Origin of the sequence: Salinibacillus xinjiangensis, from assembly GCF_009649735.1 — a bacterium.
GTDB lineage: Bacteria > Bacillota > Bacilli > Bacillales > Alkalibacillaceae > Salinibacillus > Salinibacillus xinjiangensis.
Window position 1 is genome coordinate 113,971 of the sequence record NZ_WJNH01000007.1, and the last position, 172,331, is coordinate 286,301.

The 172,331-nt window shown below is 38.8% G+C and carries 193 protein-coding genes, 1 tRNA gene, 2 pseudogenes, 2 riboswitches and 1 other annotated feature (1 of these 199 running past the window's edge); of the genes and pseudogenes, 110 read left to right on the top strand and 86 right to left on the bottom strand.

Annotated features, from left to right (window positions below; genetic code table 11):
* The 6 genes from GH754_RS11840 to GH754_RS11865 all read left to right on the top strand — a co-directional run.
* Positions 1-230: the end of an N-acetylmuramoyl-L-alanine amidase gene (locus GH754_RS11840; protein ID WP_153728909.1), read on the top strand. 580 nt of this gene lie to the left of the window's left edge; the window shows 230 of its 810 coding nt (coding positions 581-810); its start codon lies off the left edge, out of view; the stop codon is at positions 228-230.
* 142 nt (positions 231-372) lie between these two features.
* Positions 373-741, top strand: coding sequence for a hypothetical protein (locus tag GH754_RS11845; protein ID WP_153728910.1), 369 nt, complete (start codon positions 373-375; stop codon positions 739-741).
* A 124-nt stretch (positions 742-865) separates the two neighbouring features.
* On the top strand, positions 866-1,477 hold the full coding sequence (locus GH754_RS11850) for a hypothetical protein (protein WP_153728911.1): 612 nt from the start codon (positions 866-868) through the stop codon (positions 1,475-1,477).
* Positions 1,477-1,971, top strand: coding sequence for a hypothetical protein (locus GH754_RS11855; RefSeq protein WP_153728912.1), 495 nt, complete (start codon positions 1,477-1,479; stop codon positions 1,969-1,971). The genes GH754_RS11850 and GH754_RS11855 overlap by 1 nt, the downstream gene beginning before the upstream one ends.
* Positions 1,961-2,281, top strand: a complete 321-nt coding sequence (locus GH754_RS11860; RefSeq protein ID WP_153728913.1) for a hypothetical protein — start codon at positions 1,961-1,963, stop codon at positions 2,279-2,281. The genes GH754_RS11855 and GH754_RS11860 overlap by 11 nt, the downstream gene beginning before the upstream one ends.
* Entirely contained in the window at positions 2,274-2,675 is a 402-nt protein-coding gene (locus tag GH754_RS11865) for a hypothetical protein (protein ID WP_153728914.1), read from the top strand. The genes GH754_RS11860 and GH754_RS11865 overlap by 8 nt, the downstream gene beginning before the upstream one ends.
* A 60-nt stretch (positions 2,676-2,735) precedes the next feature.
* Here the strand turns inward: GH754_RS11865 and GH754_RS11870 are convergent, their stop codons facing one another.
* The 6 genes from GH754_RS11870 to GH754_RS20110 form a co-directional block, all read right to left on the bottom strand.
* Positions 2,736-2,879: a hypothetical protein gene (locus GH754_RS11870; RefSeq protein ID WP_153728915.1), complete on the bottom strand. Its 144-nt coding sequence runs from the start codon at positions 2,877-2,879 to the stop codon at positions 2,736-2,738.
* 22 nt (positions 2,880-2,901) lie between these two features.
* Positions 2,902-5,109 carry a type IV secretory system conjugative DNA transfer family protein gene (locus GH754_RS11875; RefSeq protein WP_153728916.1) on the bottom strand — a complete coding sequence of 736 codons (2,208 nt, stop codon included), beginning with the start codon at positions 5,107-5,109 and terminating at the stop codon, positions 2,902-2,904.
* A complete protein-coding gene (locus tag GH754_RS19815; RefSeq protein WP_267206661.1) occupies positions 5,110-5,244 on the bottom strand; it encodes a hypothetical protein in 135 nt (44 codons plus the stop codon).
* Complete coding sequence (locus GH754_RS11880) at positions 5,241-5,675, bottom strand: hypothetical protein (protein ID WP_153728917.1); 435 nt, start codon at positions 5,673-5,675, stop codon at positions 5,241-5,243. Before GH754_RS11880 ends, GH754_RS19815 begins: the two co-directional genes overlap by 4 nt.
* A 107-nt stretch (positions 5,676-5,782) precedes the next feature.
* Positions 5,783-5,959, bottom strand: coding sequence for a hypothetical protein (locus tag GH754_RS11885; RefSeq protein ID WP_153728918.1), 177 nt, complete (start codon positions 5,957-5,959; stop codon positions 5,783-5,785).
* Between the two features lie 98 nt (positions 5,960-6,057).
* Positions 6,058-6,243 carry a helix-turn-helix transcriptional regulator gene (locus GH754_RS20110; RefSeq protein WP_153728919.1) on the bottom strand — a complete coding sequence of 62 codons (186 nt, stop codon included), beginning with the start codon at positions 6,241-6,243 and terminating at the stop codon, positions 6,058-6,060.
* A 223-nt stretch (positions 6,244-6,466) separates the two neighbouring features.
* Between GH754_RS20110 and GH754_RS19450 the strand changes: the two genes are divergently transcribed.
* Positions 6,467-6,817, top strand: coding sequence for a competence protein ComK (locus GH754_RS19450; RefSeq protein WP_323742007.1), 351 nt, complete (start codon positions 6,467-6,469; stop codon positions 6,815-6,817).
* Positions 6,818-6,903: 86 nt separating this feature from the next.
* Here the strand turns inward: GH754_RS19450 and GH754_RS11900 are convergent, their stop codons facing one another.
* Positions 6,904-7,281, bottom strand: a complete 378-nt coding sequence (locus GH754_RS11900; RefSeq protein ID WP_323741992.1) for a hypothetical protein — start codon at positions 7,279-7,281, stop codon at positions 6,904-6,906.
* 242 nt (positions 7,282-7,523) lie between these two features.
* Here GH754_RS11900 and GH754_RS11905 point away from each other — a divergent pair, with 242 nt between their 5' ends.
* On the top strand, positions 7,524-8,249 hold the full coding sequence (locus GH754_RS11905; protein ID WP_153728922.1) for a TVP38/TMEM64 family protein: 726 nt from the start codon (positions 7,524-7,526) through the stop codon (positions 8,247-8,249).
* A 21-nt stretch (positions 8,250-8,270) separates the two neighbouring features.
* On the opposite strand, the gene GH754_RS11910 is transcribed toward GH754_RS11905, so the two are convergent.
* Positions 8,271-9,443, bottom strand: coding sequence for an MFS transporter (locus tag GH754_RS11910; protein WP_153728923.1), 1,173 nt, complete (start codon positions 9,441-9,443; stop codon positions 8,271-8,273).
* Positions 9,444-9,519: 76 nt separating this feature from the next.
* Between GH754_RS11910 and addB the strand changes: the two genes are divergently transcribed.
* Both addB and addA read left to right on the top strand, forming a co-directional pair.
* The gene (addB, locus tag GH754_RS11915) at positions 9,520-13,017 is read left to right on the top strand and encodes a helicase-exonuclease AddAB subunit AddB (RefSeq protein ID WP_323741993.1); all 3,498 of its coding nucleotides are present in this window, start codon (positions 9,520-9,522) and stop codon (positions 13,015-13,017) included.
* On the top strand, positions 13,014-16,751 hold the full coding sequence (addA, locus tag GH754_RS11920) for a helicase-exonuclease AddAB subunit AddA (RefSeq protein WP_153728924.1): 3,738 nt from the start codon (positions 13,014-13,016) through the stop codon (positions 16,749-16,751). Before addB ends, addA begins: the two co-directional genes overlap by 4 nt.
* A gap of 291 nt (positions 16,752-17,042) precedes the next feature.
* On the opposite strand, the gene GH754_RS11925 is transcribed toward addA, so the two are convergent.
* The 6 genes from GH754_RS11925 to GH754_RS11950 form a co-directional block, all read right to left on the bottom strand.
* Entirely contained in the window at positions 17,043-17,261 is a 219-nt protein-coding gene (locus tag GH754_RS11925; protein WP_153728925.1) for a spore germination protein, read from the bottom strand.
* Between the two features lie 64 nt (positions 17,262-17,325).
* Entirely contained in the window at positions 17,326-17,697 is a 372-nt protein-coding gene (locus GH754_RS11930; RefSeq protein WP_194841342.1) for a spore germination protein GerPE, read from the bottom strand.
* 4 nt (positions 17,698-17,701) lie between these two features.
* Positions 17,702-17,887, bottom strand: coding sequence for a spore gernimation protein GerPD (locus GH754_RS11935; RefSeq protein WP_153728927.1), 186 nt, complete (start codon positions 17,885-17,887; stop codon positions 17,702-17,704).
* The gene (gerPC, locus tag GH754_RS11940; protein ID WP_153728928.1) at positions 17,884-18,468 is read right to left on the bottom strand and encodes a spore germination protein GerPC; all 585 of its coding nucleotides are present in this window, start codon (positions 18,466-18,468) and stop codon (positions 17,884-17,886) included. The genes GH754_RS11935 and gerPC overlap by 4 nt, the downstream gene beginning before the upstream one ends.
* A gap of 65 nt (positions 18,469-18,533) precedes the next feature.
* A complete protein-coding gene (locus tag GH754_RS11945) occupies positions 18,534-18,749 on the bottom strand; it encodes a spore germination protein GerPB (RefSeq protein ID WP_153728929.1) in 216 nt (71 codons plus the stop codon).
* Between the two features lie 15 nt (positions 18,750-18,764).
* Positions 18,765-18,986: a spore germination protein gene (locus GH754_RS11950; RefSeq protein WP_153728930.1), complete on the bottom strand. Its 222-nt coding sequence runs from the start codon at positions 18,984-18,986 to the stop codon at positions 18,765-18,767.
* 98 nt (positions 18,987-19,084) lie between these two features.
* Here GH754_RS11950 and GH754_RS11955 point away from each other — a divergent pair, with 98 nt between their 5' ends.
* Genes GH754_RS11955 through GH754_RS11965 form a run of 3 tightly spaced genes read left to right on the top strand, consistent with a single transcriptional unit; the run spans position 19,085 to position 22,480 of the window.
* Positions 19,085-20,251, top strand: coding sequence for a DUF418 domain-containing protein (locus GH754_RS11955; protein ID WP_153728931.1), 1,167 nt, complete (start codon positions 19,085-19,087; stop codon positions 20,249-20,251).
* 56 nt (positions 20,252-20,307) lie between these two features.
* Complete coding sequence (locus GH754_RS11960; RefSeq protein WP_153728932.1) at positions 20,308-21,240, top strand: ABC transporter ATP-binding protein; 933 nt, start codon at positions 20,308-20,310, stop codon at positions 21,238-21,240.
* Positions 21,233-22,480 (top strand): ABC transporter permease, encoded by a 1,248-nt coding sequence (locus GH754_RS11965; RefSeq protein ID WP_153728933.1) that lies wholly within the window; start codon positions 21,233-21,235, stop codon positions 22,478-22,480. Before GH754_RS11960 ends, GH754_RS11965 begins: the two co-directional genes overlap by 8 nt.
* A 777-nt stretch (positions 22,481-23,257) precedes the next feature.
* Here the strand turns inward: GH754_RS11965 and GH754_RS11970 are convergent.
* A complete protein-coding gene (locus GH754_RS11970; RefSeq protein WP_407690667.1) occupies positions 23,258-24,448 on the bottom strand; it encodes an ornithine--oxo-acid transaminase in 1,191 nt (396 codons plus the stop codon).
* A 184-nt stretch (positions 24,449-24,632) separates the two neighbouring features.
* Between GH754_RS11970 and GH754_RS11975 the strand changes: the two genes are divergently transcribed.
* On the top strand, positions 24,633-25,004 hold the full coding sequence (locus GH754_RS11975; protein WP_323741994.1) for a YisL family protein: 372 nt from the start codon (positions 24,633-24,635) through the stop codon (positions 25,002-25,004).
* A 119-nt stretch (positions 25,005-25,123) separates the two neighbouring features.
* On the opposite strand, the gene yppF is transcribed toward GH754_RS11975, so the two are convergent.
* On the bottom strand, positions 25,124-25,309 hold the full coding sequence (yppF, locus tag GH754_RS11980) for a YppF family protein (protein ID WP_153728936.1): 186 nt from the start codon (positions 25,307-25,309) through the stop codon (positions 25,124-25,126).
* A 194-nt stretch (positions 25,310-25,503) separates the two neighbouring features.
* Positions 25,504-26,364 (bottom strand): DegV family protein, encoded by an 861-nt coding sequence (locus tag GH754_RS11985; RefSeq protein WP_153728937.1) that lies wholly within the window; start codon positions 26,362-26,364, stop codon positions 25,504-25,506.
* 114 nt (positions 26,365-26,478) lie between these two features.
* On the opposite strand from GH754_RS11985, the gene GH754_RS11990 reads away from it, so the two are divergent.
* From GH754_RS11990 to GH754_RS12000, 3 genes are all read left to right on the top strand, one after another.
* The gene (locus tag GH754_RS11990; RefSeq protein WP_153728938.1) at positions 26,479-27,336 is read left to right on the top strand and encodes a YitT family protein; all 858 of its coding nucleotides are present in this window, start codon (positions 26,479-26,481) and stop codon (positions 27,334-27,336) included.
* Between the two features lie 77 nt (positions 27,337-27,413).
* Complete coding sequence (locus GH754_RS11995; RefSeq protein ID WP_194841343.1) at positions 27,414-27,986, top strand: BsuPI-related putative proteinase inhibitor; 573 nt, start codon at positions 27,414-27,416, stop codon at positions 27,984-27,986.
* Between the two features lie 179 nt (positions 27,987-28,165).
* On the top strand, positions 28,166-29,722 hold the full coding sequence (locus tag GH754_RS12000) for a hypothetical protein (protein ID WP_153728940.1): 1,557 nt from the start codon (positions 28,166-28,168) through the stop codon (positions 29,720-29,722).
* Positions 29,723-29,781: 59 nt separating this feature from the next.
* Here GH754_RS12000 and GH754_RS12005 read toward each other — a convergent pair whose 3' ends face one another.
* Positions 29,782-30,045: a NifU N-terminal domain-containing protein gene (locus GH754_RS12005; protein WP_153728941.1), complete on the bottom strand. Its 264-nt coding sequence runs from the start codon at positions 30,043-30,045 to the stop codon at positions 29,782-29,784.
* Positions 30,046-30,293: 248 nt separating this feature from the next.
* On the opposite strand from GH754_RS12005, the gene GH754_RS12010 reads away from it, so the two are divergent.
* Positions 30,294-30,725, top strand: coding sequence for a hypothetical protein (locus GH754_RS12010; protein WP_153728942.1), 432 nt, complete (start codon positions 30,294-30,296; stop codon positions 30,723-30,725).
* 511 nt (positions 30,726-31,236) lie between these two features.
* Here GH754_RS12010 and dat read toward each other — a convergent pair.
* The 8 genes from dat to GH754_RS12045 all read right to left on the bottom strand — a co-directional run bounded on the left by dat (position 31,237) and on the right by GH754_RS12045 (position 37,145).
* Entirely contained in the window at positions 31,237-32,073 is an 837-nt protein-coding gene (gene dat / locus GH754_RS12015; RefSeq protein ID WP_323741995.1) for a D-amino-acid transaminase, read from the bottom strand.
* A gap of 148 nt (positions 32,074-32,221) precedes the next feature.
* The gene (gene phnE / locus GH754_RS12020) at positions 32,222-33,028 is read right to left on the bottom strand and encodes a phosphonate ABC transporter, permease protein PhnE (protein ID WP_153728943.1); all 807 of its coding nucleotides are present in this window, start codon (positions 33,026-33,028) and stop codon (positions 32,222-32,224) included.
* Entirely contained in the window at positions 33,025-33,834 is an 810-nt protein-coding gene (phnE, locus tag GH754_RS12025; RefSeq protein WP_153728944.1) for a phosphonate ABC transporter, permease protein PhnE, read from the bottom strand. The genes phnE (GH754_RS12020) and phnE (GH754_RS12025) overlap by 4 nt, the downstream gene beginning before the upstream one ends.
* The gene (gene phnC / locus GH754_RS12030; protein WP_153728945.1) at positions 33,818-34,603 is read right to left on the bottom strand and encodes a phosphonate ABC transporter ATP-binding protein; all 786 of its coding nucleotides are present in this window, start codon (positions 34,601-34,603) and stop codon (positions 33,818-33,820) included. Before phnC ends, phnE (GH754_RS12025) begins: the two co-directional genes overlap by 17 nt.
* A gap of 95 nt (positions 34,604-34,698) precedes the next feature.
* Positions 34,699-35,646 carry a phosphate/phosphite/phosphonate ABC transporter substrate-binding protein gene (locus GH754_RS12035; protein WP_153728946.1) on the bottom strand — a complete coding sequence of 316 codons (948 nt, stop codon included), beginning with the start codon at positions 35,644-35,646 and terminating at the stop codon, positions 34,699-34,701.
* Positions 35,647-35,865: 219 nt separating this feature from the next.
* On the bottom strand, positions 35,866-36,063 hold the full coding sequence (locus tag GH754_RS12040; RefSeq protein ID WP_153728947.1) for a DUF3813 family protein: 198 nt from the start codon (positions 36,061-36,063) through the stop codon (positions 35,866-35,868).
* Positions 36,064-36,065: 2 nt separating this feature from the next.
* The gene (locus GH754_RS19455; RefSeq protein ID WP_194841344.1) at positions 36,066-36,215 is read right to left on the bottom strand and encodes a hypothetical protein; all 150 of its coding nucleotides are present in this window, start codon (positions 36,213-36,215) and stop codon (positions 36,066-36,068) included.
* A gap of 111 nt (positions 36,216-36,326) precedes the next feature.
* Positions 36,327-37,145, bottom strand: coding sequence for a Cof-type HAD-IIB family hydrolase (locus tag GH754_RS12045; protein ID WP_153728948.1), 819 nt, complete (start codon positions 37,143-37,145; stop codon positions 36,327-36,329).
* A 131-nt stretch (positions 37,146-37,276) separates the two neighbouring features.
* On the opposite strand from GH754_RS12045, the gene yjfP reads away from it, so the two are divergent.
* Together yjfP and GH754_RS12055 are read left to right on the top strand one after the other, a co-directional pair.
* Entirely contained in the window at positions 37,277-38,041 is a 765-nt protein-coding gene (gene yjfP, locus GH754_RS12050; RefSeq protein ID WP_153728949.1) for an esterase, read from the top strand.
* 95 nt (positions 38,042-38,136) lie between these two features.
* The gene (locus tag GH754_RS12055) at positions 38,137-38,448 is read left to right on the top strand and encodes a metal-sulfur cluster assembly factor (RefSeq protein ID WP_153728950.1); all 312 of its coding nucleotides are present in this window, start codon (positions 38,137-38,139) and stop codon (positions 38,446-38,448) included.
* Between the two features lie 59 nt (positions 38,449-38,507).
* Here the strand turns inward: GH754_RS12055 and GH754_RS12060 are convergent, their stop codons facing one another.
* Positions 38,508-38,726, bottom strand: a complete 219-nt coding sequence (locus GH754_RS12060; protein ID WP_153728951.1) for a helix-turn-helix domain-containing protein — start codon at positions 38,724-38,726, stop codon at positions 38,508-38,510.
* A gap of 188 nt (positions 38,727-38,914) precedes the next feature.
* Positions 38,915-39,730, bottom strand: a complete 816-nt coding sequence (locus GH754_RS12065) for an undecaprenyl-diphosphate phosphatase (protein ID WP_153728952.1) — start codon at positions 39,728-39,730, stop codon at positions 38,915-38,917.
* Between the two features lie 151 nt (positions 39,731-39,881).
* Between GH754_RS12065 and GH754_RS12070 the strand changes: the two genes are divergently transcribed.
* A complete protein-coding gene (locus GH754_RS12070; protein WP_153728953.1) occupies positions 39,882-40,223 on the top strand; it encodes a hypothetical protein in 342 nt (113 codons plus the stop codon).
* An 87-nt stretch (positions 40,224-40,310) separates the two neighbouring features.
* Here GH754_RS12070 and GH754_RS12075 read toward each other — a convergent pair whose 3' ends face one another.
* On the bottom strand, positions 40,311-40,487 hold the full coding sequence (locus GH754_RS12075) for a DUF2929 family protein (RefSeq protein ID WP_153728954.1): 177 nt from the start codon (positions 40,485-40,487) through the stop codon (positions 40,311-40,313).
* 126 nt (positions 40,488-40,613) lie between these two features.
* On the opposite strand from GH754_RS12075, the gene GH754_RS12080 reads away from it, so the two are divergent.
* The 4 genes from GH754_RS12080 to fabF all read left to right on the top strand — a co-directional run bounded on the left by GH754_RS12080 (position 40,614) and on the right by fabF (position 44,667).
* Positions 40,614-41,237: a hypothetical protein gene (locus GH754_RS12080; RefSeq protein ID WP_153728955.1), complete on the top strand. Its 624-nt coding sequence runs from the start codon at positions 40,614-40,616 to the stop codon at positions 41,235-41,237.
* A gap of 72 nt (positions 41,238-41,309) precedes the next feature.
* Positions 41,310-42,272: a BMP family ABC transporter substrate-binding protein gene (locus GH754_RS12085; RefSeq protein ID WP_323741997.1), complete on the top strand. Its 963-nt coding sequence runs from the start codon at positions 41,310-41,312 to the stop codon at positions 42,270-42,272.
* A gap of 142 nt (positions 42,273-42,414) precedes the next feature.
* Complete coding sequence (locus tag GH754_RS12090) at positions 42,415-43,341, top strand: beta-ketoacyl-ACP synthase III (protein WP_153728956.1); 927 nt, start codon at positions 42,415-42,417, stop codon at positions 43,339-43,341.
* Positions 43,342-43,425: 84 nt separating this feature from the next.
* The gene (gene fabF / locus GH754_RS12095; RefSeq protein ID WP_153728957.1) at positions 43,426-44,667 is read left to right on the top strand and encodes a beta-ketoacyl-ACP synthase II; all 1,242 of its coding nucleotides are present in this window, start codon (positions 43,426-43,428) and stop codon (positions 44,665-44,667) included.
* A gap of 632 nt (positions 44,668-45,299) precedes the next feature.
* On the opposite strand, the gene GH754_RS12100 is transcribed toward fabF, so the two are convergent.
* A complete protein-coding gene (locus GH754_RS12100) occupies positions 45,300-46,253 on the bottom strand; it encodes an LCP family protein (RefSeq protein ID WP_153728958.1) in 954 nt (317 codons plus the stop codon).
* A gap of 166 nt (positions 46,254-46,419) precedes the next feature.
* Here GH754_RS12100 and GH754_RS12105 point away from each other — a divergent pair, with 166 nt between their 5' ends.
* Both GH754_RS12105 and GH754_RS12110 read left to right on the top strand, forming a co-directional pair.
* Positions 46,420-46,623 carry a hypothetical protein gene (locus GH754_RS12105; protein ID WP_153728959.1) on the top strand — a complete coding sequence of 68 codons (204 nt, stop codon included), beginning with the start codon at positions 46,420-46,422 and terminating at the stop codon, positions 46,621-46,623.
* Between the two features lie 84 nt (positions 46,624-46,707).
* Positions 46,708-47,472: a YjbA family protein gene (locus tag GH754_RS12110; RefSeq protein ID WP_153728960.1), complete on the top strand. Its 765-nt coding sequence runs from the start codon at positions 46,708-46,710 to the stop codon at positions 47,470-47,472.
* A 465-nt stretch (positions 47,473-47,937) separates the two neighbouring features.
* Here GH754_RS12110 and trpS read toward each other — a convergent pair whose 3' ends face one another.
* Positions 47,938-48,930 (bottom strand): tryptophan--tRNA ligase, encoded by a 993-nt coding sequence (gene trpS / locus GH754_RS12115; protein ID WP_153728961.1) that lies wholly within the window; start codon positions 48,928-48,930, stop codon positions 47,938-47,940.
* 51 nt (positions 48,931-48,981) lie between these two features.
* Positions 48,982-49,199 (bottom strand) — a binding site (T-box leader).
* A gap of 61 nt (positions 49,200-49,260) precedes the next feature.
* The gene (locus GH754_RS12120) at positions 49,261-49,626 is read right to left on the bottom strand and encodes a DUF3899 domain-containing protein (protein ID WP_153728962.1); all 366 of its coding nucleotides are present in this window, start codon (positions 49,624-49,626) and stop codon (positions 49,261-49,263) included.
* A 384-nt stretch (positions 49,627-50,010) separates the two neighbouring features.
* Here GH754_RS12120 and GH754_RS12125 point away from each other — a divergent pair, with 384 nt between their 5' ends.
* From GH754_RS12125 to GH754_RS12150, 6 genes are all read left to right on the top strand, one after another.
* Entirely contained in the window at positions 50,011-51,729 is a 1,719-nt protein-coding gene (locus GH754_RS12125; RefSeq protein WP_153728963.1) for a peptide ABC transporter substrate-binding protein, read from the top strand.
* A gap of 180 nt (positions 51,730-51,909) precedes the next feature.
* On the top strand, positions 51,910-52,842 hold the full coding sequence (opp3b, locus tag GH754_RS12130; RefSeq protein WP_153728964.1) for an oligopeptide ABC transporter permease: 933 nt from the start codon (positions 51,910-51,912) through the stop codon (positions 52,840-52,842).
* The gene (gene opp3C, locus GH754_RS12135; RefSeq protein WP_153728965.1) at positions 52,842-53,987 is read left to right on the top strand and encodes an oligopeptide ABC transporter permease; all 1,146 of its coding nucleotides are present in this window, start codon (positions 52,842-52,844) and stop codon (positions 53,985-53,987) included. The genes opp3b and opp3C overlap by 1 nt, the downstream gene beginning before the upstream one ends.
* Positions 53,988-54,004: 17 nt before the next feature.
* Positions 54,005-55,072, top strand: coding sequence for an ABC transporter ATP-binding protein (locus tag GH754_RS12140; RefSeq protein WP_153728966.1), 1,068 nt, complete (start codon positions 54,005-54,007; stop codon positions 55,070-55,072).
* On the top strand, positions 55,072-56,010 hold the full coding sequence (locus GH754_RS12145) for an ABC transporter ATP-binding protein (protein WP_153728967.1): 939 nt from the start codon (positions 55,072-55,074) through the stop codon (positions 56,008-56,010). Before GH754_RS12140 ends, GH754_RS12145 begins: the two co-directional genes overlap by 1 nt.
* A gap of 283 nt (positions 56,011-56,293) precedes the next feature.
* A complete protein-coding gene (locus tag GH754_RS12150) occupies positions 56,294-57,520 on the top strand; it encodes a putative glycoside hydrolase (RefSeq protein ID WP_153728968.1) in 1,227 nt (408 codons plus the stop codon).
* Between the two features lie 67 nt (positions 57,521-57,587).
* Here the strand turns inward: GH754_RS12150 and GH754_RS12155 are convergent, their stop codons facing one another.
* A complete protein-coding gene (locus GH754_RS12155) occupies positions 57,588-57,776 on the bottom strand; it encodes a hypothetical protein (protein WP_153728969.1) in 189 nt (62 codons plus the stop codon).
* A gap of 156 nt (positions 57,777-57,932) precedes the next feature.
* On the opposite strand from GH754_RS12155, the gene GH754_RS12160 reads away from it, so the two are divergent.
* Positions 57,933-58,508 (top strand): GNAT family N-acetyltransferase, encoded by a 576-nt coding sequence (locus GH754_RS12160; protein WP_153728970.1) that lies wholly within the window; start codon positions 57,933-57,935, stop codon positions 58,506-58,508.
* A gap of 269 nt (positions 58,509-58,777) precedes the next feature.
* Positions 58,778-59,173, top strand: coding sequence for a transcriptional regulator SpxA (spxA, locus tag GH754_RS12165; protein WP_153728971.1), 396 nt, complete (start codon positions 58,778-58,780; stop codon positions 59,171-59,173).
* Positions 59,174-59,280: 107 nt separating this feature from the next.
* Here spxA and GH754_RS12170 read toward each other — a convergent pair whose 3' ends face one another.
* Complete coding sequence (locus GH754_RS12170) at positions 59,281-59,958, bottom strand: TerC family protein (protein ID WP_323741998.1); 678 nt, start codon at positions 59,956-59,958, stop codon at positions 59,281-59,283.
* 355 nt (positions 59,959-60,313) lie between these two features.
* Between GH754_RS12170 and mecA the strand changes: the two genes are divergently transcribed.
* The 4 genes from mecA (at position 60,314) to pepF (ending at position 66,418) form a co-directional block, all read left to right on the top strand.
* Positions 60,314-61,015: an adaptor protein MecA gene (mecA, locus tag GH754_RS12175; protein WP_153728973.1), complete on the top strand. Its 702-nt coding sequence runs from the start codon at positions 60,314-60,316 to the stop codon at positions 61,013-61,015.
* Between the two features lie 195 nt (positions 61,016-61,210).
* Positions 61,211-62,719 (top strand): cardiolipin synthase, encoded by a 1,509-nt coding sequence (cls, locus tag GH754_RS12180; protein WP_153728974.1) that lies wholly within the window; start codon positions 61,211-61,213, stop codon positions 62,717-62,719.
* A 634-nt stretch (positions 62,720-63,353) separates the two neighbouring features.
* Positions 63,354-64,502, top strand: coding sequence for a competence protein CoiA (locus GH754_RS12185; protein WP_153728975.1), 1,149 nt, complete (start codon positions 63,354-63,356; stop codon positions 64,500-64,502).
* Positions 64,503-64,603: 101 nt separating this feature from the next.
* A complete protein-coding gene (pepF, locus tag GH754_RS12190) occupies positions 64,604-66,418 on the top strand; it encodes an oligoendopeptidase F (RefSeq protein WP_153728976.1) in 1,815 nt (604 codons plus the stop codon).
* 683 nt (positions 66,419-67,101) lie between these two features.
* On the opposite strand, the gene GH754_RS12195 is transcribed toward pepF, so the two are convergent.
* The 3 genes from GH754_RS12195 to GH754_RS12205 all read right to left on the bottom strand — a co-directional run bounded on the left by GH754_RS12195 (position 67,102) and on the right by GH754_RS12205 (position 69,174).
* Entirely contained in the window at positions 67,102-67,998 is an 897-nt protein-coding gene (locus tag GH754_RS12195) for a ClpXP adapter SpxH family protein (protein WP_323742008.1), read from the bottom strand.
* Complete coding sequence (locus tag GH754_RS12200; protein WP_153728977.1) at positions 67,998-68,399, bottom strand: globin domain-containing protein; 402 nt, start codon at positions 68,397-68,399, stop codon at positions 67,998-68,000. Before GH754_RS12200 ends, GH754_RS12195 begins: the two co-directional genes overlap by 1 nt.
* A gap of 193 nt (positions 68,400-68,592) precedes the next feature.
* Positions 68,593-69,174 (bottom strand): CYTH domain-containing protein, encoded by a 582-nt coding sequence (locus GH754_RS12205; protein WP_153728978.1) that lies wholly within the window; start codon positions 69,172-69,174, stop codon positions 68,593-68,595.
* Positions 69,175-69,335: 161 nt separating this feature from the next.
* Here GH754_RS12205 and GH754_RS12210 point away from each other — a divergent pair, with 161 nt between their 5' ends.
* Genes GH754_RS12210 through GH754_RS12220 form a run of 3 tightly spaced genes read left to right on the top strand, consistent with a single transcriptional unit; the run spans position 69,336 to position 71,694 of the window.
* Positions 69,336-69,971, top strand: a complete 636-nt coding sequence (locus tag GH754_RS12210) for a GTP pyrophosphokinase (protein WP_153729089.1) — start codon at positions 69,336-69,338, stop codon at positions 69,969-69,971.
* 27 nt (positions 69,972-69,998) lie between these two features.
* Entirely contained in the window at positions 69,999-70,802 is an 804-nt protein-coding gene (locus GH754_RS12215) for an NAD kinase (RefSeq protein WP_153728979.1), read from the top strand.
* 13 nt (positions 70,803-70,815) lie between these two features.
* Positions 70,816-71,694 (top strand): RluA family pseudouridine synthase, encoded by an 879-nt coding sequence (locus GH754_RS12220; RefSeq protein WP_153728980.1) that lies wholly within the window; start codon positions 70,816-70,818, stop codon positions 71,692-71,694.
* A gap of 40 nt (positions 71,695-71,734) precedes the next feature.
* Here GH754_RS12220 and prpE read toward each other — a convergent pair whose 3' ends face one another.
* Positions 71,735-72,481 (bottom strand): bis(5'-nucleosyl)-tetraphosphatase PrpE, encoded by a 747-nt coding sequence (prpE, locus tag GH754_RS12225; RefSeq protein WP_153728981.1) that lies wholly within the window; start codon positions 72,479-72,481, stop codon positions 71,735-71,737.
* 78 nt (positions 72,482-72,559) lie between these two features.
* Complete coding sequence (locus GH754_RS12230; protein WP_153728982.1) at positions 72,560-73,735, bottom strand: FtsW/RodA/SpoVE family cell cycle protein; 1,176 nt, start codon at positions 73,733-73,735, stop codon at positions 72,560-72,562.
* 231 nt (positions 73,736-73,966) lie between these two features.
* Here GH754_RS12230 and mgtE point away from each other — a divergent pair, with 231 nt between their 5' ends.
* From mgtE to GH754_RS12260, 6 genes are all read left to right on the top strand, one after another.
* A complete protein-coding gene (gene mgtE / locus GH754_RS12235) occupies positions 73,967-75,331 on the top strand; it encodes a magnesium transporter (RefSeq protein ID WP_153728983.1) in 1,365 nt (454 codons plus the stop codon).
* A 112-nt stretch (positions 75,332-75,443) separates the two neighbouring features.
* Positions 75,444-75,848, top strand: coding sequence for a CotO family spore coat protein (locus GH754_RS12240; RefSeq protein ID WP_153728984.1), 405 nt, complete (start codon positions 75,444-75,446; stop codon positions 75,846-75,848).
* 131 nt (positions 75,849-75,979) lie between these two features.
* Entirely contained in the window at positions 75,980-76,216 is a 237-nt protein-coding gene (locus GH754_RS12245) for a hypothetical protein (RefSeq protein WP_153728985.1), read from the top strand.
* A gap of 74 nt (positions 76,217-76,290) precedes the next feature.
* Positions 76,291-76,488, top strand: coding sequence for a hypothetical protein (locus GH754_RS12250; RefSeq protein WP_153728986.1), 198 nt, complete (start codon positions 76,291-76,293; stop codon positions 76,486-76,488).
* A 104-nt stretch (positions 76,489-76,592) separates the two neighbouring features.
* Positions 76,593-76,859 carry a hypothetical protein gene (locus GH754_RS12255; protein WP_153728987.1) on the top strand — a complete coding sequence of 89 codons (267 nt, stop codon included), beginning with the start codon at positions 76,593-76,595 and terminating at the stop codon, positions 76,857-76,859.
* Positions 76,860-76,898: 39 nt separating this feature from the next.
* Positions 76,899-77,792 carry an MBL fold metallo-hydrolase gene (locus GH754_RS12260; RefSeq protein WP_153728988.1) on the top strand — a complete coding sequence of 298 codons (894 nt, stop codon included), beginning with the start codon at positions 76,899-76,901 and terminating at the stop codon, positions 77,790-77,792.
* A gap of 108 nt (positions 77,793-77,900) precedes the next feature.
* Here GH754_RS12260 and GH754_RS12265 read toward each other — a convergent pair whose 3' ends face one another.
* From GH754_RS12265 to GH754_RS12280, 4 genes are all read right to left on the bottom strand, one after another.
* Positions 77,901-78,575 (bottom strand): DUF421 domain-containing protein, encoded by a 675-nt coding sequence (locus tag GH754_RS12265; protein WP_153728989.1) that lies wholly within the window; start codon positions 78,573-78,575, stop codon positions 77,901-77,903.
* Positions 78,576-78,713: 138 nt separating this feature from the next.
* Positions 78,714-79,136, bottom strand: coding sequence for a GNAT family N-acetyltransferase (locus GH754_RS12270; protein ID WP_153729090.1), 423 nt, complete (start codon positions 79,134-79,136; stop codon positions 78,714-78,716).
* 12 nt (positions 79,137-79,148) lie between these two features.
* Positions 79,149-79,667: a YjcG family protein gene (locus GH754_RS12275; protein WP_153728990.1), complete on the bottom strand. Its 519-nt coding sequence runs from the start codon at positions 79,665-79,667 to the stop codon at positions 79,149-79,151.
* An 81-nt stretch (positions 79,668-79,748) separates the two neighbouring features.
* Positions 79,749-80,474: an alpha/beta hydrolase gene (locus tag GH754_RS12280; protein WP_153728991.1), complete on the bottom strand. Its 726-nt coding sequence runs from the start codon at positions 80,472-80,474 to the stop codon at positions 79,749-79,751.
* Positions 80,475-80,624: 150 nt separating this feature from the next.
* Between GH754_RS12280 and GH754_RS12285 the strand changes: the two genes are divergently transcribed.
* Positions 80,625-81,185, top strand: a complete 561-nt coding sequence (locus GH754_RS12285; RefSeq protein WP_153728992.1) for a phosphatidylglycerophosphatase A family protein — start codon at positions 80,625-80,627, stop codon at positions 81,183-81,185.
* Positions 81,186-81,353: 168 nt separating this feature from the next.
* Positions 81,354-82,163, top strand: a complete 810-nt coding sequence (locus tag GH754_RS12290; protein ID WP_153728993.1) for a DUF3298 and DUF4163 domain-containing protein — start codon at positions 81,354-81,356, stop codon at positions 82,161-82,163.
* A 267-nt stretch (positions 82,164-82,430) separates the two neighbouring features.
* On the opposite strand, the gene GH754_RS12295 is transcribed toward GH754_RS12290, so the two are convergent.
* Positions 82,431-83,807: a C39 family peptidase gene (locus tag GH754_RS12295; protein ID WP_194841346.1), complete on the bottom strand. Its 1,377-nt coding sequence runs from the start codon at positions 83,805-83,807 to the stop codon at positions 82,431-82,433.
* Positions 83,808-84,149: 342 nt separating this feature from the next.
* Entirely contained in the window at positions 84,150-84,302 is a 153-nt protein-coding gene (locus GH754_RS12300) for a hypothetical protein (protein ID WP_153728995.1), read from the bottom strand.
* Here GH754_RS12300 and GH754_RS12305 point away from each other — a divergent pair.
* Positions 84,300-84,413: pseudogene (locus GH754_RS12305) on the top strand (DUF2249 domain-containing protein); the annotation flags it as partial. The gene GH754_RS12300 and the pseudogene GH754_RS12305 overlap by 3 nt on opposite strands.
* Positions 84,414-84,451: 38 nt before the next feature.
* On the opposite strand, the gene GH754_RS12310 reads toward GH754_RS12305, so the two are convergent.
* On the bottom strand, positions 84,452-87,034 hold the full coding sequence (locus GH754_RS12310; RefSeq protein WP_153728996.1) for an EAL domain-containing protein: 2,583 nt from the start codon (positions 87,032-87,034) through the stop codon (positions 84,452-84,454).
* Positions 87,035-87,116: 82 nt separating this feature from the next.
* A riboswitch (cyclic di-GMP riboswitch) is annotated at positions 87,117-87,205 on the bottom strand.
* 237 nt (positions 87,206-87,442) lie between these two features.
* Here GH754_RS12310 and GH754_RS19460 point away from each other — a divergent pair.
* Complete coding sequence (locus GH754_RS19460; protein WP_407690668.1) at positions 87,443-88,081, top strand: YkoP family protein; 639 nt, start codon at positions 87,443-87,445, stop codon at positions 88,079-88,081.
* Positions 88,082-88,157: 76 nt separating this feature from the next.
* On the opposite strand, the gene GH754_RS12320 is transcribed toward GH754_RS19460, so the two are convergent.
* Entirely contained in the window at positions 88,158-89,009 is an 852-nt protein-coding gene (locus GH754_RS12320; protein ID WP_153728997.1) for a metallophosphoesterase, read from the bottom strand.
* Between the two features lie 184 nt (positions 89,010-89,193).
* On the opposite strand from GH754_RS12320, the gene GH754_RS12325 reads away from it, so the two are divergent.
* The 7 genes from GH754_RS12325 to GH754_RS12355 all read left to right on the top strand — a co-directional run bounded on the left by GH754_RS12325 (position 89,194) and on the right by GH754_RS12355 (position 96,775).
* Entirely contained in the window at positions 89,194-90,306 is a 1,113-nt protein-coding gene (locus GH754_RS12325; RefSeq protein ID WP_153728998.1) for an MGDG synthase family glycosyltransferase, read from the top strand.
* Positions 90,307-90,456: 150 nt separating this feature from the next.
* Entirely contained in the window at positions 90,457-91,359 is a 903-nt protein-coding gene (locus tag GH754_RS12330) for an aldo/keto reductase (RefSeq protein ID WP_153728999.1), read from the top strand.
* Between the two features lie 657 nt (positions 91,360-92,016).
* Positions 92,017-93,570, top strand: a complete 1,554-nt coding sequence (locus GH754_RS12335; protein WP_407690671.1) for a spore germination protein — start codon at positions 92,017-92,019, stop codon at positions 93,568-93,570.
* A gap of 14 nt (positions 93,571-93,584) precedes the next feature.
* Positions 93,585-94,799, top strand: a complete 1,215-nt coding sequence (locus GH754_RS12340; RefSeq protein ID WP_194841348.1) for a Ger(x)C family spore germination protein — start codon at positions 93,585-93,587, stop codon at positions 94,797-94,799.
* Between the two features lie 2 nt (positions 94,800-94,801).
* Entirely contained in the window at positions 94,802-95,044 is a 243-nt protein-coding gene (locus tag GH754_RS12345) for a hypothetical protein (RefSeq protein WP_153729002.1), read from the top strand.
* 46 nt (positions 95,045-95,090) lie between these two features.
* The gene (locus GH754_RS12350) at positions 95,091-96,197 is read left to right on the top strand and encodes a GerAB/ArcD/ProY family transporter (RefSeq protein WP_153729003.1); all 1,107 of its coding nucleotides are present in this window, start codon (positions 95,091-95,093) and stop codon (positions 96,195-96,197) included.
* Positions 96,198-96,259: 62 nt separating this feature from the next.
* The gene (locus tag GH754_RS12355) at positions 96,260-96,775 is read left to right on the top strand and encodes a CBO0543 family protein (RefSeq protein ID WP_153729004.1); all 516 of its coding nucleotides are present in this window, start codon (positions 96,260-96,262) and stop codon (positions 96,773-96,775) included.
* A gap of 102 nt (positions 96,776-96,877) precedes the next feature.
* Here GH754_RS12355 and GH754_RS12360 read toward each other — a convergent pair whose 3' ends face one another.
* The 5 genes from GH754_RS12360 to GH754_RS12380 form a co-directional block, all read right to left on the bottom strand.
* Positions 96,878-97,048, bottom strand: coding sequence for a YjcZ family sporulation protein (locus tag GH754_RS12360; RefSeq protein ID WP_153729092.1), 171 nt, complete (start codon positions 97,046-97,048; stop codon positions 96,878-96,880).
* Between the two features lie 71 nt (positions 97,049-97,119).
* Positions 97,120-97,224 (bottom strand): YjcZ family sporulation protein, encoded by a 105-nt coding sequence (locus tag GH754_RS12365; protein ID WP_153729005.1) that lies wholly within the window; start codon positions 97,222-97,224, stop codon positions 97,120-97,122.
* A 178-nt stretch (positions 97,225-97,402) separates the two neighbouring features.
* Positions 97,403-97,699, bottom strand: a complete 297-nt coding sequence (locus GH754_RS12370; RefSeq protein ID WP_153729006.1) for a hypothetical protein — start codon at positions 97,697-97,699, stop codon at positions 97,403-97,405.
* An 84-nt stretch (positions 97,700-97,783) separates the two neighbouring features.
* Positions 97,784-97,870, bottom strand: coding sequence for a YjcZ family sporulation protein (locus GH754_RS12375; protein WP_153729093.1), 87 nt, complete (start codon positions 97,868-97,870; stop codon positions 97,784-97,786).
* A gap of 203 nt (positions 97,871-98,073) precedes the next feature.
* Complete coding sequence (locus GH754_RS12380; RefSeq protein WP_143060138.1) at positions 98,074-98,160, bottom strand: YjcZ family sporulation protein; 87 nt, start codon at positions 98,158-98,160, stop codon at positions 98,074-98,076.
* Between the two features lie 306 nt (positions 98,161-98,466).
* Between GH754_RS12380 and GH754_RS12385 the strand changes: the two genes are divergently transcribed.
* Both GH754_RS12385 and GH754_RS12390 read left to right on the top strand, forming a co-directional pair.
* Entirely contained in the window at positions 98,467-100,098 is a 1,632-nt protein-coding gene (locus GH754_RS12385; RefSeq protein WP_153729007.1) for an acetolactate synthase large subunit, read from the top strand.
* A gap of 24 nt (positions 100,099-100,122) precedes the next feature.
* Entirely contained in the window at positions 100,123-101,547 is a 1,425-nt protein-coding gene (locus tag GH754_RS12390) for an aldehyde dehydrogenase family protein (RefSeq protein WP_153729008.1), read from the top strand.
* 406 nt (positions 101,548-101,953) lie between these two features.
* On the opposite strand, the gene GH754_RS19820 is transcribed toward GH754_RS12390, so the two are convergent.
* Both GH754_RS19820 and GH754_RS12395 read right to left on the bottom strand, forming a co-directional pair.
* Positions 101,954-102,088, bottom strand: a complete 135-nt coding sequence (locus GH754_RS19820; RefSeq protein ID WP_267206662.1) for a hypothetical protein — start codon at positions 102,086-102,088, stop codon at positions 101,954-101,956.
* A 7-nt stretch (positions 102,089-102,095) separates the two neighbouring features.
* Entirely contained in the window at positions 102,096-103,391 is a 1,296-nt protein-coding gene (locus tag GH754_RS12395; RefSeq protein ID WP_153729009.1) for a Glu/Leu/Phe/Val family dehydrogenase, read from the bottom strand.
* Between the two features lie 197 nt (positions 103,392-103,588).
* Between GH754_RS12395 and GH754_RS12400 the strand changes: the two genes are divergently transcribed.
* On the top strand, positions 103,589-104,590 hold the full coding sequence (locus GH754_RS12400) for a DUF3231 family protein (protein WP_153729010.1): 1,002 nt from the start codon (positions 103,589-103,591) through the stop codon (positions 104,588-104,590).
* Positions 104,591-104,848: 258 nt separating this feature from the next.
* On the opposite strand, the gene GH754_RS12405 is transcribed toward GH754_RS12400, so the two are convergent.
* From GH754_RS12405 to GH754_RS12445, 9 genes are all read right to left on the bottom strand, one after another.
* The gene (locus GH754_RS12405) at positions 104,849-105,715 is read right to left on the bottom strand and encodes a permease (RefSeq protein ID WP_153729011.1); all 867 of its coding nucleotides are present in this window, start codon (positions 105,713-105,715) and stop codon (positions 104,849-104,851) included.
* A 24-nt stretch (positions 105,716-105,739) separates the two neighbouring features.
* Entirely contained in the window at positions 105,740-105,925 is a 186-nt protein-coding gene (locus GH754_RS12410; RefSeq protein ID WP_153729012.1) for a hypothetical protein, read from the bottom strand.
* A gap of 77 nt (positions 105,926-106,002) precedes the next feature.
* Complete coding sequence (locus GH754_RS12415) at positions 106,003-106,326, bottom strand: ArsR/SmtB family transcription factor (RefSeq protein WP_153729013.1); 324 nt, start codon at positions 106,324-106,326, stop codon at positions 106,003-106,005.
* Between the two features lie 110 nt (positions 106,327-106,436).
* Complete coding sequence (locus tag GH754_RS12420) at positions 106,437-106,991, bottom strand: CBO0543 family protein (RefSeq protein ID WP_153729014.1); 555 nt, start codon at positions 106,989-106,991, stop codon at positions 106,437-106,439.
* A gap of 105 nt (positions 106,992-107,096) precedes the next feature.
* Entirely contained in the window at positions 107,097-107,480 is a 384-nt protein-coding gene (locus GH754_RS12425; RefSeq protein ID WP_153729015.1) for a MazG nucleotide pyrophosphohydrolase domain-containing protein, read from the bottom strand.
* A 21-nt stretch (positions 107,481-107,501) separates the two neighbouring features.
* Positions 107,502-109,238, bottom strand: coding sequence for an ABC transporter ATP-binding protein (locus GH754_RS12430; protein WP_153729016.1), 1,737 nt, complete (start codon positions 109,236-109,238; stop codon positions 107,502-107,504).
* A gap of 122 nt (positions 109,239-109,360) precedes the next feature.
* Positions 109,361-110,590: a hypothetical protein gene (locus GH754_RS12435; RefSeq protein ID WP_153729017.1), complete on the bottom strand. Its 1,230-nt coding sequence runs from the start codon at positions 110,588-110,590 to the stop codon at positions 109,361-109,363.
* 167 nt (positions 110,591-110,757) lie between these two features.
* Positions 110,758-111,495 (bottom strand): hypothetical protein, encoded by a 738-nt coding sequence (locus GH754_RS12440; RefSeq protein ID WP_153729018.1) that lies wholly within the window; start codon positions 111,493-111,495, stop codon positions 110,758-110,760.
* The gene (locus GH754_RS12445) at positions 111,476-112,009 is read right to left on the bottom strand and encodes an RNA polymerase sigma factor (RefSeq protein WP_153729019.1); all 534 of its coding nucleotides are present in this window, start codon (positions 112,007-112,009) and stop codon (positions 111,476-111,478) included. Before GH754_RS12445 ends, GH754_RS12440 begins: the two co-directional genes overlap by 20 nt.
* Before the next feature lie 169 nt (positions 112,010-112,178).
* Between GH754_RS12445 and GH754_RS12450 the strand changes: the two genes are divergently transcribed.
* Positions 112,179-112,916, top strand: a complete 738-nt coding sequence (locus GH754_RS12450; RefSeq protein ID WP_153729020.1) for a DUF3784 domain-containing protein — start codon at positions 112,179-112,181, stop codon at positions 112,914-112,916.
* A gap of 43 nt (positions 112,917-112,959) precedes the next feature.
* Here the strand turns inward: GH754_RS12450 and GH754_RS12455 are convergent, their stop codons facing one another.
* The 6 genes from GH754_RS12455 to GH754_RS12480 form a co-directional block, all read right to left on the bottom strand.
* Complete coding sequence (locus GH754_RS12455; protein WP_153729021.1) at positions 112,960-113,235, bottom strand: hypothetical protein; 276 nt, start codon at positions 113,233-113,235, stop codon at positions 112,960-112,962.
* A gap of 382 nt (positions 113,236-113,617) precedes the next feature.
* Positions 113,618-114,184 (bottom strand): NADPH-dependent FMN reductase, encoded by a 567-nt coding sequence (locus tag GH754_RS12460; protein ID WP_153729022.1) that lies wholly within the window; start codon positions 114,182-114,184, stop codon positions 113,618-113,620.
* 12 nt (positions 114,185-114,196) lie between these two features.
* Positions 114,197-115,255, bottom strand: coding sequence for an LLM class flavin-dependent oxidoreductase (locus GH754_RS12465; RefSeq protein WP_153729023.1), 1,059 nt, complete (start codon positions 115,253-115,255; stop codon positions 114,197-114,199).
* A 124-nt stretch (positions 115,256-115,379) separates the two neighbouring features.
* Positions 115,380-116,021 (bottom strand): FMN-dependent NADH-azoreductase, encoded by a 642-nt coding sequence (locus GH754_RS12470; RefSeq protein WP_153729024.1) that lies wholly within the window; start codon positions 116,019-116,021, stop codon positions 115,380-115,382.
* Between the two features lie 146 nt (positions 116,022-116,167).
* On the bottom strand, positions 116,168-116,647 hold the full coding sequence (locus GH754_RS12475; protein WP_153729025.1) for a DinB family protein: 480 nt from the start codon (positions 116,645-116,647) through the stop codon (positions 116,168-116,170).
* A 136-nt stretch (positions 116,648-116,783) separates the two neighbouring features.
* On the bottom strand, positions 116,784-117,110 hold the full coding sequence (locus GH754_RS12480; protein ID WP_153729026.1) for a globin family protein: 327 nt from the start codon (positions 117,108-117,110) through the stop codon (positions 116,784-116,786).
* Positions 117,111-117,456: 346 nt separating this feature from the next.
* Between GH754_RS12480 and GH754_RS12485 the strand changes: the two genes are divergently transcribed.
* Complete coding sequence (locus tag GH754_RS12485; RefSeq protein WP_228550246.1) at positions 117,457-118,851, top strand: LVIVD repeat-containing protein; 1,395 nt, start codon at positions 117,457-117,459, stop codon at positions 118,849-118,851.
* Positions 118,852-119,204: 353 nt separating this feature from the next.
* On the top strand, positions 119,205-121,484 hold the full coding sequence (locus tag GH754_RS12490) for an outer membrane protein assembly factor BamB family protein (RefSeq protein ID WP_153729027.1): 2,280 nt from the start codon (positions 119,205-119,207) through the stop codon (positions 121,482-121,484).
* 481 nt (positions 121,485-121,965) lie between these two features.
* Here the strand turns inward: GH754_RS12490 and GH754_RS12495 are convergent, their stop codons facing one another.
* On the bottom strand, positions 121,966-123,126 hold the full coding sequence (locus GH754_RS12495; RefSeq protein ID WP_153729028.1) for a PQQ-dependent sugar dehydrogenase: 1,161 nt from the start codon (positions 123,124-123,126) through the stop codon (positions 121,966-121,968).
* Between the two features lie 161 nt (positions 123,127-123,287).
* Here GH754_RS12495 and GH754_RS12500 point away from each other — a divergent pair, with 161 nt between their 5' ends.
* The 5 genes from GH754_RS12500 (at position 123,288) to GH754_RS12520 (ending at position 126,504) form a co-directional block, all read left to right on the top strand.
* On the top strand, positions 123,288-123,815 hold the full coding sequence (locus GH754_RS12500) for a DUF4269 domain-containing protein (RefSeq protein ID WP_153729029.1): 528 nt from the start codon (positions 123,288-123,290) through the stop codon (positions 123,813-123,815).
* A gap of 10 nt (positions 123,816-123,825) precedes the next feature.
* The gene (locus GH754_RS12505) at positions 123,826-124,602 is read left to right on the top strand and encodes a nucleotidyltransferase domain-containing protein (RefSeq protein WP_228550247.1); all 777 of its coding nucleotides are present in this window, start codon (positions 123,826-123,828) and stop codon (positions 124,600-124,602) included.
* The gene (locus GH754_RS12510; protein ID WP_153729030.1) at positions 124,553-124,858 is read left to right on the top strand and encodes an MGMT family protein; all 306 of its coding nucleotides are present in this window, start codon (positions 124,553-124,555) and stop codon (positions 124,856-124,858) included. The genes GH754_RS12505 and GH754_RS12510 overlap by 50 nt, the downstream gene beginning before the upstream one ends.
* Before the next feature lie 13 nt (positions 124,859-124,871).
* Positions 124,872-125,285, top strand: a complete 414-nt coding sequence (locus GH754_RS12515; protein WP_153729031.1) for a hypothetical protein — start codon at positions 124,872-124,874, stop codon at positions 125,283-125,285.
* An 82-nt stretch (positions 125,286-125,367) separates the two neighbouring features.
* Entirely contained in the window at positions 125,368-126,504 is a 1,137-nt protein-coding gene (locus tag GH754_RS12520) for a CAP domain-containing protein (RefSeq protein WP_153729032.1), read from the top strand.
* 235 nt (positions 126,505-126,739) lie between these two features.
* Here the strand turns inward: GH754_RS12520 and GH754_RS12525 are convergent, their stop codons facing one another.
* Both GH754_RS12525 and GH754_RS12530 read right to left on the bottom strand, forming a co-directional pair.
* Entirely contained in the window at positions 126,740-128,581 is a 1,842-nt protein-coding gene (locus GH754_RS12525) for a coiled-coil domain-containing protein (protein ID WP_153729033.1), read from the bottom strand.
* Positions 128,571-130,526 carry an efflux RND transporter permease subunit gene (locus GH754_RS12530; protein WP_153729095.1) on the bottom strand — a complete coding sequence of 652 codons (1,956 nt, stop codon included), beginning with the start codon at positions 130,524-130,526 and terminating at the stop codon, positions 128,571-128,573. Before GH754_RS12530 ends, GH754_RS12525 begins: the two co-directional genes overlap by 11 nt.
* Before the next feature lie 277 nt (positions 130,527-130,803).
* Here GH754_RS12530 and GH754_RS12535 point away from each other — a divergent pair, with 277 nt between their 5' ends.
* The 4 genes from GH754_RS12535 to GH754_RS12550 all read left to right on the top strand — a co-directional run bounded on the left by GH754_RS12535 (position 130,804) and on the right by GH754_RS12550 (position 134,192).
* Positions 130,804-131,373: a TetR/AcrR family transcriptional regulator gene (locus GH754_RS12535; protein ID WP_228550248.1), complete on the top strand. Its 570-nt coding sequence runs from the start codon at positions 130,804-130,806 to the stop codon at positions 131,371-131,373.
* 77 nt (positions 131,374-131,450) lie between these two features.
* Positions 131,451-131,666, top strand: a complete 216-nt coding sequence (locus tag GH754_RS12540) for a hypothetical protein (RefSeq protein ID WP_153729034.1) — start codon at positions 131,451-131,453, stop codon at positions 131,664-131,666.
* Between the two features lie 226 nt (positions 131,667-131,892).
* Entirely contained in the window at positions 131,893-132,960 is a 1,068-nt protein-coding gene (locus GH754_RS19970; protein WP_323742000.1) for an ArsR/SmtB family transcription factor, read from the top strand.
* Positions 132,957-134,192: an MFS transporter gene (locus GH754_RS12550; protein WP_153729035.1), complete on the top strand. Its 1,236-nt coding sequence runs from the start codon at positions 132,957-132,959 to the stop codon at positions 134,190-134,192. Before GH754_RS19970 ends, GH754_RS12550 begins: the two co-directional genes overlap by 4 nt.
* Positions 134,193-134,417: 225 nt before the next feature.
* Here the strand turns inward: GH754_RS12550 and GH754_RS12555 are convergent.
* Together GH754_RS12555 and GH754_RS12560 are read right to left on the bottom strand one after the other, a co-directional pair.
* Positions 134,418-134,490, bottom strand: a tRNA-Val gene (locus GH754_RS12555).
* Positions 134,491-134,553: 63 nt separating this feature from the next.
* Positions 134,554-135,597, bottom strand: coding sequence for a DUF3137 domain-containing protein (locus GH754_RS12560; protein WP_153729036.1), 1,044 nt, complete (start codon positions 135,595-135,597; stop codon positions 134,554-134,556).
* A 164-nt stretch (positions 135,598-135,761) separates the two neighbouring features.
* Between GH754_RS12560 and GH754_RS12565 the strand changes: the two genes are divergently transcribed.
* Positions 135,762-136,307, top strand: a complete 546-nt coding sequence (locus GH754_RS12565) for a GNAT family N-acetyltransferase (RefSeq protein WP_153729037.1) — start codon at positions 135,762-135,764, stop codon at positions 136,305-136,307.
* Positions 136,308-136,435: 128 nt separating this feature from the next.
* Here the strand turns inward: GH754_RS12565 and GH754_RS12570 are convergent, their stop codons facing one another.
* Positions 136,436-137,029 carry a hypothetical protein gene (locus tag GH754_RS12570; protein WP_153729038.1) on the bottom strand — a complete coding sequence of 198 codons (594 nt, stop codon included), beginning with the start codon at positions 137,027-137,029 and terminating at the stop codon, positions 136,436-136,438.
* A 272-nt stretch (positions 137,030-137,301) separates the two neighbouring features.
* Here GH754_RS12570 and GH754_RS12575 point away from each other — a divergent pair, with 272 nt between their 5' ends.
* From GH754_RS12575 to thiE, 6 genes are all read left to right on the top strand, one after another.
* A complete protein-coding gene (locus GH754_RS12575) occupies positions 137,302-138,165 on the top strand; it encodes a TetR/AcrR family transcriptional regulator (protein WP_153729039.1) in 864 nt (287 codons plus the stop codon).
* 30 nt (positions 138,166-138,195) lie between these two features.
* Positions 138,196-139,641: a DHA2 family efflux MFS transporter permease subunit gene (locus GH754_RS12580; RefSeq protein WP_153729040.1), complete on the top strand. Its 1,446-nt coding sequence runs from the start codon at positions 138,196-138,198 to the stop codon at positions 139,639-139,641.
* 124 nt (positions 139,642-139,765) lie between these two features.
* On the top strand, positions 139,766-140,578 hold the full coding sequence (locus GH754_RS12585) for an ABC transporter ATP-binding protein (protein ID WP_153729041.1): 813 nt from the start codon (positions 139,766-139,768) through the stop codon (positions 140,576-140,578).
* Between the two features lie 52 nt (positions 140,579-140,630).
* Positions 140,631-140,742: riboswitch (TPP riboswitch) on the top strand.
* 109 nt (positions 140,743-140,851) lie between these two features.
* Positions 140,852-141,613, top strand: coding sequence for a 3-oxoacyl-ACP reductase (locus GH754_RS12590; RefSeq protein ID WP_153729042.1), 762 nt, complete (start codon positions 140,852-140,854; stop codon positions 141,611-141,613).
* 19 nt (positions 141,614-141,632) lie between these two features.
* Complete coding sequence (gene thiM, locus GH754_RS12595; protein WP_407690669.1) at positions 141,633-142,427, top strand: hydroxyethylthiazole kinase; 795 nt, start codon at positions 141,633-141,635, stop codon at positions 142,425-142,427.
* Positions 142,428-142,508: 81 nt separating this feature from the next.
* Positions 142,509-143,171, top strand: coding sequence for a thiamine phosphate synthase (gene thiE / locus GH754_RS12600; protein WP_323742001.1), 663 nt, complete (start codon positions 142,509-142,511; stop codon positions 143,169-143,171).
* 49 nt (positions 143,172-143,220) lie between these two features.
* On the opposite strand, the gene GH754_RS12605 is transcribed toward thiE, so the two are convergent.
* Complete coding sequence (locus GH754_RS12605; protein WP_323742002.1) at positions 143,221-144,060, bottom strand: nucleotidyltransferase domain-containing protein; 840 nt, start codon at positions 144,058-144,060, stop codon at positions 143,221-143,223.
* Between the two features lie 158 nt (positions 144,061-144,218).
* Positions 144,219-144,404 carry a hypothetical protein gene (locus GH754_RS12610; RefSeq protein ID WP_153729044.1) on the bottom strand — a complete coding sequence of 62 codons (186 nt, stop codon included), beginning with the start codon at positions 144,402-144,404 and terminating at the stop codon, positions 144,219-144,221.
* A 160-nt stretch (positions 144,405-144,564) separates the two neighbouring features.
* Between GH754_RS12610 and GH754_RS12615 the strand changes: the two genes are divergently transcribed.
* From GH754_RS12615 to GH754_RS12645, 7 genes and pseudogenes are all read left to right on the top strand, one after another.
* Positions 144,565-144,975, top strand: coding sequence for a Cif family virulence factor (locus GH754_RS12615; protein WP_153729045.1), 411 nt, complete (start codon positions 144,565-144,567; stop codon positions 144,973-144,975).
* 38 nt (positions 144,976-145,013) lie between these two features.
* On the top strand, positions 145,014-145,499 hold the full coding sequence (locus tag GH754_RS12620; RefSeq protein WP_323742003.1) for an HIT family protein: 486 nt from the start codon (positions 145,014-145,016) through the stop codon (positions 145,497-145,499).
* A 12-nt stretch (positions 145,500-145,511) separates the two neighbouring features.
* Positions 145,512-145,901, top strand: a complete 390-nt coding sequence (locus GH754_RS12625) for a VOC family protein (protein ID WP_153729046.1) — start codon at positions 145,512-145,514, stop codon at positions 145,899-145,901.
* Between the two features lie 18 nt (positions 145,902-145,919).
* Positions 145,920-146,300 (top strand): DoxX family membrane protein, encoded by a 381-nt coding sequence (locus GH754_RS12630; protein WP_323742009.1) that lies wholly within the window; start codon positions 145,920-145,922, stop codon positions 146,298-146,300.
* A gap of 10 nt (positions 146,301-146,310) precedes the next feature.
* Positions 146,311-146,982 (top strand): annotated as a pseudogene (locus tag GH754_RS12635) (HAD family hydrolase); the annotation flags it as partial.
* Complete coding sequence (locus GH754_RS12640) at positions 146,972-147,670, top strand: HAD family hydrolase (RefSeq protein ID WP_153729049.1); 699 nt, start codon at positions 146,972-146,974, stop codon at positions 147,668-147,670. The pseudogene GH754_RS12635 and the gene GH754_RS12640, both read left to right, overlap by 11 nt.
* Positions 147,667-148,404: a class I SAM-dependent methyltransferase gene (locus GH754_RS12645; protein ID WP_153729050.1), complete on the top strand. Its 738-nt coding sequence runs from the start codon at positions 147,667-147,669 to the stop codon at positions 148,402-148,404. Before GH754_RS12640 ends, GH754_RS12645 begins: the two co-directional genes overlap by 4 nt.
* An 11-nt stretch (positions 148,405-148,415) precedes the next feature.
* Here the strand turns inward: GH754_RS12645 and GH754_RS12650 are convergent, their stop codons facing one another.
* Complete coding sequence (locus GH754_RS12650; protein ID WP_153729051.1) at positions 148,416-148,877, bottom strand: hypothetical protein; 462 nt, start codon at positions 148,875-148,877, stop codon at positions 148,416-148,418.
* A 99-nt stretch (positions 148,878-148,976) separates the two neighbouring features.
* Positions 148,977-150,179 (bottom strand): M15 family metallopeptidase, encoded by a 1,203-nt coding sequence (locus tag GH754_RS12655; protein WP_228550249.1) that lies wholly within the window; start codon positions 150,177-150,179, stop codon positions 148,977-148,979.
* Between the two features lie 155 nt (positions 150,180-150,334).
* Here GH754_RS12655 and GH754_RS12660 point away from each other — a divergent pair, with 155 nt between their 5' ends.
* Complete coding sequence (locus tag GH754_RS12660) at positions 150,335-150,874, top strand: GNAT family N-acetyltransferase (RefSeq protein WP_228550250.1); 540 nt, start codon at positions 150,335-150,337, stop codon at positions 150,872-150,874.
* Between the two features lie 131 nt (positions 150,875-151,005).
* Positions 151,006-151,401, top strand: coding sequence for a YkvA family protein (locus tag GH754_RS12665; RefSeq protein WP_228550251.1), 396 nt, complete (start codon positions 151,006-151,008; stop codon positions 151,399-151,401).
* A gap of 22 nt (positions 151,402-151,423) precedes the next feature.
* Here the strand turns inward: GH754_RS12665 and GH754_RS19700 are convergent, their stop codons facing one another.
* Positions 151,424-151,777, bottom strand: a complete 354-nt coding sequence (locus tag GH754_RS19700; protein ID WP_228550252.1) for a hypothetical protein — start codon at positions 151,775-151,777, stop codon at positions 151,424-151,426.
* A 193-nt stretch (positions 151,778-151,970) separates the two neighbouring features.
* Here GH754_RS19700 and GH754_RS12675 point away from each other — a divergent pair, with 193 nt between their 5' ends.
* Together GH754_RS12675 and GH754_RS12680 are read left to right on the top strand one after the other, a co-directional pair.
* Positions 151,971-152,606, top strand: a complete 636-nt coding sequence (locus GH754_RS12675) for a FusB/FusC family EF-G-binding protein (protein ID WP_153729052.1) — start codon at positions 151,971-151,973, stop codon at positions 152,604-152,606.
* Positions 152,607-152,635: 29 nt separating this feature from the next.
* Positions 152,636-153,022, top strand: a complete 387-nt coding sequence (locus tag GH754_RS12680) for a hypothetical protein (protein ID WP_153729053.1) — start codon at positions 152,636-152,638, stop codon at positions 153,020-153,022.
* Here the strand turns inward: GH754_RS12680 and GH754_RS12685 are convergent.
* Positions 153,019-153,366 (bottom strand): DUF3291 domain-containing protein, encoded by a 348-nt coding sequence (locus GH754_RS12685; RefSeq protein ID WP_153729054.1) that lies wholly within the window; start codon positions 153,364-153,366, stop codon positions 153,019-153,021. The two genes, GH754_RS12680 and GH754_RS12685, sit on opposite strands and share 4 nt — an antisense overlap.
* Positions 153,367-153,451: 85 nt before the next feature.
* On the opposite strand from GH754_RS12685, the gene GH754_RS12690 reads away from it, so the two are divergent.
* Positions 153,452-153,931 carry an NUDIX hydrolase gene (locus GH754_RS12690; RefSeq protein ID WP_153729055.1) on the top strand — a complete coding sequence of 160 codons (480 nt, stop codon included), beginning with the start codon at positions 153,452-153,454 and terminating at the stop codon, positions 153,929-153,931.
* 34 nt (positions 153,932-153,965) lie between these two features.
* On the opposite strand, the gene GH754_RS12695 is transcribed toward GH754_RS12690, so the two are convergent.
* Positions 153,966-154,472, bottom strand: coding sequence for a hypothetical protein (locus tag GH754_RS12695; RefSeq protein WP_153729056.1), 507 nt, complete (start codon positions 154,470-154,472; stop codon positions 153,966-153,968).
* A 94-nt stretch (positions 154,473-154,566) separates the two neighbouring features.
* Between GH754_RS12695 and GH754_RS12700 the strand changes: the two genes are divergently transcribed.
* The 4 genes from GH754_RS12700 (at position 154,567) to GH754_RS12715 (ending at position 157,206) form a co-directional block, all read left to right on the top strand.
* Positions 154,567-155,151 carry a vWA domain-containing protein gene (locus GH754_RS12700; RefSeq protein ID WP_153729057.1) on the top strand — a complete coding sequence of 195 codons (585 nt, stop codon included), beginning with the start codon at positions 154,567-154,569 and terminating at the stop codon, positions 155,149-155,151.
* A gap of 155 nt (positions 155,152-155,306) precedes the next feature.
* Positions 155,307-155,801: a sigma-70 family RNA polymerase sigma factor gene (locus GH754_RS12705; protein ID WP_153729058.1), complete on the top strand. Its 495-nt coding sequence runs from the start codon at positions 155,307-155,309 to the stop codon at positions 155,799-155,801.
* Positions 155,798-156,895 (top strand): anti-sigma factor, encoded by a 1,098-nt coding sequence (locus GH754_RS12710; RefSeq protein WP_153729059.1) that lies wholly within the window; start codon positions 155,798-155,800, stop codon positions 156,893-156,895. The genes GH754_RS12705 and GH754_RS12710 overlap by 4 nt, the downstream gene beginning before the upstream one ends.
* Complete coding sequence (locus tag GH754_RS12715; protein WP_153729060.1) at positions 156,883-157,206, top strand: hypothetical protein; 324 nt, start codon at positions 156,883-156,885, stop codon at positions 157,204-157,206. The genes GH754_RS12710 and GH754_RS12715 overlap by 13 nt, the downstream gene beginning before the upstream one ends.
* A 28-nt stretch (positions 157,207-157,234) precedes the next feature.
* Here GH754_RS12715 and GH754_RS12720 read toward each other — a convergent pair whose 3' ends face one another.
* On the bottom strand, positions 157,235-157,789 hold the full coding sequence (locus GH754_RS12720; RefSeq protein ID WP_153729061.1) for a hypothetical protein: 555 nt from the start codon (positions 157,787-157,789) through the stop codon (positions 157,235-157,237).
* Positions 157,790-157,889: 100 nt separating this feature from the next.
* Between GH754_RS12720 and GH754_RS12725 the strand changes: the two genes are divergently transcribed.
* The 10 genes from GH754_RS12725 (at position 157,890) to GH754_RS12770 (ending at position 167,261) form a co-directional block, all read left to right on the top strand.
* On the top strand, positions 157,890-158,801 hold the full coding sequence (locus GH754_RS12725; protein WP_153729062.1) for a phosphatidate cytidylyltransferase: 912 nt from the start codon (positions 157,890-157,892) through the stop codon (positions 158,799-158,801).
* A 151-nt stretch (positions 158,802-158,952) separates the two neighbouring features.
* Entirely contained in the window at positions 158,953-159,648 is a 696-nt protein-coding gene (locus GH754_RS12730; RefSeq protein ID WP_153729063.1) for an ABC transporter ATP-binding protein, read from the top strand.
* Complete coding sequence (locus GH754_RS12735; RefSeq protein WP_194841349.1) at positions 159,641-162,865, top strand: ABC transporter permease; 3,225 nt, start codon at positions 159,641-159,643, stop codon at positions 162,863-162,865. Before GH754_RS12730 ends, GH754_RS12735 begins: the two co-directional genes overlap by 8 nt.
* Before the next feature lie 131 nt (positions 162,866-162,996).
* Complete coding sequence (locus GH754_RS12740; protein ID WP_194841350.1) at positions 162,997-163,722, top strand: RNA polymerase sigma factor; 726 nt, start codon at positions 162,997-162,999, stop codon at positions 163,720-163,722.
* A gap of 22 nt (positions 163,723-163,744) precedes the next feature.
* The gene (locus GH754_RS12745; protein ID WP_153729066.1) at positions 163,745-164,119 is read left to right on the top strand and encodes a VOC family protein; all 375 of its coding nucleotides are present in this window, start codon (positions 163,745-163,747) and stop codon (positions 164,117-164,119) included.
* Between the two features lie 14 nt (positions 164,120-164,133).
* A complete protein-coding gene (locus GH754_RS12750) occupies positions 164,134-164,598 on the top strand; it encodes a GyrI-like domain-containing protein (protein WP_153729067.1) in 465 nt (154 codons plus the stop codon).
* Positions 164,599-164,806: 208 nt separating this feature from the next.
* Entirely contained in the window at positions 164,807-165,835 is a 1,029-nt protein-coding gene (locus GH754_RS12755) for a serine hydrolase domain-containing protein (RefSeq protein WP_323742004.1), read from the top strand.
* Positions 165,836-165,853: 18 nt separating this feature from the next.
* Positions 165,854-166,336: a DinB family protein gene (locus GH754_RS12760; protein ID WP_153729069.1), complete on the top strand. Its 483-nt coding sequence runs from the start codon at positions 165,854-165,856 to the stop codon at positions 166,334-166,336.
* Between the two features lie 6 nt (positions 166,337-166,342).
* Positions 166,343-166,855 (top strand): GrpB family protein, encoded by a 513-nt coding sequence (locus GH754_RS12765; RefSeq protein ID WP_153729070.1) that lies wholly within the window; start codon positions 166,343-166,345, stop codon positions 166,853-166,855.
* Between the two features lie 7 nt (positions 166,856-166,862).
* Positions 166,863-167,261: an ASCH domain-containing protein gene (locus tag GH754_RS12770; RefSeq protein WP_194841351.1), complete on the top strand. Its 399-nt coding sequence runs from the start codon at positions 166,863-166,865 to the stop codon at positions 167,259-167,261.
* 40 nt (positions 167,262-167,301) lie between these two features.
* Here the strand turns inward: GH754_RS12770 and GH754_RS12775 are convergent, their stop codons facing one another.
* On the bottom strand, positions 167,302-168,819 hold the full coding sequence (locus GH754_RS12775; protein ID WP_323742005.1) for a glycine betaine uptake BCCT transporter: 1,518 nt from the start codon (positions 168,817-168,819) through the stop codon (positions 167,302-167,304).
* 366 nt (positions 168,820-169,185) lie between these two features.
* Positions 169,186-169,563 carry a hypothetical protein gene (locus GH754_RS12780; protein WP_228550253.1) on the bottom strand — a complete coding sequence of 126 codons (378 nt, stop codon included), beginning with the start codon at positions 169,561-169,563 and terminating at the stop codon, positions 169,186-169,188.
* Positions 169,564-169,933: 370 nt separating this feature from the next.
* Here GH754_RS12780 and GH754_RS19705 point away from each other — a divergent pair, with 370 nt between their 5' ends.
* Positions 169,934-170,176: a sigma factor gene (locus GH754_RS19705; protein WP_407690670.1), complete on the top strand. Its 243-nt coding sequence runs from the start codon at positions 169,934-169,936 to the stop codon at positions 170,174-170,176.
* A gap of 390 nt (positions 170,177-170,566) precedes the next feature.
* Here GH754_RS19705 and GH754_RS12790 read toward each other — a convergent pair whose 3' ends face one another.
* Positions 170,567-170,674 (bottom strand): YjcZ family sporulation protein, encoded by a 108-nt coding sequence (locus GH754_RS12790; protein ID WP_153729072.1) that lies wholly within the window; start codon positions 170,672-170,674, stop codon positions 170,567-170,569.
* Positions 170,675-170,883: 209 nt separating this feature from the next.
* Here GH754_RS12790 and GH754_RS12795 point away from each other — a divergent pair, with 209 nt between their 5' ends.
* On the top strand, positions 170,884-171,126 hold the full coding sequence (locus GH754_RS12795; RefSeq protein WP_153729073.1) for a stage VI sporulation protein F: 243 nt from the start codon (positions 170,884-170,886) through the stop codon (positions 171,124-171,126).
* 132 nt (positions 171,127-171,258) lie between these two features.
* Positions 171,259-172,137 (top strand): hypothetical protein, encoded by an 879-nt coding sequence (locus GH754_RS12800; protein WP_153729074.1) that lies wholly within the window; start codon positions 171,259-171,261, stop codon positions 172,135-172,137.
* Positions 172,138-172,331: the final 194 nt, after the last annotated feature.

A 172,331-nucleotide genomic window follows, 5' to 3' on the forward strand; every position in this document is an offset into this window, starting at 1 on the left:
GTATGTCTAAGAATACTTCTAAATATGTTCTAACTGGTGGACTTAATTATGATATGATCACTGAGGTTACACGTTATGTACTTAAACGCGAATGGTGGGCGAGAATCAATTTTGATGGGGAAGGCAACAATCCTGAATTAGAGACTGGTGGATTAGGTCCTAAAGAGTTGAAAGAGTTTGAGGAATGGCTCAAAGAACGTGGTTGGTGGTATAAAGTTAAAGAACGCTGATAAAACTAAAGCCCTCACCTTAGTTAGTGAGGGTTTTTTGTTCTTCTGAAAACTTTTTTGCCTCACTCTTCACTTATAGTTGAAAGTTTCCGATAACTAAATCAAAAGAGAAACTAGTTATAAAAAGAGGAGAGATCGAGGAATGGAATTTAAAGAATTAATTAGGACAATTAACAGTAGCGTGGATGAACTTGATTTAGTAACAGCACGAAGGTTAATAGAACATAATATTGAAATTTTGCAAGAACATAAAAGCCATTTGAATCGTAATTCTAGGGAATTACTCAATTTCTCAATTGATAGTTTGAACTCAGGTAATAAGATGCCCTCTAGAAATGAAATGGCCACCATTCAGACGGTAAACCAATATGCTTCGTCGTTTAATTTGAGAGGAATTAAATTAATTATAAAGGAAAAATCAACGTTATTTCTCCGGAAAGACATTGTTACATTTTTGAATAAAGATGCTAAAACTATATTAGAAGGAATGGGAGCTATTCCTGAATCCTAAATAAAAGTAAAGAGTCTTCACCTTAACTGGTGGGGCTTTTTTTATGAAAAAGTTATAAAAGAGAGACAAAATTACCCATTTTATGTTTTAATATAAATAAATTGAACATATAAGGGTGTTAGGAATGACAAATAAAAAAAGAAATTTTGAAGAGGAATTTGAAAAAGCTTTACAATTTTTAGAGCAAAACCAAGAAGACTACCTAAACATTATCGAAAAGATTACAGATAACTATATTCAATCTAATGCTAACTATTCAACAAATACATATGTTAATTTTCAAGTTCACTTTTTCGAGTTGCTTGGTGTTCATGCAAATGTAATTCTTCACTATTTAAAACAAGATAAACCATTTAATTATAATGGGCAGTATACGCGAGCTTTTCGTCGAATAGAAAAGGTGAGAAAAATTAGTTATTTTCATCTTAGCCAAGTAGATCAGGTTGTTGTTAACCCTAATAAAATTAAAGGAACTTTATTTTCTTATAATGAAGTCCATCCATGGGAAATGACAATGGTTGCATTAAGACAAGATGGATCTAGTTTTAATATTGCCATGGATATTAACGATTCAATGAACATGACCTCACAGTTATTAGATAATATTAGAGGGAAGTTAACCAATGGGAGCAACAATATTGATACTAATCAATATGACAATTTAATCAATAGCTTCGAGGAGTTTAAGCAATCTATGAATGATGCGATTGAAAAGATTAATAAGGAACAAGAGTAATGATTTTTTTTACTATAACTGAAACAGAACAAGTTACTAATAATTCAATATCATTATTAGAACAAATTATTGTATCAGCTTTAAGTGGTATTTTGGGTTCAGTTTTGACTCTAATAGGTGCCATATTTGTATTTTATAAAGGAAGAGAAGACGCAAAAAAGGAGTTCTTATTTAATTTATACCTAAAAGAACTTTTTCCATTAGTTTACAGACCGATTCTAACAGAATACTATAATTTTACAAATGCTAGCCATGATGGGAGTATTTATAATATTGATACAAACTTGATTGAAAATACAATAAGTGATAATTATACGCTTATTAAATTTGCGCCCAAAAAACTTAGAACAATTATATTTACTTTATATTCCCAATGTAAGGCAGTAAATTCAATTCAAAAGTATGACCAAAAACAGAAGGATATTTTACAATGTTTGGAGAATATAAAAGCTGAAATAGACGATAATTTTAAGGAGTATTTAAATGGGGAATAAAGTAAATTACCAGTATATTTCTAATATTATGGAGTCCTTTCATGGTTATGAAGACGATGATATCGGGGTCCACATAGCTGATTTAAACTCGAGAATAGAAATATTAGAAAGAGCTCATAAAATCACAGAACAAAAGAAAAATACTACAATATATTATGACTTCCAAAGAATAAAAAAACAGCATAAAGATTTAGAAAGTGAATACATTAATTATGATAAGAATTCTCTTGATAAGAAATTTACAATGATTTCTATGATTGACCAAATCCAAAAGGATATTTCTATATTGGAGGAAACTAATAATGAATAAGGAAATAAATTTTATGTTTAATACACACAAAATTTATAAGAATAGTTTCTTAAATGAAATTAACAATAAGGTTGATCATATCATTGTGAATAATAATAATGTGCTTGTTTATAAAAAGGGATCACTCGAGATAATGATTGATAAATCTGGCTCTGTTTATATAACTGGTGATGTAGAAGGTGAAGATAATTTAAATGTATTTATTCTTGCGGCACTTGATGAATATAGTGACCTAAGTAAAATGGATAACAGATTTGAAGTAAAATACCCATTTAAAATAATAACTCCAAAGGATATCACAAATTCAGTTAAGAATAGTTTGAAACGTTTGAATTACACATATACATTTAATGAAATGGTTAACGATGATTCCTTTTATGTATACTCTAATTAGAATTCAAGGTTTATTTAATATTACAAACATAATATTTAACCCCTCTAAAGAGGGGTTTTTTCATTTCTCCATCATATCAACAATCTCCACTAATTCTTCAACAGCCTTTTTCTTCGTATACTGAGCATCATTCTCTAATTGTGCTGCAACGTTTAATATGTGTGTTTTGACCAGGTTCTGCTCATACCTTTGTTCCAGGTCCATAATCTAGTCCTTTCTTTTTGTATTAGTCTTTACCTAAAGATGGTGGTACACTCATCTTAGCTATAAACGGTTTAACAACCTCGCCACTTGATCTAATGATGTTGATTGCATGAAATCTTTTCAGTTTTAAAGCATTCTCTACAGTAAACGGTACAATTTCCTCTGATAAGTCTGAAAAAGTTTTCTTTGATGATGGATAGATATGATAATGGGGTCCGGCTGCTTTAATAATCTCCCCTAAATTTCGGGGTATCTGTTCCCAGGAATGGAACATCCATACATAACCCACACGCCATTTTCGACTTTCAACGGTAGCTGATTTCCAAGTTTTTGACGATTTAAGGAACTGGTGAGGCTCATCAAACACAACAAAGAATGGAAATTGATTGCTTTCTTTACGCAAGGTCATAGCTAAGTCAATTTTAGTACTTAGAAGGTTAACGATTAGATCAACAGCCTCGGGCCCTAGTTCCGACTTAGGTACGTCGATGATGAAAGCTTTTCTTTGACTCATAAGATCTACCATATCAAGTGATTGATCAGAGTCCATACATTCTGCAAGGTACTCATCCCCTAGTATTGTATCTAGTCTATTTAGGATAGGAGCAAGTATCTGCGCTCGTTTACTTTCGCTCATTGCTGAAAAATCTTCTAAAGTCATTTTGTGTATACTGTCCCTCATATCCTCAATAACTTCGTTTCTATACTCTTCATCCTCAAAAATCTGAATTATTTCTGAAAGCTTACCCGTTTGCATGGCCATAACAGCAGCGCGAATATATCTTGAGGTTTGAGCTCCGGTTTCATCTGTTGATGTATTAAAGAATCCAATTATCGTATTTGCGAGCCTGTTCTTAGCTCTGGATGAATGATTTACTTCACACCAATCAAGTGCTATCGGCACGCTACCCAAACGAATTCTCTCAACCTTTTCGCTAGGTAGTGCCGATTGAACCTCGTCGCCTATTTCGCCTTTGGCTGGATCGATGGCAAGAGCTCCATATCCTTTTTGGACAGATTGGACTATCCAGTTAGCGCCGAATCCTCTAGTTTTTCCGGAGCCCATCCCTCCAATCACAATTCGCGGTAAGCATAGCTCATCATGGTTACGTATAGGCATGTAGGCTGTTTGTTTTTTTCCTTTAAACGTTACGTCCCCAATTCTTATGCCGTCCTTTTTTAGTGAGTCTGGTATGTCGATTTCCCTACCATTTACTGTTTCAATTATGGGGTACTCATCTTGTAAGTTTCGTTGTGGAAGTTTGATGAAGTGCGCTATTTCTGGTGGGGCTATGATTTGCCTTTTTCCAAATATAAAGGGTATCGGTATATGGTGTCGTTCTACATCTTCTAAAAATCTGCTAATCTTCTTAGGCTTAACCATTTTCTCTTTCAATTCATTATCCTGGTTCAATTGTTTTAATGCTAATATAATCCCCCGGGCAATCCTTCTTTTTCTTCGCTCATCCTTAGACTGAACAACAACCCTTAGCACAAAATCAAAACCAAAATGACTGGGTTTTATTTCCGTTGACCGACTAAACTCTTTATTCCAGCGCTTAGGTGGTTTATTTTCGAATTCTTCACGCTCTTTCTCAGCATCTTTATACCATTGTTCCTCAGCTGACTGGATGCCAAATTGGATAAATGTTTTGTCTCCATGCTGCATAAATCGTGATATTTCTAAGAGCTCCTCAAGTGGTATCTGCTGCATAGAACGGTCTGTTTTCAAAGATAGGAAGAATGGATATTTTAGCTTAATATTAAAGCAGAGACAATCTTCGGGATTCAGCTTTTTAGGTTCCTCATCATTCATGGTTACGTGTTTCCATACCAATTGGCTCTGCTGCTTAACTACGTCAACTAAGTCGGTGTTAGTGGTAATAAAGGTCTTATATGATTTATTGGTTATTTCGGTTTCAAAAAAGACTCTTTCTGGGTCCTTTAACAATCCTTTATTCCAACGTTCAAACAACTCCTCATAAGTATCGGCCAATATATCTGCGAACTGATCAACCTTCTGATTTTTTACGTTAGAATGGGGGATGAGCTGGAATGTTTTATATTTTGGGATATTTTCTTGCTTAGGTTGTGATTTAACGAATTTAAAAGGTGTTTCTTGATGATTTACCTTAACCGATAATTTAGGCGGTCCCTCAACCTTAGGTATTGCTCTCTGGACACTACTAAAACGTATTTGCAAGGTAGCCCCTTGCCACGCTAACTCCATCTATAACGCCCCCAATACAGCTTTAATACCTTCCATGATTCTTACAGCTGCACCATCTGGATTTTCTACAGTTTGATAAAGTTCATAAAAACACCCTCCAATAAAACCGACAATTAACCCCGCGAAAAATCTCATTCACCCATCACATCCTTTACATCTTTGGAACCTCTAATGTCTTCAAATGCCTCAATGAGCGCATCATTCAACAAAGTGCCAACTATTCCAATTAACATGAGTATACTAGGTACCAGGAACACACCACCTACTACAAGCGCTGTGGTTTTTAGAGTGGTTTCTCCCCAACGCTTTTTAACGCCTAACAAGATGAATCCAGCCAACCCAAAAAGGATCCCTAATCCTAATGCGATTTCCTGAAAAGTCCATGTTAATGGTTGCATATTCTCATAAAAGCTTTCAGCGTGTACGGTCTTGGCTAGTAGAGCTCCTGATGAAGTCCATAGAGCAATAGCGAAATTTTTAAGTTTATTTGATTTCTGGATGACTGCAATTTTCCCCGCGGATTCCTCTGTATCGTACCAATAATGACCATTCAACTTCACAATCATTTTCTTCACTCCTTTGTATATTTGCACAGAAAAATGTGCATAGTAAATAAAAAAAGAGAGGTGAGCAAACGTGTTACCTTGGATTTTAATTGCTACTGGTGCAGCTCTTATCGGTTTTTCCCAACTTCCACTTTAATTCCCTTGTTTTTGTATCTAAGATCATTAGCTATTAGTGATTTAGCATAACCGGAAAAATTTTTTATGTTCTTGATTTGCTCAAATAAATACTTGTCGTTAGGATTATCAATATTAAATGAAATGGGTTTATTTTTCATTGTGGTCATAAACCTATCCCTCCTCAATTTCATTACATTAAATCGTATGTCATTTAATTAAATGATATGCACATTTTTCGGTGCATTAGGGCAAAAAATAAAGCCGCCTACTCTGGCGGCCATATATCATATACAGTTTTTCCGTAGTAAGAGGCAATTTTATAAGCGTGATCAATACGGGGTAATTGTTCATTCTTCATATATCTTGAAATTGTATTTCGGTGAATATTTTTTCTATCAGAGATTTTAGTTATATCACCTGGTTTTACAAAATCTTTTAATTTACATTCCAAAGCGAATCACCTCAATAGGTTTATTCGCCCCAAATACTGTTCATTCCTACATAACATTTCATCTAGTTTTGCAATAAAATAGCCCTTCATGTCGAAGGGCATAGATAGGCTATAAAAGCTGTGCGCTCGCCTGCGCTACGCTACCAGCTTATGCAGGTGGTTATAGAATTATGACTTATTTTTAATGAAAAGAGGATTTTAAAGTGACTTTTTATGTTCTGTCATAACTCATAGAGGAAGACAAGAAGGAACCAAAGGTGTTTGCGGCATCACACATAAAGCCCCAATTGCCATTGACCCTCATAGTGGCATGTTTTTCTTCCCAACAACATCTCCGAATAATCCTACATGTGTATGGATTGCCCACTCTCATGTGTCTCAAATTAAGCCAATTGACAAATATAAGACGAAAATTCACTTTAAATCAGGTCAACACATCGATGTTTCCGTTTCTCATGGGTCATTGATGAATCAAATTCAGCGAACCGCTCAGTTCCGCTATAAACTAACCGAGCGCCTAAAATATAAATGGGGAACAAAGCCCGATAAGGTTGCTGAGAATCCTTTTGTGTAAGGGTTAAAGAGCAGTGTATAATAAATAGTGAATGTTTTTGTTTTTAAAAAAGGCGTATTGACTTCAATACGCCTTTTGCTATGCTCTCAAGCTCCATGACTAGCAGGTCGCATTGCTTTGTACATCAAATCATATAATATATCTTGAACCTTTTTTCGAATCGCGGGATTAAAATACCGCTTTTCCTCCTCATACCCATTGCCTAGGAATAAATATGTGGAAAAAGTATCATTTTTTTGAACGAAAATAACTTGTAGATTTTTCTGTTTCATCACTTTTTGCAGGTTTTGTCGCTCTAAGCGGGCCTCATGCTCCATCTTTCGCAACAGTTCTAAATAAGGTTCCTTTATTTTAAATGTGCCAGATTCAATTTGTTTAATGTCCTGCTCCATTACGACAATGGCCATGGAAAGAAACAAAAATCTTGATGTCACTTTAAAGTCCTCTTCGTTTAAGTATCTCACTTTGTTTCCCTCCAAATAAAAATCGAACATTAGTTCTATTTTTATTATATACGACTTCGGATGATTTTAAAACTAAAAAATTTTGGAATACTAAGGATAGATAGGAAAACTTAGTGAAAAAATGAGTAAACTTATAGGCAAACCACTAGATTTTATTTTATACTTTAATAAAGTAAATTTTTCCATAGTGAAAAATGTTTAGATATGTATGAGGAAATGACCGCATAGTTAGGAGCAGATTGATGATATTTAGCGTCGATAATTTTGATGACATACAAAGAATGATTGAGAACAATACATTTGATGAATATATCATGCGACTATTAGATACATATGAAAGCTTTGGGCCCTTACCAGGGATTTTATTACCGATGCTAGAGGCTTTACTTCCTTTTTTGCCATTAGTTGTGTTTGTTATCGCAAATTCCATGGCTTATGGCCTATTCGAAGGTTTTCTATATTCTTGGATTGGATCGGTAGTAGGAGCTATCCTCGTTTTTCTATTGATTCGTAAACTTGGCAATACGAGGCTTTTAGCATTTATAAGAAAAAATAAACAGGTGACAAGGGTTATGAGTTGGTTTGAACGTCATGGATTTGGTCCACTCTTCCTCCTATTATGCTTTCCCTTCTCACCATCAGCGGTCATAAATGTTGTCGCTGGATTATCCAAAATACAGCTACAGCAATTTGTACTCGCTGTTATTATGGGAAAAGCCGTGATGATTTTTACGATTTCATATGTTGGACACAGCATTACCTCCTTTGCGACTCAGCCTGTTAAGACTATTGTGGTTGGGGTCTGTATATCCCTATTCTGGATTGTAGGTAAGGTAGTCGAACGGAAACTACAGCAAAAATCTAAAGAGCCAGAGAAAAAGGTGAACAAAGAGGAAACCGATGAAAAACAGGCTGAACAAAAGAAAGAGAGCCGCCAGACCCAAACAACGAAAGAAAATGTAGAGTAAAGATCAAAAGCGAAGTCTCCTTCAGATGCTATTGGAAGAGACCTTTAGCTTTTGATCTTTTTCTTTTTGTAGGCTACGTGACATGAGCACGAGTCCAATAAATAGGAAAACAATTCCAATTAGAATATAAGTGAATGGAATCAAGGCCGCACAAATACTTCCAACACTGGCCCCTGTTAATAAGGTAAAAGAATAAAGTGAAATCGCTCTGCCTTTTGATTCATGGCCATATCTTCCTACTAACAAAACAACCATAGGAATCGTGAGTGAGGTAGACCCGATCATACAGATTGATGCCATAATTAAGGTCCACTCATTCAGGGTGACAATGGGAAAAATAAAACCAATCGACATGAGAACGAGACTTCCTGATAGCACTTGAATCGGACCAAATCTTGACTCGAGCTGACTAGCAAAAAAGGCAGGTACAATTCCGATTAATCCAATCAGCCGGAAAGTTTGGTGCGAAAAAGGAAAGGATTGGTTTTCTTTTGCAAGTAAAATCTCAAAACCACCATAGAAAAGCATGACCGTAAACAATAGGAAAAATGCGGTAATGTACAACTTTTGAAGAGGTGTAAAACGAATTAATGTTACAATATGGCGTAGGAGTTTTGTCGTAATGATATTGGTCTTTTTTGAATATTCTAACGTTACGATTAATAAGATAAAAAAGATGAAATAAAAGCCACTAAAGGCGTAAAATAGACTATGAAATGAGAAAGAGAACACGAGGGCTGCTGAAAGCATTTGACCGAAAATCCCAGCAAATAAAAAGCCCGTATTAATCATGGCAATTGAGATGGTCTGAGTTTTGCCGTGAAAATGATGAAAAATGTAACTAAAGGCTGCTGGTGCAAAGCTTGCGGCAAGGAAGCCTTGAATAGATCTTCCTATTAAAAAAGTTAGATAGTTATTTGCGAATGGGATCCAAAGGGTCATGATGCTAAGAGCAAGCATGCCATATATAAGTATATGTTTTTCTTCAAATCGATCGGTCAAAATACCGAAAGAGAGGAGCCCAAAAGCATAGGAAATAATAAAGCAGAAGCTTGCCATCGAAGCTGCTTCTAATGATATCATATATTTTTCTGTAAGTACTGTTTGGATAGGTAGCATCGTATAGAGATTGCTTGCAATAAAAATGCCGGCAACAATCAATATCATGCTAGCTATCTTTGCTTGTTTGAACATAAAAATCTCCCCCGAACCTTAAGTATAGTAATTAGACTATGCGTGAGGCACTCGTTTGGTTAAGGAGGAACAAAAAGTGTCTTTGCAATTTATTTTAGGACGGTCTGGTACTGAAAAGGGCCAGTATTGTCTTGATTCTATACAACAAAAATTACTAGCTTCACCAGATGGGCCACCAATTTTATATGTGGTTCCAGAGCAGATGACCTTTGAACAGGAATATGCCCTTTTGAAACAAAACGGGATTGAGGGCTCCATTCGAGCACAGGTTTTCAGTTTTTCACGTCTTGCCTGGCGCGTTTTTCAGGAAACGGGTGGTGGAACGAAGAAATTTATTACGTCAACAGGTGTCCAAATGATGCTCAGGAAGATTACTGAGGAACGCAAGGGTGACTGGAAGGTTTTCCAGAAGGCAATTGAGAAACAGGGCTTTATGGAGCAACTAGAAGGCATGATTACGGAGTTTAAACGTTACCGAATTGCCCCAGAGGACTTAGCGGACATCACCAACCAGATGGATCAATTTAAGCACTCCTATCCAGGTGAAGAAACCTTACAAAACAAGCTAGAGGATTTAGCTTATATTTATGAACAGCTGACGGATGCTTTGCGAGAGCACTATATTGATAATGAGGATCAGCTACAGCTGTTAGCGGAAAAGATTAAGGAAGCCGATTTTCTTCAGGATGCTGAAATCTATTTGGATGGATTTTACCGTTTTACTCCACAGGAGCTTTATGTATTGGAGGCTCTAATGCAGAAGGCGAAAAAGGTTACCATTACGTTAACCATCGATCAGATTCCTGGTGATGAAATAGACGAGCTTGATTTATTTTATCAAACGAAAAAAACGTACGGACAAATTCAAGAATTGGCGCGGCAAAATCAGTTGCATGAGCTAGCTCCTATTTGGCTGCAGCCAGTGGAAGAACGATTCCAAGAGCGCCCGTATTTTACTCATTTGGAACAAAACTTTGATGAACATCCAATTGTCGCCTATGATGAACAAGCTCCTATGAAACTAGCGCAGGCTGTTCATCCTCGGGCAGAGGTAGAAGGGGTCGCGCAGGAGATTTTGCGATTAGTCCGAGATGAAGGGTTTCGCTATCGTGATTTAGCCATTTTAATCCGGGAGTCTGACGTCTATCATGATCTTATTCAAACGATTTTTTCAGATTACGAGATTCCAGTGTTTGTTGACGAAAAGCGGACGATGCTCAATCACCCACTCATCGAACTGATTCGCTCTTCCTTAGATATGATCGAAGGAAACTGGCGGTATGATGCGTTGTTTCGTGTCTTGAAAACAGATTTTATTCCCAAAACGGATTCTAGCCATCCGCTGAATCAAGAGGCAATTGATGAGCTAGAAAACTATGTGCTCGAGTATGGAATTCGGAGTCGTCATCGTTGGCTGGAGGAGAAGGAATGGATTTACCAGCGCTTTCGTGGTTTTGATGCGGTTCGTAAGACGAATAAGGAACAGGAGAAAGAGTTTCGCATAAATCGTTTGCGCAAACAGGTTACAGCCCATCTCGGTCCATTCGATGAACAAATTCGGAATCAAAAAACCGTTCAAGAGCGATGCACAGCTATTTTCCAATGGCTAGAGGCACTTGGGGTTCCCGAAACGCTTGAAAAGTGGCGCGATTACTATGATGAGACAGGCCAAATTGAGCATGCTCGAGAACAGGAGCAGGTATGGGATGCGGTCATTCAGCTTTTTGATGAGATGGTTGAAATGATTGGCGATGAGGAGATGTCCCTATCGATTTTTCGGACAACCCTTGAAACCGGCTTTGAATCCTTAAGCTTTGCCCATGTCCCACCAAGCATGGACCATGTCATTGTGGGGGATGTGGACCGGTCGAGAATTTCTGGTGTGAAAGGGGCTTTTCTGCTAGGAGTAAATGAAGGAACGTGGCCACTTAAGCCAGCGAGTGATGGCATGATTTCTGAGGATGAACGTTCCCTTTTAAATCAACACGGATTATTACTTGCAGATAGTAGCTCTCGTAAACTATTAGATGACCGCTTCTATGTGTATGTAGCCTTTACGACCCCAAAGGATTATTTGTGGGTCAGTTATCCGTTAAGCAATGAAGAAGGAAAAACGAAAACACCATCCCCACTCATCAATCGGATGAAGGAAATGTTTCCAAGAGTGGAGGAGAGCTTGCTGCTTGAGGATGAGGATGAAGAGAATCCGCTTCGCTTTATAACGGTTCCGGAAAAAACAAGGGCCGTATTAACCTCACAGCTGGCCAAATATTTACGTGGATACAAGGTGGATGATGTTTTCTGGGATGTTTATCAATGGTATGTAGATCATCATCCGAAAACAAGCAGATCTAGAAGAGTGCTCATGAGTCTCTTTTATGAAAATCGCCCTGTTTTGCTTGATAAAACGACCGTAAAGAAACTATATCCAGAGCAGGTCAATACAAGTGTATCGCGGATAGAGTCGTTTTATCGCTGTCAATATCAGCATTTTGCACAGTATGCTTTGGGCTTAAAAGAGCGTCAGGTGTACAAGCTTGATGCACCAGATATTGGGCAGCTGTTTCATGAGGCGTTAAAGCAGATTACCGACTGGATTATTCAGGAGGGGAAGAGCTATCGGGATTTAAACCGAGAAGATGCGGAGCAATATGCCAAACGGGCTGTTCAAACGTTATCCCCAATCCTTCAGCATCAAATTTTATTTAGCTCGAATCGTTATCAATATATTTTACGCAAGCTCGAACAGGTCATTAGTCGAGCGACCAATATTTTGTCTGATCAAGCTAAGCGAAGTGATTTTACACCGGCAGGTATTGAGCTTGGATTTGGACCAAAGGAAAAGCTGCCACCTATGAATCTACCATTACCAGACGGCTATGAGCTTGTGTTAAGAGGTAGAATTGACCGAGTGGACCGAGCTGATATAGGCGAGAACCTTTATTTACGCATTATTGACTATAAATCAAGTGCGAAGGATTTAAATTTAGTCGAAGTATACTATGGTCTTTCGCTACAAATGCTTGCTTATTTAGATGTCGTTTTAAGTAATGCAGAACAATGGCTAGGGAAGGGAGCAGACCCTGCTGGCGTGCTTTACTTCCATGTGCATAACCCAATGATTTCTGATCCTAAGTCCCTTAACTCGTCAGATATTGAACAGGAAATTTTTAAAGAGTTCAAGATGAAAGGACTCTTGCTTGAGGATGTGCAGGTTGTACAACGTATGGATTTAGACCTTTCATCAGGTATTAGTCCTGTTGTTCCGGCGGGCTTTAAAAATGACGGTTCTTTTCGAAAGGGATCCAAAACGTTAGATCATCCTTTATTTGAGAGATTAAGAGGCTATGTGCGTTCTTTATTAACCCAAGCTGGAACCACGATGACAAGTGGAAAAGTAGAATTAAATCCATTCCAAGATGACCAGGTGAGCGCTTGTACGTTCTGTTCATTCAAGTCTGTATGTCAATTTGACCATACGTTAGAGGAAAATAATTATCGGATTTTGAAAAAAGAGAAGGACGCCGACATCTTACAGGAAATCGAACGACAACGAGAGGAGGGGAACCAATGAAATGGACAAAGGACCAGGAACGAGCGATTTACACGGACGGAACCGATATTCTAGTTGCAGCGGCAGCAGGTTCAGGAAAAACCGCTGTACTCGTAGAACGGATTATTCAAAAGCTATTAAAGAAAGAAAATCCTGTGAATATTGATGAGCTGTTGGTCGTGACCTTCACGAATGCAGCGGCACAGGAAATGCGGAATCGAGTGGGGGAAGCTCTTGAGTCGGCCTTGAAAGACAATCCGACTTCTAATCACTTGAAAAAGCAGTTATCCCTGCTGCAGCGAGCACAAATTTCAACCCTCCATGCCTTTTGTATGGATGTTGTTCGTAAATATAGCTATCAGCTCGACATTGACCCAGGCTTTCGGATTGCCGATGATGTCGAGGCAGATTTGATTCGTCAGGAAATTTTAGAGGAATTGTTTGAGGACTGGTATGGAAAAGGGGGGGATGAGCAGGAGCGCTTTTTCGGCTTAGTGGACCGTTTTTCTAGTGACCGTAGCGATGTGGAAATCGAGAAGCTTGTGATGGGCTTGTATGACTTTGCGATGCAAAACCCTTGGCCTGAGCATTGGCTGCAAAAGATGACGGACATGTATGATGTTACTGAAATGGATAGTGAACATAATCTGCCATGGATGGACCTTGTCAAATCTGAGATCCAGAATCAGCTGAACGCCATGCGTAAGGAGGCAGAGCTTGCCCTGAATGTGACCCGTGAGAATGATGGGCCATATCATTATGCCGAAGCGATTGACGATGATATGGAAAAGTTCAATCAGGCGAAAGCTCTTGTGACAGGGTCTTGGAATGACATGTACCAATTTTTCCAAGACAACCGGAAATTCAAAACATTATCTGGGAAAAAGGTCGACTGTGATCCGGATAAAAAAGAGCAGGTTAAATCAATACGAAATCGGTATAAGAAACGCTTTGAGGATTTAACGAAAAAGTGGTTTTCAAGAACGATAGAGTCGTATGTGAAGGATTTACAGGAGCTTCATCCAATGATGGAGCAGTTATCGACACTAGTGCTTGAGTTTCATCAACGCTTTCAGACCCGTAAAAAGGAACAAGCACTCGTCGATTTTGCGGATCTTGAGCATTTTTGTCTACAAATCTTATTGGATGACGATTCAACAGCTGACAATCTTCAGCCATCCGCAGTGGCCGAGCATTTTCAGCATCAATTCCGCGAAATTTTAATTGATGAGTACCAGGATACAAACCTTGTACAGGAAACGATTTTAAAGCTGATTACAACAGGACCTGACGCAGGGCATCTCTTTATGGTGGGCGATGTAAAGCAAAGTATTTATCGCTTTCGTCATGCAGAGCCGACGTTGTTTATTACTAAATATAAGCAGTTCGCCGAGGATGATAATGACAATGTCCGTATTGATTTGGCCCGAAATTTCCGCAGTCGGAACCAGGTCTTGTCCGCGACCAACTTCATTTTCAGGCAGATTTTAGATGAAGACGTCGGGGAAATAAATTACGACCAGGATGCGGAGCTGATTTACAGTAACCTCATGTATGATGAACTGTTATCTCAGGATGCAGATGCCGAGCTCCTGATAGTCGACCAGGGAGACTGGGAGGAAGGCGTCGCTGAACGTGAAGGTGATGAGGATTATCGAGATTTGAAAAAAGCTCAGCTAGAGGCCAGAGCTTACGCGGAAAAAATTAAAGGCTGGGTCGGTCAAGGCGAAAAGCCTCCACTCCAAGTCGTTGATAAACAAACCGAACAAATGCGTAACATTCAATATCGCGATATGGTCATTTTGCTTCGTTCAATGTCTTGGGCACCCACCATTGTGGAGGAGTTAAAGCAGCAGGGCATCCCTGTTTATGCCGAGCTTTCCACAGGTTATTTTGAGGCAATTGAAGTAAAGGTTATGTTGAGCTTGCTAAAGGTAATTGATAATCCGCAGCAGGATATTCCACTGGCAAGTGTATTGCGTTCACCGATTGTAGGCTTAGATGAAGAGGGCTTGGCACAGGTCCGTTTGGCAGCGCCACGTGAAAGCTACTATGAGGCGTTGAAGGCCTATGTGAAAACTGGGGATGATGAGCGAATTGAAACCTGTAGTGATTTTTTGAAACAGCTTAAAGACTGGCGAATTAAGTCTCGTCAAGGAGCCTTATCAGAGCTCATTTGGCAAATCTACCGGGAAACAGGCTACTATGACTTTGTTGGTGGAATTCCAGGTGGGAAACAGCGTCAGGCCAATTTACGTGCCTTATATGACCGAGCGCGAAGTTATGAAACCACCTCTTTTCGTGGACTTTTCCGTTTCCTCCGCTTTATTGAACGTATGGAGGAGCGTGGTGAGGATTTAGGTGCAGCACGAGCCTTAGGGGAACAAGAAGATGTGGTCCGTATTATGACGATCCATAAAAGTAAAGGACTCGAATTTCCAGCCGTCATAGTCGGGGCCATGGATAAAATGTTTAACGAACAGGATCTTAAAGCGAAATATTTAATGCACAAGGACTTGGGCATGGGGATGAAGTATATTGATCCTGAAAAGCGGATTATGTATACGACCCTTCCTTACAATGCGATGAAGGTTGCCCTGCGTCGTGAAATGATTGCTGAGGAAATGCGTGTCCTTTATGTAGCCTTAACCCGTGCTAAAGAGAAGTTAGTTATGGTCGGGAATGTGAAGGACTTGGCCAAACGAAAAGAAAAATGGCAAATGATAGCTGAGGAAAAAGAGTGGACTCTACCGCCATACTTCCGCTTAGATTCGACTACCTATCTGGATTGGGTAGCTCCATCGTTGATCCGACATCAAGCGGGAAGTCCGTTACGTGTTGACCAGGATGCAGAACCGTTAGGAGTACCGGATGAGATTCATAAGGATGAATCGTCATGGAAAATTACGATTACTCATGCAAGTCAATTTGCCAATCCTGATACGGTGACGAAGGAGCGCAAGGAAAATCTCGAGAAGTCGGTTGTAAACTGGGAGCCATTGATGGAGGAAGCGGGCGATTACTATGAAGAGGTGAACAGACGCCTTACCTATCAATATCAGTATGAAAAAGCAGCCTTTCACCGTGCGAAACAAACGGTCACCGAGTTAAAGCGTCAGCGTCAAATGAAGGATGAATATAGTGGGGATGCACTTGTTCGTTCCTTCCAGCGACCTATTATGAGGAGACCTCGTTTTATGCAGGAAGAAAAAAGGTTAACCGCTACGGAACGAGGAAGCGCGATGCACACGGTGATGCAGCATCTCCCATTTGATAGAGTTTTATCAGAGTTTGATATTGAAGCCTTTGTACAAACTTTAGTAGAAAAAGATTTTTTAACTCAGGACGAGGCAGAGGTTGTGGATGTTTCAGCGATTGCAGCCTTTTTTGAAACGGCAATCGGTCAGAAGCTGATTAAGGCTGATTCAATCATTCGCGAGGTTCCCTTCAGTCTTGGTTTACCTGCCCATGAGGTATATGCCGATTGGGAGCAAAATGTAGAAGAAGGGGAAAAAGTGCTCCTGCAAGGGGTGGTCGACTGTCTTGTTTCAGATGGAAATGGCTGGATTCTATTAGATTATAAAACCGATCAACTACCCGAAGAGCTTACCGATCAAATGAAGCAAAGACTTGTTGATCGCTATAATGTTCAGCTTCGAATGTATCGAACGGCAGTGGAACGAATTTGGAAGCAGCCTGTGAAAGAGACGTATTTGTATTTCTTTGATCAGTCGTTGTTGGTGGAAGTGGAATAGAGTGGAAAAGCGGCCCTTTTGAGGGGGCCGCTTTTTTTGTTGAGTATGTGACGATTAAGGGTGCGGGGGCTGTGGAAGGAGGGTGGCTTGATTATGTGCGGTTTTGACTGAAATAACGATGGTTGCGACATGATTATAGCGTGAAGCCAATAAAATGACTTGATTAAACAAGCAGCAGACGTGATTCCACATTCCACTGACAGAATCGCCCAAACTCCCGCAAGCCACCAAGAAAAAAGGGGTTCTATGAAAGCATCACACACTTTCATAGAACCCCTTTTACATAAATCCTTAAGCATTGCCCACATTCCCTTGATCCTGTACATCGGGATCAAATGGATTGGTGGAGCTGATGCCGTTGTTGGTGTTAATGAAATCACCGGTATTTAAACCACCTGAACCGGCGTTTGTTTTTGATGAGGATTTTGGCGCTAAATAAAAGGCGTCCCCGAAGTTGACGACGCCACCGCCAACACTGTTTATTTTAATCGGTCCAACCATTGAAGGCATAAACGACACCTACTTTATCCTTGATTTGTTTACTATTATCTTATGTCATCATAAAAAAATGGTTCTAATCTTCATCTCTAACAATACGAAAATGCTTAATTCTAGCTTTTGCATCAATTTCTTTTAGGGAACCAATTTGGACGATGGAAGCACCCGTCATCCCTTCAATGTCAAAGGAATGGACATGGATGTTGGGATCGTGGTGGATGTGTTGCTGATCAACAGGTAGGGTCGAAACAATCTTTGGAAAAGGTGTCGTAAACATTGGGAAACTCGCAAATGGAAAATCATTCGCGTCAAAAAATGCGCCTTCCTTTTGGACGGCGATGGCCCGTAGATAAGGATCAGCCTTGACCGCATCGCCGATTTGAAATACAGATCCATAAGCCACAGAATTTACATATACATGTGATACCTTGGAATTTCTTCGTTTCATTGGATTAAATAGTCCTACCTGATCCAAATGGTACAGCTGATCCAACAATATACGACTCAGGTGGTGTATCATACATCGATGAAAGCTGGATGGTTTCATTGTCACCAACTAAAAAGACCGATGATGATGCAACCCCCATGATTTGAACGTGCCCTACATTTAACTCCCGATTGTGTACGGTGAAATTCATCTCGTTGTACCTCCTTCATTTCCATCTATAAACTTTTTCACAGAATGGGTAATTTCCTTTTTGACATCTTCCATGATCTGCTGTTTTGTTTCCTTGTTCAGCATGCCATTGTTGTTTTCAGAGTGTAGACGAATATAATGCTGGATTCGATCTGGAAGCTGTTTATAAACGTCCTGCATAATCATATTTTGAAAGCCAGGCGGAAAGGATTTCTCCGTTTCTTGCGCGAATTGATTTATTTTAGTAGGTAAGGTTTGATTAAAATAGCCCTGTAACTCCTGCATAATATCCTGAACGAGTGGTTGGCTGCGTGGCGGATTTGTACCTTGCTGTTGATTATTTGGGTTTGGAATGGATAGTTCTTCGGATGAAAGACCATCAGGGGACAACCCGATATTTAAGGTTCCTTCCAGCGACTCAATTTTTAGCTGATCAAAATTATATTCAATTTTTTCAATGTTCGTCATCGGCCTCTCTTGTATGGAGTAGATTTGGGTTTCTAGCTCCTTCATTTGATTTTCCATCTGCTTAATCTTATTTTCCAGTGCTTTAAAATACTGCTGCCAATCATAAGAATACATAGCCCTTCCCTCCTGAAATGGGCGAATATCTATTGTATGCTATGCAGGAAGGGGATTACTTGTGATTAGGATGGAGGGGCAAGGGGGACGACTGGTTGAAACTCTTTCTGTTGACCAATGGGTTCAGCTTCTTCAGCGGGTTGGGTATAACCACCTGTATTATATAAATTTGATAAACCCTGAATGGTTCCTGAGCTTCCAATTTGTAGGACGGAAGAATTGGTTACAGACCCTACCTTTAAAAAATGAATGGAGATGTTCTGATAGATCGTACAATTCATCTTAATTCACACTCCCTAGGCATTGCCTACAATGGTTTGATCAAATGTATCTGAATCTGTTACATAGGTGTAAGACTGATCTACATTGATGCTTAGTCCGTCTCCAGTATTAAAGGAACCGCCACCTGCAAAGGTTTTAGCCGAACTGGTTGGGGACATGGCGTAAACATCGCCAATGTGAAATATACTAGATGACCCGACGCTATTTACTTTAACGGCTCCAACAAACGCAGGCATATCGTTACCTCCTTTATGGTACTATTTTATGTAGTTGGATTTATTGGGTGCCTGTCACCTACCCTAGTTTGAACTCATTGGGAAAGGAGAATCGTCTTATGCAAGCAGAAGCACCGTTACATAAATCGAAGCGTTTACCATGGGTTGATGCCGCAAGAGGATTTGCACTTTTTGGCATTTTAATGGTCAATGTTCCTGCGTTTAATGCGCCCTATTTTTTATATGGAGGGGAGCAGTTATTTTGGGACCAGCCTTTGGACCATACCATACAAGACATCATCGATATTTTCTTTCAGGCTAGCTTTTATACACTGTTTTCTCTCTTGTTTGGATTTGGAATGCAAATGATGAAAGAGCGAGCCGGTCAAGGAATTTTAATACGTCGACTCTTGATTTTGCTCGGCTTTGGGTTAATACATGCCTTTTTCATCTGGCATGGGGATATCTTGATTAGTTATGCTGTTGTGGGTGTATTATTATTTTTCTTTTTTTCTACTAAGCCCAAAACATTGCTCAAGTGGTTTTTTATCCTATCTATTGTTCCGACTTTGTTATATACATGGCTTTTGTATATGTCGCGTGACTATTTAGGGTGGGTGAACCGACCAGCCATATCAGATGCACTGGCGAATTATAGCAGCGAATCCTGGATACTTATTCTGAAGCAAAACTACCAGGATTGGATGTACGTCAATGAAGGAATCGGGTTTATCTTTTTAATCATCTCGTTATTACCGATGTTTTTAATCGGAATGTTCTTCATGAAAAAACGATGGCTACATGAAGTGGAAGACCATCAACCAATCTTAAAGAAGATTTTAGGAATCTCCTTGTTCGTTTTCATCCTTTTTAAAGCAGGACCCTATATGTGGGGGCGACCTGACTGGTTTAATTTCGCCCAGGATCAAATAGGTGGAGCTGCATCAAGTATTTTTTATGTTGTGGGTATTACACTTTTATTCCAGCACTCATGGTGGAGAAAAAGCCTAAACCTTTTGACTTATGTTGGGAGGATGTCTATAACTAATTACATTAGTCAGTCTATTATTTGCTTTATCTTATTCTACGGACCGGGTTTCAATTTATATGGAAAGGTGAGCCCTGCATGGAGTGTCGTGATTGTCATTGGAATTTTTATCTGTCAAATCTTTGCGAGTAAATGGTGGCTAACCCATTTTCAATACGGTCCATTAGAATGGGTGTGGCGGTCGTTAACGTATAATCAAAGGCAGCCGTTAAAAAAGCTAAAGAAACACACATGTTGATGGAAAACTATGGTAAGATAACTATTGGGTTTATGTCGATGAAAGGGTGAATACGGATGGAAGTCATGTTAACAGTCGAAGGGCTAGAAAAATCCTTTAAGGACAAAAAGGCATTAAAGAATATTTCCTTCGATGTTCGTAAAGGTGAAATTATGGCTATTTTAGGGCCAAATGGTGCGGGGAAGTCAACTACAATTCGGAATATTATGGGAATAATGTATCCGGATGAGGGCTCAATCACGTTCCACAACCATAAGGGAAAAGGAATTCCACGTAATAAAATTGGCTACCTACCTGAGGAACGAGGTTTATATAAAAATGTAAAGGTAATGGACATTCTATTATATTTGGCTGACCTTAAGGATTATCCATTACATCGGGCAAAGGAACGAGTCTTAGAATATTTAAAGAAGTTTGATTTAGAAGGAAAGGAAAATGTCTCGGTTGAAGAGCTATCAAAAGGAATGGGGCAAAAGGTTCAATTTATTGGAGCTATAATCCATGAACCTGAACTTCTGATATTAGATGAGCCTTTTTCAGGTTTAGACCCGGTAAGTCAGGAGATTTTTAAGCAGGAAATTAGAGATTTAGCCAATAATGGCACGGCAATCCTTCTTTCCTCTCATCAGATGAATCTAGTAGAGGAAATGTGTGACCGTTTATTTATGATTCAGCATGGTCAAAAGGTGATTTACGGTACGTTAAATGATGTAAAAGCAGAATACGCTAATTTTAAGTGTACCATCCATGGAGATAATCAAATCCGAGATATGGAGGGCATACCTCGCGTACAACGAGTGGAGCAGGAATCTGAGCATTCCATTCTTTATCTGGATAAGGATGTAGAGCCGATTAACTGGCTGAAAAGTCTTCCTAATCATTTAGATGTACAGGAATTGAAAATCAATCGCACCTCTCTTCATGAAATTTTTATTGATATTGCGACAAATAAAAATTTAGTTCAGGAAGAGGGTGAGAGTCATGCGTAACTCTTTGAAAGTAGCAAAGTGGGAACTAAAACGTAATCTTAAAAATAAAACCTTTGTGATTGGTTTGTTTTTAACGCCAGTCATCATTATTGGCTTTATGATTTTTGGCACCCTCTTTGGGGATTCTGATGAATCTCATGAGGAAGAGTTGACCCATGTTTTTGTGAACGACCAATTAGGGGTCTTTCCTCAACTTCAAGAGACAATCAAGCAGGTCGGATTCAACTGGGAACTCCAGGAGACTAATCTTGAACAATCTGAGGTTGAAAAAAAACTAGAAGATCGAGAGCATACGGCCTATATATTTGTACAGGAGCAAGTACTTGAACAAGGGAATATCCCGGTTTATACAAGTGATGAAATTAACCCATTTTTTATGAATCAGGTCCAAGTCTTGGAATCCCCACTTCAAGCTATGCAGATGGCGCAGCTCGGATTTTCAGAGGAAGAAATGGCTATCGTTTCACAACGATTTAACTTTGAGGATGTGAGGGCAGAATCCACCCCATCAACTGAAGAGTCTGAAGCGGCGGACGAAGCTTCAAGTGAAGATTTATTAGAGCGTATTGTTCCAGGAGCGTTCGCGGGTTTTATTATGCTTTCTATTGTATTTACGGGGATGGCAATCTTCCAAAGTGCTTCCCAGGAAAAGAAGGATAAAATTGCTGAAATTATTTTATCTTCTTTAACACCAGGTGAATTGATGCAGGGTAAAATTTTTGGCTATTTTATATTAGGATTGATTCAGTCCGTTGTTTCCATAGCCATTGTATTACCGGTATTACTCTGGCGAATCGATGTACCTGTCTTAGAATATCTATTAGTGCCTGATGTAATATTACTAGTCATGATCGCAATTCTAGGTTATCTATTGTTTGCTGCGGTGTTTGTTGGTGTTGGTGCAACCATGGCTGATATGACTACTGCAGGAAATTTTCAGGGAATGGTCATGATGCTACCATTTTTACCATTCATCTTTATCAGTCCAGTTCTAAGTGATCCTAATGGATTAATGGCTCAAATTGGAACCTATATCCCATTCACATCACCTGGAGTCTTGCTTCTACGACTTTCGATGCTGGAGGAATGGCCTTGGGTGGAAATTTTCATTTCGCTAGCCATCCTAGTGGTTAGCATTTGGGTCTTTATGAAAATGGCCGGAAAAATCTTCAAAGTGGGGATTTTAATGTATGGGAAAAATGCAACACCTAAAGAGATTTGGAGATGGCTACGTGCCTAATCCTTAAACATGCATTTGGGGTCACCTAAGTAGTTCACTTAACGCGGCGAAAAGTATCAAATCTCATAATAATACCAGACAGTTTAGCAGTGTTTTTAACAATTGATTTAACACACAAAATGCTTGGATAAGTATTATGATTTATCCAAGCATTTTTATATCTAATATTAGATTATTAAACTATGGAGGACATTTCAGCTGCGTTTCTGAGATAATATGTCCTTCATAGGCATGATGGAGAACATTTCCCCTGTGTTTCTGAGATAATATGTCCTTCATAGGCATGATGAAGGCCATTTTCCCCAGCGTTTCTGAGATAATATGTCCTTCATAAGTATGATGAAGGCCATTTCCCCAGCGTCTCTGAGTTATTTTGTCCTTCATGGTCATGATGAAGGCCATTTCCCCAGCGTTACTGAGTTAATTTGTCCTTCATAGGCATGATGGAGGCCATTTCAGCTGCGTTACTGAGTTAATTTGTCCTTCATAGTCATGATGAAGGCCATTTCCCCAGCGTTACTGAGTTAATTTGTCCTTCATAGGCATGATGGAGGCCATTTCAGCTGCGTTACTGAGTTAATTTGTCCTTCATAGTCATGATGAAGGCCATTTCCCCAGCGCTTCTGAGTTAAAATGTCCTTCATAGGCGTCCATCACAGGCTTTTCAACGAAAAATAGCACACCATCACTATGCGTTTTGGTATGCTATTTCCACTTGTTAATTCAATTTTTCTCCATCAAAAAGTAAACTACTTAGGGGGGCACCCAATCCCTTTTCTAAAGCACTTCTTTAATTTTCTCAACCGCCCACTCTAAATCCTTCCGATCAATGATTAGTGGTGGGGCAAAACGAATGACATTTTCATGGGTTTCCTTACAAAGGAGCCCTTTTTCCGTTAGCTGCTCACAGTACTTCCGAGCAGGTTCATTTAGTTCTACTCCAATAAATAACCCTTTCCCACGGATTTCCTTAATAACTGGGTTGTCGATTTTTTCGAGCTCACTCTTTAAATATTCACCAAGCTCTCGGGAACGCTCGGCTAACTCTTCTTCCTCTAAAACATCCAAGGAAGCAACCGAAACAGCACAAGCCAATGGATTACCACCAAAGGTTGAGCCGTGGGAGCCAGGGGTAAATACGCCAAGAATATCTTTATTGGCAACCACACAGGAAATCGGGAATACACCACCGCCAAGTGCTTTTCCTAAGATAAGCACATCAGGCTCAACCTGTTCCCAATCACAGGCAAAGGTTTTTCCAGTACGACCGAGACCTGCTTGAATTTCATCAGCTACAAATAAAACGTTATTTTCCTTACAAACATCATAGGCCTCTTTTAAGAATCCTTCAGGTGGTACAACAATTCCAGCTTCCCCTTGAATCGGTTCTAACAAGAAACCGGCTGTGTTTTCTGTAATGGCGTTTTTTAGTGCCTCCACATCACCATATGGAATGACCTTGATTCCTGGAAGCATAGGACCAAATCCACGCTTATATTCATCCTCTGAGGATAAAGAAACTGCTGTCATCGTTCTTCCATGGAAGTTTCCAACACACGCAATAATTTCAGCTTGGTTTTCTTGGATTCCTTTAACGTCATATCCCCAGCGACGTACGGCTTTAATGGCGGTTTCCACAGCTTCTGCTCCTGTATTCATTGGAAGTGCCATTTCCTTGTTTGTGAGCTTACAGATCTTTTCGTACCATTCACCAAGCTGGTCACTGTGAAAAGCACGAGATGTTAGTGTCACACGGTCTGCTTGATCCTTTAAGGCTTGAATAATCTTCGGGTGACGATGTCCTTGGTTTACAGCGGAATAAGCACTTAGCATGTCTAGATAGCGATTTCCTTCTGGGTCCTCTACCCAAATGCCTTCTGCTTTAGAAATTACAATTGGAAGTGGTACGTAGTTTGGTGCTCCATATTTTTCAGTTTGCTGAATAATATCTGGGCTGGTTATTGTCACAAAAATCCCCTCCATTTAAAAATTTCACATTCTTAGATGCCTAGATTTTCCTATGTAATGATATATTTAATATATTATAACAGGTTTCACCTATGAATAATATTGGTGATGTATAATTCATTAGCAGATAAGAGGAAAAGATGATATGATGGTCAAGGACAAGAATTTGTAAGGAGGAATGAGAGTGGTAACGACGCACTTACATATCACATCCTGGGTATTAGCTTTAATTCTGTTTTTGGTTGTTCTAGCTTTTTCGAATCAAGCAGGTAAAGAAAAGACAGCTAAAATCCTACACATGGTTTTACGTTTGGATTATTTATTAATCTTGTATTCTGGTGGAGATTTGTTTGCCGCATATTCTAGTATGAGTGGAGAATTGATTATTAAGGCTATTGCAGGTTTATGGGTTATTGTTGCGATGGAAATGATCAGTGTAAAGACCCAAAAAGGTGCTCCTACCAAGGCATGGTGGATTCAGTTTGTCATAGCTTTATTAATTGCGATTATGCTAGGATTTGGTCGCTTGGGCCTAGGTATGGCATGGTTTTTATAGGATAGAGGAATTGCGGTAGTGATAGCACTGCCGTTTTTTCATGACTAATTTTTGCTAGGAAATGAACACTAAATAAAAAAGGGAGAAATCATTTGTATCATGATTTCACCCTTTATCAATTAATGAAGTTGGTAAGCTGAAGTTGCACCCTCATTATGTAATTTGGAAAACAACTTACGGTAATCTTCGGCCTCCAATTCTCCTCTATTATACTTGTACTGGCAGAAATCTAGTAGAGCGTTTGGTGATTCTGGCCACTGCTCTTTTTCTTGTTGATAGGCTGTGATTAAATCTCTAAGACGCAATGTAATTCCCCCTTTATCTGATTTGATGATATCATATATATTCGTGTGATAAGAGGTTCATCACTAAATTTCCCAGTGGTAATTTATTCAATGATTAGAAAACTTGACTAAACTAGATATTATAAGAGAAAAATGCATAGTTTTAACTATGCATTTTAAGGATAAATCGTTATAGTAATGAAAATTAGGGTAAATTATACATGTGTGTTGTTTAAGAAAAAGAGCGAAATAGTGCATGGACCAGCGTGTGCTCCAATGGCTGCTCCAATATTACTAACGATGATCTCTTTTGGTTCATATTTATCATTAATCATTGCAGCAAGCTTTTCGGCTGTTTGTAAATCATCAGCATGACTTATGGCCACAGTTTGATTATTGATGTCGTGGGCTCTCAATTCCATCAATTCAAACATACGCTTTAAGACCTTTTTCGTACCACGAATTTTTTCCAGTGGAATCAACTTGCCATCCTCTACATGAAGGAGAGGCTTAATTTGTAAAAGTCCACCGAAAAAGGCGGCAGCTTTGCTTACACGGCCACCACGCTGTAAGTATTCTAAATCGTCAACGGTAAATATATGCTCCATATGTTTGGCGTGGTATTCAGCTGTCTCTACAATTTTCTCTACTTCTGCACCTTCCTTAGCAAGCTGAGCAGCTCGCATGGCAACAAGTCCTTGTCCGAGCGAAGCACACTTTGTGTCTACAACATAAAGCTTGGCATCAGGATGATCGTCTAGAATTTGCTGTCTTGCAATCGTTGCACTTTGAAAAGTTCCAGACAGTTCAGAGGAGAAACCGATATACACACAGGGTTGGTCTTGTTCAACGTATGAAGTAAAGATGTCCAGGAATGCCTCAGGTGATACCTGAGATGTTTTAGGGGCGGCCCCTTCCTTCATGGCATCATATACTGTTTTGGGTTCAATGGTTTTTCCATCGTAATAGTCCTGATTATTTAGATGGACGAGCAGTGGTGCCATATCAATGTCATAATCTTTATATATTGATTTTGGTAAATCACAAGCCGAATCAGTCACAATTTTGACGTGCATATTCTCACCTACTATAATTTATGCTATCATTATTTACTTTAGTGTATATTGGAAAAGGTTTTTCGTCAATTATTCAACGTTAATAAGTGAGAATGGAATAACGAGGTGTTCTTTATGTTTTTATTAGAAGCGAAGCGATTCGCCGTTGTTATTTTCGGTGCACTGCTTAATGCACTTTCATTAAACCTATTTTTAATTGAAGCCAACGTATATGCCAGTGGCTTTACCGGGATTGCTCAGCTATTGTCCAGTATATTTAAGGATTTCATTGGCTTTGATATCTCTACTGGTATTCTCTTATTTATTCTAAATATACCAGTTACCATTTTAGGCTGGTATAAGGTAGGGAAGGGCTTTACCATTTACAGTGCCATTTCCGTTGCCTTCACGACGTTTTTCTTAGAAGTCATTCCTCTGCAAAATTTAGCAGACGATATATTGTTAAATGCTGTTTTTGGTGGTGTCATTGCCGCAGTTGGGATTGGTTTAACCCTAAAGTGGGGAGCGTCCACAGGCGGTATGGATATTGTTGCAATGGTGTTATCTAAAAAGAAGGATCGCCCTATTGGCATGTACTTTTTAATTATGAATGGATTTATTATTGTTATGGCAGGCTTTTTATATGACCCTGAAAAGGCCTTGTATACTCTTGTGGCGCTATATGCCTCTACGAGAGTAATCGATGCGCTACATACACGTCACCAAAAGTTAACAGCCATGATTATTACGACGAAGGCAGACGACCTAGAACAGGCTATCCATGCCAATATGGTTCGTGGAATCACCACTTTACCGGCAAAGGGTGCTTTTACGAAAGAGGATAAAAACATGTTAATTATGGTAATAACAAGATATGAACTATATGATTTAGAGCAGATTATAAAGGAAGTGGATCCGCACGCCTTTACAAATATTATTCAAACTACAGGAATTTTTGGCTTCTTCCGAAAAGAGGATGAAAAAGTAGTATAAGGGATGTCTAATAAGTGAAACATCTTTACCAGTTAATCGACTATTGTAGTAAGTAGATAAAAAAGGTAGGGATGAAGGTGAAAAATGTTTTTCTTTTGATGATATTGATATGTTTGTCGATTAGTGGCTGTGGAACAGCTGAAGATTCGAAATCAGCTGACCAAGGTGAAACCACTCATGGACAAAAAGGTACAGGCGAAACGCTCCCTACTCTTGATGAATTGGAGGAAGGAGAAGTGTCTGACGTGTCAAAGGTGTTAAATCAGCTAGAATATAACGTAACGGTAAATGCAACCGCCAGTAAAGCTGTATTCCAAATGGAGCTACGAAACCCAACCGATGAAACGATTGAGCTATCCTTTTCATCAGGGCAACAATACGAAATTGTCGTGAGAGATGCCGCTACGAAGGAAGAAGTTTACCGTTTTTCGGAGGGGAGATTTTTTACCGAAGCCTTAATCTTTGAAGAAATAGAACCTGACAAAACGTTAACATGGGAATTTGAATGGAATTACGAAGGAAGAGAAGGAAAGATAGAGCCTGGAGAATATATGGCCACGGTCACATTACTGCCAATGGAGGTAGATCAAAAAAGTATTGATGCGAACCCATTTGTAGAAGAAATCCCATTTACAAGACCCGCAGAATGATTCATCAAACCCTCTTAGTTTTCTTTTGAAAACTAAGAGGGTTTTTATTATATTCCTATTATAAACTTCACACTTTTTCAGACAGCTTCGATGACTTATGATAAAATAAGGTATAATTTCGAGAAAATTAGAACTAGTAACACACTTTAGTAGTTTTAGAGTGATAGGGAGAGACGAAGATGGAGAAATTAAGAAAAAAATTATTTTGGTTAATACCATTAGCGATTGTTCTAGTAGGGCTCGCCATTCTCTACATAATCAATTTGCAACGGTTTACAGCCCCACCTACCGAGGACTGGAGTCGGGACCTACCGATTGCTACCATAGATGGCTATCATGACCCGCAAGTCGAAGTCAATGAAGGTCAAGTAGATATCATATACAGTCAAAATAAAGAATTAGTGAAAAAAAGCTTTGATTCCGATTTACGTGAAATTAAGGAAGAGCCAATCCCGACAAAAGTGGATAGCTGGGATGATTTTTATGTATATAAGGATAAAGTCTTTTATTTTGATGAAGAGAAAATTATGAATGGCGCAACAACCGAAGTGATTGCCGAGGCCGAACTATTCCATCCTGCCAATGATCAAATATATTATGCGAAAGGCCAGGATATATTTGCTTTAAATCTAAATACAAATGATACCCAAAAAGTTGTTGGAGTTTCGCATCCTGTACAAGAAATCCAGAGCTCTGATAACTACTTGCTCGTTTATACTAATAATTTAAACCGTGGGCAATTGACCTTTTTTGAAAAGCAAGAAAACGACCAGTATAAAGAAGTCATTAGTAAGGAAGTTAATGTAGGGGCAAGTAACAAAATTAATCAAATGGTGTTTACCTCTGATCAAAATAAGATTTATTTAGGTGTTTCTGCTGAGTCACAGAGCAGCCAAAACAAGCAATTTTTCTTTCTGTATAGTGAATTTTCCATACAGAATCCTGAGATAGAATTAGTAGACTTGAAACCCTATGATCCAGTGACAAAAGGGCCACTAGAAAATATTTCACAATTTGAATTAAGGCCCGTTGACGGTGGTTTAGAGGTGTTATTCCGAAGTGTAGGTTTTACTTATACCGATACAAATGATAACCAAGCCATGAACATTTATTCCATGCTGATTGGTGATAATTCTGAGATTACAGTTGAGAGACGAAGCAATAACTACGCATTAGCATCAGCTCCATTCTTCTTTGGGGATGAGGCTGTAGGCTGGAAGGAAATCGCAGACCAAAATCAATATCAACTAAAGCTTGCTTCAAGTAATCCAAACGTCGTGGAACAGGCAGAAAAAACATCTGTAGAGGAGTATTTAGTTGGATTCGGTATGAGTATTGGAAGCTTGTCTACATCTGTATTTCTCTTATACTTTATGATTGTCTGGACTATAATACCGATTGTTTATTTAGGAGTAGTGAGCTTGTTCTATCGGTATAAAGACCGCAATCGTGATATGAACAACAATCCGTGGATATTATATTTAGGAGTATTGATTTACGTTGCAGGGGCATTGGTTATGCGAGACCACCTATTCCCAGCTAATGCTTATCTCCATGCTCCGGATTATATAAAATTTGCAGGCAATGATTTCTTCTTTATATTATTGTTTGCCCTTTTCTCGTTGATTAGTGTAAAGCTTATTAAGCGTGACTGGGGTGTCATCGGTAAATATTCATATTTTCTCGGAATACAATATTTGTTATATATTGTTGTATTAGGCCCATTTTATTTTTAAGTTATAACAAAAGGTCAATCATGCTATTAAAGCTGATTGACCTTTTTTATTTTGACTAATTAATATCCATTCTTTTCAAAAACTGCTTCAACCTTAGGAATCAGCTGATCCCATTCAGCATCAAAGGTTTTATTAACAGTGATAAAATTCTTGTATCCAAACACGTTATCTACACCATCAACCTCCATCAGTTCATTTAAGATGGCATATTCACTTGTTTGTCCAGCCATCACAGATACACTTCCATCACCAGAAAAAATATCTGTACTAGCAGTGAATTTCATGGCATTTGGATTTGGCGTAGCTTCAGCAAAAACACTCATTTTTATCCCTCCCTAACTATCTTCCTTTATATTAGCATGAAACAGTTTATAGAAAAAGATAATATAAAAGCATCCTCTCAAATTTTTCACAACTATAGTCTCGACAAAAATCGTCCTCAACAAACAATCTTTTTGTGACTTTCTAGCAGGGTTTATGTCAGAAAAAATGGAAATATTAATTCTATAAACGAGATTTATTTCGTATCATAAGGGTATAGATAGGTAAGTACGAACGGAGGGGTAACAGTATGGAAACCTTTCAAACCAATGTGAAACGAGTAGGGGAAACCTTGGGAGAATGGGTAAAACGACAGTGGCATGCATTCTATTTATGGATGAGCTCTAACACTGTTGCTGATTTTATAATATTTTACAGAATTAGAGCATACTTCTTTTTGGTTTTAACACCAATATTCATGGCCATCCCTATTTTTACGTTTTTAGGCGCATTTAGTATGGTATCAGTGAGTGGATTAGCGGCAATTTTTCTTCTTCTATTTTCAATAAGCTTAGCATTAATATTTATCTTATTTCCGTTTTTAATTGTTTACGTAAAATTTCGTGAGCATTCGAAATGGCAGATTATATGGATTAGTACAACGGCAGCTTTAACCTTGATTGCTATTTACTGGGCAGTACAGTATTATGAGTGGCTATTGCCTGCTATGAGTGGGAGTTAGTTTTGGTGGTTTAATGTATTTTGCTTGGGTGACGGTGGGGGTGCTGGAGCGTGTGCGAGGGGTTTAGCATTTAGAATGGGATGTTTAGGTATTTGAGGGAGTGGGGTTCAGCATTTGGCACCTGATCTATAGCAAAATGGGCGTCATTTTCAGCATTAATCCTCTCGACGTTAGCGTAACCCCGTTGTACTATAGCATTTGTGCCGGACTTCAGCATTTAGAGGGGAATGTTTAGCATTTGGCTTACCATCTTCAGCACATGAAGCACAAACTTCAGCTTGTCCACTTCTTCATCATTTGCAGCCTAATCTATAGCAAACAGCCAGCCATATTCAGCATTTACCCGCTCATCTTTAGCATAAACGCAAGCTACTTCAGCATACAATCCACATCATCAGCATTTCCGAGGTCATCTTCAGCACCCGCACCCCCACACCCACACCCCCACATGCACGCACTCCCAAAATACCCCAAGAAAAAAAGGCCAGCACACAGCTAGCCTTCTTAACCCCTACAATTGAATCAACTTCTCAAATCCATCCTGCAACCGTTTCGTAACCTCACCAATTGTACCATCATTAAACTTATGTTCATCTATATTCACCACTGGTGTAACCTCAGAAGTGGTAGAAGCTATAAATGCTTCATCTAATTCCTCAAGTTCTGCCAAGGTTAATTCTCTCTCTTCAACTGGAATTTGCAGTTGTTCACACAGTCTTAAAATAGCGATTCTAGTAATACCGTTGAGAATATAGTTGTTAGCAGGGTGGGTTATGACTTTTCCGTCCTTCACGCCGAAAAAGTTAGATGATGAACCTTCTGTTACATGGTTTTCGTCACGATAGAAGAGGGCTTCTTTGTACCCTTGCTCGTGTGCTTTTTGCTTGGCCATAACGTTCCAAAGTAAGTTTAAGCTTTTAATGTCACATCTTAGCCAGCGCATATCCTGTACTAAAGTCATCCCGATGCCATTTTGTTGCGCTTCAAGGGGACGAGAGACTGGTATCGGATAAGCGTATAATTCTGGTGTGCTTTTTTTGGGATATGGATGATTACGGGCTGCAATACCTCTTGTTATTTGGAGGTAAATGGCACCATCGACTACGTTGTTTTGCTCAAGTAATTGTTCTAATCGTTCTTGTAGCTTTTCAGATTCGACATCATAGGAGATGGCAATCTCATTTAAGCTAAATTGCAGACGCTGTAAATGCTCATCTAGCATAAAAAACTTGCCGTTGTACACACGGATGACTTCATAGACTCCATCCCCAAATGTATAGCCACGATCCTCAATATCGGTTTTAGCATCATTACGTACCTTAAAATCTTGATTGTTTAATATGATCACAATGTTCACCTTCTTCTAAGAATGTTATTAACATCATAGGTTGAATTTTCAGATATGTAAAGAGGAAATAATCATAATTTTGGTTAGAGGGAGGGCTTAAAAAAAACAAGAACCCAGCCAAAAATTTTAGGGCAGGGTTCTAAGTTGATTAAACTAAACGTTTACGAATTTTAGAGCTGATGTAATCGATGACCATAACGACGACGACAATGGCAAGAATGATAAGCCCTAATTGTTCCCAGTCACGGTTAGCTGCAGTAATAACGATTAGGGTACCAATACCACCGGCTCCAACGATTCCGAGCACGGTTGAAGCACGAATATCGATTTCGAAACGGTATAAGGCAAAGGACAAAAACTCAGGTAAAACTTGTGGAAAAATCCCGTAAAACAAGATCTGAATTTTATTTGCCCCATTTGCTTCCATCGCTTCAACGACCTTCATATCAATGCTTTCAATGACCTCGGCATAGAGTTTACCTAGCATACCAAAAGCAGTAAGTCCGATGGTTAGCACGCCGGCGAAGGCACCAGGCCCAACCGTAATAACGAAAAGAATCGCTAAAATAAGTTCGGGAAAAGTACGGTCTAAGATTAAAAACCATTTTCCCATTGTGTTCCAAAAAGGAGACTTGACCATGTTTCCAGCGGCCCAAAATCCAAATGGAATAGCTAAAATAGCTGCGATTAACGTACCGGCATAGGCAATAAAGACAGTCTCAAGAATTAATTCCAGTACTTTACTGGTAGCTGACCAGTCTACATCAACCAGTCTTGGAACAACGCGATCAAAGTTTTCGCCAATTCGATCAAAGAACCGCCAATCTACTTTTTCTATCACACCTGAAAAAGCCCAAACATAGATAACACCTAGAATGAGAGCGATGGCAGAGTTCCGAACAATCTTCTTTTGACGATTTGGCTTTGGTGGTAAATTAAAGTTCTTTTCCATCATACAACTCTCCTTCTTAAGGCGTTACTAATTGTTTCAATAATAATTACTGCAATAAGTAATACGACTAATACAGCCATTACCTTTTGATATTGTAAGAAGTTTAATTGCGTATCTATAATTGCACCAATACCTCCAGCCCCAACAAATCCGAGGACTAGGGAAGCACGCACATTAAGTTCAAAGACATATAATCCATATGAAATAAAGTTCGGCAATACTTGAGGTACTACGGCATACCATATAACTTGTACAATGTTACCGCCTGTAGAACGGACAGCTTCTAATTGCCTTGGATCAATGGTTTCAATCGTTTCACTTAGTAATTTCGCTAATAGACCTAAAGAGAATACGGTTAATGCTAATATACCAGGGACAATCCCAACACCGAACAAACTAACGAAAAGCGTTGCAAGTAAAATATCAGGCATCGTACGTAGAAAGTTCATGATGTTTCGGAAGAGTTGATAAACAAATTTGCTTTTAACAATGGTATTCGCAGAGAGTAAACTCATTGGAATACATAGAATAATAGAGAATGTAGAGGCAACGACTGCAATTTGAATGGTTTCGATCAAAGGATCAATCGCGGCTTCGATATAGCTCCAGTCAGGTGGAAACATTTCTAATAGTTTAAAAAATACGACATCTATTTCCGAGATTAGTCCGATAAAGTCTGCATCGGTTTCTCGTAAACTAAAAAGATACCAAAATACGACAATAGCAAAAATAATTGAGATTTGAAATTTAAGTTTCTTCGGATAAACAGAATATACCTTACTCTCCAAATCCTTATTTTGTTGAGGCATCTTCTTCACTTCCTCTCAAATCTTCCTCGCGAATCGGGCGATTATAGATTTGTTCGAATGTCTTTTCCTCAACTTCACTTACAGGACCATCGAAGACTATTTCACCATCACGCATACCAATAATTCGGTCTGCATATTCCATTGCCATATCAATAAAGTGCAAGTTAACGATTGTCGTAATGTTATCCTCTTGATTAACTTTTCGTAAATAGGTCATCACTTGGTGTGAGGTTGGTGGATCAAGACTTGCTACAGGCTCATCCGCTAGAATAATGGAAGGATCCTGTGTTAGTACGCGTGCAATACTAACTCTCTGTTGCTGACCACCACTTAATTGGTCTGCACGATTATACAGCTTGCTCTCCATGTTTACACGTCTAAGATTATCATAAGCCTTTATTTTATCTTCTTTAGGATAGAGGTTAAAAATACTACGTAGAGTACCTGTATGACCTAATCGACCACTAATTACGTTTTTCATAACACTGGAACGATTGACAAGGTTGTAATTCTGAAAGATCATGCCTACCTTTGTACGTAGTTTTCTTAAATCCTTTCCTTCTACTTTCAGGATATCTTCATCATCTACGAGAAGTTCGCCATTGGTAGGAGTTACCATTCGGTTAATACTTCGAATAAAGGTAGATTTACCCGCACCAGACAAACCAACAATAACTACAAATTCCCCTTCATTAATTTTTACATTAATATTTTTTAATCCTTGTGTACCATTGGGATATACAAGTGAGACATCTTTGAATGTAATCATGCTAATCTCCCCTTCTTTACTCAAAAAATAGGGAGAAGATTTCACTTCTCCCTAAACAGAACTTCTTCGTAATCATTTGTAATCCTGCTTTAAAATTAATCGAGTGGAATGTCTCCGCCTAGGTTGTTGTAAGTTTCGCGAACAACATCGTAATCAGAGCTTTCCGCTTTGATAATTGCATCCCAGTTATATACTTCGTTCATGATTTTGATCATTTCTTCATCGTCATTAAAGCTTAGGAATGCGTCTTGAATTTCCTTAGTTAGTTCATCATCAAGAGATGCAGGAACTGTTACTGTATCGTTAGGAATTTCTTCAGTTGTACCAATTACTTTTAAATCCTCTTTAATGCTAGGATAATCCTCTAACATCGTGTCACGAACATCATCAAAGGTTGTAGCAATATCAGCTTGACCTTCTAGTACAGCGACAGCACTGTTGTCATGCCCACCAGATTTCATCGTACCAGCAAAGAACTCTTCTTGAAGTGCTGTTGTACTTTCCAACTCGAACTTAGACATAAGCTGTGAAGCTGGGAATAGGTAACCAGAAGTTGAAGATGCGTCACCATAAGCCCAAATCATGTCACCTGCGTGCTCTTCTAAGTCATCTAAGCTCTCAACAGGAGAGTCTGCACGAACTAGGTATTGAGCTACATATGTAGCACTCCCGTTACGTTCAGATTTAAGTAATACTTCTACTTCATACTTACTGTCAGCTAATACATATCCAAATGCAGGTAAGAAACCGATATGAACCGTATCATTACCTAATGCTTCAACTAATGCACTATAACTAGTCATTGTTTTGGCTTCAACCTCTTTACCAATAACTTCTCCAAGCTTATCAGCTAAAGGTTGTGCTGTCTCAGCAATTTCACCTGAATCCTGAGAAGGAACAAATCCCATAACAAGTTTATCTGGGTTAAGAGCCTCAGACTCTTCTCCGCCTTCTCCTTGTCCTTCTTCACTGTCAGAACCGCCACACGCTACAAGAGCTACTGCCATTGCAGCGACAAAAAGAAAAGCTAAAAATTTCTTCATTTTTCTGTACTCCCCCTTAGGTTTTTGATGATGTTTTAACAACAAGTTAATTATATAGAATCATACGTCAGGAAACAACAGAATTTACAATTTTTTTACGAAATTTTTCAGATATAATAATAAAAAAATGGATATATAAAGGATAAAAGGCAAACATTATTAAAAAAATAACCAAAAACGTCCGACATACACAGATGCATGTCGGACGTAAGGGGTTTACTATTGCAGATGTTGGTCGATTTGTTGTTCAAGCTGTTGTAGCTGCTGTTTTTCTTCAGGTGAAGAATTTGTATAAGCAGATTGAATCACATTACGAGCAACTTGAGCTTCTTTTTGTTTTTGCTGCTGATTCATTTGTCCCATATTCGTTAGTCGATTGACGGCATCCTTGGCCTGCTCGAAAAATTGGTTGGCCATCGTTAAACCCCTCCTAACGTTTGGTGATCGGCGTGTTCACGTTTCCGTTCCGCATCATCAAATTTTTCGTGATACGGAATACGCTCATCATGTTTTTGGACTGCCTTTACTCCCTCTGCAACAAAACGCTTGGATTTGCTACGTTTGCTCAAGGCATGATCCCCCTAGTAGAAAAAAAGCTTGAACACCTTAAGAAGTGTTCAAGCATAGTTTGTACCGGTAAGAGAAGTTCATTAGCGGTATAATGTGGAAAAGCGGGTTGACTATTTAACCGTATTTAAAAAGTCCTCCAAAAAGAGCGAAATCCCTTCTTCTTCATTTGTTTTTGTGGTGTAATTAGCAATTGATTTTAATTCCTGAATGCCATTACCCATCGCTACACCAATTCCAGCATATTCGATCATCTCTAAATCATTATCCTCATCACCGAATGCAATAATACGTTCCTGTGGAATATTATAATAGTGAGCGATTTTTTTGAGACCTACAGCCTTACTTAAACCTGCACGAACAATTTCAATGATATGCCACGGTGCTCCCCATTTTCGATGGTCAATAACCTCTGCATGGTGGTCATCTAGATGCTTTCGTAATTGAGTCACATGGTCCTTATCTGGTGAAATTAACATGGAGGTTGGATCTTCTTTAAGAGTGTTTTTTAAACTGCCGATGGTGACAGGAAATTCATTAGGATTGGGTTGAAAAATATCCAAAATCTCCTGATCGTGTTTATCTAAGAATACATGGTCACGGATTTCAGCCATCACATTTGGTACACTAAAGTCATAGCAAGTTTCTACAATGGCGTGAGCTGTCCGAATTGACATCGGAGAATGGACGACATCCCAACGTTTGTCAAGCGGATGATGAATTAATGCTCCGTTCATGTTTACCATAGGTGTGTCAAGCCCTAACTCTGTGTAATATTCTATGCTGGCGCGGTGTGGGCGTCCTGTTGCAATCACAACAATATGACCATTTTCTTTAGCCCTCTGTAACGTTTGTTTTGTTTTTTGACGAATGACCTTATCATCACTTAATAAGGTTCCGTCAAGGTCTAAAGCAATTAAATGTTTACTCATTCTGTATTCACCTCGTATGATAATTAGTTTATATGCACGATGAGATTGTGTAAAGAGGAATCTACTTGGTTATGAGTTAAATTTTTGATACATTAAAATTATTGAAAAATAACGGAAAGAAGGATGAAGTCTTGGTTATTGTCAAGAATGAAAAAATACATAACATTCCAACTTTACATGTTGTTCAAAAAGCGAATAAAGATTGTCCATTACCGACTGTAATCTATTCGCATGGATTTACCAGTGCAAAGGAACATAATTTACCCTTTGCTTATTTGATGGCAGAAAAGGGCTACCGTGTTCTTCTTCCGGACAGTATATTGCACGGGGAGAGGGCAGATGGAAAAACGGAGGATGAGATTCAATTTGAATTTTGGAAAATTGTTGCACAAAATTTAAAGGAACTAGATGTGCTAAAACAATTTATAGAAGAAAAAAACCTTCTATTAAATGGTCGAATCGGATTAGCAGGAACCAGTATGGGTGGGATTTCAACGAGTGCGGCTTTAACACAGTATTCATGGATTAAGGTTGCTGCTGTTTTAATGGGGTCGCCTAAAGCGATGGAAATGGCGGAGTACACCATTCAACAGGTGCGCCAATCAGGCGTCAAGCTGCCCTTTACGGAGGATGAATTAAAGCAGCAGGTTCAAGAGCTCGAAGCCATTGACCTTTCTAAACACGTACATAAGCTTGCACAACGACCAGTACTATTTTGGCACGGAGACCAAGATAGGGTAGTCCCGTTTCAACAGTCGTTTAGTTTTTATGAATCTACAATAGAGACGTATCAAAATCGTGAAGACTTCCGCTACATTCGTGAGAAAGGGAAGGACCATAAAGTAACACGCAACGCCATTTTAGAGACAGTTAATTGGTTTTCTAAATATTTATAACATGCCTGTGATGGAAATCATTTTGTAATAGTGCTAATTTGTTTTATACTATTTATAGAACTTTGATGATGAAACAATTAAGGGGGGACAGGAAAATGGATAAGGCATTGGAAGAAAATTTAATGGGTGCCCTTGAAAATGTAATTGACCCAGAACTCGGGATTGATATCGTGAATTTGGGTTTAGTATATGGTGTGGAGTTAGATGATGAAGGTGTAGCAACAGTTACGATGACACTAACAGCGATGGGTTGCCCACTTGCTGGTCATATTGAACAAGACGTTAAACGTGTTCTCTCAGATATTCCTGAAGTAAAGGAATCTGTAGTAAACATTGTTTGGAGTCCACCATGGTCTAAAGATCGCATGTCTCGATATGCAAAAATCGCACTTGGTATTCCAGACTAATAGTAGAAATGAAAAAGGATGTCCCCTTGGGATATCCTTTTTAAATTAATGGTAGGGCTTTATAGTAACTCATTTTCTAATCCTTCTACATCCAGTGTGATAAAATGATCCTCACTTACTTCAACAATGTCCTTCTTTCTTAACTTTGCAATGGTACGGTTGACTGTTTCTCTACTAGAACCAATCATATTGGCAAGTTCACGATTGGTAAATTGGGTATTTAATTGTACCCAGCCTGATTCTAATTCTTCCCCATGCATCTTCGCTAAACGTAACAATAACAGGACAACTTGACCGTGGGTGTTGTGAAGTAATTTTTTCTCTAAGCGACCTTGTAAATCGACGATGATGTTACCGAGTACACGGCCAAAAGCCTATCAAGAACACATTAAAAACCAAAAAAAACAAAAAAACAAAAAATATAAAAAAAGGGATTCTAAGTCTGAAATGCTTAGAATCCCTTTTTTTAAGCTAAAAACAGAAGGATAATCGCTGATATGGCAAAGCAATAGAAGGCGAAGTATTTTAGATTTCCATTTTTCATGATGTTCATAAACCATAGAAGAGCGTAGTAGGAAGCTACAATTGCTCCGATTAATCCAACCACTAAAGGAATCCAAAGTGTTTGAAAGGTTCCTGCTCCTACCATATCTTTGACAGAAAAGATCATCGTACCTAAACTGACCGGAATATATAATAGAAAGGAAAATCGCAGTGCTGTCTCTTGTTTTAATCCCAGTAGCATAGCACCAACAATTGTTGCACCTGAGCGGCTTATCCCTGGCATTAACGCAACTGCTTGTGCTAGTCCAATGATAATCGCATCCTTCGCCGTTACCTCGGCTTCACCTTTGTGTCCACGTATATTACGAATAATCCATAAGGCAATACCTGTTACGAGCAGGGCAATCCCAACTGCTCTCAAGCCTTCATTAAATGTCTTGCTAATCCAATCCTCTAATAAAACCCCTAAAACACCCGCTGGAATGGTGGCAATTATTAAAAATAGAACAAACCTAAAATCATTAGCTCCATCTTTATTTTTCTTAAACACGTAACTTAAACTGTTTGTCGTTAATCGTATAATATCCTTGCGATAAATGATTAAAACTGCAATCAAGGAACCAAAGTTTAAAAAGCCTTCAAAGGTAATGTCTAAATCTAGTTCCATAAATTGTCTTACAAGAACTAAATGTCCACTGGATGATATGGGAATTGGCTCAGTAAACCCTTGAAATAATCCTAAAAATAAATATTGTAAAAGAACCCACAAATCGTTCATGGATGAACCTCCTAAAATTATTCTACGTATAGTAGACGGTCATTAATCTGTTAATCCTACAAAATGCTAAAAAATGTTTAATTCAGGATGTACTTGGAACGTGATACATACCTATTGAATAAACTGGTGGTGTGAAGGAGGGATACAGGAAATGCATCACAAACATTCGCATCACCAAGATTTTTATTCATTGTGTAAGTCACATATGAATAAATATGTACTAGCAGAGACGTCTGATGGCCATCAATTTGATGGGGTTATTGTTGATGTTGATGCCGAAAACGTCATCTTAGCCATTCCAATTGGGCCCTCAGAGATGGATTTTTATCAAGACAGCCAAGCGGCGAATTATCGCCAATGGGGTTATCCGTTCGGGTATGGATATTATCAGTATCCATATGGCGGCTTTTATGGTTTTCCAGGAAGGCGATTTAATAGACTTGTTTTACCTCTTGCAGCTTTAACTGCGCTAAGCGTACTTCCTTGGTTTTAGTGCCCAAACTGTAATAATGCCAGGTCTTGTCGGTTTGTGACATCCAACAGGTACCTGGCACTTCATCGTGTAAAATATTATTTTTTCCTAAGCATTTTCTTCCTTCAGTACACCATCGCCTAAAACGGATACGCAAATGGAAAAGACAAATCCTAAAAAGATGGCTGTACTAACGCTAAATTCAATACCAGCCATATTTCCAATTACATACGTAATCATGCAGCTTAATAGAAAGCCCCAAATAAATGTAAATATAAAACGCATGGTTTCACCTCATTATGTCTTCATTCTGTAATTAGTTTACCAAAGCATGTTCGAAAAATAAAGAATAATTCCGCTTAGAATGGGATTGTAAATAAAATGTACAGAATAAAAAAGGGGAATATAACAATGAAGGTAATGATAATGGACTGTTTTCATTGGATGGGATTTCATTTAGTAGAGAAATATTTGTCAGAAGGAATAGAGGTCATTGGCCTGGACCAAATGGATCATCCAAGGAAGGAATTTTTATATAGTATGATAGGACGTAATGCGCTTTTTGAATGGAATGAGGATATAAGCAAGGTTGAATCTGATGAGTCAAAACATAGTGTCATTGCATTCAACCAACAACCAACAAAGGTAAAAAAATTGTTAAAAAGGTATAAGATAAGAGGAGATTTTTATTTTATTATGGAAGAAGGTAATAGTAGTCGAAATAATAGTGAAGAACTAGGACTTATCCAAAATGAATATATGATTTATACTCCAGCATTAATGGGGAAATGGATGGACGATGGAAGATTCCATGAGGTAACGGAGCTTGAGGAGTATATTTGGATGGATGATTTCGTTTCATGGTTATTTAGCTTCATTGAGCAGAGTAATAAACCTAATCTTGTCTATTTAACTAATCAGTATAGTCGAGGGGAGCTTGACTTTACCTCCCACGTTTCGAAACAGGATGCAATTGAACAGATTCAAGAACACATTTCTAACTGGAAGTGTGAGTATTATCATTTAAATTCTTAGCCTTAACGTGTAAACTTTACTACAAAGAGCCAAGAAAGATATTACAGGTGAAACAGAATAGGAGTGCTAGCAGTGAGAAAAACGGTAGCGCTAATGTTTATCATTACATTATTTATTACTGGTTGTTCGGATTCGATCGAGTCTAATGAGGTAAAAAATGTAGGGATGCTAGTAGAAGGTACAATATATGATCAAACGTGGGGCAAAAAGGGATACATGGGCTTACTCGAAATCAAAGAGGAAATGGATGCAAATGTGTTTTTTAAAGAAGGTGTCAATTCACAGGTTGCCGTTAATGAAGCGGTTGAATCCTTTGCTAATAAGGGCGTCACGTTAATTTTTGGACATGGTAGTACCTATGGTCGTTATTTTTCTTCTATACGTAAAGAGTACCCTGAAATTCAATTTGTTTATTTTAATGGAGATAAATATGGGGAAAACCTAACGAGCTTGAATTTTAATGCGAATGCGATGGGCTTTTTTGCTGGTATGGTGGCAAGTTCGATGACCGAAACCAACCAAGTAGGGGTGGTCGGTGCTTTTGAATGGCAGCCTGAGATTGATGGTTTTTATGAGGGAGTAAAATATGAAAATCCTGATGTGGATGTAACAATTCGAACCGTTAATCATTGGGACAACGAACAAATGGCGCTTAAGACGTATAAAACCATGGTAGAGGAAAAAAATATCGATATTGTCTATCCTGCTGGGGATGGCTTTAGTGTGCCGATCATTGAGCAAGCAAAAGAGGACGGGCTATACTCAATTGGGTACGTATCAGATCTTCATGATTTAGGAGAATCCACTGTTTTAACAAGTACCGTTCAACATGTTGATCGGTTGTATTTGCTAGCAGCCCAGCTCTTTAATAAAGGGAAATTAACGTCAGGAATAATGAGCTTTGACTTTCAAGACGGAGTGGTATCGATGGGAACATTCAGTGATGAAGTTCCAGAATCGGTTCAAAATCGTATTAATGAAGCAGTTGACCACTATATTGAAACGGGAAAGCTTCCGAATCAAGTAACAAACTAAAAAGTGGAGTTTTTGCTCACAATAGGCAAAGGCTCTACTTTTTAACAATGGGACTTCAGAAACCTTGAAATATTGTTTTTTTTACATTAAAATTAATACCAGGTCATAATATTTGATAATAAACCTTTAAGGGGATGAACATATGAATGCAGGGATCATAGGTGTGGGGCATTTTGTCCCAGAAAAAGTGGTGACAAACCACGATTTAGAAAAACTAGTAGATACTAATGATGAATGGATTCGTACACGTACCGGAATTGAGGAAAGACGCATTGCAGGAGATGACATGGATACGTCGCATATGGCATATAATGCAGCAGTCGCAGCCCTAGAGGATGCGGAAATTACAGGTGAAGATTTAGATTTAATCCTTGTAGCAACCGTGACACCTGACCAACCGTTTCCGTCTGTTGCATGTAGACTTCAGGAGAGACTAGGTGCCAAAAAGGCTGCTGCCATGGATATCAGCGCTGCTTGCTCTGGTTTTATGTACGGATTAGCAACAGCAAAGCAGTTTATCGAATCAGGCGGATATAAACACATATTGGTAATCGGTGTAGAAAAGCTGTCTAAAATTACAGATTGGGACGATCGTAACACATGTGTTTTATTCGGTGATGGTGCAGGTTCTGCAGTTGTCGGAGAGGTAGAGGATGGTAAAGGAATCCTATCCTTTGAGCTCGGTTCAGACGGTAGTGGAGGAGAACACCTCTATCAAGACGAATATATAATTATGAACGGTCGCGAGGTCTTTAAGTTCGCTGTCCGTCAAATGGGTGAGTCAGCTGTAAATGTAGTAGAGAAGATTGGCCTGAAAAAGGAGGATGTGGATTATTTAATTCCTCATCAAGCTAACATTCGCATTATGGAAGCAGCACGGCAAAGACTTGATATTGAAGAGTCCAAGATGTCTAAATCAGTCCATAAATACGGCAATACATCTGCGGCCTCCATTCCAATCGCTTTGTCAGAAGATGTTAAGAACGGTAAAATTAAGGAGAATGATTTAATCGTATTAGTCGGCTTTGGTGGTGGACTAACCTGGGGTGCTGTGGCTATCCGTTGGTAAAGTCGCAGCTAGACACGAAGAAAGAGACCCCACCATTTTTTAGTGATATAGAAGTAGATGAATAGGAAGGAAGGGTGTTAGTACATGGTGAATCGTCGAGTGGTTGTTACAGGAATGGGAGCTGTAACACCAGTAGGAAATGATGTTGATTCGATGTGGGATCAAATCGTAAGCGGTGAATCTGGCATCGGAGAAGTAACAAAAGTAAACCCAGATGATTTCCCGACAAAAGTAGCTGCAGAGGTTAAGGATTTTGATCCGACTCTATATATGGAAAAACGTGAAGCAAAACGGATGGATTTGTTTACTCAATATGCTGTTGCAGCATCAGTGATGGCTGTAAAGGATGCGGGACTAGAAATTAATGATGAAAATGCAAACCGTACCGGCGTTTGGATTGGCTCAGGAATCGGTGGAATGTCCACGTATGAAGAACAATTCCGTAAGTTTATTGATAAAGGCTATCGTCGTGTAAGTCCATTTTTTGTTCCAATGATGATTCCGGATATGGCAGCAGGTCAGGTTTCCATTATTCTTGGAGCAAAAGGGATTAACTCTTGTACCGTGACTGCATGTGCCTCAGGAGCAAACTCTATTGGTGATGCGTTTAAAGCTATTCAGCGCGGAGATGCAGATTACATGATTACAGGCGGTGCTGAAGCCCCAATTACCAATATGGCCTTTGCTGGTTTTTCAACGGCAAAAGCATTGAGTACAACAGAGGATCCGAAAAAGGCTAGTCGTCCATTTGATTTAAATCGAAACGGCTTTGTAATGGGAGAGGGAGCAGGAATTCTTCTATTAGAAACGCTGGAGTCTGCACAGGAGCGTGGGGCTCATATCTATGCTGAAATTGTTGGATATGGCTCAACAGGAGATGCTCATCATATCACCGCACCAGCTCCAGAAGGCGAAGGAGCTGCAAGAGCTATGCAACAAGCCATTGAGGATGGCGGAGTTGAAAGCCAGAATGTTCAATACATTAATGCTCATGGTACGAGTACCGAGCTAAATGATAAATTTGAGACCCAAGCAATAAAAACTGTATTTGGTGATCATGCCTATGATTTAGCGGTTAGTTCCACAAAGTCCATGACAGGCCATTTGTTAGGTTCAGCAGGTGCTGTAGAATCCATTATTTCAATTAAATCGATGACAGATGGCATTCTACCGCCTACAATTAATTATGAAACAGAGGACCCTGATTGTGATTTGAATTATGTTCCGAATGAAGCAGTTAAGAAAGACATAGATGTTGTCATGAGTAACTCTTTAGGCTTTGGTGGACATAATGTTTCGTTAGTATTTAAGAAATTTAATGGTTAAATAGAAAGTGAGGAGCCCTTTGCTACTGCGTTGTGCAGTGGTAAAGGGCTTGTTTTTTGCAAATGACTTTTTCAAGTGAGTGTTGTTTTTGACTGAAAAGATATAAAATGCGATATAACATTAGCATGATTCGTTTCCCAATATTAAATATGATGAGTGCACAACCATCGCTCCGGAAATACACTTCGCTTTCACCCAAGGGCACAAGTGCGACATCTACTCAAACTCCCTTTGGTCGTTTTCATAGTGTCTTCTTTGCCGCGGGCGAGCGGTGAGCCTCCTCACTGCGTTGCGGGGTCTCACTTGTCTCTTTGCTCCCACAGGAGTCTCCGTGTATTTCCTCCGCTAAAACAGTGCCTCATTTGATTATTTTAGAGGTGAACTTTTGTTTATCAAAAACTTTTTAACGTTGCATTCATCAGAACACTCCAATAGTGGAGGCAGAATACGGAGACTCCTATGGGAGGAAGCGTGGTGAAGGCCCCGCAGGAAGCGGTCTTTGCTTCCGAGGAGACTGAGGCCGTGCCCATGGAAAGCGAAGTATTCTGCCGGAACGGTATGCATTTAATATTCATCAGAACGATAAGAGCAACAACGCTTACAAAAAAAATAAATCGACGCATGGCGCCGATTTATTCCACATTCAAAAATGATTTTATTTCTGCTCGATTTTCTGCCTCATTAAATTCTAATACATCACCAGCATGACTATATGTGGAATCCCATGCGGTTTCGCGAATAGGAATTCGAAGCGTTTCGATGTTATCAACTGGATTTAAGAGAAAGTCTTTTCCTAGTGATAAGATGGTTCCAGTTTTCATATTTGTATCAATGTAAGGCTCCAACGTACCGACAACACGGGGCAACTTGAAGAGCCCAGCAAAGGAGATCATTTCATCCTTCAGCAGTTTTATAACCTTTTGTTGTCTTTCCACACGGGCAAAATCTCCATCTCTATCATGTCGAAAACGTGCATACCCGAGTAATTCTTTCCCGTTAAGTCTTTGGACACCTGGCTGTAATTCTACGTCAATGTTGTGGGACATGTATTTTTCTACTTCGATTTCTACTCCTTCTGGTGCAACTGTATCTACTACCTGGGTGAAACCGTTGAAATCAATGATGGCGTAATATTCTACATTAATGCCAAAGTTTTGTTGGATGGTTTGTCGTAATAATTCTGGTCCTCCAAGAAAAAATGCGTGATTGATTTTGTTGTAGCCATGTCCGGGAATATTCACGTAGCTATCGCGCATAATCGAGACTAGTTTAGCTGTTTCCTTATCAGGATCATACTGCCCTATCATAATCGTATCAGTTCTCGAGTTTTCTTCACCACGAGAATCAACACCTAATAATAAGACATTGGTTTTTCCTAAATCATCATCCACACCCTGAAACTCGTCTTCATATTTACTGTTCGTTTCACTTTTTCCAACTTGGTCTTCAGCAGCTTCTTTACCTGCTATATATTCATATGTCGTATAGGTAACTACGCCCAATACGAGGAGTAGAGCGGTTATTAATATCCATTTTTTTCGTTTGCGTTTCTTGAGTGTTCTTCTTTCCACACGTTTATTTACCATCTATAAGGCCACCTTTTATCTCCCTAATTAAGTAAAAATCCATTAATTATAAATTTACCTTTATTCTTCCAATTAGTAAAGAGAATTTATTAGATTACCCAGGTTATATGTTTTTTATTCTTATCATATAAATAAATCAAATGGGACATGCCTGGAGGATAATAAAATGTGGTTTATATTTTTAATGCTATTGGGCTTTGGGATGACAACTGCGGGCGGAGTTTCCTTAATCATCTATTTGAATATCATCCCGGTAGGCGTCAGCTTTTATCAATATTTAATTTTTGTGAAGGACAGGCCTGAATGTTACTTGTTTATTCTTGGGATCGTAATCATCGTCTTAACCGTTTATTTTGCAAGAGAACGGTAAAGATTTGGATAGGTAGAATAAAAATGCCAAACATAGACCATAATGACAAATAGAAAAGACGAAATAGTAAAGCGAGGGTCTTGGATGATGTACTTACATGATGTTTGGGTAAACTGGTTTGAAGGGGAAGAAAATGGTTATAATGTGTGCCATTTTCATGAATGGAGAAAAGAGGATGGAATTGAACTCCTAGACCAAGTTCCGTTAGTTTATGTGACAGAAACATTATATGATTACATTGAAAATGACCTACAGGATTTGCCTAAGGAATTGTTAGATGCTGTACATCAACGTGCATACTTAAGGAAAAATCAAGAACGAATCCCACTGGAATATGCGTTTGTGGCTACCGATGGAAAATCAATTGTCACCATTGATACAATGGGCTATTCCTTACCTATTCGTAAAAGTCGTCTTATTCCAAGGCAAGAACGTTTAGTTTACGATATGATTGAAAAATTAGAGCCTGTGTCATTTTCATTCTCACCTGAGCAATATCATAAAGAATATCATACTTTATCCTTGCCACCAGAGGAAATGGTAGGGTTGACAAGGAAAGAAAGACAACTGAAACAACTACTTATGATGATGCTAGATCAAATGAAACAAACATCGCAAATTGCTGAATTACGGTATTGGTTAACAGAATGGGCACCTGGGAAATATCATTCCATTCAACAGATGGATTATAATGAAGTGTGGGAAGAGTTATATGAAGCATTAAAGTGTGGCTGGTCCAGTACTCATGAAGAGTTATGTCGAAAAATGGTTAGAGGACAACCATTCTTTGAAAAGCTGTGGGAGCTGGAAAACGGGGAAGTCAATTCTTCCAATCAAGCGTTTTATTAAAAATGGTTTTGGTAACATGACAGTCTATAAGCTGGGTGATGGCTTATGGGCTGTTTTTTTGTGGATAGTGGGCAGTAGACTTGATTATGAGCGAATGTGACGGGATTATCAGCTCAAGTGAAAGGAACCATGGCGTTTGACATGATTATTAGGTCTAAGACATGAATGGGAAGAAAACTGACAGGAATACCTTGGTGATAGACGTGATGCTCGCGAGGAATGACTGAAAAAGAGGAAATAGTGACAGAATCAAGTTAACACCGAGAAATAGCTGACCTGATTATTTAAACACCAGACGTGATTATTCCATCTACTGGCATGATTCAAGGTTATAAACGACAGGTTTTCCATACAAACTAACATGAATAAATTCGGGCATGGCCCCCGTCACTCCAAACCTTTCCCCCTAAAAACAAAAAAGGATCAAACAAGCCTTAATTGCTTGTTTAATCCTCATAAATGGCATTACTTTTTCCGGACTCTCCCAAGTCCCATGGCTTTTTTGGCTTTACGTAGCATTTTAGATGCCTGCGCCTGGGCTTTGTCTGCTCCAAGGTCTAATACTTCATCTAACTCTTCTGATTCAATCAACTCTTGGTAACGAGCTTGAATTGGAGCTAAAGCATTCACAACAACTTCAGCTAAGTCTTGTTTGAAGTCACCATAACCTTTACCGGCGTATTTTTCTACGATGGCATCAATTGACTCCCCGCTAAAGCTAGAATAGATGGTTAGTAAATTAGAGATACCAGGTCGGTTTTCTTTATCATATTCAATGGTTCCAACAGAGTCCGTAACCGCACTTTTGATTTTCTTTTCGATTTTTTTAGGGTCGTCTAGCATAAAGATGGTCGCTTTTTGGTTTTCATCTGATTTACTCATTTTTTTCGTTGGTGTTTGTAAGGACATAATCCGTGCGCCAACTTTCGGAATACGCGCTTCAGGAATGGTGAAAATGTCATTGTATTTACGATTAAAGCGCTCTGCTAAGTCACGGGTTAACTCAATATGCTGTTTTTGGTCATCGCCTACTGGCACCTCGTCCGTATTATATAGAAGAATATCGGAAGCCATTAATGGTGGATAGGTTAACAAACCAGCTGAAACGGCTTCTTTTCCTTCTGATTTATCTTTAAACTGGGTCATTCTTTCCAGCTCGCCGATATATGCAACGCATTGTAATATCCAGCCTAGCTGAGTATGGGCTGAAACTTCTGATTGAATAAACAATGTTGACTTATCTGGATCAATACCAGAAGCTAGGTAGAGAGCAGCAAGAGACCGAATGTTTTTTCTTAATTCTAACCGGTCTTGTGGAACAGTAACGGCATGCTCATCCACAATGCAAAAATAACAGTTATACTCGTTTTGGAGATCCACAAAATGTCTAAGTGCTCCCAAGTAATTTCCGATAGTTAATGTACCACTTGGTTGAATTCCTGAAAAAATGGTTTTCAATTGTTTCACCTCGTTATTCGTGTATTAAAAAAGGTTCATCCATCCCTAAAAAACAGGGACGAATGAACCGCGGTACCACCCTAATTATTTCCAAATTGAATGGAAATCACTCCTAAATCCAATAACGCCTGGAACGCGTTGCTTCTATATAAAATAGACGCAAAACTCCAAAGCCCCAATTCCATGAATACATACTTGCCTGTTTCCACCAGTCAGGCTCTCTAGAAAGTAGTGGTAACCATGTACTTATGCTTTCTCATCGTTTTTATAAAAGGATAAGTAAATTTTATTAAAGTATATATAAAGAAAATAAAAAATGCAACAATCACCTTATAAATAGTAGATGATGAGCAAAACTAAAACAGTGATAAGTAGCCCTATCCCTTGAAACCAGAAGCTATGATAGACACTTTTATTTACTTGTTCAGAAGGAAGAGGCTTATCCTTCCATTCATCTAATAGGTCATGCTTAGACATTTTGGCACGAAATCTTCTAAATCCAAAGGTGACTCCATCAAAAAAACGACCTTGGATTACGTATAGAAGAAGTGCAATTAAGATATACGGGAAGGAGAGATAAAACATTGTATTAATGAAGCTAGTTAAATTGTAATTAGGTGCAAACGTAAAAAAGAGTACAAAACTTAGCCCTATGTTGACGAGTAAAAATAACCATTTATTTTTGATCCATTGCAAAGTAAACACCTTTTTCCTTCAAAATATCCTTCATATTATATCATGGAAGGAGGAAAATTGCCTTGAGAAGATAATTAACTGAAGAATTTACCAAAACAAAATAATGAATACGACATTAATCTGACAGGCAATATTATCTAGATTTGTATAAATTTTTATTCAGGTAGGCTAATTTATACACAAAAGATAAGAAAAATATGGTTATAAAAACTAGGTAAATAGTCCTGTTTTTTGTTATTCAAACGTAATAATAGTGAGGTTTTTGTAAATTTTTTAAAAAAAGTTGATGCAAAATTGTAAGAAAACTTGTATAATTCTAAGCGTAGATAAATTATCTGCAAAAAAATTTAGAAAATTTCATTTTTAGGGGAGGTCATTAGAACCATGAAAAAGTCAAAATGGTCACTGCTTTTAGTACTTGGTCTAGTACTAAGCTTATTCTTGGCTGCTTGTTCTGGCGGAGATGATACTGAAGAGCCAGAAGAAAATGCAGAAGAAAATACTGAAGAACCAGAAGAAAATGCTTCAGAGGAATCCTCTGAGGAAGTTGAGCAAGTGTTTAACCTACTTAATGGTGACACAATTCCAACAATGGACTCATCTATGGCAACTGACGAATATGCATTCCAATTCCTAGGTTCAACTATGGAAGGTCTATATCGTTTGGATGAGAACCAACAAGCAGTTGAAGGTATTGCAACAAAACACGAAGTTAGTGAGGATAAACTAACTTGGACATTTACACTACGCGAAGACGCTGTTTGGTCAAATGGTGACCCTGTTACAGCTCATGACTTCGTTTACGCTTGGCGTCGTGCTGTTAACCCTGACACTGGATCTGAATATGGTCCATACATGATGAATGGGGTTATTAAAAACGCAACAGCTGTATCTGAAGGTGAAAAGCCTGTTGAAGAGCTAGGTGTTAAGGCTGACGGAGACTACACACTTGTAGTTGAACTTGAAAACCCAACACCATATTTCGAGTCTTTAACAACTTTCGGAACATTTTTACCACTTAACCAAAAATTCGTTGAAGAAAAAGGTGAAGACTATGCTACAAGCACAGAAAACCTTCTATTCAACGGACCATTTACTCTAGAAAACTGGGATAGTACAGCAAGCTCTTGGGAATTACACAAGAACGAAGACTACTGGGATGCTGAAACTGTACAATTAGAAAAATTAACATTTGATGTATCTAAAGACCCTCAAACTGGGGTTGACCTATATGAAACTGGTGAGGTAGATCGTGCTGGTCTTTCTTCTGACTTAGTTGACGAATACTCTACTCACGAAGATTACAAAGTAACACCTGAAACTTCTGTATTCTACTTGAAGTTTAACCAAGAACGTAATGGTGAAGAAACTCCACTTGCAAACGTAAATGTACGTAAAGCTATCGCTCGTGCATTTGATAAGCAAGCGCTAGTTGATACTATTCTTAACAACGGTTCAATCGTTGCAAATGGTCTAGTACCATCTGACTTTACTACACACCCAGAAACTGGAGAAACTTTCCGTGAAATTAACGGAGACCTATCTCCAACAAATATTGAAGAAGCTAAAGAATACTGGGCTACTGCTCTTGAAGAACTAGGTACTGACACTGTTGAGCTTGAATTCCTTGCTGGTGACAGTGAAACTGCTAAGAATATGAACGAGTACATCGCTAACCAACTTGAAACCAATCTTGAAGGGTTAGATATTACTCTTAAGCAAGTTCCATTCGAACAACGCCTTGATCTTGATACTAACCAAGATTACGATATCCAGTTCGCTGGATGGGGTCCTGACTACTTAGACCCAATGACTTGGTTAAGCCTATGGGTAACTGATGGCGGAAACAACAAAATGAGTTTCTCAAATGAAGAATATGATTCTCTTGTAGAATCTGCATCTACTGACTTAGCTTCTAAACCAGTAGAGCGCTATGAGGCATTTCTTGAAGCAGAAAAAATTCTATTTGAAGAGCAAGCAATTGCACCAATTTACCAAAGTGCAATGGCTCAGCTAGTTTCACCTAAGATGGAAGGTTATTTCGTTAACCCATTCGGTGCTACTTATGAATATAAGTGGGCTAAGGCTGTAGCTGCAGAATAATATAACTGATTATTCAAGTTCTACCCAAATAGAATAGATTTACAGTTATAGGAGAGAGAGAGTATATAGACCAAATTATTGGCATATGCTCTCTTTTCCATTGTTAACCAAAAATCTAACAATAATGAACATTCAGTCAATTACCGCTATGATTCGACAAAATTTTCAGGAGGTGTACGAATGACTCGCTATTTGCTAAAACGAGTTGGGTACATGGTGATCACGCTGTTCATCATTGCATCTGTTTCGTTTTTTCTAATGAAGATGTTGCCAGGTAGTCCGTTAAGTGCTGAGAATAAACTGTCTGAAGAGCAGCAGGCGATCGTTTTAGAAAAGTACGGTTTAAATGACCCAGTACCCGTTCAATATGTAAAATATATGGCAGGACTAGTACAAGGTGATCTTGGAACTTCCTATCAGTTTGACTCAACCCCTGTAACAAAAATTATCTCTGACCGAATTGGACCATCAGCCATCTTAGGGGCTCAATCATTGATTTTTGGGCTAATATTTGGAATTTTACTCGGTTTAGTTGCGGCAATATTTCATAATGGCTTTCTTGATTTTACTTCGACCATTGTTGCAGTATTAGGAACATCCATTCCTTCCTTCGTGTTTGCGGGGCTCTTGCAATATGGACTTGCCGTTCAGTTAGGTTGGTTTCCAGTTGCACTTTGGGATGGTGGCTTTGAATACACCGTATTACCGACAATAGCCTTAATGATTTTCCCAATGGCAACGGCTGCTCGTTTTACTAGAACCGAAATGCTAGAAGTATTGGGTTCAGACTTTATTACAACGGCTCGAGCAAAAGGAGTTAGTGGAGCTGGAGTAGTATTTAAGCATGGTTTACGAAATGCTTTAATTCCATTAGTAACGATTATTGGACCTATGGCTGTTGGACTTATGACGGGAACACTTGTTATTGAACAAATTTTTGCGATTCCTGGAATTGGGGAGCAGTTTGTTAAATCCATTATGGTGAACGACTATCCTACAATCATGGGAACGACAATTTTCTACTCTGTATTGTTCGTAGCTATTATTTTAGTTATTGACCTCCTTTATGGAATAATCGACCCACGAATCAGAGTCACTGGAGGAGATAAATAATGGACAAAAACAATTTACCAAAGGATTTATTTGTTCCTTTAGAACAAAAAGAAGATACAAGTGAAAAAATTTCCCGTCCGAGTAGAACGTTTTGGCAGGATGCAAGGAGAACATTTTTCAAGAATATTCCTGCTATGCTAGCTTTAATTCTCTTACTTGCCATCATTGTGATGAGTATTATCGGTCCAGGTATGAATGAATACGGATATGATGATCAAGATTTATCCAGAGCAAAAATGCCTGCTCGTGTGCCTGGTCTTGAAAATATTAGTTGGTCTGGGTTTACAGGTACGTTTACGAGAGAATTTGAAGGAGATACAGTTGAGGATGCTTCAAATAAAGCTATTCAACGTTACGATAACCAAGAGGACTTTATTGACATTACCGTAGTAAGTGAAGGTGATGGTAGTAACAACTCAGCAACAATTGAAGCAACTTACCATCCTTATGAGGCAAAACAGATGGAGGAAACGTATTTTTGGTTCGGTACGGATGGTTTAGGCCGTGACCAGTGGACTCGTGTTTGGAAGGGTACTAGAGTGTCCCTAATTATTGCCTTTTTAGCTGCAGCTATTGACCTGTTAATCGGGGTAGCATATGGTGGTATATCAGGTTATTATGGCGGACGTGTCGATGATTTTATGCAACGTATAATCGAGATTCTCATCGGTATTCCAAACCTTGTTGTCATACTTCTGATGATTATCGTTCTGCAGCCAGGTATACTTTCGATTACGATAGCCCTGACGATAACAGGTTGGACAGGTATGGCTCGTATGGTTCGTGGTGAAGTGTTAAAACTTAAAAACCAAGAATTTGTCTTAGCAGCAAGAACCTTAGGATCTCCTAACCGGAAAATAATAGCCAAGCATTTAATGCCGAATATTAGTGGGATTATAATCATTAATACGATGTTTACGATTCCAACTGCGATTTTCTTTGAAGCTTTCTTAAGCTTTATTGGACTTGGTTTGGTTCCACCGGAGGCATCGCTAGGAACCTTAATTAATACAGGGTTTGATTCATTAAGACTCTATCCTTATCTATTAATATTCCCAGCGATACTTATCTCAGTTATTATGATTGCCTTTAACATTTTAGGTGATGGACTACGAGATGCATTTGATCCTAAGATGCACAAATAAAAAGGTAGGTGTGAATAATGGATAAATTACTTGATGTTAAAAATCTTAAAATCTCATTTAACACCTACGGCGGTGAAGTGCAGGCTGTACGTGGTGTTAATTTTACTGTAAATAAAGGGGAAACATTAGCTATTGTTGGTGAATCAGGTTCTGGGAAATCTGTCACAACGAAAGCACTAATGCAGCTCCTCCCAAAACCTCATGGCTTTATTAAGGAAGGCGAAATCCTTTTTGAAGGGGAGGATATAGCTAAAAAGTCAGATAAGGATATGCAGAAAATTAGAGGTAAAGATATCTCTATGATTTTCCAGGATCCAATGACATCCTTGAACCCAACGATGAAGATTGGGAATCAAATTATGGAAGGACTTATTTTGCATCAAAAAATGAGTCGTGACAAAGCAAGAGAAAGAACAATTGAACTATTAGAACTGGTTGGTATTCCTGATGCAGAGTCAAGGTTAAAGCAATTTCCTCATCAATTTTCAGGTGGTATGCGTCAGCGTGTAGTTATTGCGATTGCACTTGCGTGTAACCCGAAATTACTTATTGCCGATGAACCGACTACTGCACTGGACGTTACCATTCAGGCACAAATACTTGAGCTTATGAAGGATATTCAAAAGAAAACAGATAGTGCCATTATTTTTATTACCCATGATTTGGGTGTTGTTGCAAATGTGGCTGACCGCGTTGCCGTAATGTATGCAGGTAAAATTGTTGAAATAGGTACGGCAGATGAGATTTTCTATAATCCAAAGCATCCGTACACTTGGGGATTGTTAGGTTCTATGCCTTCCCTTGATAATGAAGGATATGAATTAACTGCAATTCCAGGTACACCACCTGACATGACGGATCCACCAAAAGGTGACGCATTTGCGCCGAGAAACGATTATGCTCTAAAAATTGATGAAGAGCTAGAACCACCGATGTTTAAAGTGTCGGATACCCATTATGCTGCTACTTGGTTGCTACATGAAAATGCACCAAATGTTGAGCCACCAGAGTCTGTTAAACGCCGTTTGAAGGGGATCTCTAATACGGGCTCAACACCAGAGGTAGCTAAGGACGGTGAACAATAATGACAACAAAAGAAAAGTTACTTGAGGTAAAAGACCTAAAACAGCATTTCAAGGTTGGACGTAAAGGTGTTGTAAAAGCAGTAGATGGTATTACCTTTGATATTTATAAAGGGGAAACATTTGGCTTAGTAGGGGAGTCTGGTTGTGGTAAGTCAACAACAGGCAGAACAATCATTCGTCTATATGATGCTACAGATGGAGAAGTAGTGTTCAATGGTGAAGATGTTCATAAAGTAAAATCAAAGACAGAGTTAAAAAAGTTTAACCGCAAAATGCAAATGATTTTCCAGGACCCTTATGCATCCTTAAACCCTCGAATGAATGTTATGGATATTATTGCAGAAGGTATTGATGTACACGGCCTTGCTAAGGATGAAAAGGACCGTAAACAAAGAGTTCAACAGCTTTTAGAAACAGTTGGACTTAATAAAGAGCATGCTAATCGTTTTCCGCATGAATTTAGTGGTGGACAACGTCAGCGTATTGGAATTGCTCGTGCACTTGCCGTTGAGCCTGAATTTATTATTGCAGATGAGCCAATCTCAGCACTTGATGTGTCCATCCAGGCACAGGTTGTAAACCTAATGAAACAGCTACAGGAAGAGTATGGATTAACGTATTTATTTATCGCCCATGATCTATCAATGGTCAAATACATTAGTGATCGTATTGGTGTTATGTATTTCGGAAATATGGTCGAGCTAGCCGAAAGTGATGAGCTTTATAAAAATCCGCTCCATCCATATACGAAGTCACTGTTATCTGCTATTCCATTACCAGATCCAGATTATGAACGTAGTCGTAGACGAATTGAATATGATCCATCCATTCATAATCAAGATGAGGATTCTGAATTCAGAGAAGTAAAACCAGGGCATTGGGTAAGATGTACACCAACAGAATTTGAACAATATAAAAGAGAATTAGAAAGTAAATAATACAATGCTATTTCCATCATTACATGTTGGTATGAAGTTTTAATCCTTGTTGTTTAACCTATAACAAGGATTTTTCTTTGCGCTCATGGAGTAATACCCTTGTTGACAGGGAAAGCCACGTCCAGCTCCATAAAATAGTGCTTTTTACTTGGCATTTTTTTAAGTGTGGGGTCATAGTATAAAAATAATTTCCCACGAGAAAATTAAAAAAAGCCACCAAAAGAATACAAACTTCTACTATAATAAAGTTATTAGAAAAATAAAAAATGGGAGTTTGATCATATTGGATAAACCGAGGCAGCTAAGAAGAATATCATTTATTTTGGTTGTGGCCTTCTGCTTACTTTTTCCGCAACAAAATCTTCATGGAGAGGAACAAAAAGAGACCAATACAGTTAAATCTCACAGCACACACCAAGTTCAATTAGAAAAACGAAAATTACCGGAACGGATTGCTCGTTTTGTCTTTGATTCAGGCCTTACTTTTGAGTATCCTGATGCTGTTCGAGGCATTTATGTAACAGGACCGACTGCAGGTGGTAGCCGTTTTGATGAACTGATTAAATTTGTGAATGATACAGATTTAAATTCAATGGTCATTGATATCAAAGAGGACCATGGAAATTTAACCTTTAGACCTGAAGAGGATTCACCTTATTACGATGTTTCACAAAATTATATTAAAGATGCCCGAAAAATGCTTAAAAAACTGGAAAAAGAAGGGATATATCCAATAGCACGTATTGTCGTATTCAAGGATACTCTTCTTGCAGAAAAGAGGCCAGAATTGTCATTTAAGCAAAATGGATCCATTTGGAAAAATGGTCGCGGAGAAGCCTTTGTCAATCCTTTTAAGAAAGAAGTTTGGGATTATAACGTTGAGATTGCAAAGATGGCTGCTGAATTAGGATTTCGAGATATTCAATTTGATTACGTACGTTTCCCAGAAGGATTTGAAAAACGAGACAAGGAACTTCAATATGATAAAGGTGACTATGGGGATTTAGATATAAATAATGTCCAGAGGCGCGTAAAGGCTGTTACAGATTTTGTTGCTTATGCAAGAGAGGAATTGCATAAATATGATGTGGACGTCTCTGTGGATATTTTTGGGTATTCAGCAACTATTCCAGAAGCGCCTGGTATAGGACAAAACTTCACTAAGATTTCGGAAAATGTTGATGTGATTTCTTCCATGATCTATCCAAGTCACTGGACCAGTTACTTTGATATTCCATTCCCAGATAAAGAGCCTTATCGTTTAGTTAAAGAATACGTGAAAGTAGAGAGTGAACGTTTAGGTGAACTAGAAAATGCACCAACCTCAAGGCCTTGGATTCAGGACTTTGAAGCGCCTTGGCTTTATGGCGGTTCTCCTGTTACGCAGTACGGAAAAGCAGAGGTGGAAGCTCAGATTAAGGCTTTAAATGAAGGTGGGGTTAACGAATTCCTTATTTGGAACCCATCTAACAAATATACACAAAATGTTGATTATACACCACTTGACTAAAAGCAAAGAACACTCGCCCAATGGGTGAGTGTTCTTCTTGTATTACATAAGTAAAAATATTCGTGGGTTACTTTTTCTCTGAGCCACCGACTTGTTTCCAATTGGATTGAATCGATAAAGAACGAGATGTAAATTTATCCTTATTTTTTCTACCCAACAAATTCTCCCCAATTAATTGAACTAGCACAGCTGAAAAAGCTGTTAATGCAATGATTAAAAGTCCAAATAATGATAACTCTAAGAGAAAGGACGTCATAGTCATCAACCCCCATTCGTTTCCTAATTTCATTCTATGCGAAAGAGGAAAATTTTAAAAGGCAAAACTGCGAATTTTCACACATTTTATACTCATTTAACAAAATTCAGATATTTCGTTATAATAATAGATGACTACAAAATAAGGAGTAGATCAATGAATTGGTATGAAAAACTCAGCAAGTACTTTCCCGTTGAAGAAATGAAATCCAAAGAGCACATGGAAACGCTCCTAGAGGAAAAAGGAGACGTATATTACAAGGACGAAGGTAAATATCATGTTCTTATGTACGCAGAATTTGAAACCTTTATCTTTATCGATTATGTCTATGTTTCCAAGGATGCAAGGGGAAAGGGAATTGGGCACAAATTAATGGAAAAACTTAAAGCAAAAGAAAAGCCGATCATCCTAGAAGTGGAACCGATTGATTATGAGGACACAGACACCGAAAAAAGACTGCATTTTTATCAACGAGAGGGCTTTGAGCATGCCAAGTCTATCGGTTATACAAGACGTTCTTTAGCCACGAATGAATTGAACGATATGGAAATTCTCTATTGGTCTCCTAAGCATGAAACCGAGGAAGAAATTTTTGAGAAAATGAAAAAAATGTATAAAAATATCCATACTTATAAAGATAAAGAATTATATGGTAAGTCCTATCAGCCTGTTGATGAAGTTTTAACCTTTAATGATGAAGAAAGTGATGACATTTTTAAAGAATTAGACTAAAAAATGAAACCTTTTATCCCTTGTTATCGTATTAGATGACAAGGGTAATTTTTTCTCATGTTTTAAATGTCGATAGATAGGGAATAGTTGTAATAAATATTGCGAAATGGTGAACAAACTATTAACAATTCCAATAAGCCCTACCCTTATACATAATTTTGTAGTATACTTATATTGTACACTTCTAGATTGTATTAATTATAATCTAATAAGTTTTCTTTTTTATATTTACCTTGTAAACAAGTTATCCTTTTAAAGGAGTGAATCATATGGTAACCCTATTTACATCACCAAGCTGTACGTCTTGTCGGAAAGCAAGAACGTGGTTAGAAGAGAATGAAATTTCATTTCAGGAGCGTAACATATTCTCAGAGCCTTTAACTGTAAATGAGATTAAGGAAATTCTCAGAATGACTGAGAATGGAACTGACGAAATTATATCAACACGATCGAAGGTATTTCAAAAACTGAATGTAAACTTAGATCAATTACCTCTTAAGGATTTGATCAAGCTCATTCAGGAAAATCCAGGTCTCCTCAGACGTCCAATTATTCTTGATGAGAAACGATTACAGGTAGGATATAATGAGGATGAAATTCGTCGATTCTTGCCAAGAACAGTACGAACATTCCAGTTACGTGAAGCACAACGTATGGTTAACTAATAATCAACTAGAAATATAAATATGTGTATAAAAAAAGGTCTGATACCTCAGCTTTTCATAAAACGTGAGTCATTCGCTTTATGTCGAGGATCTGACCTTTTTATACTTTAATTTACTCTTTTAACCTTGTTTTGATCAATTGAATAGCCAACGATAATCACAAACAAAATGGTGATGACTGGTAGTAAATAATGTAGTATATGAAACTGTTCAAAAAATGGCTCTAATCGTTCTTCACCTAAAATCATTTCACTGGCAGTATAGGCTAGAATGCCAGCACCGATGTAAACGAGGACAGGAAATCGTTCCATGAAGTGTAGAATGATTTTACTCCCCCAAATAATAATTGGTACCGAGAAGAGTAGTCCAATCATGACAAGTACAATGTGTCCTCCGGATGCACCTGCAATGGCTAAAACATTGTCAAATCCCATAACAATATCAGCAAATACAATCGTTTTAATAGCCGATAACAGGTTGTCCTTTGCTGCAATATCAGGTCCATCATCATCATCTGTTAGTAAATGAATAGCTATATAAATGAGAAGAAGTCCTCCCACTAACTTTAAAAACGGGATTTGAAGTAAGTATAAGGCAACTGCAGTGAGTAGAACACGAATGCCAATCGCTAGACCGGTTCCCCAAAAGATGGCTTTGTTTCGTTGTTCTGGGGGAAGATTTCGACTAGCTAGTGCAATAACAATGGCATTATCTCCACCAAGAACGAGGTCAATTCCAATAATAGTTAAAATAGACAGAATAATATCTATATCAAGAAAGTCCACGAATAATACCTCCCCAAACAGGTGACAAATAGAATAAAATAAGTTAAAATTAAAAATTAATCTAGCTGATTTTGATGACATCGCGGCCTTTACAAATATAGATGAACAGCCTAATAAAGTCAAGGTAAAAGCTAGACGTTCGCTTGTTTTTTTCTTTATAGGATAAATAATTTTCATTTTATGAAGATTTATCATAAAATATAAAAAAAGCAGTATTTATACTATCAAAGTATTATTGCAAAGTCTTTGATAGTACAAGAAAAACTAGGTTTTTGTGACAAACTAAGTTTTTCTCATAAGGGGTTAAGTTTCCCTTCAGTAGAATAATTTATTGTGGGAAGGGAGAGAACAACAGATGGAAATTGAACGTATAAATGAGCATACGGTAAAATTTTATATTTCATATATGGATATAGAGGATCGCGGCTTTGATCGAGAAGATGTCTGGTATAATCGTGAAAAAAGTGAGCAGCTATTTTGGGAAATGATGGATGAAGTGAATGAACAAGAAGAATTCACCATTGATGGTCCTCTATGGATACAGGTGCAAGCTATGGATAAAGGACTTGAAATCATCGTAACAAAAGCACAGCTATCTAAAGATGGGCATAAGCTAGAGCTTCCAACGGATGATGAAAAACTGCTTGATTTACCTATTGATGACAAAGTAGAATCTTTATTAGATAAAGGCCATTTTTTACAGAATGGTGAATCGAATACTGATGAGGACAATGATGATCCGATTGAAGAGGAAGACGGAGATTTTTCTATTGTTCTTCGCTTTAAGGATATTGAGGATGTCATTCAGTTGGGGCACTCGGTACAAGACACCTTTGCATTTGAAGATCAACTATACCACTATGAGTCTTCATATTATTTATTTATCCAGTTTACCAATGACCTACTGGACGATGATGCACAGGAAGATGTACTAAGCCATATGCTTGAGTATAGTGAAGAAAGTAGCATCACGATTTATCGTTTAACCGAATATGGTAATCCAATTTTCACAGAAGATGCCCTGCAAAATATGAAGCAGCATTTTCCAATTCAATAAATTATGAGGACATTCCTTACTAAATAGAAGGAATGTCTTTTTTTAGATAAGAAATATATATTTAAACCTTTTAGTGTCTCTTGCTTGTTTTTACCATCGATTTGAATTAAATTGAATACGTTGGCATAACACGAATGCGGAATAATATAATGAAACAATATGCAATGGTAAAGATCAATTGAGGATGGTTGTAATATGTTTAAACGGGTACAGTTTTTAGTATTTTTCGTATTAGTTGCAGCAACATTATATGTAATTACAGAATTTTGGGGAAGCTGGATTGTTACTGTTTATTCCGTTTTTATTTCGATTTCCGTTATCTTTATTGCTTTCTTAATTTTTATTGAGAATCGAAATCCGAGTCAAACACTTAATTGGCTGCTCGTTTTAGCCGCTTTTCCTGGTTTCGGTTTTTTCTTTTATTTATTGTTTGGACAAAATTTTAGAAAGCGAAAAATGTTTAAACAAAAGGCTGAACTGGACCTGCGTGCTTTTAAGCAGGTTGAGGGGAGTCGCTTATTTAATCAGGAAGAAATTAAGCAAATGGGGGACCACCAGCATCAATCCTTTCGTCTAGCACAAAAATTAGGCAATTCGCCAATATCCTTTAATACGGAAACAAAGGTATTAACCAATGGCTTAGAGACCTTTCCGGCGATGCTAAATGAACTAAAAAATGCCGAACATCATATACATCTGGAATTTTACATTGTACGAGATGACGACCTTGGAAAGGAATTTAAGGATCTCTTAATTGAAAAGGCTAAAAATGGCGTCGAGGTTCGCTTTTTATACGATGCTGTGGGAAGCTGGGAGCTTTCCCAATCCTTTAAGGGAGAATTGCAGGCAGCTGGAGCAGAGGTCGTGCCATTTTCCCCTGTAAGATTGCCTTTTCTCAACAACAAGATAAACTTTCGTAATCATCGTAAGATTATTGTCATCGACGGAAAGATTGGCTTTGTTGGGGGCTTAAATATTGGGGATGAGTATATAGGAAGAAATGAGTACTATGGGAATTGGCGAGATACCCATCTATATATGCGTGGGGAGGCTGTTCGAAGCCTGCAGACCATTTTTCTTCAGGATTGGTTTTACATGACTGGTAAGGCATTGTTAAAGCCCGTTTATCGATCACCTGAATATTTTACCGAGGAAATGGGAGGAGTCCAGTTGATCGCTGGAGGACCAGATAATCAATGGGAAGTTATTAAGATGCTGTTTTTCTCTCTCATGACTTCAGCCAAAGGTTCCATCTGGATTGCATCCCCATACTTCATTCCGGATGAAGATATATTATCTGCGATGAAAATTGCGGCACTAAGCGGTGTGGATGTTAAGCTATTAGTTCCAAACAGACCTGATAAGAAAATCGTCTATTATGCGTCTCAATCCTACTATCCAGAGCTTCTCGAAGCAGGAGTGCAAATTTATAAATACAATGAAGGCTTTCTCCATAGTAAAATCATGATTGTAGACCAAGAGCTTGCATCGATAGGGACCTCTAACATGGACATGAGGAGCTTTCACTTAAACTTTGAGGTAAATGCCTTCTTATATAAAACAGAAAGCACAGATCAGCTCGTAGCGGATTATATAACCGATATCGAGCATTCCACAAAGCTTGAATTGGAAGAATTCAATAAGCGTCCAATTTATAAGAAATTATATGAATCATTATGTCGTTTGTTATCACCGTTGTTGTAGATAAGAAGCATGTATACCCTTTGAGGTGGGGTGTGCATGCTTTTATTGCTTGTTGGGGGCTAGCGTGAGGGAAGGATTGTTCAGCAAACCGTGGGACGACTACAGCATACTGTACTCAATTATTAGCATAAACCAGTCGAAGTTCAGCATAATGGCCGGAAACTTTAGCAAAGCTCCAGACCTTCAGCATAATAGAGGGAGCCTTTAGCAAATTGGACCGTAACTTTAGCATTTGCGGCGTACACGCGCGTGTTCAGCAAACCCAGGGTCGACTACAGCATCTCCTACTCATTCATTAGCATACTCTCCGCTATGTTCAGCATCTCCCCAAAAACTTCAGCAAAACTCCATTACTTCAGCATAATAGACAAAACTTCAGCAAAACGAACACCAACTTCAGCTTCAGCTTCCGCGTCCCCAACACATCATGCCCGTCTCACACCCCAAAAATAAAACTTTACCAAATTTGAATTTCCCAGCACACCTCTTTTAATTAAATTTCATTTCACCCTCGCACAAATTGCAAAATACCATCAACCAACCAGCCAGAATCCCCAATTTACTCATTTCACATACCTGATATATATGGATAAAATAGATTCATCATAGTACTGATGGAATTGAGGTGCGCCCATTGCTAAAGGCATTAAACCAAGCAGGTCAACCGATCCTGCTAATGAATAAAACAAGAGCAGAAATGAATGAGCTAAGGAAGCAGTCATTCTATTGTCCTGGCTGTAAGGAAAAGGTGTTTATTCGAGCGGGAGATAAAGTGGTGCCTCATTACGCTCATTTTCACAGTAATTCATGTTCCTTAGGGTATGGGGAAGGGGAGTATCATCGGCAGGGCAAACTGGATTTGTACAAATGGCTGCAGCTACAAGGGATTCAAGTGGAATTAGAGTACTACATCCCGAAAATTAGGCAACGCCCTGATTTACTCCTTAAGTGGAAGGGGTGGATATATGCTCTGGAATTTCAATGTGCGGTAATTCCTGTGAACATCATACGGGAACGAACAAAAGGTTATTTACGTTTAGGAATTCAGCCTATATGGATTCTAGGAGAAAATCGGATAAAATGGAAATATCAACATCGTGTTCAGCTGACAAACTTTGAATCCTTGTTCCTGCAGCAGCTGAGTTCGAACACAGAACCCAAGTTCCTCATATATCATCCTCGCACGAAGGTTTTTACAATACTTACGAATCCATATCCTTTAAAGAATAAAGTGTATGGACATGTACAATCTAGACTACTTACTCAGCTGTCTTTTTCGACCCTCTTTAATCATATAGATATTTCTACCAAAGCCCTCATGGATTACTGGCTAAAGGAAAAAATGAAATTTCGAACGAGACGCCAACGACACTATAGTAAGGAAGATTCAAAGTACTTACATTGGTTATATCAAAAAGGCTTACATCCTCAATCGATCCCCTCTGAAATTCATCTTCCATTAGACCATCACTACCTATCAAATACGCCCGTTTACATTTGGCAAAGCGAGTTTTTGCTGAACCACATTCACCCTTTATCCATCGGTGAAAAGGTATACTATAAGCCTATTTCCGAGGATTTTTCAGTAATTCCTTCTTTCTATAACCCGCAGCACGATGTCCAGTTAGAGTATTTACTATTGTTGGAACGTCTCCAAATCTTAACAAGCAACGGAAAATTTAGTTTTTATAAGAAAAATGAAGTATTATTTCCTAAAAGTTTAGAACAAGCTATAAATAATGATAAAAAGGTCATGAAACAAATCGTTGAAACCATAGGATAAGATGGAGGTAGTCTGAGAAATAATTCTCTTACTAAAAGTAAGCAGGATTTCCTAGGATGTTTCAAGAATTGTTAGGAAGTACACAGAAATGAAGGAGGAAAATGAAGGTGGCAAAAAATACAAAAGCGATTCCTAAGCGTGAAGAGGTACCAACTGAGCGCACGTGGAGGTTAGAAGATATTTTCGAAACAGACGATGCTTGGGAAAAAGAGTTTCAACAAGTTAAACAATTATATCCAAAAATTACCGAATACCAAGGCAAGGTTGCGGAATCTCCTGAGAGGCTATTAGAACTTATGAAATTACAGGATGATATATCCCAGCGCTTAGCTAAGCTCTTTACGTATGCCCATATGCGGTATGATCAGGATACAACCAACTCCTTTTATCAGGAATTAAATACAAGAGCGGAAACACTTCTCACGCAAGCATCCAGTGCGATGAGCTTTATTGTGCCGGAAATTTTACAGCTTGATCAAGAAAAAGTAGAAGAATTTTTAGCTAAAAATGAAGAATTACATGTTTATAAGCATTATTTAGAGGATGTGCTGCGTCAGCGTCCTCATATTTTAGATGAAAAATCTGAAGCTTTACTTGCCGAGGTCTCTGAAGTTACTTCTAGTCCTGAACAAACTTTTGGGATGCTGAACAATGCAGATATCGATTTTCCAGCTGTAAAGGATGAAGAAGGCAATGAAATTGATTTAACCCATGGACGTTTTATTCGCTTTTTGGAATCAAAAGAGAGAAGGGTAAGAGAAGATGCCTTTAATGCGATGTATAATACCTTTGGAAAATATAAAAATACCTTTGCCTCTACATTAAGCGGGGCAATTAAGCGCGATAATTTTTATGCAAAGGTGCGCAACTATGATTCAGCCCGGCAATCGGCATTAGATTCGAATAAGATTCCGGAGTCTGTTCATGAAAATTTAATAGAGGCAGTTAATGATAAATTATCGTTACTCCATCGTTACGTTTCATTGCGTAAAAAGGTCTTAGGCGTAGATAATCTCCATATGTATGATCTCTATGTACCGCTTGTTGATGATGTAGATATGGAAATCAAATATGATGAAGCGAAGGATTTAGTCTTAAAAGGTCTTAAGCCTTTAGGAAAAGACTATCAAAATAAGCTTAAGGAAGGCTTTGAAAATCGTTGGATTGATGTCGAGGAGAACAAAGGTAAACGGAGTGGAGCCTACTCTTCTGGAGTGTATGGTACAAATCCATATATTTTATTGAATTGGCAGGATAACATTAATAACCTGTTTACTTTAGCTCACGAGCTTGGTCACTCACTTCATAGCTATTATACCCGTGAGAATCAGCCATATCGTTATGGTAACTATTCTATCTTTGTAGCTGAGGTGGCTTCAACGTGTAATGAAGCGTTGCTAAATGATTATTTACTTAAGGAAACCAATGATAAGAAAGAAAAGCTTTACTTATTAAATCATTTCCTTGAAGGCTTCCGTGGAACAGTTTTCCGTCAGACCATGTTTGCTGAGTTTGAGCATGATATTCATGTACGTGCACAAGAGGGGAACGCCCTTACTGCTGATAAAATGACAGAAATGTATTATGAGTTAAATAAGAAATATTTCGGAGACGACATTACGATTGACGATAAAATTGGGCTTGAATGGGCACGGATTCCACATTTCTATTACAATTACTACGTTTATCAATATGCAACTGGATATTCAGCTGCAACTACACTAGCTTCGCAAATCCTTAGTGAGGGCGATGCAGCAGTAACTCGTTATTTAGATTATTTGAAGGCAGGGAGCAGTGATTATCCAATCGAGGTATTGAAGCGTGCAGGCGTAGATATGACATCAAAGGATCCAATCCTATCAGCCTTAGATGTATTTGAAGAGAAGTTAAATGAATTTGAGGAATTGCTTAAATAAAATGAACGGCTCTAGTTTTCAGGTGTAATCACCTGTTCTAGAGCCGTTTTTTATGATTAAAAGGCTTGTCACATAGCGATACACAAAATTTGGCTTCAGGATTTATCAGACTGTAGGGAAAACCTGAAGCCTAACAAAGTGTACGCCCTTGTCTTCATCTAAACCCCCGGAAACCGCGAAATGCTTTTCGATAAAAAATGCTGTAAATAAACATATAAATGGTGAGAAATAATAGTGGGAGTGTGATGATTCGAGGGAATAGATTCATTAAGCCTAGGATGTTTAATACGAACATCACCAAACAAAGGACAAATAATAGGATTGGAACTATTCTCATGTTGCATCACCTCATTATTACAAGCTATGCTAGTACGAATGAAAAAATGCGGCATTTTAGCAAAAGAGTCTAGTTTTACATTTACACCTTGTGAGGTCTTTTGTGACATTTTTGTGAAATGATTCACGTATATATTGCGCTCAAGTTTGACTCTTGATATATTATAAATGTGAAGAAAATCACAATGCTAAAACAATCCCCTTTGTTTAGTAGTGAACTTTCTCTAAAGCCCCCTTTGTCTTGATAATATACGTTTATGGAAGGGTGATAATCATTCATCCTTCTTTTTGTTTTGTAATAGAAAAGAGGCTGATCCATTTCCATTTGATCAGCCTCTTTTCTCATATTACTCTCCAACATAGCGCCAAAATGTATCGTATTTGGCAGGCATTTTCTCGACTGTCTGTCTAAAGAGCAATTTTTTCATTTCTTTTTCGGTTCTTTCATTTGACCAATCGAACACAACAGAGATTTCTTTTGTCGCAACGAATTTAAAATAGCGAACAAATTCTTCTAAGCTTGGTTTTGCAGCAGGTCTTGGGGTTTGGCCTAATACTTCGTGTAACATCTTTACATACACGTTATAAGGATACAAACCCGAAATTTTTATCCCTTCCTGCTCCTCCGTTTGGTTGAACAAAACAATTGTCGGAATCTCATCGACTTCCATTTCCTGGGTAAGCCGTAAATCGCATTGTAATGCTTTTTTAGCGGAATCCCCGTAAAGGTCTTTATGGAATTCCTCCACATCTAATTTCGCTTCACGGGCACAGGTGAGAAGGACATCCTCTTCCGAGATGTTTTCCTTGCTCACAAATAAGTGCTCCTGAATTTTACGTAAAAATAAAGCGCCGGGTTTTCCACCTTGAAGTTCAGCAGCCTTTATGGCAATGGTTGGTAACCAGGGAGAGGAGACTGGGTTTTCAAACCATAGATCTCCATCACAGCTCATTCCAGTTCGACTGGCCGTTTTTTCCCATACGTCAGCTAAGTCTTTGGGGTTTTTCATCTTATCAATATTTAAAGATGATAGCTTTCCACTAACAATCGGCCTTAGCTTGAAGTAGCGTCCGTATTCAATTTTGAGTTTTTTTAGAAAGGGCTCCAGTGACCAGCATTCAGGACATAATGGGTCAACAAAGACGTAAATTTCAACTGGTTTATTTAAAAAATCAAAAAAACCATACTGGGAGTTATGACTATTGGATGTGCTGCTGGTTGTATGCCCAGTATTTTTACGAATCACATGGATTCTCCTTTCTCATTCTCAGGTGTATTCATCATATGGGTGGCAGTAAGGGTCAAGCGCTCTAGCATGACTGTTCGATAGGGCTCTTCAATTTTGGTTTCATCTATGGCTGCTGTCATGCACTCTAGCCACGCATCTCGACGTGAGGGGGTGATTTCAAAAGGACTATGTCGCATTCTCATCCTAGGGTGCCCTCGTTCCTGGGTAAAAAGTGGAGGTCCACCAAAAAATTGAGTGAGAAATAATTTTTGCTTTCGAGCTGTTTCGGTTAAGTCATCAGGAAAGATTGGTGTTAGCTTAGGATGCTTGCCAACCCGCTTATAAAAGGCCTCCACAAGCTCTTCTATTTTTTCATATCCAATGGCTTCATAAATGGTATTTGGTCGTTCATTCATAATATCCTCTTACCTTCTTCCGACAAGTATTGTCTATAAAGTACATTGTTTGCTAATCCTACATTTTCTAATAAGTTATTCATTTCCATAACATATTGATTCGGACCATCGTACAAGTGCAAATAGGGGCGCTAAAGGCTTGCACTGATGTTTTATACACCTATTTTAGCAACGTCATTTTATTTCTGGCAACTTATCTGTTTGACTCAAGGGCTTGGAAGAATCGCTCAATTTTATTGGGAGTCGATTTTTGGACGATTTCATATTTAGTTAGTAAATATTGGAATGCCTTTTCTCCTATCTCTACGCTCGGAGCCTCCAGCTCTAATTCATAGTCTTCCGTATTGTGATAAACACTATGGTCCAAGACGACGAGACATTCGTTCCACTTTGTTTCAATTCGATATGTGGTAAGGCTCCCTTTATAGGAAAGCTTCTCGACGGGAATATTTAATGAGCTTAGTCTTTCCGTTATAGAGTCCGGTATTTGTAAGTTTCCATTTATACAGTCTTGCAATGCTTCAGCAGGGATGGATTCATGGGTTTCTAACAAACCTGTTTCATGGGGCTCCTTTAATGTGTAAACGCATTCATTGTTTTTTTCACGAATACGTAAAGCAGCTCCAGCAGATTTAAGATGAAATTCATCCGTTTCAAAATAATAATTAATCTGTTGATTTGGATTCATTTCAGTTAGTTGTAGGCCTGTTAATAGCTTATCGTATTCATTTTTAGTAAGAATATTTTTATATTCAATTTCAATTTCTTGATGCATCTCTATTTCCCCCAAATCTGAGTATGATTTTATTATGAGCAAAAATAGGGTTCAATTGCAAAGAAAATTACCTAAACAATCCGACGTTAACTGTATGAACCTATACTTTATGATACAATTAGGTCGAAACTTGTGAGCGAAGTTAAGAGGGTGAGATGAAGTTGAATTGGGAAGCGATATTAGCCCCATACACTCAGGCTGTAGATGAATTAAAAGTAAAGCTGAGGCGAATGCGGGCACAATATGAATATGAATCGAGTCACTCCCCGATTGAATTTGTAACCGGGCGAGTAAAACCCGTATCCAGTATATTAGAAAAGGCGAGAAGAAAAGGGATTTCAATGGATCGAATAGAAGACGAAATCCAGGACATCGCCGGTTTACGTATAGTGTGTCAATTTGTTGATGATATTTATGCAGTCATGGAATTATTAAAAAGACGAAATGATTTTGAAATTATTGAAGAAAAGGACTACATCGCAGAGAAAAAAGAAAGTGGTTATCGTTCCTATCACATTATCATTAAATATCCAGTGGAGACGATACACGGTGAAAAAATTCTATTAGCTGAAATTCAAATCCGGACGTTAGCCATGAACTTTTGGGCAACCAATGAACACTCCATCAATTATAAATATTCGGGTCAAATTCCTGTCGATATTAAGCGGAGATTAAAAAGAGCAGCAGAAGCGGCTTTTCGGTTAGATGAAGAAATGTCATCAATCCGAAATGAAGTACAAGAGGCACAAAAAATATTTAAAAAGAAACAAGGACAGGACCATAGAAAGAATAGATAAACCTTAAGTCAAAAGGAGTAAGGGAAAATGAAATTTGCGATGCAGAGTAAAGGGGATAAAGTCTCGAACGAAATTAGCTTGAAAATAAAAAATTATCTACTTGAGTTTGAATTAGAGCTAAATGATGAGGAGCCTGATTTGGTTATTTCAGTCGGTGGCGATGGAACTTTACTGGAGGCTTTTCACTCATACGTCCATCGGCTCAAGCATACCGCTTTTATTGGAGTTCACACTGGCCACCTCGGCTTCTATGCTGACTGGTTACCGAAAGAAATTGAAAAACTCATTATCGAAATTGCCAGGACTCCTTTTCAGGTGGTGGAATATCCTGTTTTAGAAATTAAAATACACCCTAATGGAGATGAGGAAGAAGATCGATATTTAGCACTTAACGAGGGCTCAGTCAAAACAGCAGAGGGTTCTGTTGTTGTGGACGTAGAAATCAAGGGAGAGCACTTTGAGACCTTCAGAGGAGATGGCCTATGTATTTCTACTCCATCTGGAAGTACGGCTTATAATAAAGCCCTTGGAGGAGCTATTATCCACCCTTCACTAGAGGCGATTCAGGTTACGGAAATGGCTTCCATTAACAATCGGGTGTTCCGTACGGTCGGTTCACCACTTATTTTACCGAAGCATCATACATGTATGTTAAAGCCCCTCCATGACCGGAGCTTTTTAATCACGATTGATCATCACACCTATACATACAAGGATGTGAAGGCAATTGAGTGTCGAGTGGCTAAGGAAAAAGTGAAGTTTGCACGCTTTCGTCCGTTTCCATTTTGGAAGAGGGTTCACGATTCCTTTATTGCTGATGAACGAAGCTAAGGCGGTGATTGCTATGAAATGGACAATCGAAAAGCAATATGATGGCATGCTCGTACGTGAATACTTACATTCGGTACGAGCATTTTCGCGTCGTATGGTGAAAACGGTGAAATTTGAAGGTTCAATTATGCTCAATGGGAAACCTGTGACAGTTAGATCCACTCTTCATAAGGGAGATGAGCTAGCGATCACATTTCCCGAAGAACGTAAGGAGGATGGACTGACACCGATAGAGATTTCTCTTGATATAATATTTGAGGATGAGGAGATCCTCGTACTGAATAAGCCAGCAGGTATTCCTGTTGTACCGTCCCCACATTTCCAGGGAGGTTCAATCGCCAGCGGGTTAATTTCCTATTATCAAAAGAAAAATCTTAATTATACAGCCCATATTGTTACACGATTAGACAAGGATACGTCAGGACTCATGCTAGTTGCCAAACATCGTTTTAGCCACTCTCAGCTGGCACGCCTTCAACAGCAGGGAAAAGTAAACCGATCATACACAGCCCTGGTTGATGGTCAGCTTGAAGCCAAAAAAGGTGTTATAGATGTACCGATTGGTAGGAAATCGACATCCATTATTGAGCGTGAAGTGAGGGAGGATGGGCAGAAGGCTGTCACGCATTATGAAGTCATCGAGGAATTGGAGCGGTTTTCAGTCGTACATGTACGTTTGGAAACGGGGAGGACGCATCAAATCAGAGTTCATTTTGCCTCACTGGGTCATCCGCTCCTTGGGGATGACCTTTATGGTGGTCCAATGAAGGAAGGAATCAAGCGCCAGGCACTCCATTGTCATGAGCTGTCCTTTTATCATCCTTTTCGGGGCGAAACGGTTGAATTGGTGACACCTGTTCTTAAGGATATGAGGTTGTTGATGGAACAGTAGGTTTTGCTTGCACATCTCCCAGGAACTTTTGTTTAAAGTATTATTCCTCATACGTTCGGAATTTCTCTGGCAAGTAGGGCTGTTTAGACGGCACCGACACAATCTTCTCCTCAGGCAAACGGAAAGCGGTTAAATGTCCGCCAAACACACAGCCGGTATCAATGTTCACGGTTTTGTTTTTAAAACGTGGCTCAGGAACCGGTGTGTGTCCGTATACAATCCACTGGTTTCCATGATAATTTCGAGCCCAATCCTTTCTTTCAGGCATTCCTCTTTCATCTTTTTTTCCGGTAATGTCGCCATAAAAAACGAAGGTCTCAACCTTTTTGCTATACTGACCAATCATTTCCTCTTTAATACCAGCGTGAGCAACAACAGCCTGAACCTCAGGGATGGTTAAATATAGAGGTGCATTTTCATATAACTCCATAAATTGCTGTTTAACCTCCTGTTGTTTCGCATTGGGTAGAGCCTCGTATTCTGCTACCGTTGTTTCCAAGCCATGTTGATGCTTGACGGGGTTACCTAAAAAGTAGCGATAAAGTTTATTACAGTGATTGCCTGGGACATATTTTGCTTTCATATGCTTAACGACTAGCTGATAAACCAACTCTATGACTTTAATAGACGATGGACCACGATCGGTTAGGTCACCGACAAAAACGGGTATACGGTAATCAGGATGGGTTGGGATTCCTTTTACCCACGTATAGCCGAGTTCAGTAAATAATTGTTTGAGTTCATCCAAACAACCGTGAATATCGCCAATAATATCAAATTTTTCCATTATACAGTCTCCTTTATAATAAAAAAAGAGTGGAAAATCGTTTTTATCTTTTCCACTCATTGTTGAAATTATATTTTATTAATCATCAAACATGTAGGTTCTGATTCTCGACTTCACATTTAAAACGAGCCCAATTGCGATCATGTAGGCAATTAATGAGCTACCTCCATAACTGATAAAAGGGAGGGATAGTCCGGAAATTGGCAACAGCTTAATTGACATCCCTACATTTTGAATGACCTGATAGGTAATCATCCCGACAACTCCTGTACATAGATAGCTACCAAAAGGGTCTTTACATGATAAGGCGGTATGGATGATTCGATATATTAATAAAAAGTATAGCGTGATGACAAGGCTAGAGCCAATAAATCCTGCCTGCTCTGCGATTACGGAGAAAATCATATCGGTTTCACGAACTGGAATTCCCAGTACTTCAATATTCATAAAGCCTTTTCCAAGTAACTGACCTGAACCAATAGCAAGTAAGGTTTTATTAATTTGATAGCCAGATTGCTCGGCATTTTGTTGTGGGTCAAACCATGCCTCGAGCCTAGTGAAGACGTGACCAAACACAGTATCATTCAGATAGTCATGGACAAAATCAGGGAATAATAAATATATCCCGACAAAGGCACCAATAATTGCAGCTACAATCCCAGCAATCGCTAATAGTATTCGCCATCTTATACCAGAAACTAATATAAGGAAGCCCACGATACATAGCATAACAACCGCTGATCCTAAGTCGGGCTGCATCGCAACTAAAATGACTGCAGGTATAGTAAGCATAGCTATTTTCGCTAACAACCAAACGTCATCAACAAAACGTGGTTCTTTTCTTTTTTCATTATGTGATGTAATTAAATGGGCAACGGCAATCAGTAAAAAGATTTTCATAAATTCAGCAGGTTGGACGGTAACACCGAGCCCTGGAATCTGATACCAGCCTCTCGCTCCACCTAGTTCGATTGAAAAAGGCAAAAAGTAAAGTCCTGCTACGAACAAAAGACCAAAGCCGTATAGATACCAGGCAATTGCCCGAAAACGATCGTAATCTAAAATAAGGACAGAAGCAGTAACAATAGCTCCGATGATATACCATTTAATTTGTTGTTTATAAAATAACACCGGCGAATTGGTGGTTAAATAATCCTGGACAGTATACAAAGACAACACACTGATGATGGCTAAAATAATAATGATGGATATTAAGATGTAATCTATATTAAAACGCTTATGATCTTTTTGCATTTACATTTCCTTCCTATACTTGATGCAAATTTGGACAAAATTCGCGTAGGTTACATTAATATTCTATTATACATTGTTCATGAAAATTCACGATTCGTCAATTATAAAAAGAATGAAGTTTGTATGGAAGTTGTTGACAAGATGAAAGTAGACTTTTAAGATAAAACGGTTAACAACTAGCGTAAACTTACACAAATTATAGATAGATGTGTTTGATTGGGAGGGATCGACATGGAGAACCTCGATGAACTAGAACGTCAGCAGTGGTGGGATCAAATCGAAAAAGCCTTAGATAATGAAGAGATTGACCATTTTCGAGCTGAATTTTTAGAATTACACCCGTATGATCAAGCTCAAATTTTTATTGAGCAATCGAAAAAAATTCGAATGCAAATATACACATACTTATCGCCTGACGAAATGGCAGAGGTATTTGAGAATATTGAGTTAGATGACATTGATTCGATATTAACTGAGATGGAGCCACGTTTCGCAGCAGATATTTTAGCAGAAATGGCTTTAGATGATGCAGTAGATATCCTGAATTCACTTGAGCAAAATGAAGTGGCTAGCTTCCTGGCTATTATGAATGCAAAGTCGGCCAACGAAATAAAAGATTTATTACATTATGAAGAAAAAACATCAGGAAGTATTATGACCACTGAGTTTGTTCGAGTCAAATCATCTATGACGATTCGAGAGGCGTTGAATCATTTAAGAAAGGAAGCACCCGATGCAGAAACGATCTATTATGTGTATGTGATTGATGATGATAAACATTTAGTTGGGGTTATTTCATTACGAGATATCATTATTTCCGAAGAGGACTGGTATGTATCGGATGTCATGAGTGACCGTATCGTCTCCGTGCCAGCGGGTGAGGACCAAGAATCAGCTGCAAAAATGATGCGTGACTATGATTTGCTAGCATTACCAGTTGTGGATTTTCAAAATCACTTACTCGGAATTATCACGGTAGATGACATTATGGACGTCATCCAAGAAGAGGCGAGCGAAGATTATTCAAAGCTAGCAGCCGTATCTGATATGGATAAGGTGGATACAGGTGCTTGGATGGCAGCAAAAAAAAGATTGCCATGGCTTATTATTTTATTGTTTTTAGGCATGTTAACCGCCAGTTTAATTGGTCGCTTTGAGGAAACATTAGATAAGGTTGCTCTTTTGGCTATCTTTATTCCCTTGATTGCCGGGATGGCCGGGAACACGGGAACCCAAGCTTTAGCTGTAGCGGTTCGAGGTATTGCTACTGGGGAATCTGATCAAGAAGGTAAGCTAAAAATCCTGGCCCGTGAAGCGGGAACCGGTTTGATCACAGGTCTTTGCTGCGGAGTATTAATTACCGTTATTATTTATCTGTGGAAGGACGAATTCTACTTAGGCCTATTAGTCGGGATCTCGATCATGCTTACGTTAATTGTAGCTACGTTAGCAGGTTCCTTAATTCCATTGCTGATGCACAAAATGAAAGTAGATCCTGCAGTTGCCAGCGGACCTTTTATTACAACAATCAATGACATTATTTCAATTTTAATATACTTTGGCATGGCAACGGCGTTTATGGATGTCTTGCTATGAAAATGGATGTACTGAATGTTCAGTGCATCTTTTTTGTACTAAGAGCTCTCACACCTTAGGCATATGTGCATATAGTAAATGGTAGAAGACCTGAATAGAAGGGGAGAGGAATATGTCGAACGAAGAAAAAGTGTCCCAAAAACCTTTGTTATACATTGTTCAGCCGGGGATTGAAAATGTGAAGGCAACCATGCAACAATACTCTGTAACTAAATCAGAAGACACATCTAGTACGAAGGAAGCCCCAACAAATACCTATGATGAACCACAATCCTTTGAAGAAGACCGACAAAAGAAATTTCGTGATATGACGATTGAAGAAAAAGTAAACTACTTAACTAGCCTTCCTTCTCAAATGCCAAAAATGAAATGTGAAGTACTGTGTGAATCCGGACGATATCGTGGGTATGTACAATCCTATGAGGATGAAATGGTTCACATGAAGACATTTCATAGTCCGTATCGGGCTGAGGTGAACATTACAGAAATTGAAAATATTCGCCTATTAGGATTTTAAGCTTCACTCCACTACAATCCAAGATTTTTCTTAACAAATTCACTAATACGGGACATTTAACCAATCGCGTATAAGTACAAACGCATAGACTATATCGTGAAATGACTATTTAGAAGGAGTGGAGGTTCCATATGTCAGATCGTAAAAAAGAAATTCATGTTAAAGACTTAGTCATAAAGGCTGAAAATGTGGTTTTTGAACCACCTAGAAGACGTCAAGTGGATCCATTCTTCGGACCACCTCGTCGGGATGACGATGTAGACGTGGATGTGGACGTAGATGTGGATGTTGATGTAGAAGAAAGCTCAACCAAGCATGACGATGATGATGATAGAGAAAGAAGACGTCCACCGTTTTCATGGATATAATGGGTTAGACAGTCTCTTCCTGATGAGGCTGTCTTCTTTGTTTTTTGGAAAACTAGGCAGGAGGGGAGATGTAGATGGATAACAATAAAGAGTTTATTAGATTTTTAGATGCACTGGAACGCTTTTTACACCAGAATGAAAAATGGTTTCAGAAGCCTGAGGAGCGGATGAACATGATAGAAAAAGAGATGGGGGAATGGGATCAACAATTTTTAGAGCAAATCGGCAATGTAGAAAAAGTCATGAAAGAATTAGAAAAAAGAATGGAATGACAAATTGTAGCAAAATTTTTTCTATTACTTGTTTATAATGATGGAAAACAGACATATTCTCGGGCGTTAAAGGGAAATGTATAATAAGGGAGGAAGTGATTTCCATGGGTTATGTACTTCCAATAAGACCATTTCATTATGATACCTATCATCAAAGAGTAATAGGAAATAAGCAGCCTGCAATCACACTAGACAAACCCCAGCCAATTCAAAATTCAGTAGCCTTCAAACAAAATTATTCTACCAATTACACACCAATTAAGAGAGAGAAAACGAAAGTAGTCAAATTCAATATGATGTCTAAGGAAAAGCAATTGGAAATTTTTTCTGAATTTACAGGAAAAGGACTCCATATTAACGAAAGAATATAGAAAGGGTATAGTTTTGATATGGAAAAGGGGCAATAATTCATGACATTAACTCAAATCAATGATTCGTGCTATTTTTTTGATGCCGCAGTGAATATTGGCTATGTACATCACGGTGATGAGGGGCTGATTATTGATGCAGGAATAGACAAGTCCTCAATAAAAAAGGTAATCAAAGCTCTTCAAGCAAAGTCATTACCAATCACACATTTATTTATCACCCATGCTCATTCCGACCATTATGGTGGAGCGTATGTGCTCGAGAAGGATTTTCATGTTGACATAATAGCACCTAAATTCGAATCAGCTATTGTAGAAAATCCAATGCTAGAGCCGCTTTACTTGTTTGGAGGAAATGATCCTTTAAAGGAACTACGTAATAAATTTCTCGAGGGAAAGCCTGTTAAGGTCAATCATGAGGTCGACGAAGGTGAGTATTCGTTTGGTAGCTTTGACCTTCATGTTTCGATTCTCCCGGGACACAGCTATTATCAAGCAGGGGTCGTAATTGATGAAGTATTCTTTGCAGCAGATTCCTATTTTAGTGAAGACCAATTACATAAACATAGCATCCCTTATATAACGGATGCTGATTTAACCATTGAAAGCCTTCGAAAAGCGAAGGAAGTTAAATGTGTAGGGGCTGTCCCTGGTCACGGCACTTATGAGGAGGATTTCCGCGACACCATTCAGAAAAATATTGACTATCATGAGCAGCTTTTAGCAGATTTGAAGGCCTATTTGGCGGAAAAGGGATCAGCAAGTCATGAGCAAGTGGTGGCAGATATCTGTGAAAGCTATGAAGTGAACCCTTCCCAATTGTCTCAATTTCTGTTATTTAGAACAGCTGTGACGGCATATTTAATCGGATTGATTAAAAGAGAGGAAATTGAACACCGTCTGGAAAGAGCACGTTGGGTCTTTTCCGTTAATTAAAGGCTGATGCGAACAAAATGTTAATGACGAAACAAATAGCAGGGAATTTGCATTCATTCCCTGCTATTTGTTTATGTCTATAGAATGGGGTACCTCCACAATCATTTTCTAATAGGGTTGAACATACAACCCACCTACTTCATCCCATTCAGCATAGAAAATCTGAGTCGGGTCGTTAACTTCCTGTTTTTTCAGTTCATTTCTTAACCAATCCTCAGTAAGTTGTGCCTCTTGAAGATTATCCAGCACAATTTCACCATCTATTATCACACTATAGGGCAAAACTACACGCTCAGGTTTGGCATTAAGGTCCTCACGAGTCGGGCCTTGCTTTAAGGATTTTTTCAAAACAGAGATTGTCCCGTCAGTTTCAAATACAGCAAATTCCACTTCTTGTATGGAAAAGGTATCCTTGGAGCGAAGTAGATGCTGTAACTGATTTAAATCAAGCTTAGCCTTTTTCATTGCATCTCTTTGTAATTTACCATTCCGAATGACGATGGAAGGCTTACCCTCTAATAATTCTCTGGAACTGGCTATCTTTTGCGTAATAAATTCGGTACCGTAAATCAGAAATCCCCATAAAAAGACCGCGTAAATAATGGCAAGGACCCCTGCTTTATCATCAAATAGGGCATTTCCAACGAGTTCCCCAAGTACGAGGGCTGCTATAAAGTCAAATGCTGTTATTTGAGTGATTTGTGACTTACCCAAAATTTTAGTAAGTACAAATAAGGCAAAAAACCCAACTAATGAATCAATGGTCAGAGCGAAAAAATCCATAAGTACACAACCTTTATCCAATTATAGTCACTAACCTTATTTTCCGCATTCCTTTGATTAACATACACTGGTTATGATGGATAAATCGATGCGAGCAAACAAAAAAATGACCAACTCTTTTAGAGTTAGTCATTTTCTCTACAACGTTTTAACCATAGTTACATGAGGAATTCCTGCATCCATAAATTCATCTGAAATCGTTTCATAACCGAGGGCCTTATAAAATCCTTCAGCATGGGTTTGGGCATTGAGTTTTGCTTTTTGGTAGCTATTTCGCTTAATTTCCTCTTCCATTGCTTCAATAATCTGATTTCCGTAATGCTTGCCGCGATGCTCTTGCAGGACGCAAATCCGTTCTAGTTTTCCGTATTCATCCACGTAGCGAAGTCGGCTAGCGGCAAGGGGTTCCCCTTTTACATATCCAACAAAATGGGTAGCAGACTGATCATGCTCATCCATTTCTAACTCAGGTGAAACATGCTGTTCGTGAATAAATACGATTTCCCGTACGTGATATGCATCCTGAAGTTCCCTGTCTGTTTGTACAATTTTAATGGTCATATTGCTCATAGTTTAGCAATCCTCACCGAATTTAAACGTTTCATGCACAGTCCAAGAGCCATTTTCCAACTGATATAAGAGCTGGAATCGATCAACAGTTTCTTCAATATCAAATTTATGAAGCTTTAGACTACCATAAACATCTGAATGCTCTTCTGTTGAAAGATCTTGGCCAATTGTGATGTGAGGAACAAAAGCAAATTCGCGTTCTGGCTTTGGAAATTTGTCTTGATACAATTTATCGCTTAGTGTAAATAAATCCTCAACTGGCTCCACCTTAAGGTAGACTGTATTGGTTACTGGGTAGAAAGAACTCACTTTATTAATGATGAGTGAAAAAGGTTTTGTGTCTTTAGCGATTTGACGTAGTTCTTCAACCATGTCATTGATTTCAGCCTCTTCAGCATCAAAACGTTCCTTAATTGTTAAGTGTGGAGGAATTAACGCATAATTGGGGTCATAACGTTTACGATATGAGTTCGCAATATCTTGGACTTCTTTTGATGGAAAGATGGCAATACCATATTTCATGCAAAGAACCTCCTTTTAAAAATTGGATGACTAATTTTCATTATATCAAAAAATACCAGTTTATATCTAAAATTTTCAAAACTATTTGCCAAATGTATAATGAAGGGCCCGTGGTAAATCCTTTTGCCAAGCCTTCCAGGTGTGGTTCCCCTCTAATTCATAATAAGCATAGTCAGAGGTTTTAGATTGAATCATCTCGTATAACTTCCGATTAGGCTCAAGAAAATCTTTTACATCACCTGAGGTTGTAGGGACCTCTGTCTCTTCTTTACCAATAGTATGATAAATATTAATTAGGGGCAAATCCTTGGATTCACGGACAGCATCAAAAACATTTTTATCTACATATGGGGATTGCATCACAACATTTCCAAAAGTATTTGGATATTTTAGTGCAGTCATCAGTGAAACCGTTCCTCCTAAGGAATCTCCCATTAAGGTTCTCGTAGCTCCCATATAGTAGCTAGGTAACAAATCATCTAATAGTGGAACGACCTCAAACCTGAGAAACTTTATATAGGCTTCATTCTTTTTCCCTTGAGGATGATATTTATCCTGGCGATCATATTTATCCTGATAGTGAATTCCGACAAATACAGTGTTGTCTATTTCTCCTTTTTCATGTAGACGGTCGCTGTAAGTGGCGACTCGACCTAGCTGGAAGTAATCATTGCCATCCTGCATAATACAAATGTGATATTTATATAGACTTGAATAGTTTTCGGGTTGATAAATCTTAACCACTAATGTCTCATCCAAATATGTACTTTCGATTTCTTTTTCTACAATCGTACCCTTTCTTCCCAAATCTACACCTCCTAGAGTTCATGACGTCGAAAAAACTTAGTTCATAAAAATTTTAACATATCCTCTCTGTGATGTCGCATTCCTTCCCTTACCTGTATGTAAGCGTGTTATAATCAGGGGTGAGACCGTTTAAAAAAGGGGGAGTAGAGAATGTCAGATGTCAAACAGGTACCGAGTCAGGAAGTCGAACAAGCAGCTAGAGCGGCACTAACGGATAGAGGGGTAGTTGTAGAGGATATTGCTGAAATTGTGTATGAGATGCAGCACCCATATCATGAAGCCCTGACTATTGATGATTGTATTGTAAGTGTGGATAGGGTTTTGGAGAAGAGAGAAATTCAGCACGCAATTCTAGTAGGAATTGAATTGGATCGACTAGCTGAACAGAAAAAGCTATCAGAGCCTTTACAGTCGATTGTCGAAACAGATGAAGGGTTATTTGGCGTTGATGAAACAATTGCACTTGGAGCAGCCCTCGGCTATGGCAGTATTGCAGTCACAACCTATGGTCACTTGGACAAGCACAAGGTAGGAATCATAAAAAAACTAGACACAAAAAGAAGTGATCATGTCCATACATTTTTAGATGACATTGTCGCTAGCATTGCGGCAACGGCATCAAGTAGACTTGCCCACCGCTTGAGGGATGAGGAGGATCAAGTTCCACGTGAAGAAATGGAACGAAGAGATGAAGAGGATCGATTAAGTTAAGTGATGGACCGCTCCGTTATTGGGCGGTTTTTTATTTTTTATAATGAAAGTGTAACGTATCAGAGCTATTATCGTCTCATTACGTAGAAAGACCAATTAGCATGTGTAAACCAAGCCCTTATGACAAATACTAAACAGTAATTACTTCACTGTTCAAGGAGGCTTGGGATGAAAAGGGTATTAATGTTCTTTGGGTTTATGCTTATGATATACAGTTTAAACCTTTTTACACAAACCGCAGATATTCATGCTGAACCATTGCAAATAAAGGATGTTTCCGAAAAGAATAAAGAATTCAACATAAAATTTGAAGATATTAAGGAAAAAACAGAGGAATATGAAATTGACATGAAAATCCCGATAATCAGTGGACTACAGGATCAGGTGTTTCAGGTCAAATTTAATTATGGAATTAAATCTAAGGCAGAGGACAAAAAGAAGGAATTCATAAAAGAGGCAAAGCAATTCGCCCAAGAGTTACGAGAGAAAGGGCAGCCGCTACGACCGTTTCAATTATTCATTGAGCCATCTGTAAAAATGCAAGGTGAAATTATTTCGATCAAAAGTGAAGATTATATTTACAAGGGTGGAGCGAATGGCATACAAAAAATTTCAGCCTTGAACATTTTAAATCAAAAAAAGGCTAAATATTTAACCTTTGCTGACCTATTTAAAGAGGATTTAGATTACAAGGAAGTAATCAACGACATGGTAAAAAAAGAAATTGAGGATAGGCGTGCGAAAGGGGAAAGCTTTTTTGAGGGAGAGGAAGGATTTCAATCTGTGACAGATGAGCAAAAGTTTTATTTAGAGGAAAATCAGCTAGTGCTTGCCTTTGATGAGTATGAAATTGCACCAGGTTACATGGGAACACAGACATTTTCCATACCATTTGCAGAAATTCATGAGATGCTGAAGCCAGAGATTTACGAGGCAATTCAGAAGAGTGAGTTAGTGTGGAATCAGGTGACTCATTAGAAATAAAAAGGTTGGGCTCTCTCGTGTGGAGAGAACTCAACCTTGTGCGGGTATGGCGTTGGATTGTGTTTAGCATTTTTTTGTGTTGAACTTTAGCTAAATCGGATTAAACTTTAGCATGTGTAAAGTGATATTTAGCGTAGTAGTTTCTATTTTTAGCATTTGAAGCAATGTTTAGCATTTTGAGACAAAACTTTAGCTTTTCAAACTATCACTTCAGCATCCAACAGACATTTTTCAGCAAAATAGAGCCGCACTAAACTTTAATTACTTATAACTAATAGCCTGATTCCCAATCTGTTTCCACCCAGTGATAAAGTCCTTTTTGTTGACCTTACGATTTTTTTGATTAGCTAATGGATCATTAAAATAAATATAATTCTCATCATAGCCAGTAACGAGAACGGAATGCAATTTATAGGTGATTTTAATTTTTCCAGATGGCGTATTCCATGTGTACCATTCAGATTCCGGGACATAGGAGAACCAGCTTGTTGTTTCCACCCAAACAGGCTTCCCTTTGTCGAGCTGTTGGTATACAGCATCAAAGCTTTGTCCGGTTAAATCTACAATTCTACCTGGTAAATACTTTTCGCCTAATTCGGCAATTGGACCATGATAGACTCCTAGACCAGGATTATCGAAGGAATACATGTCACCAACAAATCCGTCATATGGATTTCCAAAGTGTACTTGACCATTCTTTTTCGTGTACGGAGTAGGGTCTTTTTTAATTTCCTTTGCCAAGGTCATTTTATCGACTTGGACTCCTGCATGACCTAAGAGCATAGCTAAACTGGTTACTTCACAGCCCCTAGGAAGTTCGGGCATTTGGGAAACGAGTGGAGCAGAGATGAGTTTGACTTGACGGTTTGGGTTATACTTCTGCACAACACTTTCCGCAACCCAGCCCTTTTGACCATTAAATTTTACATGGTACCATGTCATACCTTCTGTAGAGGTTTTTTCGAATGCCTCGACCTTGGTAAACCTCTTCAGACCAGTGAAATTGTGATAGGATAGTCCAGGACCCTTTCGAATATTGGCCACACTCGCCGAGATTTCATATGTTTCCTTATGTGATTTTATCTCTATCTTTGGACTTGATTGTGAGTCTGACGTTTTCACTTTATCCGCCTCCTCTTTTTGAGACTGAGGGTCATACTTCTCTACAATCTTAGAAGAAATCCATCCTTTCTGATCTTCTCCAAATGTAACGTGGAACCAAGTTAATTCATTAGGCTTCGCTTTTTCAATAGCTAGTAATTTAGTATGTTTAGATAGGGTGGTTATTTTTTCATAATCTGTAGCTGGGCCTTTTCGTATGTTGGCTTCCTGAGCTGTGATTTGAAGGGTTTCTTCATGAGGCTCTGATTTATAATCGGGCTTGTTAGTTTCGGGATTTTCTATCTCTTCCGCCTTCTCGTCTTCTTCTTTCTTTTCTTCGTCTTTCTTCAGAGAGTAACTAATTAAGTCTATATTAGGGTTTACTCCAAATGTTGTAGGTTTATGTGTCGCTTCTTTCTTTTTTTCCTCGTTTGCTGTACTTTCTTTTGTGGCAGTTGTTTCGGATTTTTGACTCTCCGTCGTATTACAACCAACCAAAACAACGAACATAAACAAAATCATGCTTAGCGATCTCATTATAATATACTGCACTCCTTTTATGTTCATAGCTTCATAGATTGATACTATAATATTTTAGTAAAATAAAGGATAAAGGTCATTTGAATCTTAGCAATAAGAGATTAGAAGTGTCAAGATAACAATTCTGGAAAGTGGGGATTGAAAGTGTGAAGATTATTATTCTTTATACCACAAAATCATTAAAAAAAACCTGTGAACAACCCTAAGATGTTCACAGGTAATTAAAATTGTGGAGTTACGATTAAAATTTTTTAAGCAACTTTCTTCTTTCATTTTTTTCCTTCTGCTACTGAATCGTCATAAGCATTTGAAACAGAAACATGAGGATGCCCAGAATTGCTAGAGCCCGCCATAGAAGTCTGAGGATGGTTGAATCACTAATAGGGCACTAAGTAAAACCACACCGTCTGCCGTTACGAAAAATTGAAGAAATCCAAATCGCTCACTCCAAATAGGGGTAAGAAACGCAAGAAACGCAACTGGAACTAGCATGATCCACGCCCCCTTCAATATCAATTCATGATGGAAAGAGAAGGCGAGTTTACGTGGAAATACCTGCAAGAAGGTCCTGACTTGTGGAAGGTTGCAATAGGAAAGAGATAATAACCGAAGAAAGCAGCACCTACTTGGGTGCTGCTTTCTTATGAGTTATGCTTAAAATAACATTTCGGACTAGTCGTCACATAATAGCTGAGCATGCTATGGTCATTTTTTCTTAGCTTGCCCTGTAAGATGTTGAGTAGTTTGAGCAACTCCTCTTGTTCATGTTCTTCAATATGAAACTCTACTCCGTACTGGTGAATACCATCCTCAATATCCCTATGCCATACCACATTACCATGGTGTTCAATCTGTTCAGAGCCAATAATTGTGGAAACTTGAATGATAAAATTGGTTCGAACTGGAAGCTGAATATTCGATAAAAATCTGAGACCACCAGCACTAATATCTTCAATAAGAATGTTGGTATTGCCCACATCGACCTTATGTCCCATAATCGAATCGATGGTAAATGAACCGATTAAAGGAAATTGGAATGAAATTCTGTAAAAATGTCTTTTTTCAAAGATTGGAGACGGTTTATTTATTTCTAGGCTTAAGTATTTTTCGTATAATTTTGGAATGAGCTCTTCCTCGGGTAGTGGTTTACTAAATAAAAATCCTTGAATATGGTTTGCCCCGATCCCTTTTACAAACTCAAATTGGGGAGCTGATTCGACACCTTCTATGACTACCTCTAGAGATAATTTGTTGGCTAATTCTACAATTGTTCGTAGGAGATCTTTGCTTTTTTCATTTTCTTCTACTTCCTTCAAAAATAGTTTATCAACCTTTAATACATCAATATTAAAATGCTGAAGATAAATAAGGGACGAATAGCCTTTTCCAAAGTCATCAAGTGCAATGGATACCCCAAGCTTCTTCAATTGCTCTAGTTTTTCCTTAACCTGAACATAATCCTCTACAAGAACATTTTCAGTAATTTCTAGCCGCAAGTATTTTGGATCAATTCCTGTTTCCTCAATGACGGATTTAACATGGCTCACAAACGAATCCTGGTCGAACTGAATGGCTGATACATTTACGGACATCACAATAGGGTCTATGCCTTGACTTTGCCAATTCTTTAACTGCTGACAGGCTTTATAAAGTACCCAGTCGCCAATTGCATTAATAAACCCATTTTCCTCAGCAAGCGAAATAAACTCGTTCGGTGGGATATATCCCCATTCAGGATGATTCCAGCGAACAAGAGCCTCAGTTGCTACGATTTTTTGGCTTTTTGCTTGGATGATAGGCTGAAAATGTAATAGTAACTCATCCTCTTGAACAGCCTTTCGTAAGTCAGTCATTAGTGTAAATTTCTTATAGGTCTCTACATCGGCATGAGGACGGTAGATGACGACCTGATTAATCCCTTTTTTCTTTGCCTGACTAAGGGCAATATTGGCATTCTTAATCAGGCTGTTTCGGTCCCCACCAGCCTCTGGAAAAATACTAATGCCAATGCTGGCAGAAGCAAAATACTCATAGTCCTGATAATAAAAGGGCTCTTGAAAGGTTTTGAGAATTTGGTTAGCCATTGCTGTAACCATTTCACTCTCTCCATTTTGAATGAGAAAAATGAACTCATCACTACGAATGTGGGCTAAAAAGGATGTTTGGCTAGCAAAGCTCTTTAATCTCTCCGTCACAACCTTTAAAAACTCATCTCCAATTGCTTGGCCGAGGGTATCATTAATAAACTTGAACCGATCTAAATCCACATGGAGAAGGGAAAACGTTTCACCCTTTTCTTTGGCATCCTCTAGAAACAGGTCAAGGAAATTTTCGAAATACGATCGGTTCGGTAAGCTTGTGATTTGGTTATAGTAAGCGTAATGTCTAGCTTTTTTTTCGGTTTGCTTTATTTCTGTAATATCAAAAAAATTAATCAGAATTCCCCGAATCGAAGGGTCATCTATTAGGTTGATGGCAATCACATCAAACGTACGATAGCTACCATCCTTGTGTAAAAGTCTGACCTCATTTTTCATTTTGGCATTTGGCTGGTTTATGAGTTCAGCATATTTAGCCTTCGTTTTTTCCATATCTTCAGGGTGAACCTTTGCAAAAATGTTTTCATCCATTCGCTCTTGGACAGGATACCCAAGCTTTTTTTGATAGGTGGGGCTTAGGAACTGGATATTTCCATCCTGATCTGCAATACACATAATGTCATTGGAGTATTTCTCCATCGCTCCAAGCCATGTTTTATAAGATTTGATGGTTGAGCTTTGATGGTCAATGACTTCCCTTAGTTGTTCTTCTTCAATGTTTAATGACGGATCTTGGGATGTGGATTTTACTTTTTTCGCTACCATATATCCCCCGATGATTTCGTTATCCATCTTGACGGGGAAAATAGCTACACGCTTATGCACCACTTTATTTTCGAGCACAAAGTGGAAGGTAGTGTAATGAATGTGCCCTTTAAAGCTAAAGTTTGTTAGCACATGCTCACATTTGTCACGTTCATCCTCCTGAATATAATCATAAACTATTGTTCGATGACCGTATTTTCCCATTACTCGATGGTTGATGTCGATAATAGTTCCATCTGTGTCAAACATCAATATAGGTTGCTGATGATCATGTAAATACAAAGATGTAAACATTTCCTTAAGATGTGAATGAGAACTTCTTGGTGTCTTTTTCTGAAAGAGTTCTTTAATCAGACTCAAATTTTTTTCACCTCTTTAAAATAAAAAAACACACAACCGCCCCAAATTGGGATCAGTTGTGTGTTGTACACCTGATCAATTTTGCGGCAACCCGGCGATCATCGAATATCACTATTCATTAGACCCGTGGCTTTGCGTCCTAGGCTTTCGACTAGTTTGCTAGCTTATCGCATGACTTTAGTTTTGTTAATTTACATTTAATTACAATAATGGTGATTAAATTTGTATATACATTAATATTATATGGTGATTTTAGGTATATTTCAACGACAATTTACAATATTCGACATTGCGGATTAGGGTGAGGATGTGAATTGTTTTAGTAAAAAAATATTTTAATTATTAAATAATATCGGTGCAATTAAAGCAAAATAAGTACTGTCAACAATGGCAAAGGGATGGTAGAAGATGAGGAAAACGTTGATTAAGCTGTGGCTCCTTTTTGACCCATTATATTATAGGCTTACCCGTCTAACATACATCGGACACAGCAGGCTTGGAAAGTATTCGAATCGATCAAACAATATTTTTAGGGTACGACTCACTAGGTTCAAAGGCAGCGAGTTGCGCTTGTCGGATGGTACTGTGATTAAAAAGAACGACCTTATGATTAAAATTCATCTGCATAATGTCCGTCTGTTACGGGAGTTAGAGGATGTAAAAAGTGATATTAGAAAAGCTTTTGTGACTGTTCAAATTGTAAAGGAATCCATGCCTGGTGTTGGTACTTATTTATTATCTCATAAAAGAAATTCGGAAATTAAAGGAATTATTGGGATCACAACCTTGAGTAAAGGTGTGAAACGGCTAGGGTTTGAATCGAAGGAAATTAAAAATCCAGTTTACAAGTGGTTGAAAAAAATAACCTTTTATCCAATCTATGTGCTGTCATTGACTCAGCCATGGATAAAGCAGTGTATCAAGCAGCCAGATCCCAAATACATCGTGATGTCCAAAGAGCAATTATATTCAACATATATATATAAGCCAATTGAAACAGCTCTTCAAAAAGAAAAAAGCAAAATCATCGACCGCTCATCCTCCTGAGTGGTCTGATTTTGCTTTAGCACTTTAAAGCGATGAGGACAGTCCCTCGATGCTTTAAAGTGGTAGTGTGTGAAAGTTAGCTGACTTGTTGTTTGGTTTTGGTGATGGCTGGGATGTTGAGCTTGTGGAAGGTGATTTCTGGCCGACTTCCTACTCGGATATTTACCCCTGTTTGTCCTAAGCCTTCACTGATATAAAAGCTTTTTCCATCATAGGTTTGCAAACCCTTGACCATGTTCATTCTCGGTAATTTCCCCATTTTCACAAGATGATAGGCCTTTGGATATAAAATCTGCCCACCGTGAAAATGCCCCGATAATAAATAGTCAAAATGATAGTTTTTCATATCTAATACTGCATTTGGGTCGTGCGTTAAAACTAGTTTGTAACCATCAGATATTCCCTTATAGGATTGAGCAAATTCACTGCGGCTTGTACTGTAATCATCGATGCCAATAATATTCACATTCATGCCGTCGATATCCAACTGGACATTCTCATTTTGCATCGTTCTTATACCGTGATTTTTTAACGTTTGATCAAGCTTATCAAAGTTTTCTCCGCGTAATACATAGTCATGATTTCCGTATATCGCAAACGTACCATACATTGGCTTTAATCTATTAAATACGCGTAAATAGGGTACTAGTTTTGGAATCGATTTTTTCCTATCAAGAAAGTCTCCTGTTAAGGCTATTAAATCAATGGGCTCGTGTTTAATTTTTTCGTATAATTGCTCAGCGGTTATGGAGATATTTTCAAGATGTAAATCAGAAATTTGCAGGACGTTTAGTTGGACGGAAGGTTGGTCTGTAGGCTGTTCATCAATAGTCAGTTTGTTAATGGCAACTTGCTTCGTATTTTTATAGGCTTTATATAAACCCATCGTAATGAGAATCAAAATCATAACGAATAAAAACCAATTCATCAAAACACCTCCGTTCACCATTATACATGGGTTTGGAGGGTGAGTGTGGTAGTAATTTTTGGTGGCATTTCCAGTCGGGGTTTTGATGGAATTAGAATGGGGTGCTCGACTCCGGCATAAATCAGACTCATTTACGCAAACTAACCTCGCGAACTTAACTTGAATATATGGGAGTTTGATGAGGATGAAAAAGGTATTGTTTATGCCTTTTTTGCAAATTTCATCGGGACATCATCAGGTGGCGGATTCCTTAATGGACGGGCTACGAGAATTAGAGCCGACGATTGAATGTGAAAAAGTGGACATTTTACATTATGGGTTTGGAAAAATGGAAACATTCATTTCCAATGTTTATTTGCAGTGGATTGCCCATTTCCCACAGGTATACAGTTGGATTTATCGTAAACTGGTTTGTGAAAATATGAAAGAGGCTAAGCGGTATCGTCATTATGAATTTTTGTTTCAGAGTGCCATGAAGGAAATTCTACAGGAGAAAAAGCCTGATTTAGTTATTTGCACGCATGCGCTTCCATCCTATATGTTGAGCTACTTGAAACAGCGGGGATTGGTGGATGTTCCTGTGATTAATGTATATACAGACTATTTTATTCATCGGTTATGGGGCATTTCGGAAATTGATTATCATTTCGTTCCTTCACACATGATGAAGGAGCATTTAGAGGATAAAGGGGTGCGGCCGGATCGCATTTTTGTAACGGGAATTCCCGTTCATCATAAATTTTCACGGGCAGAGAGAGGGGAGATTCTGAAAAATAAAGATCGCCTTCGTTTGATGCTGACAGGTGGGAATTTAGGTGTAGGATTGATTGATCAGTTCGTGGAGAAGGTGGGGCATGATGGAATTGAGTATAAGGTGTTGTGCGGTAAGAATGATAAGTTGTATAAGCGTTTATCTCGGTTGGGGCAATCAAATGTTCAGCCAGTGTCATATATTTCTTCACGAGAGGAAATGAACCAATTATATGAAGAATGTGATGGCATTATTACAAAGCCAGGCGGGGTGACAGTGAGTGAGAGCCTATTTAAACGGGTGCCGATTTTTGTGTATCATACGCTTCCAGGGCAGGAGGAAATGAATTTGGAGCAGCTGAATCAGCTAGGAGTGGCGAATCATTTACATTCGTGGCAGACGAGTGATCAGTTTGAGGAGGAATTATTACGCTTTTATAACGAGCATGATCAGATTAACACCTACCACCAAAACCTAGACCACTATCATACCCAAATCACCCCCCAAACCCCAGCCGAACTCATCTACTTTAACGCTTTAACGTAAGTGGGGACAGACCCTCGATGTGGTAACGCGTTAACGTGGTGAGGGACAGTCCCCCAATGCTTTAAAGCATTAAAGCGTGGGGGTTGGTTTTTAGTTAGTGGTAAGGGATAATACTCAATATAGCACTTTTAGAAAAAAGGGGAGTACATAATGGAACGTGTTCAACTGAAAGAGGATTTGTCATTTTCCCGCATTGTTCATGGGCTGTGGCGCTTAAATGAGTGGGAATACACACCAGAGGAAAGGCTTGAGTTGATTGAGTTTTGTTTAGAGCAAGGCATTACTACGTTTGACCATGCCGATATCTATGGGAGTTATACGTGCGAAGGTTTGTTTGGCAAGGCGTTGTCGCTAAAGCCTGAGCTGCGTGAGCAAATGGAGCTAGTAACCAAATGTGGAATTGTCCTGCCTTCGAAACAGAGGCCAGAACACAAGTCGCATCATTACAATACGACGGCTCGGCATATTATTCAATCGGTAGAACAGTCATTGAAGAATTTACATACCGACTATCTAGACGCTTTGCTGATTCACCGGCCAGACCCGTTCATGGACCCAAATGAAGTAGCGGACGCCTTTCACCAGCTGAAAGCAGCAGGGAAGGTGCGTTATTTTGGGGTATCGAACTTTAAACATCACCAATTTACGATGCTAGAATCATATCTAGAAGAGGAGTTAATCACGAATCAAGTGGAAATCTCACCCTATCAATTAGAGAATATCGAGGATGGGACGCTAAACTTTAGCTTAGAAAAGCGATTGCCAACCATGGGATGGTCACCGCTAGCTGGTGGCAAAATGTTTACAAGCGGTGATGAAAAGGCCATCAGACTACGCTCGACATTAACCAAGGTGGCAGAAGAGCTTGGTGCAGCCGATTTGAGTGAAGTGATATATGCTTGGATTCTGCAGCACCCTGCTCGTATTATGCCTATTGTAGGTTCTGGCAAGCAGAGTCGAATTCGCCATGCGGTTAAGGCATTAAATCATTCCTTAACCCATGACCAGTGGTTCGAGATTCTGCACAGCTCTATGGGTCATGAGGTACCATAAAATTCTTGGATGACAAAACCCGGGGTAGCCATAATAAATAAGGCTCTCGGGTTTTTTGTACACTTTAGCCCTTTACCGATTTACCAAAGTTGGGGTCTGTCCCCCGATGCTTTAAAGGGGTAAAGTGTGCATAGTGGTTGGCATTATGGGTAAAGATAAAATGTCAACAATACACTTGATTAGGGGTTTTTGGTAATGAAGAAAAAGTTTAGGGATATGTTTGGGAAAAAGCAGCAAAAGCCAGTACAAACGAACAATATCCCCTCTAATCTGTCCTCACCGCTTGTGACAAATCTCGATGAAAACGTAAAAACAGTGAAGTCCAAACTAGGGAACAGTTCTGATTTGGTTACAAGAAGTATTAAAATCGGAAAAAATCAGCCTGTACGAGCTGTTATCCTGTACATGGATGGATTAGCTGATAAAAAATTTATCCAAGATTTCATTACCGAAACACTTATGCTTGATATCCGGATAACTGATTTAGGTGAAGGGCAAACAATCAGTCAAAAACAATCAGAGGCAATTGAAACAAAACAGACCCAATCCCAAGGCTCTGAAACAAAAAATCAAGATGAGACACCTAGCAACGCAGACCAAGCTAAGAAGGAGCAGACGAAATCAGACCAAAACAGCCAGAACAATACATACCAAGCAATTCAACCAGCCAGCTCGAACACTAGTAATCAAAAGAAAAAAACACGAAAACCAATTAAATTAAAACAGCTTAAACACAAGAAATCATCAAACAAACAGCAATCGTCCGAATCATCTGAGTCAACTATAGGATCCAAACAGTCAAACCAAGCCGAATCCGGTACTAATGAGAAAAACCAAACGTCTAAACAATTATCGATAGAGCAGTCATCAAGCCAAAGTAGTCCGTCGACCCAGTCGAACCAGGCAAATCAAGCAAACCAGCAAGCTAAGCAAGGAGACTTCTTCACAATTCTTAAGGAACGCTCTTTAACCGGAAGTGAAGTCGACGAATGCCATGATTATTTTACATTGTTTCAATTTCTATTAGCAGGAGACACAATTATTTTAATTGATGGATATGCCAAAGGCTTTACTATAGGCTCAAAGGGCTTTGAAAAGCGAGGAGTTGAGGAATCCTCATCTACGACGGTGATTCGGGGACCGAAGGATGGTTTTTCAGAAACATTACGAACCAACACTTCACTTATTCGAAGACGTTTAAAAGATCCTAGTCTTTGGATTGAAAACATGGTCATTGGTGAAAAAACACATACAGATATAGCTGTATGTTATATGAAAGGGATTGTCAATGATGATGTTGTTCAGGAGGTTAAAAAAAGGTTAAAAGATATAGAAATTGACGCCATTTTAGAGAGTGGATATATTGAAGAACTCATACAGGATAAAACCTACACGCCCTTTCCAACCATAAACAACTCTGAGCGACCTGATGCGGTTTGTGCAGGGTTATTAGAAGGAAGAGTTGCGATTATGGTGGACGGTACACCTTTTGTTTTACTTGTACCTTCTTTGTTTGTAGACTTTTTTCAATCTAGTGAGGACTATTATCAAAGGTCTGACATCGGTTCAGCGTTAAGGTTATTACGGTTTGTTTGTTTTTTCTTAGCTTTACTGACTCCATCAGCCTATATAGCTTTAACTACTTTTCACCAAGAAATGATTCCAACACAGCTACTTATTAGTTTGGCTGCACAAAGGGAAGGTGTTCCATTTCCAGCATATGTCGAGGCGCTTATGATGGAGATTACGTTTGAAATTTTGCGAGAGGCTGGAACTCGTATGCCTAGAGCAGTCGGCAATGCGATTTCTATCGTGGGAGCACTCGTATTAGGACAGGCCGCGGTTGAAGCCGGGATTGTGTCATCAGCCATGGTGATTGTTGTTTCCTTAACAGCGATCAGTAGCTTTGTGTTCCCAAGCTTTAACATTTCCATTTCCGTTAGGCTGTTACGATTTATTTTTATGACCCTTGCTGCCATGTTTGGTTTAGTGGGAATTATTTTAGGGTTGCTCGTTATGGTTATGCATATGGCGAGCCTACGCTCATTTGGAATCCCTTATCTTTCACCGATGGGCCCTTTTATTCCTGGCGACCAAAAGGATTCGTTAATACGTCTTCCGTTATGGCGTTTACGTACTAGACCTAAACTTATCAGTCAAAAGGATATGGAGCGTGAGGACACGGAACCAGCGAAACCTAAACAAAAGTGATGGTGAATCAGCTTATGCAAAAGAAAATCAAATCAATATGTGTCATCATCATCTTAACTGTGCTGTTGTCTGGATGTTGGGATGCTCGAGAATTATCAGATATTGCAATTGCTACAGCTTTAGGTGTGGATAAAGAGGGAGATCAAATATTAGTATCCGCCCAGATTCTTAATCCAGGTGAAATTGCTGGTAATACGATTTCCACTCGTACTGCTGTTTCTACCTATCAAGCAAAAGGGAGTACTTTTTTTGAAGCAATTCGAAAATTAACAACGATTGCACCTAGGAGAATTTACTTAGCCCATTTACGCATGATTATCCTCGGGGAGGAGTTTGCCAGAGGTGGTGTTGCTGATGTATTAGATTTTATTTCTCGTGACCATGAAATGAGAACAGATTTTAATTTTGCCATTGCCCGGGAAAATACAGCGGAAAATGTGGTTCAAGTATTGACACCGTTAGAAAAAATACCAGCTAATAAGATTTTTGGCAATCTGCAAGCTGCGGAGGAATCTTGGGCTGGGGTGAGTGCTGTCAAGCTGGATGAGTTGATTGCCTCTATGACATCAAAAGGGAAGGAGGCCAGTGTAACAGGCCTTTGGGTGATCGGGGATCCTGAATTTGGTACGCAATTAGAAAACGTAGAAGCCTCCCTTTCGCCAACCGAGATAAAAACTGATTTTATCGGTGTATTTAAAAACGATCGATTTGTAGACTGGTTAAATGAAGAACAAAGCAAGACACTGAATAGGATTAAAAATAAGGTAAAAAATACCATATCATGGGTTCCTTGTGATGACGGGGGAAAAGTTGCCATTGAAGTGTTTAAAACACATGCAAATGTGAGTGGAAGCATGAAAAAGGGGATCCCTAAAATAAATGTTGACGTTAAAAGTGAGGCAAATGTTGGTGATGTGGCATGTGCTTTGAATTTAACCAAACCAAAGGAGCTCAGAAAACTAGAGTCGAAATTTGAAAAAAGTATCGAAGAAGAAATGAAGACAAGCATTAAAAAGATTCAAGAAATGGGAACAGATGTGTTTGGTTTTGGTGAAGTCATACATCGAGCTAGTCCAAAAGAATGGAAAAAGGTTAAGGGACAATGGAATGAAATTTTTGCAAATGAATTAGAGGTGAAGGTTAACGTCAAAATAAAAATACGAAGAACAGGAACGATTAATCAATCCTTTCTGAAAGAGATTGAAGAAAAAAGGAAGCAAGGTGAGTAAACATGTTTAAGGTCATTGTGGTCGTCCTCATCGCTGTAGTGGTTTTTCTATTAGATTTTGCTACAGTAAAAAAGAGTAAGTCGAAAAAGGACAAAAAAGTGTACATTGCCTTTTTTATCTTGGCCTTAAGCATTGTTGTCTTACACGTTATGGAGGTTAATATCCCAACGCCGATTGAGGGGATTAAGCAGATATACCAACCAGTAGCCGAGCCTATTCGTAAGTCATTAGAAAAATATCTTTAGCAAGTGTTGATGAACTCGGGGGCACGGAGTTAGGAGGGGATTTTAGTTGATTGAAAAAGGAAAAATAGGTGTTCGACAGTTTACTGTCTTGGTCCTCATGTACACCTTAGGTACAGCTGTGATTATTCTCCCTTCCCTAACGGCTAGTTATGCACATGCAAATGCCTGGATTACTATGGTCATAGCGATGCTGATAGGTATTGGTATCGTCTTTATGTTAAATTGTGTTATATCCATTGATTGGAAGAAAAATTTATTTGAATTAAGTGAGCATATTTTGGGTAAATGGGTAGGAAAAGCGGTATCAGTGCTGTTTTTAACCTACATTCTGCTCTTAACAGCTACTAATTTAAGACAGATTGGAGAATTTATTACTACGCAAGTAACCGTAGAGACCCCCATTCAATTTGTAATGTTTATTTTTATGATGACGAGTTTAATAGGAGTCAGACTAGGGTTGGAGGTGATTGGACGGACAAGTGAAATATTCTTTCCTTATGCTTTTACCTCACTAATATTATTATTGATTTTGGTTGCACCTGAAGCTGATTTTAGGAATGTTCAACCTGTCCTGCAGGAGGATATAGGAGGGACTTTTCTTGCGGTCATTCCAACTTTAACTACTCCGTATCTTGAGCTGTTTATTTTTCTGGCCATTTTTCCTTATGTACACAGATTTAAACCAGCTAAAAAGGCATTCTATATTGGAGTTATTATCGGGTCTGTTATCCTAACCTTAATTACACTTATGTGTTTAGCTGTTTTAGGACCAGATTTTACAGCACGACAAATCTTCCCAAGTTATATTTTAGGGAAAAAAATCAGCTTGGCCAATTTTTTGGAACGGATTGAAATTTTGGTTGCGATTGCCTGGTTTTTTACTATTTTCTTTAAAATTACATTGAATTTTTATGTGCTGAACTTAGGAATGAGTCATTTCTTTAATTTAAAAAGTACGAAAACATTATCTACGCCACTCGCTTTTATCATTATCATAATGGGCATCATTCTGTTTACCGACATTATTTATTATAATGAGTTTGTCGCTTATTACGCGCCGTATTACTCAGCAACGATTGGCATTTTGTTACCCATGCTTCTTCTTTTGGTAGGATTTATTCGAAAAAAAAAGAAGAAAAGTAAGGTTGGATAGGTTCAGTGTTAGATACTAAAGGTCTGGTCTCTTAGGAAAACATGAGAGAAGAGGTTGTTTATATGCATGTTGCAACAACTTTATATGTGGTATTTGCCGTTTGGAGGTGGGGTGACTGGCGGAATTGGGAAAAATATCATACGACAATGCTGTACTTTGCCTTGGGAAATTTGCTTTACAATTTTTTAACCGCACACTATTTTTTATGGCGGCTAGATGCGGACTTTTTATCCAATCATACGCTAACAGAGATGCTATATACGTTTATTGTGTTTCCTGGTACGGCTTTGTTGTTCTTATGTAATATGCCTGAGGAAAAGAGGAGAAGAAATGTTCATATCGTAAAATGGATTTTCATTTATGCTCTTTGGGAGGCTTTTTTTGTTCTCACAAAAAGTATTGAATATCAATACGGATGGGGCTATTGGTGGTCCGTGGGCTTTGATACATTCATGTTCCCCATGCTACTTCTTCATTATAAAAAGCCGCTGATTGCCTATCTGCTTTCCATCCCAATTGGCATCTTCTTCATCTGGTGGTTCAACGTCCCCGTCCACCTCCCCATCGAACAAAGATAACCCTTTAGCCCTTTAAAGCATGTGGGGACAGACCCTCAGTGTGTTAACGCGGTGAAGGGATAAAGAAAGGCCGCCTAGTGGCGGCCTATTCTTTAGATGAAATTATCGGTTTACAACGGTAGCTCCGATGATAATGAGTAGAATAAACAACACAACGATTAGCGCAAATCCTCCGCCACGGCCATATCCATAACCGCCGTGATCGTAGTAGCAATAATCAGGTTGAAATCCAGCTCCTGCAACCTGAGGTCCTCCATGTCCATATCCGTGCATATGCATTATCAAACTCCTCCTTATCGTAAATTTATCTAGATGAAACTAAAAAATTTATTTAAATACTAGCCTTAATTTCCGTAACCAAATCCGCCACTACCTGCACCAACGATAATTAATAGAATAAATAACACAACGATTAACGCAAATCCGCCTACATATCCGTGTCCTGACATAATCATAATCCCTCCATTTGTTGGGTTTCGAAATGGCCTTTTAACCATTTCTCTACTTATACCCTATGAAGTGGGGCAAATGTTGTATAGGGCAAACGTTTAGATTTGAGAAAAAAATATAAAAAGGGAGAGCATAATTAAAAATTCTATGCTCTCCCAACTATACTTACCTATTTTATTACCATGGGTTGTAGTATCCATATCCTGGGCGCGGGCGTGGCCTATGACCGTAACCATACCCATAGCCAGGTCGTGGTCGTGGTCCATACCCGTAGCCCCCGAAACCTGGACCATATCCCGGATATCCGTAAAATGGACGTGGCCCAAAGAAGAAATCATCAAAAACAGCACCTGCTGCAGCCCCAGTTAAAAATGGAATCGCTGCTCCACCGAAAATTCTTTCGTCTTCAGCTTCATCAAAGCCTGGTTGGTGTGGTGGAAATGTAGGTTCATTGTGATACATATCGTTATACATCATACATCCTCCTAAAATTAAATTATTGAATGATTAAAAGAGATCACACACTAGGAACCCTTTCAATTATCTAACGAAAAACCTTTAAAGGACCGCAGCCCCAACGATGATGAGAAGAATAAACAGGACAACAATTAGTGAAAATCCACTCGCATAACCTGTATGTGACATTTAAATATCCCTCCATCAAGTCATATAAAAAGATTGCCTATCACAATCTCTACTCTCAACGTATGTACTTAGGTAATATGTGTATAGGGCAACTGACTATAATTGGGAAAATTTTTGGATTAAATGCGGAGTGGTGGGGAGGGAGCACGCATGAAAAGGAGGTCACCTGGCTAGGGTGACCTCCTGATTCGTCTCTATTTTAATTAACCAACATAAGCTGCCCCAACAATGATGAGTAAGATAAACAACACCACAATTAACGCAAAGCCATTGTTGTAACCGAATGACATATGAGCATCCCTCCGTTGGTTATGATTTGAAATAGCCTTATTAACTATTTCCCTAATACCCTATGTTAGCTTGAGGGAAGTGTTTAGGGCAAACACCCAATTCTACTAAATTCTTTTGCTTTAGCACTTTAAAGGATGTGGGGACTGTCCCCACATCCTTTAAAGCACTAAAGTGTACATAAATCGTGTTAAATTCGAACAGACTATTGAAATGGTTATGTTACCAGAAATAAACAGTTGTTGATACATAAAGTAGCCTAATTCCAAACCAAAAAACTTTCAATTCATACAAAGGATGGTGTCTTTATGAAAGTAGCTGAGCTCCTAGTGAAGTGTTTAGAAAGAGAGGGTGTTGAATATGTTTTCGGTGTGCCTGGAGAAGAAAATATCGACGTGATGGATGCTCTTTATGACTCAAACATTGAATTTATCGTGACCAGACATGAAACGAGTGCAGCCTTTATGGCAGGTACATATGGCCGCTTAACAGGCAAGCCCGGGGTTTGTTTGGCGACATTGGGTCCAGGTGCCACCAATCTGTTAACAGGTGTCGCAAATGCCAATATGGATCATTGTCCACTCGTTGCTATCACAGGGCAGGCGGACCTTAGCCGACATCATAAAATTTCCCATCAGCATTACGATCTTATTTCCATGTATGAGCCAGTGACGAAATGGAATGCCCAAATTAAAACGGGAAAAATCACTCCGGAAGTCGTAAGAAAGGCTTTTCAAGTAGCAAGCCAGGAAAAATGGGGTGCCACCCATATCGACCTGCCAGAAGATATCGCCGAAATGGAAGTGGATGAATCCCCGCTTGAGCCAACGGAACATCCTATGTCTGTTGCAAGCAATCATACCATCGAACAGGCCAAACAGTTGATAGAAAAGGCCAAGCATCCCCTCATTCTTGCTGGGAATGGCTTAGCAAGACAAAAAGCAACACCAGAACTCCGAGCTTTTGTTGAAAAAACCAAACTCCCAGTGGTTCATTCCTTCATGGGAAAAGGGTCTGTATCCTGGAAAAATGAACTCAGCTTGCTCACAGCTGGTATTGGAGGTCAGGACTATATCACATGCGGGTTTAGCGGAGCAGACCTTATTATTTCTATTGGCTTTGATATGGCCGAATACCCACCTAAAAACTGGAACCCAGACAGCCAAACGCCACTCATCCACATTGATACCGAGGAAGCTGAGACCGATGCTCACTACCCAGTTGAGCTTAGTGTCATTGGTGATTTAAAAACAAACCTGCAAAAGCTCGAGGCCGTTTTCGAACCAAAAGAACGAGATGTAAATTGGGTGATGAACGTCCGTAGCCAAGTTTTGGATGAATTTGAAACCTATAAAGAGGACAACCATTTTCCTTTAAAGCCCCAAAAGATTATTACTGATTTAAGGTCAGTTTTAAATGAAAACGATATTGCCATCTCGGATGTGGGCGCACACAAAATGTGGATGGCCAGAATGTATCACAGCTATGAGCCTGATACATGCCTTATTTCAAATGGACTGGCATCAATGGGAGTTGCCGTTCCAAGTGCTATCGCGGCTAAGTTAGCACATCCAGAGCGAAATGTAGTTGCTGTGTGTGGAGATGGTTCCTTTCAAATGACAGGTGCTGAGCTTGAAACAGCCAAAAGACTAAATGTACCGATTGTAGTCTTAATGTGGCGGGACAACGGTTATGGCCTGATTGAATGGCATCAGATGAAAAAGTTTAACCGCGCCTCTTACATTAAATTTGGTAATCCCGATTATCTGAAGCTAGCCCAATCCTATGGCTTTGAAGCGATGGAAATTACAAAAGCAGAGGATTTAAAGCCTACCTTGGAAAAGGCAATCGCTATGAAAAAGCCCGTCTTTATGGATTGTCCAGTTGATTATAGTGAGAATATGAAATTAACGGAAAAATTAGGTGAAATTATTTGTTAAATACGAGAAAAGGAGGAGTGCATCTTGATTGGATCAATCATTAACGGCCATGAAATTGCTAGTGACAATATTTTAGAGGTGAAAAACCCGTATAACCAGGAAGTTGTGGCGGAAATTGCGTTGGCATCCAAAAAGGAATTGGACTATGCAGTGGAGAATTCATTTGAAACCTTTCACGCAACGATGAAACAAATGCCAGCTCATGACCGATCCGATATTTTGCGTAAGACGGCTGATTTAATGGAGGAAAGGGTGGAGGAGTTTGCAGAAATCGTTGTCCAAGAGGCCGGTAAACCGATTACCTCGAGTCGTGCAGAGGTGGAGCGCGCTATTCAGGTTCTGCGTTTTGCCTCAGAGGAAGCGAAGCATATTTCCGGTGAAGTGATTCCAATGGATGCAGCCATGAATGGAGAGGGACGTCTAGGCTTGGTGAAACGGATTCCCCTTGGGGTTGTCGCTGCCATCACGCCCTTTAATTTTCCGTTAAATTTATCACTTCATAAAATTGCACCTGCGATTGCGGCAGGGAACACCGTGTTGTTTAAACCGGCAGAAAAAACACCTGTCTCGGCCTATAAGTTAACGAAGCTGTTTCAAGAGGCAGGCTTACCAGATGGCGTTTTAAATTTAGTTATGGGGACTGGTAAGGAAGTGGGAGAGCCCCTCGTTCAGCATGATAAAATTCATAAAGTATCTTTTACGGGGAGCTTACCTGTGGGACGGTCCATTCGCGAGTCTGCGGGTTTTAAAAAGGTAACGCTTGAGCTAGGTTCCAATTCACCTAATCTCATTTTTGATGACGCAGATATAGACCAAGCGGTTGAAAGTCTCGTGAAAGGGGCCTTTGCTTTTTCCGGCCAAGTCTGCATCTCAGCCCAGCGGATTTATGTGCAAAGTGAAGTCTATGATCAGTTTCTTGAAAAATACATCGAGAAAACGAAAGCACTTAAAGTCGGAGACCCTAGTAAAGAGGATACGGATGTCGGACCAATGATTAATGAAAAAGAGGCCGAACGTGCGAAAACATGGATTGACGATGCGGCAGAGAATGGTGCCACAATTGAAACAGGCGGGGAACAGGACGGAACCATTTTAACCCCGACCATTATGACCAACGTCGACCGCAATATGAAGGTCATTGCGGAAGAAGTATTCGCACCAATTGTTTCCGTGATTCCTTTTGATGAGGAAGAAGAGGCCGTTAAATTTGCTAATGACTCGATTTATGGCTTACAGGCTGGTGTTTTCACGAAGGACCTAGACCGAGCGTTACGGGTTGCCGATAAACTTGAAACAGGTGGCGTTTGGATTAACGAAATATCCACCTATCGACAAGACAATATCCCATATGGCGGAGTCAAACAAAGTGGCATGGGCCGTGAAGGGGTTAAATATGCGGTTGAGGATATGACGGAATTGAAGTTTATTGGGATGAAATTGAAAACGTGACCGGGAAGGCTGACTCTATTTGGGTTGGCCTTTTTTTGTGGATTGCAGGGTAGGGTGGGGTTCGGTATGTCTGGGGGATGGTGAATCCACTGAGATTTTCAGCAAATAAGATGAGATGTTCAGCATATGACTGGTGGTGAGCGTTGTTCAGCATTTCCGGTCGGGACTTTAGCGATCGCACTCTGAACTTTAGCGAGTCACAGCGCAACATCATCATAATCCCGGTCTACTTCAGCAAATGAACTAGTCTTCAGCAAATCCACTGAAATTTTCAGCAAATAAGATGAGATGTTCAGCATATGACTGGTGGTGAGCGTTGTTCAGCATTTCCGGTCGGGACTTTAGCGACGCACTCTGAACTTTAGCGAGTCACACCACAACATCATCATAATCCTCGTCAACTTTATCAAATCCACTCATCTTCAGCATTTCCACTCAAATCATCAGCAACAAATAAGCAATCTTCAACATCCCGCACGTACCGCACCCCAATCCCAACTCCAAAAAAACTGCTCGCCACAAAGTGACAAGCAGTTCCCAAGCTTCTCTTACTCCACAGTCTCCTTAATCCAACCACGCGCATGAAAGGCTTTAACCAAATGCTTAATTGCAGCAATATAGGCCGCATCTCGCATGGAGGACTTTTTCTCATTTCGAATACTTAAGACTCGCTCGAAGCCCTTAACGATACGTTCCTCCAGTTTTTCATTGACTTCTGATTCCTTCCAGTAATAGTTCATCGCATTTTGAACCCATTCAAAATAGGAAACGGTGACACCACCGGCATTACATAAAATATCGGGGATGACAAAAATGTCTTTTTCTTCTAAAATTTTGTCCCCTGCAGGTGTTGTTGGGCCATTGGCAGCTTCTGCTAGTATTTTGGCCTGGATGAATGGGGCTGTTTCCTTGGTCACCTGATTTTCAATTGCTGCAGGTATTAAAATATCGACAGGCAATCCGAACATCTCCTCATTTGTGATGGAGTCGCCTTCCGTGTATTCTGATGCAGTATTACCTCCTTTAACAAAGTCGAGTAAAGCTGGTATATCAAAGCCGTCTTTTTTATAAATACCTCCTTTGGCATCCGTGATAGCAACGATTTTTACCCCGAGCTGGTGCAAAAATTTGGCTGTCATACTGCCGACATTTCCAAACCCTTGAATAGCGGCTGTGGCTTCACTTAGTTCAAGCCCTAAATGCTTCGCTGCTTCTCGAATGGTGAAAACAACCCCGCGCCCTGTAGCGGCAATTCGTCCCTGTGACCCCCCAATGATTAATGGTTTTCCAGTTAACATCCCCGGAATGTTGTAGCCTCTGAGCTTGTCAAACTCATCTAGCATCCAGCCCATAATTTCGGGATTTGTGTTTACATCTGGGGCTGGGATATCTTTTTCAGGACCGATAATCGGGGTAATCGAGCGGATGTATGTACGACTGAGATCCTCAAGTTCACGCTCGCTTAGTTCATTAGGATCTACAATAACGCCTCCTTTCCCACCACCAAGTGGTAAATCTAGGATGGCTGATTTCATGGACATCCAAATGGATAGTGCTTTGACCTCATCAAGAGTGACAGACGGATGAAAACGAATACCGCCCTTCGTTGGACCAAGCACATCACTATGCTGTGAGCGGTAACCGGTAAAGTTTCGAATTTCTCCATTATCCATTCGGACCGGTACGGCAACCTCGAAAACGCGCATCGGTTTCTTTAAAAGATGATAGACATTTTCGTTTAATCCTAAAGTTTGGACTGATTCCTTTAATAAGCTTTTCACAATTATATAAGGATTTTGATCATGTGTTGTAATATCTGCTTCTGCCTTATTTTCTACTTTCATAGCTTTCCCTCCAAAAACAATACATCATAGTTATAAAATCCCTCAATTTACCATTTTTATTCTCTAGTCGTTTATTTCTTTATCTTTAATACTTTAATGAAGCAGAATTCTTTGTGAAAAAACATACATACATAGGACTATTTTCGTACAAACTACAATAAGAAAATTTTACTACAGAAGGAAAGGGTTGGCCGTTTATGACAAAGCCTAATCTAACGGCAGCAGAGCTTTCACAATTATGGGGTTCATATCAAAATGATACGTTGGTGATTTGTGTTCTACATTATTTCCTTCAACATGTGAGGGATGAAGAGATACGAGCGGTGTTGTCCAATACACTTGAGATAAGTGAGGCGCGAATTCCCCAGCTGAAAAAGTTTTTCCAAGATGAATCACATCCAACTCCTAAGGGATTCAATCTCAAAGAGGATGTAAATTTGTCTGCGGATCAATTGTTCACTGACCCATACATGTTATTTTATACGCAGCAAATTGGTGTTCTTGGCTTGAATGCTTTTAGTATGGCCATTCCGTTATCTGCACGAAAGGATATTTATGATTTTTATTCGAGTTGTCTAACAGAAGCAAATGAAATTCATCGACAATCTACAGAACTTCTATTGGAGAAGGGATTGTACATTCGTCCACCAACCATTCCTGCACAGGAAAAAGTGGACTTTGTGAAAAGCAGTAACTTTTTACAAGGATTTTTTGGCGAGCGACGACCTTTATTATCACTTGAAATTACAAATCTGTTTGCGAATATACAACGAAATGAACTTGGAGTTATGACCTTACTCGGTTTCAGGCAGGCTGTGGAATCTGAAGACATTCGCGAGTTTATGAAGGAAGGTAAGGAAATTGCAAGCAAGCACGCCGAGGTCTTTGGCTCCATTTTACGTGAGGAGGATTTACCGGTCCCAGTAACATCTGATATTGGAGTGACAAAATCAACAGAAGCTCCTTTTTCCGATAAATTGATGATGTTTCATGTCACTGCGTTGATTGGTTTGGGGATAGGTTATTATGGAGCCAGTATGTCCACAAGTCCACGGCGCGACCTTGCGACACATTACACGCGTTTCATAGGAGAAATCGGGAAATATTCTGAAAAGGGTGCAAAAATCATGATTAAACACGGCTGGATGGAGGAACCACCAAGAGCCGTGGATCGCGATGAATTAGCTAAAAAAAAGTGAAGGCAGAGAAAACAGTAAAACCCTATGTAGAAGCAGCATCAAGCCATTCACATAGGGTTTTACACTGTAACGCTTTAAAGAATGTGGGGACTGTCCCCCGTTGCTTTAAAGTGTTAAAGGGTTAGTTTTCACAGCAGGATGGTTCTTCCTCGTTGGTTACTTCTTCGATTTGAATTTGGCAGCAGTCTTCTTTTTCTTTACCTTTGAAGATTGTTTTCCAGTTCACTTGGGTCACCTCCTTTTTTCAAGTTCACACCCTTAAATCAAGTAAAAGATAAAGCCTGAAGTGGATGCCATTGTAAATATTGAAACTAAAAAGGTCATAACTAGTTCCTTTTTAAAAATGGACTTCAACATCACGACCTCTGGTAGACTTGCCCCAGCAGAGCTAATCAAGAGGGCCATCACCGACCCTAAAGCCATCCCTTTCATCACTAAGATCTGTGAGATGGGAATCATGCTGGATAGTCGTATATAGAGAGGAATTCCGATAACAGCCGCTACGGGGACTAGCCACCATTTTTCGTCACCTAGAAATTCAGATATCCATTCTGTGGGGACAAAGTTATGAATGCCTGCACCTATACCTGCACCGATTAGCAAATAAGGAAAAACATCCCTCATTAACGTCAAAACCTCCCGCCAAGCCCGGTGGAAGCTAAATGACTCGCTTGCTTTTGAGGCAAAATTTTTCATTACCACTTGTTTAACATATCTTTCAAAGCCTAAAGCCTCTATCACTAAACCGATAATAATAGTTAAAAGAGAGGTCAGTAGGGTATATAATATCGTGACCTTCCATCCAAGCATAACGCCCATAATCGTTAAAATAGTCGGGTCTAAAACAGGTGAAGCAAATAGAAATACCATTACAATCCCAAACGGAATCTTATTTTTTAATAGATGCACAACGATTGGAATCGTAGAACAAGAGCAAAACGGTGTCAAAAAGGCAAAGAAAACGGCCAAAAAGGAGGCAAACAGCTTATTCGTTGACTTTATCTTTTTCTCAACCTTTTCCAACGGTATTAAGCTTTGCAAAAAGCTAATTAAAATCGTGATGGCCACAAACAAAAAGGTTAATTCTGCAGCAATAGCTAGAAAATCTTTTAGAAAAGGAACCATAACCATTCATCCTCTCACAATAAATTAACAGGTACAGCAGCATGCAGGTTGTATCACTGTTCTTCTGTTTCGAACGCGTCTAACCAACGAAAGTAGGGGGGAGCGACCTTTCATCTCTTGTTGCTTGATTTGCTCAAGCTGACGAATATGTATCATTTCCCTACGAATTTCTTCACGTTTAACCTGTGCTAACATGTGCATATTTAACATCTACAGCAACCCCTTTATCAAGAAAATTTGATATACTAATCAAAAAAAATTGATGTATTGATGAAAAATTTTTTGTTTTAGTCGCCTGGACGGAATAAACAGCAGAGCTCCTCAGATAAAAGATGATTGATCTCACTTGGATTAATGGAGTAATAATTCCATGTACCTCGTTTTTCTTTTTGAATCAAATTATTATCTAAAAGCATCTTAAGGTGATAGGAGAGCTTCGACTGAGGCATGTCAATCTTAGGTGAAAGATCACAGACACAAGTTTCTCCTTCCGTTGTTAAAATGTTTAAGATTTGTAATCGCTTTTTATCCGCGAGGGCCTTAAATCGAGCCTCATATTTCTCAAGTTGAGATTCCGTAGATAAATCGATGATGTTAAATACTTTATTCATTTCAATTCTCCTTTTACATCAACTTTTCTTGATGTATTAAGTTTATGCTATAATTTTCCTGGTGTCAATGGTTACATCAAAAAAATTGATTAATTGTACGCGGTCCATTCCTATGAACCGCTCAAAGATAATTTTTTCACTTTCAAAACGATAGTCCGTACACCGAAACCAATGACTAAATAATAGAAAAATGAATATACGTAATGCCAATTTATATAACTCACAAGTTCTAGCCTTGATGAAATAGGCTCACCGACAAAAGCAAATAATGTACTCATAAGAACCAATGCTATACTATAGGACTTCCAACTCGTAAAATACTGAAATATAAACATGAAAGCAACAGGTACCATGGACATATCAAAAGGAATTGCACGTGGTGAGATGGGAACCAATTGAGTGGGGTAAACCCAGAACTCAAAAACTAAGCCAATTACATCTAAATATGTAGTAGGGATAATAACTAACGTACCAACGAATAAGCTTTCGAGAAGCTTGTCTTTAATAGCGAATTTATACCATAAAATCCATGGAAAAATTAGAAAAGAAACGAGAATCCACCATTCGGGTGTAAATACCTCAAACCTCAACCAGCCTTCTTGATCAAGGTGTGCGGCTTGTTGCTCCAATCGATGAACCTTCTCTAAATAATCGAACTTATCCAATGTCATCAGCTACCTATATTAAGATTTTAAACTTAATATTTCCACTTTGGCACTGTTTATGACGATATAAAAAAAGCAACGCTTTAAGCGTTGCTTCAGAATGACTTATTTTTTTATGACTCCAACATCCTTATTTTCCCGCTTCTTCACCTCAGCCATTTTTTCATAATAAGCCTCTTCCAAATCAATCTCAAAAAAGTTAGCCATTTTCATCAGATAGGCAAGGCAATCCACCATCTCTTTTCCTAAATCCTTTTGAACTGTTTCAACACCATGACGAAAGGCTTCCTGTTCATTCGTTCCATTTTTCATCTCTTGGTATGTGATGTTAAATAGTCTGCGTAATTCCTCCGCGACTTCTCCAACCTCTGTCGTTAGTAGCATGTAATTATTCAGAAGGGAGGTGCGGCTTGATTCAAAGTTAGCGTCATCGATTTCCCAGTTCATGTCCTTTACCAATTGCTTAGCGTACTTCTGCATCTCTTTCATTCTAAACACCTCATTATCCATTTACTTTGTGAGCGCTTCTTCCTTTTGTTCAAACTGGATGCGATGCAGGTTTGCAAACACGCCCCCAGCATCGATTAACTCCTGATAGGTTCCTTCTTCTTCAATTCCGTTAGATGTGACCACCATGACTCGGTCTGCATCACGAATTGTCGCTAATCGGTGAGCAATAACTAAAGTAGTACGATTTTCAGCAAGCTCGGTCAATGATTTTTGGATGATTTTTTCTGTATAGGTATCAAGAGCTGACGTTGCCTCATCCAAAATTAATATAGGTGGATTCTTTAAAAAGACGCGGGCAATGGCCAACCGCTGTTTCTGGCCACCCGAAAGCTTCAATCCACGCTCCCCAATTTGGGTATCATAGCCATCTGGTAAACTGGCAATCACATCATCCAAATGAGCCTTTTGTGCAGCCTCACGAATTTCTTTCTCGGTTGCTTGTTGGTTTCCATAGGCAATATTTTCACGAATGGTTCCCGTAAATAAAAAGACATCCTGCTGAACAATCCCAATTTGGGAACGGAGAGACTTTTTCGTCATGTCACGAACATCCAAACCATCAATGGAAATCGAACCTTGTTCCACATCATAAAAACGAGGAATCAAGGAACAAATCGTCGTTTTCCCAGCACCAGATGGTCCAACAAACGCGACCGTTTCCCCAGGTTTGATCGCTAAATTGATATTCTGAAGCACCGGCTTATGAGGATCATAGGAAAAATCAACATTGTGAAAGTGGATATTTCCTGTCAATTCCTGTACTGTTTTTGCATTCGGACGATCCTGAATATCTGGCTCCTGAGAGATTAAATCCTGGAATCTCTTAAACCCTGCCATTCCCTTAGGATATAGCTCTAATAGGGCACTAATTTTATCGACGGGCTTAATCAAAACATTCGTATACAATACAAAGCTGACCAGTTCTCCATAACTTAATAGATCCTGAAAATTCAACCAAGCCCCAACGACTAAAACAACTAAGGTTAATAGTCTTGTCATCATGTAAATACTAGAATGAGTCCCAGCCATCACCTTATAAGCAACAAGCTTAGCTTTCCGAAATAAGCCATTATCCTTTTGAAAACGGTTCATTTCAAAATTCTCATTCGTAAAAGACTGGACGACGCGGACACCCGCTACACTATCCTCTACGCGTGCATTCACATCAGCTATTTTACCATACATATTTTTCCACGCCTGATTCATTTTCACATTACAATAGGTGACAAGCGCCGTTAACAATGGCACCATGACAACGGCAATTAAAGCGAGTGTTGGGTTAATGGTAAACATGATCCCAAATGCGCCAAAGAAGGTCATAATGGCAATGAAAAAGTCCTCTGGTCCATGATGGGCAAGTTCGCCAATATCAAATAAGTCGTTTGTAATCCGACTCATGATATGGCCTGTCTTCGTATTATCAAAAAATCGAAAGGACTGCTTTTGGACATGGGTAAACAGCTCCTCCCGCATGTCGGTTTCAATATTGATACCAAGCTTGTGTCCTAAGTAGCTGACAACATATTGTAAGAATGTACTTAATATATAGACAAGCAAGAGTAATATACTTACGGTTACGATGACATTCCAGTCACCCTCAGGTAGTAGTTCATCTATAAAAAATTGAACTGCGATTGGAAAGGCAAGCTCCAAAATGGCCACAATCACCGCACTCGTAAAATCTATCATAAACAGCCGCTTATGGGGCTTATAGTAAGAGAAAAATTGTTTTAACATGCTGTTCTGGTCTCCTTATCATATAAATACCAATTTATTATAGCAAAGTTCTACTATTTTCACGATGAGAATGCCTAGATCAAAATAAAAACCACCCTTAGCATTAAGGATGGTGTAATTGACTAAACGGGTGAGTGTTTATGTTTGAAAAACGAGGTCCATAGTACCAAGATTCCAATTAATAATAGTAAGCTAGCAAAACATAAGCCCTCTAAATAGAATGGAAGTGAGCCAAGTTCTAGCCAACCTATTAAAGACTGAATAAATAACAACAACTCATTGATGGTGAAACCTACTATAAAAAGAACAAAACCAACTATAGTGGTCTGATTAGTGCGTACCCAATTCAACATTATAAACTGAGATAAAATAAACACACTAATAAAACCTAATAGGGTTAGATGTAAATATCCGATAATTACATTTCTTGTATCATAGACGAGTACAGATAGAGTGGGGGAGATGAGTCCCAATTCCATTGTGCTTTTGATAACAAAAAGAAGAAACGTTATAACGAGACTGTTTGCGACAAGCTTAGAATATTGCTCATATAAAGACTTCCATGATTTCCGAAACGCCGTTAATACAAAGATAACCCCAATCCATTGACCAACACTTCCGATTGCTGCAGTCATTTCAGCTAGCTTTCCAGTCCCATCCATCCATAAAATCGATAATACAAGGCCCGGGAATAGGGAAAGAAAATAAACCATGAAACCTCGTTTTAACCAGGTGTGATGGAAGGGAATATTTTGTCTACACAAAATCAGAGCAAAACATCCAATCAACCCTAATGTTAACCAACCATTATATTGAAAATGAAGATAAAAATAAATGGCCATATCAAAAAGCGGGGAATCCTTTAATCCGTTGGCGGAAATATAGCCTAAGGAAAAAGGACCGAGAGAGGAGATAATCAGGGTAATTAAGGCACCCTTAATCCATAAAGTTGCTACTTTAGACGCATCTCGACATTTTATTTCCCGGAAAATAAATAGAGCGGCCCAATATTCAATTAGAATATGGAGTGTTGACATGACGATTGAAAATACGGCGTAGCCCTGGGTTAAAAAAGCGACAAACATGATCAGAGATGTAATGGCTAAAGCTGCACAAATAGCAATTGCCTGTTTTCGTCTTTTTAGTGTAGACCAGAAAAGAGTAAGAGATATCACGAACAACCCTAGAAAAGCCCATCCTAATATGGCCAAATGAGAGTGACCGTGTAACACATTGGTATATGGGACCAGGTTATTTGGATACAAGGAGAACAGACGCATCCAAACCCCTGATAATGCAGACAAAGTAAAAAATAATAAGGAGATATGCAAATAGACCTTTAGTTTACCCATGACCCCCCTCCCAACTAATACAATTCCATCATGCTAAAACAGAAGGGGGCATGCAAGGTATCTACGGTTTTGTCAAAAAAACATGCAGAAGTTATGACGATTTTATGAACATCCGTGTAAGCTAAGCCAAATAAAAAACCAGGCTGAAACCAACCTGGTTCGTGTCGCTATTTCACAATTTCAAAGCTCTCTAGCATTGAATCAAAGCGTACCCCGTGTCCTTCTGAAGCTTCGAGGAAGTACTCTTGTTTAATCACAAAAACATTCCCTCCACTTTCAAAGAAATAGTATTTATAAACGGGGCTATCCCATTCATTGGGTTCTTCTTCCATATATTTGACGAACTTTCCTGGTAGGGGTTCATTCACTGGTCCCTCTCGACGAACAGCGAGACCCTCATTGATAACCTCATTAGTGGCCTTCTTCATTTGCTCCTCAATCGTGGTATTTGTATGTTGACTAATTTCCATCGAGACCTCTGGGTATTGCTCTCCTAATTCTTGTTTCGGGACAATTCGGTCCGTGTCACCTTTTACCATTTTATAGCGTGAATCGTCTACATAGATGATATAATCTAGCTCTTCTTTAGTTTCGAGGGTCACTTCCGTTTCTTCCTTATCTCCTTCAATCGCAATGTCGACCTGTTTGTTTGGTTCAAATAATTCCTTCAAGCTCCCGATTATGGCCTGACCAGTTGTAGTTGAGGTCCCAATGCTGATCATAACAACAACAGCAAGCATCGCAACGCCAACGACAAATCGGTTTGGCTTTTTGCTTTCTGGTTCCTCGTCAGTAAATAATCTTTGCTGAATGTTTTCCCAAGTATGGTCCTTTAAATTGTTCATGTCGTTTGTTTGGCTTGTAAAATAGTGTTGTAGTTTATCATCAAACCTGCTTTTTTTCATCTGTCATCCCTCCTAAAATGGTGCGGAGTTTCTCTCTACCCTTAAAGAGCCTGGATTTGACGGTATTTAAATTTAACTCGAGAATTTCAGCAATTTCTTTTTCGGTAAAATCATGTAAATACTTTAAAATAATCGGTGTTCGATTAATTTCCTCCAATTGATTTAAAGCTTCTTCAATGATTAAGTTTTCATCATTTCTCTTGTAGGTGAACATTTCTATCGTATTATCGACAGTCGATACAGATTGATGTTTCGTTTTATTTTTCATATACCGATTGGTTTCATTGATCAAAATACGATAAAACCACGGTTTAAACGGTCTTTTATGATCGAATGCATGGATGTTTCGATAAACTTTAATAAACGTCTCTTGAACAATATCTGAGGCATCATTCTTGTTTTTTGTAATCGAAATAGCTGTAGCTAATGCGTAGTTGGCGTATTGATCATAAAGCTCTTTGAATGCTTTTTGATTGCCTTTTTTAACTTTTTTAATCAAAGGTTTCTCGTTCATGCTCCTCCTCCTAGCATCTTTATAATATATACCGTTAAATGGAGAAAAAAGTTTTCGTGAAGTTTACTTTTTTTCTTTTAATTATGTATTGTGGGGATGAATTTCACCATTATTGCCGACATTCATGTTTTTCTAATATGATTAAAGTATAACGGAGGAGCTGAGCTTTGTGACTAAAAATATGATAATTTTTACCATTATTATGGGTTGGACTTTATTGATATATGGTGGAATTACTTACTTATTAGTGAAGAAAAAAGAATATAGCTTAATATCGGGCTTTTATAATCGTCCAGAGGAAGAGCAAAGCTTTTTAATCGAAAACGGGTATGTAAAGGCGATGGAAAAGCTACTTGTTTATACCTTTTATTTACACGTGCTTGCTTTTCTGTTGACTCTGTTGGATGTCCCTTTTGGCGCGGAAATTAGTTTTGGACTATTCACCATTGTTCTGTTAGCTGGGGTGATTTATATCCAAAAATTTGAAGTTCCTCATAAGAGGAAGAAGTATTTTTGGATATCAGGCTCCATTTCTGTGGGGACTGTATTGTTTCTCGTGATCATCATAGGGCTTGACTATATGGACAACGAAGTAATCATTGAAGAAGAAACCTTTAAAATCTCTGGGATGTATGGGGGAGAGTGGTCTGTCGATGAAATAGAAGAGGTCAAACTTTTAGAAGAGCTGCCTAAGGTAATCGTTAGAACTAAAGGAATGGCGACTTCCAATCTATTGAAGGGGAACTTTCGATTAGAAGAGCCATATGGTAAGGGAAAGCTGTTTATTGAAAAGGGGCATAAACCCTATTTGTATGTGTCGAATGGAGATGATTATGTGATTATAAATCGGGAAGAAGCTGGTATGGTAGAGGAGCTGTATGACCAGATATATAAAGGAATGAACTAGTGGATTTAGGGAAACCTCTAGTTGAAGTTTCCCTCAAACTTTTTTAACGCTCATCTTTGTTATTGTGACGAAGATCCTGAATATGCTGACGGGTGTTATGCAGCTGTTCAAAGGCCTGTTGAAATTGGGGATTTTCGGTCGCCTCTTGACCTGCTTGCTGCTGAGCAGTGTGTAATTCCTGTTCTACTCGCTCAAGTTGCTGCTGTGCCTGTTGAATAAGCTCGGGGTCCTCACCCTGAGCATCAATTAAGGTTTCATTGGCTTCCTGTATTTGATGACTTGCCTGTTGTAACATCTCATGTAAATTTTGATTCGACATCGCATTACCCTCCATTTGCCTTCTTATCAAGTATATTGTGCGTAGGGGTGTGTGGGATTATGTATTGGGAGTGGGGAGAATTGTGAGTATTGCTTGATTGTAGGCTTTGGGTAGCGCTGGTTGATTTGGATAATGTGGGGGTGTTGCTGAAGTTTGGAGTGGTTTGGCTAATGTACAGGTGTGTGATGCTGAAGATTGTGTTTAAATGCTGGAGAGTGGGTCAAATGCTGAAGTTACACTAAGTTTGGCTAAAGTTGAGCAGTAGACGGCTGAACTACACAGTGCATAAGCTAAAGCTGAGTGTCGAAATGCTAAAGCTGGTCCAACCAAATCATGTCAAGAGTCAGAAAATAAAGACCAGGACCTCTCAAGGCCCTGGCTACTAAAAATCATACTCCGCTTCCTTCGCTTCACGTATTTTTGCATAAGTCTCCGTGAGTACAACCGTATCCTCAACTAAACGATCGATACGGAAAAACACATCATCATTGGTAATTTCTTTTCGATGAAAATCCATTTCTTCAATAAATACATATGACTGAACAATTTGTGCCTTCATATAAGCTAAAATGGGTTTTAATTGTTGTTCGGCAATTAAGTAATGTTTTTGGGTGCCTGCTGTGACAAGCATGCTGACAACTTTATCGCGAAAGGCGTTAACAGGCAGTAAATCAAATATATTTTTTAATGTTGCCGGAATGGATGCTTGGAAAATAGGGGTCCCAATGACAATCGCATCTGCACCCATAATCGTTTGGGTTACGTACTTAGTGTCCCCTTCGTATTCTAAGTAGTTTCGTCCATCACTAAACTGAACATCATATTCAGCCAAATCGATTAAAGCGACTTCTACATCTGAATACTTTTCGTTCAACGCTTTTACGACGTAGTTCATAGCAGTTCTCGTTTTAGAACCGACCTTTGAACCGGATAAAGCAACTATTTTCAACGCAAAACCCTCCTAGTTTTTTGCTGTATATTTTTTAATGGCTGGTAAAATTTCCGTTCCGATTATGTCGATATTCTTTTTTAAATTGTCAAATGAAACTCCACCGAAATCCATTTGGCCGATATAGCGCTGATGACCAAACTGTTCGTGCTGATAAAGAATTTTTTCAATGATTTGCTGTGGACTTCCAATATTCATGATACTACTTTTATCTACACTTTGGGCAAAAAGCTGCTTTGGAAAGCCCTGACCATTGGTTAGCTTCATTCCTTCATTAATGAAAGGGTGGGTCTCTCTAAGTGCCTGTTGAGAGGTTTCAGCCGCATAGAAAAAGCCTGCTGTTGATACGGGCAACTCGGCTGGGTCATAGCCGCTTTGTCGGGCAGCCTCACGATAAGCCTCAATCGTACGCTTGAAGACCGAGGTTGTACCACCTAAATGAGCCATAAACATGGGAACTCCTGCATAGCCTGCCTTGATTGCACTAGCTGGTGTGCCACCAACTGCACGCCAAATCGGCATGGATCCATCTTTGGGACGTGGGAGAACTTTTGCATTTTTTAATGGAGCTCGGAATTCTCCGTTCCAATTGATCACTTCTTCTTCATTAATTCGCAACAGGAGGTCAAATTTTTCTTCAAATAACTCCTCATAATCGCGAACATCATAGCCTAATAAATCAAAGAGACCGATTCTTGATGCACGTCCAGCGATAATCTCTGCCCGACCTTTGGATATCAAATCTATAGTTGCAAAATCCTCATAAACACGAACAGGGTCAGAGGTACTGATTATGGTAGAGGAGCTAGCGATTTTAATGTTTTCGGTTGCTTGAGCGATGGCTGATAGCACGACAGAATGGGCTTGAGTTGTGAAATAATCCTGGTGACTTTCTCCTACACTAAAAAAATCGATGCCAGCCTGATCGGCGAGTTTAGATAGCTCAATAATTTCTTGTAAACGTTGCTGTGCTGAAATACGCTCACCTGTATGTGGGTCTGGTATATGGTCTCCAAGTGTATAAAGACCAAACTCGATCCCCTTGCTAGGATCGATGCGGTATTTTTCCATTTCGATATCCACCTTTCGTCATATGTATAATCTAGTTATAGTATGAACTATAAAAGCGCCTGAATCACTTATTTGATATAAAAAGAAAGAGATGCCTCCTAGGTACATCTCCTTCATCATATCATTATGCGTATTGATAAGCTAAGTCAGACGCAACACGTTCTACGCGACTTAAGCCTTCATTAATAATTTCCTCAGCTTGGTCTGGATTGGCATTATGGCCTTCAATGATGACCTCATCCACAATGTTCATGCCAAACATCCCACCAAATAGATTGCGCATGTAAGTGACGGCCATTTCCATTGGTGCCATTTCTGGTGCAGAGTATACACCGCCGCGAGAGTTTAATAGGATAATTCTTTTCTCAGGCATCAAGTGTACAAGATTCCCTTCTGCGTCGTAGCTAAAGGTATAGCCTGCTTCATCAACATAATCGATGAAGGTTTGAAGCTTAGCTGGAATGGTTAGATTCCATAGTGGGAATGCAAAAACGACAACATCTGCTGCAGTAAAGGCATCCTTTGCTTTTTGCTTAGCGGCTAAAATGCGCTTTTCAATATCATTAAGTTCCTCGCCATTTTGCAGTTTACCGAAAGCGTTAAATAAATCTTGTCCCATGTATGGCATATCCTCAGCGAATACATCATATGTGGATACGGTTAAATCTTCGGCTCCTTTAATAGCTTCCATAAATGTTTCATACATTTTACTTGAAATGCCCTCTGAAGCGGGGCGATTGTTTGCTTTAACAACGAGTACGTTCATGTGCAAAACCTCCTGATAGTAAATGAAAAATGCTTTCAATATAGAAAGCACAGTTAGTTATTATAAATAAGTTAGGTATATTTCGCAAGCATGAAGCTTTGAATAAAAAAAGCATCAATCCATAAAAAGGATTAATGCTTAAGTAGCTATTGTTCCTGCTGTTCTTTTGTCGGTCCCATTACACCTGGTACTGGCAAACCGGCTTGACGGAGAAGGACAGTCATTTGCCCACGATGATGGGTTTGGTGATCAACAAACGTTCTAAGTATGGCACCACGTGGGGCAGGTGTCCCGAAATGATCCACCTCTTCGATCAATTTTTCATCGGTTAGCTGTTGTTGAGCTTCATGTTTTACATCTTCAGCTGCTTTTTTATAGGCTTCTACAATGTCGTCCGCCTTTGTAGGCACTACATCTGCTGCTCCTGCTGCCTCTACATTTAACCCGACAAGGCCGGCGAAGAAGGAAGGGGCAGTTGCTAAGTGCCACCCTAACCAACCAAGTGTGCTATGACCCTCCACAATAGATTGACCAAGCTTATCGTCGGTTAATGATTCCAAAACTTTGATAGTTTCCGCTGAAGCATTGGACCAATCGGCTAAGAAATCTTCTACTTTACGGTACATTGTTTTTCCCTCCAATTTATGTATGGTGATTCAATGCCATCATATCAAATGGAGTTGGGGTTGAGAAATGATTTGATAGGCGGTGGGGTTGCTGGGATGATGCGCGGGGGAAATGCTGAACATTAGGGTGAGCATGCTAAAGATGTCTTTTTTTACGCTGAAAACTAATGAAAAAGCTATAGTTTAGTCTTCGTTTGCTAAAGCATTGAGTTCTAGTGCTAAAGAAGCGGGTTAAGATGATAAAAATACGATTCACAAAGCTAAACACTTTTACTGATATTCTCCCACCTTCACCACAAAAAAGAATCACCGCATTTTGGTGATTCCTCTGAACCATGTCCCCCTCAAAAAGCGGGCTTAAATCAAGGTCATCATAAACCTTTGGATAAAAGTCTTGTAAGAGCTCCAGAATCTTCTGATCGCCGATTTGCTCATAAACAGAATCTTCTCGCTTAAAATGCACGTTTAGTTCCTCCTTGTTCATGAATCTCTTAACTGAAATTATATCGAATGAGACTATGGGTGAAGTGATTTTCATCACATTGTTCAGTTTTTAAAATATGGAAAAAATCAGGACTATCAGAACCAATCTTAAGACCCATAATTTCCTGAAAAATCTAAATTTGATTATCAAAAGTCAACATTTTAGGTAAATAGTTATGAGACTTATAAGAACTTAATTATATAGCCTATTTATTATGTCGAAATAATAAGCATATGTTCTTATTAACATTCCTCTTTTTAACTTTTAAACTAATTACAATAGTGAAAATTCGCACTATTTAAAAAAGTATATAGGGGGACTGATTTTGAAGAAGAAAAAATTATTGGCGCCAATTACTTTAACCAGTGCACTTACCTTGTCGATGTTTGCACCAACAGTGTTTGCCCATGATGACCTTGATCAAAGCGGGGCTGAAAAAGGCGGAGAAAGGACTGTTTTTACAGATGAACAGCTAGAATCCCTTGGTGAACCATTAATCGAAGGCGCAAAGAATGTGAATTTCCTAAGAGAAGCTTCAGCTGTACAAATTGAACAAATTCGTGAGGGCGTACAAAACAATACAGCAGATGTATACGCGCATAAAGGCTATGCCTACGTCGGAACCCATACGGCTAATGGAGGAAATGGGGGTGTGCGTGTTTTTGATTTAAAAGACCCAGAAAATCCAGTTGAAGTCGCAGCCTTTGCTCATGACGAAATCCCTGGAACCTGGAATGAAAAAGTAATTGTGAAAACGGTGAATACTCCACACTTCAAAGGGGATTTAGCGGTCGTTAGTGTGCAGCAGTTGAATCGAACAGCTGATACGACAGGGGGATTTCTCCTTTATGATGTAACGAACCCACATGAACCTGAAAAACTAGGGTTTTGGGAGGTTTACAGTGAAACACCTGGAACACATGAGCTTTATTTAACTACTCAGGGAAACCGGGCACTTGTCTTAACAGCGAATCCTTATACAGACTACTATAGTCATGGTGAGGAAAAGGACTTCCAAATTGTAGATGTGACCAATCCAAGAAAACCTGAAACACTTTGGGAATTCGACCCAAGAATGCTTCCTGAGGTTGAGGAAGACTTTGACGGCTATAACTGGGAATCCCCAGACGGGAAAACACGCCCTGTATTTAGTCATAGTGTTATGACAGACAACAAAGGACATTACGCATATGTATCGATGTGGGACTTAGGTACGGTAATCTTTGACATTAAAGATCCAGAGAACCCTAAGTATATGGGGCGTACCGATTTTGCATCAGATCAACAAGGCTCTGCCCATTCCTCGACATTAGCTCAGGGAGGGAATATTTTAATTGAAACACGCGAGGTATATGTTCCGATACGCGAGGGGTATGAACAGTCTTATGGCTACACACGTATCTTTGATATTAAAGACAAAACGAATCCAAAGCTTTTAAGTGAATTTAAAACGGATTTAGTCGATAATGTAGAAGATGGTGTTACCTTTGCAAATACGGTTCATGATCCTAAGGTTCAAGGTAATACCTTGTATTTATCCCACTATTCAGGTGGTATTTATGCAGTAGATATTACAAACCCAAGCCAGCCTGTACAAATTGGGCAGTATAAGTCTGATCAGGCATTTGTATGGGGTGTATTTGTGGATCAAAATTATATTTTAGCCTCAGATATGGGGCAAGGATTGAAAGTTTTATTGAAGAATAACGGTGAAAAATAATAGTTTAGAAATCGAGCTTGGGCATAGCCTGAGCTCGATTTTTTTATGATGGAGGTGCTGGCTAGGAATGGATGGGTGCTGAAGTTGCGATGTGGTAGGCTAAAAAATTTTTGAATTTTGCTAGAGATTAATACAAAAGCTAAAGGTGTCAGTAGATTTGCTAAAGATGAACTTACAGAAGCTGAATTACTGGCTAACTTTGCTAAAGATGTTCTTATAAATGCTAAAGCACTCATCACGCACTCCACGGTAATCCTGCATTTTTTTAACTTACATAGGGTATTTTACATATATGCGGGCAAATTACTAAAGAATGGGTTTCTTACTATCAACATGAAAGGAGCTTTGAACGGATGAAGAAACAATCTTGGATCATCGTAGCTAGTGTGATTGTAGCCTTAGCTATTGTCGTTATTGTCATTATGAGTCAATTCACAGATCCAAATGATGATGTTGCAGAGTCTCCAGCAGATGAAGGAAAGCAGGAACAGAGCGAAGAAAAAAAGGAAAATGAAACAGAAGCTCAAAAGGATAAGAACCCGGGTCATCTGTCTGTTCAGCATATGGATTACCCTGGGGATGTAGCGCCTTATTTTTCTGCGGAAGAATTAACCGCCCCTCCATCAAAAAACTGGATTACGAATGGAGGAAATATTTACAATGGTCGATACTCTCCCCTTGATAAAATCAACACGACCAATGTGTCAGATTTAAAGGCAGATTGGGTGACAAGTCTCGGGTCTGGCTATGAATTTAAGTACTCGGGTCAGGCGACGCCCATTGTGTATGATGGGGTAATGTTTACCATTACTGGGGCGAATGATGTATCAGCTATTGATGCGAAAACAGGCGAAATTATTTGGGAATTCTCACCTGAGCTTGCGGATGGACTGGATACCCTTTGCTGCGGATGGGTTAGCCGTGGTGTAGCGATTGGTGAGGGCAAGGTTTATGTGGCTTTATTGGATGCACGATTATTGGCCTTAGACCAGAAAACGGGTGAGGTCGTTTGGGAAACTGTCGTCGATGAATGGGAAAAGGGCTATACCATTACAAGCGCCCCTCTTTACTATGACGGCAAAGTCTATACCGGAATCGCAGGCGGTGAATATGGGATTAGAGGCTATGTGGCTGCCTACGATGCTGAAATGGGTAGACAAATTTGGAGAACCTATACGATTCCTGGACCTGGTGAAGAAGGACATGACACTTGGCCACAGGATAATAAAAGCTGGTTAAAAGGTGGTGGGCCTGTATGGCAAACCCCTGCGATTGACCCAGAACTCGGCAATATTTACTTTGCCGTTGGGAATACATCACCTGACCTCGATGGAAGTAATCGAGAAGGGGACAATCTATTTACGGACTCTGTCTTAGCGTTAGATGCAGATACTGGTGAATATAAATGGCACTTCCAAGAGGTCCACCATGATATTTGGGATATGGACCCAGCGAACCCAGTTGTCTTATTTGATGTCAAGATGGATGGAGAGACGAAAAAAGGCATTGCCCAAGCTGGGAAAACAGGCTGGGTGTATATTTTAGATCGAACCAATGGTGAACCTCTTATTGGGATTGATGAAAAAGAGGTGCCACAGCTTGAGAAACAAAAAACATCTCCTACTCAGCCATTCCCTAAAGGTGATAATTTTGTTCCGCAGGGAGTGACGAAGGAGGATATAGAAAAGGATTTTCCTGAAGAGTTTGATGGAAAATATGGTGACATTTTCACCCCGTTCTGGGATGAGCCTTTAACATTAAGACCATCGCCACAGGGGGGAGCAAACTGGCCACCATCAGCTTATAACCCAGAAACAGAGTATTTTTATGTGTTAGGAAATAACAACTATTTTTCCTTTGCTCACTACGCAGATGATGAGGAAAATACCTTTGAGGAAGGTAAGGAATGGCTAGGAAGTGTATGGCAGCCTGTTGAGAATACACCTCAACGTGGAACTGTAACTGCCATTGATATCAAAACCAACAAAATTGCTTGGCAGAAAGAATGGGATACGATTGCATACAGCGGCATTTTATCGACAAAGGGTAACCTCATCTTTGTGGGTCACAACGATGGGCGGATCATCGCCTACAATGCAACAAATGGGGATAAGGTTTGGGAATTCAAGACTGATGCTGGAGCCAACGCCCCACCTATCACCTATGAAATAGACGGAAAACAATACATTTCCATCTTTTCAGCAGGCGCGTCGCTAGCCGGAACCAAGCATGGAGATAAGATTTATACCTTCTCATTAGATGGGGAGTATGGATCGGTTGAAGATATTCCGGATGAAGAGATTATACAATCTCCTTTAGCACAAAAACGAAAAGAGCACGAAAAACATGAGGACCAAGACTCCAATGAAACGCAAAAAGAAGGCGATGCCGTATTAGACCAGGGACGAACTATTTATGAGGACAACTGCCTATCTTGTCACGGGGACCAAGGTGCTGGTGGTCATAATGGACCAAGCATCAAGAACAGTGATATGGTCACTGATCGAGAGGCGTTGATTGAACAAATTAAGAAAGGCGGAGGAGGCATGCCAGGATTTGAAGGCACGCTATCCGAGGACCAGATTGATACGTTAGCTGAGTATATTTTGCAGAGGTTAGCAACGAAGGAGTAATATTGGTGAATCGTCCTGTTTGAAGGCAGGGCGATTTGTCTTTTGTTTTGCAGGTTTCGAGTAATGGACGGAAATATGTGACTTTTTGACTGGAATTTGATTCGAGGTGACGTGATTATCGGGTGAAGTGACGTGAATGTTGTAGGCTGACGGAAATATGAGGACTGAGACGTGATTACGTTGCCACCAGAATTGATATGCGGGAAAGTTGACGTGATTACTGCAGTCACCGACATAATTGATTAACGAACTGACTGAATTCCAATCCGTGTCAATTTTACAGACGGAATTCATAACTCAAATGACGTGATTATGAAAAAGGTGACAGGATAAACCTAGGCTATGACTTGAATATAAATTGAACCGACCGTATCCTCAATAGAGCACCGTTTACCACGGAGCATAATAGCAATTTTTCCATAAAAAAGAACTATACCTTCATTGTAATAACGAGGTACAGTTCTTTTTGCTATAAATTAAATTAATCAGCTGACACTTCTTCAGTCAATGAAAGCTGTAGGAGTCGGTCATCCTTGGCTGTAGGTTCACCGCGAGAGTCATTATTACTTGTAATGGTGAAGATTTCATCATTTTCAATGAGGACATCACGCATTCTTCCTGCCTCATCGTAAAATGTATGGACTTCATCATTATCAGTATCGTAAGTGAAAATTTGCTTACCTGCTAAGGATGCAACATAGAGCTTACCATCATGCATAGCCATTCCGGATGGTGCCCAAGTTTCCTCGCCGGAGTGGGCAACAGGCTTGACCATGCCGGATTGTTCTTCATCTCCCGTAATCACTGGCCATCCATAGTTTTGACCAGCTTCAATGAGGTTAATTTCATCATGGCCATCCTCGCCGTGCTCAGAGCTATACAGGTTTCCTTCCTCATCCCACGCAAGTCCTTGAGAATTACGATGTCCATAAGAATAAACATAGGAATCTTCAAATGGATTGTCCTGTGGAATTTCACCATTTAAATCCATTCTTAAAATTTTTCCAGCTAAACTATCAATATCCTGTGATAAATCACCTTGAGCGGTATCACCTGTTGTGGCATAAAGCATGCCATCAGGTCCAATCTGAACGCGGCCGCCATTGTTAATTTCTCCTCCAGGAATATTGTCTAGAAGAACTTCATCTTCCACCCAAGTGTTCTCTTCCAGCTTTAGGGAAACAATTCGGTTAAGGGTTTCCCCATTGTCTTGATACGTGTGATAAGCAAAGGCTTTCTGGGATGAATCAAAATCAGGAGCTAGGGTGAATCCAAGAAATCCACCTTCACCTTCATGTAGAATGTCCTCTGATACTTCAACATCCTGAATTTCTACTAAACCAAAATCACCATCAATTTCAATAACCTTTCCATCTCGTTGACTCAAGTAAAATGAGTTGGCATGTTTGTTGATGGTCCATGGGATAAAGAGATTATTCGCGTTGATAGTACCGTCATCAGATGCAACGACCTCAATCGAATCCTCAGAAACCTCAACAGCCTCTTCATTATACGGATCTTGAGTCTCTGTTTCCCCATTGTTTGTTTCATTCATGTTGTCATCACTCGGATTATTTAGGGAATAAACAATACCTACAACCAAAACTAATCCTAGCAAACTAAGATAAATAGACTTTTTCAAAGATAACACCTCTTACTTTTTTTATTCTCGACTCTAGCTTTGCCAGAATTATTGCGGTTTAAACAAAGGTTTTTAATTTTCTGTATCTAACAATCTTTTTATAGACTTAAAATCTAGAATAATATGGTAAAATCATTATAAAACCAATTGAAGGTGTTCTCATGTTTGAGTCGATTAAGTATTTACAAAAAGGAAATCAAAAACGTGCCTATCAAGCTATTTCTGAATTGGACATTATGAAACATTTAGCCGCTTACAATCCTATTCTTTGTGGGACGTTGCCAATTGGAATTGACATTGCATGCTCTGATTTAGATATTATTATGGAGGTTGATGAGTTCGAGAGGTTTGAGGAGCAGGTAAGAGAATTGTATGGGAATCAACAGAATTTTAAAGTAAAGAAGCTTCATATCCGGGAAAATCCCGTCATAAAGGCAAACTTTTGGTTCAGCGGCTTTGAATTTGAGTTGTTCGGTCAGGCTCTTCCTGTTAAAGAACAAAATGCCTATCTTCATATGGTCATTGAGGATGCAGTCATGAAACGTCATCCAAGCATCAAAAAAGAGGTTATTGAACTTAAAGAAAAGGGATGGAAGACGGAACCTGCTTTTTGTAAGGTCTTACAGTTAGAAGAAGGAGATCCCTATAAAGAGCTAATTAATTATGGAAAGAATACTGGGTTTATTTAGGAGTATGGTTATGAAAAAACAGGAACCAATCAAAGCTGCACAGCAGTTTATTCAAAAGCGATTCTCAAATTGTGATGGAGCACTATTAGCAGGAAGTATCGTACGTGGGGAAGCAACTGAGACATCTGACCTTGATATTGTCATATTTGATCAACATATTCGGTCATCCTACCGGGAATCATTCATTGATTTTGGCTGGAATATTGAAGTGTTTGTTCATAACTTAAACTCGTATCTAGCATTTTTTAAAAGTGATTATGAGAGGGCAAGACCTTCATTGCCTCGAATGGTAGCAGAAGGGATTCTATTAAAAGATAACGGAGTCATGGAGTCGATTAAAAACGAGGCGAGAGAGCTACTAGCTAAAGGGCCAGAGGTATGGTCGGAGAACACTATTGAATTAAAGCGTTATTTTATCACAGATGCACTTGATGACTTGATTGGATGTGAGGACCGGGCAGAGGGAATCTTTATCGTGAATACTCTTGCCGAAATAGTTAGCGAATTTGTGTTAAGAACCAATCAAAGGTGGATAGGCTCGTCAAAATGGATAATACGTGCGTTACAAGATTATGATGCTGATTTTGCGGAACGATTTGTTGAGGCGTTTGAAGCGTTTTATCAGTTAGGGGATAAAAGCAAAATTATTCATTTAGTTGACGATGTACTGAAGCCGTATGGTGGGCGGTTATTTGAAGGCTTTTCTTTTAGGAAAAGAGAGAAAGAGGAGAAATTAGATGACATCTTTTACCGAAAAAGTGATAGACATTATACAAAATATTCCTGAGGGCAAAGTCATGACTTATGGACAGATTGCAAGGCTTGCAGGAAATCATAGAGCAGCACGACAGGTCGCTCGAATTCTGCATTCAATGAGTAAAAAATATGGCCTTCCATGGCATCGTGTCATTAATGCAAAAGGTCAAATTGCAATTGCTGATGAGGGGGCTTATCAAGAACAAGTAATGAATCTGCAAATGGAGGGCGTTGAAGTAGGGGTTAATGGAAGTGTTGATTTAGATAAATATCAGGCAGGTTCTTAAAAAAAGGGAGGGGATGTCAATCAAACGCTTTCTGTATTATTTGATCTGGACACTGGTAATTGGGGGAGCCATTTATTTAGGTAACAACTATCAATTAGCATTAGAAGAGCAATCGGAGACCACCTTTAACATCATTCCTGTTTTAATATTTGCTACCATATTTCCATTATTAGTCGGTATTTTGCTGCGATTACCCAAATTGATTATCGATATAAAAGAAAAACGACCATGGACATTTGATTGGGTTAAAGGGTTAGCCATTGTACTGCCGGCATTATATATCACCATACTTCCACTCTTAAGTTATACCTCTGTTGGAATGAATCTACCCTTTGCAAATGAAGTGATCTTTTTTGGTAATTCTCTTTATACGACAACTGCTGGAATTGTTGCTGGTTATGTTTTGTTAGATAGTTTCGTTAAATAAAGGCCATTTTTTCTTTCAATTGTTCATCCACCTGAAACTTGCTACAATGTTTAATAATAACTGACTTGTAGGGAGTGGGATTTTGTCAAAAGTACGGCGTCTTATCGTTTTGCTACTTATTGCTGGTGCCCTTTGGCATTTTTATGGCGATACATTTGAACGTTACGGTGTATCGGGTGTGTTTGAGGATATGAAATCTGATATAAATGGAATCAAAGAAAATCCAGTAGTACAGAATACAATAGATACGATTAGTTACGAGTTTCAAATATTAATGGGTAAACTAAAGGACGATCAACAGATTCAAGAAAATGAACAACCCAATAACTCAGTTGCTGAAAAACCAGAGCTAGATGAACCTTCCGAGCAATCCTTTTCTGTACACAATATCGAAATTGGGAATCAGCGGTCTGAGGTTAAAAAGGAAGTAGGAGAGCCGCAGCGGTCGACGTTAAATGAGTACGGAGTCCATTGGGATGCTTTTCATGATAACTACCAAAACTTTTTCATGGTAGCCTATGATGAACAGAATCAGGTTGCTGGCTTATTTACCAATCAAGACCTATTTACGTCAACACAAGGTATCTCTATTCAAAGTTCAAAAGATTCCGTTCTATCCAAATTAGGTGAGCCACTCAAAGGTATTCAAAAAGGTCTCACAACATATCGGTTTCAAAATGATGGGGAATACAATACATTTTTGATCGATAACAATTATGTCACGATTTTTTATGATAAGCATCAAAATAACAAGGTTACGGCGATTCAAATTATCACCCGTGAGCTTGAACGGCAAAAGGATGGCTTTTTTGGTGAGCCAAGTGACCAATTAAGGGAAGGCTTTGAATATCAATTGTTCGATCTCACCAATGCAGCTAGGGTGAAACATGGTTTAGACATATTAAATTGGGCTGAACCTGCGCGTAAGACTGGTCGAGACCATAGTAAGGACATGGCGGTTAACAATTATTTTGGCCATACCAATTTAGAGGGGCAATCTCCATTTGACCGTTTGCTAGAGGATGACATCGACTTTCAAATGGCGGGAGAAAATCTAGCCTCTGGTCAATCAAGCAGTATTTTTTCGCATGAGGGTTTGATGAATTCGCTTGGGCACCGGGAGAATATTTTGAAGGAAGGCTTTCGGTCACTAGCGGTAGGGGTTGCTTTTAATGAGGAAGCTCAGCCGTTTTATACAGAAATGTTTTTGACGAAGTAGCGGGATGAGGGCGTGATGGCCAATTAGGGTGGTGCTAGGTCTTGAAGTGTCCGTGATAGAGGCTATGAAGACCATTTTATGTACTTCCAGGACTTGAAGTGTCTTTGATAACCGGTATGAAGGCCATTTAGGTAAGATTTTTTGTTAAAAATGTCCTTCACAGTCCATATGGTGGTAATTGCCAGAAATATAAAGGCCTAAATTCTTCATTAAAAGAATTTAGGCCTTTTTCTAATTATCTAAACAAATCCAACAATCGATCCCAGAAGCCTTTTTCCTCTTCTTTCTCTTGTTGTTGAACCTCTTTTTCTTCTTCATCTTTTTTAATGCTTTCTGTCTTAATGACGAATTGGACGGAATTTACTTTGGTATTCTTAGATGAAACAAATGAAACGGGCTCAAAATCTGATTTGTCAAATTCATTCATCACTTCATCGATCTCATCCTGCATTTGGTCAGGTAAATCGTTGGTTGAATTTGCTAGCTCTGTTGTGCCGTCATGGAGTTCATCAACGCCATTTTCTAATTCATCTGTTCCCTCAGTTAGCTCTGTGACGCCATCATGGAGCTCATCATACCCACTTGATAGTTCTCCTACTCCGTTTGTATATTTCACTAAGCCAGAGTGGAAGTCTTTATATTTGGTGGATAGAGTCTTAAGTCCTTTTTGTAATTGTTTCATAGATTCATTAACATCCATGTTGGCTAAGCTTTTATCTAGTCCATCAGCCATGGTTTCGAGTTGTGTTCTCATCGTTTTGAGTGATTCAACTACGCCTTCAAGTGTTGGCCCCACGGATTGTAGGAATTCCTGTACACTAGGTTTGTTTCCGTCTTTAAAAGTATAGGTTTGCTTTGTTGTTTGGGCAGCTTCATAGTTTTTAATTAATTGCTCAATGACTTTAGGATCTGCATTACTATTGTAAAGTTTCTCTAAATCTTCTTCAGGAATTGGCCCAGGTATAGCCTCAATGGATTGATCTAACGCCTGATAAGCTCCATTATAGCCTTCAATAAGCTCAGACAGACCACCTTCCACTTCCTTCAATCCTTCAGCCATTTGAGAAAGTCCAGCTTGTAATTCTTTAAGCTCACTCAAATTTGTTTCACCAGAATTCTTTTCTAATGACTGACTAATTTGTTCAAGTGATTCATCAATCGATTTGGAGCCTTCAACTAGGTCTGAGGAACCGTTATCTAGTTCATGGATTCCCGATTTATACTCCTTAGAACCCTCATGTAAGCCGGCCACTCCATCGTTTAATTCAGTGACTCCATCTTTTAGCTCCCCCACTCCATCATTTATCTCTGCTGTTGCATCGGATAGGGATTTCATATCATTTTTCATTTCACCTGCATCTGGTGTGTCGATGGACATAGAGGAAGGCATTGCTGCAATTTCAATGCTTTCCATTTCTAAATCTGTTACATCAGCTTTGACATTAAAAGTCTCTTCTTTTCCAGGCATTACGGTAAAGGTGACTTGTTTGTTCTTACCTGCACTTGCAATTGTACCATTTTCAGCTTCGATATTTTGATAGATTTCTGAATTTAACGGAAGAGAGACTTGTAATAAATAGTTGTCAAAAAAGACGGAGTTGGCCTTGTCATTCGCCTTTGTGTCGATTTGAATTTCAAACTGGCCATCCTTGCCTAACAATTCTTCAGGTTTTACAGTTTCGCCGTTTAACTTATAGGAAATTTGGATATCCCAAGGCAATGCTTTTCCTTCTAAATTACCTTGATAATAATACTGATCTTCTGATGCGGAAAACTTGACCTCGTTATCTTCAAATTGAATATCGTTTAAGTTGGTTAAGTTTTCAACACTAGTATACGGCCCGTAATCAATCATTTTTCCGGGCTGATCAATCGTAAAATTATTGACGATGTACATCTCTTCTTGATCTCCGCTAGCATTTAACGTGGCATAAACGACCTCATTTTTCTCAGAATAAGACCCTTCACCCTGTGGATCTGTTTTTTCTGAGGAGGACTCATCTGCCTGAGCCTGTGTAAATGTTGGGATCACGAGAAGAAACGCTAAGATTATGGCAGTTATACGTTTAATTCTCATCATCTTTCCCCCTATAAAAATTCGCTTTTAGTGTTGTTTTTTCAATAACTCGATCCAAGATTACCAGTAATGCTGGTAAAAGGAATACGACCATGATGAACGCGAGTAATGCGCCTCGACCTAATAACAACCCGATGGAGGCTACAATTGGGTTTGACGATGTGAATGACAAAATAAACCCAACACTAGATAAAATAGCAGCCGAGATAAAAATCGCAAATATCTTTTCATCAATCGTTTTCTTAATGGCTTGCTTGGCTGGCATTTGCTTACGAAGGTTACGATAATTTTCCGTAAATAGGATCGCGTAATCGACCGTTGCCGCCAGCTGTACTGTACTGATAATCAAATAGCCTACATACACCAATGACGAATCCATAAAATATGGTACCGCTAAATTGATCCAAACAGCAGCTTGAATGGTCATGAGCAAGACAACTGGTACCGAAATCGATCGGAATGTCACCAAAAGCACAATCGCAATCGTGATAATTGTTAGCCAGTTAACCAATTTATTATCCTTTTGAACGGTATTTTTAATATCATACAAGGTTACACTTTCGCCAACTAAATGTACCTCATCGTAATAGGATTCGGCTGTTTCTTGAACGTCCTCAATTAAAGAAAACGTGGCGTCACCCTCTACATCTGTGTCTGTATGAAGGATAATACGCGTATAGTTTTCAGAATAAAATTGCTCTGTCATCGATTTCTCTAAGTAATTGGACGGAATCACTGAGCTTACGGTGCTTACGTATGAAAGGGTACTAGACACATTGGGAAGATCCTCTAAATGCTGAACGAGTTCTTCCTCCTTCGCGACATCCCCTCTTGGTACAAGTAAGACCATTGGAGTATTTTTCCCAAACTCTTCTTGAATCGCGGCTTGATCCTGACCAGCTCGCGTATTGTCCGGCTGATCACCTGTGCCGTATATAAAAGAGGTTTGGCTTTGGGCCAAGAATGCAGGCACAATTAAAAGCAAGACCAAAAATAGGCTTACATATCGCACTTTTAATACGCCTTTACCGATATTTTTAAAATTACTAGGCACAATCGGTTTATGCTTGGTACGATCAATCCACTTGTAAAACATCATGGTTAACGCAGGTAAAAAGATCGCAACACTAATAAAGCTTAGTACAATTCCTTTAACAAGGTTAAGACCCAGGTCAGCACCAATTTCAAAATTCATGAATGTCAGTGCAATGAAACCAAAGAAGGTGGTTGATGCACTGGCTGCAATCGCTGGAAACGAATGCTTCATGGCTAACTGCATCGCTTCTTTTGGATCTGATACTTGCTTGCGGTAATCGGAAAAGCTATGCAATAAAAAGATGGCATAGTCTAAGGATACGGCAAGCTGTAAAATAGGCGCGACAGACTGGGTCACAAAGGATATTTCACCAATGAAGATATTTGTACCTAAATTAATTAAAACCGAAATTCCTATCGCCGTTAAAAAGAATATCGGTTCGACCCAGGAAGTCGTGGATAAAATTAAAATGATGATAATGATTGGAACGAGTAATGCTGCTGCATATAAAGATTCCTTACCTGCCATTTGCTGTGAGGTTGCCGTATTGACGGCTTCACCTGATATGGCATTTTCTTCACCAATCAAATCATAAATTTCGTTGGTAATCTCGACTTCATCACCCTCACGAATATTGATCGAAAATAAGGCTGCTCCTTCTTGATAATAGGATTCAACCGTATCTTGGTTGGCCATTTCGATGGGGGTTTTTAAATCAACAGCATCATCTAACCAGGTGACAGCCGATATACCATCGATGGAATCAAGTTTTTCTTTGTATTCTAAAGCCTCGGTAATGGATACGTCACGTACCATGACTCTGGCATTTGCAATCGGATCATCAAACTCTTGCTCCATTAAATCCATGGCGTTTGTGGATGGTGCATCTTCTGGCAGATAATCAACCATGTTGTAGTTAACCGAAACACCAAATTGCACAATTGCACTAACGATGGCGATGACGATAAACGTGATCACTATCGACTTTTTATGTTTTATAATTCTTGCTGATAGGTCAATAAGGCTTCATCCTCTCTTGCATTAATACCTTAATACATCTTAATATTGTAATAGACACAGTGTTGGATATTCAACAAACAGTTTTATAAATCACGTTAGATAAACAACATTTATGTTTGAAATGTTGGATAACGGTAAAATTTTTTTATACTGGGGGTTCATCGATTTGAGTGAGAAGAAATTAGATCGTCGGAAAAGATATACACGAAAAGTATTAAAGGAGAGTCTTATCACGTTACTCGCTGAAAAGCCGATTTCTTCGATAACAGTAAAAGAAATTTGTGAAATGGCCGATATTAATCGCTCCACTTTCTACACCCACTATTCCGATCATTATGACCTACTGAGCAAAATAGAAGAGGAAATTACGGCAGATATGAATAAGTACTTAAGCAGTTATAGCTTTACCCTTGAGGAAGAATCTGTGCAGATGACGCAAAAATTAATTGAATACATTTCGAAAAACAAATTTATGTTTCAAACCTTATTAAATAAGAATGGAGATCCCACCTTCGAAAAACGACTGATGAACATCGCCCAACGTTTTATGATGAATAACTGGAGGGGAGTTACCCATTTAGATGAGGTCAATTCACGTTATTTAAGTACATTTGTGGTGAGTGGTGCAATCAATGTCATCAAGGATTGGATCGAAAATGACATGGACTATTCTCCTATAGAGATGGCTGTGATGATTAATAACTTTACGAATTATGGATTGTCGAATTTTGATTAATGAGAGCCTTCATTCATATTAGGTGTGATTAGGGGAAGAATAAAACCACTAATTTGCACGATGGATGGAGGGTAATGATGAAAAAGAAAAGTAAGTTTGAAAAGCAAATGGAAAATTTGAAAGAAGAGACGGATAACCCTGCCGTTTTAAATGATGTGGTGGATACGGAATTTGAGCAGTATCCGGGTCATAACGAAAGCTTAGTGGACGATGACAGACTGACTCCTTTTCAGGAAATTGTGCGGGATAATTCGGATGGGAAGAAGTGGGCGGAGTTGGATGAGGATGAGTGATGGGGAAGGGATAAAGAATTTAACCCCATAAGTGTTCTATTATCATTAAACATTAAAACTGACTATCGAATCATTACGTCGATAGTCAGTTTTATGCTTTATAAAAGAATTGCGTAAGTCGGATTTTAGACACACTTCTAAAGTTTGTTTATATTTTTTTGTAAATGTTCCAAAATTATTGAATTATATATTCTAAAAATATAGAATAAAAGAAGGAGGTGTTAATGTGGAAATATACTCCATAAGGACAAAGGAAAGAGAAACCTATAAAGTCGAACTTAAATTCTCACTTTTATGGGAAGCCGCACTTGGTATTGCAGCTATTACGAACTCATCTTTGATAGAAACATTAGATTTATCCCAGAAGAAAAGGAAAGATATTAAAACATCACTAACCAAGGATATGATTAAGCAACTTGAATACGTACAAACACATAATACCTGGAAAACACTTCTGCAGTTACTACATAATCAAGACTTCAAAGATTTAAATTCATATTGTTCTTTTGTTAAAAACTTATCTTCTGAAGAGTTAAAAGCAATCGCTATTCCTTATCTGGGGAGCAAGCTAGAAAATAAACGAATAGAATTAATTGAAGGATCAGACCAAGCTCTAAATGAGTTACAGCAAGAGACAAAAGACAAATCATTTCTTCCTGCCTATTTAGAATTTATTAGTAAAGCAGAGACTGAAAAATTAAAGGACCACTTAATCAATGTAATGTATGGCTGGTACCAGACAATTATTGAACCTGAAAAAGAGAGAATTCAAGCCATCCTTGAAAGAGATATTGAGTCAAAGAAGATGATGATGGAAAAGTTGGAGCCGGAACAATTTATAGAATGGGTAACCGATGGCATAAAGTATCCACCGGAACCGGGCGTGTTCAAGGTCATACTGATTCCTCATTATATTTATCGTCCCTGGAATGTGGAAGCAGATTTAGAGGGTGTAAAAGTATTTTATTACCCTGTGGCTAATGAGAGTATTTCATTCGAAGACAAATACGTACCCAATAAAATGCTAGTACAAAGGTACAAAGCACTCGGAGATGAAAACCGACTGAAAATACTAAAGATGATAAAAGCAAAGAGGCTAAACCTTCAAGAGTTAACAGACGAATTGAAAATGGGGAAAACAACCGTTCATCACCATTTAAAGATCCTAAAGTCAGCAAGGTTAATATCTGATGAATCTGCTAGATATGTAGTAAACAGTCAAACTTTAGAACTTTTATCAGATGAATTAAAGCTGTACTTAGAGGAAAACGATACAACGGGGGGGAGGGAATGAACAAATCGACCGCTAACATTCAATCTGAAGAAAATTTTCCTATTTTTGGAAGAAACCACCAAGTTTTTCGATTTATTGGAGGTAACCTCGTATCTTTTTTTGGAGACCAAGTTTACGTGATTGCTTTACCATTAATTGTATTAGCTATAACTGGATCGCCTTTAAGTATGGGAATTGTCGCAGCATTAGAAAGGCTCCCTATCATTATTCAACCATTTACTGGTGTATTGGCAGATCGATTCAATCGTAAAAAAATATTACTTATTTGCGATTTAGGTAGGTTTTTAGTGATAGGACTGATGGGCTCCTTACACTTGATAAATTCCCTGTCTATCTGGGGAATCTACATTGGAGCATTATTAGTAGGTGTCTTAACTCAAATATATAACACTTCCCAGTTTGCTTCGATACCAAAGTTGGTAAAGAAAAAAGATTTGCAGCTAGTGAATTCAATTAATACAGGAATCTTTCAAACGGCTGTTTTTATCGGTCCTGGTTTAGGGGGCATAATAATTAGTGTCTTCAATCCTGGTTTAGGGATGATCATTAATAGTTTTAGTTTTCTAGTTGGTTTTTTCGTAGTTCTTAGTTTGGATATTTATTATTCAATAGAAGAAAAGGAAGCAAAGCGAGAAATAAAGGTCTTGCCCGAGATAAAAGAAGGATTTGCCTTTGTCATTAAGCATAAAATCCTTTTGTATACGAACCTTGCGATGCTGTTTTCTGTATTTGGTACGACATTATTCCTTACTATGATGATCATCCACTTAAAATCAACTGTTGGATTTGATTCCGTACAAATTGGTTATATTCTTTCCATTGGTGGACTCGCAGCAATAGGTGGTTCTCTAACAACGAACCTATTAAGAAAGCATTTTTCATATAGAAGTATTTTGTTTATATCAGGGACCATTGGAGGATTATCAATAATAGCATTTGGATATTCGAACGCCTTTCTTTTTTTAGTGGCAATGAATGCAGTTGGCACCATTGCAGCTTCCATTATGAGTCCTTGTATCGTAACTATTCGTCAAACTCTTAGCCCAAATCACTTATTAGGTCGTGTCCAGGCTACTAGTCGTTTTATGACGTGGTTATTAATGCCTGTATCAGCTCTGTTAGCAGGGATAATCGCTGAATATTATGGAACAGAAATTACTATTGCAATTGGAGGTATTATTGCTACCCTTGCTTCCTTAATTTACTTACATCCTTCTCTTAAGAAAGTTTAACTTTAGTACATTACGGAATTTTAAAATCATATATAGTGAAAAACGATGTTAGTATTGAACGAAGTAAAGTGAATATCGACGAATAAAGCGAGTAAGCAACCTGAATAAGATGTTAGCAAAATGTTAGCATTGATCAAAATGTGGAGGTTGTGACGGGATGTTGCCATATAAACAAAAAGCCTGTAAACATTATTATATCAACGTTTACAGGCTTTTTTAGAAAGATGATTCCGATTGGGCTCGAACCAACGACCTCCACCCTGTCAAGGTGGCGCTCTCCCAGCTGAGCTACGGAATCATGGTTACTATTTTGTTTGGGACAAGAATAAATATAACGTGTTTTAGGCAATCTGTCAACAATTTAATGGTGTAGTTGAATATTTATGTCTTCAATTAACTTTAATGCTTGATTAATGTCTTCAAAGAAAGAATAGATTAGCTTTTGATCGGGTTTTTTGTTCAAATCGAATTCAAAATGATTTTGTAGCGTGTTGTGTAGGAAGTACATTTTTCCGTCCTTAAATGAAAAGTATGGGACAACTTTTTTGATGAGACTGTCTGGGACGTGTTTGATCCGATTAGTGGCTTTTTCCTGAGAAGATTGGATAAAGGTTAATAGTTCATCAATAAAGTCATGTGTTAAGAGGGTTTTAGCTTGAAATTCATCGTTAGTTTTCACTGTGAAGCTCTCATGAAATTCTTCGTGACCTAGGTCAATTTCAGTAAGCTCTGGGTGCTTTCGGAAGATGTTGAATTTTTTAAACTGGAACTGCTTAGATTTCTTTTCGTTAGGGTGGATGATGGTGGTTCCCTTAAAATGTTTGTCAAATTCAACTTCAAAGAATAGCCCTTGAAAGACGACGCTTTTGTGAACAGTGTTCGTGTCATGATCTGGACCTGACCTATCAGATTCTACGTGTAAGGCTTCCACTTCAGAAAAGGCAATTTGGGTTCGATGAAAATGACCCTTGTATACTTCCCCGTAGATTAAATCATCTCCATTGTATTCGTTATATTGATTTTCAAAAATTCCTGTGTCCTGAAAAGTACTTTCAGGGATATGTTGGCCGGGTTCGTAAGTGAAATTGGGATTGATGAAGCTTACAATTTCTTTCACAATTTTTTGTTTCATCATGTCTCCAAATTTATCGTATGTTTTTCCGATTTTCGAAAAGCCGATGCCTATAATTACAACTGTGATCACGTAACAGAGAACAGAGTACCATTTCGGCACGAGCTGTGCGATAACAATGGGTGGTATTGCTGCAATTAGAAAGAAAATAAGCTGTTTGTTCCGTCGTTGTTTTAACTGCAATCTTTGATCCTCTAAGCGATCAATTTCGCTTTTTAAATTCTCCTCAAAAAACTGATCAAACTCCTTTTGTGTTTTTGATAATTTACTCACTGTATCTACTCCTATCTCAGATGAAATTCGTGCTCATGCTTCTATCATAGATAAGAAAAGAGGAGATGGAAATTATACTTTAGTATAAAATTAAACAGGTTTAGCAGGAATATGGAAGATGTGGACAGAAAAGTTGTTGTATCAAATAAAAGGGGGAGATGGCGTTGGAATTTCCAACATTGGAAACAGACCGCCTGGCTTTAGTTCGTATGACTAATCATTATCTTCACAGCTATTACGATATTATGTCTAGAGATGAAGTAACGAAATATTATAGCATGGAAAGCTTGAAAAGTGTGGAGGATGCTGAGAACATTATATCCTCGATGAAAACTACTTTTGAGAGTGGAAGAGGAATTCGTTGGGGAATCGTCCTAAACGATAAAGATAAATTTGTTGGTACGATTGGTTTAAACCATCTTAATACATATAGTAAAAAGGCTGAAGTCGGGTTTGAAATACACCCTGAGTTTTGGAATGAAGGCATTACATCAGAAGCAGTGAGTGAGGTACTACGATATTCATTTGAAGAGTTAGGATTGTTCCGGATGGGTGCTGTGACATATCCCCAGAATAAAACATCGATACATGTGTTGAAAAAGTTTGGTTTCTCAAAAGAAGGAGTACTCAGAGGGTACATTTATCAAAATCAACAATCACATGATGCATGTGTTTTTTCATTGCTTAGGAGTGAGTGGTCAAGTAAATAATCTTAGTAAATCGTAAGGGCTTAGAATTACTTCTAAGCCTATTTCTCTGCAAGAGGAGAAGTAGGGGATAGATTATTTTTTGTTTTGGTTCTCATTTAATATTCTATCGTGTTTCTGAGATTCTTCCGTTAGTTTCTGAACTTCTTTCTGTTGGTCACCCAATAAGTTTTCGAGTTTTTGATATGTCTTGGGAATGCGTCTACTTTGCGGTTGATGTATGCTTGCCCCTCAGATAACCTATGCTGTCCTTCTGAAAGTATAGTTTGTCCCTGGAACAGCCTATCTTGGCCTTCGATAATTTTAGCTTGTCCCATGTAGAGTCCGATTTGTTCTTCAGCTAGCTTATTTACTTGGTTGGAGATTTTGTTTTGTCCCTCGGTTAGATGATCCACTTTGTTAGTAATATTGGCTTGGTTTTCAGCTAGGTTATCCATTCTAGCGGACATATTGTTTTGTTCATCAGCAAACTCGTCCATTCTAGCAGACATATTGTTTTGTTCATTAGCAAGGTGATCTACCCGGTTCGATAGTTTAGCTTGTTCTGTTGCAAATGCGGTTTGTTTCTCTGACAGTCTTACCTGCTCTTCTACAATCTTTTTTTGCCCCTCATTTAATGTTTGATGACCTACTCTTATTTCCTTTTTAAACTCATCAACTGAACGATTTAATTTTTCTTGACCTTCTTTTAAGGTTAAAAGGAATTCTTTGGTCTCCTGATCCAATGTCTATACCTCCTTTTATCCTATTATATATGAACAAAATGTATTCGTTAAGTTGTTGTATTTGCATTCTGTCATAATATTATTCCTTAAAATAATAAAATAGATAGGGTGAAATAAAGATTCATGAATGGATTTTCTTGTATTTTGAGAAAACTAACAAATAAAAAGTCGATTCAATTTTATATGTTGACATTTTATCTGAGAAGTAATAAGATACTCTTTATGACTGTTTGGTTACCTCTTTTGACTGGACGGTTTAAAGGGAGGTTTATATGAGTAAGCGAAAGGAATTAATGAACAAAGCAATACAGTTATTTTCGGAAAAAGGGTTTCACCAGACCTCTGTGCAGGAAATTGCTCAGGCTGCGGGGATTTCCAAGGGTGCGTTTTATAAGCATTTCGATACGAAAGAACAAGTATTCATCGAAATCTTAAAGACACATTACGAAAATATGATAAAACATTCCAACGCGATGAATGATATAAAGGGTATATCCAAAAAAGAAGTGTTCACGAAAAAGCTGAGCAATGAACTGGAACAGTGGATTGCCAATCGGGAGTTTTTTACGGTACTCTTTAAGGATTTTCCTCCAAACAAGAATGAACAAGTTTCTACTATTATGAAGAAACTTAAATCCTCCATGATTGATTTGCATAAGGAAACCTTAATTGATACTTATGGGAACAAAATTGAGCCATATATGATGGATATTGTAATTATGCTGGAAGGAATTTTGAAGGAATACGTAGTGACAATCATTCTAAAAAAGAAAAATGTAGATGTCACCAAGCTGGCGCGCCTTATCACATCTAGTATGGATGGGATTGTGCAAAGCCTTCCGCAAGTGGAACCAGTTTTCACAGACAAATTGTACGACGTCAATCCGGATCATCTACAGGAACGGTTGAATAATTGTTGTGCAAAGATTGAAGAAAAGGTTGTAAATTCTTCAACGCTCGAAATGGATAAAGAAAAATTATTAAATTCCATAAAGTTAATGAAGGAAGAAATGGCTAAGGATGAACCGAAGTCATTTTTAATTGATGCTTTATTAAACTATTTAAGACAAGAAACGTTTTTAAAGGAAGATGTTCAATTACTTGAACGTTTATATTTAGCGTTCCCGCATGAATAAACATTTTAAACAGAAAGAGGTAGAACGTGTATGAGTGATCATCAAAATACAGAACAGAGTGGAACACTTTCCTTTAATAAATGGGTGATAATGTTCACCTTGATTTCTGGGGCATTTGTGGCGATTTTGAACCAAACATTATTGGCGACAGCCTTGCCTCATATTATTGACGATTTGCAGCTGGAATATAATGTGGCCCAATGGTTGCAGTCCATTTTTATGCTGGTGAACGGGATTATGATTCCAATTACTGCGTTTTTAATTGGCCGGTTTACGACAAGAGGATTGTTTTTGACAGCAATGGGTCTCTTTGCGTTTGGTACTGTTGTTGCTGCCATTTCGCCTAACTTTACGATATTAATGGCTGGTCGAGTATTTCAAGCGGCAGCAGCCGGCATTATTATGCCGCTAATGCAAACCATCTTGTTTCTCGTTTTCCCTAAAAATGAACGAGGAACAGCAATGGGGATGTTCGGTTTAGTTATTGCCTTTGCGCCAGCCATAGGACCTAGTTTGTCCGGTTGGATGGTGGAACATTTCCCATGGAGAAGTTTATTCTATCTCATTTTACCAATTATCGTCATTGATATTGTAGTGGCATACTTTATTCTTAAAAATGTAACCAAACAAACCTTTCCAAAGCTCGATATTGTGTCCATTATTCTGTCTACGTTCGGGTTTGGCGGATTGTTATATGGCTTTAGTGCCGCTGGTGGTGAAGAAGGATGGGGAAGTACACCTGTACTCATCTCGATGGCCGTTGGTGCAGTTGCCTTAACGTGGTTTATCTTCAGGCAGCTTAAATTGAAAGAACCAATTTTAGAATTCCGCATTTTTAAATATAAAATTTTTACGTTAACAACGATTCTAGGTATGATTGTCTTTCTTGCAATGATTGGCTCCATGGTAATCTTGCCATTATACATGCAGGATATGCTTGGGTTTACGGCCTTTGAGTCTGGGTTGGCGCTACTCCCTGGTGCGGCCACGATGGGCTTAATGAACCCTGTAACAGGAAGACTTTTTGATAAATTTGGTGCCAAATGGCTTGCAATTGTTGGACTAACGATTCTAACTGTAACGACATTTATGTTTACGAATTTGACTTCAGAAACAACATTCACCTATATTGCAGCATTGAACGCGGTACGTATGTTAGGAATTGCGGCTGTGATGATGCCTGTGACAACGGCTGGATTGAATGAGCTTCCAATAGATATTATTCAGCACGGTACAGCTATGAATAATACGATGCGTCAGGTTGCAGGTGCTGTTGGTACCGCGTTAATGGTTACCATCTTGTCGAATACAAGTATCCCATCCCAGGGTATTGAAGGGATTGTACATGGGGTAAATATGACATTCTTTGTAGCGGGGGTATTCTCCATTATCGCGTTGGTGCTGTCATTCTTTATTTACGACCCTGATCGCCGGGCGGAAAAAAAGGGAAAACATCCTAAGCCAGCAAAAGCTTAGGTAAAAAGGACTGATTCTAGCGGTGCGTTTGCACTTAGAATCAGTCCTTATTTTATTTTCCAATGGCTTCGTAGTATGATAGATATTATAAAATTCTAAATATTTGTGGAGAGGAGAATCGAGCATGGTGTTGTCATTGCAGAATGTTTCCTTAAAGCGTGATGGCAGGTGGATTTTAGAAAATGTGGATTGGAACGTGGAAAAAGGGGAGCATTGGGTGTTGTTCGGCTTAAATGGTGCGGGCAAGACTGCTTTGTTGAACATGCTCAATGCGTACTATTTTCCTACACACGGAGAGGTTGAGGTCCTCGGGAGAAGATTTGGCCACGATCCTTTAGGGGAGCATTTACGGACGAAAATTGGGTTGGTCTCCTCTTCCTTACAGCAAAAATTATATCCTGATGATAATGCGTTTGAGGTTGTGCTAAGTGGCGCGTTTGCTTCAATTGGCTTATATGATGCGGTTACTGACGAGATGAGGGAGAAGGCGATTTCGTTATTGAAGGAGCTAGGTTGCTTTGCGTATGCCAATCGGGAGTACCAGACGTTGTCCCAGGGTGAGAGACAGCGGGTGTTGATTGCCCGGGCTTTAATGGGTAATCCGGAGCTGTTAATTTTGGACGAGCCAACGAGTGGGCTTGATTTTATTGCGCGGGAGCAGCTGTTGGAAGCTATTGAGTCCATTGCGACTGGACCTGATGCACCGACGATGATTTATGTGACGCACCGGGTCGATGAAATTTTACCGATTTTTGACCAGACCTTACTGTTGAAAAGTGGAGCTGTGTTTGACTCAGGTAGAACACGGGACATGCTGTCAGAGCAAAGGTTAACGGCTTTTTTTGATGTGCCGGTTGAGGTAGTGTGGACTGAAGAGCGACCGTTCTTGGTGAAGAAGGGAAAGGTTAGTGCAGATAATTGGGGTAGTTTTGGTTGAAACTCCCTTCGTTTATCGATAAAATAAAAAAGTATAAATCAAATATTTATAAAATTTCTACTAGGGGAGCCTGAATGCTAGGCTGAGAGAAAAGCGATGGAGCTTTTTGACCCTCAGGACCTGATCTGGATCATGCCAGCGTAGGGAAGTAGTGTGAATTTGTTGCTACGAGACTAGGTCCTTATATTATGGAACTAGTCTTTTTGTTTGTAGCAGCGGGTGTACATATTCCGTCAGATCGATGATGGCCCCCGGTAAATGGAGGGAAAAGAAATGGAATTAAAAGAGCAGACCGTATTGATTACAGGAGCGAGTCGTGGGTTAGGAGCTGAATTGGCCAGGGCATTTGCCAAGGAAGGCGCCAATGTGGTGGTGAACTTTTTTAAGAGTGAGCAAAAGGCCGCAAATATTGCTAAAGAGATAGGTCAGAAGGCGATAGCCATTAAAGCGGATATCCGTGATTTGAAGCAGGTTCAGGAAATGGTTGCAAAGGCGAAGGATCTTTTCCAGACTCCAGTGACGACAGTTGTGAACAATGCACTGGTTAATTTCCGTTTTGATCCAGTTGCACAAAAGAGTGCGTTGGAACTGAATTGGGAAGGGTTTCAAACCCAGTTTGATGGCAGTATTAAGGGGTCCTTGAATGCAATACAGGCCTGTTTAAGCGATATGAAAGAAAACCAGTTTGGTAGAGTCATTAACGTCGGGACTAATCTGTTTCAAAATCCTGTTGTGGCCTACCATGAATATACAACTGCGAAGGCTGCTTTACTAGGTTTCACACGCAATATGGCGAAGGAGCTTGGACAGTATGGAATCACAGTTAACATGATTTCAGGTGGGCTTCTAAGAGAGACTGATGCGAGCAGTGTCACAACAGATGAAGTGTTCGGCATTATTGAGGCGACAACACCATTGCAAAAGGTGACAACACCAGCAGAACTTGCGGATACGGCGTTATTTTTTGCATCTCCATGGGCACGTGCGGTGACAGGACAGAATTTAGTTGTTGATGGCGGACTTGTGATGGATTAATCGAAAGGGGGAGATGAGCATGTTTGAACTAATTCCGAAATTAAGAGAGGCGAGCCCACTCATACATAATATAACAAATGTTGTGGTGACAAATTTTACGGCTAACGGCCTGTATGCTCTTGGCGCAGCACCAGTGATGGCATATGCCAAAGAGGAAGTAGCTGATATGGCGAGTATCGCGGGAGCAGTAGTATTAAATATCGGTACTTTGTCAACAGAAGAAGTGGAGGCTATGGTGATTGCGGGAAAGGCAGCCAATAAAAAAGGGGTGCCAGTTGTGCTTGATCCTGTGGGAGCTGGCGCGACCTCTTTTCGGACCGAGTCGGCTCAGCGTATTTTACAGGAAGTTGACGTGACAGTGATTCGGGGCAATGCTGCTGAAGTTGCCTCAGTTGCTGGGGAAAACCTAGTGGTCAAAGGCGTTGATGGTGGTGCTGTAAGTGGAGATACGCAGGAGCTTGCAGAAAAAGTGTCTGAGTTGTTCGACTGTACCGTGGTGATTACTGGTGAGATTGATGTGATTGCGAATGAACAAGGGACTAACCTTGTACGTAATGGTCATCCGATTCAAACGAAGGTGACGGGGACAGGGTGTCTGTTATCTTCCGTTGTTGGGGCCTTTTGTGCCGTGGAAGAAGATGTGCTAAAGGCGACTACAGTAGCTGTTTCGGTTTATGGTGTAGCAGCGGAGAAGGCAGCTCAGAAAACAGCAGAGCTTGGGCCTGGGAGCTTTCAGGTTGAGTTCTTGAATGAGCTATCTAAGGTAAGTGAGGCTGATGCGGCATTTTCTAAGGTTGAGCGGGTTGATGAATAAGAGGGAGACGTGGGTTTTCCGTAAAATACTGTATTCAATCAGGAAATGACCTTTTCATAGACTATCAACAACATACTTGGGGTGAGGATTTTGACCGTTACTAGAGTAAAAGATTTGCTCAGTGTTTATTTCATTATGGGAAGCAACAATTGTAAGGAAGACCCTGTTCAAGTGTTAGAGCAAGCCATAGTAGGAGGTATCACTCTTTTTCAATTTCGTGAAAAAGGGGAGGGTGCTTTACAGGGGAAGAATAAGCTTGATTTAGCCAAACGCCTACAACACGTTTGTCAGCAGGCGGGGGTTCCGTTCATTGTCAATGATGATGTGGAGCTTGCGTTGACAATCGATGCTGATGGAGTACATGTCGGACAGGATGATGACGCGGCCAAACAGGTTCGAAAACAGATTGGTGATAAAATTTTAGGTGTTTCTACACATACATTGGCTGAGGCCCATCAAGCAATTAAGGATGGAGCTGACTATTTAGGGCTCGGTCCAATTTACCCAACGCAATCAAAGGACGATGCTAAAGAGGTTCAAGGTGTGAACTTGATACGTGGTTTTCGTGAAAATCACATAATGACACCCATTGTCGGGATTGGCGGGATTACGGCAGACAATGCAGCTGATGTAATCCAAGCTGGGGCTAATGGTGTTTCTGTGATTTCAGCGATTGCTGGTGTTGAGGATGTGAAGCAGGCTGCTAGAGATTTGCGGCACGCGGTGTTAGGTGATAAAAAGTAAATATCTCTTTAAAAACAGGCTTGGATTATGAGAATCCAAGCCTGTTTGACTATAATACTACCATTGAAATAATTCTCTTGCACCAGTCTTCTTTTTCATCTAGTCCAGTTTGATTACAAAGCTGTTTGTTTAATCTGAAGAACTCGGGTGTTATGCTGGCCATTGTTTTCATAATCTCATAAGAGGAACGGGTACAATCCCAGCTTTCTAATAAGGATAACTGCCATTTTAGTAAATGACTTCTTTTTCCCTCTAATTTAGACCAAACACCATAGGAGCTGTCTATTCGACATCCAATTTCCATATACCATCCCGTAGCTATGAACCATCTGATTCTGTCAAGGTTTGCTAAAGCATGATAATGTTCATTTCGCATAACGGCACGGTAGGTTTCATGCATAAAAGCAAATATTTTCCCTCGCCAAACTTCAACCTCATCGGCGGTAGGGGTATATTTGATCTCGGCGGACTGTTCCAGAACTTTTTTGACAATACCATGAGGATCATATAGTGGCTTTAGCCCATGTAACCAGACAGATGGTTGCAGCTCATCCGGTTCCTTATAAAATGTATCAACCTTTACAAAACAGGCAAAATGGGTCACCACTACAGGCGTATGTTCAGCACCTTCATAATATAGCACCTCACCCCATTTTTGAGGGCGTTTACGCTTGGCACGAATAAAATCTGTTCTTGTCTCAGGGGTGACGATAATGTGCAAGTCGATGTCGGAATACTGATCATCATTTCCTTTAGCTAAAGACCCGCCTAGGTAAATACCTAACACATTGGGATCTTTGGTTAAATCATCTAACACATTTTCAAGTAATTGTTCTCGGTGCTGTGGTAATTTTCCATCTCTTTCTTCGTATTTACTTACAAATCCCACTCATCAAAAATCACTCCTTATAAAAATAAAGCATGTATCTTAAAAAATTCGATTATATCGCCCAATTTCCTTTTTATTTATCATTCTCCTCCCCCATAAATATAAATTCACTTTAGTAAAGATGCTTAGATAAATCAGTGAGGGAGGTCACTGATCCACTATTTTTTCCTAAACAATGTCATAATCCCATTAAAAATAATCACGCCTGAAAATAATAGAACAGTTAATACTCCTACAAGAAATGCTAAAGGTTCTAATGGCTCGAAATATCCATATAACGGTACTTTAATTAGAGCAAATCCTGCAAGAATGCAAAATAAATATAAGAGCGCAACACTGTACATCAAAATCACTCCTTTTCTATTATGTTTATTCTAATATCACTTAAAAAGTTAATAATCAGAAAATTGGGTTAATATTATGGTATAATATGTATAATGCAGAAGGGGGTTGGCTTTCAAAGGTTTTGAAGGCGGACTCTTTTTTTAAGGGAGTGAAGGGAATATGACAATTGAACAAGAACTGTCCAAGAATGTTTTTAAAATGATGGACCTACATAACAAATTTTCAGAAGGGCTGTATGAAGAAATGAACAGTTTATATTCGAATGATTTTCAAGGTAGACTTTATATGCCGTGGGTGGATGAAGTACGCCATTTTAATGCTGAAAATATAAAAGAGGGAAATAAATCAGCTGCAGAATATTATAAAGGGAAAAATATTCAGTTTGCTTTTACCGGACTTAAAATTGTCCCACAGTCAACCAACCAAGCAACAGTTTCATATGAAGTGGTCCATCAAAATAAAGAACAAGTGGTTATGGTTAGAGGTTTAGCGCTTGAAGTTTGGCGTAAAGAATCAGATGGTCAGTGGAGAATCATTCGCTGGTATGAAGAAAAAGGAATGCGAACGTAAACAGCTGCAATAATTCATGGAAACAGGGAGTTGTGCTTGTGAGGAAAATAACCTTATCCAATGGAGAAACAGTGGAGGTTGAGTGTCTAAGTTGTGCGTTAACGAGTGGGATGGTCAACCCTGATGGTGGAGTTGTGCTGGAAACAGAGCATTTCCACGCCCATCAGGATGTTGCGAATCAGATTAAAGGACTTATTATTCTAGCATCCAAACGCCATATTTATGGTTTCGATGAATTAACGGCAGTTGAACAGCTAGATTATGTGAAGGCATTAACGAGGATACGTAAGGCTCAGAGAGAAGTGCTGGGAATCGAGCATGTCTACTATTTTTACAATGAAGACACAACACACCATTTTCATACTTGGATGGTTCCACGATATGAATGGATGTATGAGTTCGGGCGTTCCGTTGAATCGGTGAGGCCTAGTCTACTATATGCAAGAGAAAAGATGAATTATAAAGAAAATATTCAGGAAATAAAGACAGCTATTCAGTCTTTAGCTAAGGATTTAAATAAATGATGAGGTGACGAAATGATATTTGAGATGACCATTCAGGTTCGGGTTGAGGATATGAAGGAAGGGCAGAAATGGTATGAAACGTTATTTAATCGGGAACCAGATTTTGTTCCACACGAAGGTATTGCGGAGTGGGAAATGATACCTGGTTGTTGGTTACAGGTTGCAGAAGGGACTCCAGCAGAAGCCAGTGGTCCGTTGCGTTTAGGGGTAACAGATATTGAGGGGGAAAGGGAAAGACTGGTTCGAGAATTGGGTATCGATCCATTTGATATTTATTCCAGAGAAGAAGTGCCTGTGAGATGGGGAACATGTACAGATCCTTGGGGGAATCGTCTGGGTTTCTTTGAATATATTAATAAAACAGAAGAAAAAAATCGTATACAGACGATATTGAAAAAATAAGGAGATGGATAAAATTTGGTGAAAGTTTTACTGCTAATATGTAGATTCTTTCTCGGAGTCGTTTTTTTAATGGCGGGGCTCAATGGCTACTTTGTTATCCTTGATTTAGAACCATTCATCGAAACGAGCCCCGCAGCCATGGCATTATTCCAATTCGACTATCTATTAATCATTGAAAAGTCATTGGAAATTCTTTGCGGTATTTTGTTATTAGCGAATCGATTTATTCCTCTTGTTCTTGCCATATTATCTCCAATCGTAGCTAACATTTTTCTACTTCACGTATTTGTGGATCATTCGTTGCTCTCTTTAGCCATATGTATCATGATTGCGTATAGCTATATGTTATTCTATTTTAGAGAAAACTTTGTGAGTATTTTTGAGAAAAAGCCTTCTTAGTGCCAGGTTGAAAGGGAGAGAAAATATGAATCAAACATACATCTTTGATATGGACGGAACACTTTTCCAAACAGATAAAATATTAGAAATATCGCTAAAAGATACGTTTCATTATTTAAAGTCTTTAGGGAAATGGGACTCAGTAACCCCTATTGAAAAATATCGTGAAATCATGGGGGTCCCATTGCCTAAAGTCTGGGAAGCTTTGTTACCACAGCATCAAAATGAGGACAGAGAACTTGCCAATGATTATTTTCTGAATAGATTAATTGAAAATATAAGAGAGGGAAAAGGGGCTTTATATCCCCACGTTAGGGAAATCTTCCGCTATTTAAGAGAAAACAATTGCTCCATTTACATAGCAAGTAATGGATTAATCGATTATTTAAACGCCATTGTGGACTATTATGAGTTAGATACGTGGGTAACGGAAACCTTTAGTATTGAGCAAATACAATCGTTAGATAAAGTAGATTTAGTCCAACTAATTGTGGAGAAGTATAGAGTTCGAGAAGCGGTGGTAGTGGGTGATCGACTTTCGGATATTAAGGCTGCAAAACAAAATGGCTTGACTGCTGTAGGATGTAATTTTGATTTTGCTAGAGAAGAGGAACTTGTTGAGGCTGATATTGTTATTGATGATTTAAGGGAGTTAAAAGGAATCTTACCAAATGAATCGTAATAGTGAAAATATAAAATCGGTTCTTTTTGATTTAGATGGGACGCTGTTAAACCGAGAGCAGTCAGTGAAATCATTTACCGAAAAACAGTATGAACGACTTTATAAGTGGGTAGGACATGTACCTAAAGATAAATATGTGTCTAGATTTATTGAGCTTGATGAGCAAGGATACGTCTGGAAGGACAAAGTTTATCAGCAATTGATTAAGGAATATAAAATTATAGGATTGACCTGGGAAAATCTACTACAGGACTATATTCAACACTTTAAATATAGTTGTATTCCATACCCTAATCTAATGGATATGTTAGCAGAATTAAAAACTCAAAACCTAGCTCTTGGTATGATTACAAATGGCAAAGGGCAATTCCAAATGGATAATATAAAGACTTTGGGAATTGAAAAGTATTTTGACACGATTCTCATTTCGGAATGGGAAGGACTGAAAAAGCCCGAACCCCAAATATTCAACAAGGCTTTAGAACAACTTAACGTCTTGCCAAGTGAAAGTATATTTGTAGGAGATCATCCAGAAAAAGATGTAAAAGCTGCTCAGAATGTAGGGATGAAAGGAATATGGAAAAAGAATGAGCATTGGGGTGATGTAGAAGCAGATATGATAGTGGATGAGTTAATGGAGATTCCTTCCTATATAAGGGCCCTTAAAAGTTTGGAGGATAGCATATGAAACAAAATATTTATGATAATCCGGTTTTCTTCAAAGAATATACCAACTTACGGAAAACTGGAGTAACCTATAACGACTTTGTGGAACAACCGGCTCTTAAATCAGTCATGCCCTCTCTCGATAATAAAACTGTATTGGATTTAGGGTGTGGAACCGGTCAATTTGCAATGTATTGCATTCAGAATGGGGCATCAAAGGTTTTAGGTTTAGATATCTCAAGAAATATGATTGACCAAGCAATTAAAGAAAACAATCATGAGAAAATCGAATATATTTGTATGCCAATAGAAGATTTAGAATTGAACAATCTAAAATTCGATATTATTGTAAGCTCCTTGGCCATTCATTATATAAAAGATTACTCAAACTTAGTTGCAAAGATCAGTCAATTCCTAAATAGAGATGGAGAATTTATCTTTTCCATCGAACATCCTATTGTGACTGCTCGAAAGGATATGAACAATTGGGTGAAGGATCATGAAGGGAATAGATTATACTGGGCTTTGGATCATTATCAGGAAGAAGGAATAAGGGAGCAGCATTGGTATATTGATGGTGTCATTAAATATCATAGAACAATTTCAACAATAATAAATACCCTCATAGATAACGGGCTTGTATTAGGAAAAATGATTGAGCCTCAGTCCATAACGGAAGGATTAGAGAAAATGCCTAAATTACATAATGAAGAACGGAGGCCGTCTTTTATGGTCATTAAAGCTTACAAAGTATGAATAATATTTTCTTAATTTTTATCCTTTCTACTCAACTTCTGAACCCATGTCAGCTGTAACCGCAGCAACATGAACAGCACAGGATAAGCCATGGCAGAGTGATAAAGCTTCCATTGGTTATGATAAAACACACCTAACTGGACGAGGAGCTCTTCATAAATGACGGAAAAAAGAGACCAGCCAAGTATATAAGAGACAATAGCAATTGTAGAACGGTGATATGGGTAGAAGTTCAGGAATAAAGGTGTAACAGAAAGATAAATCGGGACTAACCACATCGTTTTCCATTCCGATCTCGGCCAGGGATTAAAGTAACCATACCAATTAAGTTCAATATGTAAAAACACATCGGTTAGTAGTTGAAAATAGGTTGCCATCCCGGCTGTGGCATATAAATACATTCTCGGTATTCTTTTCGGCATTAAGAGTACAATGGTTGGAAAAATAATAGCTGTCAGGATTAATATCCACATGGGCGTACATACCTTTTTGCTAGTATGGTCAACGAAAATGTAAATGTTTATACAAATAAAGCAGTGTATGAGGAAGCTTTGTTCTCCTCCATACACTGCCTAACCCTTAGGAATCATGGAATTCACAAACTCCTCCAACGTAACCTTTCTTTTATAAACCTCTTTTGCCGCCTCTTTCCCGATATATCTTAAATGCCACGGCTCATAAATATATCCGGTGATGTCTTCCTGGTTTTCTGGATAGCGGACTATAAATCCATATTGATGAGCGTTTTCAGCAACCCATTTCCCTTCCTTTGTCTCTCCAAACTGTTGAATTAAACCAAAGTTAGCAGACCTACTCGTAATATCCATGGTTAAGCCTGTTTGATGCTCACTTTCCCCAGGCCTTGCACTAAATTGGTTGGCATATTCCTCACCATGTTGATTCACGTTGTATTGAAAAATTTGATCCTGTCGCTCATAGGAACGGTAACCTGATACGGCATACAGGTTGATGTTTTCAGCCTTCGCTTGTTGAAACATTTCCTCCAAGGCTCGAGCTGCCTCTTTTTGCATTTGTTTTTTCGGTAATTGCTCCTCAAAAGTAAATAGTACGTCAGGTATGACTAGTTCCTCAGGGACATAATCTTCAGGAAGTGCATGAGATTTATTGACCAATAGCAAATGACCCTTTTGCTCAATTTGCTGTTTGGAGTAAATCACATCCTCCGCTGGCTCTTCTTTTTTCTGATCGGGAATGTCTTCTGGATCGTGTTGTTCTTCTACATCCAGCTTAATATCTTGAATGATCCATTTTCCATCGGATTGGTTAAATAGGATATAAAGTGAATATTTGCCCTTCGCCTCTGTTTCATTGTTTTGCGTAATATAGTATAAACCGCCCTCATTTTTAGCTAGTTCATAAGGAAGGTCCTTATTTAATAACACAGGTCCTCCTTTAGGAATGATATATAAGTCACCATTTTCCTCTTTATAAAATAAATCCACATATTCTTTAGCAAGCTCGGGGTCTGCAAGTTTGGTTAATTGGTTTACGAGCTCTTCTTTATTATTGAAATTCTTTACTTTTAAATGTTCATCAGTTTCCTGAATTAATTGGTCTCTAAAGGACTGAATTAAATGTTCCGCTTCCTCCTTATCTAGGGTGTTATCCTGTGCTGGTTGATTTTCCTGATTGTCCTCGTCCTGTTCAACCTCTTCCTGATCCTCTTCTACTGGTGGTTGTTCGTTTTCCTGTTGGGTACAGCCCGTTATCATTGAAAAAACAATGAGAACTAGAATCCATGCTCGTAAATTCATTATGTCAATCCTTTCTAAGTTGTAAGAGCATTATTATTATTTTTAACTTTTGGTTGTTTCATTCCATAACGTTTGTACGTGTAAAAGGTGCCTATGATAACATTAAAGAGGAAAAAATATAGTAATCGCTTAACAGGCTAGATAAGGAAGGGACGATGAATATGTTGCAAGAGATTGAAACGGAACGACTAGTTATGAGACCCTATGATTTAAGTGATGCACCTAGGGCTCAAAAATTAGGAGACGACAAAGACGTAGCAGAGACTACTTTCATTCCTTATCCATATACACTAGAAAAAGTTGAAGATTGGATTCAAAATCATTTATCACTCATTGAAAATGGAGACGCTTATCCGTTGGCCGTGATTTTAAAAAGTGAGCGTCAACTTATTGGGACCATGACAATACGGGGTGATAAAACTCATAATAAAGGTGAATTAGCCTACTGGATCGGAAAAGATTATTGGGGAAAAGGGTATGCAACAGAGGCTTCTAAGAAAATAATTGAATTTGGTTTTCATGATTTAAAACTAAATCGAATTTGGGCTCCTGTAATGAGTAAGAATAAAGCGTCAGGAAAGGTCATGAAAAAAGTTGGATTGAATTATGAAGGTACATTAAAACAAGACATCCTAAAATGGGACAAATACGAAGACGTTGATATATATGGTCTATTGAAAGAAAATTATAGGTAGAGGGTATTAAGATGCTCAGATTTAATTCTGAACATTTTTTCATTTTTATGGAATACTACATAAATCATTGTACAGATGAGCAAATTATACTTAATGGAATAGAATAAAATAAAAAAAGAGCGTGTGTGAAGATGATTCAAACTCAAAAACGTTATATGGAAACATTAGTGACTTGGGCGAAAAGATTAAAACAGCAAATCTATACCCTTTACTATGCTTATAAGGATCAACGGGTCCCATGGTATGCAAAGGTCTTTACGGCCTTTGTGGTTGCATATGCGTTTAGTCCCATTGATTTGATTCCCGACTTTATTCCTGTTTTAGGGTTCTTAGATGAGGTTATTTTGTTGCCGCTAGGGATTAGGTTGGCTTTGCTGATGATTCCTGAACATGTAAAGACCGAGGCTGAGTGGAAAGCTGCAGAAAAAATGTCTGAGGGAAAACCGAAAAATTGGATTGTAGGTACTGTAATCCTTATAGGATGGGGTGTCTTTTTGTTTTGGATTTTGAACACCCTGAGTTCATGAACTCAGGGTGTTTGAATGTTTCTTAAAAGGTTGAATTTTGATTTTGCGATGCTTGCTGGTTTTGTTGTCTAACCTGTTCAGCATTGGTTCCAGCAAAGCCTGGCTGGAAGACAGATTGTGCTCCATTTGCCTGTGCTTGATTTGCTGATGCACTAAATTGTTGAGTTTGGCCTTGCTGTTGCTGGTACTGTTGAAGGAGCTGCTCAATTTGTTGTAGCTGTTGGGCTGCATTTTGTTCTTTGTTCGCTAATTGTTGTTGTTGCTGTGAATTAAGTTGGTTTCCTTGTTGTAGTTGTTGAGCATTTGCATTCTCTTGTTGTGCTAGTTGTTGAGCCATTTGAACAATTTGATTTAACGTTTGTTGAGCTTGTGCCATTTGCAATCTCTCCTTTTCAACAGGATATCTATATTTTGCGAAACAGTTTGAAATTTATCCTCTTTAATGAACATTGTAAGATATTAACTTTTGGTTCATTTAATCGGTTTTTAGACGGATGTAAAAGAATCGAAAATGAGTTATAATGTGGAATATTTCGAATTGATAATTGCAGCATATTGGAGTGGAAAACATGGAATCCTTTATACGAGTGGATCAGTATAACTTCATTAAATCACAGGCTCAAGCGTTGATTAATGGGCATGCGACAGCAAAAGATGAGGATGTTTTAGATGCCTTAAAATCTTTAGTCATTGAAAAAATCACGAAGGCATTCGAGGAGCTAACAACAGAACAAGAGGATTTAATTAACCCCATCGTGAACATTGAGGATAAGGAACAGGGAGAGCTATTTGTTGCAGAGTTGAAACCATATGTTATTCCGTTTAACGCAACAGAACAAGGCATTCAAAAGCTTTTTCCAAAAGTCAAAAAGCTAAAGGTTCCGTCCTTGGACGAGTTGGATTTAAAAGAGGTTACATATCTTAGCTGGATTGACCATAGTGCGAATAAAAAGTTTATCGTCACTCGGTTAAAAGGAAAATTAGTTGGGATTCAAGGCTCTTTTGAAACAACGAGCCATAAGGGGTTTTGTGCGATTTGTAATGGACATGAATCAGTCAGTATGTTCCTTGCAAAGGAAAAAGGCAAAGTACAGGGAACATTTACGAAACGGGGAAATTACATTTGCCGTGACAGTGAGGTTTGTAATCAAAATTTGACTTCACTAGATAAGTTACAGGAATTTATCGAGCGGTTAACAAAATAAGGGGGAGATGGACCATCGATTATATTCTATTGGTGTTGTTTGTAATCATTGGCTCTTGTTTATTGATTGGGACGACCAGACGAGAAAAGAAGTGGATTGGTGGAACTGGCGGACTGCTAGCTGTCATATTTATTGTTGGAAGTCAAATCGTGAAGCTGCAGTCCGGTTTTTTTGATTCACGTACTCGAGAATCATTAGAGCTTGTTGGACAATGGGTACTGCCCTGTTTCTTCGTTCTCGGACTTTATATACTAGGTATGATCAATTATCGCATGTTCAAAGCTGCATTTCAGAAAACTTCGTGGCAAAGATGGGGAATGATTGGTTTGGATATTCTAGTGAGTTTTCTATATATTTGGGCTGGAGGCTTCGTGATATTTGTGATTGCATTTATGTATTTTCCATTTGCACCCTAACTGCTTATTGTGTCTTGTCCATACTTTTTGTGTAAACGCTCCATACATTCTTTCCAAGAAGGGTTTTGATCGCCTTCCCAGTTTATGTACTGTAACTCGTCAGCAATATTTCTAGATATTTTCATCGCCTTCAAATGATTTCCGTTATTTCGGTACTTTTTCATATCATCTTTACTTTCCCAGACGGTAAGTGTCCAGAATGTCTCCCTGCCTTCCTTTTCAAATGAAGAATGCAAAAGACCTTTTGCTTTTTTGGATTGAATGATAGACTTATAGGTATGCCAAAAAAAGGATGGTAGTTTTCGTTTTCCTTTAACATGCAATCGTGTTACGGAAATAAACATCTAATCACCTCGTATTAAATACTTTTTACCATTATATCACAAACATTCAGAAAAATTACCAAATTCAGGGCATTGGAGGAGAAAAATGGACGCTACATTTCGCATGGAAAACACAATTTTTAATTATCGCGTGGCAGCCGTTATGATTGAAGATAATCATGTTCTTTTACATAAACAGGTCCATGACAAACATTGGGCTTTACCAGGTGGTCGCGTGAAGGTTTTGGAAGATTCAAAGACTACAGTTGTAAGAGAGGTAAAGGAAGAACTAGACTTGGATGTGAAGGTGGCTCATTTACTGTGGATGACGGAAAATTTCTTTACCTATAATGCAAAAGACTTTCATGAACTTGGCCTTTATTACCGAGTTTTTCCTGAAACAGGGGACTTTGTGCTTCGTAAAGAGCCGTTTTATGGTGAGGAGGGAGAACACTTGATATATCAATGGATTCCGATCGAAAAATTGGAGGAAATTGTGCTGCAACCGGAGTTCTTAAAGACTTCACTGAAAGAGATTCCAACTAGTCCTGAGCATTTGATTGTCGGTAAGTATGACATGGATTAGCTCCTGCACTTCTTCCTAAAGGAGAAGTGCATTTTTATCGATTACCTGTTAAAGGTTTGAGGTTGAAATTGTCCAATGCTAGGTTCACAAGGTCGATATCATAGATTTCCTTTTCTAAAAAGAATTGAATAATTAAATCTTGAGTATCACTATCAGATAAAGAGTAGCCAGCGGTAGCTAAAAGCCTTTCTGCATCTTCTTCATTAAGCTCTAACGAAAATGCGAGAGCGATAATCGTATTTTTTCCTGGACGATAGTTTTCGTTGGAGCGTATTTTGGAAAAATGTCTCCGGTCAATTCCTGCCTTTTTATAAATATCCACATCGCTGATCCCTTTTTGGTCGATAAAACTAAATAACATCTGATTCAGGGTGGGTTGACGGTTGCTTTTGATGAAATCTTCTAATTCATGTTGAACGATTGCTTCAGAATATATTTTCTCTTCCGCCTCTATATCCTGAGCGGCAAAGATGGAATCATGATGTAAATGGAATTCTACATACTCCTGTAATTCGATTAAGAGCTGTTTTTGATCAACCATACGGATCACCTCTCCAAAATGTCGCTTCGTAAGCGACCAAATCATGTGTAATCTTAGATAAAATTGTACCATAAACCACGAGAGGATGATGGGGATGAACAGTCGACTTACTGAAATTATTTTCCTTTTGGATCGGAGTGGCTCCATGAGTGGGTTGGAGGAGGATACGATCGGCGGCTTTAATGCTCTAGTCGAGAGACAGTGTAAGCTTGAAGGCGAGACGATTCTGACAACTGTCCTGTTTAATGACGATTATGAAATATTATGGAATGGTGTCGATGCCAATCAAGTCAAATTAACCAACAAGGAGTATTATGTTAGGGGATGTACCGCTTTATTGGATGCGGTTGGGAAAACCATACTCGATGTTAGACAACGTTTATCTAAGGTTGAGGATGAAAGAAGACCGGGGAACGTTTTATTTGTGATCACTACGGATGGGATGGAAAATGCAAGTCGTGAATTTAATTATGAAAAGGTGAAATCACTCATTCAGTATCAAGAGGAAAATGGTTGGGAATTTATGTTTCTTGGGGCGAATATTGATGCAGCTAAGGAAGCAGGTAGCATTGGAATTCGTGCAGAAAATGCCCTCCAGTTTGAAGCATCCTCAGTTGGGGTTGAAAAGTTGTATGACATGGTGGATGCGGAGTTATCGATGAAAAGAGCGAATAAGTAATGTAAAAGGGCCATCATAGGTCCTTTTTTATTTGCTAGAAAAGTCTGTTAATAAATTCCATGCTCTACTATACTAAAAACAATTGTTGCATTTTTTTAAAAAGGTGCAACTTTATTGACTGTTAATCCGTTAGTTGAGTGAAAGGGGGAGAATGATTGGATATCCAGCAACTTTATAAAGAATACATTCATGATGTCTATAGGTATCTTCTCTCCCTTTGCAAGGACAAAAGCTTAGCCGAAGATCTAACGCAGGATACCTTTATGAAGGCATATATAGCTTTAGAAAATAGTCCACCAACAGCAATGAAGTCCTGGCTCATGAAAATTGCTTATCACACCTTTATTGACTTTGCGAGGCGCAGTAAAAAGGTGAATTTTGAGGAGCCAGATTATTTTTCCTTGCTATCGACAGGTAAATCAGCTGAAGATGAATTTTACAAAACGGCTGAAAAAGATGAACTTTATTATATGTTAAATCAATTAAAGACGAAACAAAAGCAAGCCATTGTTCTATGTGATTTACAAGGATATTCCTATAAAGAAGCTGCCGCGATTTTATCTATGAAAGAAAACACGTTGAAAACACATATTTTCCGGGGGAGAGGAAAGCTCAGGCAGCTTTACAAGAAGGGAAGTGTTGAGGAATGAGTGAGGAATGGAAACAAAAATTAAAAAAGTATTATGAAGGAAGCCTTACCGATAAAGAAGCGGAGCAATTGGAAAAAGAATTAGAAAAACTAGATGCCTATCAAGAGGTTATCTCTGAGGAATTGGAACAAGATTCACAACTAAATAATCAAGAAGACGACTTGCCTCCTGACAAGGTAGGTAAAATGTTAAAGAATAGTATTCGAAATGCTAGGTTTTCCTTAGCCGCATATATCATCATGATGTTGTTATTAATTTATCCACTTATGTTAATGGCAAGTTACTTATATTATGCATTTGATCAAAAGGCAGAGGACCTAATCCAAATTCCTATTCATACGGTTTACGTAACAGAGCCGAATGTTAGTTTAGAGGAGATGGACATTGAAAGAAAATTTGGTTTATTTACGTTTGATGTAAATATGGACCTTTACAAACGAGTTGGAAAAAGGGATATAAAACTTGGGGATTGGGAAGTAACGTATAAATTCTCTGATGCAGAGTTTCCTAATAGAAATTATATTGTTGAAAACGCCCCAAAAGAGATCCCATTTTATGATACGAAAAAGCTTTATCATCCTGAAGCCACGATTACCAACAGAGATGGGGGTTGGGAGAGGTTAGAAAAGCTACCTGAAGGAACAGTTGCAGAGGTATATGTGTCTTTGAAAGACTTAACCAAACCGGAAGATATGAGTAAAGTTATAAATGGACTTGATGTCGAATGGAGATGGTATGCAATTAATACTGGACTTGAAGCAAAAGGCAAGAGTCTAGAAGGGGGATATTTAACCCCTATTGGATATCCAGCACAACCAGATCCTAATGGTTGGTCACCTTATCATAGTCGGGAATCCAATGAAAAGCAGTTTTTAAACAGTCTTCGTTTTTTAAAAAAATATGAACAACAAGCCGTTGATATTGCTCATGCTAAATGGTTAGACCTGGACTACCGTTTCAATTATATTGAGAAGAATGGTTTGGAGTCATACGGTGGCGTGATTACTGGACCGACGAAGGAAATTCTAAAACTGAAGGATAACCCATCCATACGGAATATTTCTATTGGGGAGGTGCGGTTATGGAATTGGTAAAGCGATTAAAAGAAAAGCAGGAGAACCCCAATCAAAGACAAACAAGATTTGGAGTATTTTCGTTTGCTTGTGCGTTATTAACTTTAGCTTACTTTAATATCTTTTTGATCACACTCGAAGGGATAGACATATTTTCAAATCTATTTTTACAGGCTATACCCACTATTGGTGTAATCGCTGCTGTAGTAAGCCTTTTTAGGGTGAGTTATAAAAGGACGTTTACTTGGTGGGCACTAGCATTATATGGATTTATGATCATTTGTATTTTGGTTATTGGATTTGTAGAGTTTGTCACTTATACTAAGCCTTAACAGGTATTTTCGTTGGGAAGGGGCATTACTACTGATATCTTTTTTTAATCGGCTCAAACTCAAAAAGTTTCCCTTCATAGATTAATTCTAGGTGCTTGTTATTCCGAAAATCGTCAGGAGTCACCATGACGGGCAGTTTATCCCAAAGTTTAATCCCGGAGCGTTTCAGGATATCTGCTACAAATTGCGAACAAAAATAGGAGTTACTAAATTCCACGGGTTCTCGTAATGAAACGCCAATGACGCCAAGGATATTGTAGAGAAATTTATCGTTGTTGCGAATAAAGACATTCATAATCCGTTTCATTTTCTCGACCTGGCGTGCTGTAACGGCTAGTCTATAAATCACGCAGGTCGTGTCTTTATATTTGCTATAGGTTCCTTGAAAAATGTCTTCTTTCACAAATCCACCGTGTAGTGGATTGTTCGGGTTTTTGCGACCGAAGCTATACATTTCCCTGAGTTCAGGATCAAACGAAAGGGAGGCATGGTTATAAGGAGCCTTTGTATATTTTTTTATGACGCTTGTAAATAAAGTGCCGGTATCGGATAGCATGATATATACAAATTGATGGTCTGACATAATATTCCCTCAAGTCCAAAATATTCTAACTTACCTTTTCATTATATAATAAGTTTTGTAAAATGAATGCAGTTTTCATAAAAAGATTGGATGTTTACATATGGTACAAACGATTTGGACGCTATCTATTATTTTTATCACCTTATTTATTTTAACGTTTATCTTTTACGTGACGAAGCAGAAACAACCGAACAAAGATTTTTCTTTGATTCTACTACGGGTCAAGACCTGGTGGGGCATGTTTGTCATCTTTAGCTTTGCCACCTTATTCAATCCCGTTGTATCCTTAATTTCCTTAATGGTTCTATGTTATTTCGCTTTAAGAGAATATTTTTCCATGATGAAATCCAGAAAGTCAGATCGGCGTCTATTCCTTTGGTCGTATTTGATGATTCCTCTCCAATTTTACTGGATTTATATCGAATGGTACGGGATGTTTATTGTCTTTATTCCGGTTTATGTCTTTTTGTTTATGCCACTGCCACGCATTATTGGGAAAGGAACGGTGGGATTTCTCCGGTCTGTAAGTTTTACTCAATGGGGCTTAATGCTAATGGTGTTTGGGCTTAGTCATTTGGGGTATTATCAATTTGCCTCTCCGGAGTATGGCTCAAATCTCGTTCTATTTTTAATTGTTTTGACGCAGGTCAGTGATGTGATACAAACCCTAATCTCCCTTTACTTAGGACAGAGAAAGCTAGTACCCACAGCGAACCCATATATCACCTGGGAGGGTTTTACAGGAGCACTATTGACGACAACTGTTCTATCATATTTTTTATACCCGTATCTGACACCATTTGACTTGAAATTCGGTATTTTATCGGGGGTTATGATTAGTATTGCTGGGTTTGTTGGAAGTTTAACCATTTCGGTTTTGAAGCGGGACTTATTATTAGGGGAAAATCAAAAACAAGCATTGAAAAATCGTTATTTAAGTCGGGTCGATAGCCTGGCTTATACATCGCCGATTTTTTTTCATGTGATTCGTTATTATTTTGATTTTATGTGAGGCTATTCTTCGAGAAGGAGAATAGTCTTTTTAATGGATAAATAGCAGTTAACCCCGAACAGCTCTGTTTTATAGGGGAATAATATGTTACAGTAATATTACAAATAAATAACAGAATATTTTAACATTTTATATGCGAAGGGGGATTCCAATGACTCATCAAATCAAATGCAAGTCCATTAGTAAAGTATTTTATGGCGATGGGGTTCGTACGTTTGCTGTTGATGGTGTTGACCTTACTTTTGAGGAAGGAGAGTTTGTCTCGATTGTTGGCACGTCTGGTTCAGGGAAGTCCACATTTCTAAGTCTACTAGGGGCGTTAGATTCGCCTACAAGTGGCGAAATTATATATGGGAATGAATCTATACATAAACGAAATCGAAAACAATTATCTGATTTTAGATTTGAAAATATTGGGTTCATCTTTCAACAGTTCCATTTGTTGCCAACATTAACAGCTTTAGAGAATGTGATGGCCCCACTGTTTGCGCGTAAAGTGAGCTATGATAAACGGAAGCGTGCGGAAGAATTACTGACACAGATGGGTTTAGAGGATAAATTTCATTCACTCCCTTCTCAGCTTTCTGGTGGGCAACAGCAGCGAGTAGCAATTGCTAGGGCGATGGTTCATGAGCCGAGTTGGTTACTTGCAGATGAGCCAACGGGAAACCTCGATACGGAAACGGGAGAAATCATTTTTGATCTCATTTCTACTTTAAATAAAGAAAAGAGTTGTGGTGTCATATTTGTTACTCACGACCCTGCGTTAGCTAAACGTGCTGAGCGACAAATAGAGATGAAGGATGGAAAAGTCACCCATGATCAACGGAGTATTATCTATGTTTAGGTTTATTTGGAATTCATGGTGGCGGAATAAGGAACGTTTTTTGTTGCTATTGGTCGGGGCCATCATTATTAGTGTTGGCTTAAGTTATTTAGTAGGTATTACACAAGCAAGTAATGGAACGATAGTTGACGAGCTGCAAAAACGGTGGAAATCATCCTATCACATCGTTGTTCGCCCTTCAGATTCCCGTAGTGTGACGGAGGATAAGAATTTATTGGAACCGAACTATTTAAGTGGCTTGTCAGGGGGAATTTCGTTAGATCAGTACCAACAGATTAAAGCTATGAACGATGTGGAGGTTGCAGCACCTATTGCGATGATGGGGTATCTGCAAAATTCCGTTTCTTTAAACAAAGTAAATTATACAGAGCCTGGTGTCTATCGTTTAAACATTAACGAATCAACAAACTCTGGGGCAAATACAATTGAGAATGAGAATGAAATCTATTTTTCGGTAGGATGGCAGCCTCCAGGGACGAATCAAGATTACGGAATCACACAATTTAACGGTAACTTAGATTACGGTACCAATGTGTTGCTAGCGGGGATTGATCCTAAATCAGAGGCCGCACTAGTAGGGATAGATAAGGCGATGATCGAAAGTGACTATCTATCCAATCAGGATGAGGTTGAGACAACGAATTCTGACGAAGTAAGTGCTACCGAAATTCCTGTGATTGTTAGTAATCAAGAATTTGTCGATGGCAAAATTTCATATACAATTGAAAAACTGAGTATTTCATCGTTTGCGGAGAATCCAAGTGAAGCCATGGAGAAGGTTAAAGACCAAGGTGGAAGAGAGTACCTTAATCAACAATCAGGTGAGCTCGTTGATGTATTTTCCTATACAACAAAGGAAGCTCACCAAAACATTGTAGAACAAATCAGTGCAGGGTCAGGAACCATTCGTGATTTCTATTGGATGCCCTTTAAACCATCAGCTGTTAGCTATCGAGAGGTGACTAGCCCTTATCCCGATCGTTGGGCTTATAGCTATGAAGTAGATCCTTATGTAATTCCAGAGGATTCGCCGTTAGCTGTAGACTACTCTTATCGTCCTGTAACAATGTTTGGAGAGACTAGTCAAGAATGGCCTAGACTTGAGTTAGACTTTAAAGGTATTTTTGACCCAACTAAACTGGAAATCTCTAAAGATCCGCTAACAGAATTACCAATGGAAACCTATTTTCCTTCCAAAGCCGACTGGGTACTAGATTCCGAGAATCAACCTGTGAATCCACCTAAGGAAATGAAGCCGTTAAATAATCCCTATGGTTTTTTAACGAAACCGCCATTGATGCTGACAACCATAGAGGCAGCAGCACAGGTACTTGGTGAAAAGCCGATCTCCTCCATTCGTTTGAAAGTGGAGGGGGTAGAGAAATTAAATGAGGAAAGCGAGCAAATTTTACAGCGAGTTGCCGATCGAATTGAATCGGAAACAGGACTCATTACGGATATCACATTAGGTTCATCACCACAGCCAGCTCTTACCCATATCCCAGGTATAGGGGACCAAGAGACACTTGGCTGGATTGAACAGCCTTGGATTAAGCTTGGATCTTCTGTCACGATTTTTGAGGAATCGAAAGTGGGGATGTCAGGTGTTGTTGCTAGTGTAATTGTCGTGGCGATGGTGTACGTCTTTTCCTCAAATATTATGATGATGTATGCCCGGAAAAAAGAGTTTGCCGTGTTGCTATCATTCGGATGGCGTCCCAATCAATTAACCAAACTACTTTTTCTTGAGGCGCTTCTGATTGGACTTTTTGTCTCCATGATAAGTTGGCTTACGCTAGGTCTTGTTTATGCTTTTCATGATATTGAGACGTCGATCTTAAGAATCTTTTTAATTGGTGTATTTGGTGTTGCGATTTACGTTATAGGCGCATTCATACCTGGTCTCTTGGTTAGAAACATATCCCCATATGAAACGATGAAAACAGGAGAGATGACTGCCGCCAAAAAATTCTTTAAAACTAACTCTGTGACGGCGATGAGCTTGAATCATATGCTTGCGAAGTGGAAAAGGAGTCTGCTTTCGATAGTTGCTATTGCTCTTCCGGCTAGTCTACTAATCTTTTTCTTATTCATTACCTTTCGATTGCGTGGGATTATGTACACGACTTGGCTCGGGGAGTATGTGGCGATGGAAGTGGGAACGATGCACTACATTGCGATGGGTGTTGCGATCGCAATCGCGGTTTTGACAACGGCAGAAATCATATGGCAAAACGTTTCAGAACGCCAACAAGAACTTGCCGTCTTAAAGGCATTAGGATGGCAGAATAAAACGGTACGTAGACTTGTTTTAATGGAAGGGGCCCTGAGTGGACTGCTAGGTGGTATGATTGGCGTTTGTTTATCCTTTATCATCATTTCGGGTATGTATGGCCAAATCCCAAATGATCAGCTCCTATTCTTTATATCTACCATTATAATACCTGTTGTGATGGGGATGATTGGTGCCATTTTACCAGCTGAAAAAGCTGTGAATATCCAGCCATATCAAGGGATGCAGGGCTTGTTCACGAACGATGAGAAGAAGGAAAAACAATTTAAGCTTTCCTTAGGAGGGCTGGCTGGCTTATTATTTGCTGGCTGTGTCACTATGCTTACGTTTGCTATACCTGAAGTGAATAATTCCTTGCAGGAAAATGTAGCTGAAAGTGATAAAACTGTTGCAACTCAGGGAGAGGTTCGCCAGCAAGTGGATGCTCCAGCAGCCGATCCAGAGGAAGATCAAGCGGAATCGAATACAGGCGGTGGGAATCCTAGTGGAAAAGATGTCATTACGGAGGACCAGACGTCAACGTTTCAGCTAGGGCAATACGTATGGGAAGATGAAAATGGTCGGAATCTTTATTTTGGTAAACCAATCGATACACCTGATTCTGTGGATACAGAGAGTATTGGTGATGATATGACCATAATCACAATTCCTATTACCTTTGAGAATAATTATATAAATGGCAAAAGTGTAAATCCAGTTGCCTTTAAATTAGTTTCACCTACAGGGGAGGAAAGCGCACCCTACCATACGGAAACAATTGAAAATGACGGTTATCAATCAGGAATTGTTCGTGGTGGTGGAAAGGTGACTTTCGCCAATACCTATGTATTTCCAAAAAATGAAGATGGATGGCACATAAAATTTAAGGATTGGGACTTTGGAGATACGTTTGACTGGTATTATATCCTCGAATTTGATTCTTAAGTCGAATTCCCTAAACTACCCTGTTTGGCTAAGCATGCCAAATAGGGTAGATTTTTTCTTGAAAGTGTGTAAGGTTTTGAGTAACTTTTTCGTTTATTAGTGTGTGAGTAGGTAGAAGGGAGGTTCTACTGTTGGATACGGCTATAAATCTTAACCACTCTTATTTTGAACAGAAAATTCATCCATATGACCATACGATTCGAAAGTATTGTACATCTTTTACTTCAAATCCGTGGGAGGCAGAGGATTTGTTGCAGGATAGTTTATTAAAAATTTATCTTGCCCTAAAAGAGCAGCCTGATCGGAAATTAACCAAAAAGTATTTATATCAAATTATAAAAAATACATGGATTGATACAAAACGAAAAAAACAAGTGTCGTTGGTAGAGGGGGAGTTTGAGATAGAGCAGGTACCAGGCAATGATGAAGACTACGGTGTCAGAGAAATTTTAGAAGTGTTAGCTGACTTTCTGACGATAAAACAATTTGTTATTCTCCTGCTATCAGAAGTTTTTCGTTTTACTGCGAAAGAGACAGCAGAACTCATTCATGAATCGGAATCTACTATTTACTCCACCTTGCATCGTGGTAAAACGAAATTAAAAAGGTATATGTATTTACAGTCTAAAGAAATCATTCAACACAACAAGCGGCAAGTCCAAACAGAGAATGTGGATACGGCTGTATTTGAGCGATTTTTAGAAGGGTTTCGACTTAAAAATCCTAAACTCATTTATGAGACTTATCTCAGAATGAATAAAATGGGGGTTCAAATTGGTGACATGAAAAAACAGGGCAAACAACTTTGCTTTACCATAAAAGACCCAGATGGGAATGTTTTCATGATTTGTTCTTAAGAAAAAAAGAGGGGGAAGGATAATGAAAAATCTACTCACAGGAATTGGAGTATTTATTCCGGTGTCAAACTTAAAACAATCGACTAAGTGGTATGAAAACATGCTAGGATTTAAATTGGTTTATTCCGATGTACCTTCAGCCAATACCCTAGCATTAGCAGACGGGACGATAACGTTTTGTTTAGTTAAAACGGATGAAAAAATCGAGCAACCAAGATTCCCTACGAATCAATATGGTGTGGATCACTATTTTAATTTTCATACAAAAAAGGTCGATGAAATCTATCAACAATTATTGGACAAAGGAGCAAACGTAGGTGACATACATGAAGTTGATGGAATGAGGGGCTTTGAACTATACGACCCAGATGGTAACCGATTTAGCGTAATTCAATAAAGGGGGAGATAAGTATGATTAATCAAAGAGTTGTTGAATTGAATCAACTTCAAGTGATTGGTATGTCCTGCGATACAACAATGGATGAAAAGGATACGAAAGTACCAAGGTTAGTCAATGAGTTTCACTCTGAATATATTCATGAGGTCAGGAATAGAATTAACGCACCAAAGTCGTTTGGTATTTTTATAGATCCACCAAACTGGGATCCAGAAACCGAGGCATTTACTTGGATTGCTGGTGTAGAAGTAACTGATTTAGAACAGATACCAAAGGGGATGGTGGGAAAAACGATTCCAGCCCATAAATATGTTGTTTTGGATTACCATCCTCAAACTGATGATATCAATCCGTATCAATTTATCCATAACTGGTTAAAAGATGCTGGATATGAGCAAACGGGTAATTTTGGTTTTTCCGTGTACCATCCTTATACTGGTGAAGATACAGCATACTCTCTTCATATTCCCATTAAGTAACAATCGGGTAGAATTCTACCTATCTAAAAGACTATATTTTTGCAATTGGCATTCGGGATATGTTTCTCCATTATTTCGGTTTGAAAGGGATTTGTGGTGAGTTCTATTACATTGCATCATTATAAAACAAATTTTACCTAATTTTCTATATTCTTTCATGATATAATAATTTTAATCAATTATTTTTTGAAATTTCTAACGGGTCGAGGTGATAGTATTGAGTAATCGTGTAAACGAAGCGCTAAATGCTGTAATAGAAAAAGAAAACTTTTCTGGAGCAGTTTACATAAAAGGTGGCGATAACGTAATGTATCAGGAATCAACAGGTTTTGCGAACCGTTCTGATGAAAGACCGAATGAGATTGATACACGTTTTGGAATTGCCTCAGGCTGTAAGTTATTTACGGCAATTGCGGTTTGTCAGCTTGCTGAGCAGGGGCATTTTACCTTTGATTCATATCTGAAGGACACTTTAGACATTGAGTTTCCTTACTTCAGTGAAGATGTGACGATCCACCAGCTTTTATGTCATAGCTCTGGGATACCAGATTATTTTGATGAAGAAGTTATGGATGATTTTGAGGATTTATGGAAACAAAATCCGATGTATCATATTCGAAGTTTACGAGATTTTCTTCCTTTAATCCAAAATGAAAAGATGAAGTTTCAACCAGGAGAGAAATTTGCCTATAACAACTCAGGGTATATCGTATTAGGGTTAATTGTTGAACAATTTGCTGATATGCAGTTTGATGCGTATGTTCATAAATATATTTTTGAGCCAAGTGGGATGGAGGAATCGGGTTATTTTTCAATGGATCGACTTCCGAAAAATACGGCTTACGGATATATCGATGAAGAGGACGGTACATGGAGAACCAATGTCTATTCACTACCTGCTAAAGGAGGATCTGATGGAGGTGCCTATACGACAGCACCCGATATGGTTAAGCTGTGGGAAGCCCTGGCAAGTAACAAGCTATTATCGAAAAAATATACAGAGATTCTGCTAACTCCACACATCCATGTTAAAGAAGGAGTCGATTATGGTTATGGCGTTTGGATTAACAGTAAGGACAACTCAATTTTCAAGTATCATGTGATGGGATATGACCCAGGTGTAAGTTTCCATTCGGCTTATTATCCGAAGTTGGATATTACGATGGCGATTCCTTCTAATAAAGGTTCAGGGGCATTCCAAGTGATGAAGTCGCTGGAAAATGAATTAGGAATTTAAGGGTGAGGTGTGTGAAAAATGGACGTAATCACTAGACAATATGAGTGGGTTCAACAAACAAGGGAGATTCTCTTTCAATACTGTGAGAATATGACGTTAGAGGATTATACGAAGGAAGTGGATGTTTTCGGTGGTGCGGCCATACGTGATCTCCATGCCCATGTGGCTGGCTGCTATCAACACTGGCTTGGGAACATTGCACTGAAAAAAAGCCTTCATAAAGTCGAATTGGACTCGATGAAGGATGTTGCGGAAATGCGTCAACTATTTAAAGAAACAGACAAACTAGTTTACGAGTTTCTTAATAACTATGAAGGACGTTGGGATCACGAGATTTCTAGGGAAGTTTCCTGGCAGGAGGAGCCTGTTGAATATACAACTTTGTGGTTAATAACTCATACCATCACACATGAGTTTCATCACAAAGGTCAAATCGTTAAGTTAGGGCGATCCTTAGGCTATCATCCACCTGATACCGATTTGTTAGAGCCTGGGGGCTAGATTGTCATGACAAAACCAATTGTGAATCTTGAAAAATATAACCCTGACTGGCCGAAGCAGTATGAGTATGAGAAAAAGAGAATACTGGATGCTGTAGGTGATAATGTTCTTGGGATTGAGCATATTGGGAGTACTTCAATCAATGGGTTAGAGGCGAAACCTATTATCGATATTTTGTTAGGTGTACATAAGTTAGATGAAGTGCCAAGATTAATTCGCCCGTTAAGTGAAGTGAACTATGAGTATGTTCCAAAACTTGAGCTGAAGGACAGAAGGTTTTTCAGGAAAGGTTTATGGGGACAGGGAACTTGTCATTTACATATTGTTGAATATAACAGTAATGAATGGATGGATAAGTTACAGTTTCGTGATTATCTTAGGACACACCCAGAGGCCGCTGTAGAGTATGCTTCATTAAAAAAGGAGCTTGCCACGAAATATAAGTATGATCGACCGACATATACGCAGAAGAAAGAACCCTTTATTCATAGGATTTTACAAAAAACAAAAAAAGAGTGAGGAAAACATGGAAAAAATAGAATTTTGGGGTAGAGATGAACAGGATGAAAGATTGCTTGAGGAAGTTTTAGCAGGGTTAAAAACGGCTACATGTACACTGAAAGTTTGGTATGATGCTTTGCCTGAAGAGGAACAAAGTGAAGTTTTAGATGTGGTTGAGGTGTTTACGAAAAAAGGAGAACACCGGGGTACGATTAGAATGACGGATAAATATGAAATTGCCTGGGGCCACATAAAGGGAGATATTGGTGAGCGAATTGCGAAAGGAGAAAACTCAACACTTGAAGAATTCATCGAGGATCATATTTTTAGTTGGAAAAAACCACTAGAAAATGAAGGAATTCCTTTTAATGAAGAAACGGTCATTGTGGTCGAGCATTTTGAGCTAGTGTCAGTTGTGGAATAAATAAGATAGGCGCCATCAACTAGGATGGCGCCTTTTATGCTTATGACTTCGGTACATTTTTCTTTTTTGGTTTCAAGAATAGCCCAAGTTCACGTTTCTCTCTGGTCAGCGATTTATACAGCGATATCATCATGAGGAGCATAATGATTGAGAATGGCAGGGCGGCAATGATTAATGCGTTTTGCAGTCCTTGTAGCCCACCACTATATAAGAGAATTAACGCCACAGTTGATTGAGCAATTCCCCACGTAAATTTCACGTAATTGGGTGGTGTTAAGGAGCCATAGGTCGTTTGCATGCCAAGCACAAAGGTGGCCGAATCCGCTGACGTAATAAAGAACGTGCTGATGAGAATAATGGCGATGATCGACAGTATCTCTGCACCTGGCATATGGTTAAACACGGCAAATAATACTTCCTCTGTAACAAACTGACTTAAATCAAAGCCAGCATTTTGTGTTTCAATCGCTGAAGTTCCGAATGTGGCAAACCATAGAAAGCTGACAAGCGCTGGCATGAGCAGAACCCCAATTAAGAATTCGCGAATGGTTCTTCCTCTTGATACACGGGCGATAAAGATCCCAACAAATGGAGACCAGGAAATCCACCATGCCCAGTAGAAAATGGTCCAATCGTTAATCCAAGCACGATGATCTTCATTCAATGGTGCAATACGAAAACTCATCTGTAAAATATTATGGATATATCCACCCACGGTATCGGTGAACATGTTTAAAATTAATATCGTTGGCCCAACAAAGAACATTAAGACAAATAGGGCAACAGCTAAAATCATGTTGGTGTTACTTAAGTATTTAATTCCTTTGCCTAAACCACTCCAGGCCGAAATCATAAATAAAACGGTGACAACGGCAACGATGATAAACTGAACAGTGAAGTTATTCGGGATTCCTAATAAATAGGTTAAACCACCGTTAATTTGAGCTGCTCCTAAACCTAAGGTGGTGGCTACACCAACAATTGTCGCAAACACGGCTAACACATCGACCACAATTCCTAATGGTCCTTCCATACTCTTACCGAAAATAGGCTTTAGGGTAGCGGAGATTAATCCAGGTTCACCTTTTCTAAACTTATAATAGGCTAATGCTAGGGCGACAATCGCATAAATACCCCAGGCATGAATCCCCCAGTGGAAAAACGCGTATCGCATGGCTTCCTTATTGGCTGCATTGGTGCCAGCTTCAGCTAGAGGTGGAGTTAAATAGTGGGATAGAGGCTCGGCTGCTCCCCAGAAAACAAGACCAATCCCCATGCCTGCGCTAAAGAGCATGGCAAACCATGTTCCTTTGGAAAACTCAGGCTTTTCATCTTGTTTCCCTAGTTTGATTGCTCCAACCGGACTAAAAATAAGAAATATACAAAAGATCGTAATGACGGTGACTAAGATCAAATAATACCAGCCAAATGTTGAAGAAATAAAGGCTTGAATATTGTTTGTTATGTTTTCGAAACTGTTTGGAGCTATGACGCCAAACAGAACAGCTACTAACACAATGGCAAGTGTAATCCAAAAAACATTCGATATTTGTTTCACTAAAATTTCTCTCCCTTTTTATTGGTCATTACACCCACTGATGCAGTATATTCATGCTGTACTCTCATTATTAAAAGAATGGGTGCTTTGTATTTTCATCTGTCTACTATATTTTGCCGCATTCCCTAGTTTCTGCCTATTCCCTATCATTCCTATTTGACGTTCTACTAGAAAAATAGGAAGGCACTCCTATTTTATGCTGACTCATAACATAGATGGAACTTTATGTACTAGAGAGTGATTCTAAAAAAACAGTCCCAATAAAATAGATTACGAAAAGAGAGGTATTCTTGTCAAATATCTGGGTCAGGGGGACAGGTCCCTTGACCCAAAAAGAAAAGGCAGCGGGAAGCTACCTTTTGTACATTAATATCCTCCATAATATCCAGGAAATACTGGATAAAAATACGGGTAACCGAATAGGCCAAATAAGCTTTGATATGGGAAACGGCGTCTGCGGAATCGACGAAATCTTCTTCTTCTACGAGGGCGACCATAATCATCATAATCATCATACCCATACCCATATTGTCGATTCATCTGCATTTGTCCCTCATCAACATCCTCGGGAACCATAATAATGACACCGTCATCATCCATTCCGTCGATAATCCCATCAAATTGTGAACCATCACTCAATTGCACGATCACATGATAGTTCATATAATTCTTACAAAGGTCCTTCATGTGTCTGCGTACATCATCCTGAACCATATTAGGCTTGTAGTCATTCACTTTAAACATCACTCCTTCCTTTATTCCCTTTTAGGATATTCAACCATTTTGTACAATGTTATGGATTAGGTTTGTCCTTTTTCCTATGAAATTCCAATTTACATCTAAAGTTTTAAGTTTAATTCATCATCAGAGTCGTGTCATGATGAACTAAGTTACCATACAAAAGTAATTAAAAAATTTTTGCTTACAAAATGAACCGAAATAGATGAGCTCCATATCTAAAAGTATAGGGAGGAGGGACAAAGTGAATCTAGGTTGCCCAAAAGTACAATTAGCACAAGAAGGAAATCTAGCTGCCTTTCAACAATTGATGAAGGATCATCAAGCGAAATTGTATCGAATCGCTTATACATAAGTTCGCAATGAAACAGATGCAGTGGAGGTCGTTCAAGAAACATTTTATAAAGCCTACATATCTATTAAAAATTTAAAGGAACCGAAATATTTTTCCACATGGTTAACCAAAATTTTAATTAATAATGCGCTAACCTTTATCCAAAAGCAAAAGCTTGTTCTTTTATCAGATGTCTTACCAGAACGAACGATGAAGACTTCTGATCAACAAGAGGAAAAAATAGATTTATTAAATGCCATTATGTCCTTACCCAGGGATCTCTAATAAAGACAGACTACGGAGCGTTTGAAGTAGTAAAAGTTGAGAAGAAGCAGAATAAAATTAGTCTTGAAATCGTAATTGACCAAAAGAGTGTTTTTCTCCCATTAGGACAGATGTGGCTGGTAAATGACCAAGGACCTAGATTGAATTCAGTTAACAAAATAGGTGATCTTCGCTACCGTGTTCATATGGAAACCAATGAAGATTCTTCAACTCTTTTCTTGGAAGTGCCATCTATTCAACCATTAAAGGAATACAAAGTTTTTAGCTCAACAGATTAAAGAGGGAGGATAAGCCCCCATACTTTGGGGGCTTACCTTATGATCAAGGAGGTTTAAATTAAAGCCTTTTCAACGTAAAGTCGGATTTGTGGCCAATTACTCACTTTTGAAATTAATAACCACCGTAGCTAAAGCTTTTGCCAACGATGATTAACAGCACGAAAAGCACAACCAATAACACGAAACTGCTGTTACCGCCGTATCCACCTGAGTAACTCATTCCATTTCACCTCCCTAAGTTCTTAATGCTTCATTCTATTTTATTGGTTCAAAAGTGATAAGGCATTTGTAAACTTTTAGTAGAAAATATGCTATTCTACTAGGTTTTACATCCCTAGTTCAAATTCCTATTCTTTCTAAACTAGTACTCCTATCCATACGTTTTAATCTCTACTTCATAAGGTATTAAGGAAAAAGGAGGAAGACAACATGAATCAAGACATGCTGAAGAAGGTGGAAAAAAAGACAGGGGTTGATATGCAGAGCATCTTAAGACTTGCCTCTGCCTATGATGGGAAAGGACTAGAGAACGAGAAAACAGCAAGAAGACTGGTTAGACAGGTTGGGAAATTAGCAGGTAAAAAGGTGCCGAGAGAAACGGAAGACCAGCTAGTGAAAATGATTACCCAAAAGAAAATTAATGAATCCACCATTCGTAAAATGACAAGATAATAGCGAGTTTGATGAAGGAGCTTGATTATTCAAGCTCCTTTAGTAATAATTTAGTGGTGTTCGTATAGACAGAAAATTAAGGAAACATGTATGATGAAGGTATAGCAATTTTCATTCATGGAGGGGAGAATATTGAATCAGGATAACCTAATCAAAATTTTCAGGGTTTTTGTGGTGGTCGCCTTAATCATTAGTTTATTCATAAATTTTAATTTGTTATCACGACTGGAACAAATCGAGTTTCAAGTCAATCAGATTACGACCAATCAGCACAACATGATGAGTGAAGTAAGTGGTCAATCTAATCATATTCGTGATGTGATGCAGGACATCAAACAGCAACAGAGTTGGATTAGTAACATCAAAATGGATTTGGATGCGAAGAAATTTGAAAATGGCCAAGGAGAGGCTGCTTTTGAATGGCAGGTGAAGGAGCTCGAGCCGGGTTCTGAAGTGGTTTTTCATTATGCCTTCGGGAAAATCGATGAGTTTACAGAGATCCCTGCAGAGGAAATTCAAAAAGGGTTGTATCGTGCCAGTGTCCCGATTGAGATGGATTTAAAGCCACGCTGGGAAGTCGACATGCGTATGGATAAGCAAGCGTTGGAAGAACAAATGGAGCAATATAGACTTAAATATTTTGTTTCGGTTTCCTATGATGAACAATCCAAAAGTAGCGAGATACAGACAAAGGATATAGGTGATTTTGGCACGAGCTATTATGGGATTCTTCAGGTAGATCTACATAAGGATCAGAATAATATCAATGTCAGATTTGTAAATCATCATATTAACGAATCCTCGTTTCAAATAAAAGAAGCCACGATTCAGAAGTATGAGAATGACACATTTATAGGGGAGGAAAAATTAGAATTAGAACCTGAAAATAACCCACCTGAAGAACGAATTGGGATGTATAAAATGCACCAAATTGAGCAATACGAAAATATGCGACTAGTAATGAAAGTCGTCTATGATAACGGAAAAACATTTGAAAAGGAAATTTATTAGTGGGTCAGGGGGACAGGTCCCTTGACCCACTTTGACCATTGAAACGTGCACATCGGTACCGACCCCCGAAAGTTAGAGTAATAATCTAACTTTCGGGGGTGTTTTTTTATGGCAAAATATAGTGAAGAATTTAAAATGAAGCTTGTCACCGAGTATTTAGATGGCAACATAGGATATGGATCATTGGCAAAAAA

Bases quoted from the DNA above. Each gene is read 5' to 3' on its own strand.
- GH754_RS11845 (WP_153728910.1), top strand. From the start codon at position 373: ATGGAATTTAAAGAATTAATTAGGACAATTAACAGTAGCGTGGATGAA.
- GH754_RS11850 (WP_153728911.1), top strand. From the start codon at position 866: ATGACAAATAAAAAAAGAAATTTTGAAGAGGAATTTGAAAAAGCTTTA.
- GH754_RS11855 (WP_153728912.1), top strand. From the start codon at position 1,477: ATGATTTTTTTTACTATAACTGAAACAGAACAAGTTACTAATAATTCA.
- GH754_RS11860 (WP_153728913.1), top strand. From the start codon at position 1,961: ATGGGGAATAAAGTAAATTACCAGTATATTTCTAATATTATGGAGTCC.
- GH754_RS11865 (WP_153728914.1), top strand. From the start codon at position 2,274: ATGAATAAGGAAATAAATTTTATGTTTAATACACACAAAATTTATAAG.
- GH754_RS11870 (WP_153728915.1), bottom strand. From the start codon at position 2,879: ATGGACCTGGAACAAAGGTATGAGCAGAACCTGGTCAAAACACACATA.
- GH754_RS11875 (WP_153728916.1), bottom strand. From the start codon at position 5,109: ATGGAGTTAGCGTGGCAAGGGGCTACCTTGCAAATACGTTTTAGTAGT.
- GH754_RS19815 (WP_267206661.1), bottom strand. From the start codon at position 5,244: ATGAGATTTTTCGCGGGGTTAATTGTCGGTTTTATTGGAGGGTGTTTT.
- GH754_RS11880 (WP_153728917.1), bottom strand. From the start codon at position 5,675: ATGATTGTGAAGTTGAATGGTCATTATTGGTACGATACAGAGGAATCC.
- GH754_RS11885 (WP_153728918.1), bottom strand. From the start codon at position 5,959: ATGACCACAATGAAAAATAAACCCATTTCATTTAATATTGATAATCCT.
- GH754_RS11905 (WP_153728922.1), top strand. From the start codon at position 7,524: ATGATATTTAGCGTCGATAATTTTGATGACATACAAAGAATGATTGAG.
- GH754_RS11910 (WP_153728923.1), bottom strand. From the start codon at position 9,443: ATGTTCAAACAAGCAAAGATAGCTAGCATGATATTGATTGTTGCCGGC.
- addA (WP_153728924.1), top strand. From the start codon at position 13,014: ATGAAATGGACAAAGGACCAGGAACGAGCGATTTACACGGACGGAACC.
- GH754_RS11925 (WP_153728925.1), bottom strand. From the start codon at position 17,261: ATGCCTTCAATGGTTGGACCGATTAAAATAAACAGTGTTGGCGGTGGC.
- GH754_RS11930 (WP_194841342.1), bottom strand. From the start codon at position 17,697: ATGAAACGAAGAAATTCCAAGGTATCACATGTATATGTAAATTCTGTG.
- GH754_RS11935 (WP_153728927.1), bottom strand. From the start codon at position 17,887: ATGAATTTCACCGTACACAATCGGGAGTTAAATGTAGGGCACGTTCAA.
- gerPC (WP_153728928.1), bottom strand. From the start codon at position 18,468: ATGTATTCTTATGATTGGCAGCAGTATTTTAAAGCACTGGAAAATAAG.
- GH754_RS11945 (WP_153728929.1), bottom strand. From the start codon at position 18,749: ATGAATTGTACGATCTATCAGAACATCTCCATTCATTTTTTAAAGGTA.
- GH754_RS11950 (WP_153728930.1), bottom strand. From the start codon at position 18,986: ATGCCTGCGTTTGTTGGAGCCGTTAAAGTAAATAGCGTCGGGTCATCT.
- GH754_RS11955 (WP_153728931.1), top strand. From the start codon at position 19,085: ATGCAAGCAGAAGCACCGTTACATAAATCGAAGCGTTTACCATGGGTT.
- GH754_RS11960 (WP_153728932.1), top strand. From the start codon at position 20,308: ATGGAAGTCATGTTAACAGTCGAAGGGCTAGAAAAATCCTTTAAGGAC.
- GH754_RS11965 (WP_153728933.1), top strand. From the start codon at position 21,233: ATGCGTAACTCTTTGAAAGTAGCAAAGTGGGAACTAAAACGTAATCTT.
- GH754_RS11985 (WP_153728937.1), bottom strand. From the start codon at position 26,364: ATGCACGTCAAAATTGTGACTGATTCGGCTTGTGATTTACCAAAATCA.
- GH754_RS11990 (WP_153728938.1), top strand. From the start codon at position 26,479: ATGTTTTTATTAGAAGCGAAGCGATTCGCCGTTGTTATTTTCGGTGCA.
- GH754_RS12000 (WP_153728940.1), top strand. From the start codon at position 28,166: ATGGAGAAATTAAGAAAAAAATTATTTTGGTTAATACCATTAGCGATT.
- GH754_RS12005 (WP_153728941.1), bottom strand. From the start codon at position 30,045: ATGAGTGTTTTTGCTGAAGCTACGCCAAATCCAAATGCCATGAAATTC.
- GH754_RS12010 (WP_153728942.1), top strand. From the start codon at position 30,294: ATGGAAACCTTTCAAACCAATGTGAAACGAGTAGGGGAAACCTTGGGA.
- phnE (WP_153728943.1), bottom strand. From the start codon at position 33,028: ATGATGGAAAAGAACTTTAATTTACCACCAAAGCCAAATCGTCAAAAG.
- phnE (WP_153728944.1), bottom strand. From the start codon at position 33,834: ATGCCTCAACAAAATAAGGATTTGGAGAGTAAGGTATATTCTGTTTAT.
- phnC (WP_153728945.1), bottom strand. From the start codon at position 34,603: ATGATTACATTCAAAGATGTCTCACTTGTATATCCCAATGGTACACAA.
- GH754_RS12035 (WP_153728946.1), bottom strand. From the start codon at position 35,646: ATGAAGAAATTTTTAGCTTTTCTTTTTGTCGCTGCAATGGCAGTAGCT.
- GH754_RS12040 (WP_153728947.1), bottom strand. From the start codon at position 36,063: ATGGCCAACCAATTTTTCGAGCAGGCCAAGGATGCCGTCAATCGACTA.
- GH754_RS12045 (WP_153728948.1), bottom strand. From the start codon at position 37,145: ATGAGTAAACATTTAATTGCTTTAGACCTTGACGGAACCTTATTAAGT.
- GH754_RS12055 (WP_153728950.1), top strand. From the start codon at position 38,137: ATGGATAAGGCATTGGAAGAAAATTTAATGGGTGCCCTTGAAAATGTA.
- GH754_RS12065 (WP_153728952.1), bottom strand. From the start codon at position 39,730: ATGAACGATTTGTGGGTTCTTTTACAATATTTATTTTTAGGATTATTT.
- GH754_RS12070 (WP_153728953.1), top strand. From the start codon at position 39,882: ATGCATCACAAACATTCGCATCACCAAGATTTTTATTCATTGTGTAAG.
- GH754_RS12075 (WP_153728954.1), bottom strand. From the start codon at position 40,487: ATGCGTTTTATATTTACATTTATTTGGGGCTTTCTATTAAGCTGCATG.
- GH754_RS12080 (WP_153728955.1), top strand. From the start codon at position 40,614: ATGAAGGTAATGATAATGGACTGTTTTCATTGGATGGGATTTCATTTA.
- GH754_RS12090 (WP_153728956.1), top strand. From the start codon at position 42,415: ATGAATGCAGGGATCATAGGTGTGGGGCATTTTGTCCCAGAAAAAGTG.
- fabF (WP_153728957.1), top strand. From the start codon at position 43,426: ATGGTGAATCGTCGAGTGGTTGTTACAGGAATGGGAGCTGTAACACCA.
- GH754_RS12100 (WP_153728958.1), bottom strand. From the start codon at position 46,253: ATGGTAAATAAACGTGTGGAAAGAAGAACACTCAAGAAACGCAAACGA.
- GH754_RS12105 (WP_153728959.1), top strand. From the start codon at position 46,420: ATGTGGTTTATATTTTTAATGCTATTGGGCTTTGGGATGACAACTGCG.
- GH754_RS12110 (WP_153728960.1), top strand. From the start codon at position 46,708: ATGATGTACTTACATGATGTTTGGGTAAACTGGTTTGAAGGGGAAGAA.
- GH754_RS12125 (WP_153728963.1), top strand. From the start codon at position 50,011: ATGAAAAAGTCAAAATGGTCACTGCTTTTAGTACTTGGTCTAGTACTA.
- opp3b (WP_153728964.1), top strand. From the start codon at position 51,910: ATGACTCGCTATTTGCTAAAACGAGTTGGGTACATGGTGATCACGCTG.
- opp3C (WP_153728965.1), top strand. From the start codon at position 52,842: ATGGACAAAAACAATTTACCAAAGGATTTATTTGTTCCTTTAGAACAA.
- GH754_RS12140 (WP_153728966.1), top strand. From the start codon at position 54,005: ATGGATAAATTACTTGATGTTAAAAATCTTAAAATCTCATTTAACACC.
- GH754_RS12145 (WP_153728967.1), top strand. From the start codon at position 55,072: ATGACAACAAAAGAAAAGTTACTTGAGGTAAAAGACCTAAAACAGCAT.
- GH754_RS12155 (WP_153728969.1), bottom strand. From the start codon at position 57,776: ATGACGTCCTTTCTCTTAGAGTTATCATTATTTGGACTTTTAATCATT.
- GH754_RS12160 (WP_153728970.1), top strand. From the start codon at position 57,933: ATGAATTGGTATGAAAAACTCAGCAAGTACTTTCCCGTTGAAGAAATG.
- spxA (WP_153728971.1), top strand. From the start codon at position 58,778: ATGGTAACCCTATTTACATCACCAAGCTGTACGTCTTGTCGGAAAGCA.
- mecA (WP_153728973.1), top strand. From the start codon at position 60,314: ATGGAAATTGAACGTATAAATGAGCATACGGTAAAATTTTATATTTCA.
- cls (WP_153728974.1), top strand. From the start codon at position 61,211: ATGTTTAAACGGGTACAGTTTTTAGTATTTTTCGTATTAGTTGCAGCA.
- pepF (WP_153728976.1), top strand. From the start codon at position 64,604: ATGAAGGTGGCAAAAAATACAAAAGCGATTCCTAAGCGTGAAGAGGTA.
- GH754_RS12200 (WP_153728977.1), bottom strand. From the start codon at position 68,399: ATGAATGAACGACCAAATACCATTTATGAAGCCATTGGATATGAAAAA.
- GH754_RS12205 (WP_153728978.1), bottom strand. From the start codon at position 69,174: ATGCATCAAGAAATTGAAATTGAATATAAAAATATTCTTACTAAAAAT.
- GH754_RS12215 (WP_153728979.1), top strand. From the start codon at position 69,999: ATGAAATTTGCGATGCAGAGTAAAGGGGATAAAGTCTCGAACGAAATT.
- GH754_RS12220 (WP_153728980.1), top strand. From the start codon at position 70,816: ATGAAATGGACAATCGAAAAGCAATATGATGGCATGCTCGTACGTGAA.
- prpE (WP_153728981.1), bottom strand. From the start codon at position 72,481: ATGGAAAAATTTGATATTATTGGCGATATTCACGGTTGTTTGGATGAA.
- GH754_RS12230 (WP_153728982.1), bottom strand. From the start codon at position 73,735: ATGCAAAAAGATCATAAGCGTTTTAATATAGATTACATCTTAATATCC.
- mgtE (WP_153728983.1), top strand. From the start codon at position 73,967: ATGGAGAACCTCGATGAACTAGAACGTCAGCAGTGGTGGGATCAAATC.
- GH754_RS12240 (WP_153728984.1), top strand. From the start codon at position 75,444: ATGTCGAACGAAGAAAAAGTGTCCCAAAAACCTTTGTTATACATTGTT.
- GH754_RS12245 (WP_153728985.1), top strand. From the start codon at position 75,980: ATGTCAGATCGTAAAAAAGAAATTCATGTTAAAGACTTAGTCATAAAG.
- GH754_RS12250 (WP_153728986.1), top strand. From the start codon at position 76,291: ATGGATAACAATAAAGAGTTTATTAGATTTTTAGATGCACTGGAACGC.
- GH754_RS12255 (WP_153728987.1), top strand. From the start codon at position 76,593: ATGGGTTATGTACTTCCAATAAGACCATTTCATTATGATACCTATCAT.
- GH754_RS12260 (WP_153728988.1), top strand. From the start codon at position 76,899: ATGACATTAACTCAAATCAATGATTCGTGCTATTTTTTTGATGCCGCA.
- GH754_RS12265 (WP_153728989.1), bottom strand. From the start codon at position 78,575: ATGGATTTTTTCGCTCTGACCATTGATTCATTAGTTGGGTTTTTTGCC.
- GH754_RS12270 (WP_153729090.1), bottom strand. From the start codon at position 79,136: ATGACCATTAAAATTGTACAAACAGACAGGGAACTTCAGGATGCATAT.
- GH754_RS12275 (WP_153728990.1), bottom strand. From the start codon at position 79,667: ATGAAATATGGTATTGCCATCTTTCCATCAAAAGAAGTCCAAGATATT.
- GH754_RS12285 (WP_153728992.1), top strand. From the start codon at position 80,625: ATGTCAGATGTCAAACAGGTACCGAGTCAGGAAGTCGAACAAGCAGCT.
- GH754_RS12290 (WP_153728993.1), top strand. From the start codon at position 81,354: ATGAAAAGGGTATTAATGTTCTTTGGGTTTATGCTTATGATATACAGT.
- GH754_RS12295 (WP_194841346.1), bottom strand. From the start codon at position 83,807: ATGAGATCGCTAAGCATGATTTTGTTTATGTTCGTTGTTTTGGTTGGT.
- GH754_RS12300 (WP_153728995.1), bottom strand. From the start codon at position 84,302: ATGCTAGTTCCAGTTGCGTTTCTTGCGTTTCTTACCCCTATTTGGAGT.
- GH754_RS19460 (WP_407690668.1), top strand. From the start codon at position 87,443: ATGAGGAAAACGTTGATTAAGCTGTGGCTCCTTTTTGACCCATTATAT.
- GH754_RS12320 (WP_153728997.1), bottom strand. From the start codon at position 89,009: ATGAATTGGTTTTTATTCGTTATGATTTTGATTCTCATTACGATGGGT.
- GH754_RS12325 (WP_153728998.1), top strand. From the start codon at position 89,194: ATGAAAAAGGTATTGTTTATGCCTTTTTTGCAAATTTCATCGGGACAT.
- GH754_RS12330 (WP_153728999.1), top strand. From the start codon at position 90,457: ATGGAACGTGTTCAACTGAAAGAGGATTTGTCATTTTCCCGCATTGTT.
- GH754_RS12340 (WP_194841348.1), top strand. From the start codon at position 93,585: ATGCAAAAGAAAATCAAATCAATATGTGTCATCATCATCTTAACTGTG.
- GH754_RS12345 (WP_153729002.1), top strand. From the start codon at position 94,802: ATGTTTAAGGTCATTGTGGTCGTCCTCATCGCTGTAGTGGTTTTTCTA.
- GH754_RS12355 (WP_153729004.1), top strand. From the start codon at position 96,260: ATGCATGTTGCAACAACTTTATATGTGGTATTTGCCGTTTGGAGGTGG.
- GH754_RS12360 (WP_153729092.1), bottom strand. From the start codon at position 97,048: ATGCACGGATATGGACATGGAGGACCTCAGGTTGCAGGAGCTGGATTT.
- GH754_RS12365 (WP_153729005.1), bottom strand. From the start codon at position 97,224: ATGTCAGGACACGGATATGTAGGCGGATTTGCGTTAATCGTTGTGTTA.
- GH754_RS12370 (WP_153729006.1), bottom strand. From the start codon at position 97,699: ATGTATAACGATATGTATCACAATGAACCTACATTTCCACCACACCAA.
- GH754_RS12375 (WP_153729093.1), bottom strand. From the start codon at position 97,870: ATGTCACATACAGGTTATGCGAGTGGATTTTCACTAATTGTTGTCCTG.
- GH754_RS12380 (WP_143060138.1), bottom strand. From the start codon at position 98,160: ATGTCATTCGGTTACAACAATGGCTTTGCGTTAATTGTGGTGTTGTTT.
- GH754_RS12385 (WP_153729007.1), top strand. From the start codon at position 98,467: ATGAAAGTAGCTGAGCTCCTAGTGAAGTGTTTAGAAAGAGAGGGTGTT.
- GH754_RS12395 (WP_153729009.1), bottom strand. From the start codon at position 103,391: ATGAAAGTAGAAAATAAGGCAGAAGCAGATATTACAACACATGATCAA.
- GH754_RS12400 (WP_153729010.1), top strand. From the start codon at position 103,589: ATGACAAAGCCTAATCTAACGGCAGCAGAGCTTTCACAATTATGGGGT.
- GH754_RS12405 (WP_153729011.1), bottom strand. From the start codon at position 105,715: ATGGTTCCTTTTCTAAAAGATTTTCTAGCTATTGCTGCAGAATTAACC.
- GH754_RS12410 (WP_153729012.1), bottom strand. From the start codon at position 105,925: ATGTTAAATATGCACATGTTAGCACAGGTTAAACGTGAAGAAATTCGT.
- GH754_RS12415 (WP_153729013.1), bottom strand. From the start codon at position 106,326: ATGAATAAAGTATTTAACATCATCGATTTATCTACGGAATCTCAACTT.
- GH754_RS12425 (WP_153729015.1), bottom strand. From the start codon at position 107,480: ATGAAAGAGATGCAGAAGTACGCTAAGCAATTGGTAAAGGACATGAAC.
- GH754_RS12430 (WP_153729016.1), bottom strand. From the start codon at position 109,238: ATGTTAAAACAATTTTTCTCTTACTATAAGCCCCATAAGCGGCTGTTT.
- GH754_RS12435 (WP_153729017.1), bottom strand. From the start codon at position 110,590: ATGGGTAAACTAAAGGTCTATTTGCATATCTCCTTATTATTTTTTACT.
- GH754_RS12440 (WP_153729018.1), bottom strand. From the start codon at position 111,495: ATGAAAAAAAGCAGGTTTGATGATAAACTACAACACTATTTTACAAGC.
- GH754_RS12445 (WP_153729019.1), bottom strand. From the start codon at position 112,009: ATGAACGAGAAACCTTTGATTAAAAAAGTTAAAAAAGGCAATCAAAAA.
- GH754_RS12455 (WP_153729021.1), bottom strand. From the start codon at position 113,235: ATGTCGAATCAAAATTTACATGAGATGTTACAACAGGCAAGTCATCAA.
- GH754_RS12465 (WP_153729023.1), bottom strand. From the start codon at position 115,255: ATGGAAAAATACCGCATCGATCCTAGCAAGGGGATCGAGTTTGGTCTT.
- GH754_RS12470 (WP_153729024.1), bottom strand. From the start codon at position 116,021: ATGAACGTACTCGTTGTTAAAGCAAACAATCGCCCCGCTTCAGAGGGC.
- GH754_RS12475 (WP_153729025.1), bottom strand. From the start codon at position 116,647: ATGTACCGTAAAGTAGAAGATTTCTTAGCCGATTGGTCCAATGCTTCA.
- GH754_RS12490 (WP_153729027.1), top strand. From the start codon at position 119,205: ATGAAGAAACAATCTTGGATCATCGTAGCTAGTGTGATTGTAGCCTTA.
- GH754_RS12500 (WP_153729029.1), top strand. From the start codon at position 123,288: ATGTTTGAGTCGATTAAGTATTTACAAAAAGGAAATCAAAAACGTGCC.
- GH754_RS12505 (WP_228550247.1), top strand. From the start codon at position 123,826: ATGAAAAAACAGGAACCAATCAAAGCTGCACAGCAGTTTATTCAAAAG.
- GH754_RS12510 (WP_153729030.1), top strand. From the start codon at position 124,553: ATGACATCTTTTACCGAAAAAGTGATAGACATTATACAAAATATTCCT.
- GH754_RS12515 (WP_153729031.1), top strand. From the start codon at position 124,872: ATGTCAATCAAACGCTTTCTGTATTATTTGATCTGGACACTGGTAATT.
- GH754_RS12525 (WP_153729033.1), bottom strand. From the start codon at position 128,581: ATGAGAATTAAACGTATAACTGCCATAATCTTAGCGTTTCTTCTCGTG.
- GH754_RS12530 (WP_153729095.1), bottom strand. From the start codon at position 130,526: ATGGTTGATTATCTGCCAGAAGATGCACCATCCACAAACGCCATGGAT.
- GH754_RS12540 (WP_153729034.1), top strand. From the start codon at position 131,451: ATGAAAAAGAAAAGTAAGTTTGAAAAGCAAATGGAAAATTTGAAAGAA.
- GH754_RS12550 (WP_153729035.1), top strand. From the start codon at position 132,957: ATGAACAAATCGACCGCTAACATTCAATCTGAAGAAAATTTTCCTATT.
- GH754_RS12575 (WP_153729039.1), top strand. From the start codon at position 137,302: ATGAGTAAGCGAAAGGAATTAATGAACAAAGCAATACAGTTATTTTCG.
- GH754_RS12580 (WP_153729040.1), top strand. From the start codon at position 138,196: ATGAGTGATCATCAAAATACAGAACAGAGTGGAACACTTTCCTTTAAT.
- GH754_RS12585 (WP_153729041.1), top strand. From the start codon at position 139,766: ATGGTGTTGTCATTGCAGAATGTTTCCTTAAAGCGTGATGGCAGGTGG.
- GH754_RS12590 (WP_153729042.1), top strand. From the start codon at position 140,852: ATGGAATTAAAAGAGCAGACCGTATTGATTACAGGAGCGAGTCGTGGG.
- thiM (WP_407690669.1), top strand. From the start codon at position 141,633: ATGTTTGAACTAATTCCGAAATTAAGAGAGGCGAGCCCACTCATACAT.
- GH754_RS12610 (WP_153729044.1), bottom strand. From the start codon at position 144,404: ATGTACAGTGTTGCGCTCTTATATTTATTTTGCATTCTTGCAGGATTT.
- GH754_RS12615 (WP_153729045.1), top strand. From the start codon at position 144,565: ATGACAATTGAACAAGAACTGTCCAAGAATGTTTTTAAAATGATGGAC.
- GH754_RS12625 (WP_153729046.1), top strand. From the start codon at position 145,512: ATGATATTTGAGATGACCATTCAGGTTCGGGTTGAGGATATGAAGGAA.
- GH754_RS12640 (WP_153729049.1), top strand. From the start codon at position 146,972: ATGAATCGTAATAGTGAAAATATAAAATCGGTTCTTTTTGATTTAGAT.
- GH754_RS12645 (WP_153729050.1), top strand. From the start codon at position 147,667: ATGAAACAAAATATTTATGATAATCCGGTTTTCTTCAAAGAATATACC.
- GH754_RS12650 (WP_153729051.1), bottom strand. From the start codon at position 148,877: ATGTGGATATTAATCCTGACAGCTATTATTTTTCCAACCATTGTACTC.
- GH754_RS12655 (WP_228550249.1), bottom strand. From the start codon at position 150,179: ATGAATTTACGAGCATGGATTCTAGTTCTCATTGTTTTTTCAATGATA.
- GH754_RS12660 (WP_228550250.1), top strand. From the start codon at position 150,335: ATGAATATGTTGCAAGAGATTGAAACGGAACGACTAGTTATGAGACCC.
- GH754_RS12665 (WP_228550251.1), top strand. From the start codon at position 151,006: ATGATTCAAACTCAAAAACGTTATATGGAAACATTAGTGACTTGGGCG.
- GH754_RS19700 (WP_228550252.1), bottom strand. From the start codon at position 151,777: ATGGCACAAGCTCAACAAACGTTAAATCAAATTGTTCAAATGGCTCAA.
- GH754_RS12675 (WP_153729052.1), top strand. From the start codon at position 151,971: ATGGAATCCTTTATACGAGTGGATCAGTATAACTTCATTAAATCACAG.
- GH754_RS12685 (WP_153729054.1), bottom strand. From the start codon at position 153,366: ATGTTTATTTCCGTAACACGATTGCATGTTAAAGGAAAACGAAAACTA.
- GH754_RS12690 (WP_153729055.1), top strand. From the start codon at position 153,452: ATGGACGCTACATTTCGCATGGAAAACACAATTTTTAATTATCGCGTG.
- GH754_RS12695 (WP_153729056.1), bottom strand. From the start codon at position 154,472: ATGGTTGATCAAAAACAGCTCTTAATCGAATTACAGGAGTATGTAGAA.
- GH754_RS12700 (WP_153729057.1), top strand. From the start codon at position 154,567: ATGAACAGTCGACTTACTGAAATTATTTTCCTTTTGGATCGGAGTGGC.
- GH754_RS12710 (WP_153729059.1), top strand. From the start codon at position 155,798: ATGAGTGAGGAATGGAAACAAAAATTAAAAAAGTATTATGAAGGAAGC.
- GH754_RS12715 (WP_153729060.1), top strand. From the start codon at position 156,883: ATGGAATTGGTAAAGCGATTAAAAGAAAAGCAGGAGAACCCCAATCAA.
- GH754_RS12720 (WP_153729061.1), bottom strand. From the start codon at position 157,789: ATGTCAGACCATCAATTTGTATATATCATGCTATCCGATACCGGCACT.
- GH754_RS12725 (WP_153729062.1), top strand. From the start codon at position 157,890: ATGGTACAAACGATTTGGACGCTATCTATTATTTTTATCACCTTATTT.
- GH754_RS12730 (WP_153729063.1), top strand. From the start codon at position 158,953: ATGACTCATCAAATCAAATGCAAGTCCATTAGTAAAGTATTTTATGGC.
- GH754_RS12735 (WP_194841349.1), top strand. From the start codon at position 159,641: ATGTTTAGGTTTATTTGGAATTCATGGTGGCGGAATAAGGAACGTTTT.
- GH754_RS12745 (WP_153729066.1), top strand. From the start codon at position 163,745: ATGAAAAATCTACTCACAGGAATTGGAGTATTTATTCCGGTGTCAAAC.
- GH754_RS12750 (WP_153729067.1), top strand. From the start codon at position 164,134: ATGATTAATCAAAGAGTTGTTGAATTGAATCAACTTCAAGTGATTGGT.
- GH754_RS12760 (WP_153729069.1), top strand. From the start codon at position 165,854: ATGGACGTAATCACTAGACAATATGAGTGGGTTCAACAAACAAGGGAG.
- GH754_RS12765 (WP_153729070.1), top strand. From the start codon at position 166,343: ATGACAAAACCAATTGTGAATCTTGAAAAATATAACCCTGACTGGCCG.
- GH754_RS12770 (WP_194841351.1), top strand. From the start codon at position 166,863: ATGGAAAAAATAGAATTTTGGGGTAGAGATGAACAGGATGAAAGATTG.
- GH754_RS12780 (WP_228550253.1), bottom strand. From the start codon at position 169,563: ATGTTTAAAGTGAATGACTACAAGCCTAATATGGTTCAGGATGATGTA.
- GH754_RS12790 (WP_153729072.1), bottom strand. From the start codon at position 170,674: ATGAGTTACTCAGGTGGATACGGCGGTAACAGCAGTTTCGTGTTATTG.
- GH754_RS12795 (WP_153729073.1), top strand. From the start codon at position 170,884: ATGAATCAAGACATGCTGAAGAAGGTGGAAAAAAAGACAGGGGTTGAT.